This window comes from Arthrobacter sp. FW306-06-A (genome assembly GCF_021870055.1).
Lineage (GTDB): Bacteria > Actinomycetota > Actinomycetes > Actinomycetales > Micrococcaceae > Arthrobacter.
This window is the reverse complement of the sequence record NZ_CP084552.1, coordinates 1938005-2166550: the sequence shown is the minus strand read 5'-3', so window position 1 is coordinate 2166550 and position 228546 is coordinate 1938005. Positions and strand designations below refer to the sequence as shown.

Genomic DNA, 228546 nt, shown 5'->3' with positions numbered 1-228546 from the left:
TGGACGGCAAGCAGTACGGCCTTAGCACCGGCCAAAATGCCAAGGCCGTGATGGTCAACACCAAGATGTTCCAGGACTACGGCGTCCCGATCCCGGATGACAAAACCTGGACCTGGGATGACTACACCAAGACCGCTGCCCAGATCGCCGCCGCGGCGGCGAAGGCCGGCCAGACCAACTACGGCAGTTCCTACTCGCTGACGGACTCTGACCTGAACACTTGGGCCATGCAGCACGGCGAGTCGCTGTACTCGGCGGACGGCGGCCTTGGCTTCAAGGAGGCCACGGCGACGTCCTTCTTCGAGAATGTGCTGAACCTGCGGAACAAGGGCGCAGCCGCTCCAGCCAACATCGCCACGGAGGACATCAGCGCTCCGGTTGAACAAACCCTCTTCGCCACGGGCAAGACCGCCATGTCGTGGTGGTGGACCAACCAGGTCAACGCGCTCCAGTCCGCACTGAAGACTGAGGTAAAGATCCTGCGCGCACCCAGCTCCACCGGCAGCGCCAAGGACAACGGCATGTCCTACAAGCCGTCCATGTTCTGGTCGGTTTCCTCACGCAGCAAGCATCCCAAGGAAGCCTCCGAGGTGGTCAACTACCTGCTGAACAACCTGGACGCGGCCAAGACCATCCTGACGGAGCGCGGCTTCCCCACCAACTCGGAAGTCCAGACAGCGATCGACCCGCAGCTGACGCCCGCGGACAAAGCCGCGGCGGCGTTCCTCAAGGACATCAAGCCGGATCTGAAAGGCGTCCCTCCCGTACCCCCCACCGGTTCTTCCGGAGTGCAGGCGCTGATCCAGCGGTACAGCAGCGATGTCCTTTTCGACCGCAGGTCACCTTCGGACGCAGCCAAGGGCCTTATGCAGGAAGCAAAGGACATGATCGACTCCGCCAGGAAGAAGTAGGCGGCCGGACCGGCCCATAGGTGAAAACGGCGGGCACCCCCTGACGGGTGCCCGCCGTTCGTGCTTGGGCAGTTGCCTGTACCCTGCCGGTTGCGGGAAGAGGTGCGGCCTAGGCGTGGCCCGCGGCCTGCATCTGGCGCAGTTCCTTCTTCAGCTCGCTGACCTCGTCGCGGATCCGGGCTGCCACCTCGAACTGCAGTTCGGCGGCTGCTCCGTGCATTTGTTCCGTCAGCTGCTCGATCAGGCCCACCAGGTCCTCGGCGGGGGCCGCCGCCAGCCCATCGGCCCGGACCGTGGCGGCACCCTTCTTGGCTCCCTTGGCACCGGGTTTGGTTGCCCCGGTGATCCCGCGCTTGCCCTTGCCGTAGTCGAAGCTGCCCAACAGCGCATCGGTGTCGGCGTCTTCCTTGGCCAGCTGGTCCGTGATGTCGGCAATCTTCTTCCGCAGCGGCTGCGGATCCACGCCGTGCTCCTTGTTATAGGCCACCTGGATGGCGCGCCGCCGGTTGGTCTCGTCGATGGCGTTGGCCATGGAGTCAGTGATGCGGTCCGCGTACATGTGCACCTCGCCGGACACGTTGCGGGCGGCACGCCCGATGGTCTGGATGAGCGACGTGGACGAGCGCAGGAAGCCTTCCTTGTCCGCATCCAGGATGCTGACCAGGGAGACCTCGGGAAGGTCGAGGCCTTCACGGAGCAGGTTGATGCCCACCAGGACGTCAAAGGACCCCATCCGCAGTTCGCGCAGCAACTCCACCCGCCGCAGGGTATCCACGTCGGAGTGGAGGTACTCCACCTTGACGCCGTGGCCCAGGAGATAGTCGGTCAGGTCCTCAGCCATGCGCTTGGTCAAGGTGGTCACCAGGACCCGTTCATTCCTCTCCACCCTCGTCTTGATTTCACCGAGCAGGTCATCGATCTGGCCCTTGGTGGGCTTGACCACCACCTCCGGATCGACAAGGCCCGTGGGCCGGATGATCTGCTGGACGAAGCCGTCGGCCTTGCCCAGCTCATACTTGCCCGGAGTAGCGGAAAGGTAGACGGTCTGGCCTACCCGTTCCAGGAATTCGTCCCACTTCAGCGGCCGGTTGTCCATGGCGGACGGCAGCCGGAAACCAAAGTCCACCAGGTTCCGCTTCCGCGACATGTCGCCTTCGTACATCGCCCCGATCTGGGGAATCGTGACGTGGGACTCATCCACCACCAGCAGGAAGTCGTCCGGGAAATAGTCCAGGAGGCAATGCGGGGCAGTGCCCGGCCCGCGCCCGTCAATGTGGGACGAATAGTTCTCGATGCCGTTGCAAAAGCCCATCTGCTGCATCATTTCAAGGTCGTACGTGGTGCGCATGCGCAGGCGCTGTGCTTCCACCAGCTTGTTCTGGCTTTCCAGCACCTTCAGCCGGTCTGCCAGTTCATCCTCGATCCGCTTGATGGCGCGCGCCATCCGTTCCGGCCCGGCAACATAGTGCGATGCCGGGAACACGTACATCTCCTCTTCGTCGCGAATAACCTGGCCGGTAAGCGGGTGAAGGGTCTGGATGTTCTCGATCTCGTCGCCAAAGAACTCGATCCGGATAGCCAGTTCCTCGTACATCGGGATGATTTCCACGGTATCGCCACGCACCCGGAAGGTTCCCCGGTGGAAGTCCATGTCGTTGCGCGAGTATTGCATGGCGACGAACTTCCGCAGGAGGTCGTCCCGGTTCATCTCGGCGCCCTTGCGGAGCGTGACCATTCCGGCGATGTATTCCTCCGGCGTGCCCAGACCGTAAATGCAGGAGACGGTGGCCACCACCACCACATCGCGGCGGGTCAGCAGGGCGTTCGTGGCCGAGTGCCGGAGCCGTTCGACTTCCTCATTGATCGAGGAGTCCTTCTCGATGAAGGTGTCCGTCTGGGCCACGTAGGCTTCGGGCTGGTAGTAATCGTAGTAGGAGACGAAGTACTCCACCGCGTTGTTGGGCAGGAGTTCACGGAACTCGTTGGCCAGCTGCGCGGCGAGGGTCTTGTTCTGCACCATCACCAGGGTGGGGCGCTGCACCTGCTCAATGAGCCAGGCGGTGGTGGCGCTTTTACCGGTGCCCGTGGCACCGAGCAGCACCACGTCCTTTTCACCGTTGTTGATGCGCTCGGTCAGCTCCGCGATGGCTGCGGGCTGGTCCCCTGCGGGCTTGAATTCGCTGATGACTTCGAAGGGCGCTACAACACGTTTGACTTCCTGCGCAAGGCTCATGGATCTAATTTACAACCGGGCAGTGACACTGGACGTCCCCGTCCGTTACAGGCGAACACCATCCCTGCGCCGGGCCGGCGTCAGGACGGGTACGACGGCGGTTCCCACCCGGTTGCCTCAGCCCACGCCGACATCCGCGGCCAGGCAACGTCAGTGAACCAAGGTTCCTTGGCGTCGGCGTACGGCTTGGTGGTGGGCGAACCGGCGAAACGGGCTGCGAGGTCCGCCTTGTGGTCGCCGTAAAGCTTCAGCGCGGAGGGCTCGTTCCGCAGCCAGTCCCGGAACATCAGCGCGTAACGCCAGCCCGCCGAGCCGGCGGCACGGACATGCACATTCACGGCACGGCACGGGTCAGCGTTGGCGTGGAACCGCTTCAACCATGCCGACTGGTCGGGATCGCCGGGCTTCGGGGAGTCGGCCTCCACTCCACGGACGGCCGGAAAACCGGCAGCGGCCAGCATCGGGGCAAGCTTTTCAGCGGCTTCCAAATCCCGCACTGCCACCTGCAGGTCGATGACGTCCTTCGCGGCCAGGCCGGGAACGGAAGTGGAGCCGACGTGGTCCACCGCCAGGATGAGGTCCGGCGCGGCTGCAGCAATCCTCGCTGCGATCCTGCTTGCCAACTCCGCCCACTCCGTACGGTACGGCTCCAGGACCGCTCCGCCGGGTCGCGGTGCGCGTTTCCCTTCCACGAGGTTGTGGGCGAACGGCACCAGGCGTCGGTCCCAAAGCGCGTCCACCTGGTCCAGCAGCTGCTGCACGGTCCCTGAGTTGTCCAGGACGACGTCGGCGGCGGCCAGCCGCTCTTCCCTGGTGGCCTGGGCAGCAATGCGGGAAAGTGCCGCCTCCCCGGTCATCCCCCGCAACTCCTGCATGCGGTGCAGCCGCACATCGTCGGGGGCGTCCACCACTACGATCAGGTGGAAGGCGGCGCCCTGCCCGGTCTCCACCAAAAGGGGAATGTCTTGGACAACGACGGCGTCATCGGCGGCGGCAGCCGTGATGGCCGCGGCACGGGCGCGCACCAGGGGATGGACGATGGCATTCAGCGCAGCCAGGCGTTCCGGATTGCCGAACACCGCCTCGCCCAGCCGGGGCCGGTTGAGCCGCCCGTCGCCGTCGAGCATCCCTGCCCCGAACTCCGCGACGATGCGATCCAGCCCCTCGGTCCGGGGCTCAACCACCTCACGGGCCAGGGCATCCGCGTCCACCAATACGGCGCCGCGTTCCACCAGCCGTGCGGCCACCACCGATTTCCCAGAGGCGATCCCGCCCGTCAACCCGATCTTCAGCACCCTCCCACCCTACTGAACCGACACGGGCCGGAACCGTACGGCATGCTCTTATTGCACCGGCAACTGCAATCCCTGCTCCTGGGCGAACTTCATGATGTTGGGCATCATGAGCTCTGTTTGCCGCTTTGCTTCTTCTGTGGGCGTGAAGGCCAAATACTCGCTGCCTGCAAACGAAAGGGGTGTGTGTCCGGGCTCGATGACGAACGCATCCCCTGCTTCGAAAATTTCTTCGCTGCCATCGGCCAGCCGGACTCCGAACCTTCCTTTAAGTACGTAGCCCACATGGTGCGCCTGGCACTGGTCGTTCGGGGCACCTTTGAAGAAGAGCGCCTGGTCCATGTCGATGAAGTTGTTCTCCATGCTGACAGTCCAACCTGCAACCTCATGTTCATACGCGTCCACGTATCCCGGCAACACCTGATGTGACGAAGCGGTGGCCCTCGATACCTTCGGCATGGTCTTTCCCTTTCCTGCGGTGAATTGGTCCCGCCCGCCCCAGCCATCGGACACTGGCCATGCTAGTTACCGGGCGCGGCTGCCGGTTAGGGGCGATCGTCCCATGGATCGCCGACCCCGCAGCCTCCCCATAGACTGAAACGGTGTTGAAACCGGGGGAACCATCAGCAGACAACGCAGACAGCCGGGCCACGTCCTACACCACACTGGCAGCTGGGCAGGATTTCCGGCACGAGCTTGAGGTCAAGCGCTCGCGATTCATCACCGTGCTCCGCCGCGCCGGCACCGAGGACGAAGCCCGCGACCTGGTGGCAGGCCTTCGCCGCGAGTTCCATGACGCCCGCCACCACTGCTCGGCGTTTGTTATTGGCCCCGACCGGACCGTCCAGCGGTCGAGCGACGACGGCGAACCTGCGGGGACCGCCGGCATCCCCATGCTCGAAGCCCTCCTGAAGAGGGAAACCGCCCCAGGGGTGACGGACCTCAGCGACGTCAGTGCCGTCGTCGTACGTTACTTTGGCGGGGTCCTGCTTGGTGCAGGAGGGCTGGTCCGGGCGTACTCTGAATCAGTCTCCGCGTCCCTGGACCTCGCACCGCTGGTCCGGCGCAGCAGGCGGCGCGTATGTTCCACCGCCGTGCCCCACGCCGCAGCGGGGCGGCTGGAGAACGACCTGCGTGCGGCCGGCATGGTCATGGCGGAAACCACCTACCAGGACCGGCATACCGTGCTCCGGGTTGCCGTACCCGACGACGCTGATGCCATCGCCGCCGCAACGGAGCGGGTCCTGCAGCTCACGGCAGGGTCCGCCACGCTTACTCCCGACGGAACGGAATGGGTGGATGAACCCCACGACTGACGTGACCCTTGTGGACGTTGACCGGGCGGTGGCGGACCAACTGCTGGAGCTGGCCAAGCGTGACGCCTCCCCCGATGAGGTGGCCCCCCCGGTGGGCGGCCCCGGCTGGAACCTCGAGCGGACCGCCTGGTTCTTCAGCTACCATCACGCTGCAGCCGACGGGCTGGAGGGCCCCGCCGCGGAAAAGTCCTGGGCAGTCTATAGCGGCGGCCACATTGCCGGTTCCGTACGCCTCAAGCGCAACCCTGGCGCCGGCGTCCCGTCGGCGGAAACCGGCATCTGGCTTGGCCGCAGCTTCCGTTCCCGGGGCGTTGGCAGCGCCGCCTTGGACCTAGTGCTGGCGGAGGCCCGCCGGGCCGGACTGAAGCGCGTCACTGCCCGCACCCTCGTCGGAAACCAGGGCGCCCAAAGGCTGCTGGCGGCCGCGGGCGCGGAACTGACGCAGGATGACGGGAGGGTCCTGGCCGTCTTCGAGCTTTAGCGCCGCCAGGCGGGAACACCGGCAGCACCTTGCGGGATGACAGGCCCATTTCCGGCAGTCGTCCAGCGCCTTAAACAACAGACCCCCTGCCTTGTGGGCAGGGGGTCTGTTGTTGTCAGCCCGGGAGTCCGGGCCGGCGGCAATTAGTTGCCGGTCAGCTTCTCACGCAGGGCAGCAAGTGCCTCGTCCGAAGCCAGGGTGCCGGCACCGGAATCGGTGGCAGCAGGCTCCGAGGAGTAGCTGGTGGTGCCGGAATCGCTGTCACCGGACGTTGCAGCTGCAGCGTCGTCGGCAGCGTGCTGGGCAACCTGCTTCTTGTGTGCTTCCCAGCGGGCCTGGGCGTCAGCGTACTGCTGCTCCCAAGCTGCGCGCTGGTTCTCGTAGCCCTCGAGCCATTCGTTGGACTCGGGGTCGAAGCCCTCGGGGTACTTGTAGTTGCCCTCTTCGTCGTACTCTGCGGCCATGCCGTACAGGGCGGGATCGAATTCGGTGCTGTCGGCGTCGACGCCCTCGTTGGCCTGCTTGAGGGACAGCGAGATGCGGCGGCGTTCCAGGTCGATGTCGATGACCTTGACGAACAGTTCGTCGCCAACAGAGACAACCTGCTCGGCCAGTTCGACGTGGCGGACAGCCAGCTCGGAGATGTGGACCAGGCCTTCGATGCCGTCTTCGACGCGGACGAACGCACCGAACGGAACCAGCTTGGTGACCTTACCCGGAACAACCTGGCCCAGGGCGTGGGTGCGGGCGAAGGTCTGCCACGGATCTTCCTGCGTAGCCTTGAGCGACAGGGAGACGCGCTCGCGGTCCAGGTCGACCTCGAGGACCTCGACGGTGACTTCCTGGCCAACTTCGACAACCTCGGACGGGTGGTCGATGTGCTTCCAGGACAGCTCGGAAACGTGAACCAGGCCGTCTACGCCGCCCAGGTCCACGAAGGCACCGAAGTTGACGATGGAGGAAACGACGCCGGGACGGACCTGGCCCTTTTCCAGCTTGTTGAGGAAGGTGGAGCGGACCTCGGACTGGGTCTGCTCGAGCCATGCACGGCGGGACAGGACCACGTTGTTGCGGTTCTTGTCCAGCTCGATGATCTTGGCTTCGATCTGCTGGCCGATGTACGGAGCCAGGTCGCGCACACGGCGCATCTCGACCAGGGATGCGGGCAGGAAGCCGCGCAGGCCGATGTCGAGGATAAGACCACCCTTGACAACCTCGATGACGGTACCGGTGACGACACCGTCTTCTTCCTTGACCTTCTCGATGTCGCCCCAGGCACGCTCGTACTGAGCACGCTTCTTGGAGAGGATCAGGCGGCCTTCTTTGTCTTCCTTGGTGAGCACCAGGGCTTCGACCTGATCGCCGACGGAAACAACGTCCCCGGGATCAACGTCGTGCTTGATGGACAGCTCGCGGGAGGGGATGACACCTTCGGTCTTGTAACCGATGTCGAGCAGGACTTCATCGCGGTCGACCTTGACGACGGTACCTTCGACGAGATCTCCGTCGTTGAAGTACTTGATGGTGGCGTCGACAGCTGCGAGGAAGTCCTCAGCGGTACCGATGTCGTTAATCGCGACTACGGGGGTACCGGGCTTCTCGGTGGAGGTGATGGTCATGTAGTAGGGGCTCCGTTGTGGATAGTTAGTCGGTCAGGCAAAACCGGCGCGCCCGCGTTATGGAACGCAGGCGCGATTCGCGGTGGATCCAAACGGATCCTCCGGGTCATCCTGATTTGTGGATTGCTTTTCAATGCCGACCTCGAGGGGCAGCAAGTGCGTGCACGTGGTACACGCCCGTTTATTCTAGTCGCTGCCGGCAATGCGGGTCAAAGCGGAAGCGGGGCAGGCCCGCAGCTGATTAGAAGTGCGTCAGGCAGTGGGTGGGCCGCTCCACCGCGAACAGCTGCTGCGCTTTGAAGGCCGCGCCCGGAGTTGCCTCGCAGACGGCACCTGCCGCCTTCAGCGTCACGGGGCTGATCCCGCCCAGGTAGATGGAGGACAGCGCCGAAACGTCCAGTGCCAGGTCTGCTTTCCCCGCTGGAACACGTTCGACGGCGGCCTCGCCGCCCTGGACGTCCAGCGCGAAAGTTCCACCGGTGAGGCCCAGTGGGTCCCCCACTTCGAGGACCAGCCGTCCGTCCGCAGGGTAGCGCCGGGCGGCCAGGGCCTGCGGGATGTCGAGGATCCGGAGCCAGAGCATGTCGCGGCTGTCCGAGGCGTCGATGCACCGCGGGTCCACCAGCGCCCAGGCCAGGGGATCGTCCACCGGGGCCTCGTTCCAGGACACACGTTCCACGAGGTCGATGGCGCCAAGGTATTGCCACAGTTCCAGATAGGCATGATCCGTGGCGGCAACAAGGTCCACGACCTCCACGGTGGCGGGTGTAGTCTCCCAGCCGGCGAACTTGTAGGACACGTAGCCGTCCACGCCGCCGTCCGGGCCGTAGTGCAGAGCCGCCTTGATGGCGGGGTCCTCCTTGCCGTCACGGCCCATCGACCCCGAAGCGAGCAGCCAGTACCACTCCTGGCGCCCGAGGGAGCCGGGGGTGTGGCGGTGCACGCGGTCGAAGACTTTAGGGGCAACGTCGAGCAGGACCCTCGGGTCCGCCACCTCCACGGTTCCCGTTGCGTGGTGGCGCAGGCTGAACCGGGCCGTGGTGTCCACCTTGACGGTCCGCTCGAGGCTGGCCACGCCGTAACCAAACCGCCCGTAGATGCTCCCTTCGGAGGCGGTAAGGGCGGCCACCGCGATGCCGTCGTCCTTGGCTGCCTGCAGATCCCCGGTCATCATGCGCCGCAGCAGGCCGCGGCGGCGGTGCGAAGTCCGGACGGTGACGGCGGTAACCATCTGGGCTTCCAGCATCCGGCCAAAACCTATGTTGAGGGTTTTCCGGAACGTCCCGAAAGTAGCCACGGGCACCTCGGCCGGGAGCGAGTGCTCTGCCGGTGTTCCGGTCTGGTAGGCGCCGGTGAAGATCCTGCGGTCGACCTCGTAGGTGGCCATGGACCGCGCCACGTGCTCCGGGGTGCGGGTGGAGTCATGGAAGCCGAAGCCCACCGCCCTGCCCCAGGTTTCGGCTTCGGCGTACCCGTCTTTGCCTTTGGACACGGCAGGAAAGCGCCGGATTTCATAGTTTCCGCTCAGATCACCCATTTACCCGAGCCTAGCCAATGGATCCGGCGCCTGACCAGCAAAAACGGTGCCGTATATCGCCGGCGTCCGCGGCGGGGCTAGTGGCCGGCGTCGTACCAGCTGGGTCCCACGCCGATCTGGACTTCCAGGGGGACGCTGAGGTCCGCGGCAGCGGCCATCTGCTCGGTCACCAGTTTCTCCACGGCAGGCCGCTCCCCTGCCGCCACCTCCAGGACCAGTTCGTCGTGGACCTGGAGCAGCATGCGGGACTTCAGGCCCTGGGCCTGGAGTTCGGCGTGGACTCCCAGCATGGCGCGTTTGATGATGTCCGCGGCCGAACCCTGGATGGGGCTGTTCAGCGCGATGCGTTCTGCGTTCTCACGCAACTGCCGGTCGGTGCTGGTGAGGTCCGGCAGGTAGCGGCGGCGTCCCTCGATGGTGGCCGTGTACCCATCAACCCTGGCCTGGTCCACCACGCCCCGGAGGTAGTCGCGCACGGCGCCGAAGCGGTCGAAGTAGTCCTTCATGAGGGTACGGGCCTCATCAACGGAAATTTCCAGCTGCTTGGACAGGCCGAAGGAGGTCAATCCGTAGGCAAGGCCGTAGGACATCGCCTTGACCTTGGAGCGCATGGCGCTGGTGACCTGGTCCGTGGGGACATGGAAGATGTTGGAGCCGACGAACCGGTGCAGGTCCTCGCCGTCCTTGTACGCCTGGATCAGCCCAGCGTCCCCGGAGAGGTGGGCCATGATGCGCATCTCGATCTGGGAGTAGTCTGCGGAGAGAAGGCATTCGTAGCCATCGCTGACGACGAAGATCCCGCGGACCCGCCGGCCTTCCTCGCTGCGGATGGGGATGTTCTGCAGGTTGGGGTTGTTGGACGAGATCCGGCCCGTGGCGGCAACGTTTTGCGCGTAGGTGGTGTGGATGCGGCCGTCTTCCGCCACGGACTTCTTCAGCGACTCGATCATCTGCCGCAGCTTGGCGGCCTCACGGTGCGCCATGAGCTGGACCAGGAACTCGTGCCCGGTCTTTTCCAGGAGGTTCTTCAGCGACGCGGCGTCCGTAGTGTAACCGGACTTGATCTTCTTGGTCTTGGGCAGCTGCAGTTCGTCGAACAGGACCGTCTGCAGCTGTTTTGGCGAGCCCAGGTTGACCTCGTGCCCAATGGCGGCGAAGGCCTGTTCCTGGGCCTGGTCGATCACCCTGGCAAGGTCGGCCAACTGGTCGTCCATCTTGTCCATGTCGACGGCGATGCCCGCGAGTTCCATGTCCGCCAGGACGCGGCTGACCGGCAGCTCAAGGGTGGACAGCAGCTCCTCCGCCTTGCGGCTCTTGAGTTCGTCCTCGAAGTAGCGGCTCAGGGCCAGCACGACGGCGCCGGCCTGGACGAGCGAATCGGCGGCGGCGTTGTCATCGCCGTCGAAGGACAGTTCCAGCTGCCCGGCTTTGGCAGTGGCAGCGGGAATTCCCACGTTGAGGTGGTGCTGGGCGAGCTCGGCGAGTTCATAGGTGCGGCGGTCCGGCTGGATGAGATAGCCGGAAATGGAGGTGTCGTCCACCACGCCCTCCAGTTCCAGGCCGCGGGCCGTCAGCGCCTTGAGCGCGGCCTTGAAACCGTGCATGACCTTGGGCGCTTCAGGATCGCGCAGCCATGCCGCGAGCACGTTCTCGGTCTCCGCGTCCTGGTTTGAGAGGTCGACGTAGACCGCGGCGTCGCCGCGGACGATGGCCAGCGCAGCGGCGTCCTCGCCGATGCGGCCCGGGACGAGGTCGACGGCTAGGGCGGACCGCTGGCCGGCGCCTGCGGCCAGGAAGGCGGCCAGTCCGGCGGCGTCGGCAGGGGCGGTGTATTCCGGGGTGTCGATGCTTTCGCGTTCGGCGGCGGGGGTGTCTGCGTCGCCGTAGAGGGCGAACAGGCGACCGCGGATGGCCTTGAACTCAAGCTGGTCGAAGAGGTCCTCCAGGGCAGCCTGGTCCGGGCGCGGCTCGTGGAGGTCCTCCAGTGTGACGGGGAGGTTGAGGTCGGTGTGGAGCTGGTTCAGCCGCCGGTTGCGCTTGACGTTCTCGATGTTCTCCCGGAGTGCGTCGCCCACCTTCCCGCCAATGGCGTCGAGGTGTTCCAGGACGCCTTCCAGGCCGCCGTACTGGTTGATCCACTTGGCCGCCGTCTTGGGGCCAACGCCGGGCACGCCCGGGAGGTTGTCCGCCGTCTCCCCCACCAGCGCTGCGAGATCGGAGTAGCGGGACGGGCTGACGAAGTACTTTGCTTCGATGGCCGCGGCGTCCATCCGGGGGATGTCGCTGACACCCTTCCGCGGGTACAGGACGAAGACGTTGTCCGTGATCAGCTGGAAGGCGTCCCGGTCGCCGGAGACGAGCAGCACCTCGTAGCCTGCCTTTTCCCCCATGGCGGCAAGGGTGGCCAGGATGTCGTCGGCTTCGTAGCCCGGCATCTTGATGGTCTTGATGCCCCAGGCTTCCATGACCTGGGCGATGAGGTCGATCTGGCCGCTCATCTCGCGCGGTGTTTCGTTCCGGCCACCCTTGTATTCGCTGTACTCGGTCTTCCGGTGCGTGGATTCGTCCGAGACGTCGAAAGCGACCGCGATGTGGGTGGGCTGCTGCTCCTTGATGAGGTTGATCAGCATGGAGGTGAAGCCGTGGATGGCGTTGGTGTGCTGGCCGTTGGAGGTGGAGAACTTGTCCGCGGGCAGGGCGAAGAATGCACGGAACGCCATGGAGTGGCCGTCCAGGACCAGCAGCCGCGGCTGGTCGGTAATGGGAATGACGGGCGCTTCGGTAGCTGAAACAGACCCTCCGGCAGCGGGGGCGGCGCTCTTGGCAGCAGGCTTTGGGGCGGCGGAGCGGGACTGCGGGGCAGCCCCCTCATCGATGGCCTGGGACGGGAAGGGAGCCGGTTTGGTTGTTTCACTCACAGGTGCCAGCCTAGTTGCCATGACAGACAATTTCACGCCGGGCGCTTTCGCCGAAGAGCTGGCAGCTGCCGGTATTCCCGACCACATGCACGGCTGGCTGGGGAGGTTCGGCGTCGGCGCACTGGTGGTGAAGATGGGCATCCATTTCCTGGAGATGAGCCCTGAACGCACCGTTGCCACCATGCCCGTGGAGGGCAACACCCAGGTGGCGGGGATCCTGCATGGCGGCGCGCACGTGGTGCTGGCGGAAACCTTGGGCTCCTTCGCCGCGGGAATGCATGCCGGACCGGACCGCCACGCCGTGGGCATCGAGGTCAGTGCCACGCACCACCGGTCCATCGCCGAGGGCTTGGTGACGGGCACGTGCACCGCCATTCACCTGGGACGCACATTGACCACCCACGAGATCGTCATGACGGATGGGCAGGGACGGCGCCTGTCAACCGCCCGGATCACCAATATGCTCCGGGATAACGTCGCCTGAGTCAGGCCCAGGGCTTTCGGGCTCAGGCCTGCGGGCCGGAAGCCGAGGGCAGCAGGTAGCGCAGCTCGACGATCCCCCTGCCCAGGGTGCGGGAGGCAGCCAACTCAAGTGCCGGCGTCGGGCCCTTCATGGGCAGCAGCCGCTTCCCTGCGCCCAGCACCACCGGAATGACGGAGAGGATGATTTCATCCAGCAGGCCTGCGTCGGCGAACTGGGCCGCGAGGTTGCCGCCGCCAACCACCCAGATGTTTCTGTCCCCGGCGGCACGCCGGAAGTCCGCAATGAATTCCTGGACGTCACCGCGGACAAAGGTGATGTCGGCACCCTCCGGCGCACGGTATTCGTGGTGGGTGAACACGTAGCTGGGCGTACCGTTGTACGGCCACTTGCCCGGCTCGTGCTCCTGCAACCAGGCGAAGGTTTCCCCGCCCATGACGATGCAGCCCACCCCGGACATGAAGTCGTTGTAGCTGTCCGCTCCGCCCTCGAAACCGTCGAACTGCAACAGCCAACCCAGGTCGTCTGTGGTGGTGGCGATGAAGCCGTCAAGGGATGCGGCAACGAAGTACTGGATGCGTGGCATGGGCCCAGCCTAGCGAGCCGCCGCAACCCCGCCAATCAGCGGGCCCTGCCACCGGCCCGGCAGTGCTGCGTGGAGAAGGGCAGTGCTACTTCGAGAAGTACGGGATGATCAGGTACAGCCCGAAGAGGACTGCCACGCCACACAACCCAAAGCAGATATAGGCGAAGGAGCGCTTGACGCCGGGGGACGCCTGCTGGGCGTCAGCGGCAATCGCTGTGAACCGGACACCCAGCGAGTAGAGGGTCACCACGATTGCCGCGGACACGAGGGTGGCGCCTGCAACGGTCAGGAGTTCCAACCACTTCATCGTTGAGTCTCCTTGCGGTCGGTTGCTTTTGCTCTTGCTTCTGCCCTGGCTTTTGCGTCGGCCTTGGCTTTCGCTTTGGCTTCGGCCCGGGCCTTCTTCTTTGCGAAGCGGACGGCCTGGCCGGCTTCCTCCACCTCGACGGCGTTCTGGTGGCTCACGGAGGACTTTCGTGAGTAGAAGAACATGAACAGGACAGCCGCACTGCCCGCGACGGCGGCGATGAGGACGCCCACGGCGCCGGTCTTCACCAGGAGGGCGGTCAGTGCGCCGACAACGCCTGCGGCCGGGAGGGTGAAGAGCCAGCCCAGGGCGATCTTGCCCACCATGTTCCAGCGGACCGTGGTCCCGCGGCGGCCCATTCCCGAGCCGATCACGGAGCCGGAGGCCACCTGCGTAGTGGAAAGGGCGAAGCCCAGGTGCGAGGACGCGAGGATGGCGGACGCTGTACTGGTCTCCGCCGCGAAGCCCTGGGCGGGCTTGACCTCGGTCAGGCCCGAGCCCATGGTGCGGATGATGCGCCAGCCGCCGGCGTAAGTGCCGATGGCGATGGCCAGGGCGCAGGCCGAGATCACCCAGAGCTGGGGGCCGGAGCCGGGGGCCTGGGTTCCGGCGGCGATCAGGACCAGGGTGATGATGCCCATGGTCTTCTGGGCGTCGTTGGTGCCGTGGGCCAGGGCCACCAGGCTGGAGGTGAAGATCTGCCCGGTGCGGAACCCGCCGCGCTTCTGGGTAAGCTTAGTGCCCGTCTCGGGATCGTGGCGGGAGGTCAGGGCGTAGGCCAGGCGCGTGCAGACATAGGCGGCGAGGCCGGCAATGACAGGAGCGAAAACAGCGGGAAGGATGACCTTCTGGAGCAGGGTTTCAAGGTTGACGGAGTTGAAACCCGCGCCGACGATGGCTGCGCCGATGAGTCCGCCGAACAGCGCGTGCGACGAACTGGACGGCAGGCCCTTGAGCCAGGTGATCATGTTCCACAGGACGGCACCCATCAGCCCGGCGAAGATGATCTCCGGGGTGATCTGGACGCCGCCGGATCCCTCCCTGATGATGCCGCCGGAGATTGTCTTGGCAACCTCGGTGGAAAGGAATGCGCCCACGAGGTTCAGCACCGCCGCCAGGGCGACGGCCGTCTTGGGCTTGATGGCACCCGTCGCGATGGGCGTTGCCATGGCGTTCGCGGTGTCGTGGAAGCCGTTCGTGAAGTCGAAAAATAGTGCCAGTGCGATGACCAGCGCCACCATGAAGGTGATATCCACCTGTTGCCCAATCTGCAGAGTCGACGTTCAGCAGTTTCACTTACCAGGCTGCCTTGCACAGCATAGTTCACCAGCTGTTTGCGTGGAATGACTTGCGGCGCGGGCACAACCGGCGGGAAACCCTAACGATCGTACGCGTCCCGGGCATGAGGTCAAAACACGGGTTGGAGCAGGAAAGACCGGAGCCGGTCCAGTTCCGGAGGCGTTATTCCGCGCCGGGGATGCGGCGAGACGGTCAGGATGCGGCGGCCAAGGATCCGGGCCCACTGCTGTGCTTCAGCCTCGAAGGCCAGTTGGTCGTCCACCCAGGCCACGGCGTCCGGGCCCGTTTTTTCGACATCTGCCTGGATGGCCCGGAGCTTCCACCAGCCGGTCCCGCCGGCCGCCCCGTCCGCGGCGAGGTACGGCCAGTTCCGGCCGGCAAGTCCGACGGCGGGACACAGGTATTGCGGGGCCAGTTCCTCCCAGCTGGTGAGCCAGACGCACCGCAGCCAGGGCGTCCGGGCCAGGGTATTGAGCCCAGTCACGAGTTCGGCAGCGAAGGCGACCGGCAGAAGCCCGGCGTCGGCGCGCCGCCATTCAGAGCCCCAGCCGGTTACGCCGTCCGAGCCGAACGGACAGACCACCCCGTCGACGTCCAAATAGAGCGTGCGCCACACACTGCACCTGCAGGGGCTCAGCCCTGGTGGAACTGGGGCGGCCGTGGCCCGGCATCCAGTTCCGGCGCAATCTTCTCTTCGAGGGCCGCCACCGTGACATCGGGCAGGACGATGAGGCCGTCCAGCTCATGACGCGCCCGCTTGTAGGCGGCTTGACGTTCGGCCGGGGTGGCAGCGTCGTTCTCGGCGATCATCAGCAGTTTGCGTGCCGTGGCCAGCCGTTCGCGTTCGGGCCCGCTGAACTTGCTGTCCCGGACGCGCCGGGCTTCCCGCTCGGCCACGTCAAGCGCCACCGCAAAGTTGTTGACCGCCTGCCGGTACGCGTCAAGGCCGGCCACCGACCGGAGGTCTTCGGCTGAGGCGGGCCGCTGGCCGTCCGCTTCCCGCTTGGCCCGAAGGAAGGCTACCGTGAGCGGTTCGCGGACGTCCGTCATCATCGGGAAATCGATCAGCTTGCCCACGTCCAGCTCATAGTCGAGCCACCGCCGATTGGTCGCGTCGTGGGTCGCCATCAGCGCCTGCACCTCGCCCACGGAGGCCCTTTCGGCTTCCAGCGCCTGGTTCCTGAGCTTGTACAGTTCAACCCGGCGCCGGTGCCGGCGTTCGCCTGCCTGCCGCCAGCCGCTTGCCCAGCGACCGGCGAACGCCATCAGCGGAAATACCATCCACCACTTGTCGGAGAGAAACTCCATGAGGGGGCTCACCCGTTAATCCTCCCAGCCCGCGGGCCCGGCCTCAAGAAGCAAGGGAAGATCCACCACCCGGCGGGACAGGGAGCTCAGGGGGCCGGAGTCACCTGCGCGGCATTGACGTTGACCAGCCAGGACACTCCGAACCGGTCGGTGCACATGCCAAAAACATCTCCCCACGGAGCCCTTTCCATGGGAACTGTCACCGCTCCCCCGTCGGCGCTGAGCTTCTGGTAGTAGCCGCGAAGCTCCACCTCATCGTCCCCGCTGAGGGAAATGGATATGGAGGAGCCAGGGTGGTATTGCATGCTGTTGGGGGTGTCCGCGCCCATGAGTACCAGGCCCTGGGTGGTGGCCAGCATGGCATGCATGATCTTCTCCGCTTCCGCAGGGTCTTCGCCGGCCTGGAAGTCGCCAAAGGTGCTGAGCGTCAGTTCGCCGCCGAACACGGACTGGTAGAAGTTCATCGCCTCGCGGGCGTTGTCGCGGAAGCTCAGGTAGGGATTGAGGACTGTTGGCATGGGAGGGTCTCCTTGGAAGGGGCCGGAACCGCATCGGCCGGAACTGGGGCAGACACCATCCTGCCTCATGCTGTGACGGCCCGGTAGGGAAACACTCCCATGTTCACGGCACGAAGCGGTAGCCCGCGCCCGCTTCGGTCAGCAGGTGCCGGGGATTGCCTGGATCGTCCTCCAGCTTCCTCCTCAACTGGGCCATGTATACGCGGAGGTAGTTGGCTTCCTTACCGTAGGACGGTCCCCAGACTTCGGCCAGCAACTGCTGCTGCGAGATGAGCCGCGACGGGTTGCGGACCAGGATTTCCAGGATGTTCCACTCCGTGGGGGTGAGCCGCACGGGCTGCCCGGAACGCAGGACCTGCCGGGCCAGGAGGTCAACGGTAAAGCCGGCGGAGCTGACCAAGGGGTGTGTTTTGGCCTGCGGCACCCTCCGCAGCAGCGCACGCAGCCGCGCCAGCAGCTCATCGAGGCCAAAGGGCTTGGTGATGTAGTCGTCGGCGCCGGCATCAAGGGCGCCCACCTTGTCCGGGGATCCATGGCGGGCGGACAGGACCAGGACGGGCACGGCGCTCCAGCGGCGCAGGTTCCTCAGGACCTCGGTCCCGTCCATGTCCGGCAGGCCCAGGTCCAGGACCAGCACGTCCGGCGCGGACCGGGAGGCCGCCGCGAGCGCGGAAGCACCGTCCACGGCCGTGTCCACCGCGTAGCCGTGCGCGGCGAGCGTGATGCGGAGGGCCTTCAACAGGTGCGGATCGTCATCGATGACCAGAACCCTCGCCTTGGCCTGCCGGGCACTGCCAGGGGTGCCGCCGTCGTTCCCCCTCATGGCTGCACCCCGGCAGCCGTGTGGATGCCGGGGCTGCCGCCGGCGGGGGCGCTGGCCGGTATGCCGGTAGAGAGGGGCAGGCGGATCACCATGGTCAGGCCGCCGCCCGGGGTTTCCCTGGCGGTGAGCGTTCCCCTCATCGACTGGACGAAGCCCTGCGCCACCGAGAGTCCCAGTCCGATCCCGGTGGACGTGGATGTGTCGTCGAGCCGCTGGAACGGACGGAACATCTCCACCACTTTGCGGGCCGGAACGCCGGGACCGTGGTCAATGATCTGCAACTCTCCACAGGGATGACCGTCCAGGACACTGCCGCCGGCACCGCCTGCCACCACCACAGCCGTGCCCGCGGCATACTTCAGCGCGTTTTCCAGGATGTTGGCCACCGCCCTCTCCAGCAAGCCGGCATCGGCATCCACCGGGGGCATGTTGGCCGGCAGCGCCACCCTCACCGCTCCCCGGGGCAGGCCCCGTAAAGCAGCTTCAACGGCCTCGGACCAGCGGACCGGGCCCAGCAGCGGTTCCACCGATTGCGCGGTGATCCGCGACATATCCAGGAGGTTGGCCACCAGCAGGTCCAGCCTGTCCGTGCACTCATCGATGGTCTCCAACAGGTCATGCTGCTCCGCCGGGGTGTAGGCGACGCCGTGCTGCAGGAGCCCGCCGGCAGCCAGCTTGATGCCGGCCAGGGGCGTACGGAGGTCGTGGGACACTGCCCGGAGGATGGCAGTGCGCATGGCGTTTCCCTCCGCGAGGCGGAGCATTTCGGTGCGGGTGGCTGCCAGCTGGCGGCGCTCGAGCTGTGCTTTGACGTGGACCGCGAAAGCGGCCAGCAGCCTGCGCCCGGACGGTGGAACCTCACGCCCCAGCAGCACCAGCGAGGTTTCCTCATCCACCTGCTCAACGGTGGTAGCGGGAGTTCCGGTGCCGGGAACCCCGGCCAGGGGCCCCCGCAGCCGGTCCGCGGCATCCCCGGCTGCGGCAACCACCTGCCAGCCGCCCAGCCCAACGTCCGATCCGGCGTCGTCCTTCACTGCCCTGCCCGGCGCGTCACTGCCCCCGGCGGACGCGTGCTCACCGGTACCGGGTCCGGCGCTGGGCCGGGCCAGGACAGCGGCGCCGGTGGCGCCGAAAACGTTCACCGCTTCAGCCAAAAGCCCCTTCAGGTTGTCCTCGTCCCGGGACGCCGCGAGGGCCAGATCGGCCAGGGTGGCTGCTTCGGCCCGTGCCGTGGCAGCCTCCTTGGACCGCCGGGCAGACCGGTCCACCACCCCTGCCACCGCTACGGCAACCCCGGCGAACACGGCCAGCGACAGGACGTCCTGAGGGTCGTGGATGGCAAGATCCCGCAGCGGCGGCGTGGAAAAGTAGTTGACCAGCACGCTGCTCCATAATGCTCCCGCAATCGCGGGCCAGAGGCCCCCCACCAGGGCGACGGCCACCGCGCCGGCCAGCTGCAGCAGTGCCGCCGTGGCCACGCTGTGGTCAAAGACTGCCAGCAGCAGTTGCAGCCCGGCCGGAAGCGCGGCGGCGAGCGCAAACCCGATCATCACCCTGCGGCGCCCCAATGCGGTCCGCTGCCCGGCGCCCCTGGACAGGGATGGCCGGGACACCGCCGGCCGGGGCACCACCTGGACATCGATGTCCCCGGCACCGCGCACCACCTTCGCTTCCACGCTGCCGCCGGACAGGACGGCAAACCTGCGGCGGCTCTGCCCTACCAGGATGTGCGTGGCATCGTGCGCGCGGGCATAGTCGAGCAGGGCCCCGGCGACGTCGCCGGACGAAAGCGCGTGATAGCTGCCGCCGAGCCCTGCGACGAGCTGCCGCTGGGCCTCCAGCGCATGCGGCGACTCGCCCTGCGCGCCGGACGGGGTCCGGACGTGGACGGCAAGGACGTCACCTTCGCCCGCCCGCTCCAGGAGCTTCGCGGCGCGGCGCACCAGGAGGTCTCCCTCGCCGCTGCCGTTAAGGCCGATGACGATGCGTTCCCTAGCCATGAGGCACATTCTCCCACCAATGGGCAGGGCAGGTGCCCTCCTCCGCCGCGCCGGCCGGCGGCGGAGGAGGGGTGCGGTGCGGCCCGCGGGAACGTAGGCTCGGGGCATGGCCCGATTCTTTGATGTCCACCCCCACGACCCCCAGCCCCGCGCCATTGCGCAGGCGGTGAAGATCATCCGCGACGGCGGCCTGATCGCCTACCCCACCGACTCCTGCTACGCGCTGGGCGCGCAGATGGGCAACCGCGAGGCCCTGGACCGGATCAGGAGCATCCGGCACCTGGATGACAAGCACCACTTCACGCTGGTCTGCCGGGACTTCGCCCAGCTGGGGCAGTTCGTGAACATCAGTAATGACGTGTTCCGGAGCATCAAGGCCGTCACCCCCGGCAGCTACACGTTCATCCTGCCCGCCACCAGGGAAGTTCCCAAGCGCCTGCTCCATCCCAAGAAGAAGACCGTGGGCGTGCGTATCCCGGACAACCGCGTGGTGCAGGCGCTGCTGGCCGAACTGGGCGAACCGCTGCTCTCCAGCACACTGCTGCTGCCGGATGAGGAGGAACCGCTGACCGTGGGCTGGGAGATCAAGGAGCGGCTGGACCACCAGGTGGATGCCGTCATCGACGCCGGGGACTGCGGCGCCGAGCCCACCACCGTGGTGGACTTCTCCAGCGGGGTCGCCGAGATTGTCCGGCGCGGCATGGGCGATCCGTCCAGGTTCGAATAACCCACACAGGGGTATCCGCAGTGAGCCGTCGCGGGGCACTTTGCCGCCGGCCGCCGTCGTAAGTTACAACGGCGGCCGGCGGGTCCGTGTCAACGTGCCCCGTTACGGGAGGGCGGCTTAGTCCTGCTTGCGTGCCCTGCTGGGCTGGACCCGCGGCGGTTCCCCCGGCATCTTGGGGTAGTCCGGCGGAAAGGGCATCTCGCCCAGGCCGGCCTTGCAGTCGCGGTCCCACCACTCCAGCAGAGTATCGATGGTGCCGGGGCTTGCACTGAAATCCGCCCAGGGATCGCCCACCGCCTTCAGCCGTCCGGGGACGGTGAGGATGGTGAAGTTTTTCGGATCGGCGTGCTCCAGTTCGTCCCATGTAATGGGGCATGAGACTGGGGCGTGCGGAAGCGCCCGCGGGCTGTAGGCGCCGGCGATGGTGCGGTCGCGGTTGGCCTGGTTGAAGTCCAGGAACACGCGCCGGCCCCGTTCTTCCTTCCACCAGGCAGTGGTCACTTTGTCCGGGATGCGCCGCTCCACTTCCCGGGCAGCGGCGATGACTGCATGCCTGACGTCCAGGAATTCGCGGGTGGGTTCGATGGGCGCATAGACGTGGAGTCCGCGGTTTCCGGAAGTCTTGATGAAGCAGGTCAGCCCGGCCTCGGCGAGGACCTCCTTCAGCACCAGGGCGGCGGGGACGGCGTCATCGAAGTCGGTGCCGGGCTGCGGGTCGAGGTCGATGCGCAGCTGGTCCGGGTTGTCGGTGTTTTCTGCGCGCGAAGGCCAGGGGTGGAACACCACCGTGTTCATCTGGACGGCCCAGACGGCGGCCGCGGGCTCATCGAACACCAGCTGCGGGTGGGACCGGGCACTGGGGTAGACCACTTTGACTGAGCGGATGAAGTCCGGCGTTCCCTTGGGCGGGTTCTTGGAGAAGAACTGTTCACCGTCGATGTTGCCGGAAAATCTTTGCAGGGCCACCGGCCGGTCCCCGTTGGCGGCGATGAACGCCTCCCCCACATCGCAGATGTAGTTCACCAGGTCCAGCTTGGTGAGGCCCAGGTCCGGCCACAGGACCCGGCTGGGACTGGAAATCCGCATCTCCCGCGGACCGTGGGGACCCTGCACTGTGATGGTGGTCTGTTCACTCGCCATGGGGACAACGTACACCCCGGCGCAGGCCGGGACCGGCACATCCGGCAGGGCTCCGGCATGATGGACCCATGCCAGCTTCCGAACAGCAGCTCACCATCACCGCAGGTGACGCCACCTTTTCCGCCGTCTATGCCCGCCCCGCGGAGCCCACCGCAACCGTGGTGGTGGCACACGGCGCAGGCGCGGGCATGGAGCACCCGTTCCTCCGCGGCTTCAGTGATGCCCTCAACCGCCTGGGCCTGGCCACCCTGCGCTTCAACTTCCCTCACCGGGAGGCAGGGCGGAAGTTTCCCGACCGCCCTCCCGCGGCGATTGCCGCCTGGCGGGCCGCGATGGCTGCGGCCCGGTCACAGGCTGAAGCGCATGCGGACCGCGGCCCGGTGTGGGCTGCCGGCAAGTCGTTCGGCGGACGAATGGCCTCCATGGCCGTGGCCGAGGGGATGAACGCCGCAGGCCTGGTGTACCTGGGCTACCCCCTGCACGCTCCGGGGAAACCGGACAAGCTCCGGGACGAACACCTGTACGGGCTTACCACGCCCATGCTGTTCCTGCAGGGGACCCGGGACACCTTTGCCACCGCCGACATCCTGTCGGACGTCGTGTCCCGGATCGGGCCCAGTGCCGTCCTGCAGTGGGTTGAAGGCGGTGACCACTCGTTCGCGGTGGCGGGCAAGAAGCGCCCCGCCGACAAGGTGGGGGCGTCCTTGGCCGCCCCGGTCGCCGACTTCATTGCAGCGCACTCCTAAGGGTCCTCGGCCAGCCACTACCTGCGCTGCTTGGTCCGTGCCGTGGCCGGGGCGGACCAGGGGTCTTCCGGCCACGGGTGCTTGGGGTAGCGGCCCCGCATTTCCGCACGTACCTGGCTGTACGGTCCCGACCAGAATGAGGTGAGGTCATCGGTGACGGCGAGGGGGCGGCGGGCCGGCGAAAGCAGGTGGAACAGCACCGGCACCCTGCCTCCCAGCAGCCTCGGGGATTCGGCCAGGCCGAAGCACTCCTGCAGTTTCACCGCCACCACCGGGGCAGCCGCGCCGTCACCGGGCTCCGGGTAGTCAATCCGGACTTTGGCGCCGCTGGGCACGTCAAGTCCTTCCGGGGCGAGCTCGTCCAGCCCGGCGGCTTCGGGCCACGGCAGCAGGCGGCGCAGGGGCTGGGCCAGGTCGAGGGAACCCACCGGCTTGCCGGCGGCGAGCTCTTCCAGCTCCGGCCCCAGCCAGTCTTCCAGCCGCGACAGCAGTGCACTGTCCGACATATCGGGCCAGGGCGCTCCCAGCCCGCGATGCAGGAAGGCGAGCCTGCGCCTCAGTGCGGACGCCGACGCTGACCATGCCAGCGTCGAGAGCCCCCCGGTCTGGAGCGCCGCCGCCACGGCCCTCCTGCCCTGCTCTGCCGTGGGGCGGACCGGCGTGGCGGACAGCACGATGGCCCCGAGCCGCCTGGTCCTCCGCGCACTCACCCGGCCGCCACGGAATTCGGTGTCCACCGTCTCGGCCAGCAGGTTCGCCGCGGCGCTTTCGGCCATCGCCGCCGAAAGGGGTGCAGCCGCGCGGATCACGGCGCCGGTGCCGGCAGCGTCCCGGCCCTCCGTCCGGGACACTTCCGCCACGGCCACCCATTCCTCCCCCGACAGGCTGCTGCCAACGGGCAGGCCGGCCCTGGTACCGGATGTAAGTAGGTACTGCCCGGCGCCCCCGCTGGCGGGAACGCGGCGGGCCACCCGGTCCGGAAAGGCGAGGGCGACCACGGCCCCTACAGCTTCGCCGCCGGTGGCAGGTATGGCAGGGCCTTCCACGGCAGCGGTTTTTTGCCGCCGGGCCAGGCCAGCCAGGCGCTTGGCCTCCTCCGTCCAGCGGCGGCCCGCGGGGCCCGGGTCGGCACGGAGCTGGGCGAGGAGGCGGGGCAGGTCGGCTCCGGGGGCACGGTCGTCCCCGGAGAGCGCCGCCACCACCTCGGCGGCGAGCTGCTGGCCATGGGAGGCGCCGCCGTCGAGCAATGCCCGGGCCAACCGGGGATCGGCGGGTATCCCGGCAAGGGTGCGCCCCGCCTTCGTCACCTGGCCGTCGTCGGACACGGCGCCCAGCTCGCGGAGCACCTCGACGGCGTCCTCCATGGCCAGCCGCGGGGGTGCATCCGGAAGGGCGAGCCCCCTTCCGCCCGGGGCACCCCAGCAGGCCAGGGTGAGGGCGGCACTTGTCAGGTCGGCCACGTTGATTTCCGGCGTCACGTGGGCGGGGGCTGCCCCGTATGCCTGCTGCGAATAGCAGCGGACCACCGTTCCCGGCCCTTGCCGCGCGGCGCGGCCGGCACGCTGGTCGGCGGATGCGCGGGAGCAGGAGACCGTCACCAGCCCGCTCATGCCCCGGCCGGAGTCCCGCCGCGGCTCGCGCGCGAGCCCGGAGTCGATGACCAGCCGGACGCCGGGCACCGTCAGCGAAGACTCGGCAAGATCGGTGGAGACGATGATCCGCGGCGGGTCACCCGGACCGCGCCCCGACACCGCCCTGTCCTGCTCCGCCGCGCCCACCTGGCCGTGGAGTTCGAGGACGTCCACGCTGCGGCCAGTGCGGGTACGCAGCGCAGCTGCAACGTGGGAGACCTCCCGGGCGCCAGGGAGGAACACGAGGGCGTCCACTGACTGGCAGGCGGCGGTGGCGCGGGCGTGGGCGTCCGCCGCTGCCGCGGCCACATGGTCCAGGAAGGAACGGCTCACCCCCCTGGCGTCCAGCCGCGCCCCTGGCGCCGGGACCCACTGGACCTCCAACGGATGGTTCACGGAAGGACAGTCGACCACGGGTGCCGGCACGCCGCCGTCGGAATCCCCCAGCAGGCCGGCGAACCTCGGCGCGTCCAGCGTTGCAGACATGGCGACGACGGCGAGGTCGCCCCTGAGCGCACGGACCTCCGCGAGCATGCCCACCAATAGGTCGGTTTCCAGCCCACGTTCGTGCACCTCGTCCAGGACGACGGCGGCGGTCCCGTCAAGCCCGGGATCGGCCAGCAGGCGGTGGAGCAGGATGCCCGGGGTGACAAATTCGACCCGGGTGCCGGGGCCTGCCTGGCGTTCCCCGCGGACGGTGTAGCCGACGCGGCCTTCCCCCCGCCCCCTTCCGTCCAGGACGGAGAGCCGCCGGGCAGCGGCCCGGGCGGCAACACGGCGCGGCTGGGTGACGACGACGCGCCCGCGCCGGCCGTACAGATTCGCCAGCAGCGGCGGGACGAGCGTGGTCTTTCCTGTTCCGGGCGGCGCCTGCACCACAGCTGCGCCGGGTGAGCTGCCGCTTTCCAGTACGCTGCGCAATGCGGACAGGGAACCTTCGAAGGCAAGCCCGGCGCCGATGGCCGCAAGGTCGAAGTCGTCGGCGGGCAGAGGGCCCTCAAGGGGAGTCATCCGTCTATTCTGCCCTGCCGTGTGGCACCCCACCGTTGGGGTCAGGGCTTTCCTTGCCCCTTGCCCTTGTTCTTGTCCTTGGCTTCTTTGGCAGTGTCCGACCGCTGGTCGCCGGGAACATCCGCGGCCGGTGCAGGGGCGGGAGCAACGGCAGGCACCGCCGGTTCCACGGGAGCGGGGACGGGTTCACTTTGGTCCGTGTCGGCAAGGGGGGCGCTGTCGGAGGGAGCAGGAGCGGCTGCACTGGGTTCCGGCGCGGGAGGTGCTGCGGCGGCCGCCACTTTCGTGGCGAGGTCCGACTTTACTGCCGAGAGCGCGGTCTCGATGCCGCGGTAGCGTGCGGCGGAGAGGCGGCCCGCTGCTGCCGCGTCACCCAGGTCTTTCTCGAGTGCCTGCAGGGCGGCCAGTGCTCCGTCCATCCTGTTCTCCGCGGCCGCCTGGCTGATGCTCAGTACGCGGATCTGGAAGCCCCGGAGGACGTTTTCGTCGGCGTCCGCAGAGCGGATGCCTGCCGCGCCAACCACCAACGCCGCGGCAACCAGGGTGCAGCACAGGGCGATCAGGCCACGGAGCCTCCGGCGGCGCGCTGGCGCAGGGTTTGCCCCGGCTGCCTCAGCGGTGTGTCCGGGTGCCGTGGCCGGTTCCCCCTCACGCGGCATGCCGGCCCCGCATCGGCATGGGAGCGGTGGAGCGAACAGGCAGCACGGTGACGGTGGCCGGTTCGGCCCCGGCGGCCGCGGCCGTGGTCTTGTCTGCGGGGGCAGTACGCCGGGCCAGGAGAATCCGGACAGCCGTCCGCAGGATAGTGGCGATCAACAGGCCGATGCCCACTCCGAGGAGCACATGGCCCGCAAGATAGTGCTGGGCAGCTCCCGGGCCACCCTCCGCGGCAACCGCCGCCCCGCCAACGGTCAGCATCAGTGACAGGGCCGTACCGAAAATTGCGCCCATGGCTCCTGCTCCCATCCCATTTAATCAGCAAGCTTACTAGTAATGCTCAGTAAGCTTACTACCTGATGGGCCTGAAGCAAGAGTACGGAAGGCCGGCGTTCCCGCGCGCGGAGCGGAAGCCTTACGCCCATCGATGGGCAGGCCCGGTCAGCCCGCCGCTTCGAGCAGGCTCTCCGCCGGCGCAAGGCCGGCGTACCGGCCCTTGTAGAAGAGCAGCGGTTCGGCGTCGTGCCGCGCGTGGAGGTGCCGCACCGCGGCCACCACGATGGTGTGGTCGCCGCCGTCGTACTCTGCGTGGAGCTCGCAGTCGATCCATGCGAGCGCATCATCGAGCACGGGATTTCCCAGCGGCGAGGAAGTGTGGCTGACGCCGGCAAACTTATCTGCTCCCGAGCGGGCGAACTGCCCCGCGAGGTGCTGGTGTTCTGCCGGGAGGATATTGACGGTGAAGGAACCGGCCTTCCGCAGCACCGGCCACGTGGTTGAGGTGCGCGCCGGGCTGAACGTGATTAGGGCAGGATCCAACGACAGGGATGCGAAGGACTGGCAGGTAAAACCGGCGGGCCCGTCCGGAGTGGAACTGGTAATTACGGTCAGGCCACTGGCGAATGTTCCGAAAATATCGCGCAGGCGGCGCGGGGCAAGATCTGAAGTGACTGTCATGGAAATGGCCTCTCATCTGGATCGTTACCTCACCAAACCACCCCGACCAGGCCTGTTCAAGCGGCCTGAAACGCGCGGACTCGGACCGCAATCCAGCGTCACGCCCGTACATCCGGCGTCATCCGCACTGGTCCACCCGGATCCTGCCGTGTCCCTGGATGACGCAACACATGACGGTTTTAGTCGCGCTGTTCGCGTCCTCCGCGCCGGGCTAGCCGCGCTGGTCCAGCGCGGCCAGCAGCCGCCGGACCGATCCGCCCAGGTTCCAATCGGTGGCAAGCCGCTCGAGTTCGGCGCGCCGCTCGCCGCTCACGGGTTGCAGCAGGGCGCCGGCTTCGTCAAGGGTGGGAAGTTCCAGGTCCCGCACCAGGCGGACGACGGCGGGGGCTGCTTCAAGGTACGCGGCGGCGGCAGCCAGCTTGGCCTGGACAGGACCGGATACCCCGCCGTCGGGCTCTTCCGCCGCTGCCAGCAGGCGTTCCAGGGTGCCGTGCTTGAGCAGCAGGGACGAAGCCGTCTTCTCACCGATTCCCGCCACGCCGGTCAGTCCGTCGGAGGCATCCCCGCGCAAGGTTGCATAATCGGCGTACTGCTGCGGCAGGACCTTGTACTTGGCCACCACGCTTTCTTCCGTGATGACTTCGAGGTTCTTCATGCCGCGGGCGGTGTAGATCACCCGGACGCCGCGCTCGTCATCGCAGACCTGGAAAAGGTCACGGTCGCCCGTGACGACGTCCACCGGAAAGGCAGACTGGCTCGCATAGGTCCCCACGACGTCGTCGGCTTCATGGTGAGCCGCACCGACGATCGCGATGCCGGCCAGCTCCAGCACCCTGCGGATCATGGGCAACTGCGCTTCGAGCCCCTCCGGGACCACCTCAACGTCCGTGCCATCCGGTACCGCCCGGGCCACCCGGTGGGCCTTGTAGGTCGGAAGCAGGTCCACCCGCCATTGGGGCCGCCAGTCATCGTCCCAGCAAGCCACAAGATGGGTGGCCTGGTAGTCGATGGTGAGCCGGGCGATCATGTCCAGCAGTCCGCGGACGGCGTTGACCGGCGTACCGTCCGGATGGCGGATGGTGTCCGGGAGGCCGTAGAAGGCACGGAAGTAGAGGGAGGCAGTGTCGAGCAGCATGAGTCGCTGGGGCATACCTTGATCCTGACACGGAACGGCTCCGTACGGCAGCAGGCGGGTCCTGTGCCTGAAGGCCACCCAGGGATGACCGCCCGGTTCATGGGCATTGACCACGGAAGAGGCATGGGCGAGGATATCGGAATACGCTTTCCTACTCGAACCAGGAGTGCCATGCCCGCGGATCCGATCACAATCAACGACAACGGCGCATGGTGCTGGTTCCAGGACGAGCGGGCCGTGGTCGATCCCGTTACCAACACCCTGCTGGTGGGTTCCGTGGCTGCCCCCGACGGCCCAGGCGGCGAAAGCCGGGGCGGCAACATCGAAATTGCCGTCCTGGACCTGGCCACCGGCCAGAGCACGGTGCACGTCCTGCACCAGAGGTTGGAGGCCGATGACCACAATGCGCCCGCGCTGCTGATCAGGCCGGACGGCCGGTACCTGGCCATGTACGCGAAGCACAAGACAGACAACTTTTCCCGCTGGCGAATCTCCACGCGACCCCACGACGCCTCTGAATGGGGCCCGGAAGAATGCTTCGACTGGACGGAACTGGCGGCCGGCCGCGGCGCCACCTACTCCAACCTGCACCGACTGGACGCGGAATCCCGGGTATACAACTTTGTCCGGGCCATCAACGACGACCCCACCATGATGGTCTCGGAGGACGACGGCAGCAGCTGGAGTTACGGTGGCAAGCTCTTTACCCGGCCTAAAATCGGCTACGTCAACGGCTACACCCGCTATGTCGGCAACGGCACCGACCGTATCGACCTCATCACCACGGACCACCACCCCCGCGACTTCAACAACAGTATTTATCACGGCTTCATCCGGGACAACGCGCTGCACGATGGACAGGGCCAGGTGGTTTCCAAGCCCCTGCTCGGCTCCGCCGGCATCAACCAGAGCTCCCTCACCACGGTTTTCCAGGCAGGCACCGAACTCGGCGGGGACATCCTCACCCACGGCTGGACCGTCGACGTCCGCGGCCAGGGCTCCCAGCTAGCCGCCATCATCAGCTGCCGGGCGAACGACGTCAACGGCGCCCTTGGGCGGGAGCAGGCGCTCGACGTCGATGACCACCGCCTGCTCTACGCCCGCTTCGACGGGATGCGCTGGCAGTTGCACCATCTCGCAGCAGCCGGCCCGGCCCTGCTCCCCCACGAACAGGACTACACCGGGCTGGGTGCGGTGGACCCCTACGACCTGGACCGGGTGTACATCTCCGCTCCTGCCGATACCCGGACCGGTGATGCCACCGCACATTACGAGCTCTACGCCGGCCGGACCCGGGACGGCGGCGCCACGTGGGAGTGGGAGGCAGTGACAGCCAACTCCTGCGTGGACAACCTTCGTCCGATGGTGCCGCCCGGAGACGCCGCCGTGCATGCGGTTTGCTGGTTCCGCGGCAGCATGCGCTCCTCGCAGGCCTACCGGACCGAAGTCGTGGTGCTTCCACGGTGACCTGACGCCGGGGGCTTTACGCCTGCCCGGCCCCTTGCGGCGTGTCGATCACGCGCGGGATGTACTCGAGCAGCTGGAGGCGCCCGTCAAAGGTCCTGCTGTCCACCATCTCCAGGGCAACGTCAGGGTAGCCCTCATAGATCCATTCGCTTCCGGTACGCCCGGTGATCAGGGGGAAGACAACCAGGCGAAACCGGTCCACCAGGCCGGCTGCTACCAGGGACCGGCAAAGGCTGAGGCTGCCCAGGGTACTCAAAGGCCCCGCAGAGGTCTGTTTCATCTGCCTGACGGCCTCAACGGCGTCCCCGGGCACCAGTTGGGAGTTTGGCCACCGGAGGGGTGTTTTTAAACTGGAGGAAAACACCACCTTGGGGACGGGAGCGAGGCCCGTCAGCGATGCGGCTTCCTCCTCGGAGAACCCTTCACCCCCGGCTGCTGCGTCCTCCGACATGCCGGACATGAGGCGGTAGGTGTTGGCCCCCATCAGATAGGTCCGCTCCGTACGGGCCTCCTGCTTGAGCCAGGCCAGGTATTCCGGCCCTTCCAGGCCCCACCAGCCCGGCCAACCCTCCCCAGTGGCACAGCCGTCCAGGGTGACGATTAGGTCCACCATCAACTGGCCCACCGCCGGTCAGAACCAATCGCCGTCGGCGTAGGCGCTGCGGACGTGGGCGCGCAGGTACTCGCCCACCACTGCGGCGCCCAGATCGCCCACCTCGGGGGCCACCACCCGGCCATCCACACGGTGCGCCATCCGCTGGATGAAGCGTTCCAGGCCGGGGTCGTTCCCCAAGCGGAAAAAGGTGGTCTGCGCCCCCATGCGGCCAAGCCGGTCCAGTTCCCCGATGGTGGCCCGGATGGTTTCCGCATCGGGCGGCCAGTTGAACCAGGAGTCCCCGTCGGGCAGCAGATGCGCGGTGGGTTCGCCGTCGGTAACCACCAGCAGGACCGGCTGCATGGACGGGTGCTGGCGGAAGAAGCGGCCCGCCAGCAGCAGGCCGTGGTGCAGGTTGGTGCCCTGTTCGCGCAGGGCCGGCAAAGCCGTCAGTTCTCCGATGTCCATGGACTGCGCGTAGCGGCCGAACGTGATCAGCTGCAGCCGGTCCCCCCGGAAACGGGTGGACACCAGGTGGTGCAGCGCGAGCGCCGTCCGCTTCATGGGAACCCACCGCCCCTCGGCAGCCATGGAGAAGGACACGTCCACCAGCAGGGCAACGGCGGCTTGGGTCCGGGCTTCCGTCTCCGCTACTTCGATGTCGTCCACGGCGAGGCGCAGTCCGCGGGCCGGGTCACCGCCGTCGGCCATGGTCCGCCGGATGGCGTTGGTCATGGTGCGGGTGACGTCCCAGGGCTCGGCGTCGCCGAACTCCCACTGCCGGCTGGACCCGGTCTGTTCGCCCGCAGCCCCTGCCATCCTGGTGTCCCGGCTGCCCTGCCGCCCGGACAGCTGCCTGGCAGCGTCACGCAGCAGCGACTTTCCAAGCCGGCGCATGGCCTGCGGGGACAGCCGAAGGTCGCCGTCCGCTCCGCGCCGCAGATAGCCGCTGTCCTGCATCGCCCGCTCAATCTCCGCAAGCGTCCTTGCGCTTACCGCGGCGCTCTCCCCGAGCTGGCGCGCAAGGGCATCCAGGTCCAGGTCGTCCAGCCGGGAGCCGTTGTAGCTTTGTGACAGCTGTTCGGACAGTTCGTCGAGTTCGGCGATGTCCTGGAGCACCCCGGTGCCATCACCCAGGCCCAGGCCTTCCTGTCCTTCGAAGCGTTCCGATCCGTTCCAGTCCTCCCCGGGCCGCAGTGCCTGCAGGGTGGCGTCGAGTACGTTGAGCTGGGCCATGAGTTCGGGAGAGCCGAAGGCCTGGGCGGACAGCCGCATCAGCTCATCACGCTGCTCCGGGGACATTGACTGCAGGAGCCGCTGGGCCGCGGCGGCGCGCTGTGCCAGGGCATCCACCAGTTCCTCAACCGACTGCGGGTTCTCCGGAAAGTACTGGCCGTGCTTGGCCATGAATTCCTGGAAGTCCGAGTCTGTGTCTTCGCCCCGCCGGTGTTTGCCCAGCAGCTCGTTAAGGTCCCGGAGCATCGCGCTTACGGCCTCGCGGTCTTCATCGGTGGCGCTCTCCAGCGCCTGCTTCATCCCGGCGAACCGCTGCTCCAGGACTTCCCGGCCCAGCAGGTCCTTGATCTGTTCGTAAGCCTCGCGGGCTGCACTTGACTGCCAGTCGTAGGATGCGAGCTCGTTGACGGCCGCGGCGGTGGATGGCGGCAGGTTCTGCAACTGCATTTCCCGGAAGGCACGGTCGGTGTTGTCCATCATGGCGTCCCGGGCCAGTTGCTTGCGTTCTTCCAGTACGGCGGTGTCCAGGAGTTTCTTCACTTCGTCCAGGGTGCCGTCCAGCCGGTGCCGGCCAAGCAGGTCGCGCCGCCGCTGCTGGACGCGCCGGGCAAGGTCGTCCAGCCCGTCGCGGTTCCGGCCGCCCCTTCGCAGGAACTCCTGCAGGGCGTGGCGCGGCGAGTAGCCTGCCATGACGTCCTCGGCGACGGCGTCGAGCGCCTCGGCCAGGTCCACCGGCGGGGCGAGCGGGTCCGGGCCGCCCGTGTACCGGCCGTACCTGGCGGACCGTTTATGGATAGCCATGGTGCCTCCTGGGCTTAGCCGTAAATGGTTTCCTCGTCGTCGGACTCCTTGGAGATCCGCCGGCCCAGGTACAGGCCTTCCAAGGCGAGTTCGACGGCGGCGGCCCGCTGGCCGTCGTTCACCGCACCGAGGCGCCGGCCAATTTCCTCGTAGAGGCCGGAGCCGTTCAGCGACGGCAGGTTGCCAAGGAACTCCCGGGCTGTGACCTGCTCGCCGGTGCTGACGGTCCGGTGGCCATCGAGGGCGTTCACGAGCGGGCCCATGTCCAGCCCCTGGAAATGGGCCCTGACCGCCTCGGCTGTGGCGGTGCGCAGCAGGTGGTCAAGGACGCCCTGCTCACGCCCTTCCTCGCCCGATTCGAATTCAATCTTCCCGGTGAGCACCTCCACGGCGGGTTCCAGGTCGATGATCCGGGCGACAGCTTGGTCCTCACCCCGCAGGCTGGCCCGCCGCAGGGCCGCGGCGGCGATGGTCTCTGCCCCGGCAATGGCAAACCGGGCGGAAACACCGGACGTCTGGTTGATCGCCGGCGACTGCCGCAGCGCCCTGGTGTAGCGGGCCAGGATCTCCAGGATGAACGGCGGGACATCCGCCACCAGCCGGCCCTCCTGCCGGATGACCGAGACCTCGTCTTCCAGTTCGATCGGGTAGTGCGTGCGGATCTCCGCGCCGAACCGGTCCTTCAGCGGCGTGATGATCCGGCCGCGGTTGGTGTAGTCCTCAGGGTTGGCGGAGGCGACCACCAACACGTCCAGCGGCAACCGCAACACGTACCCGCGAATCTGGATGTCCCGCTCCTCCATGACGTTGAGCATGGCCACCTGGATGCGTTCGGCAAGGTCCGGCAGTTCGTTGATGGCGATGATGCCGCGGTTCGAGCGCGGAATGAGCCCGTAGTGGATGGTCTCCGGGTCCCCCAGCCGGCGGCCTTCGGCTACGCGCATCGGGTCCACGTCACCGATGAGGTCTGCCACCGAGGTGTCCGGCGTTGCCAGTTTCTCGACATAGCGCTCCGAACGGTGCCGCCATGCAACCCGCAGCCGGTCCCCTTCGGTCACCGCGCGGGTCCGGGACTGTTCGGTGATCGGTTCGAACGGATGCTCGTTAAGCTCCGAATCCTCAATCACGGGCGACCATTCGTCCAGCAGCCCGGCCAGGGTGCGGAGCAGGCGGGTCTTGCCCTGGCCGCGCTCGCCCAGCAGGACAATGTCATGGCCTGCTATCAGTGCCCGCTCCAGCTGGGGAATCACCGTCCTGCTGAAGCCATAGAGGCCTGGCCAGGGGTCGCGTCCTTCCGCCAGGGCGGCGAGGAGATTGTCGCGGATTTCGTGGCGAAGGTCCTTGAGGACGTAGCCTGCCGCACGGAGTTCACCAACGGTGTAGATATCGGGGCGATCAGTCACCTCTCTACCGTAAGCCCCGCCCTGCGGCTAATCGAGAGATTCCTCCAGATTCCCAAACGGCTGCCCGTACCGCTTGCCGCTCCCCGCGCCTCGCAGGCTCGGCACGGGGTCCCCTCGCGGCTACCGCTTGCCGCTCCCCGCGCCTCGCAGGCTCGGCACGGGGTCCCCTCGCGGCTACGCTTAGACGCAATGACACAGAGCACATTGATCCTTTTAGTCCGGCACGGCCAGACGCCCACCACTGGTACCGTCCTGCCCGGCCGGGCCCCGGGGCTGCACCTTTCCGAGCGGGGACGTGCCCAGGCCGACGCCGTGGCTGAGCGCCTTTCCGGCCTGCCCGTGCACGCGGTCTATTCCTCGCCCCTCGAGCGGGCACGGGAGACGGCGGAGCCTACTGCGGTCCGTGCCGGGGTCACCGTCAGCGAGGACGCCGGTCTCCTGGAATGCGATTTCGGCGACTGGACGGGTGCCGCGCTCGCCGGCCTGACGGGTTTGCCGGAGTGGCAAACCGTCCAGCACAACCCGTCCGCTTTCCGTTTCCCCAATGGCGAGGGGTTCTCCGGAATGCAGGCCCGGATTGTCGGCAGCCTGGACGCACTCCGGGCCGCGCACCCGGGTGCCGTCGTCGTCTGTTTTTCCCACGCGGACCCCATCAAAGCGGCCGTCGCGCACGCGCTGGGCACCCACCTGGACCTCTTCCAGCGGATCATGATCAGCCCGGCGTCGGTCTCGGCGATCTCCTACACCGACGGCCAGGCACCCGCCGTGCTCACGGTGAATTCGATGTCCGAACCCCTCAGCGGGCTGAGGGCGCAGTGATCGGACGTGCATTAGCGTGGGGCCTGCGGTGTCCGGGCGGGAACTGACACTCCTCACGGAGGGCCGCGTGGAGTTGCTGGGCCGCATCATGAGCGGCAGCAATGCCACCTTCCTCGTGGCGCTTTCGTGCGGGGAAGACTCCAACTGGGCAGTCTATAAACCCGTTGCGGGGGAACGTCCGCTCGCAGATTTCGACGCCGGCCTGCACCGCCGGGAGCGGGCCGCGTACCTGCTCAGTGAGGCACTGGGATGGGGAATCGTCCCGCCGACGGTGGTCCGCACGGATGCACCGCTGGGGGTGGGGTCCCTGCAGTGGTTCATCGAGGGCGACCTCGAGGAGCACTACTTCACACTTTTCGCCGACTCCCCCGAAACGCATCCGGAGCTTGCCCGGATGGCCTTGTTCGATTACGTGGCGAACAATACCGACCGGAAAAGCGGCCACGTGCTGCGCGGCACCGACGGCCACATCTGGGGCATCGACCACGGCCTGTGCTTCTCGGCCGCGTTCAAGCTGCGGACGGTGATCTGGGACTTCGCCGGCGACCCCGTTCCTGATGCCCTGCTCGAGGACATCAGCCCCTTGGCCGCCGCGGTGCCGCCCGACCTCGCCGCGTTGCTTGACGAAGCCGAGGTGGCCGCACTCCAGCGCAGGGTCCAACGCATGCTGCAGGAAAAGGTCCTCCCCGTGGACCGCACGGGCATGCGCTACCCCTGGCCCTTGGTCTAGATGCTTTGATCCAGATGGTTCCGGCCAGGCCTCTCCCGTCCTGGCCGTGGGACTAGGCGGCAGGCCTGCGCGGGTCCTGGCGCCCTTCCATGGCGGCCGCTGCCGCCGGGGCTGCCTGCTCAAGGTAGGCGCCGATGTGGTCCAGCAGGTAGTGCTGCCCCTGCACGGTTGGATGGTCGCCGTCGGGACCGATCAGATCGTCGAAGTCATCGCTGATCCAGCCCTCGGCAATCGGGTCCACGAACTCCCCGCCGGCCTGCTGGGCGGCGGCCTTGAGCTGGTCGCTGATGTCCACCAGCCCCGGGTCCGGAGTTGCCGTGTAGGAAGGCGGGCCCACCACGATGATTCTGGCATCAGGGGCCAGGGTCTCCGCCCGGTCCATTGCGGCAAGGGCAGCGCTGCCTATGTCAGCGGGCGCGTACCCCAGGTCGTTCTCGGATCCGAAGAAGACCACAATGCCCGTGTCCGGGGTGACGAAGTCTTCAACCTGGGTGCCGAAGGTTCCGTTGTAGTCACCCAGGCTGAGGTAGCCGCTTCCGTCCTCGGCGGCGTTGACCACTTCCAGGCCGGCCACTTCCGGGTCTTTCCGCATAAGCGCCGGCCATGCCTGCTGTGGAGAGGTACCGTGGCCTGTGCTCAGTGAGTCCCCGACCACCACCACGCGGACAGGAGGCGCCGCCGTGGCGGATGGCTGGGTCTGGGCCGTGCTTCCCGATGTGACGGCCAGGAGGAGGGCAACAGCTCCCGCCGCGAGAACGCGCCCGGGGTGCTCGGAAAGCAAGAAATTGTGCCGCATGGGTGCTGCCTCCTCCCTGGAAATGCGTGGCGGCAGCTGACTCGCTGCCGCCGATCTGTCCTTTGTCCGTGTCCCATCGTAGGCAATTGTGGGAACACTGTAGGGCGAAGGTGACCAGAATCAACAGGATGCACAGCGACTGCACAGGAAGTCTTAGGGCATTAGGTAGCCCTCGGCCGGGTTTGGGGGCAGGGGTCCACGGCCACTCCGGCTGCGCTTGGGCAGCTACCCTTGACCCGTGCAGCAGCAATCCACGTGGAACCCCGCCGCCGGCCTTTCCGAGCAGGCACCTGGCATCTACTTCGCCGAAGGGCCGGCCGCCAACTGGATCGTGGTCCGGGACGGGACGGGCTTCATCCTCATCGACAGCGGCTACCCCGCCGACCGCCGCCACGTCCTTGCCTCACTCCGCTATCTGGGCCTGGAACCTGCCGACGCCCTTGCGCTGCTGGTCACGCACGGCCATGTGGACCACACCGGCTCCGCGGCGTACTTCGCCGAGGCGTTCGGAACCCCGGTGCTGTGCGCCCCCGAAGAACTGGCGCACGTGCAGGGAACGGAAAAGCACCAGGTCACCCTTGGTCAGGTGCTCAGCCGTGCATGGCGGCCGCGCGTCCTGCGCTGGATGGTTCATGCCATTAAAGCCGGTGCGCTGGCGGCGAAGCCTGCGGCCGGAGCACAGGCGTGGGACGCGGCCACGCTCCGGTCCCTGCCGGGCAACCCCGTCGCCGTCTCCCTGCCCGGCCATACCCCGGGCAACGCGGCAATCCTCCTTCCGGAGGCGGGCGTCATCGCAGTTGGTGATTCGTTCGTCACCGGCCACCCGATCAGCCGGACTGCAGGGCCGCAGATGCTGCACCGGATGTATCACGCAGACCCTGCAGAGGCGGTGGCCGCCCTGCGGAAACTGGAGGGAACGGATGCCACTGTCATCCTCCCCGGCCACGGGCCCGCGCTGCACCTCCCGTTGGGCTCGGCTCTGGCCGCCCTCGGCCGGGGCGCCCGGGAACGCTGATCCTGGCGGGGCCGTCCGGGGCGGGTTCAGAACTTTCCGTAGCGCCCCCGCGCCATGGAGTACACGCCGTAGCAGATGAGCCCGGCCGCGATGGCGGCGAGAAGGAACACGCCGTAAGGCTGTGAGCCGAGGGTTTTCAGTCCACCGTCCAAACCTGAGGATTTGGACGGGTCAGCGGTGGCGGCCGCCACGATGATCAGGATACCGACGACGGCGAGCACCACACCTTTGGCTGTGTAGCCGACAGTTCCGAGCCACTCGACCGCCGTGCGGGCGCTGCCCGGATCCTGCAGGTCCTTCATGAACTTCCGGGAAACACCCCGGTAGGCATAAAAGATGCCGGCGCCGGCGATCGCCAGCCCCACCGCAACCACAAGCACCATCCCGGCCGGTGCCCCCATCAGCTTTGCCGTGAAGTCGCTGGCCGACTGGCTGGAGTTCTTGCTGCCGCCCGAGGCAAAGACGGCAAAGGTGAAGGCCAGGAAACCAAACACGACGGCCTTGCCCACCGCGGTGGCCGCCTCTTTGACCTTCTTTTTGGATTCAGTCCCGCTGCGGGCACCATAGAACGCTTCACTGAGCATCCACAGGGCGAGTGCGCCGCAGGCCACGGCGCCGGCCCAAAGCAGGATGCCGCCGCCGGGCTTGGCTGCCAGCGTTCCGATCGCGCCCGACTGGTCGGCCTCGCCGCCCTGGCCGCGGGCCAGTTGCAGGGCAATGACGCCGATCAGGATATGGACCAGGCCGATGAAGACAAATCCTGCCCGGGCCAACATGCGGACCACCGGGCTGCGGCTGGCGGATGCGGCCTCCGATACTGCCCTGTTAGCTCCCTGCGACGCGTTGCCCATGGCCGGCCCTTCCCAAATATGTAGTTGGTTCTTCTCTTCCCGGTCAGCCTCCCCGCCTGTCAGCGTCGCGGAATGATTCAGTGTAGATCCGCCCGTGCCGGCCCAACAGGTGCAAAGAAATTCCCGGCCATCCACGGATCGGCACTACAGTCGAAGCGGTGCATGCCAAACAGAACCCTGACGAACTGACCGCCCCGACCCTACCGTCCGTTGCGGCCGGCAATGCCGAAGACGGGTTCGTCCGGGTGCGTGGGGCCCGCGAAAACAACCTGCGGAACGTGAGCGTGGACGTGCCACGGGATGCGATCGTGGCGTTCACCGGTGTCTCCGGCTCCGGCAAGTCGTCCCTCGCGTTCGGCACCATTTACGCGGAAGCGCAGCGCAGGTTCTTCGAATCGGTGGCACCCTATGCCCGGCGGCTCATCCAGCAGGGGCACAACCCCAAGGTGGAACAGGTTACCGGGCTGCCGCCCGCCGTCGCCCTCCAGCAGCGCCGGGGCACGGCCACCTCCCGCTCCACCGTTGGCACCGTCACCACCTTGTCCAATTCGCTGCGCATGCTCTTCTCGCGTGCAGGCACCTACCCTGCCGGCGCCCCTTCGCTGGACTCGGACGCCTTCTCCCCCAACACTGCGGCCGGCGCCTGCCCGGAATGCCACGGCCTGGGTACTGCCCACACCGTCAGTGAAGCATCACTGGTTCCAGACCCGTCCCTGAGCATCCGTGATGGCGCCATCGCGGCCTGGCCCGGCGCCTGGCAGGGCAAGAACCTGCGCGACATCCTGTCCCACCTGGGCTACGACGTCGACACCCCCTGGCATCAGCTTCCCCGGAAGCAGCGCGACTGGATCCTGTTCACCGAAGAACAGCCTGTGGTGGAAGTGACGCCGCAGCGGGACCGCGTGGCCAAGCCCTACAAAGGCCGGTTCTGGAGCGCCAAGAGCTACGTGATGCACACGCTGCTCGACTCCAAGAGCCCTGCAATGCGGGAGAAAGTGCTGCGGTTCATGGAGACGGGACCGTGCCCCCGCTGCGGCGGGACAGGACTCCGGCCCGAGGCTCTGGCGGTCACCTTCGCCGGCCACACCATTTCCGGGCTTAACGCCGTGCCCATGGCCAAACTGGCGGAGCTTATCCGCCCCACCACGGAACTGGCCGCTGCGGGAACCGCCTCCCGAAGGCAGTCCTCCGAGTCCAACGAAGTGGCCGTGGCCATCACCCGGGACCTGCTGCAGCGCATCAACGTGCTGCTGGAGCTTGGCTTGGGCTACCTGGCGCTGGGCCGGCCCACGCCAACGCTTTCGCCCGGCGAAATGCAGCGGCTCCGGATTGCCACGCAGCTGCGCTCCGGGCTTTTCGGCGTGATCTACGTGCTCGATGAACCGTCCGCAGGCCTGCATCCGGCAGACGCCGAACCTCTAGTTGCCGTGCTGGACCAGCTCAAATCGTCCGGGAATTCCGTGTTCGTGGTGGAGCACAACATGGACCTGGTCCGCCGCGCGGACTGGCTGGTGGACGTGGGACCCCGTGCGGGCGAAGACGGCGGAGAGGTGCTGTACAGCGGCCCGGTGCAGGGCCTCAAGGCAGTGCCGGAGTCCGTGACGCGGCCGTTCCTTTTCCAGGAGGGAGAGCTCCGGGGGGAACGGCAAGCGGCAACGGGCGACGGCGGCGCTGACGCCGGCAGGGGTGGGCCCCGGCAGCCCGCGGGCTGGCTTGAGCTGCGCGATGTGAGCCGCCACAACCTGCGGAACCTGGACGCGGCTTTTCCACTCGGCGTCCTGACGGCGGTCACCGGTGTGTCCGGTTCCGGGAAGTCCACCCTGGTCAGCCAGGTCCTGGCCGGCGTGGCCGGCGCGGCACTGCGCACGGTGACCGGGCCTGCCGCCGATGAGCCGGACCAGGACCAGGCCGAAGACAACAATGGGCCCCTGAGCGTCGGCACCGTGAGCGGGCTGGAAGGGATCGACCGCCTGGTCAAGGTGGACCAAAGGCCGATCGGCCGCACTCCGCGCTCCAACCTGGCCACCTACACCGGGCTGTTCGACGCCGTCCGGAAGGAGTTCGCTGCCACCGAGGCTGCCAGGAGCCGGGGGTTCGGGCCCGGCCGTTTCTCGTTCAATGTGCCCGGCGGGCGCTGCGAGACCTGCCAGGGCGAAGGGTTCGTGGCAGTGGAACTGCTCTTCCTGCCCGGCAGCTACGGTCCGTGCCCGGAATGCCAGGGCTCGCGCTACAACCCGGAGACCCTGGAGGTCACGTACCACGGCAGGAACATCGCCGAGGTGCTGGGCATGACGGTCGACGCCGCCGCCGGTTTCCTGGCGGGAGTTCCCACCGCGGCACGTTCCCTGCAGACGCTGCAGGACGTGGGGCTGGGCTACCTCCGGCTGGGCCAGCCCGCCACCGAACTCTCCGGCGGCGAGGCGCAGCGGATCAAGCTGGCCACGGAACTGCAGCGCGCCCGGCGCGGGCACACGCTGTACCTCCTGGATGAGCCCACCACGGGACTGCACCCCGCCGACGTCCAGCTCCTGATGGCGCAGCTCAACCGGCTGGTGGACGCCGGCAACACCGTGGTCCTGGTGGAACATGCGATGGATGTGGTGGCCGCCGCCGACTGGGTGATGGACCTGGGGCCCGCCGGTGGTGACGCCGGCGGGGAGATCGTCGCCGACGGTGACCCGGCCGCCGTCGCGCGTTCCGTCAACAGCCGCACCGCGCCCTACCTGGCTGCCGCACTTCAGGCCCGCCACGCAGCCCGGAACGGGTAGCCGCCGGCCCCTTGCCCTCCTCCGCGCCGGGCGCGTATCACTGGGTAATGCGTTTACAACGCGGTGCCCTTCCCCGGGACGTGCTTCAGGGCCGCGTAGCGGTGGTGACCGGTTCGTCCCGCGGGCTCGGCTTTGCCATGGCACGGGCTCTGGGCCTGCACGGCGCAACGGTGGTGCTGGCGTCCAGGTCGGACGACGGCGTTGCTGCCGCCGTCGGGCGCCTGCGGGCTGAAGGCATCGCGGCGTCAGGACGGCGGTGCGACACCGGAGAGCCAGGGGACGTGGAGGCGCTCCGGGACGAGGCCACCAGCCGGGGGACGTTGGACATCTGGGTCAATAACGCAGGCGTGTCCGGGGTGTTCGGGCCGACGGCGTCCACGCCCGTGGCTGACTTCACGCAAGTGGTGCGAACCAACATTCTGGGGACTTTCCACGGCGCCCGGGTGGCGTTGCCGGTGTTCCTTGCCCAAGGCCACGGCGACCTGGTCAATCTGTACGGCCAGGGCGACCGCGGGCCCGTCGCGCTCCAAAACGCCTATGCCTCCAGCAAGCGGTGGGTCCGCCAGTTCACGGAGACGCTGCAGCTGGAAACCAAAGGCACCGGCGTCCGGGTGCACGGCATGAATCCCGGCCTGGTGCAGACCGATCTCCTGGGGCGGGTGACCTCCCAGCCCGGGTACCAGCACCGCCTCGGCGCCCTGCCGGTGGTCGTCGGGCTGTGGGGCCAGACGGCGGACGATGCCGCATGGCCCATCGTGGACCTGGTGACCTCGGATAAGGCGGAATTCCGGTTCCTGACCAAGCGGAGGCTGGTGACGTACGGGCTGCGCAACGTCCTGCACGGGCGCCTGCGCGACAGGCACCGGATGGCCCTGGACGTCACCGTCCTGGAAGAGCCGCAGCAACCGCTTCCCGGGGTGCGCCCCTCGTACCGGGGCAAGTCCTGACGGAAGTGCTACACGTTCTTTCGCTGACGGGCCAGGAAGCCCTTGACGCGGCCCTGGAACTCAACGGGATCCACTGCAGGCCCCGGTGTTGCCCGACGGCCGGCGTCGGTCACCAGGCCCAGACCCTCGTTGACGGCTGCCTTTGATGCCCGCAGGGACGCCGCCGAAGCTCCCCGCCAATTATCGAGGATCGCTTCCAGCAGCGCATCCGCGTCATCGTCGGGAGCCAGGGTGGTGACCAGGCCCATGGACCAGGCTTGGTGGGCGGTCAGCATACGGCCGCCAAACAGAAGGTCCTTGGTCCGCGACGGGCCTATGCGCAGTGCCATGCGGTTGGCGAAGGTGGCTGGAACCAGCAGTCCGAGGCGCGCCACAGGCATCCCGATGCGGGCCGACGGGGTGAGCAGCTGCAGGTCGCAGGCGAGAGCCAGCTGGCAGCCCCCGCCGGCCGCTACTCCCTCCACAATGGCCACGGTAGGTACTGGCAGGTCCTCGAGCGCCTGCAGGGCGGACTCGATCACATCGAACGTCCGGCTGACCTCCGTGTCCGTCCGGCCCTCCCATTCGCGCACGTCAAAGCCTGAGCAGAACACTCCTCCCCTGCCCCGCACTACCACCGCACGCAGGGACGGGCTGGCTGCCAGCCCATTGACTGCATGCCCCAGCTCCTGCCACTCGGCGTAACCGAGGGCATTGAGCCGTTGCCCGCTGCCAAAGGACAGCGTCGCGACAGCTCCCGCTTCTTCAACACTTACTGACGCCATACGTCGGCTGCCCTTTCCTGCACCCCGGTGGAGACTGATCCGTGGACCACCACCCCGAACACCAGGACGCAGCCGCCGATACGGAGGGTCTGGTGAAGTGAACACTCCAGAACTGCCGGGGACTCCTTGACGCGGGGCGGCCGGACCACGGCGCTGGGCTCGCGGGTGAGGCCCGCGGCATCAAACTCGCTCACGTCGGAACTGAAATTCGTGCCGGTGGCGTTGACCTCCTGGATCAGCGCGGCCGGAGCAAGGTTCACCACGAACTCCCCCGTCGCCTCGATGTTCCGCAAGGAGTCCTTTTCCCCCACTGAGGTGAACTGGATGATCGGAGGGTCCACCGAGGCGACAGTGAAGAACGAGTGGGGCGCGAGGTTGTCCACGCCTGCCGGTGATGTGCTCGACACCCAGGCGATGGGCCGTGGAACAACTACCGAGGTCGGGAACTTGTCGAACTCCCGCGGCCCCAGCTGGCCGGGGTCAAAGTCTGATCGCATTCGTCCTACAGGTTCCTGGGCGTCGCGGCGGCAGCGGCGTCCTTGGCCAGCGCCCCCTTTGCCCTGGGCAGGAAGATCAGGGCAAGCATGGCGATGATGCAGCAGAGGATGATGTAGAGCGAGATCGACGTCGAGTTGCCGTAGTTTGCCAGCAACGCCGCCGCAATCAGGGGCGCGGGACCACCGGCGATCACGCTGGCCAGCTGGTATCCCAGTCCGGCACCCGTGTAACGGATGTCCGTGTCGAAGCTTTCGGCGATCAGGGCAGCCTGCGGGCCGTACTGGATGTCGTGCAGGATCAGGCTGACCACCACCGCAACGCCGACCCACAGTGCGTCCCGGGTGTTCAGCAGCCCAAAGTAGGGAAATGCAAACAGCGCCGTGAGCACGATGCCGGTTCCGTAGACGCGCCGGCGGCCGAAACGGTCTGAAAGGCGCCCGAAGAGGGGCACGCTGATCAGCCCCAAGGCTGCTGCAATCAGCGTGTCATCGAGGATGGAGTTGCTGTCCAGCTTCAGCTGCTTGGTGGCGTACGTGATCACGAAGGTAATGAACAGGTAGAAAGGTGCCTGTTCCGAAGTGCGCACCAGTGCGGAGAGCAGGATCTCCTTGGGCTGCCTCCGGATCACCTCGATGATCGGAGCCCTTACCACCTTGTTGGACTGCCGGACGGCGTCGAACTCGGGGCTTTCAATGACGCGCAGGCGAACGAACAGGCCTACACCGATCAGGATGATGCTCAGAATGAAGGGGATCCGCCAGCCATAGGCGACAAATCCCTCAGCGCCGGTGGCGGCAGTAGTCAGCCGGACGACGCCGGTGGACAGGACCAATCCCAGCGGCACCCCGATCTGCGGCCAGGAAGCGGACAGGCCCCGCCGGGCCTGGTCGCCCCATTCCATGCTCAGCAGGACCGACCCGCCCCACTCGCCGCCAACGCCGATGCCCTGGATGATGCGGAGCAGTACCAGCAGGACCGGCGCGGCGACGCCGATGCTTTGGTACGTCGGGAGGCAGCCAATCAGCACGGTTCCGAAGGCCATGAGGAAAAGCGTGGCCATGAGCGTTGTCTTGCGGCCGATCCGGTCACCGAAGTGGCCGAAGATGGCCGCACCGATGGGCCTGGCCACAAAGCCGACAAACTGTGTGCCGAAAGCTGCAAGCACACCGGCGAAGGCCACTTGGCCCGGGAAGAACAACTGGGGAAACACCAGGGCAGCGGCAGTTCCATAAAGGAAAAAGTCGTACCACTCGATCGTTGTACCCACGACACTTGCCACGGTGGCCCGCCTTACGGCCTGCTCCCGGGTCACTCCTTGAATACTCATCATCACTCCATTGGTCAGATGTAGTAGGGCGCCGGCCTGGCTTCAAAATCGGACAGATGGGGGTTCCGAAATCAGGCCCACTGGACCCGCAATGCGGTTCTCCAACCCATGGTGCGGGTCCTCGTTGCCTATGTCAACGATTAACTTCACCTGGCGCGGCGCCATAGAATAACCACTCACACCCCGGAAGATCGCTGAGATAAGGGACAAAGGCGTTGGCGTCAGAGCGAAGCAGCGGATCCGCGCAGCCCCTCCTGGTGCTGCGCAAAGTCAGCGAGATCCTGAACTGCTTTTCCATTGAGTTCCCGGAACCTACGCTCCAGCAAATCGTCCGGCAGACGGGGCTGCCGTCGAGTACATGCCAGCGGCTGGTGCAGAACATGGTGCGGGAAGGGTTCCTTGACCGCGACGGAGACCGCTACCGGATCGGGTTGCGCCTGGTCCAGTGGGCCACCCCCGGCACCTTCGGCCTGGATGTGGTCCGTTTGGTCCATCCCTTCCTCCAGGAACTGCGCGACAAGACCGGAGAGACGGCCTGCCTGTACATGCGTGACGGCGCCTTCCGCACTGTGGTTGCGGTGGCCGAAACCCGTCACGTGGTGATGCGGCCCTTCCTGGTGGGGCAGGTCATGCCGATGCATGCCGGGGCGCCGGGAAAGATCTTCCTTGCCTTCGATCCCGAAGCCCGTGAGGCAATCCAGGACACGGAGCTGACCAGCTACACCTCGGCGACCCCGGATACGTGGGAGAAACTCGACAGCCAGGTCAGCGAGGCGAAAGCTGCGGGCTTCTACGCAGCCTTTGGGGAGCGGAACTCAGACGTGGGCTCCATCAGCGCCCCGGTCTTCAACCACGCCGGGCGCCTCGCTGCAGTCCTGGGCGTCGGTTTTCCCACCCAGCGCGTAAGTCCGGACGACGTCGGGCGGCTGGGTCCGGCGGTCGCGGACGCCGCGAGGGCGGCCAGCGCTGCCCTCGGCTACCTGGAGAAAAGCCTTCCCTCCTGACCTGGTCCCGCCCCGGTTGCCGGACCCGACAACGGACGCCAGGTGCCGTCGTCGTTAGCCATTTTCCGTTGCCGCAGGCAAATGTCGGCCCAGCTCTGGACTCCTGCGCGGGGCCGAATCAAACTGTCTACAACAGCTGGCCGGAAACGCCTGAATCGAGGGCACTTCAGCGGTGCGGTAAAAGGACGGCTGCACTTATTGGGGCTTGACCGTGATGCCTGTTCACGGCATTGAAAGGATCTGGTTATGCCGGACTTTGCACCGTTCTTCCCGCTTATTGCCATTGTTTTGGGGGTTCTTTTTGCCATCGCCTTTATCTGGGTGGCCACCAAGCTGATGTGGAAAGTAGCTGAACCGAATGAGGCCCTCATCATCTCCGGACTGACGCGCGGAACGCTGGAAACCCGGGAAGGAATGGACTTCAAGATTGTCACCGGCAAAGGCGCCTTGGTCCTACCCGGCCTCCAGACGGTGCGGCCGCTGTCGCTGACGTTGAATGAAACCGAGCTCAAGGTTTCCTGCGTTACGTCCCAGGGCATCCAGGTCGTCGTGGAGGGCGTGGTTATTTACAAAATCGGTGATGCCCCGCCATTTATCGCCAATGCGGCCCGCCGTTTCCTGGGCCAGCAGCCAAAAATGGAAAGCCAGGTCTATAACGTCTTCGAGGGCCATCTGCGCTCCATCATCGGCAGCATGACGGTGGAGGAGATCATCCGTGAGCGGGACAAGCTCGCTTCCCAGGTCCGCAGCGCCAGTGGCGTGGAGATGGAGAAGCTGGGCCTGGTGGTGGACTCCCTGCAGATCAAGGACCTCCAGGACCCAACGGGCTACATCCAGAACATCGCCAAGCCGCATATCGCCCAGGTGAAGATGGAGGCCCGGATTGCGGAGGCCACACGTAACCGGGAAGCGGCGGAGAAGGAGGCAGAGGCGGCAGCGTTGATTGCGGACGCGCAGAGTGCTTCCGCAATCAGGCAGTCCGTGGCGCAGGCCAACGCCGAGCGCGCCAGGGCAAACGCTTCCCAGGCCGGCCCGCTGGCCGAAGCGACGGCACGGCAGCAGGTGGTGGTCCAGGAAACGGAGGTGGCCAAGCTCGAGGCCGACCGCGAAGAGCAGAAGCTCCAAACCATTGTCAGGAAGCCGGCGGACGCCAAGGCCTATGCCACAAGGACCGAAGCGGAGGGCAAGAAGGCTGCGGACATCAGCGCCGCGGAGGCATTGGCCCGCCGAACGGAACTGGAAGCCCAGGCCAACGCACGGCGGACGGAGCTGCTGGCCCAGGCCAATGCCACCGCAGCCGCTGCCACTGCCGGTGCCACCAAGGTCACCGGCGAAGCCGAAGCCGCCGCCACCAGGGCCAAGGGTGATGCCGCGGCCTCCGCGATCAAGGCCAAGGCACTGGCCGAGGCGGACGGCATCAAGGCGCGCGCCGAAGCACTGGGCACCAACCAGGACGCAGTCATATCCCAGCAGCTTGCCGAGAACATGCCCGCCATCATCGCCGCGGCGGCGGAACCTTTCTCCCATGTCGGCAACATGACAGTCCTGAACGGCGGAGAGGGCGTCAACCAGATGCTGGGCGGAATCCTGGCCCAGGCCGGCGACTACCTCCCCGCCCTCGCGTCCGCGCTGCGCAAGGGTGAAGACGCCAAGCGCCCCGCGCGGGCACAGGGCTCCTAGCGGGTTTGGGGAACACTGGATGCGCAAAAACGTTGACCGCAGCCTGACTGGAAAGATTGGCCGGGTGACCGGGCGGGTTGGCCCGGGCACCATCGGCGAAGTCATGCTGCCCTATCTCGGCGGCATCATGGCCTTCCACGCCCACCCGTTCGACAAAGCCAGCGACTTTCCGGTGGGCGCTGAAGTGCTGGTGATCTACTTCGACCCTCCGCAAACGGTGTATGTGGATGAACTGCCGGACGTGCTCAGGCACTAAGTTGGGGCGCTCCCCCGGACCTGTCGTGGCTCGCTACCGGCCGCCCTCCATCTTGCGGCTGCGCTGCTCCTGGGCCATCGGCCCGTAGGGGTAGACGCCGGTTTCGGGCTGGCTGGCCTGAGTGAGCCGGGAGATTTCCTCGGCGGTGAGTTCCAGTTCGGCGGCGGCCAAGTTGTCCGCCAGCTGCTCCGTGGTGCGGGCGCCCAGGATCACCGAGGTCACTGCAGGCCGGTCCGCCAGCCACGCCAGCGCCACCTGGGAATGGCTGACACCGTGGGCAGAAGCAATGTCCGCAACGGCGTCGAGAACTGCCCACGTCCGCGGGTTCTCGTTGCGCGCCTTCCAGGCCTCCATGCCGCGTTCGGGGTTTTCGCCGAGTCGGGTTGCACCGGACGGGCGCTGGTCCCGCTGGTACTTGCCGGACAGCCAGCCGCCGCCCAGCGGTGACCAGGGCAGCAGGCCGATACCGGCGTCGAGCGCGGCCGGAACGATCTCGAACTCGATGTCCCGGACCAACAGGCTGTACTGCGGCTGGAGGCTTATGGGCGGGTTCCAGCCTTGGCTACGGGCCACATGGACGGCCTTGGTGAGCTGCCAGCCCAGGAAATTGGAGAAACCGTAGTAGGCGATTTTTCCGCTTGCCACGGCGTCGTCCAGGAAGCGGAGGGTTTCCTCCAGCGGGGTGATCGGGTCCCATGCGTGCATCTGGTAGAGATCGATCTGTTCCACGCAAAGGCGGCGGAGGGAATTATCCAGGGCCCGCGCCAGGCGACGGCGGGACGTCCCGACGTCGTTCGGTGCCGTCCCCATGGGGAAGCGCCCCTTGGTGGCGACCACGGCGCTGTCCCTGGCCTCGGGCCGTTTGGCCAGCCACCGTCCGATGATTTCCTCCGACACTCCGGCGCTGTACACGTCCGCGGTGTCAATGAAGTTGCCGCCGCGCTCGAAGTAGCTGTCCAGGATGGCATGGGAGGTTTCCTCTGTCGCCTCTGCGCCGAAGGTCATGGTGCCCAGCGCATAGCTGGTGACGATGGTGCCGCTGTTTCCTAGGGTTCGGTACTGCATGGGTGTCCTCGCGATCAGTTGGTGTCGGGCGGAAAGGTGCGGGCGGCCGCGTCCGTGGTGGTGGTGCGGATCCGGTACAGGCTGGTGGTTGCGGTGAGGTAGAGGTCCTTCCCGTCGGGGCCGCCAAAGCACAGGTTGGACACGGTTTCCGGCACGGCGATGGTCTCCAGGAGATCGAAGGACGGCGAATAGACGCGGACCGAAGGGCCGGCTGAAGTCCAGATCCTGCCTTCGACGTCGATCCTCAAGCCGTCCGCCGGGTACCCGTCTTCCAATTCCAAAGTGCCTGTCCGGGGTCCGCAGGTACCATCGCCAACACTGTAGCTGGCGATTCGCAGGGGGACGCCGTAACGGGGACCGGCGGTGTCGGCGACGTAGAGAACCGTCTCGTCAGGTGAGAAGGCCAGCCCGTTGGGGTGCACCAGGTCCGTGATGACAGCACTGAGTCTCCCCGTGGCCGGATCGAAGCGGAAGACGTTGCAGCCGCCGTATTCCTGCTCACCCTCGTGCCCCTCCTTCGTCCCCGGAAGAATGCCGTACGGCGGGTCGGTGAACCAGATGCTGGAGTCACGAGCCACCACCACATCGTTGGGCGAGTTCAGCCGGCGGCCCTCGAAGGAGTCCACCAGGCCCGTCACGGTCCCTTCACTGTCCCGCTCCACCCGGCGCCGGCCGTGGCTGCACTGCACCACGTTCCCGTCGGCGTCGAGGGTGCGGCCGTTGGTGTATTCGACGCCGACGGCATACTCCCGGGTGGCACCGCTGGCCGGGCTGAATTCCAGGATGCGGTCATTCGGGATGTCACTCCAGCGCACCGTCCGCGACGAAGGAACCCACAGAGGTCCTTCGGCCCAGACCGAGCCCGTGAAAAGGCACTCAAGTGAGCCGGTCGTGAAGTCGCTAACCATTGGAGCTCCTTTGCGGTCCAGGGTTCCGCCGCGGCGTGCCCGGACACGACAGGCCCCGGCGGCGGCACAGGCACCACCCTAGCCGCAAGCATCGTAACGGCGACCTTACCGCGCCGGATCCTGCAGGATATGTTTCAGATACAATCGGCTGTCGGCGAGCCTCACTCGCCTCGATTCCCCCTGCAGGGCGGAGATTGACAGCGTTGTACGGAGGGAAAGCAATGAGGCACGCCGCGGTTAAGCGACGCCGGGGGCACGTCCGGGCCGGCCATGGCCCCAGGCCGGACATCCAGGGCCTCCGGGCGCTGGCCGTGGGGATCGTGGTGATCTACCATCTTCGCCCGGAAGCCCTCCCGGGCGGATTCGTAGGAGTCGACGTGTTCTTCGTCGTCTCGGGCTTCCTCATCATCGGCTCCCTTGCAAGGGAAGCCGCCAGAAACGCGTCCATCTCCGTCCTCGATTTCTACACCCGGCGCATCCGGAGGCTGTTCCCGGCGTCGGCAGTTGTTTTGGTCGCAGTCCTGGCCGGCGCTGTCCTGCTGCTTGCCCCCAGCCGCTGGCAGAACATCTCCTCCGATGTCCTGTTTTCGCTGCTCCAGGTACAAAACTGGCACCAGGCTCTTTCCGCCGTTTCCTATGCGGGTGCCACGCAGGAAGTGTCTCCCCTGCAGCACTTCTGGTCCCTCGCCGTCGAGGAGCAGTTCTACCTCGTCATCCCGTTCTTCTTCCTTGGCCTGGTCGCCGCCGCCCACGCTGCAGGGCAAAAGGCCGGCCGGTTCATTGTCCCGGCCTTATCCGTAACTGCCTTGGCATCGTTCATTTACAGCATCTACCTGAGCGGCCACGAGCACACCATCGCGTACTTTGCCACCACCACCAGGATCTGGGAACTCGCCGTCGGCGGACTCGCTGCCCTACTCCCGCCCCTGCTGAAGGGCTCCGCCCGCCTTGCCGCACTCAGCGGCTGGCTGGGCGTCTCCGCCATCGTTGTGCCCGCCTTCCTCTTCAGCACCGATATGGCCTTCCCGGGCAGCATCGCCGCCATTCCAGTGCTGGGCACCGCCATCCTGCTGCGTACGGGCACCCTGTCAACAGCCGTTCCGTGGTCCGCCTCCCGGTTCCTTGGCGTCCGGCCCATGACCTTCGTTGGAGACGTGTCATATTCCCTGTACCTGTGGCACTGGCCGGTCATCGTCTTCGCTGTCGCGCTGTTGGGCCGCACACCGCGCATCAGCGAAGCACTCCTCCTCGCCGTCGTAAGCCTCGCCCTCGCCGCTGCCTCCTACTACCTGGTGGAGCAGCGCTTCCGGCACCACTCCGGACAGGCTGACTGGCGCACGTACCGCCGGGTCTACGCCATGGCCCTTTGCGTGGCGCTGGTGGTGTCTGCGGCAGCGTGGGCGCCTTGGCAGGTCATCGAGTTCAAGCGCGCACAGTTGTCCACCGAACTGTCCGATCACGATTACCCCGGTGCGCAGGCGTGGTCTGCCCGTCCTGCGGCCGTCCCCGCCGGCCTGCCCGTCCGCCCTGACCCCTCAGTTGCCATGCAGGACGTGCCGGCCACGAGCGTCGGGGCCTGCGGCGTGTACGACCCCGCCCTGGTGCCCGACACGGATTGCTGGTTCGGTTCAACGGCAGATCATGGTGCCCCGGTTGTCGTGGTTGTCGGGGATTCCCATGCGGGTCAGTTTGTTGACCCCCTCATCGCCGTCTCAAAACATATTCCGCTCAGGATCCACGCCATGGTGCGCAATGGCTGCCCGTTTGCGCTGACGCCGCCACGGTCTGCCGCCACCGTCTACACCAACTGCCCGGCCCAAAACGCTGTAACGGCGGAAAAGATCGCGGCAGCAAAACCTGACCTTGTCCTGGTTGCCGGGATGCGCGAAACGGGGTACCGGAAAGCGCTTGGATGGTCCTGGGGGCCGGACGCCCCGCTGCTGGATGGTTATGTCCAATCCCTTTCCGCCCTGCGCGCTGCCGGGCTCCGCGTCGCCGTCATCGCGGACCTGCCATATCCCCACGGGAACCCGGTGGAATGCGTTCAAAAGCATGCCGACGGCGACGCCTGTGCCACGCCCGCTTCGGAAGCCCTGGCGAGCGGTGAGGACGCGCTTGTGTCGGCAGCCGGACGGATTAACGGCGTCGAAGTTGTGGACCTGTCGAGGTTCTTTTGCCGGGAAGGTCTTTGCCCTGCTGTCATTGGCAACGTTCTGGTCTACCGGGACAACCACATGACGAATACCTTCGCGAAGTCACTTGGGCCGGACCTGGCCGTCGCACTGGGCCTGAGCTAAGGGCGCAAGGGAAGCCCCGGCAGCTCAAGGAGCAGGTGGGGCCGTGGTGGTTCGGACAATCAGCCGGGTCGGCATCTTGAGCTGGGTGGTTTCAGGCGCCTCGCCATTCATGAGCGCCACCACCAAGGCGGCTGCCGAGGCGCCCATACGGCTCATGGGCTGGTGCACCGTGGTAAGCGGTAAGGCGTGCCGGGCTGCTTCCGGAATGTCATCGAAGCCGACTACTGAAAGCTCTCCGGGCACCTGTATTCCAAGCTCCCGCGCCACCGCGATGACAACGATGGCAGAGAGGTCGTTTGCGGCGAAAACGGCAGTGGGGCGGTCGTGCCTGGTGAGGAGGCGGTGAGCTGCCCTACGGGCATATTCGGGGTCGTAGTTCCCGATCTCGACCAGGGTCTGGTCAAAGGGAAGGCCGCCTTCGGACAGGGCCCGGCGGTACCCCGCCTCCCTTGCGATAGCGGAACGCAGGTCGGGGCGGCCGGCGACGAAGCCGATCCGCCGGTGGCCGAGGCCCATCAGAAACCTGGTGGCGTCACGTGCGCCGCCCAGGTTGTCTGATTCCACGGTGGGGAGGTCGGCCCGGCCAGTGTGGGGATCCACGGCCACAATCGGCACGTCCGCAGTGACGTTCACAACCGTCGGGGTCACCATGATCGCGCCGTCGATAAGGGTCCCGCTTAGGCGGCTGAGCGATCGCCGTTCCCATCCCTCGGAGGAGAGCTGGTTCGAACCGCTGTAGGCCAGGAGGTCGTAGCGGGAACCGCTGAGGGCGGAGCCCACGCCCTTCAGGATCTCGGCACTGAAGGGCTCAAAGTCGGCCACCAGCACCCCGATGACGCCCGTCTTGCGGGAGCGCATGCTGCTGGCCACGAGGCTTGACTCATATCCGAGGTCGCGCGCGACCTGTAGGACTCGTTCTACCGTCCCTACCGCGATGCCGTAGCGTCCATTCACTGCTTTGGACACGGTTGAGACTGAGACGCCGGCCGCTTCGGCGACGTCGAGGATGGTTGCACGCCTTCTCACAAGACACGATTCTAGCCATGGAAAATGTTTTCGAAAACGTTTGACGGCCTCTCCGGCCATTGGCAGGCTTTAGTCGTCCGGGGTGCTCCGGATCACTTCTAGCCCCACTGAGCCGGTCATTCACTTATGCCCTGCCAAGGAACGGGCTTCGCTCCTACGCACGTCCCCACGGACGGCTCAACGACGAGAACAGGATGGAATTAGATGAAAGCCAGGAAATTCTTGAGAGGGGCGGCCATTCTGGCCCTGGGGTCCATAGCCCTTAGCGCTTGCGGCGGTCCTTCCGGCAATTCCTCGGACGGCAAGGTGTCTATGACACTTTGGGAGAATTCGACGACGGGTCCCGGCCTGGAATTCTGGAAGTCGGCTGTCGCTGACTTCGAAAAGGCAAACCCGAACGTCACCATCAATGTCCAGGCCATCCAGAACGAGGACCTGGACGGCAAGCTGCAGACTGCCCTCAACTCCGGCGACGCACCTGATATCTTCATGCAGCGCGGCGGCGGCAAGATGACGGCAATGGTCCAGGCCGGACAGTTGATGGACCTGACCGACAAGATTTCGCCTGACACGAAGAAGGTAGTTTCGGCAGGATCCTTCAAGGCCGAAACCTACCAGGACAAGGTCTGGGCGATGCCCATCGCGGTACTTCCCGGCGGCCTCTTCTACAGCCAGGACCTTCTCAAGGCCGCCAACATCACCGGCGCCCCCGCCACGATCAGCGACCTCGAAGCCGACGTCGAAAAACTGAAGGCAAGCGGTGTCGCCCCGGTTGCACTCGGCGCGAAGGACGCATGGCCGGCAGCAATGTGGTTCTACTGGTTCTCGCTGCGCGAATGTGATGCCGCGACGATGCAGAAGACGGCGGACTCGAAGGACTTCTCCGACCCCTGCTGGCTGAAGGCGGCCCAGGACCTGCAGAGCTTTGCTGACAAGAAGCCGTTCAACGACGGATTCCTGACCACCTCCGCCCAGCAGGGCGCAGGCAGCTCAGCAGGCCTGCTTGCCAACCACAAGGCCGGGATGGAACTCATGGGCGCGTGGGATCCGGGCGTCATTGCCTCGCTCACACCGGACCAGAAGCCGCTGAAAGACCTTTCCTGGTACCCCTTCCCCGCAGTCCCCGGCGGAAAGGGCGACCCCGCTGCCATCATGGGCGGTGTTGACGGATTCTCGTGCTCCGTCAATGCGCCCAAGGAATGCGTTGACTTCCTCAACTTCATCGCAAGCACTCCGCAGCAGGTCGCCTACTACAAGGCCTTCAACGCCCCGCCCGTGAACTCCGAAGCGCAGAAGTCCGTCACCGAACCGTACCTGCAGGAAATCCTGAAGGCATACAACGCAGCTCCCTACGTCTCGCAGTGGCTCGACACCGTGCTCGGCCAGAACATCGGCAACGCCCTGAACGTTGCCGTCGTCGACATGCTGGCCGGCAAGAGCGATCCGCAAAAGCTTATCCAGACGGCGAACGACGCCGCCAAGAAGGGCTAAGAGGAAAATCCGTGAGCAACGCCCCCCAGACAACCTCGACCGAGCGTGTGTCGACGGCGGAGCTTGCGCAGCACGATGGGAGCGTCGCCCGCGCGTCGCTCCCATCGAAGCAGCGCCGCCGCCGTACCGCCTGGTCCGGACCTTTGGAGATTGCAATCCTGGCAGGACCGGCGATTGTCTTCTTCGTGGCCTTCGTTATCCTGCCTGTCGCCATGGCTGCGTATTACGGCTTTTACCGCTGGAACGGATACGGGCCACCCACCAACTTCGTCGGGCTGCAGAACTACGTGGTCATCCTGCAGGACCCGGCATTTTTGCAGGCCTTGTCCCACAACGCATTTATCGTCGTGGCATCGCTCGTCCTTCAAGGGCCCGCCGCGATCCTGTTGGCGCTGCTGCTAAACCGCAGGATGCGCGGGCAATCCGTCATTCGCGTCCTGATCTTCGTGCCCTACGTCATCTCAGAGGTGGTCGTGGGTACGGGCTGGAGCCTGATGCTCCAGAACAATGGCGCGCTCAACGGCTGGCTGCGCAACCTGGGGCTCGGCGTCCTGGCCCACGACTGGCTGGCGGATCCCGGCGTGGCCATGTGGACCCTGATGGGCATCCTGACGTGGAAGTACATCGGGTTCGCCGTCATCCTGTTCCTCGCCGGCCTGCAGGGCATCCCCGAAGAGCTTTATGAGGCTGCCTCGCTCGACGGTGCTTCCTATTGGCAGATCCAGCGGCGAATTACGTTGCCGCTGCTGGGTCCGACGCTGCGCATTTGGGCGTTCCTGTCCGTTATTGGCGCCCTGCAGCTGTTCGACCTCGTCTACATCATTTGGGGCCAGTACGTCGCCTCCACTGCCGGTACGTCCACCATGGCCAGCTACATGGTGACGAACGGCCGAAACGCCGGAAACTACGGTTACGGCAACGCTGTCGCCGTCGTGATCTTCATCATCTCCCTCGTCGTCGCCTTGGTGTACCAGCGGTTCGTGCTGCGCCGTGACACCGCAGGCGCCCTGACAGAAAGGAAGGCGCGATGACCGCCGCCATCACCGCCCGGCGTTCCCGTCGGGCTGACCAGCAAAGCCTGCCATGGGGCTCCCCCGTCGTGTACTTCGTTGCGCTTGTGGTCATTGCGCTCATGTTGGCACCGATCGCCTACATCATTTTCGGCGGTTTCCGTACGAATGCGCAGATCACCACTGACCCGGCAGGCCTGCCAAATCCCTGGAACGTGGGCAACTACCTCACTGTCATAGGCGGGGGCGTCTTCTGGCGGCAGGTGCTGAACTCAACCATTGTGGGGGCCGTAACCACCCTGGGCGCGGTCGGCTTGGGCCTGATGGCCAGCTACGTGCTCGCCCGGTACCAGTTCCGGGGTCGCGGCGCGCTGTACTCGCTTTTCGCGGCCGGGCTGATGTTTCCCATCACCGTCGCCATCACACCGCTGTACATTGTGGTGCGCAACCTCGGCCTTATGAACTCCCTGGCCGGCGTCATCCTCCCGCAAATCGCGTTTGCACTCCCCACCACGATCATCATCCTGGTGCCGTTCCTGCGCGCCATCCCGGATGAAATCCAGGAGTCTGCCTTCATCGACGGCTGCAGCCGCCTGGGCTTCTTCTTCCGGATGGTGCTGCGGCTTTCACTTCCGGGTGTGATCACCACCGGCATCCTGGTCTTCATCGGCAGCTGGAACAGCTACCTGCTGCCGCTGTTCATCCTGAACAAGGAAGCCACCTTTACCCTCCCCCTGGGGGTGCAGGCGTTTTCGTCCCAATATTCCACGGATACAGCGCAGGTCCTGGCCTTCACATCCCTGTCCATGATCCCCGCGCTGGTGTTCTTCAGCCTCTTTGAACGGCGCATCGTGGGTGGACTCACCGGCGCCGTCAAGGGCTGACGGCACCCCAATTAAGGAAAAGAAGCATGAGTAATCCTGGCAACAGCCCCACCCTCCCTCCCGTGTCGGAACGGGTCAGCCGGCTCCATGCCCGGATGACCCTCCCGGAAAAGCTGGCCCAACTGGTGGGTTACTGGGTGGACAAATCCGAGGACAAGGTGGCACCGCTTGACGGTGAGTTCGCCGAAGTACCGAGTTACGCTGACGCGACGGCCGAGGGCATCGGACATCTCACCAGGGTGTACGGCACCCGTCCGGTTGAGCCGCTTGAACGCGCGCGGTGGCTGTGGTCGGAACAGCGCAGGCTTCGGGAGCAGACCCGCCTCGGCATTCCCGCGCTGGTGCACGAAGAATGCCTGACCGGGCTGGCAGCCTGGAAGGCGGCCACGTTCCCCACTCCCCTTGCCTGGGGTGCCGCGTTCAACCCCGACCTCGTGGAGGAGTTGGGCGCCGCCATCGGCGACTCGATGCGCGCGCTCGGCATCCACCAGGGCCTGGCGCCGGTGCTGGACGTCATCCGTGACCCGAGGTGGGGCCGGGTGGACGAGTGTATTTCGGAGGACCCGTATGTGGTGGGCACCATCGGTACGGCCTACGTACGGGGCCTGCAGTCAGCGGGGGTGCATGCCACGCTCAAGCACTTCGTCGGTTACTCGGCGTCACAGGCAGGCCGCAATCACGCCCCCGTGCACGTCGGTGCCCGCGAACTCCGGGACGTCCTGCTGCAGCCGTTCGAGATGGCGGTGCGTGACGGGAACGTACGCTCGGTAATGAATTCGTACTCCGAAATCGACGGCGTGCCCGTCGCGGCGGCCCCTGAGTACCTGACGGGCATCCTGCGCGATGAATGGAATTTCGACGGCACCGTGGTCTCCGATTACTTTTCCGTCGCTTTCCTGCACACGATGCACCGGATCGCCGCCGACCGCGGTGAAGCCGCAGAGCTGGCACTGCAGGCCGGCATCGACGTCGAGTTGCCCACCGGTGATGCATTTGTGGGCCCGCTCGCCGAACGGATCCGCAGCGGCCTCTCCGACGAGGTGCTGGTGGATCGCGCGGTGCTGCGTGTGTTGAGCCAGAAAGAAGAACTGGGGCTGCTCGACGAGACGTTCGACTCCCCACCCACAGAAATTGACCTGGACAGCCCGCGCCACCGCAGCCTGGCGTTGCGGCTGGCCGGGGAATCGTTGGTGTTGCTGGCGAATGATGGGGTCCTGCCACTGGAGCGCAACCTGGGAAGCATCGCGGTGCTGGGACCAAATGCCAACGCGGCGGAGGCCCTGATGGGGTGCTACTCGTTCGCCAACCACGTGCTGGCACACCACCCGGAGGTGCCGCTCGGGTTCGACATCGTATCGGTCCTGGAAGCGCTGCGGGACGAATTCCCTGCGGCCGCAGTCGCTTCGGCCCGAGGCTGCGATGTGGACGACGACGACCGCTCGGGCATCCAGGAAGCCGTTGAGACCGCAGCCGGCGCAGACGTTGCCATCGTGGTGGTCGGTGACCGCGCCGGGCTGTTTGGCCGCGGGACTGTAGGAGAGGGCAACGATGTCGAAAGCCTGGAGCTGCCGGGCGTCCAACGTGAACTGGTGGAGGCTGTAGTCCGAACAGGCACACCTACCGTGATGCTCGTACTCTCTGGGCGGCCGTACGCCATCGGATGGGCACTGCAGGGGGCGACTGCCCCGGCCGCAGTGTTGCAGGCCTTCTTTCCAGGAGAAGAAGGCGGACCGGCCGCAGCCGCGGTACTGTCAGGGCGCGCAGCTCCGTCCGGCCACCTGCCGGTCTCGCTGCCGCGCTCAGCGGGGTCGCAGCCGTTCTCGTATCTGCACCCTGTACTCGGAGGCCCGTCAGACGTTACCAGCGCCGACAGCACACCTGTGCTCCCTTTCGGGCACGGCCTGACCTATACGACGTTCGAGCACAGCGGGCTCGAGGTAGCGGACACGGTGTCCGCCGGCGACGCTTTCACGGCAACGGTTACCGTCCGGAACACAGGCGAACGCGCGGGCACCGACCTGGTTCAGCTCTACGCGCACGATACCTACGCCACTGTCACCCGCCCCGTCGCGCAGCTCCTTGCCTACGCTCGAATCTCGCTGGAACCGGGTGAAAGCGGGTTGGTGACTTTCGATGTGCCGACTGCCCGGCTGGCCTTCACCGGCCGGCATGGTGCGCGCATCGTGGAGCCCGGTGACATCGAGCTTTGGGTTGGCCCGTCCTGCGCGGAACGTGAAACCACAGCGGTGTTCACCATCACGGGCCCCGAGCATGTCGTAACGGCCGACGATGCCCGACTGGCCCGGCACAGTGTCGCCGTGCCGGCCCCCTCCCCAACCAGATAGCGCCCAGCAAAGAGACCTGGGCCCGACAGGAAGCCCCCAGTTCCACCCGAGAAAGTTCTGCATATGTACAACGACATGCCCGAAACGGAACTCCGAACCTACAAGAGCTCCCAACTCTGCAACGAGGACTTTGACGCATTCTGGGAGCAGACCCTGCAGGAAACCCGCCAGGCCGGCGGCGAAGTGGTGGTCGAACCGGTGCATGCAGGCCTGGAGACAGTTGATGTGTACGACGTGACCTTCCCCGGCTTCGGAGGGGATCCCATCAAGGCCTGGCTGCGGGCCCCGAAGAATCCAAACGGACCACTGCCCGCGGTAGTCCAGTACGTAGGTTACGGCGGAGGCCGGGGACGTCCCTGGGAGAACCTTTTCTGGGCCTCCGCCGGCTTCGCCCACCTGCAGATGGACACCAGGGGGCAGGGATCCGGCTGGTCGGTCGGCGACACCCCCGATCCGGGCCCCTCGGGCCCGCAGGTTCCGGGCGTCATGACAAAAGGAATCACCAGCAAGGAAACCTACTACTACCGCCGCCTCATCGCTGACGGCGTCCGGGCAGTCGATGCGGTCCGCACCCTCCCCTGGATCGATCCTGGCCGGATCGCTGTGACCGGGGGAAGCCAGGGAGGGGCGATTGCGCTTGCGGTGGGCGCGCTGGTGCCGGACATCTCGGCAGTGGCCGTGACTGTCCCCTTTCTCTGCGACTTCCCAAGGGCAACAGTCATCACGGACGCGTATCCCTTCCGGGAGATCGCGGACTATCTTTCCACCCACCGCAACAACACTGAAGCCGTAGCCGACACCCTCAGCTATTTCGACGGTGTCAACTTCGCTGAAAGGTCAAGGCACCCCGCCCACTTTTCCGTGGCACTCATGGACCCGATTACCCCTCCGTCGACGGTCTTCGCCGCCTACAACGCATACAGCGGCGAGAAGGACATTAAAGTCTGGCCCTTTAACGGACATGAAGCCGGCGGGCCGGACGACGACCAATTGGTACGCCAGTTCCTGGCACCACGACTCGCCGCACCCTCTCACGGCGACAAAATCTCCGCATCTGAAAGATGAAGTCAAACCAGAAACCCAAGGAGTACTACGTGCCTTTTCAACGTTCCCTTTTCATCGGTGCGCTCAGCTTGTGCGCCCTGCTCGCCACTCCAGCCGCTGCCATGGCTGCATCAGGACCACTGGAAGCCGGCGGACCGTCGCAGCAGCGCGATTCTCTCCGCGCACTCGGTGCCAATATCGGATTGCGCATCGGCACTGCGGTCAACACTGACCAACTCGGAAGCAATCCGGCCTACACCGATATCACCGCCGCCCAGTTTTCCACGGTCACACCGGAGAACGTCATGAAATGGGAAGTGGTTGAACCGACCCAAGGCAACTATGACTGGGCTGCCGCTGATCGGCTCGTGGCATTTGCTGAGGCGAACCACCAGTTGGTGCGCGGTCACACCCTGGTTTGGCACAGCCAGCTCCCCAGCTGGCTTACGGCTGCCGCCCCAGGGATGAGTGCGGACCAGCTGAGGCAGGTCCTGCACAAGCATGTCACTGATCAAGTCACGCACTTCAAGGGCAAAATCTGGCAGTGGGATGTCGTCAACGAGGCGTTCAATGAAGACGGCACCCTGCGCAACAGCATCTGGCTGCAGAAGCTGGGGCCAGGCTATATCGCAGATGCCTTCCGTTGGGCGCACGAGGCAGATCCACAGGCCAAGCTCTTTTACAACGACTACAACATCGAATCCACCGGGCCGAAGAGCAACGCCGCCTACGCGCTCGTCAAGGACCTGAAAGCGCAGGGCGTTCCCATCGACGGTGTAGGGTTCCAGACCCACCTGGACACGCAATACCCGCTGCCTGACCTGAAGAACAACCTGCAGAGATTCGCTGACCTTGGCCTGGACGTGGCAGAGACAGAAGTCGACGTGCGTACCACCCTGCCGGTCACACCCGTCGAACAGTCGGCACAAGTGGCCGCATACTCGCAGACGCTCCAGGCCTGCATGGCAGTGAAGGAATGCATCTCCTACACCATATGGGGCTTCGGTGACGCCTACTCGTGGGTGCCCGGAGTCTTCCAGGGCGAAGGCGCAGCGAGCATCTATGACGAGAACCTCCAGCCGAAGCCGCAGTATTACGCCCTTCAGCAGGACTTGCAGCTTTCAGCGGGCGCACCTCACAGGAGCGGCCAAGGAGCGGGCCGGGGCTAAGTCCGGCAGCTGACGGAGCTTTGCCGGGGGGCCGGTGATGCGCAGGCAGACATCGCCGGCCTTCCGGTCAACGACGGCGGCATAGCAAGGAGAAAACACAGTGCTACGAATAGGAATCCTGGGTGCAGCAGGAATTGCGCCCGCTGCAGTCATCCGGCCGGCGGCCCGCCGCTCCGACGTCCAAGTCGTGGCCGTGGCGTCCCGCCGGAAGGAGAGTGCCCGGCAGTTCGCCGATAGCCACAGTATTGACCGCTTCTACGGGGACTACTCCGAAATGCTGGCCGACTCAGAGATAGACCTGGTCTATAACGCACTTCCGCCCTCCGGGCACGCCGAGTGGTCGATTGCGGCCCTGGAGGCCGGCAAGCACGTACTTTGCGAGAAACCGTTCGCAATGAACGCTGAAGAGGCCGCCCAAATGATTGAAGCTGCGCGCTCGACAGGCTACCGGCTCATTGAGGCCTTCCACGACCGTTACCACCCGTTGAGCGCTGAAGTCGATGCCGTCAAGGCTTCAGGCGCGCTCGGCGAGATCACGACGCTGCGGGCGGACTTTTCCGCCTCCAATCCGTTCGATCCGGCCTCGCTGCGGCACGATCCGCAGTTGGGGGGTGGGTCGCTGATGGACCTGGGCTGCTACCCCGTTCACTGGGTGCGTGCGCTTATGGGCGAGGAACCAACGGTGCTTGGGGCGAGGGCGACAGTTAATCCTCTCGGCGCGGACCTCAGCGTCAGCGCCAACCTGCAGTTCCCCTCGGGAGCACAAGCGCTCGTCACCTCGGCAATGGTCGAACAGGCACAGCACCTGAACTCTTCACTTGAGGTAACCGGTACCGGAGGACGGCTGCAGGTCAACAACATGGTCTTCCCCTCCCGGGGCCATTCCATCACCCTTACCACCGAGGGGCTGGACCGCACCTGGACTGTAAGGGGGCTCGAGACGTATGACCACCAACTCGAAGCTGTCGTCACTGCCCTTCAAACGGGCAGCGAACTGCCCACGGAGGGGTCCGACTGCCTGGCGAACATGAGCATCATTGACGCAATCTACCGCGCCGCCGGGGTTGCCCGCTGAGGCCCGCCGTAGCTTGGCACGGTCCGCGGGGCACTGTTCAAGCCCGGTTGGGCCCTTCGCCCCTATAGCCGGGGTTTGCCTCGGGAAAGACTTGATACATGCAGTCCGCCGGCGCAGGGAGTGGGGTGTCATGTCGGGAACAAACCTGAGTGGAAGGGCCCATGTTCTGCCGCGGTTTGCCTGGCCGGTGTTCCTCGTCGGCGCGATACTGCTGCTGTCCCTGGGGAACCCCGCGGTGTACGGGGTTGGCGTTCCAGTTGCCGCGCTGGTTTTCGCACTCGTTTTGCCCACGTCCCGGCCCCGCTGGGCCGGACATCCGGACTGGCCTGACATCGGTGCCGTTGCCGCACTCTACCTGGGCGTCGTGGCCCTCTTTTGGCTGGCTTTCAGGGTGTTCACCCAGGGAAATACCCTGGGGCTGTTCCTGTCATTCGCGGCCGGCATGCTCCTCGGTGTCCTCGGCCCCATCGGGTACAACACCTGGATCCGGCGGAGGTCCCTGGCCGCGCTAGGGATCAGCCGCAGAAACCTGGGCCAGGCATTCGCCCTGGGACTCGCCCTCGCAGCGGTGCAGTTCGTCATCACGCTTTGGGGGTACCCGCTTCCGCGCCCCGTCGACTGGGTGCCTCTGGCAGCCCTAGCCATCACCGTGGGTTTCTTCGAAGCAGTCTTCTTCCGGGGCTTCATCCAGGCGCGCCTGGAAGCCAGCTTCGGCCCGATCGCGGGCGTGGCCGGCGCCGCCGCACTGTACGCGGCCTACCACGTCGGCTATGGCATGACAGGGTCCGAGATGCTCTTCCTTTTCGGCCTCGGTGTGGTCTACGCGGTTGCGTTCAGCGTCGCCCGGAACCTGATCGTCCTCTGGCCCCTGCTGGTCCCCCTCGGTTCCTTTTACAGCAACCTGCGCGGAGGTTCGATCCGGATGCCGTGGGAGGCGATCCTGGGTTTCGCGGACGTACTGGGCCTGATGGTGGCGGCTGTTTGGTTCGCCGCGCGGCATGAGCGCCGGTCCGGCTTGGCTGGAGTGCGGGGGCCAGGGATGACAAAGCAAAGGGCAAGAACGTACGACGCCGGGAGTAATGACCCAGGGGCAGGCTTTGATTAAGATCGAGGTTCTACGGTCATTCAATTGGGGGCTTGGCACTCTTCGTTCCCGCCAGCAGCGTGAGGCACAGGGCGCCGGCCGAGCAGAGAGGCCACCATGGACACCGCCGAGTCCACGCAATACCCGCTGGATCCCTTTTCCCACTATGAACACATGCGCGCAGCCGCCCCCGTTTTCCACGACGAACCATCAGGGAGCTGGCACGTGTTCCGGTACGACGACGTTCAGCGGGTGCTGTCCGAGCACGCTACGTTCTCCTCACGCATGGGCGGCGACGCTCCATCGGGTTCCGGCCAGTTGTTCGCATCAAGCCTGATCACAGCCGATCCCCCGCGGCATCGGCAGCTGCGTTCCCTGGTGACCCAGGCTTTCACGCCGAAAGCAGTCGTTGCCTTGGCTCCCCGCATCTCCGCACTCACGGACGAACTGCTGGAGGGACTCGTGGGGCGCGGCGGCAGCGCGGACCTGATCCAGGACTTGGCCTACCCGTTGCCGGTTATTGTGATCTCCGAACTGATGGGCATTCCGGGGCAGGACCGTGAGCGCTTCAAGCACTGGTCGGACACGATTGTCAGCCAAACACGGACCGGGCCGGGCACCGACCGGCAAGACTCCACCACATCGGACATGGTCGAATACTTCCTGGCCCTGATCGACCAGCGCAGGAGGCATCCGGGTGAGGACCTGATCAGCAGCCTGCTGTCTGCCGAGATCGAAGGCCAAAAACTTTCGGTGCCCGAACTGCTGGGTTTCTGCGCCCTGCTGCTGGTCGCCGGCAACGAGACCACCACCAACCTGATCGGCAACGCCGTTTTATGCCTGGCCGAATCGCCCGGCACCCTTGAGCGCCTACTGAACGAACCGGCCTTGTTGCCCCAGACCCTCGAAGAGGTGCTGCGCTTTCGCTCCCCTGTCCAGTCGATGTACCGGGTGAGCGTAGCGGACACCGATGTGGGCAGCGTACGCATCCCGGCCGGGGCACCGATCGTGGCTTGGATCGGCTCGGCCAACCGCGACGAGCGGCAGTTTGAACACGCGGCTGAGTTCGACGTCGACCGCAACCCGAACCGGCATCTGGCGTTCGGCCACGGCATCCACTTTTGCCTCGGCGCGCCGCTGGCCCGGCTCGAGGCGAAAATCGCACTGGAGGCCCTGCTGGCCCGCCTGCCCGGGCTGTCCGTGCCTCCCGGAGCCCGACTGGAGCGCATGGAAAGCACCATCGTCTACGGCTTGAAAGCACTTCCCATTACCTGGCACCCCGCCTGACCGCCGCCCTGGCAAGCGCCCGGAAAAACCCCCGACCGCCAGTCGTGGCTTAGTCGGGGGTACCCGTTTTCGTGGCGTAGGCAGTGGCTTGGGCACGTACCTTGCGGATATAGGCGTCGGACTGGTTGTAGGCGTAGATGGCATCCGTCCACCCCTGCGCTGTCGTGAGGTCGCGGCCGCGGTCACACAAGTAGGTGGCGGCGCTGAGGGCGGCATCGTCGATATTGAAGGGGTCTGCTGTTCCGTCCCCGTTCCCGTCCCTCCCTGCCAGACGCCAGGTGGACGGAATGAATTGCATGGGCCCCACCGCGTGGTCCCAGTTGGCGTCGCCATCCAGGGCACCGGCGTCGGTGTCGGGGATAGCGGCGAAACCTGACCCATTGAGGCTTGGGCCCACGATGGGCCCGCTGGCCTGGCCCAAGGCGTCCAGGCTGCCCCCACCATAGGTTCCGTGGCCTGATTCGACGAAGCCGACGGCGGCCAGGGTATTCCAGCCGATTCTGCATTGCGGCATGGAAACATTTGCCGTCACGGCCGCAGCAACATAAGCGCGCAGGGCACGGGCAGGGATTCCAGTTTCGGCGGAAGCCGCGCGAAGCCATTCGGCGTCGGGACTGCGTGTGACGTCTACGGCAGTGGTCATCCCGCCCGTCCCGGTTTCAAGGGTCACCAGCGCCCGCGGCGGCGGCGAAAGTGCCACCCTGGCGTCCGCCCCGGCCTGTCCCATCACCCAAAACGAGAAAACCGCGCTGGCGCAGGCCACAAACAGGCTGAAAACTACAAAGCGTCTTACACGGAGCACTGACTAATCAAACCACCCAATCCGGGAACCGAATGCGTCACCGCGTGGGATCGATCATTGTCATGCCGGCGACGTTCGCAGTATCGAAGTGTGGCAGCATGGCAGCGGCCTCCTCCAACCCGATGATGCGCTCGATGAGTTTCTGTGGTTCCAGTGCTCCCGATGCGATCAGGGCGAGCATTCCGGGGTAATCCACCGCCGCCATGCCGTGGCTGCCGAAGACGTCCAGTTCCCACGCAATGACTCGGGCCATGGGCACCCGGGGATGCCCCTCCACTGGCGGGAGGAGTCCGATCTGGACATGCCGGCCGCGGCGCCGAAGGCTAAGGAGCGCGTCAGCGCAGGTTTGCTCACTACCCACGGCATCAATGGAAACATGGCTTCCACCGGTTACGGCCTGCACTTGGGACGGGATGTCCGAACCGTCGGCGACCAGGACGTGGTCGGCGCCAAGAGTAGCGGCCACCTCGAGTGCTCCCGGATTGCGGTCCACGACCACCACCTTGCCGCCGAGTGCCTTCGCAATCATGACCGCGCTGAGCCCTACGCCGCCCGCCCCCACGATTGTGACCCATTCGCCGCCGGCGAGGCGTGCCCTGCGGGTAAGTGCGCGGTACGCCGTGGCAAAACGGCACCCCAGGCTTGCTGCTGCCTCGAAACTGACTCCTGCCGGGACGGCGACAAGGTTAGTGTCCGCAGCGTGAATGACCACTTGCTCGGCGAAGGAGCCCCAATGGGTGAAGCCGGGTTGCTGCTGTGCGGGACAGACCTGCGCGTTCCCCCCGCGGCACCACTCACAGGCCCCGCAGCCCTCGACGAAGGGGGCCGTCACCCTGTCGCCGACCGCCCACCTGGTCACCCCTGCGCCCACGGCGGCAACGACGCCGGCGAACTCATGGCCCGGAACATGCGGCAACGCTATGTCGTCGTGGCCGGCCCAGGCGTGCCAGTCGCTGCGGCAGAGGCCGGTGGCGGCGACGGTGACCAGGACACCGCCTGCCGGCACCTCAGGTACGGCTACTTGTTGGACAGCCAGCGGGCCGGCGATGCGGTCCACGACGATTGCACGCATAAGACCCACCCTAGAGAACGTTGATGGCAACGACGATGCCTATGATGATGGCTGCTACGAGCCCCAGCATCATGTAAAGACCGGCCTTCATTGCGCTCGTCCGGACGGGTGCCCCTGTTTGGGAAAGGACCGCCTGCCAGGCCTTGATGGTTTCCAGCCCCTCGTAGTAGGAGAACATCATCAAGGCACTCCCGGCAATGCCGGCCACGCCGCCCACTCCCCCTGCGCCGCTCAGGGCAGCGCCCGCGGAACCGGCACGGTTGAGGGCTGTGCGGTCCTTGAAGTCGTCGGAGGCCACCTTCATCTCCGCCTTCTGCTCCGGCGACGGGTCCGGCGACATTGACGCCCCGACGCCCAGCAGGTCAAATTTCCGGCCCTGGGCTGTGACTGCCATTGTTCCCATGCTGGTGAATCGGAATGATGCCTGCTGCACAGGCAGGGAGAGCACACTCATGCCGGCAGCATCCACCATGCGAAACATCCCTGAGGAATCCATGCTGACCACCACGGGCACTGTCTTGGCTCCATTGATCATGCTTTTTCGCCAGTACAACAGGGATTTCATCGGTGTCACGCAAACATGTGGTGGCGTCGTCATGACCACAGCTTAGGCAGCACCCTTCGCAATTGCCCGCAAGGGACACGGGGAGAACTCCCTTGGCCGCGCATCGGTACCATCAGGGATGGGCAGGAAGAACTACCTCATCGAAGGCGGCTCGGGCACCGGCAAGACGGCAGTCTGCAATGAATTGCGCCGCCGTGGCTATCACGCCATCAACGGCGACCGCGAACTCGCCTATCAAGGTGATCCGGAAACCGGAGAACGGGTAGGCGGCATCACCGGAGTCGCCGTACACGGGCACCACCTCTGGAGGGTGGACCAGGTCAGGGCGTTGGCCGCGGACCAGCGGGAAGCGGTGACCTTTTTCTGCGGCGGGTCGCGGAACCTCGCCAAGTTCATCGATCTCTTCGATGGTGTCTTCGTTCTTGAGGTGGACCTGGAAACCTTGAAGCAGCGGCTGGATCAGCGCCCTGAGGACGAATGGGGAGGACGCCAAACAGAACGGGAGCTGATTGAGCACCTGCACCGAACACGGGAGGAGATTCCGCCCGGCGGCATCACGATCGACGCCACTGCCCCGCTGGCGCGCGTCGTGGATGACATCCTCCGCCGCGTCCAGCCAGCCGTCCCGGACTAGCCGTCCTTCCAAACGTGCTGCATGAGGGGCCCGGTCAGCGAACCACTGTACGGTGACCGGCATCAATCCGTTTGGTCCAGCCGCGGGAATCAAGGTGCTCCAGCAGTGGGACCGCGATCCGGCGTGTTGTGTCCAGCGCCTGGCGTGCCTGGCTGGTGGTGAAGGGCTGGGCCAGGCCGGCGAGGGTGCGCATCGCAAGCGCGGGTGCCGTGGGCAGCAGCACCACCCCGTCACGCAGACGCAGCAGCCGTCCCGTGCGTTCGGCGGCGGCCAGTTCCCGGGCGCCGAGGCCCATTGCCGCCAGCTCGTCGGCTTCCGGGGCATGGAACGCGTCTGTCTTGAGCCTGCGCTCCAACTGGGCGATTGCCGGCTCAATGGGGCCAAGGTTGTCCTGGCTGCCCGGCACCCGGATGTGGCCGCTGTCCTGCTCCAGCTCCGCCCCGCGGATAACGTGGGACAGCAACCTCTCGTCGGGCAACCTGAGCAGGTCCCGCGCCGCGCCCATGGAAAGGCCTGGGGCCAGGGGGTCCCGCTCCTGCAGCGCCTCGACCGCGCCCCGAAGCCGGTGCTGCCACGCCTCAAGGACAGGGGCATGCACCCACCAGTCACCGAAAACCCGCACGCCCTGCGGGGAATCCACAGCGTGCCCGGGCAGCAGCCCAAGCTTGCGGAGATGATCCACTTGGACCGCTCCGCGGGCTGCCACTTCCCCCAGAACGTCCCCTGCGGGATCCATCCCTGCAAGCCGTTCGGCCCAGTGCGCGCCGTCACCGCGCCGCCGCAGCTCCGGTGGGTCCGCGTCGAGAATGCGCGCCCCACCCAGGACCGAACGTCTGCCAGGGTCGCGCAGCACCAACCGGTCCCCGAGAACCAGGGGCAGGTGCCTGTCGAGGACCAGCCGGGCATGGTCGGCCCCGAAGGGACGCAGCCGCGCCGGCACGGACGCCGTGCCCACATGCACCATGATTTGCTCGGGCACGTCGGTATACGCCACCCCGGTGGTGCGGTGGATGCCTACGACGCCGGTGGTGGGCCATGCACCAGGGGTAACCAGCGCATCCCCTCGCCTGATGTCCGTTGCGGCAACGTCGCGCAGGTTCAACGCCACCCGGCTGACCGGCTCCACCGACTGGTACGAGGTGTCGCGGCTTTGCAGGCCGCGGACCGCCACCGGCCGGGACCCCGAATGGCCCAGCAGTTCCAGCCGGTCACCCTGGGCGAGCGTGCCCGCTGCCAGTGTTCCGGTGACCACCGTTCCGGACCCGTTGATCGTGAACGACCGGTCCACCCACAACCGGACCCGCCCCGTTGTGGTGGGGGCAGGCACCTGGGCCAGGACGCCGTCGAGCGCTGCACGCAACTCAGCCAGGCCGGTCCCGTTGATGGCCGACACAGCGATGGCTGGGGCATCCCGCAGCCCGGTCCCTGCCAGCTCCGTGCGGGCCCGCGACAGCACGTCGGCGACGCGCTGCCCGGATGCCCGGTCCGCGCGGCTGAGGACTACCACGCCGTGTTCAATGCCAAGCGCAGCTACCGCATCCCGATGATCGCTTGACTGGGCCTGCCAGCCCTCATCCGCGGCTACGACGAAGCAGACCACCGGAGCCGGCCCGATTCCGGCAAGCATGTTGCCGAGGAAGCGTTCGTGGCCGGGCACGTCGACGAAGGCAACGTCCTGCCCGGACGGCAAGGTGGTCCATGCGTAGCCGAGGTCAATGGTCAGCCCGCGGCGCCGCTCTTCCTCCCATCGGTCCGGCTCCATGCCGGTAAGGGCGCGGACCAGGGTGCTTTTACCGGAATCGACATGTCCGGCCGTGGCAACGACGTGCACGGTCAACCCGCCCTGCCTGCGTCCGCAACGTCGAGGGTTGCCAGTGCCTGCCGAACGGCATCGAGGATCCGGTCATCCTCGGCCGGCGGCACACAGCGCAAGTCGATCAGGCAGGCGCCGTCGTGGACGCGCGGCAACACGGCCGGGTCGCCGGTGCGCAAGCCTCCTGCAATTCCCTCGGGGAGCCGCAGCGCCCATCCCGGCAGCGGAACGCCGGGGGCGCCGCCGCCGCCCACCCGGCCGTCATGGGGTACGACGGGGACGCCCAAGGCGTGGGCGAGCCTGTCAGTACGGCGCCGCAACTGTTCGACGTCGGCGTGCAGCGCCTCGACAACGGGCGCCGGCCCGCCGGCGACGGTTGCTTCCAGGGCGGCCAAGGCAAGCTTGTCCGCCCGGACAGCACGGGCGAGCGGGTGGCGGGCCAGCCGGGTAATGATTTCCTTGCGGCCCAGCAGCAACCCGGCCTGGGGGCCGCCCAGCAGTTTGTCGCCGCTGGCGATGACGACGTCGGCGCCGCCCGCCAGGGCGGAGGCGACATCCGGTTCGTCCGGCAGGTACGGATCGGGCGCCAGCAGCCCACTGCCCAGGTCAGCCACGAGTGGAACGCCGTGTGCCGCGGTCAGCCGGCTCAGTTCGGCAATCGGAACCGCGGACGTGAACCCGTCCACCCGGAAGTTGCTCGGGTGCACCTTGAGGATGCAGCCCGTGTCCGGTCCGACGGCCCCCGCGTAGTCATGCAGGTGTGTCCGGTTGGTGGTACCCACCTCGTGAAGCACCGCGCCTGTCGACTCCATCAGGTCGGTCAGCCTGAAGCCTGCACCGATCTCGACGAGTTCCCCGCGGCTCACCACCACCTCCCGGCCGGCGGCCAGGGCTGTGGTGGCCAGCACCAGCGCTGCAGCTCCGTTGTTGACCACCAAGGCGTCCTCGGCGGCAGGACAGGCAGCGAGGAGGGCGGCCCGGGCACCGGCACCGCGGCGGGAGCGGCCGCCGTCTGCAAGGTCCAGTTCCACGTCAACGTAGCCGCTGGCAGCGACAAGGGCTTCCACCGCGGCTGCAGAAAGGGGGGCGCGGCCAAGGTTCGTGTGCACGATGACGCCGGTTGCGTTCAGCACCGGACGGAGGGTTGTTGCTTTATGTGAAGCGACGGCTGCGAGCAGGGCAGGTTGCACCTGGTTGGGAGGCAGCTCACCGCGGCGGGCCTGCTCCTGGATTTTTCGGACGAGTTCGCGGACGACGCGCTCATTCATCCGTGTCCGGGCCTCGCGGACGGCGGGCAACGCCAGCAGGTCGTTCGTGCGGGGAATCAGCCGCCGGGGATCGACCTGGACCACAGCCCTCCTCTTTTCACGGCATTCACGCCGGTAGTTTGGCGGTGGCGGACGGGAATCGAACCCGCCAGGCCGAGATGCTCAGCCTCACCGGTTTTGAAGACCGGGGGGCCCACCAGGACCCGGACGCCACCGCGCCTCAATATAGCAGGGTTAACTGGAGGGGTACGCTAGGCGGGTGAATGAGGCTCAGACGTCAGTACAGCAACTTGATGATGGTGCCGCCGGCTTGCTCCGGCTCACCGACTATGCCCACGGCGGAGGCTGCGCCTGCAAGATTCCGCCAGGCGAACTCGAGGACGCCGTCCGCGGCCTGATCGGCCAACCGGGCGCAGAGGTGCTGGTTGGCCTGGACAGCGGCGACGACGCCGCGGCGGTCCTGGTCCGCGATGATCTGGCCGTCCTCACCACCGCAGACTTCTTCACTCCCGTGGTTGACGACGCGTTTGACTGGGGCCGGATTGCGGCCGCCAATGCCCTCTCGGACATCTACGCGATGGGCGGCCGCCCGGTCACGGCGATCAACCTCGTCGGCTGGCCCCGCGGAGTCCTGCCGATGGAATTGATGACGGAAGTCCTCCGCGGAGGGCTCAGCGTGGCGTCCCAGGCGGGGTGCCCGGTGCTCGGTGGGCACTCCATCGACGATCCGGAGCCGAAGTACGGCATGGCTGTTACGGGCGTCGCCCACCCCGACCGCCTGCTCCGCAACGACGCCGCCCAGCCCGGGCTGCCGATCACGCTCACCAAGCCACTCGGCGTCGGACTTCTCAACAACCGGCACAAGCAGACCGGGGAGGTGTTTGCTGAAGCGGTGGAGACGATGACGGCCCTCAACCGGGACGCAGCCGACGCCGCGGTTGCTGCCGGCGTCCGGGCCGCCACTGACGTGACGGGTTTTGGCCTGCTGGGGCACCTTTACAAGATGGTCCGTGCCTCAGAAGTGGGCGCCGTGATCGATCTGAAGGCGGTACCACTGATCGAGGGCGCGCGGGAGGCACTCCGTGACGGTTTCGTCTCCGGCGGAACCCGGCGCAACCTTGATTGGGTGCGGCCGCACCTGGGCTCCGCTGCCGGCGTCACCGAAAACGACCTGCTGCTGCTGGCCGATGCCCAGACCTCAGGCGGGCTGCTGGTGGTCGGCGAGCTGCCGGGCTACCCGGTGATCGGCCACACCACTGCAGGGCGGGGCATCGAGGTCCGCTGACGCGGCTGCCCGCTCAACCGGCAGTGGTGATCGCGTCGCCGGTCACGCCTGCGGCACGGCGGGCAGCGAGCCGGTTCTTCTGCGGTTCGATGGTGTACCGCGGATTCCTGGCCGAGGCGAGGCCCGCTTCGAACACGCCGAAGCGGGTCAGGGCCGAAGCGCCCAGCAGCGCCAATCCCGAAGCCGCCGCCACCACGCGGTTGCGCCCCGCGAGCAGCGTTCCAAGGCCGCCGGCCAACGCCAACCGCTCGCTCCACTTCAGCATGGCGCCCGCCTTGCCCTGATGCAGGGGCTCGGCCGCCACCGGATCCATGCGGCGCTCCATCACCTTCATGGCAGCGACATCCCCCAGCACGCCGAGCACGGCAAGTTTCCGGGCCGGTCCTGTCTCATGAGTGGGTGTGGTGACCATGGCGAGGCCGGCAGAAGCGAGGCAGGCCGAACTGACGAAGACGAATGGCAGTTCCTCGTGCGCAGCATTCCATGTCGGGGTGGCGGTATCACCCAGCAGGACAGCCGTGTACGCCGCCAGTGGCCCGGCGAAAACCGCCGCTTCGACGCCGGCCGCACCTTCCACTGCATGCAGGACCTTCCGCAACGGACCCAGCGGAAGCCGGTTGCCGGTCATCCGGTCGATTTCCGCCACCGCGGTCACGGCCGTGCCCGCGCTGAAGGCGCTAAGGATCCACGAGCCCACACTCATCGGCGAGGTCACCTTAAAGGTCCGCAGCATGTGCAGGAAACGTTCCGGCCTGCCCAGGTCCTTCACCAGAGCAACGGCACCGGCGCTTACTGCCGCCAAGGCGCCCAGCCGGGCGTTGCGGCGAAGGATAGGCCGGCCGGTCAGCTGCCCGCCAAGACCGAGGAGGGCTGACCCGCCTGCCACGCCACCCAGGAACAGGTAGATGGCCACGTCATCGCCCCAAGGCGCCGGCTTCACGACGGGACGCCCGTAGTACGAGGTGAACTCAGGCTCCGGAACCATGGGCATTTCCCGTGAGCCGTCACCATTGTCCCGGCGTCGACCGGTGCCGCGCTTGCCGCCCTGCCGGCGGCGTCGGGCAGGTTCTGATGGCCGGAAGCTGTCGAACTCTGAGAGGGTCACGCCCGTCCTCCCAGGAAGGCCAGCGCAGCGGCCGCAGCCATGCCTGCCACGGCCATGCCGGCGCGGCGGTACATCTTCGGCAAGTCTGCGGTGGGCACCCGGGGGTCCGGCGGAAGCCCGTACACTTCTGGTTCATCCAGCAGCAGGAAGACAGATCCGGTTCCGCCGACGCCGTCGTTTTCGTTCGCCCCGTAGAGCCGGGCTTCGGTCATGCCCTGCGCATGCAGGGTGGCCACCCGTTCCCGGGCCGTCTCCACCATGTCGTCGTGGTCGCCGAACTTGATGGACGTCGTCGGGCATGCCTTGGCGCATGCCGGCGTCTGGTCGTCAAGCAGCCGGTCATAGCACAGCGTGCACTTCTGGGCGATGCCCTCGTTGGGGACGTCGGGATGCTTGGCGTGCTGTTCTTCCCTGCTGCTGGCGACTTTGACCGTGCCGTTGCTGCGGCGCTCGATCACGCCGAAGGGGCACCCGGCCACGCAGGTACCGCAGCCGTTGCAGACGTCATCCTGGACCACGACGGTGCCGAACTCTGTGCGGAACAGCGCGCCGGTGGGGCAGACGTCGAGGCAGCCGGCGTGGGTGCAGTGCTTGCAGACATCAGAGGACATCAGCCACCGGAAGTCTGCGGTGTCCGGCGGGGTAGTATCAGCGTCCGCAAGATCCGTAACAGCCGTTGCCGGGGCCGGCGGCCCGATGCGCGGCATGCCCAGGCTGACCAGGGCACGGCCTGACTCTCGCGCCTCGACAATGCGTTCCTGGCCCTGTTCGATGAAGGCGACGTGCCGCCAGGTGCTGGCGCCCAGCGATCCGGTGTTGTCGTAGGAGGAACCGAGCAGTTCCAGGTTTCCGTCCTGCGGGTTGTGGTTCCACTCCTTGCAGGCAACTTCGCAGGCCTTGCAGCCGATGCAGATCGAGGTGTCGGTGAAGAACCCCTTGCGCGGATGGTTGTGCTCCCAGTGGGCATCGGCGGTGGGGTCGGTCGGTCCGGACAGCTGGCCCATCTAGTCCTCCGTCGTCGGGTTGGTGTCCGGAACGCCGCCGGCAGGCAGCGTTCCGGACGGGGCAGTGTTTGCTTGGGCTGACACGGTGGGGAGCAGACTCATCAGTTCTCCCCACCGTCGGCGCTGCCCTTTTCACCCGGGCGGGGTTGGATGCCTTCCGCCGCGGGATTGGTGACGGCGCGGTTGCCGGTCTCGGTGGTCACTCCGGCCCGTTCCTGATATTCAGCAACCAAGGCAAGCAGTTCCTCCCCGCGGGGCCTGCGGCCCGGCCGGATGTCGCACGAGGCAACCTTGGATTCCTGGATCTGGACGTTGGGATCAAGGGTCACACCCAGCAAATCGTTTGCGGCGTCGCCGCTGACGACGGCATTGCTGCCGACGCCCCAGTGGTACGGCAGCCCGATCTGGTGCACGGTGTGGCCACCGACCTTGAGCGGCGCCATGCGGTCAGTAACCAAGACCTTTGCCTCGATGGCGGAGCGGGCCGAGATAATCGTGGCCCACCCGTAAGGTTCGAGACCCCGCTCCGCCGCCAGCTGAGGTGAGACTTCGCAGAACATCTCCGGTTGCAGCTCGGACAGGTACGGAAGCCAGCGGCTCATTCCGCCCGCTGTATGGTGCTCGGTCAACCGGTACGTGGTGAAGACATACGGGTAGACGTCGGAGCCACTGGTCCCCGCGCTTGGCGCACTCAGATTGTCCTTGCGTGGGAACACCAGCCGCGCAGGGTTCTGCTGCTGCGGGTACAGCGCATTGGCCACCGGTGATTCCTGCGCCTCGTAGTGCGTGGGCAGGGGTCCGTCCATGAGGCCCTTCGGCGCAAACAGCCAGCCCTTGCCGTCAGCCTGCATGATGAAGGGATCATCACCGCTGAGGGCGGCCGGACCACCGACAGAGGGGTCCGGGTGGCTGCCCGGGGCAAGGTCAACCGGGAAGTCAGGCACGTCGTCTCCGACCCATTTACCCTGCTCCTGGTCCCACCAGATGTACTTCTTCCGCTCGCTCCACGGCTTACCGTCCGGGTCGGCCGAGGCGCGGTTGTAGAGGATCCGGCGGTTGGCAGGCCAAGCCCAGCCCCATTCCGACGCCGTCGGCCCCTGTTCCTGGCCCGGCTTGCGGTTGGCGGCATGGTTGAAGCCGTCAGCGTAAACACCGGTGTAGATCCAGCAGCCGCCAGACGTGGATCCGTCAGCCTGCATCTCCGTGTAGGAGGACAGGGGCTTCCCGGCGTCAGGACCTGCCAGGTGGCGGCCGTTGATCTCGGCAAGGACCGCTTCCGCATCGGGATCGCCGTGCTCGTCCGTGGGGTAGTCCCATGTCAGGTCGAGCAGCGGTCGGTCGCGTTCGTCCTTGGAATCGGCCAGCTTCTCGCGGATCCGCTTACCCAGTTCAAAGAAGAACTGCAGTTCGCTTTGGCACTCCCCTGGCGGTGCAACCGCCTGGTGGCGCCACTGCAGCAGCCTTTGGGTCTGGGTGAACGAGCCGGCTTTCTCCACGTGGGTCGCCGCCGGCATGAAGAACACCTCTGTCTCGATGTCTTCGGTGCGCAGCTCCCCCGATTCGATCTCCGGACCGTCTTTCCACCAGGTAGCGGACTCGATGAGATTCAGATCCCGCACCACAAGCCACTTCAAGTGGGACATGCCCATCCGCTGCATCCGGCCGTGGGCTGAACCCACAGCAGGGTTCTGTCCAAGGATGAAGTAGCCTTCCACTTCGTCCTCAAGCATGCCCATTACGGTCTCGTATGTTCCGTGGGCGCCGGACAGCCTCGGAATGTAGTCATAAGCCCAGTCGTTGTCCGCTGTGGCGGCGTCGCCCCACCATGCCTTCAGAAGGCTGATGGTGTAGGCATCTGCATTGGCCCAGTAACCTTTTTGCTGCTTCGACCCGATGACGGACAGGTAGTCCTCGAGCGTGTCGTGGCGGCCTGCGCTGGGCATCGGCAGGTACCCGGGCAGCAGGTTGAACAGGGTGGGGATGTCCGTGGAGCCCTGGATGCTGGCATGTCCGCGGAGGGCCATGATTCCGCTTCCCGGGCGTCCCACGTTTCCGAGCAGGAGCTGCAGGATGGCGGCAGCCCGGATGAACTGCGTTCCCAGCGAGTGCTGGGTCCAGCCCACAGCATAGGCGAAACAGGTGGTCCGGTCGCGGCCCGAGTTCTCCGTGATGGTGCGTGCCAGGTACTCGAAGTCGGCCACGCTGATTCCGCACATGTCCTGGACCATCTCAGCCGTGTAACGGGCGTAGTGCCGCTTCACGATCTGGAAAACGGTCCGGGGGTTCTGGAGGGTATCGTCACGCTGGACTTCGGCGTGCTCCAAGGGCGGACCACCGCTGCCGAAAGCATGTCCGGCAGCGCGGTCCCTGGCATCGGCACCGTGTTCCGATCCGGGGCCGGGCTCATCAATGGCGCCGTCCCCGCGTTCCGCGTATGCCCATGAGGACGTGTCGTAAGCACCCTTCTCGGGATCGAAGCCGGAGAACAGCCCGCCCAGATCCTCGGCATCGCGGTAATCGTCGTGGACCAAGGTGGCAGCGTTGGTATACGCGCTGACGTACTCCTTGAACCAGAGATCGTTGCTGATGACGTAGTTGATCAGTGCGCCGAGAAGCACGACGTCCGAGCCGGCCCGAATAGGTATGTGCTTATCCGAGACCGCTGACGTGCGGGTGAAGCGGGGATCGACGTGGATGACCTTCGCACCGCGCGCCTTCGCCTCCGCCACCCACTGATAGCCCACAGGGTGGCACTCGGCCATGTTGGACCCCTGGATGACGATGCAGTCGGCGTTGGCCATGTCCTGCAGTGATTGCGTTGCACCACCGCGTCCAAAAGAGGCTCCCAAACTGGGAACCGTCGCGGAGTGTCATATGCGGGCCTGGTTCTCGGTCTGCACCGCCCCTGCTGCTGTGAAGAGCTTCTTGATGAGGTAGTTCTCTTCGTTGTCCAGGGTTGCGCCACCCAGTGAAGCGATGCCCATGGTGCGGCGCAGCAGCCGGCCTTGATCGTCTTCCTGTTGCCAGGTCCTGCGGCGGGTCTCGATAAACCGGTCCGCCACCATGTCAAGGGCCTTCTCCAGGTCCAGGTGTTCCCACTCGGTGGAACGCGGCGCACGATAAAGCACTTTGGTCTGCCGGCCCGGCGAATTGACCAACTGCTCGCTGGCAGAGCCTTTGGGGCACAGCCGGCCACGTGAGATGGGTGAATCCGGATCGCCTTCGATCTGGACTACCTTTTCGTCCTTGACGTAGACGCGTTGCCCACAGCCAACGGCGCAGTAGGGGCACACGCTCTGCACCACACGGTCGGCAGTGGCCGTGCGGGGAGCTATTGCCTTGGTCTTGGCCGATGTGACCGCTGGGCCACGGCCGAACAGGTCGCCCGTGCTCAGCTGACGGACGACCGGCCATTGAAGAAAACTTCGCGGTGCCATTTCTGGAGCTTACCCCTGACCACGGCCGAAGTAACAGGACACGGCTGGGCGTGTCCCGTGCGAAGCATTTTTGGCAACGTCTAACCTCGGCGATCTTCGGTCAGGCAGCAAGTCCAGGAAAATATTGCTCTTGAGGTGGACTTCAGACGCTCATGATCACCGTGGCGAGATCTGCGGGACGGCTGATGAAAGGTGAGTGGCCCGCCTTGATGGTGACAGACGTGGTGCACCTTCCCGCCATGCGCTCCTGAAGCGCGGGATCCAGTGCTTTGTCACCCTCGCAGAGAACGTAGGTGCTCTTAACGCTTTGCCACGCAATGCGCTCGGGTATTCCGCGGCCGTGGCCCGGTTGCTGCGGTACCAGCAGCGCCGTTGCCCAGGCGCTGTCGGCGTCAGTGCAGTCGGCATAAAGGGCTTCCCGGGCGAGCCCTGGCTGAATGCTGGTGCTTCCATCGTCGTTGTGCTGCAGTGCGCTGTTGATTGCAGCGCCGCGACCGCCCAGTGAGGCCCCGCTCTCACCCGCCGCGGGCACGAACGCCGCGACGTACACGAGTCGCGAAATTCGTTGCAGGCCGCTGATGACTGATCCCCCGTAGGAGTGACCGACGGCGACGGGCGGGACGTGGCACGCGTCCACCACCTCCTGCACCCCCGCAGTATCCGCGGCCAGCGAGCCCCGATGCAGACGGGGAACATGGACAGTAACAGCCTGCTCCCTTAGGGCCTCCGCGAGCCGGTCAAAGTGGGCGGGCTGGTGCCACAATCCGTGCACAAGTACCACCTCGGCCTGCTGCCCCATGCTCACAGCTTAGGGATACCCCCTGGCTTCCTTGGGCATCTTAACCAGCGTTCCTGGTTTGAAATCGAGCAACTCAACTCCGCCCGGCAGGAAAGGCACTGGACGAAGTGGTTCGCTTCAGAGCTTGGCAGAGCTGGTGGCTAAGTTGAGTTGAAGGCCCAAAACCAGCCCCAATCGCAAGCCCGGTCAGTAGTTAGCGAGGGCATCCCGGAGCATGTGGTGACCTTGTTCCTCGAACTCACGGTCACCAACCTGGAACGCCCAGGCAGCGGTGGAGACAGCTTCGCGAAGCTGGGTTATGTTCCAAAGCCTGCTCTCTCGAGGGTCGAAACCGTACCCCTTGAAGAAGGCCTCCTCCAGTTCAGGGCCCGATCGCCATTGCTGCGCGGCCAAGCGGCAGAAATCGCTGAGTGCGGGCCTGAACTCGAACCGTCCGAAGTCGATGATCCTGAGCTCGGTCCCGTTCATGAGCCAGTTGCGCGGTTGCCAGTCGCCGTGGGTCGGGACGGCCCTGACCGGTTCCGGCCGGTAGGAGGCGAGGATGTTCCGCGCTTTTTCTGCGGCGGCTTTGTCCATCTGCTGGGGCTTGTCCAGCCAGGCCATGGCTTTGGCGGTGGCTGCATCTTCATACTGCGGGTCCACCCGTACCGCTTGGGCGTGGAAGGCACGCAGTAACTGGCCGGCCTGCAGGTAGGTGTCTGCGTCATATTCAGCGGCTCGTCCTTCGACCGGGGAACCGTCCAGGTATTCCGTCACCAAGAGGTTCAGCCCTCGGCTGGCAGTTACTAAGCTGGGTGCCCTGTCCTTGGAGGCCCAGATGCCGGTGAAGGACCCGTGGGCCGCTATCTCACGGCCGATGTGACGGTTGGCCGGTCCCGCAGCCTTGACCACGTATCTGCGCTCACCGTGCTCCACCTCCAGCACGGTGGTATCTACGAGATTCCACGAAAGATCATTCAGGAGGCGAACGCCGGGAAACCGGCTCTCCACAAAGCCAGCCTGTCCGGCGCTGAGCCGGTTCCGGTGCCAGGATTCCATCCCTGGAGACTACCGGGGCGAGAACAATGCCAGAGCTTTTTCACGCGGGATGCAGTCCCAGCTGATGCCAGGTGAGGTGTTCGTGGTCGGTCAGAGCGACCACTGCGACTCCGATCCAGAGTGCGGCGCTGAGCAGCGAGGCGTGGATCAAGAAGGATGTCCCACTCAGGGACGGCGAGAGGATAGGGAGTGTGCTGGCTGCGTAGCTTGCATGCATCAGAGTTGCCACGAGCAGGCTCCTTGTCCTGTCGTAGACCCATACCATCAGCACCCGGTAGGCCGTCAACGATGCGACGGAGCAGAGGAAGTAGAGCGGCACATAGAGCGCGACCGGAACTTCCCCGTTCGAAGTCCCGGCGGTCCAGAGGATCTGGAACAAATGCCAGGGCCCCCAAAGTGCACCCACGATAAGCCCTGTGGCCAGGACACCGTGGCGTAGCCGCAGCCGCGGGATGGCAAATCCTGTCCAGCCAACTTCTTCGAGCAAGACTGAGACGCCTACTCCAAGGACGGGCAGAAGGAGAGCGATCTTGTCCTCGGCCGTGAGGATCGGCGGCAGGAATATGGGAGAAGCGATCGACAGGACGGAGAGGACCACAGCCGTCAGGACGGGTGCGGTAAGGAGGGCGATGGTGTACCAGCGGCCTGCCACCCGCCACTTAGCCAACCGGGATCCGATCTCACGGAGGCCCGCCTTTCCGGTGAGGAGGCCGGTCAGCAGGAGCCCTGCGGTGGCAGGCCCCGTGAGCATGGCCAGGACGGCTGGAAGGAACCGGGGGTCGGTTTGCCAGAAGGCCCGCGCAAAATAGCCGGGCCCTCCCACAATCAGGAAAAGACTCCACGAGATGGCGAACGTAAGAATGTAATAGCTCAGTACTTGATGCCGCCTGACAAAGGCGACGATGACGTTCATTGAAACCTCCTACCCATGAGGACCCTTTGCGGCCTGCCTTCCGCCGAGAAGCCGAAGCCGGGGGGCCCACCGATGCCAGACGCGGCTTGAATCCCTGGTGCTGAAGTTGTTTGCGGGCACATAGCCGGGAGGGCCACTGGGACGCGCTCGAGCTCCCGGACACGCTTCCTCTACGCCGAACCAATTTAGCGCTGCACCATAGGCGCTACCAGGGCCGTTCGCCTCCGGGTGGGCCACGCATCTGACCCAGAGGGTAACCAGGCGGAGCAGGTGGTGGCATCCTCAGCTGGGGGTGCCCGACGGTCGTCCCCGGACGCGCAGACCGTTGCGGTTACGCAAATAACGCGGGACACTGGCCAAAGGTATCCATGGCTAAAGGGAGGCATGATGCGTGCGTTGGCCGTTACACCTGGAAAAAAGGACTCATTGCACCTGCGGGAGGTTCCAGACCCCGGGACCGGCGAAGGCCGAGTATTGGTGGAGTCCCTGGCCGTGGGCCTGTGCGGAACCGACAGCGAGATCATCGCCGCCGACTACGGGGAAGCACCTCCGGGCCAGGACTACCTGGTGCTGGGCCACGAGAACCTCGGCCGGGTGATCGACGCTCCCCCGGATTCCGGCTTGGCCAAAGGCGACTTGGTGGTGGGAATCGTCCGCAGGCCCGACCCTGAGCCTTGCAAGGCCTGCGCCGGCGGGGAGTGGGACATGTGCCTCAACGGCAAGTACACCGAGCACGGAATCAAGGGCCTGGATGGCTTCGCGCGGGATCGGTGGCGGGCAGATGCCGACGCGATGGTGAAACTGGACTCACGTCTGCAGGATGTAGGCGTCCTGCTGGAACCCACCACCATCGTTGCCAAGGCGTGGGAACAAGTCAACCGAATCGGCCAGCGGGCATTTTTCGACCCCCACACCGCCGTCGTCACCGGCGCCGGGCCCGTTGGGCTGCTGGCGGCGCTGCTGGGAGTCCAGCAAGGCCTGGACGTGCACGTTTTTGACATCGTCACAGACGGTCCCAAGCCACAGCTCGTCCGCGACCTGGGGGCCACCTACCACAGCGAGCCCCTGCCGGATTCAGGCATCAAACCCAACGTGCTTGTTGAATGCACCGGCGTCACCCCCGTGGTCCTGGACGCACTCACATGCCGGGCCCAGGACGCCATCACCTGCCTGACGGGCGTTTCCGCAACAGGCAAACAAACAAGGGTGGACGTGGGCGCGCTCAACCGCGAGGAGGTGCTGATGAACGGCGTGGTCTTTGGCAGCGTCAACGCGAACCGACGGCACTACGACGCCGGTGCGGAGGCCCTGGCCAAGGCAGACCCTGAGTGGCTGCGCCGCCTCATCAGCCGCCGGCTACCGTTGGAAAGCTTCGCGGAGGCCTTCAAGCACCAGCCCGACGACGTCAAGGTGGTCCTAGACCTGGAGGCGGGAGCCGACGAGGGGAACGAACGGTCATGAACCGGGAAGGCGGCCCTCAAGGAGCAGACGCCGACCACCTGTTTCCATCGGGGCGGCAATACGACATAGCCTTCGATCGGCAAAGCGCCACACTGACCGAAGTGGGCGCTGCATTGCGCATCTACCGCCAGAACGGCCGGGACCTGCTCGACGGATACGGGAAGGAGGACATGTGCACAGGCGCGCGGGGACAGTCATTGATCCCCTGGCCCAACCGGATCAAAGGTGGCCGCTACGAGTGGGAAGGCAGGCACCTCCAGCTCGACCTCAGCGAGCCGGACAAGGGCGGTGCAATCCACGGGCTGACGCGGTGGCGGAACTGGTCTGTCCAGCGCCATACCGCGGACTCCATCTCGTTCACCTACACCCTGCACGCCTGCCAAGGCTGGCCCTGGGTGCTCGACTGCCAATTGGACTACCAGCTTGGCCATGACGGATTGACTGTCCGCACCACGGCCGTGAACCGCAGCACAGAGCCATGCCCCTTTGGCACAGGAGCGCACCCTTATCTCAGCACCGGAGTGGGCCGCCCCGGCGCTATTGACGCGGGCCTGGTGCAAGTGCCCGGGCATACCTTCCTGCCAGTGGATCCGCAGGGCATCCCCACCGGGCATGAACGTGTGGACGGCACCGAGTACGACCTCATCCAACTACAGCAACTGGGAGGGCGGCACATCGATGTTGCCTACACGGATCTACTTCGCGATGCTGACGGGCTGGCTCGGGTGAAACTCCTCCCGCCGGATCGCACCGGAGGGCTTGAGCTGTGGGTGGACGAGACCTATCCGTACCTGGAAATCTTCACCGGCGACACCCTCCCCCAGCCGGACCGCCGGCGCAGCGGACTGGGGGTCGAACCCATGACGTGCGCACCCGACGCCTTCAACTCCGGCGAGGGGCTGATCACCCTTGAACCCGGCCAATCCCACACCGCCCAGTGGGGCATCGGGCCGCTCTAAGGAAAGACCGCAAGGAAAAGCCTTACGAGCGGAACGTCAACCATTGCGCAAGCGCAAGTATTGGAGTTCAATGAAAACATGGCTTCCGCGGCGTCAGGATCCGGTCACTTCAGTTCCCGGGCTCCCAATGTAAATCGGCCATCGGAAGTGCCCTGGCCGCCGGCGGCGGCCGCAAAGGCCTCCAGCGCCGCAGCCAGCGCCGGGCGCCGGCCCGATGGCATCCTCGAAATGACCTCTCCAATCGCCTGCCGCCGATGGTCCAGCACCGAATCAACCAAGGCATGTCCTTTCGCCGTCAGCTCGAGCCGGACGTATCGCCGGTCTGCCGGGTCCTCCCGCCGCTCCAGCAGGCCCGCAGCCACCAGTCGGTCGCAGATGCGCGTGGCATTGGAGGCATGCACACCCAGTTCGGCGGCGACACCGCCCAGGTTTTGCGGCCCGCGGGTGTGGATCAGGACCAGGACCCGCAGCTGCGGAGTATTCACCACGTCCTCCACCTCGGCAACAGAGCGGGCAACGACCCCCAGGAGAGTATCGGCGGCACGCATCACCGCCTCAACTTCCCGGGTCGAAGGTTCCTGGACTGATTCAGGTCCACCAGCTGCATCCATGGGCACCAGTTTCCTCCGATAGTTGCTTTCCCGCAAAGTTTGAAGGTTCCACAGGACCGGTACGGACCTGCAGTCCAGGTTAGGAGAATCGTGAGAACAGAACACGCACAAGCTACCGTGGCCGTCACAGTGCACGGGATCGACCGGCTGATCAGGAACGTGCAGACTGGCCGGTTTGAGCGGTCCCTTTCGGCCCTGACGGCGGCCGGTGCCCTGGTCACCGCGGCGGAGATCTTCCTGGAGCACGACAAGGCAAGCTTCGGCAACAAATGGATGTGGGCTCCCGTTGCCCTTGGTCCGTTGGGCGCCGCGGCAGGAGTCGCCGGGGTCTTCAGCCGCCGCATGGCCAAGACGGCGCTTCCGCTGGCCAGCGCCGCCATTGTCGCCAACGGGCTCCAGGGCACCTGGCTGCACCTGCAGGGTATCCGGCAAAAGCCCGGCGGCCTGTCCAACCTGCGCTACAACCTGGAGATGGGCCCGCCACTCTTCGCACCTCTGCTGGTCACCCTGGTGGGCGGCATGGGTTTGCTGGCCTCGGTCCTGAGGAGGGAACCGTGACCGGGCTCCCTCTGCAGAGGGACGACGGCGGCGGACGCTACCCTGGCTTCAGCACCCTCGCCCAGGCGCGGCACTGGGACCCGGCGACGGCCGCCGTCGTGCAGTCGCGGATGGGCATGCCCCCGGACGTCCGCTTCTTCACCCCGGAGGAGGAGGCGGCGGCGCGGGCCCTTTTTGACCAGCTGCTGGACCAGCAGGCGGAACCGCGGGTGCCGGTGGTGAACATGGTGGACGCCCGCCTGGCGGAGGAGGAGACCGACGGCTGGCACTACGACAACATGCCGCGGGACGGCGAGGCCTGGCGAGCCTCCCTGGCCGCACTGGACCAGGAGGCCATGTCCCGGGAGGGCTGCAGCTTCGCCCTGCTCAGTTTGGACGGCCAAGCGAGGCTGCTGCAGGACATCTGCGACCTGGACCGGGACCTATGGCGTGGGCTGCCGGCGGACCGAGTGTGGAGCCTCTGGACACGTTATGCCTGCACCGCGTTCTACTCCCATCCCCTGGCCTGGGACGAAATCGGCTTCGGCGGGCCGGCCTACCCGCGTGGCTACAAGAACCTCGGCGTGGACCGGCTGGAACCATTTGAAGTGCGCGATGTACGGCCGGAAGCGGATCCCACGCATGGGGCTGACAGATGAGCAACCTGCGCGAACGCAACGAATCCGCCTGGCTGCTGCCCAAGGGCCCCGGCAGCAACCTGCGGCTCAGGGGAAACATGCGCCGGTACCGCGACGACGACGAGGTGGACGTCGTGATTGTGGGCTGCGGTGCGGGAGGAGCCACGCTCCTACAGCGCCTCGCGCGGGCCGGTTGGCGGGCAGTGGGCCTGGAGGCCGGTCCGTTCTGGGAGCCCGAGCAGGACTGGGTCAGCGATGAGGCCGGCTCCCACCACCTGTACTGGACCGAACCCCGGGTCATCGGCGGCAGCGACCCCGTCCCGCTGGGGTCGAACAATTCCGGCCGGGGCGTGGGCGGATCGATGGTCCATTTCGCTGGCTACACGCCGCGTTTCCATCCCAGCGATTTCCATACCCTCAGCGCTGACGGAGTGGGCGCGGACTGGCCGCTGGAGTACGGTGAACTGCGGCCTTACTACGAGGACATCGAAGCCGAACTACCCGTTTCCGGCGAACACTGGCCATGGGGTGATCCCCACAGCTACCCCCACCGGCCGCACCCGGTCTCCGGCAACGGCGAGCTGTTCCTGAGGGGCGCAAACGCCTGCGGCGTCACGGCAAAGGTGGGGCCGGTGGCCATCGCGAATGGCCGGTTCGGCAACCGTCCGCACTGCATTTACCGGGGCTTCTGCCTCCAAGGCTGCAAGGTCAACGCCAAGGCTTCACCGCTGATCACGCACGTCCCCGACGCCCTGGCGCATGGCGCCGAAATCCGGCCCGACTCCATGGCCACCAGGATCGTGCTGGACGAACGCACCGGCCTGGCAACCGGCGTCGAGTACGTCCACGGCGGCGTCCGCAGGTTCCAGCGCGCCCGCCTGGTGGCCGTGGCAGGCTATTCGATCGAAACGCCCCGGCTGTTGCTGAACTCCACGTCGGCGCGCTTCCCGCACGGGATGTGCAACGACTTCGACCAGGTGGGCCGGTACCTGATGGTGCAGGGGGCACCCCAGACCGCTGGACGGTTCCAGGCGGAGGTACGGATGTGGAAGGCCCCGCCCCCGGAGGTCAGCACGGAGGACTTCTACGAAACAGACCCGGCAAAGCCCTACAAACGAGGCTTCTCCATCCAGTGCGTTTCGCCGCTTCCCATCACTTGGGCGGAGCATGTCGCCGCCCAGGGACACTGGGGCGCGGCTCTCCGCCGGTACATGAGCGACTATCCGCACTGGGCGTGCCTGGGTGCACTCTGCGAATTCCTGCCCCTTGAAGGGAACAGGGTGACCCTCGCGGATGAAACGGACCGCAACGGCATCCCCATCGCTTCCTTCAGCTACAGCCAGTGCGACAACGACCGGCAGCTGATGTCTGCAGCGCAGCAGGTCATGGAGCGGATCCTCACGGCGGCGGGAGCGGAGGAGGTCATCACCATCAACCGCTATGCGCATTTGGTGGGCGGTGCCCGCATGGCCGCCGTCGAGCAGGAAGGAGTGGTGGACCGGAACCTGCGGAGCTTTGCAGTACCAAACCTGCTGGTGACTGACGGCAGCGTCCTGCCCACGCAGGGAAGCGCGAACCCTGCCCTGACCATCATGGCGCTGGCGGCCCGCGCGGCCGGCGTCCTGGTCCAAGGCGCCCGCAGGGGCGTCACGATGAGCATGAAGGAAGACTGATCATGGCAACTACAGTGGCTGACTACCTGCTCTCCCGGCTGGGCGAGTGGGGTGTGGACAAGGTTTTCGGTTTCCCCGGAGACGGCATCAACGGCATCCTGGCCGCGTTTGGTAAGGCGGGCAACCAGCCGAAATTCATCCAGGCCCGGCACGAGGAGATGGCCGCGTTCGAAGCCGTGGGCTACGCGAAGTTCGACGGGCGCCCCGCCATCTGCATGGCCACGTCCGGCCCCGGCGCAATCCACCTCCTCAACGGGCTGTACGACGCCAAGCTGGACCATGTTCCCGTGGTGGCCATCGTCGGCCAGACAGCACGCAGCGCCATGGGAGGGTCCTACCAGCAGGAAGTCGACCTGCTGACCCTGTTCAAGGACGTCGCCTCGGACTACGTCCAGATGGTTACGGTTCCAGAGCAGCTGCCCAACGTCATCGACCGCGCCATCCGGATCGCGGAGGCGCAGCGGGCTCCTACTGCCGTCATCATCCCCTCCGACGTCCAGGAGCTCGAATACGCGGCACCCACGCACGAATTCAAGATGGTCCCCTCCAGCGTGGGAATCCGCTGGCCGGATATCCAGCCGGACAGTGAGTCGATCCGCGGTGCCGCCCAGCTCCTGAATGAAGGCTCCAAGGTGGCCATCCTCATTGGCCAGGGTGCGCGGGGCGCAGCGGCCGAGGTCCGGGAAGTGGCAGAGCTGCTGGGCGCGGGAGTGGCGAAGGCGCTCCTGGGCAAGGATTCGCTGCCCGACGACCTGCCCTACGTCACCGGTTCCATCGGCCTGCTGGGAACAAGGCCCAGTTACGAGATGATGCGCGACTGCGACACCCTGCTGACGGTGGGCTCCAGTTTTCCCTATACCCAGTTCCTGCCCGAACCCGGCCAGGCCCGTGGTGTGCAGATCGACGTGGACCCGAAAATGATCGGGCTGCGCTACACCAATGAGTTCAACATCGTGGCCGACGCCGGCACCGCATTGCGGGCCCTGATCCCACACCTGGACAGAAAGAAGGACCGGTCCTGGCAGGAAAACCTGGAATCGTCCATCAGCCGTTGGTGGGAAACCATGCACGATGAGGCCATGGTCAGCGCCGATCCCGTCAATCCCATGCGGCTGTTCGCCGAGCTCTCCACACGTCTTCCGGCCAACGCAATGCTCAGCGCCGATTCCGGCTCTTCAGCCAACTGGTACGCCCGGCAGCTGAAGTTCCGGGGAGAGGTCCGGGGCTCCTTGTCGGGCAACCTGGCCACCATGGGGCCCGGTGTTCCCTACGCTATCGGCGCCAAGTTCGCCCACCCCGGCCAGCCGGCGATCGCCTTCGCCGGTGACGGGGCCATGCAAATGAACGGGCTCGCCGAGCTGATCACCATCAAGCACTACTGGCACGAATGGGATGATCCCCGCCTGGTGGTGGCAGTCCTGCACAACAACGACCTCAACCAGGTCACCTGGGAAATGCGGGCCATGGGCGGGGTGCCCGCCTTCCGCGAATCCCAGGCGCTCCCGGACGTGGACTACGCCGGGTTCGCCGAAAGCCTGGGCTTGCAGGGTATCCACGTGGACAATCCCGACGACGTCGGACCGGCCTGGGAGAAAGCCCTCGCCGCGGACAGGCCCACACTCCTGGACGTCCGCACCGACCCCGACATTCCGCCCATTCCACCACACGCCACCCTTGAACAGGCGCGGAAGACTGCCGAGGCCATGGTCAAGGGTGATGACAGTGCCTGGGGCGTGGTGAAGGAGGGCGTCAAGACCAAGATCCAGGAATTCCTGCCGCACAAGGAGGGCTGAAGGGTGGGATCCGGGGAGGCCCCCGTCACGGCCCTCAATGCCGCGGTGTACACAGTTCCCACGGATGCGCCGGAAGCGGATGGCACCTTCAGCTGGGACTCCACCACGATGGTGCTGGTGCAGGCCGCGGCGGGCGGGAAGACGGGCCTGGGATGGACGTACGCACCGGCCGCCACAGCGGACCTGGTGGAAGCGCTCCTCGGCCCAGCCGTGCACGGCGTTGACGCCCTGGACGTGCCGGCCGCTGCGGCGGCGATGGCCCGGACGGTGCGCAACCCCGGCAGCACGGGGCTGGCATCCTACGCCGTCTCCGCCGTCGACTGTGCCCTCTGGGACCTGAAGGCCCGCCTCCTGGACCTGCCGCTGCACAAACTCCTCGGCTCGGTCAGGGACAGCGTGGCGGTCTACGGCAGCGGCGGGTTCACCACCTATTCGGAAAAGCAGCTGCGCACCCAGCTGGAAGGCTGGGCCCACGGCCAACGCATCCCGCGCGTGAAGATCAAGATTGGCCAGGACAACGGAAGCAACGTTCCCCGGGACCTGGAGCGCATCCGCCAGGCGCGTGCCGCCGTCGGCCCTGACGTGGAACTGTTTGTCGATGCCAACGGCGCCTATACCGACAAACAGGCTGTCCGCGTCATGCGCGAGGTTGCAGCGGAGAACGTGACGTGGTTCGAGGAGCCCGTCTCAAGCGACCACCTGGCCGGGCTCCGGGTGGTGCGGGACGCGGGGGACGCGGACGTGGCAGCCGGCGAATACGGGACCGGTCTCCCCTACTTCCAACGCCTGTGCGCCGCGGATGCCATCGACTGCCTGCAAGCGGACGTCAGCAGGTGCGGCGGCATCACCGAGTGGCTGCGCATCGCCGCCGTCGCTGCTGCCCACGGCCTGGAAGTCTCCGGCCACTGCGCGCCCCACCTGAGCGCCGCCGTCGCCGCCGCCACTCCCAACTTCCGCCACTTGGAATGGTTCCACGACCACGTCCGGATCGAGAACCTCTTCTTTGACGGAACGCTCGACCCCGGCGGCGGAGTCCTGCAACCTGGCGACGGGCCCGGCAACGGGCTGTCTCTGCGCATAACTGAGGCCGACGAATACCGGGTCCGCTGACATGTTTGACCAACAGGAAAGGACTCGTCCCCGTGAATAACCCGAACCGTGAACAGCAGCACTGCCTTCTGGCCGGTGCCTCGTAATGCCGGCATGGTTGCTGGCCTGGATGTGGGGCACCATCGCCGGCGGGGCTCTGGTGGTCGGCTGCGCCATGGCATGGAAATGGAAGATTCCGTCCAAAGTAGTGTCCTCCGTGATGTCCTTCGGCGCGGGCGTGCTGATCTCAGCCCTCGCCTTCGAGCTGGTGGAAGAAGCAGTCAACGGCGGTGGTCTCTGGCCCACGATCGTGGGCTTCGCCACCGGCGCCGTCGTTTACGTTGCCGCCAACGCCCTGCTGGCCCGCAAAGGCGCCGAGCACCGCAAACGCTCGGGTGGGAAACAGCCGTCGGAGCAGCAAAAGCCAGGTAGCGGGACCGCCATCGCCGTCGGGGCGCTGCTGGACGGTATCCCGGAATCGGTGGTCCTCGGCGTCGGACTGGTGACCGCCGGTGCAGTCAGCCCGGCCATGCTGGCCGCCGTCTTCATCTCCAACGTCCCCGAAGGCCTCTCCAGCACGGCCGGCATGAAGAAAGCCGGCCGCAGCGCCAAATACGTCTTCGGAGTCTGGGTGGGCATCGCCGTGCTCTCAGGGATTGCGGCGCTGGTCGGGTTCCTGGTCCTGCAGGACGCCCCTGCCGAAGTCGTCGCCTTCATCACTGCGGTAGCAGCAGGAGCCATCCTGGCCATGCTCGCCGACACGATGATCCCCGAAGCCTTCGAAGAACACCACCTGCTCACCGGCCTCATCGCCGCCGCCGGATTCCTGGCTGCCTTCACTGTCGACCAGGTAGGCGGCTGAAACACGACCGAAAGGACCCCAATGAGTAGCAATCCCGGCAAGGCTGGCCGCGCCAACCCCGAGCCGCTGAACCCAGACCCTACAGGCCAGGACCCCAGTGCCACCGACCCTGGCGCAGATGCCAAACTGCAGCTCCAGCTGGCCATCTTCGACGTCACCAAGGACGCGCAGGGCAAAAGCCTGGACGAGATTCAGGAAAGCCTGCGCTTTGCCTTCGCAGCCCGTGGCGTCGAGGCACCCCCGGGCACCTGGCTGGAGTCGGTAGCCTCCTCGGCCTTCTACGGCGAGCCTTACATCATCGACTTCCCGGCAGCAATCGCGGCAGACGATGCCATGCCGGCCCCTAACAAGAACGTCCGGAAGCGCCTCGCCTTCCGTCGGCAGCTGCGCCAGGAGAAACTCCCGACCGGAACCTTCCCTCCCCCGGCTGAATGGGAAGTGCCAGCCAACGAAATCACCCACCCCGGCACCGCCGGCCACCGCGTCACCGTATCCCGGACCACAGGTGGGAGCCGTATCGTCCTGGTTGCCATAGGGCTGGCAATGGTGGCGCTCGTGGCAATCCGGGCTGCCCGGCGGCCCAGTCGCCTGCTTGGGCCCCTGCCGGCTCAATCATTTACCGGTACGGCCAAGGAGGGCACCCATGTCGGATATCAGTGATTACGCGCTCCTGGGGGACTTGCACACGGCTGCCCTCATCAGTACCAGCGGCTCGATCGACTGGATGTGCCTGCCGAACTTTGACTCCCCGGCCTGCTTCGCTGCCCTGCTGGATACCCCTGCCGCGGGGCGCTGGCTGCTGGCACCCGCCGGGGAAGGAAGGTGCACCCGCCGCTGGTACCGCCCGGGAACGCTCATCCTTGAAACCGAGTGGGAAACTTTCCAAGGAAGCGTCAGGGTCACGGACTTCATGCCTGTCCGCGACGACGGCGCCGACGTGGTGCGTATTGTCGAGGGCCTTCGCGGCAGCGTGCAGATGTACGGGGAATTATGCCTGCGCTTCGATTACGGCCACATCGTTCCCTGGGTGAGGCGCAAAGACCATCGCCTGACCGCCATCGCAGGCCCGGACGCCGCCTACCTCACCACCCCCGCCCCGCTCAAGGGCCGGGACATGCGCACGGTCAGTGACTTCACAGTGCAGGCGGGTGAAAAAGTGCCTTTCGTGCTGCGGTGGGTGCCCAGCAGCAAGCCTGCCCCGCCGGAAACCGACCCGGACAAGGCGCTGGAAACAACGGAGAACTTCTGGCTGAACTGGATTGGCCGCAGCCGGATGGAGGGAAAGTACAAGGATGCGGTTGAACGTTCGTTGATCACCCTCAAGGGGCTTATCTACTCCCCCACGGGTGGCATCGTCGCAGCTCCCACAACTTCCCTGCCGGAAGACCCCAGTGGATCCAGGAACTGGGATTACCGGTTCTGCTGGCTCCGCGACGCGACCCTGACGCTGCAGTCGCTGCTTGCCGGAGGCTACACCGAGGAAGCGGCGGCGTGGCGGGAATGGCTGCTGCGCGCCGTCGCGGGCGACCCCGCCGACCTGCAGATCATGTACGGCATCGACGGCACCCGCCGCCTCCCGGAAACGGAACTGCCGTGGCTTGCAGGGTTCGAAGGTTCCAAACCGGTCAGGATTGGAAACGCCGCCGCACCCCAACTGCAGCTGGATGTATGGGGCGAGGTCCTGGACGGGCTCTCCCTGACCCGCGCCGCCTTTCCGGACACTGTCGATGACTCCTGGGACATCCAGGTGGCCCTCATGGAGTACCTGGAGGGAGCCTGGGACCAGCCCGACAACGGGCTATGGGAAATGCGCGGTCCCCGCCGCCACAACACCCATTCAAAAGTCATGTGCTGGGTGGCGGCGGACCGCATGGTCAAGGGCATCAGGCACTCCGGGTTGCCAGGCCCGGAAGACCGCTGGTCCGCGCTGCGCGACACCATCCATAAAGACGTCATGACGCACGGCTTCAACAGCGAGCGCAATACCTTTGTCCAGTCCTATGGAAGCAACGAGCTGGACGCGAGCCTCCTTTTGATCCCCCGCGTGGGGTTCCTGCCCCACGACCATCCCCGCGTGATCGGCACTGTGGAGGCCATCCAGCAGCACCTCACCGAAGACGGTTTTGTCCTCCGCTACCGCCCACAGGCGAGCAATGATGGCCTCCCCGGGACCGAAGGGGTCTTCCTCGCCTGCTCCTTCTGGCTGGTTGACGCCCTGCTGGGGATCAACCGGCGAAGCGAGGCCGAGGAACTCTTCGAACGCCTCCTCAGCCTCCGCAATGACGTGGGCCTGCTCAGCGAGGAGTGGGACCCCAAGAACGAGCGGCAACTGGGCAACACCCCGCAGGCCTTCAGCCACTTCCCCCTCATCCACTGCGCTTTGCAGCTCCAGCACGGGCAATCCAGGCAAAGCAACACTCCCCTGGCCAGCCCGGAAGACCGTCACGGGGACCGGGCAGGGGACGGTGGCTCCGTGAACGGACAGACATCCTGATGCCCGCATAGGCATCGGTGCCCTCATGAACGTAGGGCCGGCCTGCGATGCAGGCCGGCCCTACGGACCCTCAGAGGGTATTCCGCCTGCGTGTGTCTGCCTTAGCTTTTTCCGGTTGTCCCGCCCGGGATCGGCCGGCGGCCAGCGGCCTGTCACCGCCGCGCCGCAGTGTCAGCATCACCAGGCCAGCGGCCAGCAGGCAACACGCCAGGAAGATGGAGGTTGCCAGGAAACTGCCTTGCGTCACATCCTGCAGGAAGCCGCCCACGTAGGGTCCGACGAATCCACCAAGGTTGCCTACCGCGTTGATCAATCCCATGGCGGCACCGGCAACGACCACCGGCATCGCACGCGACGCGGAAGCCCAGAAGGGACCGTCATAGGCCAGGGCGCCTGCGACGGCGATGCTGATGAGCGTGACGGCAAGAACGGGCATGTTGTCGCCGGTTGCAACCGAAACCACCAACGCGACAGCTCCCACTGCCATCGACAGCAGCACGTGCGTGGAGTAGCGGCCGGAATGGTCGGCTGCTTTGGCGTTGTACCAGAGGCCGAACATTGCCAACACGTATGGAATTGCCGTAATCAGGCCAACCTCCAGGGAGGACCCGGAGGTGATCGTCTTGATTACGTGGGGAAGCCAGATGTTGATGCCATAGAAGCCGATCTGTATGAGGAAATACACCAGGGTCAGTCGCCACACGACACTGTTTGACAGAACCTGCCGCAGTCCGAGCTTCTCCTGCTGGGGATGTGCCGCTGCGTCAGCAGCAAGTCCCTTCTCGATGTATTCGCGCTCCTGTACCGAGCACCACTTTGCTTCGCGCGGGTGGTCCGCGATCAGGGCCCACCAAAGGGGGGCCGCGATGATGAACGGGAAAATGCCTTCGATGATGAACAACCATCGCCAGTCCGAGAATGAGAGGATCCACCCGGACAGGGGCGCCGTGATGATGGAAGCGATCGCGATATTCATCATCCAGAGCGCATAAGCGCGCGCCCGCTCGGCGGCGGGGAACCAGTGGCTGATCAGTACAAGGATCGCAGGCCAGATCCCGGCCTCGGCGACGCCGAGGAAGAAGCGCACCACCAGCAGCTGGGTGAAGTCCTGGATGAATCCGGAAAGGACAGCCAGCACGCCCCAAATGAGCACCATGATGCCCACGAACTTCTTGGCACTCCAGTGCTCGGCGAGATGCCCGCCTGGTATCTGCAGGACGAGATAGCCGATGAAGAAGATACCTGCCGCCAGGCCCTGCTGGGCGGCGTCGATGCCCAGGTCCTGATGGAGCCCGTTCAGGGCGAACCCGATATTTGTCCTGTCCATGAACGAGATGATGTAGACGATGATAGCGACGGGAATCAGCCGCTTCCACCGGGTATTACCCACTGCCACTGCTGCCGTTACGTTCTGTGCCATAGGAAATGCTCCTTCGCGATATGGCTTATCAGACCGCGCCCCAGTACGCCTGTTGCTCTTACGCAGGCTTGTCGGGCCCCCGTTCCACCATGCAGGCGGAAATGAGCAGGATTCCGGGTGGAACTGCATCGAGATGCGATAACTGCTGTGCAGGCTATTTTCGCCCGAGAATCTCTCTTTTATTTTTTCGCAACTATTGCAAATGCGCAAGAAGTAATGGCCACCTCTTCTGAAAGCCCGGGAAGTCCGGAATCCGCGAGGTGAGCACTGAGCCGGATGCGTACGACGGCGGGTGGGCTCCCGCCGTCGTACGCATCCTGATCGCCGTTCAAGCCAGGGCGGGGAACCTGGGTAGGTGCGTTGGGCCAGACTGTAAGTATGAAGAAGCTTCTGTGGGTAGCACTTTCGGTGTTCGCCGTCATTTGCGCCGTGGCTGTGATGTTGCTGCTGTCGGGCGGTCTCCGTTGATGATCAAGCCCGCCTGCATGGTGGATCAGGCCGGCTACAGGGTTGGTCGTTGTCGCCAACACGTTGGTGCCCAACAGGTACGACAGCAACGCGTGGCGCAAGACTTTGCCCTAGATCGCGTCGGTTTTGAGGCCAGTATCTGAGACTTGGAAGGTCATACCCACGGTGAAGGCCTGGTCTGCGAAGTCCAAGTACCGCGGCCGCTTGCTTTCGTTGGCTGCAGGCCCCAGTTTGGTACGTCCAGTTGCTGCAGCCCATTCCACTGCAAGGGCCTCATTTTCCGTTACGGCAGCGGCGAGCTGCCTGGGCCAGAGGTAGGCGCGGCGGCGGGGAGGCAGTTCCGGGGTGCCGCACCGATGAAGGGCGCGGGGTAGCCGCGGCAGCCGGACTTCCGCAGATTCTGCCAAGACTTTCCGCAGCATCACCACAAATCGGCGGTCCGCGCGATGGGGCCGGGGCAGACTTGTTCCGTCTCCCGGTATTACCCCCGGCCCCAATCAAGGTATCCATGAAATTCACTTCTTCGCGCATGTCCGCGGCAACCCTCGGGCTGCTCCTCACTCTGCCCTCCGGCCTTGCCGCCGCCACCGCTTCCGTCGCCGCGCCGGTCCCCGCCGTCGTCCCGGCTACAACCATCGCCGACTCGTTCACCAAGCAAACCTTCGACCTCATCAACTCCGAACGCGCAAAGGTTGGATCGCGGCCCTTCGTCTGGAACCAGAAGATCGCCGACGTCTCCCAGGACTGGGCCAAGCAGCTGGGCGTAGCTACGATGGATCCCAACTTCGACTTCGCCACCATCCACCGCGCCGACGCCGGCGGCAATGAGATCCCGGCCGGTGCCACCTGGTACCGCGAGAACATCGGGTTCAACTTCAGCCCCGCCCAGCTCGTGAACTGGTGGATGAATTCCCCTGGCCACAAGGCCGCGATGCTCGATCCGCGCGGCACGGACGCAGGCATTGGCTACGTCGTCCCTACCACCGGACCCTACGCAGGCTGGCACCTGATGGTCTCCAACATGGCGGCCTACCCCACCACCCAGATTCCGTCATCCCCGGCTCCGTCCACTGCCCCAACGACGATTTCTTATGAGGGGCATGTTCAAAAAATTGGTTGGCAGTCCAGCGTGTCGAACGGCGAAACTGCTGGCACTGTAGGACAAGCGCTCAGGCTGGAAGCGCTCCGCTTTTCTACATCAGGACAGACGGTTCGAGCGCATGTCCAGAATACTGGCTGGCAAAATTACAGCACTGGAGCGACAACAATTGGTACTACCGGGTTGGCGCTTCGCATGGAAGCAATACAAATCAAATCCACAATTGCCGGTGAGACAATCCGATGCCAAGCACATGTTCAAAATATTGGATGGATGCCCGAGGTTGGTGATGGTGAGGTTTGCGGAACCACCGGCCAGGGACTCCGTCTTGAAGCAGTGCGCTTCCGGGTAGTGCGACAGTAAGAATCTCATGTAGCTGAGTGGGCCACTACGGGTTTCGAGAACGGCGTCCTGGGCTACCCGCCATCAGGCGAGGTTCCCGCCAACCGCGGCGTTTACCAGACCGGCCCCAACGGCAACGTGGCGCAGAACTTCCAGAACGGCGCCATCCGCTGGGGTCCCGCCGACTCCGGCAACGCCTACTAGGAACCTGATACCCAAGCACCCCTTCCTGCCACCGCGGGAGGGGTGCTGTCCTTTCCGGGCGGTTACCGGCCTCTGCGTAAAACTGTCTCTGGCAGGTGGAACTGGCTATTAGGCTGTCCATGGGCGCCCGAAGTGCCTGTTACTTTGACCCGAAAGCAGTGTCCGTTGGAAAACCGCATCACCCTCATGGCCACGCTGGCCAGCCTGGTCCTGAGCGCCTCAGCCTGCGCTCCCTCAAGCACGGCGCCCACGGCCACCGCCCCCGCCGCTTCTGCACCGGCGACCACCTCCACGGCCGTCGCGTCCTCCGCACCTGTGGGCTGGGGACTGAACCCCAAGGGTGCAGCGGACCGGATCAAAGCCGCAGGACTGCAAGTACTCAACGCCGAAGGCGCCGCCGAACACTTCCATGCGCACCTGGACATCTTCACGGACAGCAAACCCGTGACCGTCCCGGCCGACATCGGCTTCAGCTTCAACCCTGCCGGCCAGCCCAATGGAATCTCCGCGCTCCACAGTCACGACGAAACCGGCATCATCCACATTGAGGCACCCACCGCCGGCGCCACCTACACCCTCGGACAGTTCCTCACCGAATGGGGTGTCCTTGACGGCACCGACAAGACCCCCGGAACGCCACATTCGAACATCGACGGGTGGAACGTGGCGGTCAACGGGACCAAGCGGGACGGGAAGATCACCGACGTCGTCCTGAAAGCCCATGACGAAATCGTGCTGTTCCACGGCACCGCCCCGAATCCTCTTCCTGCCTCGTATACATTCACTGGCGGCCTGTAGGCGCCCAACTGACAGCGCCAAAAAGCCCCGGACCAGTGGTGGTCCGGGGCTCCGCAGATCAACTTACCGCTCTATGGTGACGTTGAGATCCAGATGGATGTTCTCGCTGGCGAGTCGGTCTTGCAGGTACTGGGCGAGGCTCGCGTCGGTGGCTGTGTGCGGTCCCTTCGGGACGGCCCCGCGGAAGACGGCCTGGGTGTTCGTTGAGCGGAGCACGTCCAGTGGCGTTGACCGGAGGTGTCCGTCGGTCAGGCGTTCGATGTCGGTGCGGAAGGTGCGTCGGTGGTCCTCGCGCATGGAGGCGCACATGGTGAATGGAATGAAAGCTACGGGCAAGGGGGTCCTTTCGAGCGAGGCAGCCAGCGGTCGGCGCCTCACGTTGTACAAGGCAGAAACGGCCCCTTCTATTCCTTCCCAGCCGCAGGGCCGAAACCCCTTGGTCTTTCCCCACTCTCAAGTAGCAGGATCACGTCGAGGTGGGTGGGCACTAAGCCCCTAGCCCGGGTCCAGGAGGAGACCTAGCCTTTGTACCGCCCTACCACTGTCCATGCTGCGCCCTTGTCGAGGCTCCGCACTTCTGGGCCGAGAACTACTACGCCGCCGCTGATGCGATCGTCCGCGTTGATGGCCGTAAGGTCTACCTCTCGCTTGACCGCCAGGGCCTCGACGCCCAGCAGTGAGCCGTCCTGGAGTTGGTGCATTTCCAGGCGCTTCGCGGCACACTAGGGGTATCCGAACCGGGGTTTCCGTTGATTAGACGAGAGTTACCACCCAATGTAAGGGTGGAAGCATGGATGCCGATGTTAACTTCTATTTCGACCCGGTGTGCCCTTTCGCCTGGATGACGAGCAAATGGGTGCGGCAGGTGCAGGCGCAGCGCGACTATACGGTGGACTGGCGGTTTATCTCGTTGCGTCTGGTCAACTCGAACGTTGACTATGACGCGCATTTCCCGCCTGAGTACGAGGCCGGACACATGGCTGGGTTGCGGCTTTTGCGGGTGGCGGCCCGGGCTCGGGCGGAGCACGGTCGCGAATCGATGGCAGGGTTGTATGCCGCGTTCGGCAGACACATTTTTGAAACTGCGCCGGACCCAACGATTAAGCACAATGAGGCTGAAGTCCGGGAGCGGCGTGGGACACGCGGGTTCATTGAGCCAATCCTTGCGGAGGCCGGCCTGCCCCGGGCACTGGCGGAAGCTCTCGACGACGAGTCCTGGGACAGCGAGATCCGGCAGGAGACGGATGAAGCACTGGCGTTGACGGGCAAGGATGTGGGCACGCCCATCATTCACTTTGAACCCCCCGCCGGCGTGGCCTTCTTCGGGCCCGTCATCAGCAGGCTGCCGGACGAAGACTCGGCCACCGAGCTCTGGGACCATGTGGTCGGCCTCGCCCGTTTCCCTGGGTTCGCCGAGCTAAAGCGCAGTCTGCGCGAACAGCCACAGCTTCCTGCCCTCGGGTTCACGCCGGGTACGGTCGGCAAGCAAGAGGACTGGCACGGCGGCAGCCGACGGCAGAAGAAATAAGCGTCTGCAAGGATGGATGCATGAATACGGCAAACACGCGCCATCACCAGGAGTCAGTCACGGTCAACGCTTCAGCGGAGATGCTTTACGACCTGGTCTCCGACATCACCCGCACCGGTGAGTGGAGCCCGGTCTGTACTTCGTGCTGGTGGGACAACGAGTCCAGCACCGGGCAGGTCGGTGCCTGGTTCACCGGGCGCAACGAGCTCCCGCACCGGACCTGGGAGACCCGGTCGCAGGTGGTGGCCGCCGAGCGCGGCCGGGAATTCGCCTGGGTGGTGGGTGGCAGCTATGTCCGCTGGGGCTTCACCCTTACACCGGCAGGAACCAGGACGATCCTGACCGAGTCGTGGCACTTTCTGCCGGCCGGGATCGCCATGTTCGAGGAGAAGTTCGGCGACCGGGCGTCCGCTGAGATCGCGGACCGAACGCAGCAGGCGCTCGACGGGATCCCGAAGACGCTCGCCGTGATCAAGCGAATCGCCGCCAGTAACGTGACCTGATCATGTCCAGCTCACTCACGGCCTCCCCGTGGCCGCGGTGACCGGGCGGAGGGTCAAAACAGCAGGCCAAGGGCTATCAGGGGGCGCGTGATTCAGCTTGCGCGGCTCGCCCCTGCGACGAGTCGGGCCGCGTCCGCAAGGCCGTTCGCCCCCGCCCGCGCGTAGCGGTCAATGGTGGCAACATCCTGGCCGCGGCTTGTCATCGCTTCGGTAAAGAGGTCCATGTCAATGACCTGCAGGATTTTGAGGTGTTCGGCGTTGTCGGTCGTGACGGCGCCGGTGAGTGCCTCAAGCGCGAAGCTCCGGCCGGTTCCGGAAAGCAGCAGATCCATCAGGGGCCCCATGTTCAGCTTCAGATTGTTGGCCAGCGCCAGGATGTCTTGGGCGTTTTTCTGGTTCATCATGAGGAGGGCATTATTGAGGAGCTTGCCGGTTTGACCGGACCCGACCGCCCCCATGTGTGTGATCTTCGCAGAAAAGGCCGCAAGAACAGGCCTGACCGTCTCCAAGGCCTGGATGGGCCCGCCGACTATGGTCGTCAACTGCCGGGCTTCGGCCCCGGGCCGCCCACCGCTGACCGGGGCGTCCAGCACCAGCACCCGCGAAGTCGCTGCCCGCTGGGCCATCGACACGGCGTAACCCGGAAGTCCGGTGCCGTGATTGATCAGGATGGCGCCCGGAGCAAGGCTTTCCAGCAGGCCGCCAGTGGTGAGAACCTCTTCGATGTCGGAGTCCTCCCGAAGGCAGAGTCCGACGACGTTAGTGGCGGCCCCCAGCCCGGCAACGGTGTCATGCCGGACGTATGGCAGACCTTGGAGGGCTGCGAGGGAGGCTTCGCGCCGGACCCAGACATGCAGCTGAAATCCTGCGGCCGCGATGGCTCGGGCCATGGGCGCGCCCTGGTCTCCGAGGCCTACCCAGCCCACTTTCGGGTCGTGCAAAAGCATGTTCGGGTCGGTGGGTTCCCAAAGAGTGTCTTGTCCGGTGGTGCGCATGTCTTGCTCCCTTCGTCCTGGAGAGTTGAAGTCGTTCATTTAGCACCCTGTGCCAGGAGTTCCGCAGAGAGGTCCCAGAGGCGCCGGGCGTTAGCCGGGTCGAGGGCGTAGGGAGCCACCCCGGTGTAGTCCGGGCCGCGGTGGTCCACGACGGCGGCCTCGTTGACGTCCTCAAAGTAGCGACCGCCGATGCCTTCCAGGTCAGGGGAAGTGGCGACATACAGGGTGGTGGCTGCACCCTGCTGAGGCGTCTTCCGGCGCTCGAGCGGGGTCCGGAGGCCTCCGGTGTGGCGTTGAAGATTTGTGGCAATGGCGCCGGGCATAACTGCATTTGAAGTAATGCCGTCTCGTGCCCAGCGCTCAGTTGCCGCGACCGCGAAGAGTGTCGAGGCCGTCTTGGACTGGCCGTAAGCCAGGAACGGGTCGTAGGGGACGAAGTTGAAGTGTGGATCGTCAAACAACACGGGGGCAAACAAGTGGCCGCTGGAACTCAGGGAAACAATCCGGGCATTTCCGGCCTCTGCCAGGGCTGAGTGCAGGGCGTTGGCGAGGGCGAAATGACCGAGGTGGTTGGTGGCAAACTGCATCTCCCAGCCTTCCGGGGTCCGTTCCAGCTCCGGCAGGGCCATGACGCCGGCGTTGTGGACCAGAACGTGGAGTGGACCGCTCCACTGCGCGGCGAATCGGGAGATAGTGGACAGGTCCGAAAGGTTCACCCTGGCCACAAAGATGTTCGGATTGCCGGTTGAACTCCGGAGATCGGCTGCAACCGGTGCCGCTGCGTTGATGTTGCGGACCGCGAGAGTGACCTCGGCTCCGATGTTGGCGAATGCACGGGCGGTCTCAATGCCGATGCCGGAGGCGCCGCCGGTGATTACGACACGTTTACCAGTGAAATCGATGCCTTCCGTGACGTCGGAGGCGGTTGAGCTGAACCCGTACTTGGTGGAGATTCGTGTCATGGTGATGAGCTTTCTTGCGACGGATAGGAGTCGTGGACTTAAGGCAAAGCACGCTCGACAGCAGCAATTTCCCGGGGGAAAGGCTTCGGTGAGGGGGCTATGACTCAGTGTGCGCTCGTCGAGAAGGGGCAGCCAGAACCTTGGGTTTCATATGAATGCCAGGGCTACCCTGAGGAATCGTCCTGGTTCCTTGTCGAATTTCAGTCCGCTTGTGGAAGGGTGGCAGCCAACCGTTGCAGGGCCAGCTCGGATCGGCTCCCGGGCTCGGCGTGGTGAACGACAAGAAGGTGCCCGTCCGTGCCGGTAACTGCCAGTTTCTCGTGAAAGAGCTCCATGTCTCCCACCAGTGGATGGTGAAGGAGACGTTTCCCCGCGACTTTCGGGCGCACATCGTGGCGGGCCCACAATTGAAGGAAGTAGGGACTGCTCTTTGCCAGGCCAGAGAGCAGTCCCTCAAGTGCAGGGTCGTTGACCCGCTCCCCCACCGAGGCCCTTAAACCGGCAGTGGCCTCCTCCATGACCTGTTCCCAGTCCTCGTAAAGCTCCCGCTCGGCAGGGTCCAGGAACGCTTCCCGGAGCACGTTCGTCCCCACTTTGTTCCTCGGCGACAGCGCTACTGCCAACGGGTTGGCGGCGAGGACGTTCATGAAGCGGTCCTGCACGAAAGCCGGGACATGGGCCAAGGTCTTCAGCAGATGCGAAAGCCCTGTATCAACGCCTGTTGTCTCTTCCACCCCTGTCACAGCCACGGAGGCCGGCCGCGCCAAACGGTGTAAATGCAGGGTCGACGGCGGATCCAGGCGCAGGGCCCGGGCAAGGGCATCGAGAATCTGCGGGGACGGGTGGTGGTCTTTTCCCTGCTCGAGCCGCACGTAGTAATCAACGCTGATACCCGCCAGCCCTGCGACTTCCTCACGTCGAAGACCCGGGACCCGCCGCCGGCCAAAGCTGCCGAGACCAACATCTTCCGGGCTGACAAGGCCCCGACGGGCCTGCAGGTATTGGCTGAAAGCCTGGTTTTTCGCCACCTTCCCAATCTACGCTCGCCCTGGACAGGTGGCGGACTCTCTCCGCTGTCCTTAACGTGGCAGGGCGAGGAACTCCCATACGCTAAAGATTATGAATACCGATAGCGATGTACTTGCTGCTGCCGAGGATTGGTTGGTTGGGCTCTTGCAACCGCCCATCTTCAACCATTGCGCACGGGTGTTTGAGTATGCCCGAGCCATCGCTGCGCGCGAGGGCTGGGCTGTTGACATTGCGGCTCTGCGCATCACTTCCCTTTTCCATGATGCCGGGACCGCTGATGAGTACGACGGCCCGCAGCGGTTTGAAGTCGAAGGTGCGGACGCGGCCGCGGCGTTCCTGACCACCCACGGGTGGGAAGCAGGCCGGGTTGACTCGGTGTGGGAAGCCATTGCGCTGCACACCTCACCTCAGATTGCTGAGCGCCGGGGACCCGTAGCGAGGTACCTCCGCCTCGGCGTTCGGGCCGACTTCGGGGATGACACCCTGCCGCCTCGTGCGGAGAAGCACCGCTCCGAGGTCCAAGCGACGTATCCGCGGCTTATGATCGAGCAGTGCCTGGGCCAGGCAGTCGTTGAACAGGCATTGCGCAATCCGGAGAAGGCACCTCCATCCTCCTGGCCCGGTGGGCTGCTGCAGGCTCACCTGGGCACAAATCATGTCCAGGGGATCAACCCCGCCTTCTAGCCGCTGCTCAAGCGGTTGCATAGAGTGTGGCCTGTTGTGAACTGATCGGTTCAGGATCCATGATGGGAAAGGCGCCCAAACGAGTGCCTGGAGGCGTGGGCAACGCCGGATGCGAGGACTGCTGAGACAAGTGAGTGAACGAGGCAGGACCATCGGGTTCCTGGTCCACGACAACGTCACGATGATGGACATCGCCGGGCCAGCCGACGTGTTCCATCATGCCAATGCCTTTGGAGCCGACTATAAGACAGTTATGGTTTCAGCGGACGGCCAAGCCAAACGGGCTGCAAACGGGCACTATCTGATGGTGGAAACCACAGCCGGACGGGCAGGTGCGCTCGACACGGTTCTCGTTCCTGGGGCCTACGGCATGGTGGCCAAGCCTTTCGAGCAGGAACTGGTCGATGCCGTGTCCCATCTGACGAACGATGCCAGAAGGATCGCATCTGTTTGCACTGGCGCTTTTCTCCTGGCGCACGCGGGGTTGTTGAACTACCGGAACGCGACAACTCACTGGACCCAGGTCGAGCGGTTCACAAAGTCGTTTCCCTTGGTAAACGTGGTCCCCGATGCGTTGTTTGTGCAGGATGATCCGATCATCACTTCCGCTGGCATCAGTTCCGGCGTGGACTTGGCGTTGTTCATGGTTGAGGACGACTATGGTCCGGACGTAGCCCGCGCCGTCGTCCGGCAAATGGTCATATTCAACCAACGGCCCGGCGGCCAATCACAGCGTTCGGTGGCCGTCGGCGCGAGCTCTTCCCGGGACCACGTCCTAAGGAAACTGTTGGATCAAATCACAGCTGAGCCAGCCGCCGATTACTCGATAGACGCTATGGCCGCAATGACAAATCTCAGCGCCAGCAGCCTTACCCGCAGGTTCCAAGAGGCAACTGGGACCAGTCCGGCCCGGTATGTCGAAAAGGTACGGATCGAAGCCGCGCAGGCAATGCTCCAACGCGGAGCCACTGTTGCCGCAACGGCAGCCGCAACAGGATTCGGGAGTGCAGAGACCTTGAGGCGCGTGTTCACGCAGAAAGTCGGAATGAGTCCCTCCCTGTATCTCGAGCGCCTTATGCCGCGGCACGACGGCGCCGGACACCTCCCCGCGTAACTTCAACAGCCTGACGCTATTTGTGGGTTTCCTGACGGAATCAGCGGGTCCGCTGGCTCTTTCCAGGGACGATGCTGGACCCACCGGGGCAATCCGGAGCACCCACAACCAAAGGAGCAGGCCATGCCCTTCGTAAACGTCAAGCTCGTGGACGGGGTCTTCACCGAAGACGAAAAGCACCGTATGGCGGCAGCACTGACCGACGTGATGGTGCAGTTCGAAGGATCCGAAGCTTTCCGTGAGGTCGTCTGGGTCCTCATCGAAGAACTGCACACCGACGGTTGGCACATCGGAGGGCTTCCCTTCCGGGGACCGGCCAGCCTAATGGACGGCCTCGCCCGTTCCAAAAGTCTCTACGAGTCCATCGATGGCCATCCGGTGACCCGGACGGAACTGGCCGAAAAGGCACCCGTTCGGGACCGGTAACCGGTCTGAAGGTTCGGTGAGGCATCTGCTCCGGCAGCGCGCCCTCGCCGAACCAGACAGCCAGTCCCCACCAAAGCCACATCCTCAATTCGGTGTGCAGACAACTGGAGAACATCCGTTCTCCCCTCAAGAAAAGAAACAGAACCATGGGTTTCATCAAAGTCGGTACGGAAAACAGCACAGACGTCGAGCTTTACTACGAGGACCACGGCACCGGACAGCCGGTTGTCCTGATCCATGGCTACCCGCTGGATGGTGGGTCATGGGAGAGGCAAAGCGCGGCCCTCCTGAACGCCGGCTACCGCGTCATCACCTACGACCGCCGGGGCTTCGGCAAGTCAAGCAAACCGACCACCGGCTACGACTACGACACCTTCGCAGCCGACCTCAACACCATCCTCGAAACCCTGGACCTGCAGGAGGTCGTCCTGGCGGGCTTCTCGATGGGCACGGGCGAAGTTGGACGGTATATAGGCACCTACGGTGAAGCACGGATAGCCAAGGCAGCCTTCCTTGCGTCCCTCGAACCGTTCCTCCTGCAAACCCAGGACAACGCCACCGGCGTTCCTTCCTCGGTGTTCGACAGCATCCGCAATGCCGCCATCGACGACCGCTACGCCTGGTTCGCCGATTTCTACAAGGATTTCTTCAACACAGACACCTACCTTGGAAGCCGTCTCAGCGAGGAGGCCCTGCACAGCGCATGGAACGTTGCGGTCGGCTCTTCCTGGTACGCCTCCTTCGCCGTCGTCGACTCATGGCTGACGGACTTCCGTGCCGACGTCGAGAAGATCACCGTCCCGGCCCTGATTGTCCACGGAACGGAGGACCACATCCTGCCAATCGACGCAACAGGCCGGGAATTTACCAAGCGGCTTCCATCCGCTGAATATGTGGAGATCGAAGGCGCCCCGCACGGCATGCTCTGGACGCACAGTGGCGAGATCAACGAAATCCTGCTCCGCTTCCTGGACAAGTAGCCAAGCCCTGCCACCCCACAGGAGGGCGTGGAACGGACGCTATACACGCCCTCCTGCGGCTTGCCCCTCAATGAAACGGAACCACCCCTATGACACCTGTACGCCACAGGACGCTGATCCTTCTGGACCATCCCGACCTTTCCACCTCCCGTATCAACAAGGCTCTGGCAACTGCGCTTGAGGATGCACCGGATCTTACTGTGCACGACCTCAGACGCATGTACCCGGACGGCCACATCGACCTCGCTGCGGAGAGGGCCGCGGTGCAAGCGGCTGGGAACATCGTCCTGCAATACCCAACCCACTGGTACGCGCCCCCGGCATTCCTCAAAACCTGGCTCGATGAGGTGCTCGTCCGGGGCTGGGCCTACGGCACCGGGGCACCCGGAGCCCTCGCGGGCAAGACACTCCGGGTTGCCACCAGCACAGGCGGTGCCGGCGAGGCTTACTCTCCGGACGGCTTTCACGGGTGGGATTACAACGACATCCTCATCCCGCTGCAGGCCACAGCCCGCCGACTCGGAATGCAATGGCTGAACCCCTTCATCCTTCACGGCGTACGGGACCTGACGGACGAACAGCTGCAGGACCTGGCGCAGGACTACAGGAACCTGCTGTCATTGCGCGCCGTGCCGGAGCACGTCTAAGTGATGCCCGCGCTAACCAACACCGATAGGACAACCACAATGAAGAGCATGTCGACCACGGCCTATGGCGGCCCCGAAGTCATTCAGGAAGTCCACCTTCCTACGCCCGAGCCGGCCGCGGGGGAAATAACCATTGATGTCCAGTACGCGGCCGTCGGCCTCATCGATGCCATCATCCGCCGAGGAACTTTCGCCGACCTCGACTACGTCCCGAAGCCCTCCTATGTACCGGGACTCGAAGTCACCGGGACGGTCCGCGCCCTCGGAGAAGGGGTTACCGGCCTGTCAATCGGTGAGCAGGTGGCAACGGTGACACTTCCGCACAGCGGAGGATACGCAGAAGTCGTAGCGGCTTCACAGCACCAGTATGTAGGCCGCCGATACGCGGTGGAAGGCCGCACCAGCAGGGGTGGCGCACTCCTGGGTTCCCAATTCCCGCTGCTCGATCGGAACAGCGTTAAGGCAGCTGGTCCAGCCGCAGGAGTGCCCGCGGCGTGTGCCAGAGGGCATTCTTCATCCATCGGCTTCCGAGTCCCCAGCTTTCGAGTACCTGAATCTGGTGGCTGTAGGAATAGGGAATCGAGGGGAAATCCGTCCCGAAGACGACTTTGTGGGATAGCCCGGCAAGGATGTCCACATAGCCGGGCGGGATCGGGGCGACCTGTTCCATATAAGAGGTGCCCACCATAGTGGTGTCGAGGTAGACGTGGGGATTGTTTGCGGCAAGCTCGGCGAACTCCCGGTACTCCGGCAGGCCTGCGTGGGCGATGATGAGCACCAGTGCGGGATATCTCCTGATGAGTTCCCGGATAGGTTCAAGTCCGGTGTATTCCCCGGCGTGCGGACCGTTGCCGCAGTGAATGACGACCGGCGCAGCAGAGTCCTCGATGAGCTTCCAGGCCGGTGCAAGCTGAGGGTCCAGGGGTGAGAAACCACCCACCTGGATGTGGACTTTGAAGATCCGCGCGCCTTGTTTCAGGCTTTGCCTGACGACGTTTTCCACGTCTGGCTCTGGGTAAAACGTCGCGGAGTGGATGGCGTCAGCGTGGCTCAAGGCGAATGCTGCCGAGTAGTCATTGAGCCACTGCGCCATACCGGGGCGGTGCGCATAATTCAGGGTGGTGAAAGCCTTCACCCCCATGTCCCGCAGAATCCGCACCCGTTCCTCTTCGGACGCCCGGTAGGTGATGGGCCAGGCGGGAGCGCCGCTGTCCGCCACACGGTCAAAGAACGCCCACACCTTTTCCAGTACCTGGGAAGGCATGAAATGCACATGCAGGTCAATGATTCCCGGCAAGCCCAGTGAGTCCAGGTACGGACGGATCTCCATGTCTGACCGCGGTGCAAGTGCTACAGCCAAGCCGAACCTCCTGCGTTCCATATCCTGTCGGCGCTTGAGCGTCGTCAACCCCCGATGGAGCTCACCAAAGCAAGAGGACTCCTCCGCAGGCGCGGCAGAATCATTGCCCACCCAAGCATATGTACAGTCCCACTGCTACCGCTTATGGCAGGCGGCGGATAGGGCGTGGCGGTGTCGGCGTCTTTGACGCTCGTCGCGCTGGACGACGGCAGGGTCCGCATCTGCCGCCGGCCGCTCCGGCGACGGCTTAGGCCGCCAGGGGCACCGTGCCGGCCTCGACAACGAGCGACTGCCCGTCGGCCGAGACGGCCACCAGTGCGCCGGACTGGAGGTTCGACGGAGGCCCTGTGCATTTAGTCCGGCGGCCGATCATCAGTTCAGCCCACGGGGTTCGGTGTGCGGATGTGGGTAGTGGATGCAGGTTGGCTTATGGTCGATGCGGTACAGCACCATGTTGCCGCAGTGCTTGCACGTCCAGTCTTCAGGCAGGGTCATTCCGTTGGTCTTTCTCTTGGGTTGTGCTGGCAGCAGCAGATGCAGCAGTACGTCTCATGTGGATGAGCGCGCCCGTGCAAATCAGCGCCGTTGCCCGCGCATTTGATGATGGCATTGCCCTCGCGCGCCGGTCCCGGGGCTTGGTCCGGGATGGCGCGGCGATGATTTCCCGTCAGCTCATGCTTTCCGTTTTTGCGTATGGCAATCGCACCGGCAGACCTGTGTCCACGATGGACGGATTGCAGCTCCTGCCGTCACAGTTACGGTGGTGAGTGGATTAGGACTTAACGCTGGCCAGGTGGCGGCCAAACGACATTTCAGGTCGACGGGGCTCCGTGTTGCCCAGCATCATCCCCGCGTTCCGCACGCTCACAGCGGAGGATCACAGGATGGTGTGACCCCCGGGATGCACGCGCCATAAGTGCAGACGCACACGCACAGCAGGGGCTTTCTCAACCAAGGGGATCGGTCCCATACCTGCTGCATGAGTAGGTCACCGCCAAGCTTTCGCTAGCAGGACTTGGTTTACCGTACGCCCATACCGGAGCTGGCGGGGCGAAATCCGACTCTTACAGCCAAAGTTCGACAGTCGTATTACGACAATCCAAGGCACTGTCCCTTGCCAAATAACCGCTGTGGGAGTGGCGAGCCAGAACGGGAGGAGTCAGTCCATGCTGCTAAACATGGCCTCGAAACTGGCAGTCAGTTTGTGCCCTTGGGAAGGATCCATCAGATGGCCTCCGTCACATGGTCTGGAAGTAAAGGTGGGAGTGGGCGGCGCACCTTTCGTTCAGGCGAGCCGCGCAGTTTGGGCACGATGTGGTTGCCAGATAAGCGTGGATGGACATCTCGCATTTGCAGACGCCGCACAGGACTGCTGACTCTGACCACAGCTCCCTTGGCCATGTTTGGGGCTTGTGACCTGCCTCTTCCTCATGACAGAGGTGGCAGGGATAGTACCGAAGACAGCACTTGAACTTAATGGCTATCACATCCACGTCGGTGCGGTAGTGAATGCAGCGGGTTTGGTCGTCTACGGTTCTGCCGAAAACCTTCATAGCGCCGGCCTCGCGTACTTCACGCGGCGGACAAGGATGTCAGGGAAGGCCCTGTGCACAGCCACGGCCGCAACGGATGCTACGGCGTCCTTCACAATATCGCCCGGGTAGAAGATCAGATCACTGGCGAAGGCAGCCTGCCACGACAGTTTGAGGTTCACCATCATGCCGAGCACGCCTGGCATGTGCGATGCGACAACAGTCACCACGATGCTGGCGAGGAAGAACCATAGGCCGCGCCGCCTGGCCGGGAGGCGCCGGATGACTTGCTCGGCAGCGATGCCAAGGAGAAAGGCCGCGAGGAGGAACCCCACTATGTAGCCGGCGGATCCGCCGGCGAGGACCTGCAGGCCCGCTCGGCCGCCCGAGAAGATCGGCAGCCCAACGAATGCAAGAAGGAGGTATAGCGCTACCGCGGCGACGGCACGCGACCCGCCAAGGACGAGGCCGGTCACCATGATAGCCAGAGTCTGCAGCGTGATAGGCACCCCGAAACCTCCCACGGGGATGCCCGGGACGATCGCAGAGGCTGCGATCAGGGCGGCGAACACAGAAATAAGGGCCAGAGACTGAGCGTCCCGCAACCGACGCGGCGTGCCCGGCCCTTCCTCGGCGGGGCGGCTGGCTGCCGAGGTTCGTGTCGTCGGTTGGCTCATGGTTCCTCCTGTGGTCCTTGGCGGCGGCCTTCTCCGAAGAAGGCTACACAGCACCGCCCACGGCCTTTTTGTAGCAAAGCCACGACATCGCGGATGAACTTTGGCGCGATGGCTACAAGCAGCCGTCACCCTGTCGCGTTGGCTACTTCACTTCAGCAGTAAGGCGGTTCCTATTTGCTACTGCAGACAGCCAGGGACCGATGGGATCGATGTGGACTTACCACTGTGGATGAACCACACCAAAAACCATTGACCGCGTTGTGACGTGGGGCATAGTATTCAAACCGCGCCTCTCACTTTCCATTTAGCGGAAACCCTCTTTCATTTTGTTGCAGACAAAGGAGTCTTTTGTGACAACGTTCCACCAGGTTGTCGATCCTCTGGGATCGCTGGTCCTTGGGGCAGTACTCGCGGCCCTTCCTCTCATCCTTCTGTTCATCCTTCTCGGCGTTTTCAGGACCAAGGCCTGGAAGGCTGCTGTTGCGAGCCTCGCCCTTTCCATCGTGCTGGCTGTCACCGTATGGCGGATGCCCGTCGGCCAAGCCCTCAGCGCGACTGCCGAGGGTGCTTTCTATGGCTTTTTCCCGATCCTGTGGATCCTGATCAACGCCTTGTGGGTCTATAAGCTCACAACTGAAACCCGGTGGTTTGAAGTGCTGGGAGCGACAATCCGGTCCGTTTCAAGCGACCTTCGCATCCTGACAATCCTGATCGCATTCTGCTTCGGCGCGCTTCTGGAGGCCCTGGCAGGGTTCGGCGCGCCCGTGGCGATCACTTCGGGCATGCTGATGGCAGCGGGTATGAGGCCCCTCAAGTCCGCAGCCGTCTCGCTCCTGGCCAACACCGCACCCGTGGCCTTCGGCGCCATGGGCTCTCCCGTGATTGCCCTCAGTGGCGTCACCGGAATCCCGCTTGCAACCGTTTCGTCCATGGCCGGCCGGCAGACTCCGTTCCTGGCGCTCATTGTCCCGCTTCTGCTGGTGTTCATCGTGGACGGTAAACGCGGCGTCCGCCAGACGTGGCCCGCCGCAGTTGTCGGGGGAACAGTATTCGCCATCGCTCAGTTCCTTACCTCGAACTACTTCACTGTCGAACTCACGGACGTCCTCGCCGGTATCTTTGCCATCGCAGCTGTCCTGCTTCTGCTCCGGGTGTGGAAGCCCGCCCAGACAATGACGGCCGATTCTGCGGCCGTGGAGGGGGAACCCGAATTCAGCGCGCTGGGCGCTGGGACGGCGGCCGTGGCCGGGCGGGCAGGAGCGTCAGTGGTCGACGGCGGAATGGCCGGTGGAACGGGACGGCCCGGCCAGTTGCCTCGAGGGTCAGCAGGGGAACAGGGTGTTTCCACCCGCCCCTTGCCCCGGGAGATCTGGATGGCGGTAGCACCCTACCTCATCATCATCGCGGTGTTCTCCGTCTCCCAGATACCGGCAGTCAAGTCCTGGCTGACTGCCGGCGGCGGCTTTTCGTTCAGCTGGCCGGGGCTCGACGTCCTCGGCGAGAACGGCAAGCCGGTCTCGTCGCAGACCATGCGTTTCGACCACCTCAAGGCCACCGGCACGCTCCTGCTCATCTCTGGTCTTATCACGCTCGCCCTTTACCGGATTCCATTCGGTGCAGGCGTGAAGATCTACATCAAAACGCTGGCCATGCTCCGGTGGACGATCCTGACCGTATGCTCCGTGCTGGCCCTTTCGTTCGTCATGAACCTCTCGGGTGAAACCGCAACCCTCGGCGTCGCCCTCGCCTCGACCGGCGGGCTCTTCGCAGTGCTCTCTCCAGTGCTGGGCTGGATCGGCGTTGCGCTCACCGGCTCGGACACCTCGTCGAACTCATTGTTCGGACAGCTCCAAGTGACTGCTGCCTCGCATGCCGGCCTCTCGCCGGTGCTGATGGCCGCCACCAACTCCTCCGCCGGCGTCCTGGGCAAGATGCTCTCCCTGCAGAACCTCGCCGTGGCCGCGGCCGCCGTCGGGATCGAAGGGCTCGAAAGCACGCTGTTCCGCCGGCTCCTGGGCTGGAGCATCGGCCTGCTGGCACTCCTTACCGTCCTAGTCCTGCTCCAGACCAACGTCCTCGCATGGATGGTCCCGTGAGCAACCGCACGGCACCAATTCCATCCCCTGCATAACGACCGGAAGGCCCATCATGACCGTTAAGACAGCCTCGACCCCCGCTCCGCACGCAGCGGCCAGCCCCTCGCCCACTGCTGCCGTGCTGGCAGCGCACCCAAGGGCGACCACGGATGCCGAGGCGCGCCAAGCCGCGGCCACGGACCGCTCCGGCTACGTCCCCGCCACAGTTCCGGACGGGGTGGTTATCGCCCAAAGCGTTGACGACGTCGTCGAATTGCTGCGCCTCGCCCACGCCGCGCAGGTCCCCGTAGTCCCGCGCGGAGCAGGGACCGGCCTGGCCGCAGGGGCCAGCGCGCGTGCGGGCGAGATCGTGCTCGACGTCTCCCGCATGAACCGTATTCTGTCCATCGACCCGGTGGAAATGATTGCCGTCGTCGAACCTGGAGTGCTCAACGCCGAGGTCAATGCCGCGGCCGCCCGGCACGGGCTCTTCTATGCACCCGACCCGGCGAGCACCGCAATATGCTCCATTGGCGGAAACATTGCCACGAACGCGGGGGGCATGTGGTGCGCGAAGTACGGAGTGACCCGTGAATCGGTACTCGGGCTGACCATTGTCCTGGCCGATGGGCGCATCCTGCGCACCGGCAGGAAGACGATCAAGGGCGTCACCGGCTATGACCTCAACGCCCTCTTCATCGGCTCCGAGGGAACCCTGGGCGTGGTGGTAGAGGCCACCCTTCGCCTGCGGCCGAGGCCCGTGCGAACGGAGACCCTCGCAGCCTACTTCGCCGACATCGAGGCAGCCGGCCGCGCCGCCTCCGCCATCACTGCTGCACGCATCCAGCCCTCGATCCTCGAACTGATGGACGGCCCCACCCTTGAAGCCGTCGACCTGGCTGAGGGCACCAGGCACCGCGAGCTCGGCGGCGCCTTCCTCCTCGCCCAGACAGATGGCTACGGCGCCCACCTCGAGCTCGACGAGATCGTCCAGGCGATCAGTCCATTCGCCACGTCGGTCCACCGCGCCGCCGATGCCGCTGAGGCCGCAGCCCTGGTCAAGGCCCGGCGCGACGCCATCCCGGCCCTCGAAAAGCTCGGGCGCGTATCGATCGGTGACATCGCCGTCCCGCGGGACCGGCTCGCCGATGCCTTCGCCGGACTCGAGGACATTGCGTCCCGTACCGGGGTGCGGATCTTCAGCGTCGCCCACGCAGCTGACGGGAACCTCCACCCCATGCTCGTCGTCGACCCCCACGAGCCAATCACCGAGGGCCCTGCAAAGGCCGCGCTCGGGGAAATGTTCCACCTCGCCCAGCGGCTGGGCGGAACCCTGACAGGCGAACACGGGGTGGGACTGCTGAAACGGGAATGGGTCGGGGAGGAAATCGGCGAAACGTCCCGCTCCCTTCAGCAGGCAATCAAGGACGTCATCGACCCGGCAGGAATCCTCAACCCCGGCAAAGCCATCTGAAACAGGGCGACGAAGCCCCGTGTTCAAAAATAGAAATTTTCATAACACCGAACCCCTTTATAAGGAGCAAGCAGTATGTCGTCGCATGTGAAGACAAATGGACTCACCGTCGCCGGAGGCTTTTATGCCTTCGTCCGGGATGAGGCACTCCCCGGCACCGGGATCGAGGAGGAGGCGTTCTGGGCTGGGGCAGCATCGGTGATTGAGGAGTTCTCCCCGCAGGTGCGGGAATTGCTGGCAACCCGTGACCGGTTGCAGGAGCAGATCGACGAGTTTCACCGCACCCACGCAGGTCCGGGCGATCCTGAGGCGTACGAGGCCTTCCTCCGTTCGATCGGCTACCTCGCGGAGGAACCGACGGACTTCAGTATCACCACGGAACGCGTGGACCCGGAGATCGCCACAGTCTCCGGCCCTCAGCTGGTCGTACCGCTGTTGAACGCGCGCTTCGCCACCAACGCCGCCAACGCCCGTTGGGGTTCCCTCTATGACGCGCTCTACGGCACAGACGTGATCGATGAGGCGGAAGGGCGTGAGCGCAGCGGCGCCTATAACCCCGTCCGGGGTGCTGCCGTCGTGGCCATCGGCCGGCAGTTCCTCGACGAACACACTCCTCTAGCGTCCGGCTCCCACGCCGACGTGACGGCGTACCGCGTGGTCAACGGCGCCCTGGTTGCCGAAAATGCCGAGGGCACCACCGGCCTCACCGAACCTTCACAGTTCGCAGGTTACCGAGGAACCTCAGCGGAACCGGACGCCGTGCTGCTGGTGCACCACGGTCTGCATATTGAAATCCAGATCGACCGGAACCATCCCATCGGAGCCGGCGACCAGGCAGGCGTGAAGGACATTGTCCTGGAGTCGGCCGTCACCACAATCATGGACCTCGAGGACTCGGTGGCGGCAGTGGACGCCGAAGACAAGGTGGAAGGCTACCGGAACTGGCTCCGCCTCATGCAGGGAACGTTGACCGCTGACGTCGAGAAGGGCGGCAAGACCTTCGCGCGCCGGCTCAACCCCGACCGCGTCTACACGGCACCGGACGGATCGGAGCTGACGCTGCCCGGCCGCTCCTTGCTGCTTATCCGCCAGGTGGGTCATTTGATGACCAGTGACGCCGTCCTGGACGCAGCCGGCAACCCGGTACCCGAGGAGATCCTTGACGCTCTCTTCACCGGCCTTGGCTCTGTGCACGACCTGCGCGGACCCAACGCGGGGAGCAACTCCCGGACCGGGTCGGCCTACATCGTCAAGCCCAAGATGCACGGGCCCCATGAAGTAGCCGTTGCCTGCGCGCTGCTCACAAAGGTGGAATCCGTCCTGGGCCTGGACCCGCTGACCCTCAAGATCGGCATTATGGACGAAGAGCGCCGCACCTCCGCGAACCTCAAGGCGTGCATCTGGGAGGCCCGGGACCGGGTGGCGTTCATCAACACCGGATTCCTGGACCGGACCGGAGATGAGATCCACACGTCGATGTTCGCCGGACCGATGGTCCGCAAGGCTGACATGCGCTCCACCAGCTGGATCAAAGCCTACGAAGACGCCAACGTGGACATCGGACTCGAATGCGGTTTTGCCGGCCGGGCGCAGATCGGCAAAGGCATGTGGGCCGCGCCGGACAACCTGGCGGACATGCTGGAGCAAAAGGTTGCCCATCCCCTTGCCGGCGCCGACTGTGCCTGGGTCCCATCCCCGACCGCGGCGACACTGCACGCCATCCACTACCACCAGGTCAACGTGGATGCCCAGCAGGCACAGCTTGGCCACGCACGGCGCTCCACCCTGCGGCAACTGCTCACCATCCCGGTGGGAGATCCGGCAGGCTGGGACGAAGAAGCCCGGCGCAGCGAACTGGACAACAACATCCAGAGCACCCTGGGCTATGTCGTCCGCTGGGTCAACGCCGGCATCGGCTGCTCCAAGGTCCCGGACATTCACGGCACGGCGTTGATGGAGGACCGCGCCACCTGCCGAATCAGCTCCCAGCACATTTCCAACTGGCTCCTCCACGGCGTTATCACCGCGGAGCAAGCGGAGGATTCGCTGCGGCGCATGGCCGAGGTGGTGGACGAACAGAATGCCGCTGATCCGGATTACCTGCCGCTATCGCCGTCATTCGACACCGAAGCCTTCCTGGCCGCCCGGGAGCTCGTGCTCACGGGCGCTGCCCAGCCCTCCGGCTACACCGAGCCAATCCTCCACCGCCGGCGCGAAGCGCAGAAACACACCACCGACCTTGCCAGGAGCGCATCTTGAGCCTTAACCTCGACACCGCCCAATCCATCATCGCCGAGGCACTCGCAACAGGGCAGCAGCACGGCTTCAAGCCGCTGACCGTCGTCGTGCTCGATCCGGGAGGACACGTTATCGCCGCCGCCCGGCAGGACGGCGCTTCGAACAACCGCTTCGAAATTGCCCACGGCAAGGCATATGGAGCCCTCGCCCTCGGCATGGGGTCACGGGCCCTCATGGAACGGGCCGAGCAGCAGGCCTACTTCATTGCGGCCGCAGCTGCTGCCATCGGCGGGCGTCTCATCCCGGTGCCCGGCGGAGTACTCGTCCGCGGCAGCGACGGCGAAATCCACGGTGCCGTCGGAATCAGCGGCGACAGCTCCGACAACGACGAGACCGCAGCATCCAAGGCGATCCAGGCCGCGGGGCTCACAGCACAAGTGTCCTAAGGCAATCCGACTACCCAACGCTTCCAGCCGCCGGAGAGAAAGTGTCCGGCGGCTGGCGCGTGTCCGGGCTTACCGGGCCTGACCGTAGAACCAGTCGATGTGTTCACGGACGAGACGGGCCGCCACCACCCCGTCCCGTGCCTCAACAGCATCGAAGATACCGTGGTGGTGTGCCCGAAGGACGTGAACCACTTCCTCCCATGCCCCCTGCCGCGCCGCTGCCTCGCTGATATAGTCGCGGATCGCCTCGCGCATCGACTCCATCATCGTGCTCACGACGACGTTGCCTGCCAATGCACTGAGGGCGACATGGAACTGGGCGTCCAGGAGGGTGAAGATTTCAGAAGGCAACCCTTCATCGTCCATCGCCTCAAGCAGCAGCCGCGCGTCATCGAGCTGCTCAGGAGTCCACGAAACGGCAGCGGCATGCTCAAGCGCCCACGTCTCAGTCATGATCCGCGCCTCCACGATGTCCTTGAGGGGAAGTTGCTGGCTCGCAACGTGCATGCGCAGGGCTCCGCCCAGGGCATGCGATGGGTTTGAGACCACAACAGTGCCTGAGTTTGGCCCCGACCCCGTCGAGGAACGGACAACGCCCATCACTTCAAGTGACCGGATAGCGTTCCGCACGGACGCGCGTGAAATCCCGAACTGCTCCGCCAGGGCACGTTCGCCAGGCAGTCTGTCACCGATCTTGATCGCCCCTGAGCGCAGGCTCTCCTCTACATGGCGCAGCACAGCGTCGTGCACCCGGACCGCGCCAAATTCAGTCATGGAACAATCATGCCGCAGCAGGTCGCTCCCCGGGGTAACAGTGAGAGCGCAATCAACGGTCAACATAAATGTACAAGAAATTGTTGACAATCTTGAATGTAACTTGGTTCACTTGGTGCGACGGCGCGGTTCCCAGTGCGCCCTCCCGGACCTTCAAAGGACAAATCATGGACAAGGCCATTTCTGCTGCGGCCGCTGCGGACTCCCCCGCGTTGGACTCCAGCCCCCAGGATCCTGCTGGGCCACGCCCCGCTGGCGGCCAGTTTGCAGTGCCGTGCTGGTTGATGCGGGGCGGGACGTCCAAGGGCCCGTTTTTCCGGGCCAATGACCTGCCCACCGATATCCCAACCAGGGACGCCATTCTGTTGGCTGCCATGGGTTCCCCGGATCCCCGGCAGATTGACGGGCTGGGCGGCGCCCACCCGCTGACCAGCAAGGCCGGGATCGTCTCGGTCAGTGGACGCGACGGCGTGGACCTGGAGTTCCTGTTCGCGCAGCTCCAGCCCACCACCGACACCGTGGACACGACTCCGAACTGCGGAAACATGCTCGCAGCAGCGCTCCCCTTCGCGATCGAGTCTGGACTTCTAACGCCCGACGGCGACACGACCACGGCGCGCGTCCTCACCTTGAACACGAATATGGTCGCCGAGATCACCGTCCAAACGCCCTTGGGCCCGGACGGCCGGTATGTCGACTATGAAGGGGACGCCAGGATCGACGGCGTCCCCGGCACCGCGGCGCCGGTGACCATCAACTTCCTGGACACCGCCGGTTCCGTCTGCGACTCTCTCCTGCCCACCGGCAACCTCCGCGACACCGTGGACCTCCCCGGCGTCGGACCCTTCGATGTCACCTGCATCGACAACGGGCAGCCCCTGGTGATTATCAACGCCGGCGACCTGGGCCGCACGGGCCGCGAGGCCGCCGTCGACCTTAACAAGGACGCCGAACTCAAGGGACGCCTCGAGGACCTGCGCTTGATCTGCGGGAAGCTCATGGGCCTGGAGGACGTGGCGGACAGGAACTACCCGAAGATGACGCTCGTTTCCCCTCCCACCGCGGGCGGGGCGATCAACACGCGCAGCTTCATCCCGCACGTCTGCCACGAATCCATCGGGGTACTGGCGGCGGTGACCGCCGCAACCGCCGCGACCCTGAAGGGGACTGTGGCGCACGACGTCGCATTCCTGCCGGACGGGGGGGACCTTACGGTGTCGGTGGAACATCCCAGTGGCGAATTCACCGTCCAGCTCGGCCTGGACCCCCGCGACCCCACCCGAGTGGTCAAGTCCGCGCTGATCCGCACCGCGCGGCTGATCATGGCCGGGGATGTCATGGTCCCCCGCGGTCTCTGGAACCCCACCACTACCGAGCCTTCAGCGCCTTCCTCCCAGGAGCACCCACTGTGATCATCGACATCCACGGCCACTACACCACGGCCCCCGCGGCCCTTGGCGACTGGCGCGACCGGCAGGTCGCGGCACTGCAGGACCCTGCCTTGGCACCGTCCCCCGCTGAGCTGCAGATTTCCGACGACGACCTGCGCGAAAGCATCGAAGCGAACCAGCTGCGGCTCATGGACGAACGCGGCATCGACCTCACCGTCTTCTCGCCCCGGGCGTCCTTCATGGCCCACCACATCGGCTCCTTCGAAACCTCCGCCGAGTGGGCGGCGATCTGCAACGAGCTCTGCTACCGGGTCAGCCGGCTCTACCCCGAACGCTTCGTCCCTGCCGCGATGCTTCCCCAGTCCCCCGGCGTGGACCCGGCCACCTGCCTCCCCGAGCTCACGCGCTGCGTGGAGGAATACGGTGCCGTCGCGCTAAACCTGAACCCGGATCCCTCCGGGGGCCACTGGACAGCACCGCCGCTCACGGACCGGTACTGGTACCCGATCTACGAGAAAATGGTCGAGTACGACATCCCTGCCATGGTCCACGTGAGCACCAGCATCAACCCGGCCTTCCACACCACCGGCGCGCACTATCTCAACGCTGACACCACCGCAGTCATGCAGCTCATCCAGGGAAACCTGTTCGCGGACTTCCCCACCCTGAAGCTCGTCATCCCCCACGGCGGCGGCGCGGCCCCCTACCACTGGGGCCGCTTCCGCGGCCTGGCCATGGCACTGGGCAAGCCCGCCCTGGAAGAACACCTGCTGGACAATGTCTTCTTCGACACCTGCGTGTACCACCAGCCCGGCATCGACCTGCTCCTGAACGTCATGCCCACCAAGAACATCCTGTTCGCGTCCGAAATGATCGGCGCCGTCCGCGACATCGATCCATGCACGGGGCACAACTTCGACGACACCCACCGTTACATCGACGCAGCGGGACTGAATAAAGCGGACCAGGCCGCCATCCAGGAACTCAACGCCCGCACCGTCTACCCCCGCCTCAACGCCCTGCTCAAACAGCAGGGCCGCTAAGCCCCAGGAGCCACAAATGCAGGAACTCGGAGTTGTCCACACCACCATCACCCGCGCAGCCGAACAGGATGTCAAAGCCCTCTCAGCGTTTGGCGTCAGCACCATCCATGAAGCCATGGGCCGCCTGGGCCTCATGCGCCCCTACATCCGCCCCGTCTACCCCGGCGCCGCGATGTGCGGCACCGCCGTCACCGTCCTGCTCCAGCCCGGGGACAACTGGATGATGCACGTCGTTGCCGAACAGGTCCAGCCCGGCGACGTCGTCGTCGCAGCCTGCACCACCGAAAGCGAAGACGGCTTCTTCGGCGACCTGCTCGCCACCTCCCTGCAGGCCCGCGGTGCGAAGGGCCTGATCATCGACGGCGGCTGCCGCGACGTCGCCACGCTCCAGGACATGGACTTCCCCGTCTTCAGCCGCGCCATCAATTCCAAAGGCACCGTCAAAGCCACCCTCGGATCCGTCAACATCCCCGTCGTCTGTGCCAACGCCCTGGTCAACCCGGGGGACGTGGTGATTGCCGACGTCGACGGCGTCGTGGTGGTCCCCGCCGCACGTGCAGCCGAAGTGGCCGAAGCCGCCCGCAGGCGGGTGGACAACGAAGATGCCAAGCGCCAACGCTTCGCCAACGGGGAACTCGGACTCGACATCTACAACATGCGCGGCCCCCTCGAAGCTGCCGGACTCCGGTTTGTCGACTGAAGCCACCCAAAGGAACCCCATGGAAACCGCCTTCACCAAGACACCGGGCTGGCTCGACTGGTACCGCAACCCGTCCCCGCCCCGCTTCAAACTTCCTGCAGGAGCAGTGGACGCGCACTGCCACGTCTTCGGCCCAGGCGCGGAATTCCCGTTCGCGCCTGAACGGAAATACACCCCGTGCGACGCCGGCAAAGACCAACTGTTCGCACTGCGCGACCACCTGGGAGTGAGCCGCAACGTCATCGTGCAGGCCACCTGCCATGGAGCGGACAACAGCGCCATGGTGGACGCAGTCCAGGCCGCGGGGGGTCGTGCCCGCGGCGTGGCCACGGTACGGCCGGACATCAGCGACGCCGAGTTGCAGCGGCTCGACGCCGCAGGCGTGCGGGGCGTCCGGTTCAACTTCCTGAAGCGCCTGGTGAATACGACGCCGCAGGAGGAACTGGCGGAAATTGCCCGCAGGATCGCCCCGCTGGGCTGGCACGTGGTCATCTACTTCGAAGGCCAGGACCTCGAGGGCCTGGAAGGGTTCTTCGGATCCCTGCCCACGCCGCTGGTGGTGGACCACATGGGCCGCCCGGACGTCACCAAGCCCGCCACCGGCCCGGAGTTCGGCCGCTTCCTGCGCTTCGTCGAAAACAACGACGTCTGGGTCAAGGTCAGCTGCCCCGAACGGCTCAGCGTTTCCGGGCCACCCGCCTTGGATGGCGAGACGCACGCATACCGTGACGTGGTGGCCTTCGGCCGGACCGTCGTCGAGGAATTCCCTGACCGGGTGCTCTGGGGAACCGACTGGCCCCACCCGAACCTCACCGACCACATGCCCGATAACGGGCTGCTGGTGGACTTCATCCCCCATGTGGCCATCACCTCCGAGCTGCAGCACAAGCTGCTGGTCAACAACCCCATGAGCCTGTACTGGCCCGGCGAAAACGCCTAGTCACCGCCCAAGCTTCCCCCAACCTTTGCCCCTGGGATTCCAATGACGCATTCCAACGCCGCCAACCGCCTGGACCGGTTGCCCATCTCCAAGTTCCACAAGATCGCCCTGGTGGCCGTCTCATTCGCCTACTTCTTCGAGTTCGCAGACATCAACAGCTTCGCCACCACGGTTCCCAAGCTGATCAAGCTGTGGGGCGTCACCGTCAACCAGGTGGCATACGTGACCTCGGCGTCCTTTGTCGTATGTTCTTCGGCTCGCTCATCGCCAGCTGGATGGCCGACCGCTGGGGACGCAAGAACGCCCTGGTGATCACCACGCTCTGGTACGCATCGTTCTCCCTCATCGCGGCCTTCTCCTGGGACATCGTGTCCCTTGGCGTCTTCCGGGTCCTGACATCGGCTGGCCTCTCCGCGATGACGGTGGTGGCCGTCATCTACGTCAACGAACTGTTCCCCGCGGCCAAGCGCGGCAAGTACCAGGCGTACGCGATCGTCATCGGCATCTGCGGCACCCCGGCCACCAACCTCATCGCCAGCCTCGTGGTCCCCCTCTCGGACTGGTCCTGGCGCCTGGTCTACATCTGGGGCGCGCTGGGCATCCTCTTCATCCTGTTCACCCGGCGCCTCAAGGAGTCCCCGCGCTGGTACGAAAACAAGGGCGACTACGCCAAAGCCGATGCCATCCTGAACGAGATTGAGGCCACCGTGAGCGCGGAAAAGGGCGCCCTTCCCGAACCGGCCGCAGCTGTTGAAACCCCCACGGCCACCAAGGCACCCCTGACGCTCCTGCTGCAGAAGAAATACCTCGCACCCACCGCCCTGCTGACCATCCTCTGGGTCACCCAGACCATCGGCTTCTTTGGCTACTCCAGCTGGGCTCCCACCCTCCTGGCCAAGGAAGGCTTCAGCGTCGAGAACTCCATCTTTTACGTGGCACTGACCACCATCGGCGCGCCCCTGGGCTCCTACCTCGCATCCCTGGTCACGGACCGGTTCGAGCGAAAATGGTGCCTGGTGGTCTTCGGCAGCATCATCGCCGTCTGTGGCCTGCTCTACGGGCTCACGTTCAACCCCGTCCTCATCGTCCTGTTCGGCTTCCTGGTTAACCTGTTCGAACGCGGCTACACGGCCCTGGCGTACGCCTACTCCCCCGAGCTCTTCGACACAAACGGCCGCTCCATGGGCACCGGAATCTCCTACGGCCTGGGACGCCTCTCCAACGCCGCCGGGCCGCTGATCATCGCCGCCCTCTACAACGGCAGCGGCTACCAGAGCGTCTTCTTTTTCATCGCCGGCACCTGGCTGTTCGGCGCAGTCGCCCTGGCAGTTTTCGGCCCCGCCACCCGGAAGGCCCGCCTCTCCGCCACCACCGGCGCCAACCCCGCCGCCGGCCCCCTGGACGGAACCGCGTCCGTCAGCGCAAGCTCCGAAGGAGACGGCACGAAGCACAACATCAGGTAAGGCAAGGAAGAATGTCGGCAGGGCAAGGAAGGTCCACGGCAGAAGCCGGGCCTTCCTTGCCCTGCCTGTCCAGCGACACCACATATTGACGTCCCTGGGTCTTTCCGGTGTACGTTTTGTCGCCCTCCGGGTCGACCCATCCCCTCGGGGCCAGGAGGTGCCTCCGCGGGTGGGCCAGCGGTTTTGCCGCAGTGAGCTTGTCGTAGGTGTAGGCAGAGACCGGCATCGGTGAGGTCTGCCGGGGCTATGCGCAAGGTAGCTTTTCCAACCTCAACGGAATCTCGTCTGCCCGCGACAACGAGCGACACGCGAGATCGATAGTGTCGCCATACAAACGCCCACAAAGGGTTGTTCGTCGCATAGCGTGGGGGCAGGGGGTGCAGCTGCGCCCGGGACTGGAAGGCGGAGGAAGAACATGGATTACATAAAGCTCGGCAACACGGGCATGGACATCTCGCCGCTGGCACTGGGGTGTATGACGTACGGGGATCCCGCGCGGGGTCCACATCCGTGGACGCTGCCTGAAAGTGAGAGCCGGCCGCTGATCCGCCAAGCCGTGGATGCCGGCATCAATTTCTTCGACACCGCGAACGTCTACTCCAACGGCAGCAGCGAGGAAATAGTGGGCAAGGCGCTGGCCGACTTCGCCCGCCGGGAGGAAATCGTGATTGCCACAAAGGTCCACGGGGTGATGCGACCCGGCCCGAACGGCCGCGGGCTCTCACGCAAGGCCATTTTCGCGGAGCTCGACGCCAGCCTGACCCGGTTGGGAACGGACTATGTGGATCTATACCAGATTCACCGTTGGGATCCCGCCACGCCCATTGAGGAAACGCTTGAAGCCCTGCATGACGTCGTCAAGGCCGGCAAAGTCCGCTACATCGGGGCTTCCTCGATGGCCGCATGGCAATTCAGCAAGGCCCTGTATCTGCAGCAGATCAATGGCTGGACCCGCTTTGTGACGATGCAGGACCACTACAACCTCGTGTACCGGGAGGAGGAACGCGAAATGTTCCCCCTCTGCGCCGACCAAAAGATCGGGGTCCTGCCGTGGAGTCCGCTGGCACGCGGCAAACTGACCCGGGACTGGGACGAGAAAACCAACCGTTCGGAGAAGGACGAGTTCGGCAAGACGCTCTACAGTGCCGAGAGCGGCGACCGAGCCGTCGCCGACGCCGTGCGCGTCATCGCCGAACGCCGAGGGGTCCCGCGCGCCCAAGTGGCCCTGGCCTGGGTCCGCTCCAACAGTGTGGTCAGCGCGCCTATTGTCGGTGCCAGCAAGCCACAACACCTGCACGACGCTCTGAGTTCCCTCGAGCTAACGCTCACACCGGAGGAAAAGACAGAACTTGAAAATCCGTACGTCCCGCACGAAATCGTTGGATACTGAGGGGCAATCGCTGGGGAACGGGCAAGCCCACAGAGATGCTTAGGGTTGAAGGCGGTGACGGGTGAAGTTGGATGAGTCCCATGTGCGCGGAGCCCTCCCTCCCCGGCGTCGGCCTGGTGATGCCGGCTGGCGACCGGCTTGTAGTAGCGGGAACCTGGCCGCCGAGCGGATGACCAAGGGCTTTATGGGCTCGCTGGTAGGGTCTGTCTAATGGATGCAGAAGCGATTCCAGCCGAGCTCATCCAGCGTGTTGTCATCGTCCATGGCTACGAGTCGGCGCCGGACGCGAACTGGTTTCCCTGGCTTCAGCGCGAACTGCAGTCCGCCGGCGTGGACGTCACGGTTGTTCCGCTCCCTGACCCGGACGATCCGGAGACAACAGCATGGGAGAACGCTGTAGGTTGTGCACTTGGGGTGCCGGATGCGGGAACGGTGATGGTAGCCCACTCTCTAGGGGTGATCACCGTACTGCGGGTCCTGGCAGTCCTCCCGCAGCCGTGGCAGCTGGGCGGACTCGTCCTGGTAGCCGGCTTCATCGAACCGCTCGACGCCTTGCCGGAACTTAATCGATACCTCGCAACAGGGGTGGAGGTCGAAGGCCTGGCAGAGAGCATTCGCAAGCGGACGGTCATCCGCTCAGAAACGGACCCTTTCGTTCCACCGGAAGCATCGGATAAGCTCGCCAAGCGCCTCCAGGCACGATTGCAGGTCCACCCCGAAGCCGACACTTCATGGCAGAAGACGGTGTCACCAGCTTCCCGGCAGTGCTTGACCTAATCCTGTCCCCCTAAGGGGTTCTCCCAACTACATTCCAGCCCTTACACACGCTGGGAACCCGCGAAAGCATACAGAATCTGGGACAGTTCGAGTGATCACCAGGCAGACCGAGACGAAGAGTGTGGACAGTGTCCACACTCTTCGTCTCGTTCAGCTCCATTTTCCTCGAACGGAAGTGGCCATATTGGAGGCAACGCCCACGCCATAGTGGTTATTGTGACGCGGTCCGGGCAGCCTGACGTCGATCAAGCCGGTAAAGGCGATTCGTCGTCGGCCGCGGTGGCGGTCGATGCAGGCGTTGTGTCTGCAGCAAGCGCCTGGCGGCGGCGGTAAATCTGGATACCGATAGCCACCGGTATGGCAGCGACAGCGACTGCCCGCATCCACGGCCGGTCCAGAACATGACCGGTGAGGGCATCCAGCGAAACCCGCCCTGGTCCCCCGATCGCGAAGGACGTGGCCGCGAGCCCGAGCACTGCCGGATATTCCAGGCCCCCATCCATAGCGAAGAAGCCGTTCGGCGCGTGCACGCTGGCAGCGACCCCCATGGTCGTGGCGGCGGCCGCTCCGGCCGCCGGCGTGGCGAAGCCCAGAGCAAGTGCCAATCCGGCGCCCGCTTCGCCGAGACCAGCCAACATGGCACTGGTCTTCGCAGGACGGAAACCCATGGCATCCATGCCCTTGCTAGTCTCCTCAATACCGCCGCCGCCGAACCATCCGAAGAGTTTCTGCGACCCGTGCGCGACGAGCACGCCACCAAGTGCGGCACGGAACAGGGTGCGGGCCGCAGTGGTGGCCGCCGGCGTTACATTTTCATGACTCACAGTGATGAACCTTCCGGTCAATAATGCGGGATCAAGCCTTCGGGCCATTCTAGGACGCCGGGAATGATGAATGCTCCTCCCTGAATGGACACCGGGCCAAGCGATAAGTCCCGCCCTCTTCCCTAACAGCCGACTCGACGTTATATATGTCCATAGACCCAAGGGCCACCTCCAAGAAAGGGTAGTTCACCACCTCAAACGGGTATTGACGAGCGGTATCGGCGGGAGTACTTTGCCGCTGTGGAGTTCCGGGGGCCCACCTTTGGAAGGCACTCTGATGGCATGGCAACTTGAAGGCACGTACTTCGAAAACTGCAACTGCAACATGATCTGCCCGTGCTCGACCTCCGGTCTTACTGAGCCCGGCACTAGGGACCGCTGCAACGTCATGTTGGCGTTCCACGTCGACAGGGGCGATGTCAATGGTGTCGACGTCAGCGGCCTGAACGTCGCCGTCGTCGCCGATGCTCCAGCCCTAATGAGCGACGGTGGCTGGTGAATGGGCGTGCTGATGGATTCAGCGGCTTCGCAGGAACAGGCTGACGCCCTTGGCGCGGTCTTCGGCGGCCAACTCGGTGGACCAATGGAGGGCCTTGGTCCCCTGGTCGGAGAAATGCTGGGCATAGAGTCCCGCGCCATCACTTACGCCAATGACGGCCGCGAGCATAGCGTCCAAATAGATGATGCCATCAACGTCAAAGTCGAGGACTTTGTTTCCCCATTAGATGCCACTGGTGCGGGCGTCAAAGTCAGCGGCGTAGGCTTCCCCGCCGACACCTTGGCTGCAGGGCATGCAACTGCCTCCACCGTGGAAATATTCGGCCTGTCCTGGGACAACACGGGAAAGAACTCCTTCTCAGCTCCTTTCGCCTGGTCCGCCTGAGGTGCCCGGCCGCGCGTACCCAGCCGTCCGCAGCCAAGCTGCCTTGTTGGCGCTGCTTGGCTGTGCCTCCGCCGCCTGGTACTTCACCATCCTGGGACTCAGGGACATGCCCGGCGGGCCCGGGACAATGGGCCTTGAGTTTGGCGGGTTCCTCGCGACGTGGACTCTCATGATGGCCGCAATGATGCTGCCTGCGTTGGCACCACTGACCACCGTGTACCTGCGATCGATCCGGACGACCCAAAGTGCCGTAGTCAGAGCGGGAAGAACCACGGGACTCGTTATCGGGTACCTGGCGTCCTGGACGCTTTTCGGAAGTGCCGCTTTCATCGCCGCACTGCTGGCCTCCCAACTGGCAACGGCGGCGCCCCTGGTCGCGCCGTGGGTGGGCGCAGGGGTCGTCGCGGCCGCAGGCGCCTACCAACTCACACCACTCAAGGACTACTGCCTGCGGCAGTGCCGCTCACCGATCTCTTTCCTCCTCCACACGTCCAACTACCGCGGCCCATTTCGAGACGTACGTGTGGGTATCTACCACGGCGCATACTGCATCGGGTGCTGTTGGGGCCTGATGGTCGTACTGACGGCAGTCGGCCTATCAAACCTGGCCTGGATGGTTATCATCGCCGTAACCGTTCTTCTGGAAAAGACCTGGAGCCACGGCCGCACAACCAGCAAGATCGTCGGAACTGCGCTCATCGTCTTTGCGGTCTTGGTGCCTGCAAACCCCGAACTCCTGCCCGGACTGTATGCAGCTTCACCAATGTAGCTTCAGCCCTTGGCAGGAGGATCGACGGAACCGGTTGAGCCAGTCGCAGGAACCCAGCGGCCGGAAGTTTCAGGGCTGGATGAGGCCATGCTAGCGAGGCAAGTTGGCCGTCGCCTGATCGGCGATGCCCTTCTCGAACCACGTCCGCGCCATCATCAATTCCGGCTGGATCTGCGAGCTGAACGGACTTCTCCGATCCGTGCATGCCGCTCTGGCAGCCTAAGGGGGGGGCATCGGAGTGGCTGGGTGGGGCTCTCCATCCAATGCCCTTCCAAGCCATTCGGAGTAAAGGGTTACTGGCTGTCGGGCAGCACGAGATTCATTACGTCGAATTTCTGCGGGGTGACACCCGGCCAGAGGTTGGGCCTAACGCTCCCGTCGAACCAGGCATCGTGGTCTTCCGCGCTGGCCCACACTTCAACCACATTGATGACCCCTTGGTTCTCGTACGCACAGTGACCCATGAATCCTGGGGCTGCCTTCAACTTGTCGGTGAGCGCAGCGGCCACCTGGAAGCACTGGTCGCGGGAGAGCCCGGTGACCTCGGTGCTGGCAATTACGGGCATGGTGACTCCTTTGGATGACGGCCGCCGTCTTGGCTGGCTCCGGGCCCGGGCCGTTTTCTGTGTACCGGACTTGGCCCACAGGGCTGGTACGGCTCCACGCCTGAATAGTAGGCCCGCCTTATCCACTTCGCAGCCCTTCAGCGAATAGTAGGGGGCACCCAATCCCGCAACGCAGTTGGACCACTCAAGCCTGTAGACCAGGAAGGCACGCAAGCTGGCCGGGTGGTGGGCGCCGAGCGAGTCGTGGTGAAAAGGGAATGGCGACCTCTGGCCGGTCCGAGGTCGATTCAGGCAGGTAGAAGCGATCTGTTATCCGCTGCGGTGGCGCTCCATGGAGGCGACTGTTGGGCTGGGCCGGTCGGTGCATGCGAACCGTGAGCTGTCTTGCAATTGGATCCGGAATGCCTTTGCCTCATGGACAACTGTGAAACTGCAGCACCTTAGAGTTCTAGCCTGGGCTAAGCATGTGCAGCGCATCCGAGATGAGTCGCCACGTGGCGCCGAGGGGTACCACACTCGGGAGGTACGATGTAGCCCGCACCCCAAGCGCGGCAGTACATCCAGGAGGCAGGAATGAACACCGGATTGTTAGATGGCAAGGTTGCCATCGTTACTGGCGGCGGACGCGGGCTGGGGCATGCCATGGCGCTCGGCCTGGCCCACGCCGGCGCAAGCGTCGTCATCTCGGCCGCGCGGGAAGCGGACGAGATCCGAAGGGTCGCTGACGAAATCAACGTGGTGCTCGGCACCCGCCGCGTGCTGGCACTGCAAGCGGACGTAACCCAGGAAGCCGACTGCCGGCGCCTGGTCGACGGAACGCTTGCTGCCTTCGGCGGGCTTCACATCCTGGTCAACAACGCCGGACGCGGCATGAAATACGTGAGCGCGACCTTCCTCACCGAACCCACCCGGTTCTGGGAAGTCGATAGCGAGACGTGGCGCACTATCGTCGACACCAACGTCAACGGTCCGTTCCTCATGGCCAAGGCGGCCGTGCCACACATGCTGCACCAGCATTGGGGCCGCATCATCAACATCACCATGAACCATCAGACCATGCGCCGCGCCGGCTTTTCACCCTACGGCCCATCCAAGGCCGCGCTCGAATCCGAAACCGTAATCTGGGCACAGGACCTGGCCAACTCGGGCGTGACAGTCAACGGCCTGCTGCCTGGCGGCGCCACCGACACAGGCATGATCCCCGAAGGGGTGTCCGAGGCTGTGCGCCGCCAATTGCTGCGGCCCGAAGTGATGGTCGAGCCGCTCCTCTGGCTGGCCTCGGATGCCTCCGCGGAAATCACGGGCACCCGCTTGGATGCGGCGCGCTGGGACAGCACCCTGACTCCGGAACGGGCAGCCGCAGAGGCTCTCGAGCACGCAGGCTGGGCCCCCCAGTCTCCGCACTGACCGGTCGATATGGCTAAGCGGGAGACACCGGCCCGATCGTCAGGAACTCCAGGGTCCGCGTCGACAGCATGCCAGATTCGCGAAAACGAAGATGTCAGGGTTGTGCCCGGTACGCCATTCCCTCATCAGTGGCTGAATGAATCCCCAATATCGCTTTGGGGACGCACAAAGAATGCGCCGTGCAGTGCAAAAATCCACCGGGATGAATGTCGGAGATGTCCATCGATCCGGGCATCTCTTCCCCGGGTTGCTGACGGTGTCTGATCGCACCCAAGCCGCCCCGTTGAGTCGACGATGCCAGATCCGGAGGCCTCTTTTATTTGGGGGTGTAACTTCGCCGCCGCTGCTAGCCGGCGTAGGGGTCGGCGATGCCGATGTACTGGGTGTAGAGGTATTCCTCGATGCCTTCGAGGCCGCCTTCGCGTCCCAGGCCCGACTGCTTGACGCCGCCGAAGGGTGCGGCCGCGTTGGAGATGACACCGGCGTTCAGGCCGAGCATGCCCGTTTCAAGCTTTTCACCCATCCGGATGCCGCGGTTGATGTCCTTGGTGAACACGTAGGCCACCAGGCCGTATTCGGTGTTGTTCGCCAGCCGCACTGCCTCGTCTTCGCTGCTGAAGGTGATGATCGGGGCAACAGGGCCAAAGATTTCCTCGGAAAGGATACGGCTCCCCTCGGCGACGCCGGACAGGATGGTGGGCTGGTAGAAGTAGCCCGGCCCCTCCACCGGTGCACCGCCCAGGACTGCCTTGGCGCCGGAGGACAGGGCATCGGACACCAGTTCGTGGACCTTGTCACGGCTCTTGGCGTCGATCAGCGGGCCTACCTTGGATTCGGGTTCGGTTCCGCGGGCGGTGGTCATTTCCTTCATCTTCGCGGCGAACTTCCCGGCGAATTCGCCGGCCACGGACTCGTGGACGATGAAGCGGTTGGCCGCCGTGCAGGCCTCGCCCATGTTCCGCAGCTTGGCTGCCATGGCACCGGTGACAGCGGCGTCCAGGTCGGCGTCCTCGAACACCAGGAACGGGGCGTTGCCGCCGAGCTCCATGGAAGTCCGCAGCACGTTTTCGGACGCATCGGCCAGCAGTCGGCGTCCCACTTCGGTGGAGCCGGTGAAGGAGAGCTTGCGCAGCCGGGAGTCCTTAATCAGGGGCCCGGTGGTGGCCCCTGCCGTGGACGTCGGGATGACGTTGAGGACACCGGCCGGGAGGCCGGCTTCCTGCATGACGGCCGCGAACAGCTGGGACGTCAGGGGCGTCAGGTTCGCAGACTTCAACACCATCGTGCAGCCCGCGGCGACGGCCGGGGCGATCTTGCGGGTGGCCATGGCCAGAGGAAAGTTCCACGGTGTGATCAGCAGGCAGGGACCCACCGGCTTCTTGGCCACCAGGAGCCGGGACTTGCCATCGGGTGAGACGGAATAGCGACCAAAGGCGCGGACTGCTTCTTCGGAGAACCAGCGCAGGAACTCGGCGCCGTAGGTCACTTCACCCCGGGCCTCGGCCAGCGGCTTGCCCATTTCCAAAGTCATCAGGAGGGCGAAGTCTTCTGCCCGTTCGGTCACCATGTCGAAGGCACGGCGCAGGATTTCGCCGCGTTCCCGGGGCGGCACCTTCGCCCAGGATTCCTGGGCAGCGGCGGCGGCGTCCAGGGCGGCCGCACCGTCCTCGGGGCCGGCGTCGGCAACGCTCAGCAGCACCTTCCCGGTAGCGGGATCCTCGACGTCGAACGTCTTGCCCGAAGCGGCGTCGCGCCACTCACCATTGATGAGCAGCCCGGTGGGAACCGAGGCCAGCAGGGCGCCTTCACGCTGGGCGTTTATTGACATCGTTCTATCTCCAAGGGTTCAAGGAAGTCGTGGCGGTGTGCCGCCCAACCTTCAGCAGTTTGGTGCGGGCGGCCCGCCAGAACCAGGGTATGAGGGCGTTCAAGGAGTCTGGTGCTCTTGTCCCGGTTGAGGTGGCGTCGGTGCCGACCCGTCCGGTCGACACCGACGCCTAAGGCGGGAACCGGCTAGGCCAGGACGCTGGTCTTGGTACGGATCAGGTCCAGGGCCTGAACGAGGTACCCCTTGAAAACCGGGTAGTTCTCGCTCATCGGGAAGTGCCCGATAGCCTTCATCTCGATGAACTCCGCGCCCGGGATCTGGCTGGCGGTGCGGGCTCCGTCTTCAGGGGTGGTGAGGTAGTCGTATTCGCCGGTCATCATGACCACCGCGCATTTGTCGGTCTGGATTTCGCCCAGTTTGCCGCGCAGGTCGTGGTCCACCGAGTAGAAGTACAGGTCACCCTTGAACGCCTCGGAACCCTGCGTGTAGTAAAACCACGTTTTCCAGCGGTCCGCCTCGGGCGATTGGGGGGCCATGAGATCCCAGGTGCCGCTGCCGCACACTTGAGCGGCGTTGGCGTGCGGGTGCTGCCACCAGTCGAGGTAAAACCCCGGTGAGTAGTCTGCCCCCTCTACGGGGATGACGGCGGCGAACCTCTCCGGGGACCGGTGGGCGAGCTGCAGCGCGATGTTGCCGCCGAAGGAGGATCCCATGAAGATGGGGTCAACCAGTTCCAGTGCATCGACGAGAGCGATGATGAAGTTGGCGTAGTGGTCCGCGCTGAGCTGGTACTCCTCGGTCCACCACTCGGTGTTTTCAGGGGGGTCCGATTTGCCGTGGCGGGGAAGGTCGTAGGCGATGACGCGGTAGTTGGCGGTGATCTCCGGGTCCTCCAGCAGGCCGCGCCACTGATGGTTGTGGGCTCCGGCGGTGTGCTGGCAGACCAGGGGCTGGCCTTGGCCGTTTTCGAGATAGAAAACCTTGTATTCAAGGCCGTCCACGTCGACGGTGACGTAGTGGCCGGTGACGGGGGAAATTTTGCTCATGTCAGTAACTCCTATGGTCTAGACGGGTGCGCCGGTGGAGCGCAGCAGTTCGATCTGGCGGGTGATGCAGCGCAGGTTCTGCATCAGGACCAGGACCTCGCCTTCCAGCTTCATGTCCCGCTGGAAAGTGGCGGCCCAGATGCCGTGGTACATGGGAGCCGGGACGGGCTTGCCGAATTCACCCCAGGTATGGGCGCTGGCCCGGATGGCGAACTGGTAGGGGACCTCAATGGGTCCCGGGTCCACGGAAATCTGGGCGATGGTGCCCGATTCCACCCGGACAACAAACGTGTGCGTCTCCATGTCCAGGAGGTAGGAGCAGGTGAAGTACTTTCCGTGGGCCTGGATTTCCGGGTCCTGGTTGTTGGCCTCAGTGAAGCCCTGAACCCAGGATTCTACGGAAGGGGCACGTGTTGCGACCGTCATGTCATTGTTCCTCTCGTTGGACTCGCGGAGGGTCGGGCTTCTCTGCCCGAGCCTCGAAGCGTGGTTCCTGGAGTGCTCGGCGGCTATCTCCGTTGGCAACCCTTCGCTGTTTCCATTGCAGCCCCCGTAACCCCGACCGGTCCAATACCTGTGCCCTATCCGCCAATAGGCCGAAACTATTGGACCCCGATTGTGGCGGAGCCTACAGTTGAACGATGCAGCAGCCACAGCTAGACCTGCGCGTACTGCAGTACTTCGTCGCCGTTGCGGAAGAACTGCACTTTGGTCGAGCCGCTGCGCGGCTCCATATCGCGCAGCCATCCCTCAGCGTGCAAATACGGAAGCTTGAACACGCCCTGGGCACTCCCCTGCTGCTTCGGACCAGCCGCAGCGTCTCCCTGACCAGTGCCGGGGATGTCCTGATGGGTGAAGCCAAGCGTCTTTTGGCCGCCGCCGAGCGCGCCGTTTCGCTGACGCGTGAGGTGGCCAGCGGAGTGCGGGGCACCCTCATAGTCGGCTTTCAGGCCAACGCGGCTGCCGAACTCACGCCGCGGATCCTCTCCGCTTTCAAGAACAACCACCCGGAAATCCACGTCCAGATGAGGTCGTTTGATTTTGCCGACCCCACAGCGGGGTTGGCCGACGGAAGCGCTGACGTGGCATTTGTGCGGCCGCCCCTGCCGGCGGCCGACTGGCTTGCCATGGAGACACTGTTTATAGAGCCGCGGGTCCTCGTGGTTGCCAGCAGTTCCCGCTTTGCCGGGCTGCCCGAGGTTTCGGTGGAACAGGTCGTTGATGAGCCCTTCGTCGCCCGCAAAGCACCGGACAAGTGGAGGGATTTCTGGCTTGCAACACAGGCCCGCGGCGGGCAGCCGGTCCGCCTGGGCACTCAGGTAGCCACAGTTGACGAATGTTTCGAGGCCATCATGGGTGAGCGGGGCATTGCGTTCACCCAGGCCTCCACCCAGCGTTTTTATGACCGCCCGGGGCTGTCCTTCATCCCAGTCCGGGACGTGCCGCCCTCGCCTCTGTCGATTGCGTGGCGCACTGATGTCAATGACGGGCTGGCACGTGAATTCGTGGAGACCGCCCGTACCTTGGCCTCCTTCGGAGACGTACCCAACCTCGTCGACTCCCGTCGGCCTGCCTCGGTTTCCACTTCGTTCCAGTCCAATTAGCCCCGGTGACGGCTGCAGTTCAGAGCGTTGCGGAGGTAGTCCGCTGTTCGTGAGCTACGTCGCGAGGGCCCCCTCCAACCAGGACCTCAGGACAGGGGCGGGAGCTGCCCCCGCCTGCCTCGCGACGATCTTGCCGTCGACGATGACCATCAGCGTTGGCACCGCCTGAATGGCGAATCTGGCGGAGAGCTGCGGCGAGTGATCCACATCGACCTTGACAAGTTTGATTTGCCCCGCGCGTTCGTGCGCCAACTGGTCCAGCACCGGGCTCACCATCCGGCAGGGTCCGCACCAGACCGCCCAAAAGTCCACCATCACCGGAATGCCGGACCGCTCAGCAATTTCGCCGAAGTCGTCGTCGCCGGCTTCAACTACCCAGGGGAGCTCCCGGTGGCAATTCCCGCAGCGCGGCCGCCCCTCCGCGGCAGCCGGAACGCGGTTGGACTTGCCGCAATGGGGACATTTGATGACAGCCTTGTTCATGGGGTTCCAGCCCCCTCCAGCTCCCTCTCGCTGTAGTCAACCACGAGTTCCCCTCCGGACGCGGTCACCGTGACCACTCCGCCTTCGGCGATACTGCCGCGCAGGAGGGCCCGGCCCACCTCCGTTTCCACCACACGGGAGATAAAGCGGCGCAGCGGTCGCGCCCCGTAGATCGGATCGAAGCCGCGTTCGGCTATCAGTTGGCGTGCCTCCTCGGTCAGGCGCAGCTCGATTTGCTGCTCGGCGAGCCGCTGCCGCAACTGGTGAAACTGCAGGTCAACGATGCGCTCGATTTGCGGCAGTCCCAGGGGTGCGAACAGGACGGTGTCGTCCACGCGGTTGAGGAACTCGGGACGGAAATGGCCCCGGAGCTCCCCCATCACCAGGCTCCGTGCCTGCTCGGTGACCGTTCCGCCCTCAGTGGAACCCTCAAGGAGATATTGGGAACCGATATTAGAGGTCATGATGATCACGGTATTGCGGAAATCAACGGTGCGGCCCTGCGAGTCCGTAACCCTGCCGTCGTCCAGGACCTGCAAGAGGGTGTTGAAGATGTCCGGGTGGGCCTTTTCCACCTCATCGAAAAGCACCACCGAGTACGGCTTGCGGCGCACGGCCTCGGTGAGCTGGCCACCCTCGTCGTAGCCGATATAGCCCGGAGGGGCACCCAATAGCCGGCTCACGGTGTGGCGCTCCTGGTACTCGCTCATGTCCAGCCGGATCATCGCGTTCTCGCTGTCGAAAAGGGCAGCGGCAAGGGCCTTGGCGAGTTCGGTCTTCCCGACGCCGGTCGGCCCCAGGAAGATAAACGAGCCGATGGGCCGACGCGGATCCCGTATACCGGAACGTGCGCGGATGATGGCATCCGTAACCGCACTGATTGCTTCTTCCTGACCGATCACACGGGCGCGCAGGATCTCGTCCAAATGCAGGACTTTCTCACGTTCGCCCTGCTTCAACCGTGCCACCGGTATGCCTGTCCAGGCCGCGACGATGTCGGCGATCTCATCCTCCGTCACCACCTCGCGCAGCAGGCGTTTCTCCCCCTGTTTCGCGGTCAGCCGCTCCTCCTCAGCGGCCAACCGCCGCTCGAGGTCGGCAATCCTGCCGTAACGCAGTTCCGCCGCCCGGTTGAGGTCGTAATTCCGCTCAGCTTCTTCAGCCTCCTGCCGCGCCCGCTCCAGTTCACTGCGGATTTCCTGCAGCTTGTGGATCGCCTGGCGCTCGGATTCCCATTGGGCCCGCTTCGCGTCGGCCTCCGCGCGCAGGTCCGCCAATTCACGCCTCAACTCCTCGAGCCGGGTCTTGCTTGCCGGATCGGTCTCCTTGGAGAGAGCCGCCTCTTCTATCTCAAGCCTTGTGACCCTCCGGGTTAGCTCATCCAGTTCCGCCGGCATCGAATCAATTTCCGTCCGCAGCCGGGCGCACGCCTCATCCACGAGATCGATGGCCTTGTCCGGAAGGAACCGATCAGTGATGTACCGGTGGGAAAGGGTGGCCGCAGCCACGAGAGCACTATCCTGAATCCGTACGCCGTGGAAGACCTCAAGCCGCTCCCGCAGCCCACGAAGAATGGAAATGGCGTCCTCGACGTCGGGTTCCTCAACCAGTACCGGCTGGAAGCGCCGTTCCAGTGCCGGATCCGACTCGATGTGTTTGCGGTATTCATCGAGGGTGGTGGCACCGATCATGTGCAGTTCCCCGCGGGCCAGCATTGGCTTGAGCATGTTCCCGGCGTCCATCGACCCCTCGCTCGCTCCTGCCCCGACGACGGTGTGCAGCTCGTCGACAAAGAGCAGAATCCTTCCCTCCGCCGCCAAGACTTCGGCGAGCACCGCCTTCAGCCGCTCCTCGAATTCGCCGCGGTACTTGGCACCTGCCACGAGTGCGCTCAGGTCAAGCGAGAAGATGGTCTTGTCCTTCAGCCCTTCCGGCACATCCTGGCGGACGATCCGTTGGGCCAGTCCCTCCACAATGGCTGTCTTACCGACGCCTGGCTCCCCGATCAGTACCGGGTTGTTCTTGGTCTTGCGCGATAGGATCTGCACGACCCGCCGGATCTCGGCGTCGCGGCCGATGACCGGATCCAGTTTTCCTGTGCGGGCGTCCGCCACCAGATCGCGGCCGTATTTCTCCAGCGCCTCGTAAGTCTGCTCCGGTGTTGCCGAGGTGACGCGCTGGTTTCCGCGTACCTGGGTCAGGACCGAGAGGAACGCCTCACGGGTGATGCCGTGCTCGGCCAGCACCCTGCCGGCCGGGGTTGACCGGCCTTCCTCCGCCAGCGCGACCAGCAGGTGTTCCACCGAAACGTACTCGTCCTTAAGCCGTTTGGCTTCACGTTCGGCGGCATCCAGGAGTGCGCCCAGCCTACGGCTCACATACACCTGGCCCGGGGCCGCCCCCGGGCCGGTAACCTTCGGCTTGCGCCGCAGCTCCACTTCCACCGCGCTCTTCAGCTCGTCCACGTCCACCTGCATGCCCACGAGCAGCCGGGGAACGAGGCCTCCCTCCTGCTCCAGCAGGGCCAGCAGCAGGTGTTCGCCGTCGGTTTCAGTGTGCCCGTTGCGTTGGGCAATCCGTTGAGCCTCGGCCAAGGCCTCCTGCGACTTTTGCGTCAAACTCTCCATGTTCATCGTGAAGCTGTCCCTTCCACCTGCGTAATTTCAACCAGTCGCCGTTCAAGCGAGTCGACCCGCACCAACAGATCGAGAACCAGCGGTATTGCCGCGTAGTTCAGCGACAGCTCCGAATGAAGTCTCATGACACGGGCTATGAGGTCCGGGGCCCGAGGGCTGAACCAAGGTCCGTCCGGGGCATTGCCCAAGGGCCGGATCAGATCCAGGTCTACGAATCGCATGACGACGTCGGGGTGGACGCCGCTGATGCGTGCCACCGCCTCTAGATTCAGGCGCCACGGATAAGCGAGCGGATATGTTCGGCTCATAGAAGCCCCTCCCTCGGGTGAAAGTCGGAGACGGCGTCAAGCTGCTCGTACAGTTGCCGCACCTTGCTGCTCAGCCGCGGGGGCACCATGATCCGGATTTCCGCGTAGAGGTTCCCCGGCTGGCCCCTCGGGTCGGGCATGCCCTGGCCTCGAAGCCGGAGCCTGCGCCCGCTGGAAGATCCCTCGGGAACGGTGATGGTGACCGGTCCGGCAGGAGCGTTGACTTTGATCTTGGCCCCCAGGGCGGCTTCCGACGGGGTGACGGGAAGGTCGAAGTGGATGTCCCGGCCCTTGAGCCGGTACCTGGGGTCCGGTTGGATGCGTACAGTCAGGAAGAGATCCCCCGGCGGACCCCCTTCACGGCCTGCGGCGCCCTCCCCTGCGAGGCGGATGCGCTGGCCGTCCAGCACGCCGGGAGGTACGTCCACGTCATAATTCCGCGTTTCGCCATCCGGCTGGGCCAGGCGGACCGTGCGCCGTCCGCCACGAATCGCCTCTTCGAGAGTCAGCCGAAGCTCGGCTTCGTGGTCCGCCCCGTGCGCCGGGCCGGTTGCCTGCTGCCTGATCCAGTCGCCGAGCAGGTCCTCCCAATCGACGTCGCCACCCATATCGACGTTGACGTTGCCGTACCCGCTGCGTCCCGGCCTCGGGCCCGGCCTAGGGCCGCCGGCCCCCCAGCGCGGGCCGCCTCGGGCCGGACCGGCACCACTGTATTGTTTGTAATCCGCACCGAAGCGGTCGTACCGCGCCTTCGTTTCGGGATCCGAAAGCGTGCTGTACGCCTCGCCGATTTCCTTGAACCGGTCCGCCGCGTCCGGCTCACGATTGACGTCCGGATGGTATTTTCGCGCCAGCTTGCGGTAGGCGCGCTGGATTTCCTTGGCGTCCGCCGTGCGGGAGAGACCGAGAACGGAGTACGGGTCCTTAGCCATGGTCAGGGTTCACCGCCCGGCTAACAACGACGGCGGCTGGCCTGAGGGTGGTGTCCGGACCACCGTAGCCCGGACGCAGTACGGTCAGCACAGTCCCGGGCGGAGCCTCGTCCGTTTCCGAGACACTGACTACCTCGTGAATCCGTGGATCGAAAGGGACGTTTTCGGCGTCGATCCGCGGATAGCCCAGGCGGGCCAGGGTATCTATGGCTTGGGACCGAATGGAGGCTACGCCGTCAGCGAGGGGATCCCCCTCAGACGGGGCGTGAGCCAAGGCCAGTTCGAGATTGTCCAGGACGGGCAGCCACTCTAACGAGACCGCTGCACGTTCCTGCGCCCTTAGCTGTGCCCCGTCCCGGACGGCGCGCTTTCGAAGGTTGTCCGCGTCGGCCAGCGCGCGGCGCCACAAGTCTTCCATTTTGGCCAGCGCATTGGCGTGGGCGGTCGCCTCGGCTTCCCTCTCATCGCGTGCGGCGGCTTCGGCCTCGCCACCTCCTGGATGGGCCTGTCCAGCCTGCCCCGCCTGGTCGCTCATGGCCGTTCCTAGCCACGGTCGAATTCTGCATCGACGATGTCATCGTCCTCCGCATCGGTGGAGGCGCCGGGCTGAGGCGAGGATCCCTGGCCTGCCCCTGCACTAGCCGAGGATGCCGCCGAGGCAGCCGAGGCAGCCGAGGCCCTTAGCGCCGACTGTAGCTGCTGAAGCTCGGAAATCAGCTCCCTCGCGGTGCCAACATCCGCCTGGTTGCTGACGGCGTCGCGCGCCTGCCCTACCAGCAGCTCCGCCCGGGCCTTGTCGTGTGCCGGGACTGCGTCGCCAAGCTCGTTCACGGCCCGCTCAACGCGGTAGGCGACCGCGTCGAGTTCGTTGAGAGTGTCGATCCGCTCCCGGTTCTGTAGGTCTTCGCTTCGGTGGGAATCGGCCTCGGCAATCATGCGCTCCACTTCCTTGGCGTCAAGGTTGGAGCCTTCGCTGATAGTGATGCCCTGTTCCTTGCCCGTGTCCTTGTCACGCGCGGTGACGTTCAGAATGCCGTTGGCATCGACGTCGAACGTGACCTCGATCTGCGGTTCTCCCCGGGGCGCCGGCCGGATATCGGTCAGCTGGAACCGGCCCAGCACCCGGTTATCCGCCGCCAGTTCCCGCTCCCCCTGCAAGACCACCACGTCCACGGCCGGCTGATTATCGTCAGCTGTGGAGAAAACCTCGCTGCGCCTTGCGGGGATGGTCGTATTGCGCTCAATGATCTTTGTCATTACGCCGCCTCGTGTCTCGACGCCCAGGGAAAGCGGCACAACGTCCAGGAGCAGGACGTCCGAGACCTCGCCCTTAAGCACGCCGGCCTGGATCGCCGCACCGATAGCTACGACCTCGTCCGGATTGACACTCATGTTGGGATCTTTGCCGCCGGTCAAACGCCGGACAAGGTCCTGTATCGCGGGAATGCGGGTGGAGCCACCGACCAGAATTACTTCGTCGATGTCGTTAGCTGTAACCTTGGCGTCCGCCATCGCCTGCTTAACCGGGCCCATGGTGCGTTCCACCAGGTCGTGGGTGATATCTTCAAAAACGGAACGCCGAACGGTGGTCGTCAAATGCTTTGGACCCGTGGCGTCCGCAGTGACGAAGGGAAGGTTGACCTGGGCCTGGGTCACCGAACTCAGCTCTACCTTCGCTTTCTCGGCCGCCTCGAACAGGCGTTGCAACGCCTGCGGGTCCGAGCGCAGGTCGATGCCCTCCTGCTTCTGGAATTCGTCGGCCAGGTAATCAACAAGGCGGCGGTCAAAATCGTCTCCGCCAAGGTGCGTGTCACCTGCCGTGGAGCGAACCTCCACAACTCCGTCCCCCACGTCCAGCAGGCTTACGTCAAAAGTTCCGCCGCCAAGGTCGAAAACCAAAACCGTCTCATGCTGACGTTTATCGATCCCGTAGGCCAGGGCCGCTGCAGTCGGTTCGTTGATGATACGCAGGACTTCGAGCCCGGCAATCCTGCCCGCGTCCTTGGTGGCGGTGCGCTGTGCGTCGTTGAAGTAAGCAGGGACCGTGATGACGGCCTCCGTCACTTTTTCGCCCAGCTGCTTAGCGGCATCGTCCACCAGTTTGCGGAGAACAAGCGCGCTCACCTCTTCGGGTGCTATTTTCTTGCCCTGAACCTGGAAACGCGCCAAGCCGTTGTCATCCGCCACGACGTCGAAGCTCACGGCCTTGGCCTCATCCGTGATCTCGTCGTAGCGCCGGCCGATAAACCGCTTGGCGGACGTAATAGTTCCCTTGGGGTTGAGAATCGCCTGCCGGCGAGCCAGCTGCCCCACCAGCCGTTCCCCGCTGTCCGTATACGCCACAACGGAGGGCGTGGTCCGGGCTCCTTCTGCATTGGGTATGACGCGGGCTTCCCCGCCTTCCCAGACGGCGATCACTGAGTTGGTTGTTCCAAGATCAATTCCTACTGCTTTGGCCATGACTCGCTCCGGTCCTAGTGGGCGCGACCCCGTTACGACGCCGCCCGAGATTCCACCGCATGATTCCACGCCCCTGTCCTTGCCTGGCCGCGAGGCTCGAAGGGCTTTGTCATGGGGCCTTACAGGGTTGAGTCTGCCCGCGGAAGGGAAGGACGGCATGACCCTCGAAGGTCCAAATATCCTCAGGGGAACTGACCTAGCAGGATAGGGTCCGCAGGCGTAGGCTCGAAACCGAGGGATGATTCTGGATCCGCCTCCACACATTTCGCCACACGCATCTCGCCACGAGTCCTTAGCTGCGCACAGAGACTGCAGGTCAACTGAATGTCCGATCGATTAGCGGCCGACGAGATCCTCGGCAAGGCCATACACTCTGTTTCGGCACTGGAATTCTGCCATGTAGCAGCTTCCTATCTTGTGGTGGATGGTCACCTGCTTCCTGGCCCGAATCCGGCGCCGACCGCCCAGGACCACGACATCCGCCCGCTCGAACACCCGGATGCCGAACTTCCCTCCAGAAGCCCGGGCTGGCGGTACGCGCTCTCGACCTTTGGCGACAGTGGAGAACTGAACGGGTGCCTGGTCCTGCATGCCCGCACGGTTCCGAGTCCGGCTCAGATGATCGAGCTGCACGCAATGGCCGGAACATCCGCCCCCGGCGCAGTCGAGGAAGCCCGGGGAGCAAATCAGCAGGAGCGCCTTGGCCCGCTCCCCCATCCGCCCGGTGTTGACGATCGCTTGCGAATCCTGTCTGCAGCGGTGCTGCGGCTCGAAAACCGAACATCGATCCAAAATGCCCTGAATGGCACTCTCACAGCCCCCCTGGGACAAATGAGTTCCCGGGAGTCCCTTCTGGCGGAAGTGCTGTCCGTGCTGACGGGACGTCCGGTCTGCACTGAGGACGGATTCGGCAATATCCGCGCCGCGGCCGGTACCAAATCCGGCCGCCCCTACCCTCGGCCCAGCGCGGCTGACAGGTCGCGGACGGCGCAACTCTGGCTCGCCTTCGGATTGCCGGTCCAGGAACCCCAGGGACTCGTGGCGCTGGTTTTGCCGGACAGGGACGTGCTGGGGGCAATGTGCTTGCTCGAGAACGGCAGGCCGTACACGGCCGAGGACATCTTCGCCTTGGAGTATGGAACGCGGCTGTTGCAGGTGGAGTTGGCGCACCGCCGCAGCATTGCCCAGCTGGAACTGAAACTGGGGCGCGACCTGGTGTATGAACTGGTGTCAGGCATGGATGAAGAAGCCGCGGCCGCGCGTGCCGGGGCGTTGGGATACGACATCACGGGCCCGCATCACGTGGTCGTCGCCCAGTGGCAACCGCCAAGGACGGACGACTCGATCGTGATCGCCCTGCGCAGGGCGCTGCGCGAACTCCAAACCCCTGCGCTCGTTTCACGGCGTTCAGACGTAGCACTGGCCGTGGTCTCCGGTGATCCGCTCAATACCGAGCTCTTTAACGTTGCGGCAAGGACTCTGCGCAGCGCCACCGGGGCCATGGGCATCGGAGGTCCGAGCCGCGATGTCAGCCAACTTCCCCGCTCCTACGCCGAGGCCATGCGTGCGCTGCACATCCGGGTCCACTCCATCGACCAGTACGGGCTCACGCGCTACGACCAGCTGGGGATCTACCGCATCCTTGACATGCCCGGCAGCGAAACAGACCTCTCCGGCTACATCGAGGAGTGGCTGGGTGCGCTGCAGTACAACGATGCCCGCCGGGGATCCGACCTGGTACGCACCCTGGCGCAATACCTGGACCATGGCGGCAACTACGACGACACAGCCGACAGCCTCGCGATTCACCGGAGCACGCTCAGGTACCGGCTCAAGTCCATCCGGCAGATCACCGGTTTTGACCTTGCCGACCCCGAAACCCGCCTCAATCTGCACGTCGCCACCCGCGCCTGGCGCCTACGTCCCCACGGACGCCCGGAAGCATCGCACGGTTCAGACCAAACGCGGCACGGAAGCACGCAGCTGCCTCGGATTGACCTGGGGGACCCAAAACCGGACGGTTTTTAGGCGTCCCGGGGCCATGCGGGCGCGGTGACGGCGGAGGAAACTCGGACTGGTACATGTCGCCACCGACACCCGCAGAAGGCAACTGGAATCCAAAATGAGTATGAGCAGACCAACGACCGGCGAGGGCGATGCCCCGCTCCCGTCGCCACTACGCAGGAGGACGTGGCCCGCCACTCTCGGCGCCGGATTACTCATAGTCGGGTCAGCGTGCACCGGCTCACCAGCCGCTCCAACATCGCAATCCCCCAGCAGTGGAGATTCCAGCGGCGGAGGGGATCTTTCAGCCGTTCCCGCGATCGTCAGAGAAGTTGAGCCCTCTGTGGTCACGATCCAGACATCCGGCGGCATCGGCAGCGGAGTGGTCTACCGCAGCGACGGCACCATCGTCACGGACGCCCACGTTGTGGAGGACCAGCAAAAGGCGCCGTTCAAGAGCATCAGCATCCACTTCGCGGACGGATCTCAGGCGGCGGCCACCGTCGTCGGAGTTGACAACCCAACCGATGTGGCAGTGGTGAAAGCCGACCGTGGCAACCTTCCGGCCGCCAAGTTCTCGACGGCACTACCCGAAGTTGGGCAACTGGCAGTTGTTATTGGCAGTCCGCTGGGGCTGGAGCAGACCGTCACGGCCGGCATCGTTTCTGCACTTCACCGCAATATGCCACCGTCAGAGGGATCGCCGCAGGGGCTTATCGACCTCATCCAGACGGACGCGCCCATCTCCCCGGGCAATTCGGGTGGAGCAGTGGTCAACAGCAATTCCGAGATCATCGGGCTCTCGGAAGCCTATTTGCCACCCAGCTCAGGGGCCGTGTCGATCGGGTTCGTCACTCCCGCGGCGACCGTGACCGACGTGGCGGACCAGATACTGAAGAGCGGTGTGGCCTCGCACGCTGTCCTTGGGATTGTTCCCACCGACATCTCTCCTGAGGTCGCAAGCCGCTTTGGCCTTCCCAGAACGTCTGGCGCGCTGGTCATCGAAGTTGTCCAGGGAGGACCGGCGGCCAAAGCGGGGCTGCAGCCAGGAGACATCATCACCCAGTTCGACGGGCAGAAGATCGACAGTGTGACCGACCTTCTGGCCGCCCTACGCAAAAAAGACCCGGGACAGCAGTCCGATGTCGAGTTCCAGCGCGGGAAAGACACAAAGACCGTGAAAGCCACTTTGGGGAGTACAGGAAAGGAATAGCGCTGTTCGTACAGCCCGACGATCAAAGTCACGAATAACCCATTTCCAGGAACAGAGGTCTGGCCATGTCTGACGCATTCACGAAAGAATTGCATAAGGGATCAGGAAACACGTTGATTATCAGGGGCATCGCAGCCGTCCTGTTCGGCATTTTGGTTGTCGTCTGGCCCGGCGTCTCCATACTCGCACTGGTGATCCTCTTTGGAATATACGCATTCATTGACGGCATCACGAACATCGTGCACTACGTCAGGCACAAGGGGCGCCGGTCCGCTTGGCAAATAGTGGGCGGGGTCATTTCCGTGCTCGCGGGTCTCGCCGCCTTCTTCTGGCCGGGCATCACCGCCCTTTCGCTGGCGCTCGTCATCGGCGCGTGGGCCGTCATTCTCGGTGTCTCCCAGATAGCACAGGCCTTCGAAGTAAAAAAGACCGACGAACAATGGTGGCTCTGGCTGATCACAGGCATCGTCACCACTCTCTTCGGCCTCTTCCTGGTCATTCTTCCCGGCCCAGGCATACTTGGTCTCCTGGGGCTGCTCGCTTCCTTCGCGATTCTGTTCGGAATACTTCTGATTGCCACCGGAATTGACCTGCGGAGGAGGGGTGAAAACCCCATTGGAAAGCTCGCTGCGGGCTAGAAGAATTCCCACGTCAAGTTTCACTACTTGGGCGCTTACGCCAGCGGATTACATTCCGGAACAACGACGACGGCCCAAGCGTCCCGCCGTCGGGTTACCTGCCCCGCGCGGGTCTGCCCAACACATCACTTCGCTGGCAAATCAATGAGCCGGGTACATTGCCCGGTGCCCGGCTGCCCGCGCTGGTCCGGTGTTTTCAATTCCGCCGCACAATGCCGGCGGCACACTCAGTGCGGGCTTTTCCGGAGGCCGATTTCACGGCCGGAGCGAGGTAGGAGCCAACATGATTCCTGGAATTCGTGATCCGCATCTCGGACAGATCCGTCCGGTTCGCGTGCGCACACCGCAGGGCTGCGAGGAATGCCTGGCTTTAGGCACTCCCTGGGTGCACCTGCGTTTGTGCCTGACCTGCGGCCACGTGGGGTGTTGTGATTCCTCACCCATGCGGCACGCCCGGGCTCACGCCACTGAATTGCATCCAATCGTTCGTTCCCTGGAGCCCGGCGAAGACTGGCGCTGGTGCTATCCCCATGAGGCATTTGTCTAGGACGCGGAAAGGTGGAGCCGACTGATGGAACCTGTCACAGACACGACTCTGATTGAAACACCGGATATCTCCGGCGCCTATCCACGGCTCAGCCAGGCCCAGATCGAATTGCTTAGCCGTGCCGGCACCAGACGGGATACCTCCGCCGGGGAAGTCCTCATATACGAGGGACACATCGACGCTGACTTCTTCGTGATTCTGCAGGGTAAGGTACTGGTCGTGGAGGGGCTGCACGCCGACGGTGAAGGACAGCCTGCTGGGCCGGGCCGCGGGACGCGGATACTCGAAGTTCACGGTCCCGGACGTTTCCTCGGGGAGCTGGGCCTGGTCGAGGGGCAGCCGGCCTTTGTCAGCGCAGTGGTAGCCGAGGCGGGAGAAGTGCTCCACATCAGCGGAGACGATCTGCGCCGCATGGTTTTAACGGACGCCACGGTGGGAGAGACCATCCTGCGGGCATACCTTCAGCGCCGGATCCTCCTGATCAGCGCAGGCGCGGGCATCCGCATCGTCGGGTCCCGTTTCAGCCGTGACACCCTTCGGCTGCTTGATTTTGCAGCAGCCAACCGCCTGCCCCACCGCCTGGTCGATCTGGAGGATGACGAGCAGGCACAGGCGATCCTGGACCGGGCTGGAATCCTTGCCAGTGACCTGCCGGCGGTGGTGCTGAACGCTTCGCATGTCCTAAAGAACCCGTCCAACGCGGAGCTGGCCCTTGCCTTGGGCCTGCGGGCGGTGAAGGAGCATTCTGCCTCGTACGACCTTATGGTGATTGGGGCCGGTCCGGCCGGTCTGGCGGCCGCCGTGTACGCGGCGTCCGACGGCTTGTCGGTGGTCCTCAAGGAAGGGCATGCGATAGGTGGGCAAGCCGGCACGTCACCACGGATTGAGAACTTTCTCGGCTTTCCCTCCGGAATCTCGGGTGGGGAACTCACTGAAAGGGCGATCATGCAGGCCCGAAAGTTCAAAGTCCAGGTCAACGTCGGCTGCCAGGCACACTCCATCACATTGCGGGACGGTGAATTTCGTGCCGAGTTCGACGAGAGCGGTCCTGCTTCATCACGTGCCGCGCTCCTCGCCACCGGGGTTCACTACCGCCGCCTGCCAGTCCCCCGGCTGGAGGAATACGAGGGAATCAGCGTCTTCTACGCCGCCACTGTCCATGAGGCCAGGCTCTGTGGAACCCATCCCGTGGCCGTCGTCGGTGGCGGGAACTCCGCCGGCCAGGCCGCCCTTTTCCTGTCTGGTATGGGAACACAGGTGCGGCTGGTGGTGCGCGGGGAAGACCTCCGGGCGGACATGTCAGGGTACCTCGCGGATCGAATCGAGGAGCACCCCGGCGTAGAGGTACTGCTGGGGGCGAATATCGTGGGCCTGGTTGGTTCAGACACCCTCGAACGTATCGTCGTAGATCTGAATGCCACGGGCGAACAACGGAGTTTCCCCTCGCGATACCTCTTCATTTTCATTGGAGCCAAGCCGCACACAGAATGGCTGCAGGATACCCTGGCCCTGGATGACCACGGCTTTGTTCTCACCGGGGCTGACCTCGAAGACCTTCCTGCCGGGTTCAGCCATCTGGGCCGCAGGCGGCTGCCCCTGGAAACCAGCGTGCCTGGCATGTTCGTGGCCGGCGATGTCCGGCATGGATCGGTGAAACGCGTAACGGCGGCCGCTGGTGAAGGCTCAACAGCAGTGGCAATGATCCACGAGCACCTGCGCCTCCTCCGGGATGGACCGTCCGGGGCGCGTCAGTGAAGGACAGCGCGGCCCGGCCTTGACCGGCCGCATAGTTCACGACGGCCGCATTCATTTTTGCCGGTCGAAGACCATAGACACATTGAACCGTAGGAGGCCGGGGTGCCAGAAAATCCAGGTGACGCGCCCTCTTCCGGTGACCGCAAGTTGGGGGTGCTCGCAGAGCCCGAGGTCACCGCCGAGTTTGCCGAGCGTAACGGCCGCGAAGTGGGCCATCTGCTCAACCTTGCCGACGAACGCCACAACTGGTCCGTTGTGATCGAGTACCGGGACTTCACGGCTGGCAATGGGTTGACGCCGATGTTGGACTCTTTGGTGAAACACCGGGTCCGCCGTTCATGGGATGTCATGGTCTGCCTGACCGATCTTCCGATTCGTCTTGACGGCCGGACTGTGGTCGCGGAAGTGGCGCTTGGGGAACCGATCTCCCTGGTTTCTTTGCCCGCGCTCGGCGCCGTCAACATCGACCGCCGGGTCCGCGCTGCCGTCACCGACCTCGGCTGGGCGATGCATCGCCACTTCGATCCCGAGGATGACGCCGGGGAGTTCGGTCCACCCTCGCTACACCAATCGCGGCGCGTTGAGACCGCGGTTCTTGACGAGGGGCCGATTGGGTTCCGCTACCTGTCAGCAACCCGTCTAGGGCGGGGACGGTTGCTGGCAGGCATGCTGCGGGCGAACCGTCCCTGGCGGCTGGTCTTCGGATTGAGGAGCGCAATGGCCGCAGCGATCGCCACAGGCGCCTTTGCACTTGTCACGGACACCATCTGGCAACTCGCGGACCTGCTGGGGGCGCCGAGATTGACGCTACTGACGGTCCTTTCGATCAGTACGATGGTGTTCTGGATCATCACCCAGCACGATCTATGGGAAAGCGCGCGTCGAGACGGTCTCCTCGAGAGATACAAGGCTTCCCTCTACAACACCTCTACGGTGTGGTCGTTGACGATCGGCGTCGTTATCAGTTACGTCCTGCTATTCGTCGCCGTGCTGCTGGCCGCGGCCTTCACCATCGACGACGGCCTGTTGGCGCAGACCCTGCAACACCCAGTGTCCGTTTGGGACTTCGCGGAAGTCGCTTGGATGACGACATCGGCGGCGCTCATCGGTGGTGCGTTGGGCTCGGGATTCGAGTCAAAGGATGACATCCTACGGGCGGCGTACGGCCAACGGGAACGTCATCGTCGCCAGTCTGCCGACGAAAGCGAATAGCCGGCCCGGCCCTCATGCGGGCTGGGGAGCGGTTCCGGTGGCCTTCAGGAGCATTTCCGCTGGGTGTATTCAGACGTGATTCAGCACCCTGGGCGGCTCATGCCTGTCTTTGGTCTACAGACCTCGGAGGAAGGTGGGCCGGTGCTCGAACCCGTGGCTGGTGAGGCCGTAAAAAACGGGCAGGATCACGAAAATCACCGATGCCACCAGCGGATGGACCACGACACCTACCGTTCCCGCCGCGAGGTACAGCACGACGCCGGCCACAGCACGCGGCCGCTCGCGTGCGAAGTAGTAATCCTCCACCTCCTCCTCGGTGAGCTCGGGATGCCGCGCCAGGTGCGAAAAGAACACCCACCATGACAGGCACAGCAGTGCCCCGATGATCGCATACAGCGCGACGGCGACCCGTTCGTCGGTCAGGTTTCCCGTCTTGGCTGTATCGATGATCACCGCTGTGGGCCAAGGTAGGAGCGCGAGCGTCGCGAGGATTCCCAGGTTGGCCCAGTGCAGGCCGATGTCCATCTCCCGGATTCGGGTGAAGGCGGATTTGTGGTTGAGCCAAATTACGGCGAGGTAGATGTAGGAGGCCGCGTACGCCAGGTATGTCGGCCATTGACCCAGCAATCCCGCCAGCAACCCCCCGGGCTCGGTCTCTGGCGGCTGGAGTTCAAGTACCAGGAGCGTGATGACGATCGCGATAACGGCGTCGCTGAACGCCTCGGCACGGCTGGTGTCTGAACGTGTCACCCTCTGCTCCTATGCCTGGGCATCAGTTGGCCCTCCTGCCCGGCGCTTTTGCTGCCGGGCGACCTCTGATGAAAGCAGTTACCGAATATCGCTCCAGAGCCACGGGCTACAGATGTGCGGAAGCAGCATGGTGCGGCTGTGACGGCGGGGAGGCCTTTATCCGTCTTCGCCGGGCAGCTTGTACGCGAGCACGTCGACGTTCTGTATGTTCGGTTCCGCGCTGAACAGCTCTGCTCCCTGAGCAGCAAGTGCTTGCCCGACACCTCCTGCCAGATGGGTCCGGCGGGCCTCGTCGTCCGGAAACACGTCGAAGACCCCGAAAGTCGATTCGTCGAACTGGAGGGCGAACCAGGCGCGCGTGCCCTGCTCCTGTTCGACCACCGCGCGTGCGCTGCGGAGGAAATCCGCGACGTCCTTCTCCTTGCCGGGCTTGGCCTTCAAAATCACCGACAACGCAACCTCAATCATGCCCCCTCACCCGGCCCGATTTGGCGGATTCCGTACTGCACGACAGTTTTCATGGCGGGCCTCCTTGGAGCGGTACTGCGGGTGGGATGGTGCGGACCGAGCTTGGCCTCGTGGCACCTCCTCAACCTGTCGAGGGAGCGGCGCGACGCACTGCCCAGTCTCCCAGTGATTGTCGGCCACCACAAGGGACCGCGTTGACTCATCAAAGATGCCCGCGTAGCGGTATTCGAGGAATCATCTGAGAATGCCCGCGTAGCGGCGTGTCCGCCGGGTTGGTGTCCGCCGCTTCGGCAGTGTGAGCCATGGAGCTTTCGATGAGTGAACGCAGGGCTGTCACCAAGGCGGTTGCCACCCGTTATGCCCGCTCGGACCGGGCGGGTAAGAAGCAGGTGCTCGACGAGTTGTGCGCGACGACGGGCTGGCACCGGGACCATGCCCGGAAAGCGTTGCGGCTGGCGCTGGTGCTGAAGCCGGTCCGGCCCCGGACTCCGCGGGCTCCGCTATACGGGGAGTCGGTGATCGACTCGCTTCGGTTCTGCTGGGCGGTACAGGGTACCCCGTGCGGGCGATTGCTCGCGGCCGCGCTGCCGGACCTGGTGCCACGCCTGCGCCGGTTCAAGGAGCTGCAGATCGACGACACCACGGCGGCGCAGTTGCTCCGCATCGCACCGGCGACAATTGACCGCCGGCTCAAGCCTGGCAGGGCAAAACTCAATCCCCGGGGCCGATCCCACACCAAGCCGGGGACCCTGCTGAAAGACTCCATCCCGATGCGGACCTGGGCCGAATGGAACGACGCGGTGCCGGGCTTCGTCGAGATAGATCTGGTCGGCCACGAGGGTGGCAACAGCAGGGGCGAATTCTGCTTTACCTTGGATATTACCGACATCGCCACCGGCTGGACCGAAACGCGCTCGGTCAGGAACAAGGCCCAGAAATGGGTCTTTGCCGCCATCAAAGACGCGACCGCCGCGTTCCCGTTCCCGATCCTCGGCATCGATTCCGATAACGGCTCGGAGTTCATCAACTGGGAGCTGCTGGCCTGGTGCGAGCAGGAGAACCTGACATTCACCCGGTCTCGATCCGGGAACAAGAACGACGGCGCGCATGTGGAACAGAAGAACTGGCACATCGTCCGTCAGACCGTCGGCTACCACCGCTACGACACTGCCGCCGAGCTCGAACTGCTGAACCGGATCTGGGCGCTCCAGCGGCTGCTGACGAATCATTTCGGGCCGCAGCAGAAGCTCCTGGCGAAGGTCCGGACCGGCGCGAAGATCAGCAAGACATACGACCGGCCCGCGACCCCGTTCCAACGCGTTCTGGCCGACACCGGCACCGTCTCCCGGGAGGTGAAGACTCGACTACGGCGGGAAAACAGACCCCTGAACCCGGCCGCCATCCAACGTCAGATCCAGGCACTTAGCGCCGAACTGCTAACCCTGACCACCGCGAAACAGAGCACCAAACCCCAACCCGTCATCCGGGCAAAACCCAATGATTCCACGAACCAACCTAGGCGGGCATCTTGACATGATTCCCCGGGGGGACGATTCCTTTTGCCAACGCACTGGATGCAGGCGGCAGTGCCGAGGCACGGCGTCTGGTGGGCAGGTGCTTTTGTTACAGGCCTCACGGTGGGTCGCATCATGGAGATGGGTGGCCACATCTTCCACGTGCGCGAAGGCTGCGCGCCCTCGAGGCCGTTCATTCCGCGCTGGGGCCGGAGAGTCACTGCCGTGCCCGTACAAACTATGTAAGGGACGCGGTGCGTAGCGAACCCGAACGGGCCAGCAAAAAGCCGGGTACACAGGATGTCACTGTGTACCCGGCCTGGGTCCGGAGCTGCCGCTGCCGGCGACGGCTTACGCCGCCAATGGCATCGCCTCACGGCCTGCCTCGACGACGAGCGACTGCCCGTCGACCGAGACGGCCACCAGGTCGCCGGACTGGAGGTCCGACGCCACAAAGAGATCCGCAATCCGGTCGTCCAGCTCACGCTGTATCACGCGGCGCATGGGCCGGGCTCCGTATTCGGGCTCGTAGCCATGTTCGGCGATCCAGTCGACGGCCGCTTCGCTGACCTTCAGGGCGATGCCCTGTGACTGCAGGCGGGTTTCCGTCTGGTTCAGCATCAGCCGGACGATCCGGCGCAGCTGCGCCTGGTCCAGCTTGCGGAACAGGACGATCTCGTCGATGCGGTTGAGGAACTCCGGCCGCATAGTCTCCCGCAGCCGGCCCAGCACCCGGTCCCGCAGCGCCTTCTCCGAGCCGTAGCCGTTGGCCTCGTCGGCCTTGGATACAAAGCCCATGGCGCCGCCCTTGCTGGCCAGGAACTCCGAGCCGAGATTGGAGGTCATGATGATCACGGTGTTGCGGAAGTCGACTCCGCGGCCCTGTCCGTCGGTCAGCCGCCCGTCGTCGAGCACTTGGAGGAGCAGGTTGAACACGTCCGGGTGGGCCTTCTCCACTTCATCAAGCAGCACAACGGAGTACGGGTTACGACGGACGCGTTCCGTCAGCTGCCCGGCCTCGCCATAACCGACATAGCCCGGAGGGGCTCCGACCAGCCGGCTTTGAAATGTTAGATTAGAATCCTCCGGCAGCGGAGAGCTACTCGGAGGCTCCAGCTGCAAGCCCTGAAACGGCAGCAGCGGTATCACGGGAGGTTTCAGATGCCGTTGTCAGATAAAGAGCAGAAACTCCTGGACGAGCTGGAACTGGACCTGGTGACCAAGGACCCGCATCTGGCCAAGGAACTATCCACCGGTCTGATCGAAAGCCCGTTCGGGGCCACGTCATACTTCGCCGCGGTGGCCTGCCTGACCGGCGTTGTCCTGCTCATCACGGCCATTGCATGCCAAGCCGTCGAAGTAGGTGTCATGGGCTTGCTGCTGATAGGAACAGCTGCCTATTTCTTCGTGGGGGATGAACCTGATCTGCCTGATCACCTGTTGCCCCTACTCTGATCAACACACCGGGAAAGGCAGTGGACGCTGTTTCCTTAGTGGGACCGTCGGTAGTAGAAGGCAGTACTTAGTGGGACCGTCGGTAGTAGAAGGCAGTACAGAGAAAAGAGGCTCCATAATGGGCACACCAAGCATGGACAACACGCGGATGCACAGTGAGGCTCCGGCTGAAGGAGATAATTCCCGGGATTTTCCCGAGATACGCTCCCACTCCCAGGACCCGGCCGAAGGCGCTGACCAGTTCCCTGAACCATCAGACCTCGAGCCGCATCCAGCCGCTTCTGCCGTGTTATTCGGCCCAGCACTTCCCTCAGCCACGAGGCAAGCCATGGCGGGAATATTCGAGCTCTTGGTAACAGGCCCCGGGGATTTTAGATTCAGGTTGCTCTCCCCCGCCGGGGATGTCCTAGCCGTGTCAGGAGCGTTTTCGGATAAGAATGCAGCAATCGCCGCCATCCATAATGCCCGGCAGTGCGCAGCAACTGCCCTCTTCAGGGACCACACAAGTGCGCGTCCGCTATCAGCAGGTCCGGCCAGACAGACCCAACAGGGCCCCTCCAGATGGTTCGGATGACTCAGTCAGAGGCGAAGCTGAAACACCCAGCATGACGAGCTATCCCTCACGCATCGGCTGCAGGGGTGTGTTAGCGGCCATGAAAAACTGCCCATAGGCGGCCACGAAAGTGCCCGCTGGCGGCCAGCAGAACTGCCCGCCGGTGGCCATGAGATCTGCCCACTTCCTTACTTGTTCCTGCCGCGTCTTTAAGCGGTGGGGGCCTCTCCCTGCGGTTTGATGACGGTGTCTAAGCGCACCAAAAGCGAACCAGGAAGAGGCCCTGTATGAAGTCTGACGGAGAAATCATGGAAATTCTTGCTGCCTACGATCTGACCGGATCGTTGCGCGCCACCGCGGAGCTCACGGGCTGCTCGCACCACACCGTTGCTAAACACGTCACCGCCCGTGACGCGGGCCGGCCGATCGGGGAACCCGCGGCCCGCGGCCGGGTCACCGACGCGTTCCTGCCCAAGATCGAGGAATGGATCGAAGCCTCCAAGGGCCGGATCCGGGCCGACAAGGCCCACGAAAAGCTCCTCGCTCTGGGCTACACCGGTTCGGAACGGTCTACCCGCCGGGCGATCGCGCAGGTCAAAGCCGCGTGGCGGCTGGGCCACACCCGCGTCCACCGGCCGTGGATCACAGAACCGGGGATGTGGTTGCAGTACGACTTCGGCGACGGGCCCCGGATCGGCGGGGTGAAGACCATCCTTTTCGTGGCCTGGCTGGCGTTCTCACGCTTCCGCATCGTGATCCCGCTCAGGGACAGGACCGCGCCGAGCGTGTTCGCGGCCCTGGACCGGTGCTTCCGGATCCTCGGAGGGGCGCCGACCTATGTCCTCACGGACAACGAGAAGACCGTCACCACCGCCCACGTCGCCGGGGTCCCGGTGCGCAACCAGCAGACCCTGGACTTCGCCCGGCACTACGGGGTGACCGTGCTGACCTGCCAACCGGCGGACCCGGCCACCAAAGGCGGAGTCGAAGCGTCCGTGAAACTCGCCAAGGCCGACCTCGTGCCCAAAGACACCAACCTCCGCGATGACTACCGCACCTTCGCCGAGCTCGAGGCCGCCTGCACGGCGTTCATGGACGAGGTCAATCACCGTGAGCACCGGACGACGCGGCGGAAACCCGCGGCCATGCTCGCCGAGGAAGCCCCGCGGCTGCACCGGATCCCGGACACCGCCCACACGGTCGCGTTCGGCCTGGCCCGCGGCGTTCCGGAGAACACCCCAATGGTCACCTTCGAAAACGCCCAGTACTCCGTCCCGGCCCACCTGCTCGGAGCCCGGGTGTTCGTCCGCACCCACGGCACCGGGCCCGGCGAGCAGGTCATCATCGTCCACCACGGCACGACCGGGCCCGTCGAAGTCGCCCGCCACGAACGGGCACGGCCCGGCAGCCCCGCCATCAACGACGAACACTTCCCCGGAACCCGGGCGAAGCTCCCCGGCGACTACGAGGTGAGGGCCCGCAGCGCGGACGAGGCCGCGTTCCTGGCCATCGGCGAAGGCGCCAGAACCTGGCTCGTCGAGGCCGCCGCGGCCGGGACCGCAAGGATGAACGTGAAAATGGCCGAAGCCGTTACGCTGGCCAAAATCGCCGGCACTGATCAGGTCGACCGGGCCCTGGGCGACGCCGCCCTGCACGGCCGGTTCGCGCACCCGGACCTCGCCTCGATCTTGAACGCCAACATCCGCCGCACTACCACCCACGCCGCCAACGAAGCCACCTCCCTCACCCAAGGAACAGGGGCGTGGGCCGCGATCGGCAACCCCGCAACCATCACCACGCCGGAGGAGGCCCGATGAGCCCCGTCACCACGACCAATACCGTGGCTCCGCCGCTACCGGCGGACCTGGAGGCCCTGATGCGGTCCCTGAAAATGCCCCACGCCCGGGCGCTGGCCCCGGACCTGATCGCGACCGCCCGCGCCCAGCGGTGGGAACCGGCCGAGGTCATCAAGGCCCTCTTCACGGAGGAAGCCGCCGGCCGGGCCCGGTCCATGCTCGCTTCCCGCCGCAAAGCAGCCGGGTTCCCGACCGGGAAGACCTTCGAGGCGTGGGACCCTGCAGCGTCCTCCATCCCGGGCCCGACCCAGCAGGCACTGCGGACCCTGGAATGGATCACCCGCAGGGAAAACTTGGTCGTCTGCGGGCCCTCGGGGACGGGGAAGACGTTCTTCCTCGAAGCCCTCGGCCAGCAGGCCGTCGAAGCCGGAATGCGGGTCGCTTGGTTCAGGCTCGAGGACCTCGGCGTCCTCATCCGCGCCCACCGAACCGATGACAGCGTCACCCGGGCCGTTGCCCGGATCCTGCGCGCCGAGCTCGTGGTCATCGATGATATTGGTCTGTTGCCCGTGGCCACGGACGCCGCCGAAGGCCTCTACCGGGTCGTGGACGCAGCCTACGAAAAACGCTCCGTCGCGATCAGCTCCAACCTCCACCCCGCCGGGTTCGATGAGCTCATGCCCAAAACCCTCGCCACCGCCACCGTTGACCGACTGCTGCACCACGCCCACGTCTGCCAGACCAGCGGCGATTCCGTCCGTCTTACCCAGGCCCTCGCCGGAAAAGGAGTGACCCGCTTGAACTGACCAACCCAACGATGGCCGACCCCGCCGAAACGAATCAGTGGGCAGATCTGTTGGCCATAACCGGGCAGTTTTACTGGCCACCAGCGGGCACATCAACTGGCCGCCCATGGGCAGAACGTAATGGCCATTGACAGGGGTGGCAGCCTGGATATCGGAGACGCGAAAGCGAGGACTAAGAAATGCCTGACATCGGAAGTTCGCACCTCACGGAGAAGTTCACACATTCGATAGAGCGACTGATCATGAACTTGTTTGGGCCGCCCGACAGGGGCGCCATCGACACTCCCGTCATTCACAAAAACGATCATGCTGAAGCAGCGTCGATCCAGGAACTCGTTGATATAGAAATAGAGCGGCAAACCTGATGGTTGTACCGGTGTACTTGTCAGCCAGGACTCCTGCGGCCACCACGCAGTTATTGGTGCCGGCCTTGAACATTTCGCCTACCAGATCGCGGGCGAGGATGTCGTTGCGGGTGTCGCAGCCGTTATGGTCGACGTAGGCCCAGATGGGTCCGAACTCATTCCGCGTATAGCCGGTCTTCGTAGCGCGCCCTTTCACCGGAATATACTCCAGCTGGGCAAGGGCCTTCGCAGCGTCGCCGGCGGACGTCAGACATGGTGCATCTGCTGCGACGCCTGGGGCAGACTCCATGGATTTGATGGAGTCGGCTGCAGAGTTACAACCAGCGAGGGGGCCAGCCATAAGAAGAGTAGCGACGGCCGCCAGTGATTGAGCGATGGAACGAACCATTTCAGTGGTCCTCCCACTTTGCGAGGTCCGAATCACATTTAGCCTGAAAAGCGTGTTGTCAGCACCAGCGTGGGGGGCGGTTGTAACCCTTGCTCAGCTCACAGGCGACAATCTGGCCTTCGACCGTGTCCCGATGAGCCGCTGCTTATTCAGCAGCTGGCTTTCGGGAAGCTGAGAACTAGTCTTGCCGGGAAGAATTTCGCTCAACTTGGCGATCTCCAGGATGTGTTCCGAGGTAAAGATGATCTTTCCCTTCCCCCAGCACGCGTGAGGGAAGCGTCCGCTGGTCGCACCGTCGCGCAGCCAGGACTCCCTGCAGCGCATAAGCGCTGCTGCTTCGGCAGGCTCAAAAAACTCGATGTCCACGGCGTCCTCCAGAGAAAAGTGCAGGTTTCTCAGGTCCATGCGTGCTGCCATACTAACCAACATGACCGAAACCGGCCGCTGAGAGAGCCGACGAAATACGAGCTAAAGACGCTGAAAAGCTGTCACCGAACGCTCAGTTGCGTCAGCGCCCACCTGCAATGTCTCGGGCATCAGGTGACCGTACACCTGCTCAGTCGTCTTCGTGGATGCGTGCCTGAGCCGGCGGGAAATGGTAAACAATGGCACGCCGTCCTGGATGAGCCAGGACGCGTGGGTGTGGCGAAGGTCGTGAATCCTTGGGTTCTTAGTCATGCCAATTGCCTGGGCCGTGCGAACGGCAGGCACCCAGTAGTCAGCCCAGAAGAGTTTATGGACGATCCGGCCGCCCTTGGGCGTCGTGAACACCAGTTCCTTACCTGGCCTGCTTGCCACCAGCGGAATCAGCAGCTCCACCAGAGCCGGGTTCAGCCCGATGGTCCTCTTGCCGGCACCGGTCTTTGTCGCGCCAACGTAAAACTGGTTCTGCCCATCCCGTTTCCACGCTTTGTTGATGCGGGCAGTCGGTGGCTTGGAAAGCAGGTCCACGTCCGCAACAGTCAGTGCAGTGGCTTCTCCAAAACGCGTGCCGGTCATGACCAGGAAGTCAGTGAAGGCCTTGTACCGCTCCCCCATCCCCTCCATGATGAGCCGGTACTCGGCATGGGTCAGGAACATGGCCTCATCCTCGGCCTTCTCGATGTTCGGCAGCTGCACGCCCCGGCAGGGGTTTCGGGTGATGTAGCCGAGCATCTCCGCCGTATTCATCGAGGCCGAAATGAGGCCATGGATGTTATGGATCGTCTTTGGTGCCTTGCCTTTGGCCATCATTGACTTCACCCAGTGCGCAATGACGCGATAGTCGACCTTGTCCACGGGAACGTGACCGATGACCGGCCGGATGTGGAGATCAAGCATGGTTTGATACGTCTTGATGGTTCCGCTCGAAGGGCGGACCAGCAGATCGATGTGTTCTTGGATGACTTCTGCCACGGTAGGCGGACGTTTCTCGTTGGTGAGGATGGCGTGCTGGGCGATCTCAAACGATTGTCCGTTGGCGTCAAGCAGCCGCTTGAGGGTCTCAGCTTCGGTGACTGTAGCAACCGTGAGGCCTTGGGCGGTTTTGGTCTTAGGGTCCCGCCAGCGCACCATGAAGGACTTTGAACCGTCCTTTTTGGTGCGAGTACTGATGCTTGCCACACACAAAACGGTACGCTCGTGTACACACTTTGGCGGTTTTTGTACACACTCAATCGCTCAACAGGCGCTTGACCTGCGGAAACACTGTGCCCGAGGTGGGACTCGAACCCACACACCTTTCGATACCGCATTTTGAGTGCGGCGCGTCTGCCAATTCCGCCACTCGGGCGCGGAATACGAGGAGCGAAAGTACGCCCACAGCTGACTGTGAGCAACGCGATCGCTTCACGTACGCGGAATTACTCTACATGCAGATAGGCTGAATTCCAGAATCGCGCCGCCGTCGCCGCAACCGAACCCCTGCAAGCCAAGTACAGCCGCGGTGGCACCTAAGATAGTGATGTCCCGCCGTACCTTTTCAAGGAGATCCCGTGACTGAACAGACGGAGTCCAAGCCCACGTCCCAGCCGGCGCGCCGCGTCATTGTGGCAGAGGATGAAACCCTCATCCGCCTCGACATCATCGAGATCCTGCGCGGTGAAGGCTACGACGTCGTGGGCGAGGCGGACAACGGCGAGAAGGCCGTCCAGCTCGCCGAGGAACTCAAGCCTGACCTGGTCCTCATGGACGTCAAGATGCCCGTCATGGACGGCATCTCGGCAGCGGAAAAGATCGTCAAGGCCCGCATCGCCCCTGTGGTCCTGCTGACCGCCTTCAGCCAGAAGGAACTGGTGGAGCGGGCCCGTGACGCCGGCGCCATGGCCTACGTGGTCAAGCCGTTCACGCCCGCAGACCTCATCCCGGCGCTGGAGATCGCACTCTCCCGCCACGAGGAAATCAAGGCCCTCGAGGGCGAGGTTTCGGACCTGCAGGAGCAGTTCGCCACCCGCAAGCTCGTGGAGCGCGCCAAGAGCCTGCTGACCACCAAGATGGGCCTGACGGAACCGGAAGCCTTCCGCTGGATCCAGAAGACGTCCATGGACCGCCGCCTCAGCATGCGCGAGGTCGCCGAAACCATCATCAACCAGGTCAACTAGCGCGCAGGCCGGGCCCGGAGGAATTACGACGACGGCCCGGCCACCAACCGGGAACGGTCACCACAGTGGCCGGTCACCAAAGCAAGACAGCGAAAAGGACCCCTGCCAGAAGGCAGGGGTCCTTTTTGCTTTGTCAGAAGGCTAGGCCTCTGCGGCCTGGTTCTTCTTCTTCTTTTCCGGCCAGGGGCCGAGCTTCTCGCGGTTGCTTGCGATCTCTCCCCCGCGGGTGGAGTCGGCGAGGTCGCCCACCTTGTGCACCTTCAGGGAGTTGGTGGAGCCGGCCTTTCCGGGAGGCGAACCGGCGGCGATGACCACCAGGTCACCGTCCTGGACCAGGCCCATCTCTTCGAGGCTGCGGTCAACCTGCGCGGTCATGGCGTCCGTGTGGTCCACCATCTGCACCAGCACCGGCTGGATGCCCCATGTGAGGGCCATCTGGTTCCAGACCTGCTCCACCGGGGTGAAAGCGAAGACCGGCTTGATCGGCCGCAGGCGGGACAGGCGGCGGGCCGAGTCACCGGACTGGGTGAACGCACAAATGTACTTGGCGTCCAACTGGTCGGCGATTTCGACGGCGGCACGCGTAATGGCACCGCCACGGGTCCGCGGCTTGGTGCCCAGCGGGGGGACGCGCTCCAGGCCGTGGACCTCGGTGGACTCGATGATCCGGGCCATGGTCTTCACGGTCTCAATGGGGTACTTCCCCACGCTTGTCTCACCGGAAAGCATGACAGCGTCGGCACCGTCGAGCACGGCGTTGGCGCAGTCCGAAGCTTCTGCACGGGTGGGGCGCGGGTTATCGATCATCGATTCGAGCACCTGCGTGGCCACGATGACCGGCTTGGCCCACCGGCGTGCCAGTTCCACGGCGCGCTTCTGGACGATCGGCACTTCCTCCAGCGGCAGTTCCACACCGAGGTCGCCACGGGCCACCATGATGGCGTCGAACGCGTCGATGATCTCGGGCAGCTGCTCCACGGCCTGCGGCTTTTCGATCTTGGCGATGACCGGTACGCGGCGGCCTTCCTCGTCCATGATCTCGTGCACGCGGCTGATGTCCGATGCGTCGCGGACAAACGACAGAGCCACCAGGTCAACACCGCGGCGGATGGCCCAACGGAGGTCGTCCTCATCCTTTTCGCTCAGCGCGGGAACGTTGACGGCCACGCCGGGGAGGTTGATGCCCTTGTTGTTGGACACCATGCCGCCAACGGTCACCTCGGCAACCACTTTGACGTCGTCGACCTCAATGGCGCGCAAGGCCACCTTGCCGTCGTCGATCAGCAGGGCATCGCCCACCTTGACGTCCTCGGTGAGGCTCTTCAGGGTGGTGGAGGCGATCTCCTGGGTACCGGGAACGTCCTCGGTGGTGATGGTGAAGATGTCACCGACGGCCAGCGCGTGCGGGCCGTCCACGAAACGGCCCAGGCGGATCTTTGGTCCCTGGAGGTCGGCCATGATGGCCACGGCCTTGCCAAGGTCGGACGCTGCCTTGCGGACGTTCTCGTAGGTGTTGTCATGCACGGTGTAGTCACCGTGGCTCATGTTCATGCGGGCGACGTCAACGCCGGCTTCCAGCACCGCGAGGGTGTTTTCGTAGCTGGCAATTGCCGGGCCGAACGTAGCCACAATTTTTGCGCGTCTCATATACCTACCCTATTGGTCACTTGCATTGTTTAAGTTGTCGGCGAGGTGAACCCTCGGTGCAGTCCTAGAGGACGGCGATGGCGCGGTCCGTCGGTGCGACGGGGGCGGGAAGGATGGTGCTTCCCATCAGGTACTTGTCCACTGCAGCAGCGGCGGCACGCCCCTCGGCAATGGCCCACACAATCAGGGACTGCCCGCGGCCGGCGTCACCGGCAACAAACACGCCTTCGGTGTTGGTCATGTAGTAGCCGTCGCGGGCAACGTTGCCGCGGCCGTCGAACTCGGCATGCACCTGGTCGCTGATGCCCGCAGGCTCAGCGCCGGTGAAGCCGAGCGACAGGAACACCAGGTCGGCCGGGATGATCCGTTCGGTGCCGGCCTTCGGGAGCCGCTTGCCGTCGACAAACTCGGTCTCGGCCACCTTCACGCCGGTCAGCTTGCCGTTCTCGCCAACGAACTCGACGGTGGAGGCGAGGTAGGTGCGTTCGCCACCTTCCTCGTGCGCGCTGGCCATCTCGAACAGGGTGGGGAACGTCGGCCACGGCTGGTGGCTGGCACGCTCCGACGGCGGCTGCTTGCCAATGGCAAGGGTGGTCACTGATGCGGCGCCATGCCGGTGCGCGGTACCCAGGCAGTCGGCACCGGTGTCGCCGCCGCCCAGGATCACCACGTGCTTGCCGTTGGCGTTGATCTGGTTTTCGATGGTTTCACCGGCCACCGCGCGGTTGGCGGGCACCAGGTAGTCCATGGCGAAGTGGATGCCGTCAAGGTCACGGCCCGGGATGGGCAGGTCACGCGGAACGGTGGCACCGGTGCAAATGACGACGGCGTCGTAGCGCCTGCGCAGCTGCTCCCAAGTCACGTCGGTGCCCACAGCGACGCCGGTCCGGAAGCGGGTGCCTTCGGCCTTCATCTGCTCGACGCGGCGGTCCACCTGCTCCTTTTCCATCTTGAAGTCGGGGATGCCGTAGCGCAGCAGGCCGCCGATCTTGTCGTCCCGCTCGTAGACGGCGACGGTGTGGCCCACGCGTGTGAGCTGCTGGGCGACGGCGAGGCCGGCGGGGCCGGAACCGACCACCGCAACGGTCTTGCCGGTGAGGCGGGCGGGCGGCAGCGGGTTGACCCAGCCGTTGTCCCATGCCTCGTCGATGATGGAGACTTCCACCTGCTTGATGGTCACTGCGGGCTGGTTGATTCCCAGCACGCAGGACGCCTCGCAGGGGGCGGGGCAGAGCCGGCCGGTGAACTCGGGGAAGTTGTTCGTGGCGTGCAGGCGCTCGATCGCTTCCTCGCCCTTGTCCCGCCACATGAGGTCGTTCCACTCGGGAATGAGGTTCCCCAGGGGGCAGCCCTGGTGGCAGAACGGGATACCGCAGTCCATGCAGCGCCCGGCCTGGGCTTTCAGCGTGCCCTTTTCCTGTGCCTCGTAGACCTCTTTCCAGTCCATGATGCGGACAGGGACGGGACGGCGCGGCTGGGTTTCACGCTGGCGTACTTTCAGAAATCCGCGTGGATCAGCCACCGGTAACCTCCAGGATTCGGGACCATACTTCTTCGCCGTCGGGGTCAAGGCCCTCTTCAATGGCGTCGAGGCGGGTTTGCAGCACGGCCGCGTAATCGCGCGGCAGCACCTTGGTGATGCGGGCAGCGGTGTCGTCGAAATTCTCGAGGAGGCGCGCAGCCAGCTGGGAGTCAGTTTCTTCCACGTGCTTGACCAGCAGGCCGTGGACAATGTCGCGGTCCTCGGCGTCCAGCTCGCGCAGCTGCAGCTCACCGGATTCCAGTGCCTGCTTGTTGACGCGGGTGGTCCGCAGGTCCAGGACGTACGCGGTTCCGCCGGACATGCCGGCGCCGAAGTTGCGGCCCGTGCGTCCGATGATCAGCGTCTGGCCGCCGGTCATGTATTCGCAGCCGTGGTCACCAATGCCTTCGACGACGGCGGTGGCACCGGAGTTGCGGACCAGGAAGCGTTCGCCCACCTGGCCGCGCAGGAACAGCTCGCCGCTGGTGGCGCCGTAGCCGATCACGTTCCCGGCGATCACGTTGGTCTCCGCCTTGAACACGTTGGTGCGGTCCGGGCGGACGATGATCCGGCCGCCGGACAGGCCCTTGCCCACGTAGTCGTTGGAGTCACCGAACAACCGCAGGGTGATGCCCGCGGGCAGGAAGGCGCCCAGGGACTGGCCGGCGGTGCCGTTCAGCGTGACGTCGATGGTGTCCGTGGCCAGGACGTCGGTGCCAAAGGTCTTGGTGACGACGTGGCCCAGCATGGTGCCCACCGAACGGTCGGTGTTGATGACGTCCACGGTGATCTTAACCGGGCTGCGGTCCGTCAGCGCCTCGGTGGCCATGGTGATCAGGCGCTGGTCGAAGTGCTTGTCCAGCTCGTGGTTCTGGCCGGTCATGTTGCGCAGCGGCGCGTCGTCGTCGAACTCCAGGCCGTGCAGGATCGGGTCCAGGTCCAGCCCGTCGGCCTTCCAGTGGTTGACCGCTTCGCGGGTGTCCAGCACCTCGGCGTGGCCGATCGCCTCCTCGAGGCTGCGGAAACCGAGCTCTGCCAGGATCTCCCGGACTTCCTCAGCAAGGAATTCGAAGAAGTTGACCACGAACTCGGGCTTGCCACTGAAGCGTGCACGCAGCTCGGGGTTCTGCGTGGCAACACCTACGGGGCAGGTGTCCAGGTGGCAGACGCGCATCATGATGCAGCCTTCCACCACCAGCGGGGCGGTAGCGAAGCCGAACTCCTCGCCGCCCAGCAGGGCAGCAATGACAACGTCGCGGCCGGTCTTGAGCTGGCCATCCACCTGCACCACCACGCGGTCGCGCAGGCCGTTGAGCATCAGCGTCTGCTGCGTCTCGGCCAGGCCCAGCTCCCAGGGAACACCGGCGTGCTTGAGCGAGTTCAGCGGCGAGGCGCCGGTGCCGCCGTCATGTCCGGAGACAAGTACGACGTCGGCCTTCGCCTTGGTCACGCCGGACGCCACGGTGCCGATCCCGACTTCCGACACCAGCTTCACATGCACCCGCGCCGAGGGGTTGGCGCGCTTGGCATCGTAGATGAGCTGCGCGAGGTCCTCGATGGAGTAGATGTCGTGGTGCGGCGGCGGGGAGATGAGCCCGACGCCGGGGGTCGAGTGCCGCGTCCGGGCCACCCACGGGTAGACCTTCTGGGCCATCAGCTGGCCGCCTTCGCCGGGCTTGGCACCCTGCGCCATCTTGATCTGGATGTCGTCGGCGTTGGTCAGGTAGAGGCTGGTGACACCGAACCGGCCGGACGCGATCTGCTTGACCGCGGAGCGGCGCTTCGGATCCAGCAGGCGCTCAACATCCTCGCCGCCTTCACCGGTGTTGGACTTGCCGCCCAGCTGGTTCATGGCGATGGCCAGCGTCTCGTGTGCCTCCTGCGAGATGGAGCCATAGCTCATCGCACCGGTGGAGAACCGCTTGACGATGCTGGAGACCGGCTCCACTTCCTCAAGGGGAACAGAGGGGCGCTCGTTCTTGAACTTGAGGAGGCCGCGAAGGGTCATCAGGTTGGTGGACTGGTCGTCCACGCCCTTGGTGTACGACTTGAAGATGTCGTAGCGGCGCTCACGCGTGGCGTGCTGCAACCGGAAGACGGTCTCCGGGTTGAAGAGGTGGGGTTCGCCGTCGCGGCGCCACTGGTACTCGCCGCCACCCAGCAGGGGGCGGTGCGGCTGCTCGATGCCGCCGTCCGGGTAGGCCATCTGGTGGCGCGCGGAAACCTCGGCTGCGATGACGTCCAGGCCGACGCCGCCAAGCTGGGAGTGGGTACCGGCGAAGAATTCGTCCACCAGTTCCTGGCCCAGGCCCAGTGCCTCGAAGGTCTGGGCTCCGGTGTAGGAGGCCACGGTGGAGATGCCCATCTTGGACATGATCTTCAGGACGCCCTTGCCCAGGCCCTTGATCAGGTTGTAGACGCCGTCCTGCGGGGTCACTCCGGTGACGTCGCCGGCGGCGATGAGCTGCTCCACAGACTCCATGGCGAGGTACGGGTTGACGGCGGAGGCGCCGTAGCCGATGAGCACGGCCACGTGGTGCGTTTCGCGGACGTCACCGGCTTCAACCACAAGGGCGGTCTTGGTGCGGTTGGCGCTGCGCAGCAGGTGGTGGTGCACGGCGCTGACCAGCAGCAGCGACGGGATGGGCGCCCACTGGGCGTTGGAGTCACGGTCGGAGAGCACGATGTACTGCACGCCGCGGTTGATGGCGCCGGAAACCTGCTCGCAGATTTCCGTGAGCCGTGCACGCAGCGCGTTTTCGCCGCCTTCGGGCCGGTACAGGCCGCGGACCTTCATGGCCACGCGGTTGCCGTCGGCGTCCTCGATGTTGGCGATCTTGGCGAGCTGGTCGTTATTGATCACCGGGAACGGCAGCTGGACCTGCGGCTGGCGGACCTGCTTGGTGTCCAGGAGGTTGCCATTGGGTCCGATGGCGCAGGTGAGCGAGGTGACCAGTTCTTCGCGGATGGCGTCCAGCGGCGGGTTGGTGACCTGCGCGAAGGACTGCACGAAGTAGTCGAACAGCAGGCGCGGGCGCTTGGACAGCACGGCCACGGGAGTGTCGGAGCCCATGGCGCCAAGGGGCTCGGCACCGGTGCGGGCCATCGGCCCCAGCAGGATCTTCAGTTCCTCGGTGGTGTAGCCGAAGGTGCGCTGGCGGATGTTCACGGACGCGGCCGTGTGCACCACGTGCTCACGTTCGGGCAGGTCGTTGAGGTCGATCAGGTTGTCCTTGACCCACTCGGCCCACGGATTGGCCGCGGCTACTTCGGCCTTGACCTCTTCGTCGTCGATGATGCGGCCGGCCTCGGTGTCCACCAGGAACATCTTGCCCGGGGACACGCGGCCCTTCTTGACCACCTTGGAGGGTTCGACGTCGATCACGCCCACCTCGGAGGCGAAGACGATCAGGCCGTCCTCGGTGATCCAAAAGCGGCCGGGGCGCAGGCCGTTGCGGTCAAGAGTAGCGCCGACCAGGTTGCCGTCGGTGAAGGAGACGGCGGCGGGGCCATCCCACGGTTCCATGAGCAGCGAGTGGTACTCGTAGAAAGCGCGCCGGGCCGGATCCATGGTGGCGTGGTTTTCCCAGGCCTCGGGGATCATCATCATGATCGAGTGCGTGATGGGGCGGCCGGAGAGCCAGAGCAGCTCCGCAACTTCGTCAAAGGACGCGGAGTCGGAGGCGCCGGGGGTGCAGATAGGGTACAGCTCTTCCGGCGAGTCACCCAGCAGCGGGTTGGCGAGCTGTGACTGGCGGGCCCGCATCCAGTTCCGGTTGCCCTTGACGGTGTTGATCTCACCGTTGTGGGCGATGGTGCGGAACGGCTGCGCCAGCGGCCACGACGGGAAGGTGTTCGTGGAGAAGCGCGAGTGCACGATCGCCAGCTTGGTCTTGAACCGCTTGTCGGAGAGGTCCGGGTAGAACGGCTCCAGCTGGGCGGTGGTGAGCATGCCCTTGTAGACGATGGTCCGGGAGGACAGCGACGGGAAGTACACGCCGAACTTGTTCTGGGCCCGCTTGCGGATCCGCCACGCACGGGAGTCCAGCTCGTTGCGGTCCAGTTCCTCACCGTTGGCCGATGCCAGGAAGGGCTGGGAGAAGTAGGGCATGCAGGCGCGGGCCATGGCACCGACCAGATCGGCAACGATGGGCACTTCACGCCACCCGAGGACCTTCAGGCCCTCATCGGCAGCCAGGCCCTCGATACCGGCCTTGGCGGCGTCGGCTTCCCGCTGCTCGGCAGGCAGGAAGGCGGTGCCGGCCACGTACTGGCCGGGAGCCGGCAGTTCGAACTCCGTGACGGCCCGGAAGAACTCGTCCGGAATCTGCATGAGCATGCCTGCGCCGTCGCCGGTGCCCTCGTCGGCACCCACGGCGCCACGGTGCTCGAGGTTGCGAAGCGCAGTCAGCGCGGCGTCGACGATGTCGTACCCGGGTTCGCCGCGCAGCGTCGCGATAATCGCAAGCCCGCAGGCGTCCTTCTCCTGCTCCGGGTTGTACAGCCCGGCGGCTTCCGGCATGGCTGCGAAGCGCTTGAACGGCGACAGTGCAGTCTCAGGCTGGTCCGGTTCGGACCAGCTGGGAGTGTTAAGAGTTTGGGTCATGGGAGACGTCCTTCCTCCTGATCGTGCGTATGGAAGGGACACCGTTGGCCCCACTCGTCGGCGCCGCTGCGATGGGCACAACAAAGTGTTGATTACTGGAAATTGTAGGTCAGCGCGCCCTGCGGAACTAAAGGTTACGCAGGCCCCTGCCCAGGGCAGCACCGGTGGCCATTACTGGCTGTCCGGACTGCCCCATGCCACGACGTTGTGGTTCTTCGGGCCCTTCGAGCGGTGGCTCTGCTGCCCTGCCTGGCCGGCGCCCTACTTGACGGTGCCTGCCTCCGACGCGGGTCCGGTGGCTGTGCTGCCGGAGTGTCCGGCAGCGGTGGCATCCGTTCCGGGCTTTGAGCCTTCCGGTGCCGCCGCGGCGTCTTCCGTGGGGTCGGAAGCATGCCTGGAACCGCTGTGGTTATCAGGGAGATTACCACGCGAATCACTATCTGAGACACCGCGGTCCGTATCACGGACTTCATGACTGGCGCCTGAGTCCGTGGAGGCTTCCACGGACTTCTCCGGTTCATGGCCGGGCAGGTAGACGGTGTCCGGATCGGGGCGGCCCTTGAGGCCCAGGAGAATGAAGGCGATCAGTGCCGCGAGGAAGACGAAGATGCTGGTCCACACGTTGAGCCGTGTGGTGATGCCAAAGATGCTGATCTGCTCTGCGTCATCGATGCGCATGGCTTCGATCCAGACACGGCCCAGGGTGTAGTACATGGCGTACAGCCAGAAGAGCCGGCTCCGGCGGAAGTGGAAGCGCCGGTCCAGGGCGAGCAGGATCAGTACGCCGGCCAGGTTCCACAGCGACTCGTAAAGGAAGGTGGGGTGGAACAGGGTGTCTGCAGGCATGCCTGCAGGAAAGTTGGGGTTGTTGGGGTCGATCTGCAGGCCCCACGGCAGGGTGGTGGGTCCGCCGAAGAGTTCCTGGTTGAAGTAGTTGCCCCACCGGCCGATGGCCTGGGCCAGGAGCAGCCCGGGTGCCGCGGCGTCAACGAAGGCACTCAGCTTGACCCCGCTGCGGCGGCAGCCAATCCAGGCGCCGACGGCCCCGAGGACGACGGCGCCCCAGATTCCCAGCCCGCCGCGCTGGATTTGTGGGATCAGGGAGAGGTCACCAGTGCCGTCAAAGCCGGGACCGAAGTAGGCGTCCGGCGATGAGACCACGTGGTAGAGGCGGCCGCCGATGATGCCAAAGGGGATGGCCCAGATAACGATGTCCCAGACACTGCCTTCAGGGGCGCCGCGCTTGGCCCACCGCACGGAGGTCAACCACAGGCCAACGATGATTCCGGCCAGGATGCACAGCGCGTAGGCGTGGATCCGCAGGCTGCCCCATGGCAGGGGGATGTCGAAACCGGACCAGTCCGGGCTGGGGATGCTCACCGGAACCAGGGCGGGAGCCAGTGCGGTTGCCTGAAGGAGTGCCTCCATGGACTAGGCCCCGCTTTCCTGCGTGGCCCCGTTGACCTTCGCCAGGCCGGTGCTGAGGTCCTTGGTGAGGGTGGCAACTGCGTCCACGCCGCCGTCGCCCAGGGTCTTCACCAGGGCGGTGCCCACGATGACGCCTTCTGCGTAGGCGGCAATCTCGCGCACCTGGTCGGCATTGGACACACCCAGGCCTACGCAGACACGTTCCGCGCCGGCACCATGTGCTGCGGCGACAACATCCTTGGCGGCACTGCTCACGGACGTACGGGCACCTGTGACGCCCATGATGGAGACGGCGTAAACGAAGCCACGGCTCGCATCCACGGTGCGCTGCATGCGCTCCGGGGTGGACGACGGGGCAACGAGGAACACACGGTCCAGGCCGTACTTGTCCGAGGCTTCCATCCATTCGGCGGCCTCGTCAGGAATGAGGTCCGGGGTGATGAGCCCCGCTCCCCCGGCTTCGGCCAGCCGGCGCGAGAATTCGTCCACGCCCATGCGGACCACGGGGTTCCAGTAGGTCATGACCAGGACGGCGGCGTCGGTTTGGCTGGTGATGCCGGCAACCACGTCGAACACCTGGCTGACGTGGAAGCCCTTGGCAAGCGCCTCCGTGGTGGCGGCCTGGATGACCTGGCCGTCCATGACGGGATCCGAGTACGGAATGCCGATCTCGATCAGGTCGGCGCCGTTCCGGGCCGCTGCGATGCCGGCGGTGATGGATTCCTCAACGCTGGGGTAGCCGGCGGGCAGGTAGGCGATGAGGGCGGCGCGGCCCTGGTCGCGTGCCCTGTCGATGGCGGCAGCAGCTTTGCTGGTGCCTGGTGCCGGGTTGGCCGTTCCTGCCGTGCCGTTGATCTCTGCGCTGCTCACAGCTGCTCCCCCTCTTTGCCGATCTCGGATTCGGCGGAATTCTTGTCCAGCAGGTCAAACCATTCGGCGGCGGTGGCCACGTCCTTGTCACCGCGCCCGGACAGGTTGACGATGACGATCTTGTCGCCCGCGGCGGCAGGATCCTCGGCGGCAAGCCGCTGGCCCACCTTGATGGCGCCTGCCAGCGCGTGCGAGGACTCGATGGCAGGGATGATGCCCTCGGTGCGGCACAGGAGGCGGAAGGACTTCATCGCTTCGCTGTCGGTGATGGGCTCGTAGCTGACCCGGCCAATGTCGGCCAGGTACGAGTGCTCCGGGCCGACGCCCGGGTAGTCCAGGCCGGCGGAAATGGAGTGCGACTCGATGGTCTGCCCGTCGTCGTCCTGCATGAGGTAGGAGCGGGCGCCGTGCAGCACGCCGGGCTTGCCCAGCGTGATGGTGGCGGCGTGCCGGCCGGTCTCCACGCCCTCGCCGCCGGCTTCAAAGCCGTAGATCTTTACGGAAGGATCATCCAGGAAGCCATGGAAAATGCCGATGGCGTTGGAACCGCCGCCGATGCAAGCGCAGACCGCATCCGGAAGGCGTCCCTCCTGTTCAAGGATCTGGGCGCGTGCCTCCTCGCCGATGACCTCGTGGAAGTACCGCACCATGGCCGGGAACGGGTGGGCACCTGCGGCAGTGCCCAGCAGGTAGTGGGTGTTCTCGACGTTGGCCACCCAGTCACGGAGGGCGTCGTTGATGGCGTCCTTCAGGGTCTGCGATCCGCTGGTGACGGCTATGACCTTGGCGCCGAGAAGTTCCATGCGGGCAACGTTCAACGCCTGGCGGCGGCAGTCCTCGGCGCCCATATACACCACGCATTCCATGCCCATCAGGGCGGCTGCCGTGGCGCTGGCCACGCCGTGCTGGCCGGCGCCGGTCTCAGCGATGATGCGGGTTTTGCCCATGCGCTTGGCGAGCAGGGCCTGGCCCAGGACGTTGTTAATCTTGTGCGACCCGGTGTGGTTCAGGTCCTCGCGCTTGAGGAACACCCGCACTCCCCCAGCGTGCTGCGAAAACCGCTTGGCTTCCGTCAGCAGGGACGGACGGCCGGAGTAGTTCTTGTTCAGGTCCGCGATTTGGGACCGGAACTCGGGATCGTCCTTGGCCTTGTTGAAGGTATCTTCGAGTTCGTCCAGGGCGGCAATGAGTGACTCGGGCATCCATCGGCCGCCATAGTTGCCGAAGTACGGCCCCGGGGCGTGGCGGAGGGATCCGCCCTGCAGGAATGCTTCCGCGGTGTTGTTGTCAGCGTTTCCTGAGGGTGCTTGAGCCATCAGTCCTGTCCTGTTCGTAGATAGCGGTCATAAGTCTTGTGGTCCGGCGCGGAGCCGGAGTGCGGTCCTGCGGGGCCGGCTGGCAGCCCCGCAGGATCACGTACGCGGTGGTGCCTCAGGCGCGGGCTGCGATGGCGGCGGCACCCGCGGCAGTGAACTCGGCGATTCGTTCGCGCGGGGTCGCGTGGCTTACCAGCGCCTCGCCCACCAGTATGGCGTTGGCCCCGCTGGCGGCGTAATGCGTGACGTCGTCAGCGTCACGGACGCCGGATTCTGCGACCACGACGGCCTCAGCAGGGATCTTCCCCGCCAGTGAGGCAAAAACTGAACGGTCGACGTCGAGCGTCTTCAGGTTGCGCACGTTGACGCCGATGATGCGCGCCTTGGCCGCGACCGCACGCTCGATCTCTTCTTCCGTGTGCGTCTCCACCAGTACGTTCATGCCAAGTTCGTGGCTGAGGGCGCTGAACTCGGCGAGCTGGGCGTCGGAAAGGGCCGCCACGATCAGGAGGATGAGGTCGGCACCATGGGCTCGGGCTTCCCAAATCTGGTACTCGTCGAGGGTGAAGTCCTTGCGCAGCAAGGGGGTGTCGACGGCGGCACGAACGGCGTCCAGGTCGGCCAGCGACCCGTTGAAGCGGCGCTGCTCGGTGAGCACGCTGATGACGGAGGCACCGCCGTCGGCGTACTGCCGGGCGAGCGACGCCGGATCTCCGATGCTGGCGAGATCGCCCTTGGAGGGGCTGCGGCGCTTGATTTCGGCAATGACCTTCAGCTGTTCCCGGGTTGGGGAGCTTCCGCCGAGAGCCGCCCAGGCGTCGCGGGCAGGTGCCGCGGCCTGGGCCAGGTCCTTCAGCTCAGCCAAGGAAACGAGCCGCTTCCTGGCCTCCATATCCTCCCTGACACCGGCGTTGATGTCATCGAGAACAGTCTCCATCAGTGGCCGGAGTTCTTCAGCTTGCTGCCTTCGACGCCGTAGCCTGCCTTGCGCATGATGTAGCCGAGGATCAGGCCGACGACCATGACGACGGCACCGCCGATGAAGATGGGGGTGCTGGCGATGACGAATGCGATGGCTGCGATGAGTGCGCCTACGAGCATGACGATGACGCAGGTCCAGGCTGCCGGGCTGTTGCCGTGGCCCAGTTCCTGGCTGTGGTCAATGGCGCCGGGGGCAACCGTGCGGGTGCCTGACTTGGAAACGGACGCAGGTGCTTTGCTCATGGAAAATCTCCTCAGGATGGATACTGCTTACATTCTGCCATTTTTTGACTGCCGCCCGCGTACCGCAGGGCTTCAACGCCCGGCCCGGCGCTGGCAAACCCGGCCTTAAGTGGGGTCCTCGCCCCGGGAAAGCCGGTCCCAGCTGTCGATCTCGTCCACCGGGCCGGCCGGTGCAGCGCTGCCGGCGGTGGCCGGGGCGTCGTATTTGGTGCGCGTCTTCCAGTAGCGGGACGCGGGCAGGATCAACAGGGCCGCCAGGGCCAGCAGGCAGCCGGCGACGACGGCGAGCACGGGAAAGGCGGTGACCTCAACGTGGGCCTGGCTGCCTGAGACGCCCGTGGCGCCTGCGATGGTTCCCTGCGCCGCGGCGAGGGGGTCGGCCAGGACCATGGCCGCGGCGGTCACCACGCCGGCTGAAGCAAGAAGGATGATGGCGGTGATGACCCAGCGGGCGATCCTGCCGGCGATGGCCGCGGCGAGGCCGCCGGCCAGCGCCACCAGGGCCAGGGCCGTCACGGTGGTGGCGGCCTTGCTGCCCTGCACCTGGATCGCGTTTTGGGTTGCTGCCGCCTGGCCCAGCTGGTTGGGGTCGAGTGTGGCCGTCATCCAGGTCTGCGTAGTGGTCCCGAAGGCGGCCAGGGCCAGGACGGTGATCAGCAGCACCACGTTGGACTTGCGCGCCCACACGGGCACAGCCCGGGACCTCGAGGACTCGGCCGCCTTCCCTGCCTGGCCTGGCTTACCTGCCTTACCTGGCTGGCCTGCGGCTACTCCGGAACCGGGCATCAGGACTCCGCCCCGCCGGGGAGTGATTCCGCGGAGATGTTGTGCAGGGAGCCTGCCGTGTGCACCGCACGCAGCGGCGCGGCTGCCTTGTTGACGGTTTCCAGGGCCTCTGTGGGGTTCACGGAGTCGGCCACGATGCCGCCGCCGGCCTGGACGTACGCGCGCCCCTCCCGGATCAGGGCGGACCGGATGGCGATGGCCATGTCCATGTCACCGGCGAAGTCCAGATAGCCCACCACGCCGCCGTAGATGCCGCGGCGGTGCGGTTCCAGCTCGTCAAGGAGCCGCAGGGCGCGCGGCTTCGGCGCCCCGGAAAGGGTACCGGCCGGGAACGTGGCCTTTAGGACGTCGTACGCCTTGGCCTGCGGGGAGAGCGTGCCCACCACCGTGGACACCAGGTGCATGATGTGGCTGAAGCGCTCCACCTCCATGAACTGGGTGACATCCACGGTACCGGCAACACAGACCTTGGAGAGGTCGTTGCGGGAGAGGTCCACCAGCATCAGGTGCTCCGCGCGTTCCTTCTGGTCCGCCAGGAGTTCCTCGGCCAGGGCCTTGTCCGCTTCCACGGTCTTCCCGCGCGGACGGGAGCCCGCGATGGGGTGGGTAATGACTTCCTCACCCGTCACCGTCACCAGTGCTTCCGGGGAGGATCCGACGATGGAGTACTCGCGACCCTCGGCGTCGGCCAGGCTGAAGATGTACATGTACGGGCTGGGGTTGGTGTTGCGCAGCACGCGGTATACATCCAGTGCGGACGCGTTGCATTCCATCTCGAACCGGCGCGAGATGACCACCTGGAAAACCTCGCCGTCCACGATGGCTTCCTTGCCGCGGTCCAGCGCTGCGAGGTATTCGGCTTCATCCCAGCGTTCCTGCACGCTGGAGGCAAAGTCCAGGGCCGCAGGCTCCAGCACGGAGACCGGCTGCACCACGGGCGCGCTGATCTTGGCCAGGAGTTCCTTGACCCGGGCCACGGCGTCGTGCCAGGCCTCGTCGACCCGCTCGGAGCTGTTGTCGAAGTTGATGGCGTTGGCGATCAACAGCACCGTGCCGTCCACATTGTCATGCACAGCCATGTCGGTGACCAGGTTAAGGGCCATTTCGGGCAGCTGCAGGTCATCCTCGGGCGGGCTGACCAGCCGTTCCCAGTGCCGGACGGTTTCCCAGCCAAGGAAGCCCACCAGGCCGGAGGTGAAGGGCGGCAGTCCTTCGAAGCGGTCGGTGCGCAAGGCGTCGATGGTGTCGCGGATGGCATCCACGGGGCTGCCGCTGACCGGCACACCGGCCGGGGGCTCGCCCAGCCAGTGCGCCTGGCCGTCCTTGGTGGTCAGGGTGGCGCGGGACCTGGCGCCGATGAAGGAGTAGCGGGACCAGGCTCCGCCCACCGCCGCCGATTCCATGAGGAACGTGCCGGGCTGGCCCTGCGCCAGCTTCCGGTACAGGCCGATGGGGGTCTCGGCGTCGGCCAGGACCTTGAGCCTGACGGGGATAACACGGCTGTGGCCGGCAAGTTCCCGGAATTCCTCAAGGCTCGGGCTGATGGTTCCAAGGTCCTGCATGGCTATGCTTGTCCGCCTGTTCTTCGAGAGGGCCGGCCGTGCCGGCACCTTGGGTGTGCTTGCTGGGTGGCTGCAGCCTCGATGGGGCCTGCCCGGGCAGCGGTTCTGCCTAGCCCGCCTGGCCTTCCACCACGGCCAGGTCCCTGCCGTCAAAGCAGGTCCGGGTGCCCGTATGGCAGGCGGCACCCACCTGGTCGACGCGCACCAGCAGTGCGTCGCCGTCGCAGTCCATGGCCACGGATTTGACCCACTGGACGTGCCCCGAGGTGTCGCCCTTGCGCCAGTACTCCTGGCGTGAGCGGGAGTAGAACGTCACCCGGCCGGTGGTCATGGTGCGGTGCAGGGCTTCATCGTCCATCCAGCCGAGCATCAGCACTTCGTTGGTGTCGTACTGCTGCACCACTGCTGCCACCAGGCCTGCGGCGTCGCGCTTGAGTGCCGCGGCGATCCCTTCCGGAAGGGGGCTGGCGGAGGGCGCTTCAACGGACGACGACGGCACTTGAGGGACGTCGGGTCCTGCGGTTTGGACGGGGGTTGGCTGCTCAGACATCGGGTCAAGTCTAGTGCCTTCACGCACCCGCTCTCCTGTTGTGAACAACGGCACGCCACCGGCCGCTCCAGTGCTGCCCAACTCCACAGCTCTCGTGCTAGTTTCACAAGTGATGCATTTCGTCGAACCGTCCCGAGAAGTCCTGGCCGAAACCCTGCTTGCGGCGGGCCCTGATGCTCCAACGCTGTGCAAGGGCTGGCGCACCAGGGACCTTGCCGCGCACCTGTACCTGCGCGAGCGCAAGGCTGCCGTCGGTCTCGGCCTGGTGATCAAGCGGCTGGCCAGGGCATCGGACCAGGCCACGGCCAAGCTGGCTGCCAAGCTCACCGGCAGCGACGACTACGCCCGGCTGGTAAACACCTTCCGCGCGGGCCCGCCCGCGCTCTCTCCGATGAGCATCAAGGCGCTGGACGAAAGCGCCAACCTGATCGAGTACTTCGTGCACACCGAGGACGTCCGGCGCGCCGTGGACCGGTGGGCCCCCAGGGCACTCGATGAGGCCTACTCCGACGCGCTGTGGGACGAACTGGTGAAGCGCGCCGCCATCCTGTACCGCGGCGTGGACCTTGGCATTGTGCTGGTGCGCCCGTCCGGCCCCCGCCACGTCGCCAAGCGCGCGCCTGTTTCCGTGGCCATCGTCGGCGAGCCGGGCGAACTGCTGATGCACGCCCACGGCCGCACCCGCCACGCCCTCGTCACCTTCGAAGGCCAGCCGGACGCCGTCGCCCTCCTCCAGTCAGCCGAAGTAGGGCTCTAGAGAAGAAGGCCGGGTCACCTCAGTGACCCGGCCTTGTTTTTCTGTGAAACTACCGTACTTCGAAGCCTGCTTCGCGGATGGCGTCCTTGACCTGGTGCATCATGTTGTCCGGGCCCCAGTGGAAGATCGAGGCGGCCAGGACTGCGTCCGCGCCGGCTGCTACTGCGGGCGGGAAGTGGGCAGGCTCCCCTGCCCCGCCGGAGGCGATGATGGGGACCTTGACGGCGGCCCGGACCAGCTTGATGAGCTCGAGGTCGAAGCCGTCCTTGGTGCCGTCGGCGTCAATGGAGTTCAGCAGGATCTCCCCCACCCCGCGGTCCGCAGCTTCCCTGGCCCACTCGATCGCGTCGATCCCGGTGCCGGTGCGCCCGCCGTGAGTGGTCACTTCGAATCCCGACGGCGTGGGCTGGGATCCCGGGCGGGTGCGCCGGGCGTCGACGGACAGGACGAGCACTTGGGAACCGAAGTGCCGGGTGATCTCGTCGATGACGTCGGGCCGGGCCACGGCCGCGGTGTTGATCGACGCCTTGTCGGCGCCGTAGCGCAGGAGCTTGTCCACTTCGGCCACGCCGCGGACGCCGCCGCCCACGGTCAGGGGGATGAAGACTTCCTCGGCGGTGCGGCGGACCACGTCGAAGGTGGTCTCGCGGTTGCCGGAGGACGCCGTGACGTCGAGGAACGTCAGTTCGTCGGCACCGGCGTTGTCGTAGCGGTGGGCGAGCTCCACGGGGTCGCCGGCGTCCCGGAGGCCCTCGAAGTTGACGCCCTTGACCACGCGCCCGGCGTCGACGTCAAGGCAGGGAATGACGCGAACTGCTACTGCCATGGGAACTCCTGGATGTTCTGTGCTGCTGAAGGGTGCCGGTTGTCAGATGCGGCAGGCGTGGATGCTGCTGACCAGGATGGCGCGGGCGCCGAGGTCGTACAGCTCGTCCATGATCCGGTTGGTCTCCTTCTTGGGCACCATGGATCGGACGGCCACCCAGTCGGAGTCGCGCAGCGGCGAGACCGTGGGCGACTCGAGGCCGGGGGTCAGGCTGGCCGCTTTTTCGACAAGTTCCTTGCGGATGTCGTAGTCCATCAGCACGTACTGCCGTGCCACCAGGACGCCCTGGAGGCGGCGGATCAGGACTTCGATCTCCTTGGCCGTGCCGTTGGCGGCCCCGCCGTTGCCGGTGCGCCGGATCAGGACTGCTTCGGATTTGAGGATGGGGTCGCCGAAGATTTCCATTCCGGCGGCCTTGAGGGTGTTGCCGGTTTCCACGACGTCGGCGATGGCGTCGGCGACCCCGAGGCGGACGGAGGATTCAACGGCGCCGTCCAGGCGGACCACCTTGGCGTTGATGCCGCGCTCGGCAAGGTAGTTCCGGAGCAGGCCGTCGTAACTGGTGGCCAGGCGCTTGCCTTCCAGCTCCGCGGCGGAGCTGAAGTCGCCTACCGGGCCGGCGAAGCGGAAGGTGGAGGCGGCGAATCCCAGCGGAAGCAGCTCTTCGGCTTCCACCTCGGCATCCAGCAGCAGGTCGCGGCCGGTGATGCCGACGTCGAGCGTTCCCTGCCCCACGTACACGGCAATGTCGCGGGGGCGGAGGAAGAAGAACTCGATGTCGTTGTCGGGGTCCACCATGACCAGCTCGCGGCTGTCGCGCCGCTGGCGGTATCCGGCTTCTGAGAGCATGGCGGAGGCGGCTTCGGACAGGGAGCCTTTGTTGGGGACGGCTACTCGCAGCATGGGAAGTTCTTTCTGGATTTTGAGTTGTCTAGGTGTTCAAGCAGTGCAGGCCACGGCAGGAACCGGCGGCAAAAACGCGCCGGACCGGTGGCTACAGATGCTTGTAGACGTCTTCCAGGGTCAGGCCTTTGGCGAGCATCAGAACCTGCAGGTGGTACAGCAGCTGGGAGATTTCCTCGGCCGCGGCTTCATCGGATTCATATTCGGCAGCCATCCAAACCTCGGCTGCTTCCTCAACGACTTTTTTGCCGATGCCGTGAACACCGGACTCCAATTCAGCGACGGTGCGGGAGCCTTCCGGGCGGGTGGCTGCCTTCTCGCTGAGCTCAGCGAACAGCGTCTCGAAATTCTTCACGCCCTCCAGCCTACTTGCTGCGGCCGCACGGGCGCTTCCCGGGCCCTTGCATGACGGGCGCGATGTGAGGGAATACACACCGCACCCGTCCGCTGGAGCGTTTAGTTGCGGTACTGCTTGAGTACGACGGCGGTGGCCAGCGCTGCGGTCACGGCTTCGTGGCCCTTGTCTTCCTTCGAGCCGGGCAGGCCGGCGCGGTCCAGGCCCTGCTGTTCGTTGTCGCAGGTGAGCACACCAAAGCCCACCGGCACTCCGGTGGAGACACTGACGTCGGTGAGGCCGGACGTCGCGGCCTGGCAGACGTAGTCGAAGTGCGGGGTTCCGCCACGGATCACGACGCCGAGGGCAACGACGGCGTCAAAGTGCGGTGCCAGCCGCGCGGCAGCCACCGGAAGCTCAAAGCTGCCGGGAACGCGCAGGACGGTGGGCTCGGCGATGCCGGCGTCCTTGGCCGCCCGGAGCGCGCCGTCCAGGAGCCCGTCCATGATCTGGGTGTGCCAGCTGGCTGCGATGATCGCCAGCTTCAGCTGTGAGGTTTCGGCCGGGTTGAGGGTGCTCAGGTCAATGTCGGGGGCGCCGTGTCCGCTCATGGGTTCTTCTGTTCCGTTCGTTCTTGAAGACGTCAGTCTTGTTCGTGGTCGTAGGGGGCTTCGGGGGCCGGCACGGAAACGGGGGCCGCCTGCGTGTCCAGCAGCAGGCGGTGTTCCATGCGGTCCTTCTTGGTGCGCAGGTACCGGATGTTCTGTTCGCGGGACGGCACCTCGGTGGGCACCATTTCCACGACGTTCACCCCGGCCTTGGCCAGCCTGTTCTGCTTGTCCGGGTTGTTGCTCAACAGCCGCACCTCATGCAGCCCCATCTCGGCGAGGATCTGGGCCGCGGCCTTGTAGCACCGGGCGTCAACGGGCAGGCCCAGCTGCTCATTGGCTTCCACGGTGTCGAAGCCAGCTTCCTGCAGCGCATAGGCCTTGATCTTGTTGGCCAGCCCGATGCCGCGGCCTTCCTGGCCCCGGAGGTAGAGCAGGGTGCCGCCGTTGTCCCGGATCAGCTCCAGTGCGAAGGCAAGTTGTTCACCGCAGTCGCAGCGGTAGGAACCGAAGACATCGCCGGTCAGGCACTCGGAGTGCAGGCGCACCAGGGGAGCTTTTCCGTCGGTGGGAGGGTTGGGGGAACTGACGGCGAGGTGCTCAACGCCGGTCACGAGGTCCGTCCATGCCTGGGCTACGAAGTCGCCAAAGGCGGTGGGGAGTTGGACGATGGGCCCTCCGCTGACGGGATGGGGCGCTTCACCGGACACCGCGTGGGGCTTCCGGTGGCCGTCCTGGTGGCTGTCGTCGCTGGCTGCCGCTGCCGTCATGGCTTCTCCTTCTCTTCGCCCGGGACCGCCCGGGCATCCTCCTGCGGGACTCCCCCGGCCCCGGCTTCAAGATACGCCACCAGGTCCTCGATGGAGATCAGGGGGCACCCATGTTCAGCTGCGAACGAACGGAGCCCGTCCAGGCGCATCATTTCACCGTCGTCATACACCACTTCCGCGATCACCCCGACAGGCTCCAGGCCTGCCAGGCGGCACAGGTCCACCGCGGCCTCCGTATGGCCCTGGCGTTCCCGCACACCTCCGTCAACTGCCCGAAGCGGGAAAATATGCCCCGGCCGGGTCACGGATGCCGGACCGGCATTCGGGTCCGCGAGGACGCGGGCGGTCAGGGCCCGGTCGGTGGCGGAGATTCCCGTGCTGACACCGGTGGCGGCGTCACAGGACACGGTGTAGGCGGTGCCCTTCGCGTCCTCGTTGACGGCCGTCATGGGCGGCAGGGCCAGGGCATCGGCACGGACTCCCGTCAACGGCACGCAGATGACGCCGGAGCTGAAGCGGATGGTCCAGCCCATCAGTGCCGGCGTGGCGTGTTGGGCGGCGAAGATGATGTCGCCTTCGTTTTCGCGGTCCTCGTTGTCCACCACCAGAACGGGGCGGCCGGCGGCCATGGCGCGCACGGCGTCCTCGATGGTGTCCAGTCCTCTGGCCGGTGCGGCCGGCGCTGCGGCGGACACCAGATCGGCGGCAATCTGGGATTCCAGGTGTACTGCGGCGTTCACCGGGCACCTCCGGCAATTGCGGCTTCGCCGGCGGAGGTTGCTTCGCCTGCGCCGCGGAAGGCAAGCAGGCGTTCGGTGTATTTGGCCAGCACATCCACTTCCAGGTTCACCCGGCTGCCGGTGGTCTTGGTGCCCAGACCGGTTTCGGCCAGGGTGGTGGGAATCAGGCCCACTTCGAACCACGGCTCCTGCTCGGCTGCCGGGCTGACTGCCGTCACCGTGAGGGAGACGCCGTCGATGGCGATGGAGCCCTTCTCGGCGATGTAGCGGGCCAGGTTGGCGGGCACGCCAAAGCGCAGCCGCTCCCAGTTGCCCTGGGGTTCGCGTTCCAGCAGGACGCCGACGCCGTCCACGTGTCCCTGCACCACGTGCCCGTCCAGGCGGCCGCCGGCGGGAACGCAGCGCTCCAGGTTCACGGTGTCCCCGGCGGTAAGCTCGCCGATGGTGCTGCGGACCAGGGTTTCGCCCATGACGTCCACGCTGAAGTCCTTGCCGTCAATCGCTGTTGCCGTGAGGCAGACCCCGTTGACGGCGATGGAGCCACCCAGTGCCAGGCCCTCGGTGGAGCCGGGCGCGTGCAGGCGGAGGGTGGCGCTGGTGTCGCCGTCACGCTCCACGGACAGCACCTGCCCCTGCTCGGCAATAATTCCGGTGAACATCAGTAGCCTCCCTGGGCTTGCTCCGCGGTGGCGCGGGTTGGTTGGTGGTCGAGTGCAACTTTGCGCTGCGGTCTCAGGTGCAGTCGAAGGTCCCGGCCCAGCGTACGGACAGCGCCGCCGTCGGACGGGTCCCATTCCCACTGCTGGGCGTCCGGGAGGCTGGTGATGCCGAGCCCGTTCAATGAGGGGGTGCCGGATCCCAGCAGGGTTGGCGCCAGGTACACAATGAGTTCATCCACCAGGCCTGCGGCGAGGAAGGAGCTCAGGATGCTGGAGCCGCCCTCCACCATGACGTGGCGGGTGCCGGCGTCGTAAAGCATGGACAGCGCCTCGCGCGGGTCGCGGGTGGGAAGGTGCACGGCCAGGCCGTCGTCGCCGTGGATGGCGGCGTCCGCCGGAATTCCGCGGAGCCCCATGACGGCCCGGACGGGCTGTTTGGGCGAGGGATTGCCTGAAGCGTCCCTGGCGGTCAGCCGGGGGTTGTCCACAAGCACGGTCTGGGTACCTACCAGGATGGCGTCGATGCGGCTGCGGACCCCGTGGTTGTCCGCAAGGGACTCGGGGCTGGAGATCCATTGGCTGGTGCCGTCTTCCGCGGCGATCCGGGCGTCCAGCGTCTGGGCGATGTGGAGGGTGACGAAGGGGCGCTTGGCGGCCACGGCCTCGAACCACTGGCGGTTCAGGTCCAGCGCTTCCTCGGCGCCAAGGCCGCTCCTGACCCGGATGCCCGCCGCGCGCAGGGTTGCGGCGCCGCCGGCGGCGGGGTCGTGGGGGTCGTCAACGGCGTAGACGACGTCGGTGATCCCCGCGGCGATGATCGCCTCCGTGCACGGGCCAGTGCGGCCTACGTGGTTGCAGGGTTCCAGCGTGACCACCATGGTGCAGCCGGAAAGATCCAGGCCGACGGCGGCAGCCTGGGCAATGGCGTCGGCTTCGGCGTGCGCGGTGCCGGCTCCGCGGTGGTAACCCGTCACGAGGTCCTTCCCGTCAGGACCGACGACGACGGCGCCCACCAGGGGGTTTGCACCGCGCGGTCCCTGGAGGGCTGCCTGGAGGGCATGATCCATGGCCCGGGTTTCGTCTGCGGTGAAGGCGGTGACCACCGCGGCGGCGGGGTGCAGTTCCACAGCGCCCCTCATGCGGCGGCCGTTGCTGGCTGCGCGGACCAGGGATGTGGGCCTGCCATCGAAGCGGCAGGAGTTTCGGCGTTAAAGAGCCATCGCTGGGGGTTCATTCGTGTGTCGTTCCTTCCCTGTCGAACCGCGATGGCTCCGGGGATACGACAGCAGAACGCTGCGCGGCGCAATGGCTGCACAGATACAGCTGTACGTGCTTCTCTCATCCAGACTTTAACTGTCGGTACCGGAATTCCACCGGTTCAACCGTCCGCCGGGATCCTCCTGAAGAGAACACCGGCTCGCGGGTCGCGGACTGTTACCGCCGGTTCGGACTTACACCGACCCCGGAGCACGTATGTGTGTTGTTATTGTGCCACAACCGGCAGGGGCTCCCGGTTATTCCGTCGCCGCACGTAATGTCCGTGCACCCTTGGTGCGCAGCAGGTCGATGGCGGCGGCGGGATCGTCCGCGCCGTAAACGGCGGAGCCTGCCACGAAGACATTGGCGCCGGCCTCAGCGGCGCGCTCAATGGTTTCCTCGGTGATGCCGCCGTCCACCTGGATGGCCACGGCAGCCCCTGATCCGTCCACGGCTGCGCGGGCCCTGCGGATCTTGGGCAGGGTGACGTCCAGGAAGGCCTGGCCGCCGAAGCCTGGCTCCACCGTCATAATGAGCAGCATGTCCAGCTCGGACAGCATGTCCAGGTACTGCTCAACCGGCGTGGCAGGCCGCAGGGCCATCCCCGCCTTGGCTCCCCTGCTGCGCAGCTCCCGGGCCAGCTTGATGGGTGCAATGGAGGCCTCGGCGTGGAACGTCACCGACGCCAGTCCCGCGTCGGCGAACCCGGGTGCCCAGCGGTCGGCATCGGCAATCATGAGGTGGGCGTCGAGCGGAACCGGGCTGACGGCCTGGATCCGCTGGACGACGGGAAGCCCGATGGTCAGGTTGGGGACGAAGTGGTTGTCCATGACGTCTACGTGCACGGCGTCGGCATTGCTGATCCGCTGAAGTTCGGCTTCAAGGTTGACGAAGTCGGCGGAGAGGATGCTCGGGTTGATGCAGCATTGCGTCAAGGGTGTGCCTTTCGCTGAAGGTGCGGTGGTCCCGCGGACAAATACGTGGGTGGGTTGAAAGCTGCACGGGTTTTCCTCCCGTTCAGGCCTTCTTCCTGATCAGGGCCAGGAACATGGCGTCGGTGTGGTGGATGTGGGGCCAGAGCTGGGCCGTCATGTCGTGCCCGGCCTCAAGGCTTCCGGTCAGGCTGACAGCGTCAAGGGCGGCGCCGGCGTCGAGGAGTTCCAGGTCATCGCGCTTGCGCAGGACGTCCGCCACCACAGCAGTGGTCTCGGCCGGATGCGGTGAACAGGTCACGTACGCCACCACTCCCCCGGGACGGACTGCCGCAAGGGCGGAGGCCAGCAGTTCGCGCTGCAACGGGCCGAGGTCCGTGATGTCCTTGGGCGAGCGCCGCCACCGGGACTCCGGCCGGCGCCGCAGTGCTCCCAGGCCGGTGCAGGGAACGTCCACCAGCACCCGGGTGTACCGTTCCGGCTGCTCGGCCCCCACGTCCCGGCCGTCACCGGTGCGGACCTGCCAAGTGTCGTGCGGAACGGCAGACAACGCCTGGCTGACGAGCTTTGCCCTGTGCGGCGCCGGTTCGTTCGCCAGCAGTGTGGCACCGCGCTGGTGCGCCAGGGCACCAAGGAGCGCAGCTTTTCCACCGGGTCCCGCGCAGAGGTCCAGCCAGGCCTCCTTCGTTGAGTCCGGCGCTGTGCCGTCTGCGCCTGCACGGTCCGACGCCCCGCCGAGGTCCACGGCAGCAAGGGCCCTGGCCACCAACTGGGATCCAACGTCCTGCACCCGCGTGGTGCCGGCCCGCACGGACGCGAGGCGGCCCAGGTCCCCGCCGCTGGAGAGCGCGGAGCCTTCCACCAGTTCGCCGGGGGCGGCACCGTTTTCCAGGGCTTCGTCCAGGCTGCCCAGCCCGGGCAGGGCCACCAGGTTGACCACCGGGGCGGCATTGTCCGCTTCCAGCAGGCCGTCGATTTCGGTGGCGGGCCTGCCGTGTGCCACAAGCGACTGGCGCATGGCCCGCACGATCCACTCGGGGTGGGCGAACCGCAGCGCGGCAATCTTCGTCTGATCGGTTTCGCCCTCCACCAGCAGGTCCAGCCACTCTTCAAGGGTGCGGGCGGACACCTTGCGCAGGACGGCGTTGATCAAGGCGGAGGGACCGGCGCCAATGACTGCACGGGCCAGCCCCACGGTCTGGTCCAGCGCCGCGTGCGCCGGGACCCGCATGGCCAGCAGCTGGTGCGCGCCGATGCGGAGGGCGTCCAGGACGGCGGGATCGAGTTGGGACAGGGGCCGGTCCACGCAGCGTGCCAGGATGGCGTCGTAGGTGCCCTGGCCGCGCAGGGCCCCGTAGCTCAGCTCGGTGGCAAAGCCGGCGTCCCGCTTGTCCAGGTGGTGGTGCCGGATGCGGGCGGGCAGCACCAGGTTGGCGTAGGCGTCCTCCTGGGCCACGGCGCGAAGGACTTCGAAAGCCACCAGGCGCGCGGGGTCGGCGCGCCTGGTCCGCTGCGACGGCGCCTGCTCGGTGAAGTTTCGTTTGGGCCCGCGGTTGCGTTCCCGTCCCTGGGCATTGCGCCTGCTGGTGTCCGGAGGTCCGCCCCTGCCGCGGCCACCGGCGGGTCCGCCGCTGCTGCCTTGGCCGTTCCTCCCGGCGCCACCCCGCCCTCCGGCGCTGCCTTGTCCGCCTGCGTTGCCGCCGGAGCTGCTCATTCGAACACCACACTTTCCAGAGAAGCCAGGCCGCGCGCCCAGTCGGCTGCGGCCATCATCTTTTTGCCGGCTGGCTGGATCCGGGTGAGTTCCACTGCGTGGGACCCTGTTCCAACCAGCACAGCTTTCCCGTGGAGCGCCACTGCGCCAGGGGCCAGGTGGGTCACCTCGGGGCGGAGCCGGACCGGCTCGAGTTTGACCCGTTGTCCGTCCAGCAGGGTCCAGGCGCCGGGCTCCGGGGTAACGCCGCGTGCCTGCCTGCTGATCGCCAGCGCCGGATGGGCCCAGTTGAGATGGCCGTCCTCCAGGGTCAGCTTGGGCGCAAGCGACACCTCGCCGGCCTGCGGCTGGGGGGAGGCCTTTCCGGCATCGATGGCCGACAGTGTCTGTGCCAGCAGCACCGCGCCGCTGTGGGAAAGCCGCTCCAGCAGGTCCCCTGCCGTGTCCTGGGGTTTGACGGCTTCCGTCAGGGTGCCAAAGACGGGGCCTGTGTCCAAGCCTTCCTCGAGTTGGAAGGTAACAGCACCGGTGACGTCGTCACCGGCCATGACGGACCGCTGGACGGGGGCGGCACCGCGCCAGGCGGGCAGCAGGGAGAAATGCAGGTTGACCCAGCCGTGCCGCGGAATGTCCAAGGCTGCAGGTGGGACCAGGCCGCCGTAGGCGACGATGGCAGCAACGTCCGGCTGCACTGCGGAGATTTTGGCGATGGCCTCAGCGTCCAGGCGGGCTGCGTGGATGACGTCGATGCCAAGTTCAGCGGCCCGCTGCGCAACGGGCGACGGCGTCAGCACGCGTTTCCGGCCGATGGGTGCATCGGGGCGGGTCAGGACGGCGACGACTTCGAACCCGGCGTTGACGAGTGCGTCAAGGGATGGGACTGCGACCGCGGGGGTTCCCGCAAAGAGGACCCTCACCCGGCTGCGCCGAAGCTGGCGCCGGGGGCGCTGTTTCCGCCAATGCTTGACCCGCCGAAACTCGACCCCACGCTCTTGGCGCGCTTGGCCGTGGTGCGTTCGGTCACGGCGTCATAGTTGGCGTTGCGGATGGACCGTAGTGCAGCCTTCCGGTCCTCGCCCTCAAGCCGGTCGGTGTAGAGGATGCCGTCCAGGTGGTCGTTTTCATGCTGGAAGCAGCGTGCCAGCATGCCCTCCCCTTCGATGGAGACGGGGTTGCCATGCATGTCCACGCCGGTGACCCGTGTGGACCGGAAGCGGCGGACCGGGAACCCGAGGCCCGGAATGGAGAGGCAGCCTTCCACATGGTCCGGCTGGTAGTCCCCGCTGTTCTCCAGGACCGGATTGATGATGTGTCCTTCGACGCCGTCGATGCGGTAGGTGAAGACGCGCTTGCTGACGCCGACCTGCGGAGCGGCAAGCCCGGCGCCGTCGACGTCCTCCATGGTCTCGGTCATGTCGGCGACCAGTTTGGCAAGCTCGGGTCCGAATTCCGTCACTGGATCGGCGACTGTGCGCAACACAGGATCGCCGATGATGCGGATATTCAGAATAGCCATGCGCTGTTTGTCCTCACGGTTGGCGGCAATTGGAACCTATCCAGTTTAGGTGCAGTCCTGATGGCTGCACGGAGCTAAGCCGTGCGCGCCTGGACAGCTCCTGCCTGGGCGAGCGGCGGAGGTGCGATGGGCAGCAGCGCCGTGCCGGCACCGATCGTGTCGGCGTTCAGTTCCCAGACCCGGCGCAGCGCGCAGAATTTCCACCAGTGGTGCTTAAGGACTTCAGGGTTTGCCCGGACGGGCCGGACCTCTGTCTCACCGATGGCGACGGCAAGCAGGACGGGATTTTCCCCATACTTCCAAGGCTCCCAGGTTCCCGCCTCCGCATCCACGAGGCTCTCTTCCGCCTTCATCCCGGCCACCAACTGCATGACCACTTTGTTATCCAGGGGCTTGACCAGCCCGTCCCGGGTGGTGCCCTTGGTCTTGTAGTCAATCAGGCAGACGCGCCCGTTGATACGTGCTACGAGGTCCAGGGTTCCGGCGTAACCGACGGAATCGTTCCACACCGTGATCTCGGGAGCGATGGGCTCCACCCGGAAAAGTTCCCACCATTCATCGAAGCGCACCGCGAAAGCTTCCTCGCCGTTGGCGGCCAGGGCTTCGCGGGCTTCCTTCATGGCGTGCGGGCGCCCCAGTGCGCGCAGCGCCACCTGTTCGCAGTAGTTATGGACACGGTCGCCGCGCCGGGCGGCGTCATCCCGGTAGGTTTCGGCAGCCTTGGCGGCACGGTTGATGGCCTGCTTGATCTTGGCAGGGCTGCCCAGGCAGTCCGAGAGCAGCGGGTCATTGGCCAGGCTGCTGGCACCCATGTAACCGAACCAGCCGTCGAGGCCGTGTGGCTGCTGGCTGATCACGGTGGTGATGGAAGGGACGGCGAACTGCTCAGACGTTGACCGTGCGTACATCCGACCGTATTCGGTGGCATGGGCGAGAAGCGGATCAGTCATACAAAAGACTCTTTCACAGGGGGCCGACAAAAGCTCCGGGAGCCGGAGCTGCACACGAAAAAAGGTCCGCTTCCGCTGCTGATGAGCGGAAACGGACCTCTGCGGGTGGGCGATACTGGGTTCGAACCAGTGACCTCTTCGGTGTGAACGAAGCGCGCTACCACTGCGCCAATCGCCCCGATGCATTTGAATGCTAGCCCACCTCTGCCCCATTTCAAAAATCGGCCTCGGCGGCTCGGCGCCTCCCGGCAAAAGTGCCTCCAGCAGCACCTCCCACCCGCAACCCGGCCGCAGGACGCCGCCAGGCGCCGTCGTAAAATTACACGGCTGTAAGTCACTAAATCCCCGGAATCACGCGGAAGCGGGGGGCATCCCGCATCAGGCGGACGGAGCGATTTGGAGTTTCCCGGAACCTCCTATATTGTTTTTACTCGTTGGAACGCGAGGAAATGCCGGAAACGGCAGGGAATCAACCTCCAAAATGCGGACGTAGCTCAGCTGGTAGAGCACCACCTTGCCAAGGTGGATGTCGCGAGTTCGAATCTCGTCGTCCGCTCGCAGGACACTGTCACAGCAAACGTTCCCAGGAACCGAAGCTAACACGGTGGGTTGGCCGAGAGGCGAGGCAGCGGCCTGCAAAGCCGTATACACGGGTTCGAATCCCGTACCCACCTCGGTGAAAACCATGGATTCCGGATCTTTCGGATTCAATGGGCGATTGGCGCAGCGGTAGCGCGCTTCCCTGACACGGAAGAGGTCACTGGTTCGATCCCAGTATCGCCCACTGGCAAGGAAACTTGCCCGCAGTACCACCGGTTTACCGGAACATCCTGCATCCGCGGACGTAGCTCAGCTGGTAGAGCACCACCTTGCCAAGGTGGATGTCGCGAGTTCGAATCTCGTCGTCCGCTCTCTTTTTATCCCACTTACCGGTCTTCCGGTTCGGGGCGATTGGCGCAGCGGTAGCGCGCTTCCCTGACACGGAAGAGGTCACTGGTTCGATCCCAGTATCGCCCACCACGAAAAGCAGCTCTCCGGAGCTGCTTTTGTCGTTTCCGGGTATCCGCTGCTGGCGAACGCGATTCCCTTGGCACCCCTTCTCCGCCCCGATAGGATCGAATGCGCGAGGAGCAACCTGGCTCCGCGATAGAAGGGAGGTGCTCGTGGGTTTGATTGACGATCTAAAGGGCAAGGCTCAGGGTCTCATCCGCGGTAACGAGCAGGCCATCAAGAACGGCATCAGCAAGGCCGGCGATTTCGTCGACACCAAGACCGGCGGCAAGTACGCAGGCCACGTCGACAAGATCCAGGATGGCGCTTCCAAGCTCGTGGACAAGAACGGAACCCCGGGCCAGGCACCTGCCACCGGGCAGGTTCCCCCGGCTGCTCCTGGAAATCCGGTTCCGCCGGTTGACAGGGCTCCGTAAAGGATTTGGCCAGGGCCTTGCCCTAGCACGTCAACGGGGCGCGGGTCCCGCCGCGAGGCGGCGCCCGCGCCTTTGGCGTTTAAGGACTGTCTATGCGCGGCACAGTTGAGGCCGGTTGACCGCGATGCCGTTGCAATTCCCGCTTCCCCAAGCCCCACCGGTAACCTGCGGATATGCCCGAGCCCCCCGCACCTTCCACCACTCCCCCTGCCGGCCGGACCCGGATCGAATCCCGTCCGGTGGTGGCCGGCATCGTCACCGCGCTGGTGGGCTTCACCTCGTCGTTTGCCGTCGTCCTGGCCGGGCTCAGGGCAGTGGGCGCCGATCCCGCGCAGGCAGCGTCCGGCCTGCTGGCGCTGACGCTCGCCGTCGGCCTTGGCGTCCTTGTCCTCGCCTGGCGCTCCAAGGTTCCGGTAACGCTGGCCTGGTCCACGCCGGGCGCGGCGCTGCTTGCGGCGTCAGGGATGCCCGACGGCGGGTGGCCGGCTGCCGTCGGGGGCTTCATTGCCGCCGGTGTGCTGCTGGCCCTGACCGGCCTTGTGCCGGCGCTCGGCAGGGTGATAGCGAAGATCCCCTCCTCCCTGGCCCAGGCGATGCTGGCCGGGGTCCTGCTGCAACTCTGCCTGGCCCCCTTCAAGGCGCTGGGCACGGTGCCCCTGTTTGTGGCGCCGGTAATTCTCTGCTGGCTGGTGATGATGAAGTTCGCTCCGCGGTGGGCCGTGCCCGCTGCCTTGCTTGTGGCCCTGGCCGTGATCGGTGTTTCGTTGGCCTCTGCCGGCACGTCCGTGGATTCGGGTGCCCTGATGCCTGCACTAACGTGGACTACGCCCGCATTCAGCCTGCAGGCCATGGCAGGGATCGCCCTCCCGTTGTTCGTGGTGACCATGGCCTCGCAGAACGTGCCCGGCGTAGCGGTGCTTCGTTCTTTCGGGTATGAAACACCCTGGCAGCCGGCCATGCTGGTCACGGGAGCGGGAACTGTTGCGGCGGCGCCATTTGGCGGCCACGCCATCAACCTCGCGGCGCTGAGCGCGGCGCTGGCCGCCGGCGAGGAGGCCGGCGCGGACCGCAGCAGGCGGTGGGTGGCCGGCTTCACGTCCGGACTGGCCTACCTGGTGCTGGCCGCCTTCTCCACCGCCCTGGTCTCCGTGGTGAACCAGGCGCCGGCGGGAATGCTCGAAGCCGTGGCGGGTCTGGCCCTGCTGGGCACGCTGGTGTCAGCCGTGTCTGCCGCGCTGGCGGACCCGGAGGACCGCATCGCGCCCGCCGTCACCTTTTTGATGGCAGCTTCGGGCCTGGCCTTTGCGGGCATTGGTTCAGCATTCTGGGCACTCCTGGCCGGCCTGGTGGTCCGGGCAACTCTGGTCAGGCGGCAGAAGCCGGAACGCAGCGGCGGTGAACCGGGAACCCGCTAGGAAGGTTCGTGGTTCTGGCCTTCGCGCGCCAGGGCTGTAAGGCGGGACACGGCGCGGAAGTACTTCTTCATGTACCCGCCGGTCATCATTTCCTCGGTGAACAGCTTGTCGAACGGAACACCGCTGGCCAGGATGGGAACGTCCTTGTCGTAGAGCCGGTCGGCCAGCACCACGAAGCGCAGCGCCACGGCCTGCTCGGTAATGGTTTCCACGTTGCGCCACACCACACCGTCAATGCCGTCGATCAACTTGCGGTAGCGGCTGGGGTGCACGCCGGCGAGGTGGTGGATGAGCGTGGAAAACTCGTCCTGTGCCACGGTCTTGCCGTCGAACTCCGCCTTCATGTGGGCATTCAGCTCGCTGTTCCTCAGCGGGGCCGGTGCCGCGGGGAGGCCGCGGTGCCGGAAGTCCTCGCCGTCGATGCGGATGACCTCGAACTGGTCTGCCAGCACCTGGATTTCGCGCTGGAAGTCCACGGCGGCGAACCGGCCGTCGCCCAGGGAGCCCGGCAGGGTGTTGGAGGTGGCGGCAAGTTTGACGCCGGCGTCGGCCAGTTCCCGCATGAGCCGGGACATCAGGACGGTGTCGCCCGGATCGTCCAGCTCGAATTCGTCGATGCAGACCAGTTGGTAGCTGCTCAGGGCGTCCACGGTCTTGCGGAAGGAGAGGGCGCCCACCAGGTTGGTGTACTCCACGAAGGTACCGAAAGCCTTGGGGCCCGGGGCTGCGTGCCACAGGGACGCGAGCAGGTGCGTCTTGCCCACGCCGAAGCCGCCGTCCAGGTAAATGCCGGCCCTGGACTCGTCCTTCTTGCCGAACAGCTTCTTGAAAAGCCCGCCCCCGTTGCCCGACCCCACGCCGTCGGCGAATCCCTGCAGTTCACGCACTGCGGCGGCCTGGCTGGGCTGTTTAGGGTCCGGGCGGTAGCTCGAAAAGGAGACCTCGCCAAACCGCGGCGACGGGTAGAAGCCCTTGAGGAGCTCGTCCACCGAGACTGCCGGGGTGCGGGCGGCAAGCTGTTCGATCTGTACCAAGGTGGTCCGTTCTGCTGGTGGTTGGTCCCCAGAAAGGATACCGGCAATGCGGACCGTACCCGGGCGGGAGGCCGTCCTGCCGCCCGCCACGTGATGAAGGCAACATTTCCCCCTGTTAACGGAATACGGACAACCTCCCGGGCGCTGGCTAGGGTGGGAAGAGGTTTCAACGCATGTTCCGCGGTTTCCCGTGCTCTTACTGAAAGGCCAAGCCATGCCCTACCCGGTTGAACAGAATGAGAAGTTCGCAGCCTATGCCCACCCGGAGCGGCTCGTTTCCACCGAGTGGCTCGCAGCTGCCATCGAAGGCGGCGCAGTGGCAAACGGCGAACTCGTCGTGGTGGAGTCCGACGAGGACGTGCTGTTGTACGAGACCGGCCACATTCCGGGCGCGGTCAAGATCGACTGGCACACCGACCTGAACGACGAAGTGTCCCGCGACTACGTTGACGGCGCCGCATTCGCCGAACTGGCCGCATCCAAGGGAATTTCCCGGGACAGCACCGTGGTGATCTACGGCGACAAGTCCAACTGGTGGGCTGCCTACGCCCTCTGGGTGTTCACGCTCTTCGGCCACCAGGACGTCCGGCTGCTCGACGGCGGCCGGGACAAGTGGGTTGCCGAAGGCCGGGAACTGACCAAGGACAAGCCAACGCCTGTCCGCGGCAACTACCCGGTGGTCGAGCGCGATGACGCTCCCATCCGGGCCTTCAAGGACGATGTCTTGGCCCACCTGGGCAAGCCGCTCATCGACGTCCGCTCCCCCGAGGAATACACCGGCCAGCGCACCCACATGCCGGCCTACCCGGAGGAGGGCGCGCTGCGCGGCGGACACATCCCCACCGCTGCGTCCGTCCCGTGGGCCCGCGCCGCTGCCGCCGACGGCACCTTCCGCAGCCGGGAGGAGCTTGAGGCGATCTACCTTGGCGAGGCCGGCCTGGCCCAGGGTGACGACGTGGTGGCTTACTGCCGCATCGGCGAACGTTCCAGCCACACCTGGTTCGCGCTCAAGTACCTCCTGGGCTTCGATTCCGTCCGCAACTACGACGGATCCTGGACCGAGTGGGGCAACGCCGTGCGCGTTCCCATCGTCAAAGGCGCTGAGCGCGGGTCTGTACCCGTCGCCGTCGGAGCCTGACCCTCTGCTCCCCCGCGTAGACTTGGACCGATGACTACTCAAGCTTTGCCTTCCGCCCTGGCGGCGATTGTGGACGACTTCCAGGCCCTGTCCGAACCCGAAAGGCTTCAGTTGCTGCTGGAGTTCTCGGAAGGACTGCCGGAGCTCCCCGACCGGCTCAAGGACCACCCTGAGCTCCTTGAGCAGGTGGTGGAGTGCCAGTCGCCGCTGTTCCTCACCATCGAGACAGAGTCCAACGACGCCGGTCCCGCCGGCGAAGTGCGCCTCTACTTCAAGGCTCCCGCCGAGGCTCCCACCACGCGGGGTTTTGCCGGTGTCCTGCACGAGGGGCTGGACGGCCTTTCCGCAGCAGAGATCCTGTCTGTCCCGGATGACATGCCGGAACTGCTGGGGCTCACCCGCGCCATCACGCCGCTGCGCATGCGCGGCATGACCGCCATGCTGGGCAGGATCAAGCGCAAGGTGGCCGCCGCGTCCGGCGCCCAGTCCTGACCGCCCATTCATGGCGCGCAGAAACTCAGCCCAGGGAACCCCGGCTACAGCGGCATTGACCGCGGCCGGGGTTCCCTTTGTGCTGCACCCGTACACCCACGATCCCTCCGCCGCGAGCTACGGCGCCGAAGCTGCGCAGGCCCTGGGCATGGATCCGTCCCGCGTCTTCAAGACGTTGATGGTGGACGTTGAGGGCAGGCTCGCGGTGGGCATCGTTCCGGTGAGCGGGGCCCTCGACCTGAAGGCCATGGCCGCTGCCATGGGCTCCAAAAAGGCTGCCATGGCCGATCCTGCTGCAGCCCAGCGGCGCACCGGATACGTCCTGGGTGGCATCTCCCCGCTGGGCCAGCGCCAGCCGTCCCCCACGGTGCTGGATTCCAGTGCCCTGGCCCTGGACACCGTGCTGGTGTCCGGCGGCAGGCGGGGCCTGGATATTGAGCTCGCCCCAACTGACCTGGTCCGCCTGACGGGCGCGGTCACCGCCCCCATCAGTTCACTTCCGGCCGGGTAAACCTCCGCCGTTCGCAGACTTTTCAGGACCAGTGTGCCGGCCGGTGAAATTGTCCATGGTCCGGTTGACTCCGAGGACGTCCATGAGCCGGTCAAAAACGCTGACCGGAAGGATACGGAGGACCGGAAGCAGGTTCACCAGGGGCGGCAGGACCAGCTTCCTGTGGCCGGCCTCGATGGCATCGAGGACCTTGGCGGCCACGTCCTCTTCCTGGAGGATCGGGAGGAGCATGGGCCAGCGGGTCTGGACGCCGGCGAACATCCCGGTGTCGATGTAATACGGGCACACCACCAGCGTGTTGACCCCGAGTTGGGCGGCACGGACCTCGGCGCGCAGAGACTCATTGAAGCCGAAGGGGCGAACTTGCTGGCGGAGTAGTCAGTCTGCCTGGCGACCCCCACCAGTGCGGCGGCGCTGGCAACGGTGACGACGGTTCCGTGGCGCCGGCTTGCCATCCCGGCGAGGAACGCGCGCGTCACCCAATACAGCGCCATGACGTTGACCTTCATGGTCCGTTCGATGGCCTCATCCGTGGTATCAAGGAGCGGTTGGCCGCTGACCACCCCGGCATTGTTGACCAAGACATCCACGGGCCCGGCCGCAGCGGCGGCCGTCACCACGGCTTCCCGGTCAGTGACGTCGACGATCCGGGCCTCGGCCGACCCTCCTGCGGCGCGGATCTCGTCACGAACCGCTGCCCCTGCTTCAGCATCTACATCCCAGATCACCACCCGGCTTCCGCGCCGCGCCGCTCCCAGCGCCAGGCGGCGGCCCAGCCCGCTTCCACCTCCCGTAATCAACAGTGTTGCCCCGGAAAGTCGGGTTCCTCTGGCCATGTCGGTTCTCCTGGTGTTTGGTGGAACGGGTGTGGGCAGGGCAAGCCCTACCGTCTGCGGGGGAAGCGGCCCATGAGGGTGACTGCGCCCTTCATGATGCGGGCGTAGGCGCGGTTGGACATGCCGGGGGTTGGCGCCACCCTGAGCAGCCGCTGCACGGCAATGGTTTGCGGCTCGGTGTATTTGAGGATGCCTTCCCGGCCGTGGCGGCGTCCGGCGCCGGAGTCCTTCATCCCGCCAATCGGCGCGTCATGGGAAGCCCAGGTTGCGGCATAGCCTTCGTTGACGTTGACGGTTCCCGTCAAAAGCCGGCGGCCCACCTCTTCCCCGTGGCGGGCAGACCAGACGCTGCCGTTCAGCCCAAAGTCGGAATCATTGGCCATTGCCACGGCTTCGTCGTCGTCCGCTGCCCGGTAGACGGCCACCACGGGACCGAACGTCTCCTCCCGGGCCAGGAGCATCTCCGGGGTGACTCCTGCCAGGACCGTGGGTTCGTAGAACAACGGTCCCAGGTCCGGCCTCCGCCGTCCGCCGGCGAGGAGTTGTGCCCCCTTGGCCAGCGCGTCCTGGACGTGGCGGTCCACGCGCTCCACCTGTGCCACGCTGATGAGTGACCCCATGCCGATGTCCCAGTCCGGTCCCGGGCCCATCCGGATCGCCTTCACCTGGTCAGTAAACGCCGCGAGGAAACCGGCATGCACGTCAGCATGGACGTAAATCCGTTCGATGCTCACGCACAGCTGCCCGGAGTTGGAAAAACAGGCGTGGACGGCGCCGCTGGCTGCCTTGGCAACGTCCGCATCGGCCAGCACCAGCATGGGGTTCTTGCCGCCAAGTTCGGCGGAGAAGCCGATCAGCCGCTCGCCGCATTGCCGGGCCACGGTCTTGCCGGTCTGCGAGGAACCGGTGAACATCAGGAAGTCCACCCGCCCGATCAAGGCGGGGCCAATCTCTGTGCCTGGTCCCGTGACGATCTGGAACAGGTCCGCGGGCAGGCCGGCCTCGCGGAGCAGTTTGAGCATCAGCAGGGCCGTGAAGGGCGTCTGGGAATCCGGCTTCAGGACGATGCCGTTGCCTGCCAGGAGGGCGGGCAGGGCGTCGGAGACCGCGAGGGTAAGCGGGTAGTTCCAGGGGCTGATGACCCCCACCACTCCCTTGGGCACACGGTATTCGGTGGTGCGGGTCAGGACAGGGGCGGCCCCCTTCCGGCGCCGCGGCCCCAGGTACCGCTCGGCGCTGCGCTCGTAATAGTTGGCCGTCAGCACGACGTCCGCGAACTCCTCAAAGGCACTCAGCCGGGCCTTGCCGCTTTCGGCCTGCACCAGGTCCAGGATGTCCTGTTCCCGGTCCAGCAGCAGCCTGCGGAAGCTGCGCACCACCGCCCGGCGTTCGGTGACCGGGAGCCCGGCCCAACGCTGCTGGGCGAGGCGTGCGCGGTCAACGGCGGCGCCGACGTCGTCCGTGGTGCACACCGGCACTTCGCCCACCAGGGTCCCGTCGAAGGGGGCGTGGGAAGCCTGGCTTGGCCGGCCTGCTGCGGCCGCCACCAGTTGGGAAAGATCCGCAGCCAGGAGCCGCCCCCGGTCAATCAACGCCCCGGTCCCCTGTTGTTTCGCCATGTCACGCCCCCGTTGCGGTGTGTTGTGCCGCTGATTCCGGGCCAGGCCTGGAACCGGGATTGAGGCGGGGCGCAAGCTGTTGACGGAGCCAGGCCTTCACCAGCCGCTCCCAGCGTTCGGGATCGACGTTCCATTCCTTGGTGTGCCGCGCATGGTTGAACGTTTCGAAGGTCACCATCTCCGGGTTCCGTTCAGCCAGCAGGGCGGAGGGTCCGTACGGTACGTACTCGTCGTCGACGCTGTGGATGATGAGGGTGGGCGTGCGCAGTTCGACGGCCCGGGACACCCAGTCCATGACTTTGAGGTCCACCGGTGCGGACAGGCCGGTGAGCCTGCGTCCCAGTGGATGGCCCAGCATCAGCTGCCCGTACCTGCCCACCAGCGACGGGATCCGGTTCAGCTGCGCGTGGTGCGCCAGGACGGTGACCCAGTCGATGACCGGTGCGTCGAGCACCATGGCCCGGATCAGGTGCCGGTGGCGGGAGAGGTCTGCGGTCTGCAGGCAGATGGCTCCGCCCATGGACCAGCCGAACAGGACCACTTCCTCGGCACCGTGGGCCAGGGCGTAATCGATGGCGGCTTCGATGTCCTGCCACTCCGTTGAACCCAGGCCATACCGTCCATCGTCAGCCGAGGGCGCCAGTCCGTCGTTCCGGTAGGACACCAGCAGGCTGGTCAGTCCCAGTTCCAGGGCCGGGCCCACCGCCCGGAGGGCCTCCTGCCGGGTGGCACCGCGGCCGTGCACCATGATGGCCCAGGTGCGGGCCGTTCCCTTGGCGCGCACCAGCCAGGCCGGCGCTTCGCCCCGCTCGACGGGAATCAGCACATCTTCGGCAGGAATCCCGACGGCGGCCGGGTCCGGGTAGGTGGCGCCGCTCCACCATCCCCAGCGCGCGGTTGAGAGGTCCCCGCTGTAGACGGCTTCGACCTCGCGCAGGACCGTCCGTTCCGCCGGTGAGTAGGAAATGATGCGGCCGATGCGGGCGTGGCCCTTGCCGCCGTCGAAAAAGAATCCGTAGACCCCATCCACCGTGGTGTCATCGTTGGCAGCCAGGATCACCTGCTGCTTTTGCCCGTCACGGATCACGGCCAGCACTTCCTTGTCCGCCGCCCGTTGCCGGGCCGGGGTGATTACGCGGCGGGCGAAGTACACGGCGAGCGCTGAGGACCCTGCTCCCAGCAGGCTTGCCACCGAGCCGCCGGCAATCGCCCCGCCGATGGCCCACTTCGCCCCCGGCGACATGCCGCCGGAGTCCCGGGTGGGTGCAGTCATTGCAGGGCGCGCTCGCCGGAAAGGTGCCATGGGACTATTCTTACCGGCCCTGCCGCCGATACCTGCATTCCAGGACGGGACCGGCACGTCGCCCTGCGGCGTGCGGCGTGCACCGGAAGTGCAGTGCAGGCCTCCCCGCGCGGCGCTAGGCTAAGGCCATGAGTGATCCCATCGTCATCCTGACCGAAGAACCACTGGGCGCGGAAGACCGCCTGAACATTGAACGGCTGGTGGATGGCGGGGACAGCCGCCTGCTGGTCCTGGTGCCGGCAAACACGGAGCGGCACCTGCTGGTGGACTTCCTCGAAAACCTGTCCCTGCTGGACGTTGCCAAGGCATTCCGTGAGCTCGCGGCACGCAACCCGGACGCCGCCGTCGAACGGGCCCACGCGGACGAAACCCTTGCGGCATCACTTGCTGCGCTGGAGGGGCTGGGTTCCGGGGTGACCGGCCAGGTGGTGGACGGCAAGGCCGTGGACAGCCTGGTGGCCAAGGTCCGGGAAACCGGAGCGTCCCAGGCCGTGGTGATCACCAGGCCGCATGCCGTGGCCGACACCTTCCACACGGACTGGGCCAACAAGGCACAGGACCAGCTGGGCGTCCCTGTGCTCCATCTATACGCCGGTTCGGGATTTATCGGCGACTCCTGAGCGTTGGAAATGCTATGAGCATCTTTGGAAACAGCATCTTCGGTAACAAGGCAACGGACATGATTGGTGGCGGCCAGGAAAGTGCCGCACGGGCAAACGCGGTCCAGAAAACCGACGCCCAGTGGCGGGAGGAGCTGACCCGGGAGGAGTACCACGTCCTCCGCCAGGCCGGGACGGAACGGCCTTATACCGGCGAGTACTGGGACACCCATACCGAGGGCGTGTACCAGTGCCGTGCCTGTGGTGCCGAACTGTTCACCAGCAACGAGAAGTTCGATTCGCACTGCGGCTGGCCCTCCTTCTGGGCTCCGCTGGCTGAGGGGAAGGTCCGCTACATCCACGACCGCACCCTGGGTATGGAACGGATCGAGGTGCGGTGCGGGTCCTGCGACTCCCACCTGGGCCACGTGTTCGAGGGCGAGGGCTATGGCACACCCACCGACCAGCGCTACTGCATCAATTCGGTGTCCCTCCGGCTGGTCAGCAAGGACGACGCCGAAGGCGGTTCGCAAGGCTAAGGCGCACCCCCGGCCCCCGGGCCAGGCGGGCCCAGGCGCACCATCACAGGCCAAGCACCAAGCAAGGCCTCCCCAGCCCTCGCGCTGTTCCAACAGCCGGGGGCTGGTCTCGTACCAGGCCCGCACCCACCGAGCATAAGTCTTTCTTACTCATCCGACCTTCGGGCATAAGCCGTTCTTGCCGCTTGTTACGCTCACCAGAGAGACGCAAGCACCCAGAAAGGCAGCCGACGATGACAGAGACCCTGACCACCGCTGTTACCGGTATTTCCCCCCAGAACCAGGACTGGCTCCGTCTGAAGACGGCAGCCACGGCACTGCAGGCGCTGCAGGTCAAGGACGGGTCCATCCCGGATCCTGCCGATCACATTGGGGCAGCCGACCACGTGGAAACCATCGTGACGGCGATCAGGGCCCTGTCCCCCGCCTTCCCGCACGACGCCGCTTACCTTGAGGCTGCCTGTGCCGACTTCGAGGTCTGGGCCGCCGGCGGCTTTGCGGTGCCGGACTTCCTGTCCTCCCTGCTGGCGTTCCAGCCGCAGGAACTGCGCCAGGACGGCCTGCAGCATCTGGTGGTCTTTCCCATGTACACCCAGAACGGCAGCAGCAACCGCCTGGTGGAGGCCGTGCTGGTCGAGGTGATCTGGCCGGAGTTCATCAACGGGCTGGAAGCAGGGGGATACTCCAACAAGCTGTTCGTCCCCATCCGGTTCGTCGACTTCACCCCGGGCTACGACACGAACTCTGCCGTCCTGTTCCCCGAGACGGTGGCGGTCAGCCAGACCCCCACCTTTACCTGGGGTGCCATCTTCGCCGACCGCGAGGCCGCCCGGTTCCGCCGCGTCCTGAAGGCCGCCGCGGAGATCACCTCCCTGGAACTGCCGGAAGGCGCCGCGGAACTCCTGGCGGACCAGGACCTCACCGAGGCCACGTTCGTGATGTGGGACCTGATCCACGACCGGACCCACATGCGTGGCGACCTGCCTTTCGACCCCTTCATGATCAAGCAGCGCATGCCCTACTTCCTGTATTCGCTGGAGGAACTGCGCTGCGACCTCACCGCTTTCCGCGAGTCTGTGCGGATCGAAAAGGACGAGGACGCCGACCCCGAAGCCCGGCGGCACGCGAAGCTGGTGCAGTACGCCATCATCTTCGACCGCATCTTCCGCTTCGCCATCACCGGCAGCCGGATCCGCAACTACGACGGCCTCGGCGGCCAGCTCCTCTTCGCCTGGCTGCACCAGCAGCACGTGCTGCATTGGACGGACACGCGGCTTACCATCGACTGGGATGAGGTGGCGGACGCCGTCATCGCTTTGGGAGCCGGCATCGACGAACTGTACTGGCGTTCCATCGACCGGCCCAAGACCGCCCACTGGCTGGCGGCCTACAAGCTGGTGTCCGCCACCGTCACCCCGAACCCGGCCTCCGTGTGGGCCAAGGGCCCGGATGCGCTGCCGCTGGCGGGGACACCCCGCGGCCTCACGGACCAGGTCCTGGATGACGAATTCCCGCTGTCCATGTTCTACGAGGCACTGGAGAAGAAGATGCGCCCGGTTATTGAGTCCACCGCCGGCATCACCGGCCGTTCCGCGCTGTGACAAGTACGGCCACAGGCGCCGCGACTGGCTCTGCGCCGGCGCGCGTCCTGGTCACGGGCGGCAGCGGCGCCTCGGGGATCGCCGTGGCCCGCGCCCTCGCCTCGGCCGGCCACCGCGTGGCCACGGTGGGCTCGGATGAGGCCAGGATCAGGGCGGCCGCGGAGAAAGCGGGCGACGGCGTCACCCCCTTCACGTGCGACCTGGCGGATTTGGAAAACGTCAGGAAGCTGCGCGGCGAGGTCGGCGCAGCATTCGGGCCCGTGGACGCCGTGATCCACCTGGTGGGTGGCTGGCGCGGGGCCAAGGGGATCCCCGACCAGACCGACGACGACTGGGACTTCCTGGAACGCGGCGCCGTCACCACGCTGCGGAACGTGTCGCGGGTCTTCTTCGAAGATATCGCGGCGTCCGCCTCCGGCAGGTTCGTGATGGTGTCGTCCACCGCGCTGGACAAGCCCACCGCGGCAGTAGCCAGCTATGTCGCAGCGAAGGCAGCGGCGGAAGCCTGGACCATGGCCGTGGCCGACGGCTTCCGCCGGGCGTCCGAGGCCGGCGGCGGCAACGCCGCTGCCGTCGTCCTGGTGGTCAAGGCGCTGGTGGACGACGAACTCCGCCGCGCCCACCCGGAGCGGAAGTTCCCCGGGGCGACGGACGTGGCCGACCTTGCTGCCGCCGTCGTACGGCTTTTCGGCACCCCGTCCACCGAACTCAACGGTGCCCGGCTCCGGCTGGCGGACTGACGGCCGTGACTGTCCCTAAACTGAAAGCGTGAGCATCCCTATGACGACAACAGCAGAAACCGGCACGGCGCTGCGGCTGCACGATCCCAACGTGCGCGGCTTCGCTTCGGACAACTATTCCGGCGTCCACCCTGAGGTTTTGGCGGCCCTGGCCGCGGCCAATGAAGGGCACCAGGTCTCCTACGGCGAAGACGACTACACCGCACGGCTGCAGGAACTGATGGTTGAGCACTTTGGGCCCGGCATTGAATGCTTCCCGGTGTTCAACGGCACCGGAGCCAACGTCCTGTCCCTGCAGTCCCTGCTCCCCCGCTGGGGTGCCGTGGTCTGTGCCTCCACCGCCCACATCAACATGGACGAAAACGGTGCTCCGGAACGCATCGGCGGCCTCAAGCTCCTGCACGTTCCCACCCCCGACGGCAAGCTGACCCCCGAACTGATTGACCGGGAGGCCTGGGGCTGGGGCGACGAGCACCGGGCCCAGCCGCTGGCCGTGTCCATTACCCAGACCACGGAACTGGGCACCTGCTACACACCGGAAGAGATACGCGCCATTGCCGACCACGCGCACGCCAAAGGCATGAAGCTGCATATGGACGGCGCGAGGCTGGCCAATGCGGCCGCCCACCTTGGCGTGCCCCTGCGCGCCTTCACCAGGGACGCCGGGGTAGACATCCTGTCCTTCGGCGGCACCAAGAACGGACTGCTCTTTGGCGAAGTGGTCGTGGCGCTGAACCCGGAAGCAGCCCACGGCCTGCTCTACCTGCGCAAGATGGACATGCAGCTCGCCTCCAAGATGCGCTTCATGTCCGCCCAGTTCATCGCTTTGCTGGAAGGCGACCTGTGGCTGCGCTCGGCCTCGCACGCCAACGCCATGGCTGCCCGGCTCCGCGCCGCCGTCGACACCATCGACGGCGTACGGCCCACCCAGAAGACCGAATCCAACGGCGTCTTCGCCGTCCTGCCTCCCGGAGTGGCGGACAGGCTGCGCAACTCCTTCCGGTTCTACGACTGGGACGAAGCCACAGGGGAAGTCCGGTGGATGTGTTCCTTTGACACCACCGAGGAGGACGTTGATGCCTTTGCCGCAGCAATCCGCCATGAGCTCCGGGATTACCGGGACCCGCAGGCCGGCTGAGCGTCCGCTGACGGCGAGCCTTCCTGCCCCGCACCGCCCCGCACCGTAATCTGCCAAGGTGAACGCACTTGACCAGGTTCCCCCGGATTTTCTCCATGCCTTGGGAACCCTCAGGAAAGCCCGGTGCCGCAAGGAACTGCGGCTCGCGGAGATCCCTGCCCCTGCACGCCTGGCACCCTTCGCCGTCGCGCTGGGCGCCGAAGTCATGGCGCCCGGCGTTGCTACGCCTTCCACCCCCGTGCACGGACCGGCGGCGCTGGCCTTCGCCGCCGCCTCCGGAACGGCCGGCCCTGCGGCGGATGAGGACGAAACGGAACTCGCCACCGGGCGCTTCATCCTGCTGCACGACCCCGAGGGCTCCGCGGTGTGGGACGGGGAATTCCGCATCGTCACCTACATCCGCGCCGAGCTGGAACCGGAGATGGGTAACGACCAGATGCTGGGGACCGTGGCGTGGACCTGGCTGGTAGAGGCACTGGAAAACCACAAGGCCGGCTACCGGGCAGCGGGCGGTACCGCAACCCGGGTCCTCTCCGAAAGCTTCGGCACCCTGGCGGAGCGGCCGGGGTCGATCGACATCGAACTCCGGGCCTCCTGGACCCCCGATTCCTCCGACGTCCAGGCCCACCTTGAGGCCTGGTCCGACATGGTGTGCACGTTCGCCGGCCTCCCACCGCTGCCCGACGGCGTCACCGCGCTCCCGCCCCGCCGCCGAAGCCAACAGAACGGTTATGGCACAGCCCGGTAAACTGGGGGCATCATGACCCTAAACACTCCGGAAAACACCACAGCCGGCGTCCCGGCTGCTGCTGCCGCACCCCACATCACCGTGGAGGGCTTTGACAGCCCCATCCCCGAAATCATCGACCTTGACGCTCCACGGGATGGCGTTCCGCTGGTTATCGAGACCCAGTCCGGCCTGGAGCGCTGCGCCGCTGCCATCGCCGCCGGGACCGGACCCGCGGGGGTGGACGCCGAACGCGCTTCCGGCTTCCGCTACGGGCAACGCGCCTTCCTGGTGCAGATCCGCCGCGAGGGCGCCGGCACATGGTTGATCGATCCGGAGCCGTTCGGAAACCTGGAGATTATCAACGACGCCCTGCGCGGCGTCGAGTGGATTTTGCACGCTGCCAGCCAGGACCTGCCCTGCCTGTCCGAGCTGGGCATGTGGCCGGACAAGCTCTTCGACACCGAACTCGCCGCCCGGCTTGCGGGGCTGCCCCGCGTAGGGCTGGCCGCGGTCATCGAACAGCTGCTGGGGTTCGGGCTGGCCAAAGAGCACTCCGCGGCCGACTGGTCCACCCGCCCACTGCCTGAGCCATGGCTGCGCTACGCTGCACTTGACGTCGAAGTCCTGGCCGAACTGCGCGAGGAACTCATCGAACTGCTGCAGGCCAACGGAAAACTGGAGTACGCCGAGCAGGAATTCGCAGCCATCCTGGCAGCCGGCATCGCTCCCCCGCGCGTGGACCCGTGGCGCAAGACCTCCGGCCTGCACCAGATCCGCGACCGCCGCCAGCTCGCCGCGGTCCGCGAGCTGTGGCTGGAACGCGATTCGCTGGCGCAAAAACGCGACGTGGCCCCCGGCAGGCTGCTTCCCGATTCAGCCCTTGTGGCAGCGGCGAAGGCCATGCCGACCACTGTTCCGCAACTGCTCACCACCAAGGGGTTCCACGGCCGAGCCGCACAGCGCGAAGCTCCCCGCTGGCTGCGCTGCATCTCTGCGGCCCGCGCCTTGGAGGAACTGCCTCCGCTGCACCTGGCCACCAACGCTCCGCCGCCGCCCCGGGTCTGGGCTGACCGGGATCCGGAAGCAGCCGCCCGCCTGGCCACGGCCCGGCCCCTGCTCCAGGCGAAGGCCGAGGAACTGGACCTGCCGCTGGAAAACCTTTTGACCCCTGACTACCTGCGGCGGGTGGCGTGGCGGCCGCCGGCCGAGGTCACGGAGGATTCGATCGCCGCAGAGCTGCTGGCGCTCGGCGCCCGAAAGTGGCAGGTTGAACTCACCGCTCCCCTGATCGCCGGTGCGTTCCTGGACCCGCAGCCGCTGCCGCCCAAGGAGGCCAAGGCGCCCGCAACGGCGGGCGGCCAGTAGCCCGCGCGATTCCAGCCCTTGCAGGCTAAGTTACTCACGAGTAACATCGATGTGACCCACGTCAGGCTGCTGCCGTCCTTCGGCATGCACCGGCGCGTTACGTCTCGATGAGGAGTTACACGTGAGCCAGCACGGAAGCGGCGCATCCCAGCGCACTGTCCGCGACGTCGTCTTTGTGGACGGCATCCGCACACCCTTCGGCAGGGCCGGCGAGAAAGGAATCTACGCCGGAACCCGGGCCGACGACCTGATCGTGAAATGCATCCGCGGCCTGCTGCGCCGCAACCCGTCCCTCCCGCCGGAGCGGATCGATGAGGTGGCCATTGCCGCCACCACCCAGACCGGCGACCAGGGCCTCACGCTGGGCCGGACCGCGGCCCTGTTGGCCGGCCTGCCCCGCTCCGTCCCCGGGTTCGCCATCGACCGCATGTGCGCCGGCGCCATGACTGCTGTCACGACGACGGCCGGCGGCATCGGCTTCGGCGCCTACGATGTGGTGATTGCCGGCGGCGTGGAGCATATGGGCCACCATCCGATGGGCTCCGGGGCGGACCCCAATCCGCGGTTCATGTCCGAACGCCTGGTGGACCCTGCGGCCCTGAACATGGGCAACACTGCAGAGAACCTGCACGACCGCTTCCCCGCCATCACCAAGCAGCGCACCGACGCGTACGCGGTGGCCTCGCAGGACAAGCTGGCAGCCGCCTACCAGGACGGGCAGATCCAGCCCGACTTGGTTCCCGTCGCCGCCCGCAAGCCCGGCGAGGGCTGGACGGTGCACAGCAAGGACGAGCCTCCCCGGCCCGGCACCACCCTGGACGACCTGGCCGGTCTGCGTACGCCGTTCCGCGCACACGGCCGGGTCACCGCCGGAAACGCGGCCGGCCTCAACGACGGCGCAACTGCGGCGGTCCTGGCATCCTCCGACGCCGCCGCAGAACTGGGCCTGCCGGTGAAGATGCGGCTGGTCAGCTACGCCTATGCCGGCGTGGAGCCCGAAGTCATGGGCATCGGCCCCGTCCCCGCCACCGAAAAGGCGCTGCAGAACGCAGGACTGACCATTGATGACATCGGCCTGTTCGAAATCAACGAGGCATTCGCCGTCCAGGTCCTGAGCTTCCTGGACCATTACGGCATTGCCGACGACGACCCCCGGGTCAACCGGTACGGCGGCGCCATTGCGGTGGGCCACCCGCTCGCTTCCTCCGGCGTGCGGCTGATGATCCAGCTGGCCCGCCAATTCGAGGAAGACGCGTCCGTCCGTTACGGGATCACCACCATGTGCGTCGGCCTGGGCATGGGCGGCACCGTGATCTGGGAAAACCCGCACCACCCCGACTACAGTGGAACCCCCTCCGGCGAGACCGCCGCCGCTACCGTTTCCGAAGGAGCCCTGGCATGAGCGCCGCAGACTTCCGCAAGTTGGCCGACCTCTTCCCCAACGAAACCGTGACCCATTCCTACGTGCAGGACATCACCCTCCCGGCCACGGCAGGAAAACCAAGCCCCGGCACCTTCGCCCTGGTCACCCTGGACAACGACCTGGACCACACCAAGCCCACCACCCTGGGCCCCAACACCCTGGTGGAGCTGGGGACCGTGCTGGAGGGCCTGCGGGGCCGCGCGGCCCGCGGCGAAATCGTGGGCGTCGGCGTCACCGGCAAGCCGCATTACCTGGTGGCCGGCGCGGACCTCTCCGCCGTGAAGTCACTGGAAGAACGCGAGCACGGACTGTGGATGGCACAGCTGGGCCATGACGTCTACGCCACACTGGCCAACCTGGGCGTCCCCAGCTTCGCGTTCATCAACGGCGCTGCCCTGGGCGGGGGCCTGGAGATCGCCCTGCAGTCCACTTACCGCACGGTCTCCACGGGGGCCGGCGCCCTGGCGCTGCCGGAGGGATTCCTTGGCCTGGTGCCCGGCTGGGGCGGCGTCTACATCCTGCCCCGCCTGGTGGGTCCGGAGAACGCGGTCAAGGTCATGATCGAGAACCCGCTCAGCAACAACCGGACCCTCACCGGCACCCAGGCCTTCGCCATGGGCATCGCGGACGCCGTCTTCGAGCCCGCCGACTTCCTGGAACAGTCACTGGCCTGGGCAGCCGGCGTCATCTCCGGCGAGGTGGTCCCGGAGCGGCCCAACGCCGTCGACCCTTCCTCCCCCGACGCTGCGGCCCGCTGGACCGCCGCGGTTGAAGCCGGCCGCAGGTTCGTGGAGGGCAAGACCTCCAATGCCTCCCCGGCCCCCGCCAAGGTCCTGGAACTCCTCGAGGCCAACCGGACCATGACGGCCGCGGAATCCGCCGCCCTGGAATGCGAGACGCTGGCCGGACTCATGCAGACGGACGAGTTCCGTTCCACGGTCTACGCGTTCCTGGACCTGGTGCAGAAGCGTGCCAAGCGCCCCGCCGGAGCCCCCGACCGCAAGTTGGCCCGCCCCGTCACCAAGGTGGGCGTGGTGGGCGCCGGGCTGATGGCCGGCCAGCTGGCACTGCTGTTCGCCCGCCAGTTGAAGGTGCCGGTGGTCCTGACCGACATCGACCAGGCGCGGGTGGACAAGGGCGTGGCCTACGTCCATGCCGAGGTGGACAAGCTGCTGGCCAAGCAGCGCATCAGCCAGGACGCCGCCAACCGCACCAAGGCACTGGTGACGGGATCGGTGTCGAAAGAGGTGTTCGCGGACGCCGACTTCGTGATCGAGGCGGTCTTCGAGGAACTGCACATCAAGAAGCAGGTGTTCGCCGAGCTGGAGGGGATCGTGGGGCCGGAGTGCATCCTGGCCACCAACACGTCCTCCCTGTCCGTGACGGAGATGGCCGCCGACCTGCAGCACCCCGAGCGGCTGGTGGGTTTCCACTTCTTCAACCCGGTCGCCGTCATGCCGCTCCTGGAGATCGTCCGGGCCCCGCGGACCGATGACGCTGTCCTGGCCACCGCCTTCGAACTGGCCAAGGCCCTGAAGAAGACGGGCGTTCTGGTCAAGGACGCCGCGGCGTTCGTGGTCAACCGCATCCTGCTCCGGCTCATGGGCGAAGTGACGGCTGCGTTCGACGAAGGCACCCCGGCGGAAGTGGCAGACACCGCGCTGCGTCCCATGGGCCTGCCTATGACGCCTTTCACGCTGCTGGCCATGGTGGGCCTGCCGGTGGCACAGCACGTCCAGGAATCGCTGTATGCAGCTTTCGGGGAACGCTTCCCGGTGTCCGACAACCTGAAGAAGCTCATCGACAACAACGTCAAGGCGTTGTGGGAGGCTGCGCCGGACGGCTCGCGGGCCATCCCGGCTTCCACGTTGGAGCTGATGTCCTTCGGTACCAGCCCTTCCACTGGAGAGCAGGTGCTGCGCCGCGTCCAGGATGCCCTGGCTGAGGAAATCGGACTGATGCTGGACGAGGGCGTCGTGGCAGGGCCCGAGGACATCGACCTTTGCATGATCCTTGGCGCGGGCTGGCCGATGTTCCTGGGCGGCATCACGCCGTACCTGGACCGCGTGGGCGCCTCGGAACGGGTCAACGGCAAGCGTTTCCTGGCCCCCGGCGTCGCCTCACCGGCGCAAGGCTAGCAGCGGCAGGCTGCCTGGCCCGCAAGGGCCAGGCAGCACACGCGGTCAGGCCGGCACCAGCCGGCCGCCGTCGAGCGCCAGAATGCGGTCCGCCGCCGAGCGTGCATAGGCCAGGTCATGGGTGACCAGCACGACGGCGGCGCCCCCCGCCGCTGCTGACCGTACAGCGGCGTCGAGCAGGGCCAGCCCGTCCCCGTCCAGCGCCACGGTGGGCTCGTCCAGCGCCAGGACGGCGGGCTTGCGGGCCAGGACGGTAGCCAGGGCCAGGAGGCGCTGGGCTGACGCCGGCAGCTCGGCCGGATGGTCTTCAGCCGCAGCCGCCAGGCCCACCGCCCGCAGTGCCGCTGCGGCACGGTCCTTCACCGCTGCCGGACCCACCAGGCGGTCCAGCCCGAAGCTGACCTCCCGGTGCACGGTCCGCTCAAACAACTGGTCACGCGGCTGCTGGAACAGCAGGCCCACCGAGGCCGCGGTCCTCCCCACCGGGGTTCCGGCGATGTCAGTGCCGCCGACTGCCACGCGGCCAGATGTGGGCCGCAGCAGGCCGTTGAAGTGCCGCAGGAGGGTCGACTTGCCGGCGCCGTTGGGTCCGGTCACGGCCACGATCTCCCCCGGATGGACGACCAGGTTTATGTCCTGCAGCACCGGGGTTGAGGGTTTCCGCCTTAATACTTTCCGCTGTCTCCTGCCCCTGGGCGGTGCCGGGTAGCCGAAAGACACGCCCTGCAACTGCAGCGAAGGGGCACCGCGCTTGACTTTCAGTGTCCGCGGAAGGGAGCTTGCCGGAGCCTGCACGGTGCCAGGGCGCCGGATCGATGCCGGCAGCGACCCTGGACTGCTTTCCATGGCCGCCGGCGGACCGCTGGCGGTGACCGTACCGTCCGACAGCACCAGCCAGGTGTCGGCGCCCTGCAGCAGGGGATCAATGGTCTGGCTGAGGATCACGACGGCGGTGCCGCGGTTCAGGAGGTCGCGTACCAGTGCTGCAAGCTCCGCAGTCCCTGCCGCGTCCAGGGAGGCCAAAGGCTCGTCCATGACCAGTACCGGCGGCCCGGCGATGATCGCGCAGCCAATGGCCAGGCGGCGCAGTTGGCCACCGGAGAGCCGTGCCGGGTCCTCGTCCAGTTTGCACCGCAGTCCCAGCAGCCCCGCGGTGCGTTCCACCGCCGCCACCATGGCGCCGCGCTCGATCCCGGCGTTTTCCAATCCGAACGCCAGCTCCTCGGCCACCGTCGCCCGGACGGTGGACAGAACAGTGGCGGGGTCCTGCGGGACGAAACCCACCTGGCGGCCCCACTCGGCGGGATTGATCCGCGGATCCCCCGGGCCGCCGTCGAACTCCAACCTGGTGCCTGACAGCTCAAGGAATCCTGACAGGACTCCATGGCCGCCCGGTGGCAGCCAGCTGGCCAGGAGACGGCCCAGGGTGGATTTGCCGCTCCCCGAGGCGCCCAGGACGGCTGTGAAGGACCCGGGCGGAAAGGAAACACCCACCTCCCGCAGTGCCGGGGCTTGCCCGTCATGGAAGGTGAAATGCCGGATCCCGGCCGCGAGCACAGGCGCGGCAGCAGCACTGTCATTGCCCGCACTACTGTCATTGCCGGCCTTGCCTGCGTTCCGTGGGCCTTCCGTGGCCATGCGCTCAGCCACCCGGACCTGCCTGCACCAGGCGGAGCACCACCGCTGCCAGGGCCATCAACACCAGGACCGCGCGTGCGGCCCGCTGCAGGCTGGAATCAGGAACCTCGCGGAAGCTGGTCCGTGGGCCGGGATTGCTCAGTCCCCGCGCCTCCAAAGCCGCCGCCCTGGTTCCGGCATCCTCGATCAGGGACAGCACCAGGGGGACGGCCTGCAGCCGGAACGCGCCAACCCGGGACACCAGGCTGCGGGTGACCACCAGGCCGCGTGATTCCTGGGCCTGCCGGATCCGTTGTGCGCGTGCGGTGATGGCAGGCAGCAAGGTCATGGTGGACGCCAGCACGAATGCGAACCGGCCCTGCACGCCGCGGGCGGACAACGCGGCCACAAGGTCAGGCACCCTAACGCTGAAGGAAAACAGCAGCAGCGCCAGAACGACGGCGGCCAGCTGCAGGATCCGCCGGCACGCGAAGTCCAGGCCCTCTGCCGTGATGCGGGCAGGTCCCCACTCGGCCAGGACCGTGCGGCCTTCAGGGAAAAACAATCCGTGCAGGACAAGCAGTGACAGGCCAAGCGGAACCAGGACCGCTGCGGCCGCGGGCAGCACGCGGCGGGCTGTGCCACCTGCCAGCGACAGGCCAAGCGACGCGGCAACCACGGCGACTGACAGCTGCCAGCTTGCTGCCGCCGTCGTAATGGCCGCCGTGCTGCCGGCAGCCGCCAGCAGGGTCAGCGGATTAAGCCGCGTCCGCCTGGCGCCCGCCGCGGTCCTGCCTGCCGGGGATGCTGTCACAGGGTCCGGTCAGCCTTTCGCAGCTGTACCCGGGGCCGGGGCGTCTGTGCGGGCCTCGGCAGACGAGGCGTTCCCGGCAAGGACGCGGTGGCGCCGGATGAACGGGAACTGCTGGCGTGCCCGGCGGGGCAGCGCGTAGGCCAGGATGGCGACGACGGTGAACACGATCGCCTTGTCCATGGGATCGGAGATCAAGGCCTGCTTGGTGATGGCACCCAGCAGGCTGTCCCCCATGGCCCGGAAGGCGCTGACGATGGCGCCCGTCGCTACACCGGAGGTTCCGCCGAAAACGAAGGCGGCCACCGGAGCGGAGACCACGCCCGCGACGATCCCGGTGATGAAGCCGGCGATCGGAGCCAGGTAGAAACGGCGGAACAGTCCGTAGCGTGCCGCCAGTCCTGCCAGGCAACCGATGAGCGCGGCGCCGGCAGCGAACGGCAGCACCGTGGGGTTGAAGAAGGACCAGACGATGCTGCTGAGGGCACCGGTGGCTGCGCCGGCTGCTGGTCCGGCCAGGACTGCGATCAGCACCGTGCCGATGGCATCGAGGTAGAAGGGCACCAGGGTGCTGCCGACGAACTGCCCCAGCACGATGTTGAGGACCAGGGCCACGGGGATCAGCACCAGGGTGGACGCGGGCAGGGTGGGCAGGACGGCGACGATCAGCAGGACGGCCCCCGCAAGGAAGCCGGTGAGGGCAATCAGGGCGGACGCGCTGCCCGGGCCGCCGGTGATATCGGCTGGCTGGTTGAGCACAAGGTAGATGTAGGTGGCGGCGATGGCCAGGGCGCCGAGGATCTCCAGCAGGCGGCGGCGCGCCGGTGAGCGTTCCTGTGACGGGAGCGTCAGAGAGGGCGATGACATGGGGAATGTTCCTTTGGGGTGCAGGCAGTGGCCCGGCCAGTACCGGGCCGGAGTGTGGCTGCCTATGTCACCTCGGCAGCAGCCGGCGGCAACTGCGCCGGGCCGGTCCGGTGCCCATTCTACCGGCCATTCCCCGGCAGCGTCCCGTGGAGGACCACCACCCGGTGCAGCCCGTTTTACCCCTGTTCGCCAGCCCTCCGGCTACCCCACGCGGCGGGCCAGTCTCCCGACGGCGGACACCAGCTCACCAAAGGCCTGCCGGGGGTTGTTCCCGGACACCACCCGGGCGTTCGGCGGCGCGCCCCAGAGCCCGCGGAAGTCAGCCACGGTGGTCCCCACCAGGAGCGGTGAGTCCGTTTCCACGTCCACGGTGGCGGGCCGGGCGGTGTACTCGAGCGTGCCGGCGGCGACTCCGGCGGCGAAAAAATCGTGGACGTGGGCCAGGTACCCCTGGTCGTAATGCCGGTGGAATTCGAAGTAGAAGCGGAGCGCATCCGACAGGTGCCTGACCAGGCTGTTGTCGGAGGTGCTGCGCCGGCCCTCCGGGTCTTCGGGGAGAACCAGTTCAGGGACGGTGGCCCCGGCGGCCTCGGCAAGCGCCTGGACGTGGGCAGGGTGCAACTCCATGCGCTCCGTGGTGTCCAAAGAGCAGACTATGGGCAGCTTCTCCTCCGGCCGGCCCCGGTATGCGGCGTACACCTCCTTCGCGGCGTGGGGATCCACGTGGGTGTTCCACTCGGCCGTGGGCGTGGTGTTGCCCTGGTGGTAGAAGGCACCACCCATGATCACCACCTTGGCCAGGAGATCGGGAAGTTCCGGTTCCTTCCGCAGCGCCAGGGCGAAGTTGGTCAGCGGGGCCGTGATCAGCGCAGTGAGTTCCCCCGGCCGGGCCCTGGCGTGTTCGATCCAGAGGTCCACGGCGTTCCGGGTGCTGAGCTGCCCCGATGGTTCAGGCAGCACGGCGTAGCCGATGCCCTGGGGTCCGTGGGTTTCGGGGGTGGTGAGCAGCGGGATGGACAGCGGCTTGCGCGCCCCTACCGCCACCTCTACTCCGGGCCGGCCGCACAGTTCCAGCAGCGCCAGGGTGTTGCGGGCCACCTGGTCCGCGTCCACGTTCCCCGGCGTGGCCGTCACCGCCACGAATTCGGTGTCCGGGAGGGCGGCAAGGTAGGCAAGCGCCAGGGCGTCGTCGATGCCGGTATCGACATCCAGCAGGTAGGCGGGCACGGCTGCCTAGAAGAGCGCCACCTTGGGCACTGCGGGGAAGATCTCATCCAGGGCGGCGAGCTCGTCCGGGGTGGGGACCCAGTTGGCCGCTTCCGCGTTCTGCCTGACCTGCTCCGGCCTGGTGGCGCCGGCGATGACGCTGGCCACCGAGGGCTGGGCGGCGAGCCAGGAGAAAGCCACCTCAATTTCCGTCAGGCCGCGCTCCTTGGCGAAGGCGCTGTACTGGCCCAACTGGTCCCAGTCGGCGTCGTTCACCAGGTTGGTGCGGGTGTGGCTGAGGCGGGACCCCTCTGGCGCGTGGCCCGGCGCGTACTTGCCGGTGAGCAGCCCGTTGGCCAGCGGGAAGTACGGCAGCACGCCCAGGCCGAACTCCTCGGCGGCCGGGGTCACTTCGAGTTCGGCGCGCCGGTCCAGGAGGTTGTAGTGGTTCTGCGAGGAGATGAAGCGTTCAGTGCCCAGTTCCCGGGCCACGTACTCCGCCTGGGCAATCTGCCAGCCGGACCGGTTGGAGTGCCCGATGTAGCGGACCTTGCCGCTGCGGACCAGGGTGTCCAGCGCTGCCAGGGTCTCATCGATGGGAGTCAGCGGGTCCGGGGTGTGGAACTGGTACAGGTCAATCCAGTCGGTGCCCAGCCGGCGCAGCGAGGCTTCCACCGCCTCCATGATGTAACGCCGGGAGCCGCGGGCGCCGAAGTCCGGGCCATTGGCGCCTTTGGCGTCCATCCCGAACTTGGTGGCCAGGACCACGTCGCCACGCCGGGCGCCGAGGGCCTTGCCGAGCATGGTCTCGCTGAGGCCAGGTTCCCGGCCGTAAGTGTCTGCGACGTCGAACAGGGTGATGCCGGCGTCGAGGGCGGCATGGACGACGGCGTCAGTTGCGTCCTGCGACTCCGTGGCGGTGTTCGCCCGGCCCAGGTTGTTGCAGCCAAGTCCCACGGTGGAGACGGTAAGGCCTGATTTTCCGAGGCGGCGGTAACTGGTCAAGGCTGTCTCCTAGAGGCTGAAGCCGCCGGCGGGCTTGGCTGAGTGCTTGAGTTTGAAATGGTCCGGGTCATTGTAGGGAGCGGCACCGATGCTGAGCTTGGTGAAGTCCAGGTCCTCGCCGCGGATGCAGACCTTGATGGCATTGACCGCTTTGTTCACATCCGGGCACAGGCAGAAGATGTTGAGCTTGTAGTCGGTGAACTCGGAGCGTTCCACCGTGCCCAGGCCGCGCCATGCCAGGTGGCTGATCAGCGCGTCCTTGGCCTTCTGCTCCAGGTAGCGGTCCCGCTCCGTGCCTTCCTTGGTCTTGAGGGCGAACTGGGCCACCACCCAGGACTGCTCCTCATTGGGGATTTCGACGTAGCCGTCCTCGGCGCACTGGGCCGCGAAGGCGTCCAGGAGCGCGTCGGCAGCAGCGGCGTCGGGGACGTCGGTCTCCTCCGTCTTGCTCTGGTGCCCCACGGCACCGAAATTCATCACGAACTGGGAGTAGTCCTCGTCGAACCAGGCCTCCCTGAACTGGAGGGCGCCCTCGTCGTCGCGCTTGTAGACCCTGACAATGCCGCTCATATGTTGCGTCCTTTGGTAAACCAGTCGACGTCGGTGCCGTCGAAGGGCGCCTGCTGCGCCTTTACTGCGTGGTAGAGATCGTCCGCTGCGGCCTGGATGTCCTGGATCAGCCGCTCCGGGTAGTGCATGGAGACGCTGTGTTCCGCGAATTCGTCCTGGTCGTCGATGAAGACACCGCGGCTGTCGGTCCGGATAACGTCGAGGTCCATGTCGATCACATGGAACTCGGTCACGGTGGGACGGATGTGCGTCCACTCGTGGCCGACGGCGAGATCAATGTACACGCGGACGCCGCCCGGGTGGGCTGAGTCGTAGAACGTGGCCACCCAGTCACCCTGGCGCGGCACCAGCAGGACCGCGTCGGAGCGCGTGTAGAAGGCAGCGCCGGGGCGGGAGCAGAACTCGTTGGTGCCTTGGAAGATCCACCATCCGTGCTGGTCTTCGCCGATGTACTGCCCGGGCACCACCCAGTGGGCCTTCCCGTTCCACTTGCGGTTCCGGGAAACCACCAGCTGGCCCGGCTGCAGTCCGTTGGGGACCCTGGTCGTGGTGGTGTGCAGAACCGGTCCGGACTCCCCGGCAGGGCCGGGATACTTCAGTTCGTCCTCGTCCCTCACAGGATCGGAAGGCTGCCGGTGGTGGGGTGCTGCTGCCCGGGGAGGGGACGCGCAAACGGAACCTTCGTGCCCAGGACCTGCGCCACGACGTCGTGCGTGATCTGCTGGGCGGTGAGCCCGACACGCTCCAGCACCTGGTTGCGGGTGCCGTGGTCCAGGAACTCGACGGGCAGGCCCACCTCGTTCAGGGCGGTGTCCACTCCTGCCGCCCGCATTTCCTGGCGGATGCGGGAGCCCACGCCGCCGGCCCGGACGCCGTCTTCGATGCAGATCACCAGGCGGTGGTGTGAGGCCAGCGCAATGATGGAGCGGCGGACCGGGAGGACCCAACGGGGGTCCACCACGGTGGTGCTGATGCCTTGGGCGCCGAGCCGGTTGGAGACATCGAGGGCCAGCTCCGACATGGCCCCGACGCTGACGATCAGCACGTCATTTTCGGTGGAGCCGGAGGGACGGCGGGCCAGGACGTCCACGCCGTCGCTGAGCCGTTCCAGGGCCTCCACTGCCGGGCCGACGGATCCTTTGGAGAACCGCACCACGCTGGGAGCGTCACTGATGGCAACGGCCTCGCGGAGTTCCTCGCGGAGCCGGGTGGCGTCACGGGGCGCGGCCAGGTGCAGTCCGGGAACGATCTGGACCATGGCCATGTCCCACATGCCGTGATGGCTGGCACCGTCGGGTCCGGTGACGCCGGCGCGGTCCAGGACGATGGTGACGCCTGCCTTGTGGAGGGCGACATCCATGAGCAGCTGGTCGAAGGCGCGGTTCAGGAACGTGGCGTAGACGGCCACGACGGGGTGCAGCCCGCCGAAGGCCATGCCTGCGGCGGCGGTCAGGGCATGTTGTTCGGCGATGCCGACGTCGATGACCCGTTTGGGGTGCTTGGCTGCAAACTTGTGCAGGCCCACCGGGATCAGCATGGCCCCGGTGATGCCGACGATGTCGTCGCGTTCGTCGGCGATGGCGGCGATCTCGTCCGCGAACACCGAGGTCCAGGACTGTGCGCTGCCCGTGCCGGTGGGCTCGCCGGTTTCGGGGTCGATGATGCCGACGGCGTGGAACTGGTCGGCTTCATGGGCGCGGGCCGGAGCGTAGCCGTGGCCCTTTTCCGTCATCGCGTGAACGATGACCGGGCCGCCGTAGTTCTTCGCAGTGGACAGTGCATTCTCCATCGCCTGGAGGTTGTGGCCGTCCACGGGGCCGATGTATTTCATGCCGAGGTCCTCGAACATGCCCTGCGGTGCCCACCAGTCCTTGATGCCCTTTTTCATGGCATGCAGGCTCTTGTAGGTGAACTGGCCTACGGGGCCGCCGTTCTGCAGCCTCTTCTTCCACCAGTCCAGGGCGCCCTCGTAGGCAGGGGCGGCGCGGAAGGAGTCGATGGTGGGGCGAAGTGAGGCAAGGTAGTCAGCAAATCCGCCCACGGTGGGTGCATAGGAGCGGCCGTTGTCGTTGACCACGATCACCACGCGGCGCTTCTTGTCGGCTGCGATGTTGTTGATGGCCTCCCAGGCCATGCCGCCGGTGAGGGCGCCGTCACCCACGATGGCCACCACGTGCCGGTCACCTTCACCGATGAGCTGGCGGGCGCGGGAGATGCCGTCGGCCCAGGACAGGGACGATGACGCGTGGGAGCTTTCCACGATGTCGTGTTCGGATTCGGCCCGGGCAGGGTAGCCGGAGAGGCCGCCTTCCTGCCGGAGGGTGCTGAAGTCCTGGCGCCCGGTGAGGAGCTTGTGCACGTAGGACTGGTGGCCCGTATCAAAGACGATGCTGTCACGGGGAGATTCGAAGATGCGGTGCACGGCCAGCGTCAGTTCCACGACGCCGAGGTTGGGCCCGAGGTGGCCGCCCGTCTGGGAGACGTTCGTGATCAGGAAGTCCCTGATCTCCGAAGCCAGCTGTTCCAGCTGTTCCTCGGTCAACTCGTTCAGGTCCTGCGGATTCCGGATGGTGTCCAAGATTCCCAATGACCCCTCCTTCGGATGGTAGACGTGCCGTTTAACTCTAACGCCTCGGTTCGCAGGGCCGGACGTGGCTGAAAAGCCGAAGCCCCGGCTGGTCGGTGACCGGCCGGGGCTTCGGGAGGATGCTGCCTGCTGGCAGAGCCCGCTAGTTGGCGGAAATCTGGCGCAGCACGTACTGCAGGATGCCGCCGTTGCGGTAGTAGTCCGCTTCACCCGGGGTGTCGATGCGCAGGACGGCGTCGAACGTCTTCGATGAGCCGTCCTCGGCGGTGGCGGTGACCTTCAGGGTCCTGGGCGTGGTGCCCTCGTTAAGGGCGGTGACGCCCTCAACCGAGAAGGTTTCGGTGCCGGTCAGGCCCAGGCTGGCAGCGTTCTCGCCGGCCGGGAACTGCAGCGGCAGGACGCCCATGCCGATGAGGTTGGAGCGGTGGATACGCTCGTAGCTCTCGGCGATGACGGCCTTGACGCCCAGCAGCGCGGTGCCCTTGGCGGCCCAGTCACGGGATGATCCGGAACCGTACTCCTTGCCTGCCAGGACCACCAGCGGGGTGCCGGCTGCCTGGTAGTTCTGGGCGGCGTCGTAGACGTAGGCCTGGGGGCCGTCTGCCTGCGTGAAGTCGCGGGTAAAGCCGCCCTCAACGCCGTCCAGGAGCTGGTTCTTGATGCGGATGTTCGCGAACGTACCGCGGATCATCACTTCGTGGTTGCCACGACGCGAGCCGTAGGAGTTGAAGTCCTTGCGCTCCACGCCACTGGCCAGCAAGTACTGGCCGGCGGGGGTGTCGGACTTGAACGAACCGGCCGGGGAGATGTGGTCGGTGGTGACGGAGTCGCCGAGCTTCAGGAGCACGCGGGCACCGGTGATGTCCTTGACCGGTTCCGGCTGCGCCTGCATACCCTCGAAGTACGGGGGCTTCCGGACGTAGGTGGACTTCTCGTCCCAGGCGAAGGTGTCACCTGCGGGGGTGTCCAGCGCCTTCCAGCGGTCGTCGCCTTCGAAGACGCCCTCGTAGCCCTTGGCGAACATGTCCTTGTCGATCGAGGAATCGATGACCTGCTGGACCTCAACCGGGTTGGGCCAGATGTCCTTCAGGAAGACGTCGTTGCCTGCTTCGTCCTGGCCCAGGGGGTCGGCTTCGAAGTCGAAGTCCATGGTGCCGGCCAGGGCGTAGGCGATGACCAGCGGCGGGGAGGCCAGGTAGTTCATCTTGACGTCCGGGTTGATGCGGCCTTCGAAGTTTCGGTTGCCCGAGAGGACTGCAGTGACCGAGAGGTCGTTGGCCTGGATGGCCTCGGAGATCTCTGCGTCGAGCGGTCCGGAGTTGCCGATGCAGGTGGCGCAGCCGTAGCCCACGATGAAGAAGCCCAGCTTCTCCAGGTAGGGGGTCAGGCCCGACTTGTTGTAGTAGTCGGTGACCACCTTGGAACCGGGAGCCACGGAGGTCTTGACCCACGGCTTGGCAGTGAGTCCCTTCTCCACGGCGTTGCGTGCCAGCAGTGCGGCGGCCAGCATAACGGAGGGGTTGGACGTGTTGGTGCAGGAGGTGATCGAAGCGATCGACACCGCGCCGTGGTCCAGTTCGAATTCGCGGCCGTCGGCGGTCTTGACCGCTACCTTCTTGGAGGGGCGGCCATTGGACTTCGGTCCGTGGGCGTGCGGGGCTTCCTCGGAGAGGTGGGTGGCCGTGGCGGTGAACGACGGCGAGTCGGAGGCCGGGAAGCTCTCGTCGATCGCTTCGTCCAGGCTGCCGTCAGCGAGGTCCACCTTGACGTAGTTGCGGAGGTCCTCGCGGAACTGGGCCTTGGACTCGGAAAGGATGATGCGGTCCTGCGGGCGCTTGGGGCCGGAGATCGACGGAACAACCGTGGACAGGTCCAGTTCCAGGTACTCGGAGAACTTGATGTCGCGGGAAGGATCGTGCCAGAGGCCCTGTTCCTTGGCGTACGCCTCGACGAGGGCGACGTTCTGGTCCGGGCGGCCGGTGAGGCGCAGGTAGTCCAGGGTGACGTCGTCGATGGGGAACATGGCAGCGGTGGAGCCAAACTCGGGGCTCATGTTGCCGATGGTGGCGCGGTTTGCCAGCGGCACCGCGGCCACGCCTTCGCCGTAGAACTCAACGAACTTGCCCACCACGCCGTGCTTGCGCAGCATCTCGGTGATGGTCAGCACCACGTCGGTGGCGGTGGCGCCGGCGGGGATGCTGCCGCTGAGCTTGAAGCCCACGACGCGCGGGATCAGCATGGAGACGGGCTGGCCGAGCATCGCTGCCTCGGCTTCGATGCCGCCAACGCCCCAGCCCAGCACACCCAGGCCGTTGACCATGGTGGTGTGCGAGTCGGTGCCGACGCAGGTGTCGGGGTAGGCGCGGAGCGCACCGTCCACTTCACGGGTCATCACGGTGCGGGCCAGGTATTCGATGTTGACCTGGTGCACGATGCCGGTTCCCGGGGGAACCACCTTGAAGTCGTCGAATGCGGTCTGGCCCCAGCGCAGGAACTGGTAACGCTCACCGTTGCGCTGGTATTCGATCTCCATGTTGCGCTCCAGCGCCCCGGCGTTGCCGAAAGCGTCGATCTGGACGGAGTGGTCGATGACCATTTCGGCCGGTGCCAGCGGGTTGACCCGCTTGGGGTCGCCGCCCAGGTCCTTGACCGCTTCACGCATGGTGGCAAGGTCGACCACGCAGGGGACGCCAGTGAAGTCCTGCATGATCACGCGTGCCGGCGTGAACTGGATTTCTGTATTGGGCTCCGCATTGGGATCCCAGCCTGCCAAAGCGCGAACGTGATCGGCAGTGATGTTCGCGCCGTCCTCGGTCCTCAACAGGTTTTCAAGCAATACCTTGAGGCTGAACGGAAGGTTTTCTGCACCTTCAACGGAGTTCAACCGGAAAATTTCGTATTCGGTTCCGGCTACATTAAGTTTGCCTTTTGAACCGAAGCTGTCCACAGTGCTCATCGCAGGACTCCTCTCGCAACAGTTTCATCTTTGTCGCGCGGTTGACCGCCTGCTAGTTAGGACGCCCTAAGTAGTTACAGGGCCCGAAAATTGCACACGGCCGGCCGAGAATTCGGGCGCGACGTGGGACTACTACCGCCATCGTAGTCCAAAACCCCGGCCCCATCACCGACCCGGAGTAAGCAGTGCCACCGTCTCAAGGTGGTGGGTGTGGGGGTACAGATCGAAGGCGCGCAGGCCTGCCAATTCCCAGCCGGAGCGGCGGAAGTAACCGAGGTCACGGGCAAACGACGCCGGGTCGCAGGACACGTAGGCGATGGCGCGGGGCTGCGATGCGACCAGTTGTCCCACGACCGCTTTCCCGGCACCTGCCCGGGGCGGGTCGAGGACCAGGGCGTCGAAATTCCGCGGCTTTTGGCGCAGGACCCGCTCCACGCGGCCCTGCACCACCTCCACCTGCGCGGCGGAATGCAGGTTCTTCCGCGCGTCACGGCTGGTTCCCGGCGCCCCTTCCACGGAGAGCACGGACCCCGTCTCCCCCACCGCATCGGCCAGGACGGCAGTGAAGAGCCCGGCACCCGCGTAGAGGTCTGCAACCACCGCGCCCGGGTGCAGGAAGTCCCCTTGCAGGGGGTCCCCTTGCCGCAGGAATTCCGTGACGGCCCCCACAAGGGTCCCGGGCGCGTCGCGGTGGATCTGCCAGAAGCCTTCGCCGGTTACGCGGTATTCGTGGCCGACGGCGGATTCCTGCACCCAGGTGCGTCCCCGGAGTTGGGTCACCTGCCCGGTCAGCGGATCAAAGGCAGCGGCGGAGGCGTCACCCGGCACTTCCGCGGCGATGGCCCGCAACCGTTTTTCCTTGGTTCCGGGAGCCGGGGCGAGGAGCACCAGGGGGCGCGAGCCGTTGGCGGGGGCGGCTACCTCAACGCGCTCCACCCCTTGCAGGTCCAGGTTCCACAGGCGCAGGCCATTGATTGCTTCGCTGGCCAAGGGCATCTCCCGCACCGGGATGATGTGGTCGGAGCGGTGGGCGTGCATCCCCAGCCTGCCGCCGGGGGTGACCGAGAAGCTGGCGCGTGTGCGCCACGCAAGGCCCGTGCCGCCGTCGTTCCTGTCCCCTACCGCTTCCACGCCACCGGTCCACACGGACGGCACCTGCTCGAAGCCGGCCAGCCGGGTGAGTTGCTCGGCCAGCACGTCCGCCTTGAGGCTGCGCTGCCGGGCCAGGGCGATGTGGCCGAATTCGGCGCCCCCAACCGGCGGGTGGCCGTGGCTCCAGGCGCGCAGGGAATCGGCCGGACGCCAGAAGTGTTCCACCCGGTCCGGGGAGGCCTCCAGCACCTCGATGGCATCTGCGCGCCAGAACTTGGCGCCGTCCTCCGCATCGGTCAGCCGGACCCGGACCTTTTCGCCCGGAATGACGTGGCGGACAAAGACTACGCGGCCCTCATGCCGGGCTACGCAGTGCCCGCCGTGGGCAACGGGCCCGACGTCGAGCACCGCCTCTTCGCCGGTGTGGCCGGCCTCACCGGCTTGGTGCTGGGTGGCTGTGGGCGTCCTGCTGGTCACTGCACGTCCTGGAGGTTCTTGGCTTCTTCGGATGATTTGAGCTGCCAGGGCACGCTGGCCACCATGACGCCCGGTTCGAAGTGGAGGCGGGTCTTGATGCGCAGGGCCGTCTGGTTGTGCACCAGCTGCTCCCACCACTTGCCCACCACGTATTCGGGGATGTACACCACGATGAGGTCCCTCGGGGAGTCCAGGCGCATCTGCTTGACGTAGTCCATGATGGGCGTGACGGTTTCCCGGTAGGGGCTGGCCAGGACGGTCAGGGGCACCGGGATTTCGAGCTTGTCCCAGTCGGCAATGGTGTGCGCCGTTTCCTCCGGGTCGATGTCCACCGTGATGGCATCAAGCCGCGACGGCCGGGAAGCGCGGGCGTAGGCAAGGGCACGCAGGACGGGCTTGCGGACGTGCGACACCAGCAGGACCGCGTGCACCCGGGTGGGGAGCGCCCGCGGCGAGGAATCCTCATCCACCGCGAGTTCCTTGGCCACGTTGTCGTAGTGCGCGCGGATGCTCCACATAATCAGGAACAGGACGAACATGGCCAGCAGGGCGATCCAGGCACCCTGCTCGAACTTGGTGATGAGGACGATCACCAGCACCAGGCCGGTCATGCCGAAACCGATCGTGTTGATGGTGCGTGACTTCAGCATCCGCCGCCGGACAGCCTTGTCCTTGGCGAGTTTCAGTTCCCTCCCCCAATGCCGGATCATCCCCAGCTGGCTGAGGGTGAAGGAGATGAAGACACCCACGATGTAGAGCTGGATGAGCTTGGTCACGTCGGCGTCGAACGAAATGATGAGCACCAGGGCGCCGGCGGCGAGGGCCAGCACACCGTTGCTGAAGGCAAGGCGGTCGCCGCGGGTGCGGAGCTGGCGGGGCAGGTAGCCGTCCTGGGCCAGGATGGAGCCCAACACGGGGAAGCCGTTGAAGGCGGTGTTGGACGCGAACACCAGGATGACGCCGGTGGCGGCAACGACGATGTAGAAGGGAATGCTGCCCGCGCCGAAGATGGTCTGGGCGATCTGTGAGATGGCAGGGTTCTGGACGTAGCCCTCCGGCAGCGGCTTCCCGTCCAACAGAAATTCTGTGGCGGGGTCCAGCACAATGTGGACCTTGGTGGCGTTGGCAAGGTAGATGATGCCGGCCAGCATGGCTGCGCCGATGACGCCCAGGAGCAGCAGCGTGGTGGCCGCGTTCTTGCTCTTGGGGTGCCGGAAGTTGGGAACGCCGTTGCTGATCGCTTCCACGCCCGTGAGCGCCGCGGCGCCGGAGGAAAAGGCCCGGAGCAGCAGGAAGGCACCGGCCAGGCCCACCAGGCCCTGGTCGAAGCCCTCCGCCGGGACGATGGTGAAGGCCGCCGACGGCGCCTCCCCCAGCTGCCCTGTTGCGGCCTGGAACATGCCCACAGCGGTCATGCCAAGGATGGAGGCCATGAAGATATAGGTGGGGACGGCGAAGACGCTGCCCGCTTCCTTGATGCCGCGCAGGTTCACCAGGGCAAGGATGACGACGCCGATGGTCGCTATCACGGCCTGCTCACCATGCAGCGACGGTACTGCAGTGGTGAGGTAGGCGGCGGCGGACGACATGGACACGGCCACGGTCAGGACGTAGTCCACCAGAAGGGCCGACGCCACCGTCAGGCCTGCGAACTTGCCGAGGTTTTCATTGGCGATCTCGTAGTCGCCGCCGCCCGAAGGGTATGCGTGTACGTTCTGCCGGTAGGAAGCCACCACGGTGAGCAGCACCACCATGACGGCCAGGCCCACCAACGGCGAGATGGCCACGGCACTGACACCGGCCAGGGCCAGGGTCAGCAGGATCTCATCCGGAGCATAAGCCACGGAGGACAACGCGTCGGATGCAAAGATCGGAAGTGCGATCTTCTTCGGGAGCAGGGTATGGGACAGGCGGTCGTTCCGGAAAGGGCGGCCCACCAGCACGCGTTTGACGGCGTTCAGTATTGTCAACACCCCACAAAGCTAGTCTGATTCGCGGGCGATGTCATGACGGGGCCGGGCCGGGCCGAACGGGGGCCATGCCGGTAGAGTTCTAGCTGCACGATCCTGACATACATAAAGAGGAGATACGGTGGCGCATTTCGTGATCATGGGATGTGGCCGGGTGGGGGCAACGCTGGCGCACACGCTGGAGGATGCCGGGCATTCCGTGGCCATCATCGACCAGGACGACCGCGCTTTCCGCCGGCTCCGCCAGGGCTTCACCGGCCGTAAGGTCACCGGAGTGGGCTTTGACCGCGAAACCCTCAAGCAGGCAGGAGTGGGCGAGGCCTATGCCTTCGCTGCCGTTTCCAGCGGCGACAACTCCAATATCCTTGCAACGCGGGTTGCCCGGGAAACCTTCCACGTGCCGCATGTCGTCGCGCGCATCTACGATCCCGGGCGTGCTGAGATCTACCAGCGCCTGGGCATCCCCACGGTGGCCGCCGTCCGCTGGAGCGCGGACCAGGTGCTGCGGCGCATCCTTCCCGAACAGCACCTCGCGGGCGACTTCCGTGAACCGTCCGGACGCCTGGTCCTGGCCGAACTTGACCTCGACGCCGGCTGGATCGGGCACCGGATCAGCAGCATCGAAAAGGCCGCGGATGTCCGCGTCGCCTACCTCACCCGCTTCGGCGAGGGCATCCTTCCCGATGCCGGGACCGCATACCAGGACGGCGACACCGTGCACGCCATGCTGCAGGTGGACCGCAGCGCCCACATCGCCCAGGTCCTCGCCAAAGCCCCCGCCAAGGAGTACCAGTGAAAGTCGTTATCGTCGGCGCAGGCAGCGTCGGGTCATCCATCGCCCGGGAGCTGCTGGCGCACAAGCACGAGATCCTGCTGATCGACCTCAAGCCCGAGGTGATCGGCCGCAGCGGCCTGCGTGGCGCCCATTGGCTGGTGGGCGATGCCTGCGAGCTTTCCACCCTGCAGGGCGCCAAGGTGGAGGACGCCGATGTGGTGGTTTCCGCCACAGGCGATGACAAGGTCAACCTGGTGGTGTCCCTGCTGGCGAAAACGGAGTTCGGTGTAGGCCGCACCGTGGGCCGGGTGAACAACCCGAAGAACGACTGGATGTTCAACGACTCCTGGGGCGTGGACGTCGCTGTCAACACTCCGCAGCTCATGACCGCCCTCGTGGAGGAGGCGGTGGAGATCGGCGACCTGGTCCGGCTCCTGACGCTGCAGACCGGGGTTGCGTCGCTGGTGGAATTCACCGTCCCGCACGATTCGCACGTGATCGGCATGACGGTGGGCGATATCCACTGGCCCGAGGACGCCACCCTGGTGGCCATCCTCCGGGACCAGGCACCCATCACCCCCAGCAGGGACGACGTGATCGACGGCGGCGACGAGCTCTTCTTCGTCACCACCATCGCCGCTGAGGACCGGCTCCGGGAGCTGCTCTCCTCTGCCCCCGGCAGCATCGACGCCGGCCACGTGCCGGCGGACAGCAGCACGCCCGCCGGCGCCAGCCACGGGCATGCCACGGACGACGACGGCTTCGACGGCTAGGTTTCCGGCGCCGCCTTTGGTGCCGGGTGCTGGGCGTCAGCCGACATTGGGTGCCGGCGCGGGGCGCGTTCTGGTGCCAGTTTCTTCGGTGGGTCAGCTTTCCTGGTCGGCTTCGGGTTCCGCCGGAGCCGGCCGGGTCACGAGCCAGGCCACCCAGATCCCGAGGATGTACAGGGGTGCACCCATGATCAACCGGGTGGTGGCGAGGGCGGCCAGGCCGTCAGTGCCCATCAGGTACAGGGGCACCTGCACGATGAGCCGGAGTGCCAGGACGGCAACAATGATCCAGGTGCCCAGGCGGTAGGCCTTGACGCGGTCCGGATCCTTGCGCCATTCCACGCCCTCATTCCGGATGAAGCCGAAGAGCAGTCCGGCCACAGGCCACTTGACTGCGATCGAGATAACCATCGCCAGGATGTAGGCTGCGTTGGTGAAGAAGCCCGGCAGGTAGAAGTCTTCGGCTTTGCCGGTGGTGTTGGCCAACCAGGCCGAAATGCCGACGCCTGCCACGCCGGCCAAGGCCTGGGTGAGGGGCCGGCGCTGGACCAGGCGGACAACAGTGAACACGGCCGCCGATGCCAGGGCCGCCACCAGGGACAACGTAAGTTCGCGGGTGACGGTGAAAGCCACCAGGAACACCAGGCCAGGAACAATGCTTTCGGCAATGCCCTGCACTCCCCCGGCGCTGCGCAGGACGTCCACGCGGCCGTCATGGGTGCGGTGGAGTCCGGCCTTGGCTGCATACTCTGCGGCCAGGCCGGCAACTGGGGACTGTCCTGCAACCGGGGACTGTCCCGCAGCCTGCGGCCTTCCCTCCTGCGGCCTCCCGGCGGGGCCTGCAGAGCCGTTCGGCTGCTCGGGCTGGTGCTCGCTCATTCGTTCTCCTGGCGGGACAGTATCTCGTAACGGGGATTGAAGATGGTGGGCACGTCCTTGCCGCGGGCCAGCATTCCCTCTACCCGGATCTCGGCGCCCGCTTGGATGCCCGGCACGCGCCGCCGGCCCAGCCAGACAACCCGGAGCCGTGGGGGCCTTCCGCGGCCCACCCCTGTAGCAGGGCGGCCAGCGTCGTCCTCAGTGACGATGGCGCTGAACTCGGGGGCCCGGTCGGCCGGAACGAAGGTCACTGATTCGATGTGCCCCTGGCAGAGGACACGTCCCCTGTCCGGAAGCTGCCGCAACGGCGTGAGGCCGCCACGTCCCGTGGCCGCCTCGTCGGGGTGGGAATCAGCCGATCTGGGTGATTTCTGGACCACGTTCGGGCTCCTCCAGGGTGGGCGCGGCGGGCGGAGGAGTAGTGGAGGCGTCCTTGGGCAGCCGCAGCTGCAAAAGATCACGCGGCGGCATGGGGCTGTCACCGCGAACCACCACAACCTGCCGGAACAGGGCTTCAAGCGGTTCCGCAGCGGGGCGTTCCAGTGCCGCAGGTCCACCCAGGACGCCGCGCAGGAACCAGCGGGGGCCGTCCACACCGATGAACCGGGCCACACGGTAGCCCTGGCTTCCGTCCGGGAGCCCTGCGGGAAGCTTGGCCACCAGTTCGGTACCGAATGCCCCTTCCACCTCTTCAACCTGGCCGCCCTGCGCACCGACCGACTGGCCGATCTGTTCGCGGATCTCGTCCCAGAGCGTCTCCGTCTTGGGGGCGGCGAAAGCCTGCAGCTGAAGGCTGGAGCCGTTCAGGTCAAGGGTCACTGCCACGACCCGCTGTGTTGCCTCTTCCACTTCGAGCCGGAGTTGAAGGCCCTCGCTCGGCGTGATCAGCAGGGCGCCCAGGTCCACGAAACCGTCGGTGCTGGTGATTTCGGACTCGTCGAACGGGCCGTGCTGGCGGCGGGCGTCGGGGGCGGGGGCGTCTTCGCCGGCCTCCGCGAGCGTCAGCTCTTCCACCGGCTCCGCCGGTTCGTCCTTCTTTGCTTTCCTGCCGAACCCAAAGACCATGGGTGACTCCTTAATTCTTCAAATGTGCCAGTTCTGAAACCTGCCGGCCGGGCCCTGGAGGTCCCGCCGTCGTGCGTGCTGGCGTGGCAGCGGGTGCAGCCGGGGTCAGGCCCCGGGTACGTTGAACCCGCCGGTGGAGCCGAAGCCCCCGGTGCCGCGCACGGATTCGCTCAGGTCACTGACAGGAATGAACTGGGCGTACTCCACCCGCTGGATGACCATTTGGGCAATTCTATCGCCGCGCCGCAGCTCTATCGGCTGGGTCGAATCGGTATTCAGCAGGGTTACCGAAATCTCGCCTCGATATCCCGCGTCCACGGTGCCGGGAGCATTGACGATCGTGAGGCCATGCTTGGTGGCCAGGCCGGACCGGGGGTGGATCAGCGCCACGAAGCCGTCAGGCAGTGCAATGGCCACGCCGGTGGGAACAAGCTTGCGCTCCCCGGGCAAGAGGACCACGTCCTCCCGGGCGCGAAGGTCGGCGCCGGCGTCGCCCGGATGCGCGTAGGAGGGGGCTTCCAGCTCCGGATCCAGCATCTTCAACTGCACCTGCAGGGTGGGGGCAGCAGCAGCGGGCGATGCTGCGTCCGGGACAAGGTCTACCGTTGCGGGATGATCAGTCACAGTCACTCACTCTAGCCCGCGCCCCCAAATCGAGCCTAGGCAGCACTTGGGCGCGGGGCTGTCCAGGGGCCGGCACGGGGGGCCGGGGCAGGGTTGCGGGAGCAGGGTAGCCCAAGGTGAAATACCCAGCCAAAGGTGGAAAGCTTGGGCTATGCCCGAATCAAGCCCGCACGCATCCGTACCAAGCACGCCCTCAGCCGGGGCGCCTGTTGTCTACAGGGAAAAACTGTGGCCCAACGCCTGGATCTGGATCATCGCAGCCGGCGTCTCCGCAGCGGGCATCCTTGTCTTCGCCCCCATCAGCATGGCGGCGGGTTACACGGCGGCGCTGGTGCTCTTCGCCATCATCACTGTCCTCCTGGTTCTCTCCACCCCCGCCATTACGGTGACCGGGGACGCGCTCACCGTTGGAAGGGCCACCATTGAACGCCGGTTTGTGGGCAGCGTGCAGCAGTTCACCGGCGGCGAGGCGACGGCCGAGCGCGGGACCCGGTTGAACGGCCTCGCCTACCTGTGCATCCGCGGCTGGATCGATCCCGTGGTGAAGATCGAGATCACTGACCCTGCCGACCGTACCCCGTACTGGCTCGCCTCCACCCGTCATCCGGATCAACTGACTGCGGCCCTGACGCGGCGCTGACGACCCCGGGATCCCGGCGCCGGGACCTCCGAAGTCCTGTGACCTCCCCCTTTATCCCTGGGGATCCAGCGGAAAATGACGGCGCGCCCTGCTCCTTGAGCCAAATCCGCGCCTCCGAGTGGCAGAGTTTCGGTTGATAGTAATGCCAGGGTGGAGGATTTGTATGCAGGATCTACGGCTTGTAGGCGTGCACGACGACGGGACGCATGTCCTGTTGAGCGGGGCCGGCGGCGAGATGTTCCAGCTGCCGATCGATGAAGCACTCAGGACGGCCAGCCGGTCTACGGCAAAACCGCGCGCGGAACGGCCAGCTGTTCCCATGTCTCCCAGGGACATCCAGGCCCGCATCCGTGCCGGTGCCACCGCTGCGGACGTCGCCGAGTTGTCCGGGATGCCGTTGGCCAAGGTGGAGCGCTATGAAGGCCCCGTCCTGGCGGAGCGGGAGTATGTTGCCCAGCAGGCCCGGAAAGTGGAAGTTGCGGCGCCCTCCCCCGGCCACGACGTCTACCGGTCCGCCTTCGGCGACAACCCGGCGACCCTGGATGACATGGTGGCCCACCGCCTGTCAGCCCACGGCATTGACCCCGGAACCGTGGAATGGGATTCGTGGCGGCGCCAGGACGGCACGTGGACGGTCTCGGCAAGCTTCGAGGCCAAGCCCGGCGGGACGTCCGGAATCGGCGAAGAACCTCCGGCCCTGTGGACGTTCAACCCCGCACGGAAGTCGCTGCAGAACACCAACCGCTGGGCGCAGCAGCTGAGTGAACTTGAGCCGTTGGACGGTCCTGTTCCCGCGCGCAGGCTCACTGCAGTTTCAGACCGCCCCTTCGATTTCGAGACTGACGCTGATACGTCCAAGGCCTCTTCCGGTGCCCAGGCCGGCCCTGCCCAGGATGCCGGCAAGGAACCCGATGGCCTGCTGGACATGCTCCGGTCACGGCGCGGGCAGCGGCTGGGTGTGGACGAGGATTCCGACGACGCACTTGCACTGCTCCTCACGCATGGCGTACCGGCCGCGCACCCCCGTCCTTCCGAAGTGGCCGCCGAACCTGAGGCAGAGGAACCAGAGCCACGGGACGACCAGCGGGACGCGCCCGCGGCCCAAGGCGATTCCTTCATCCGGCGCAGGGACACCAGGCCGTCGATGCTTTCGAGGCTCAGCCTGCTTCCGCAGCACCGGGAGGGTCACGACGATGGTCTGCGGCTCCACGACGGCGTGAGCACAGATACCAGGGAAATCACCATTGCGGCGTCCCCGAAGAATCCCTCCGGTTCCGCAGCCGGCTCGGGGTCCGAGAATACTGGCGGAGCCGGGCTGGATGAACTGTTGGGCAGCAACCCGCGCCGCCCTGCCAAAGAGGACGACGCTGCACCTGCCACTGGGCAGCTGCCTGAGACCGAGGCACCGGAGCGCCCTGCCCGGCCGAAGCGGTCCAGCGTGCCGTCCTGGGATGAAATCGTCTTCGGCACCCGGAGCGACTAGGGCTTTTCCTCCCGCCGTAAGGGGTGTTCCTGCTGCGCTGCGTGCTACGATCCCCGCACGCTCTCGGTCAGAAGCTGCAAGTACGGAGGTTCCCTGTGTCGGACACTACCTGCCACATGTCCATGTCGCTGGACGGCTTCGTCGCCGGGCCTGACCAGAGCCGCGAAAACCCCTTGGGTAAGCGCGGGCTGGAACTGCATGGCTGGCACATTGGCGATCCTCGGGCCAACGATGCCGACGAGACCGCAACCGGATGGCTCATGCGCCCCCGGGGAGCGTATGTGATGGGCCGGAACATGTTTGGCCCTATCCGTGGCGAGTGGGATGGTGACTGGACGGGCTGGTGGGGGCCGGAACCGCCGTACCACGCTCCGGTGTTCGTGCTGACCCATTATGCGCATGACCCGATCCAGATGGAGGGCGGGACGCCTTTCCACTTTGTCACCGGGGGCTTCGACGCAGCCTATGCGGCAGCACTCGATGCCGCCGGCAGCAAAGGGGTGGACATCGCGGGCGGCGCCTCCACTGTCCGGCAGGCGTTGAAGGCGGGCGTTATCGACGAGCTCACCCTCGACATCGCGCCGGTTCTGCTCGGCTCGGGCGAGCGGATCTTCGACGGGATTGAGTCCTTCGACTTCGAACCTGTCGAGGTGCTACATTCCCCACTCGCCACCCACGTCCGCTACCGCCGGGTGGCCTAGCGAGAATTTGTGCTGCCGCAGCCCCGAATGCGGCACCACTCCGGAGTGGCACGATTACAAGACGAGATGCTCCTCGAGGGCTTCCTCGAGGATGCTGTGTTCGCCGGGCAGGGTACAACGAGGCCAGTGTGTTGGTTCCCAGTCCTGGTGCTCGCTGGGGTAATGCCGGCCGGTGGGTGAAATCCAGCCGGGCGGCTCGTTCTTCGCGGCCGGGGTGGGTTTCCATCCGGTGGTGTGCCGGAGTTTGTGGTGTTTCGGGCAGGGTTGTCCCAGGTTGCTGATCCCGGTGGTGCCGCCCTTGTGCCAGGCGAGGATGTGGTCGGCGTCGTTGTCCAGGGAGTTGTTGCTGCAGCCCGGAAACGGGCACTTTCCGTCCCGCATCCTCAGCCAGGCCCGCATCGCCCCGGTCACCCGGTAACTCTTCCGGCCGATCTCCAGCGGCGCCCCATCCCGCGGATCCACCAACACCCGGTAAAACGACCCGGCGCCGTTCGCCACCAGGTCCCGGGCCATCGACGGCGGGATCGGCCCGTACCCGTCGAGCATGGCCGGTTCATCGGTCAAGCCCATCAGGGAGAACACAGGAACCGTAACCAGAACCTGGGCCCGGATCGGTGAAGGCAAGTCTTCCCGTCCGGCGCCGGCACCTTCAACGTCAGCACTGCCGCTGTCACGCGCCCCGCCGTGGCCACTGCCGCTGCCGAGGAACACCTCGGCGAAGTTGTCGGCCCGCAACTGGGACATGGTCCGGGACTCCTCCGGACCCTGCATGCTCCGGGACATTGCGGTGAGCCGGTTCCACCCGGCCAACGCCTGCTCCGCCGGCAAACACGCGGACAGCCACGCCATCCCGTCCTGGTCCGGCCGGAACTCAACCCGCCGATCCGCCACCCCCTTGGCATGGCGCACTTCGATGCTCTCGGCGTGGTGGCGTTCCCGCCACGTCCGGGCCTTGACCCTGAACCGATGCGCTGGCATCTCCCCCACCGGGCATCCCCTCGCCGGATCCTGGGCATCCGGGTCCAAGAAATGAGCCTCCAACGCTGCCGCCCCGGCAGCATCCAGGCACACCGCTTCATCGGCCATCACCACCGCGTGCTGCCACGACAACGTCCCCGCCTGCAGCCCCGCAAGGGTCCGCGGCAACGACGACATCAGGGCGTGCGAAGTCGCCAGGAACGACGACGCCGCCCGGGGCCCCAACGCCAGCACACACCCAATCTCAGCAGCGACCGCCATCTCCTGCGCCTGCACCGGCACACCCGGCCCGGCAACAGCGCATGCGCTCTCCGCGTACCTCACCGCGGCCTTCGCCTTCAACCCCGCCAACCCGGCTTCAACCTCCCGGGCACCGGCAAGAATGTCCAGGCACCCATCAGCCAACCCAGCCAACGGATCAGCCACCGAAAACGCGTCAGACCCGCACCCATCCACCTCAGCACCAAGCACAGCAAGGGCAGCCCGGATGTCCGCATAAGCCTTGGCCACCGCCGCCTTTCCCATAAACCCATCATGACAAAGGGGTACGACAATCAGACTTTGGCACTTAAGACCTGCAGTAGCTGCTTCTGCCTGCACAGTTACCGACAATTGAAGCGCACCATGCAGCTATGCCAGCAGGTAGCATCCTCGTTCCCCGACCCTCAACTGAGGCTAAACCCGGGAGCAAAAAAGCCCAGATAGAAAAAGCCTGCTCCCACAACCAGCGCCATTACTCCAAAAACGCGCACAAAAAACATCGAAGCCAGCAAGGACTTGGAGTAATCCACACCAAAGGGGTGGTAATTCTTAATGCCCTCCACTAACCCGCTGGCAGCCCCGTTGATGTTGGCGATCACGCACAGGCCCAACAGGAATAGGACGACGCCCATGCTGCCAGACGTCCAGCGGACGTATTCAACAAGTTTGAAGGCCACGGCAATCATGTTCACGATGAAAACCAGGAAAAACACGAGGTATAGGCTTTTCAGTGGTTGGGGCAGGGCCCCAATGAACTCCCGCATCGCTCCCCCGTTACCTTCGCGCCGGTTTCTCCAAAGAATAGGGGAATTAGCGTCGAGGAAGAAGCATTATGTTGCGCGGCTGTCGCCCAGCCCACCCGAACCCCGCCAGAGGCACGCGTCCACGTCGAACGGCAGCAGCTGATCCTGCTGCGCCATTAGGGACGCACCGTGCGCCGTGACCCGCCGCATGAAGTGGCGCCGGCACAGCGTCTCGTATCCCACCACCGGAAGGTGCCCGGCCTCCGGGGCGGCGGCCTCGACCACCATGTCCACGTCGCCAACCACCACCTGCGCGCCCTCGGTGACCATGACGCCGTCCACCGTCCTGGCATTGTGTGTGGCCCTGCGGCCACACCAGCACAGCGCCTCCACTTGAAGCACCTGCACCCGGTCGGCGAGCTCTATCAGGCGCTGCGAACCCGGGAACAACCGGGTTCGGAAGTCGGCGGTGATGCCGAAAGCGAAGACGTCCACATCGATCTCGTCCACCACCTTGGCCAACTGCTCCACCTGCTCGGGAGTATAGAA

Annotated in this window: 210 protein-coding genes, 8 tRNA genes, 4 pseudogenes and 1 riboswitch (2 of these 223 only partly in view); of the genes and pseudogenes, 100 read left to right on the top strand and 122 right to left on the bottom strand. The window is 65.6% G+C overall.

Translation table 11 applies throughout. The annotated features are described in order from the left end of the window. Nucleotides 1-911, top strand: partial view of an ABC transporter substrate-binding protein gene (locus LFT49_RS09925; protein ID WP_237430396.1) — the 3' portion only. 412 nt of this gene lie to the left of the window's left edge; 911 of the gene's 1323 nt are visible here — the last part of the coding sequence; the start codon falls outside the window, past its left edge; it ends in the stop codon at nucleotides 909-911. A 109-nt stretch (nucleotides 912-1020) separates the two neighbouring features. Here the strand turns inward: LFT49_RS09925 and uvrB are convergent, their stop codons facing one another. From uvrB to LFT49_RS09910, 3 genes are all read right to left on the bottom strand, one after another. Further along, nucleotides 1021-3144: an excinuclease ABC subunit UvrB gene (gene uvrB, locus LFT49_RS09920; RefSeq protein WP_236802586.1), complete on the bottom strand. Its 2124-nt coding sequence runs from the start codon at nucleotides 3142-3144 to the stop codon at nucleotides 1021-1023. An 80-nt stretch (nucleotides 3145-3224) separates the two neighbouring features. After that, complete coding sequence (gene coaE / locus LFT49_RS09915) at nucleotides 3225-4439, bottom strand: dephospho-CoA kinase (protein WP_237430395.1); 1215 nt, start codon at nucleotides 4437-4439, stop codon at nucleotides 3225-3227. Between the two features lie 48 nt (nucleotides 4440-4487). Continuing rightward, the gene (locus tag LFT49_RS09910) at nucleotides 4488-4799 is read right to left on the bottom strand and encodes a hypothetical protein (RefSeq protein WP_237430394.1); all 312 of its coding nucleotides are present in this window, start codon (nucleotides 4797-4799) and stop codon (nucleotides 4488-4490) included. 242 nt (nucleotides 4800-5041) lie between these two features. Between LFT49_RS09910 and LFT49_RS09905 the strand changes: the two genes are divergently transcribed. After that, the gene (locus LFT49_RS09905) at nucleotides 5042-5752 is read left to right on the top strand and encodes an IMPACT family protein (RefSeq protein WP_237430499.1); all 711 of its coding nucleotides are present in this window, start codon (nucleotides 5042-5044) and stop codon (nucleotides 5750-5752) included. Then, nucleotides 5736-6233: a GNAT family N-acetyltransferase gene (locus LFT49_RS09900; RefSeq protein WP_237430393.1), complete on the top strand. Its 498-nt coding sequence runs from the start codon at nucleotides 5736-5738 to the stop codon at nucleotides 6231-6233. The genes LFT49_RS09905 and LFT49_RS09900 overlap by 17 nt, the downstream gene beginning before the upstream one ends. Nucleotides 6234-6376: 143 nt before the next feature. On the opposite strand, the gene rpsA is transcribed toward LFT49_RS09900, so the two are convergent. From rpsA to polA, 3 genes are all read right to left on the bottom strand, one after another. Then, a complete protein-coding gene (gene rpsA, locus LFT49_RS09895; protein WP_236802578.1) occupies nucleotides 6377-7852 on the bottom strand; it encodes a 30S ribosomal protein S1 in 1476 nt (491 codons plus the stop codon). Nucleotides 7853-8093: 241 nt separating this feature from the next. Beyond that, on the bottom strand, nucleotides 8094-9389 hold the full coding sequence (locus LFT49_RS09890) for a GNAT family N-acetyltransferase (protein ID WP_237430392.1): 1296 nt from the start codon (nucleotides 9387-9389) through the stop codon (nucleotides 8094-8096). 77 nt (nucleotides 9390-9466) lie between these two features. Continuing rightward, on the bottom strand, nucleotides 9467-12109 hold the full coding sequence (polA, locus tag LFT49_RS09885; RefSeq protein ID WP_237430498.1) for a DNA polymerase I: 2643 nt from the start codon (nucleotides 12107-12109) through the stop codon (nucleotides 9467-9469). 217 nt (nucleotides 12110-12326) lie between these two features. Here polA and LFT49_RS09880 point away from each other — a divergent pair, with 217 nt between their 5' ends. Beyond that, entirely contained in the window at nucleotides 12327-12791 is a 465-nt protein-coding gene (locus LFT49_RS09880) for a hotdog fold thioesterase (protein WP_236802575.1), read from the top strand. Nucleotides 12792-12813: 22 nt separating this feature from the next. On the opposite strand, the gene LFT49_RS09875 is transcribed toward LFT49_RS09880, so the two are convergent. The 8 genes from LFT49_RS09875 to LFT49_RS09840 all read right to left on the bottom strand — a co-directional run bounded on the left by LFT49_RS09875 (nucleotide 12814) and on the right by LFT49_RS09840 (nucleotide 19629). Further along, on the bottom strand, nucleotides 12814-13374 hold the full coding sequence (locus LFT49_RS09875) for a dihydrofolate reductase family protein (protein ID WP_237430391.1): 561 nt from the start codon (nucleotides 13372-13374) through the stop codon (nucleotides 12814-12816). Nucleotides 13375-13459: 85 nt separating this feature from the next. Beyond that, nucleotides 13460-13681 carry a hypothetical protein gene (locus LFT49_RS09870; RefSeq protein WP_236802573.1) on the bottom strand — a complete coding sequence of 74 codons (222 nt, stop codon included), beginning with the start codon at nucleotides 13679-13681 and terminating at the stop codon, nucleotides 13460-13462. Further along, the gene (locus tag LFT49_RS09865) at nucleotides 13678-14937 is read right to left on the bottom strand and encodes an inorganic phosphate transporter (protein WP_272910834.1); all 1260 of its coding nucleotides are present in this window, start codon (nucleotides 14935-14937) and stop codon (nucleotides 13678-13680) included. Before LFT49_RS09865 ends, LFT49_RS09870 begins: the two co-directional genes overlap by 4 nt. A gap of 152 nt (nucleotides 14938-15089) precedes the next feature. After that, nucleotides 15090-15596, bottom strand: coding sequence for an HAD domain-containing protein (locus LFT49_RS09860; RefSeq protein ID WP_237430390.1), 507 nt, complete (start codon nucleotides 15594-15596; stop codon nucleotides 15090-15092). Between the two features lie 17 nt (nucleotides 15597-15613). Further along, nucleotides 15614-16300 carry a hypothetical protein gene (locus tag LFT49_RS09855; protein WP_236802570.1) on the bottom strand — a complete coding sequence of 229 codons (687 nt, stop codon included), beginning with the start codon at nucleotides 16298-16300 and terminating at the stop codon, nucleotides 15614-15616. A 74-nt stretch (nucleotides 16301-16374) separates the two neighbouring features. After that, the gene (locus LFT49_RS09850; RefSeq protein ID WP_237430389.1) at nucleotides 16375-16806 is read right to left on the bottom strand and encodes a VOC family protein; all 432 of its coding nucleotides are present in this window, start codon (nucleotides 16804-16806) and stop codon (nucleotides 16375-16377) included. Between the two features lie 103 nt (nucleotides 16807-16909). Next, nucleotides 16910-17629, bottom strand: a complete 720-nt coding sequence (locus LFT49_RS09845; RefSeq protein ID WP_237430388.1) for a response regulator — start codon at nucleotides 17627-17629, stop codon at nucleotides 16910-16912. Then, the gene (locus LFT49_RS09840; RefSeq protein ID WP_237430387.1) at nucleotides 17626-19629 is read right to left on the bottom strand and encodes a DUF4118 domain-containing protein; all 2004 of its coding nucleotides are present in this window, start codon (nucleotides 19627-19629) and stop codon (nucleotides 17626-17628) included. The genes LFT49_RS09845 and LFT49_RS09840 overlap by 4 nt, the downstream gene beginning before the upstream one ends. A 106-nt stretch (nucleotides 19630-19735) precedes the next feature. Here LFT49_RS09840 and LFT49_RS09835 point away from each other — a divergent pair, with 106 nt between their 5' ends. Further along, entirely contained in the window at nucleotides 19736-20356 is a 621-nt protein-coding gene (locus LFT49_RS09835) for an L-threonylcarbamoyladenylate synthase (RefSeq protein ID WP_236821921.1), read from the top strand. 117 nt (nucleotides 20357-20473) lie between these two features. On the opposite strand, the gene ligD is transcribed toward LFT49_RS09835, so the two are convergent. After that, nucleotides 20474-21496 carry a non-homologous end-joining DNA ligase gene (gene ligD / locus LFT49_RS09830; protein WP_237430386.1) on the bottom strand — a complete coding sequence of 341 codons (1023 nt, stop codon included), beginning with the start codon at nucleotides 21494-21496 and terminating at the stop codon, nucleotides 20474-20476. Between the two features lie 68 nt (nucleotides 21497-21564). Here ligD and LFT49_RS09825 point away from each other — a divergent pair, with 68 nt between their 5' ends. Further along, nucleotides 21565-22242, top strand: coding sequence for an alpha/beta hydrolase family protein (locus LFT49_RS09825; protein WP_237430385.1), 678 nt, complete (start codon nucleotides 21565-21567; stop codon nucleotides 22240-22242). 17 nt (nucleotides 22243-22259) lie between these two features. Here LFT49_RS09825 and hrpB read toward each other — a convergent pair whose 3' ends face one another. The 5 genes from hrpB to LFT49_RS09800 all read right to left on the bottom strand — a co-directional run bounded on the left by hrpB (nucleotide 22260) and on the right by LFT49_RS09800 (nucleotide 27648). After that, entirely contained in the window at nucleotides 22260-24884 is a 2625-nt protein-coding gene (hrpB, locus tag LFT49_RS09820) for an ATP-dependent helicase HrpB (protein WP_237430384.1), read from the bottom strand. A 41-nt stretch (nucleotides 24885-24925) separates the two neighbouring features. After that, nucleotides 24926-25543 carry a hypothetical protein gene (locus tag LFT49_RS09815; protein WP_237430583.1) on the bottom strand — a complete coding sequence of 206 codons (618 nt, stop codon included), beginning with the start codon at nucleotides 25541-25543 and terminating at the stop codon, nucleotides 24926-24928. Beyond that, entirely contained in the window at nucleotides 25533-25835 is a 303-nt protein-coding gene (locus LFT49_RS09810) for a hypothetical protein (protein ID WP_236802551.1), read from the bottom strand. The genes LFT49_RS09815 and LFT49_RS09810 overlap by 11 nt, the downstream gene beginning before the upstream one ends. 147 nt (nucleotides 25836-25982) lie before the next feature. Continuing rightward, nucleotides 25983-26498 (bottom strand): flavin reductase family protein, encoded by a 516-nt coding sequence (locus LFT49_RS09805; RefSeq protein ID WP_236821918.1) that lies wholly within the window; start codon nucleotides 26496-26498, stop codon nucleotides 25983-25985. A gap of 211 nt (nucleotides 26499-26709) precedes the next feature. Beyond that, nucleotides 26710-27648, bottom strand: coding sequence for a 5'-3' exonuclease (locus LFT49_RS09800; protein WP_237430383.1), 939 nt, complete (start codon nucleotides 27646-27648; stop codon nucleotides 26710-26712). A 156-nt stretch (nucleotides 27649-27804) separates the two neighbouring features. On the opposite strand from LFT49_RS09800, the gene LFT49_RS09795 reads away from it, so the two are divergent. Continuing rightward, nucleotides 27805-29100, top strand: a complete 1296-nt coding sequence (locus LFT49_RS09795) for a BNR-4 repeat-containing protein (protein WP_237430382.1) — start codon at nucleotides 27805-27807, stop codon at nucleotides 29098-29100. A gap of 16 nt (nucleotides 29101-29116) precedes the next feature. Here the strand turns inward: LFT49_RS09795 and LFT49_RS09790 are convergent, their stop codons facing one another. Genes LFT49_RS09790 through LFT49_RS09780 form a run of 3 tightly spaced genes read right to left on the bottom strand, consistent with a single transcriptional unit; the run spans nucleotide 29117 to nucleotide 33135 of the window. Further along, the gene (locus LFT49_RS09790; RefSeq protein WP_237430381.1) at nucleotides 29117-29713 is read right to left on the bottom strand and encodes a dihydrofolate reductase family protein; all 597 of its coding nucleotides are present in this window, start codon (nucleotides 29711-29713) and stop codon (nucleotides 29117-29119) included. Between the two features lie 18 nt (nucleotides 29714-29731). Further along, nucleotides 29732-31732, bottom strand: coding sequence for a vWA domain-containing protein (locus LFT49_RS09785; protein ID WP_237430380.1), 2001 nt, complete (start codon nucleotides 31730-31732; stop codon nucleotides 29732-29734). A gap of 14 nt (nucleotides 31733-31746) precedes the next feature. Continuing rightward, the gene (locus tag LFT49_RS09780) at nucleotides 31747-33135 is read right to left on the bottom strand and encodes a sigma 54-interacting transcriptional regulator (RefSeq protein WP_236802544.1); all 1389 of its coding nucleotides are present in this window, start codon (nucleotides 33133-33135) and stop codon (nucleotides 31747-31749) included. A 189-nt stretch (nucleotides 33136-33324) separates the two neighbouring features. Here LFT49_RS09780 and LFT49_RS09775 point away from each other — a divergent pair, with 189 nt between their 5' ends. After that, entirely contained in the window at nucleotides 33325-33954 is a 630-nt protein-coding gene (locus tag LFT49_RS09775; protein ID WP_236802543.1) for an MSMEG_4193 family putative phosphomutase, read from the top strand. Nucleotides 33955-33982: 28 nt separating this feature from the next. Further along, nucleotides 33983-34684: an SCO1664 family protein gene (locus tag LFT49_RS09770; protein ID WP_237430379.1), complete on the top strand. Its 702-nt coding sequence runs from the start codon at nucleotides 33983-33985 to the stop codon at nucleotides 34682-34684. A 52-nt stretch (nucleotides 34685-34736) separates the two neighbouring features. Here the strand turns inward: LFT49_RS09770 and LFT49_RS09765 are convergent, their stop codons facing one another. Next, on the bottom strand, nucleotides 34737-35480 hold the full coding sequence (locus LFT49_RS09765; protein WP_236802541.1) for an SGNH/GDSL hydrolase family protein: 744 nt from the start codon (nucleotides 35478-35480) through the stop codon (nucleotides 34737-34739). Between the two features lie 238 nt (nucleotides 35481-35718). Between LFT49_RS09765 and LFT49_RS09760 the strand changes: the two genes are divergently transcribed. Next, the gene (locus tag LFT49_RS09760) at nucleotides 35719-36495 is read left to right on the top strand and encodes an MBL fold metallo-hydrolase (protein ID WP_237430378.1); all 777 of its coding nucleotides are present in this window, start codon (nucleotides 35719-35721) and stop codon (nucleotides 36493-36495) included. 26 nt (nucleotides 36496-36521) lie between these two features. On the opposite strand, the gene LFT49_RS09755 is transcribed toward LFT49_RS09760, so the two are convergent. Next, entirely contained in the window at nucleotides 36522-37346 is an 825-nt protein-coding gene (locus tag LFT49_RS09755) for a DUF1206 domain-containing protein (RefSeq protein ID WP_237430377.1), read from the bottom strand. 185 nt (nucleotides 37347-37531) lie between these two features. Here LFT49_RS09755 and LFT49_RS09750 point away from each other — a divergent pair, with 185 nt between their 5' ends. Together LFT49_RS09750 and LFT49_RS09745 are read left to right on the top strand one after the other, a co-directional pair. Beyond that, nucleotides 37532-40114 carry an excinuclease ABC subunit UvrA gene (locus LFT49_RS09750; protein WP_237430497.1) on the top strand — a complete coding sequence of 861 codons (2583 nt, stop codon included), beginning with the start codon at nucleotides 37532-37534 and terminating at the stop codon, nucleotides 40112-40114. A gap of 47 nt (nucleotides 40115-40161) precedes the next feature. Further along, nucleotides 40162-41061: an SDR family oxidoreductase gene (locus LFT49_RS09745; RefSeq protein WP_237430376.1), complete on the top strand. Its 900-nt coding sequence runs from the start codon at nucleotides 40162-40164 to the stop codon at nucleotides 41059-41061. 8 nt (nucleotides 41062-41069) lie between these two features. Here the strand turns inward: LFT49_RS09745 and LFT49_RS09740 are convergent, their stop codons facing one another. From LFT49_RS09740 to LFT49_RS09730, 3 genes are read right to left on the bottom strand one after another with little or no spacing between them, the layout of a single operon-like run. Then, a complete protein-coding gene (locus LFT49_RS09740) occupies nucleotides 41070-41825 on the bottom strand; it encodes an enoyl-CoA hydratase/isomerase family protein (RefSeq protein ID WP_236802537.1) in 756 nt (251 codons plus the stop codon). Next, nucleotides 41813-42322, bottom strand: a complete 510-nt coding sequence (locus tag LFT49_RS09735) for a flavin reductase family protein (RefSeq protein ID WP_237430375.1) — start codon at nucleotides 42320-42322, stop codon at nucleotides 41813-41815. The genes LFT49_RS09740 and LFT49_RS09735 overlap by 13 nt, the downstream gene beginning before the upstream one ends. Before the next feature lie 5 nt (nucleotides 42323-42327). Then, a complete protein-coding gene (locus LFT49_RS09730; RefSeq protein ID WP_236802535.1) occupies nucleotides 42328-43650 on the bottom strand; it encodes an MFS transporter in 1323 nt (440 codons plus the stop codon). Between the two features lie 215 nt (nucleotides 43651-43865). On the opposite strand from LFT49_RS09730, the gene LFT49_RS09725 reads away from it, so the two are divergent. The 3 genes from LFT49_RS09725 to LFT49_RS09715 all read left to right on the top strand — a co-directional run bounded on the left by LFT49_RS09725 (nucleotide 43866) and on the right by LFT49_RS09715 (nucleotide 46590). Then, nucleotides 43866-44654 carry an IclR family transcriptional regulator gene (locus LFT49_RS09725; RefSeq protein ID WP_237430374.1) on the top strand — a complete coding sequence of 263 codons (789 nt, stop codon included), beginning with the start codon at nucleotides 43866-43868 and terminating at the stop codon, nucleotides 44652-44654. A gap of 246 nt (nucleotides 44655-44900) precedes the next feature. Then, on the top strand, nucleotides 44901-46334 hold the full coding sequence (locus LFT49_RS09720; RefSeq protein ID WP_236802533.1) for a flotillin family protein: 1434 nt from the start codon (nucleotides 44901-44903) through the stop codon (nucleotides 46332-46334). Nucleotides 46335-46353: 19 nt separating this feature from the next. After that, nucleotides 46354-46590: a hypothetical protein gene (locus LFT49_RS09715; RefSeq protein WP_237430373.1), complete on the top strand. Its 237-nt coding sequence runs from the start codon at nucleotides 46354-46356 to the stop codon at nucleotides 46588-46590. Between the two features lie 33 nt (nucleotides 46591-46623). On the opposite strand, the gene LFT49_RS09710 is transcribed toward LFT49_RS09715, so the two are convergent. Both LFT49_RS09710 and LFT49_RS09705 read right to left on the bottom strand, forming a co-directional pair. After that, on the bottom strand, nucleotides 46624-47655 hold the full coding sequence (locus LFT49_RS09710; protein ID WP_237430372.1) for an aldo/keto reductase: 1032 nt from the start codon (nucleotides 47653-47655) through the stop codon (nucleotides 46624-46626). A 14-nt stretch (nucleotides 47656-47669) separates the two neighbouring features. Beyond that, nucleotides 47670-48563: an SMP-30/gluconolactonase/LRE family protein gene (locus LFT49_RS09705; RefSeq protein WP_237430371.1), complete on the bottom strand. Its 894-nt coding sequence runs from the start codon at nucleotides 48561-48563 to the stop codon at nucleotides 47670-47672. 221 nt (nucleotides 48564-48784) lie between these two features. Here LFT49_RS09705 and LFT49_RS09700 point away from each other — a divergent pair, with 221 nt between their 5' ends. Continuing rightward, entirely contained in the window at nucleotides 48785-50860 is a 2076-nt protein-coding gene (locus LFT49_RS09700) for an acyltransferase family protein (protein WP_237430370.1), read from the top strand. Nucleotides 50861-50884: 24 nt separating this feature from the next. Here the strand turns inward: LFT49_RS09700 and LFT49_RS09695 are convergent, their stop codons facing one another. Beyond that, nucleotides 50885-51886 (bottom strand): LacI family DNA-binding transcriptional regulator, encoded by a 1002-nt coding sequence (locus LFT49_RS09695; RefSeq protein WP_237430369.1) that lies wholly within the window; start codon nucleotides 51884-51886, stop codon nucleotides 50885-50887. A 204-nt stretch (nucleotides 51887-52090) separates the two neighbouring features. Here LFT49_RS09695 and LFT49_RS09690 point away from each other — a divergent pair, with 204 nt between their 5' ends. The 9 genes from LFT49_RS09690 to LFT49_RS09650 all read left to right on the top strand — a co-directional run bounded on the left by LFT49_RS09690 (nucleotide 52091) and on the right by LFT49_RS09650 (nucleotide 63275). Further along, entirely contained in the window at nucleotides 52091-53377 is a 1287-nt protein-coding gene (locus tag LFT49_RS09690) for an ABC transporter substrate-binding protein (protein WP_236802527.1), read from the top strand. A gap of 11 nt (nucleotides 53378-53388) precedes the next feature. Beyond that, nucleotides 53389-54408: a carbohydrate ABC transporter permease gene (locus LFT49_RS09685; RefSeq protein WP_442863732.1), complete on the top strand. Its 1020-nt coding sequence runs from the start codon at nucleotides 53389-53391 to the stop codon at nucleotides 54406-54408. Further along, nucleotides 54405-55271: a carbohydrate ABC transporter permease gene (locus tag LFT49_RS09680; protein ID WP_236802526.1), complete on the top strand. Its 867-nt coding sequence runs from the start codon at nucleotides 54405-54407 to the stop codon at nucleotides 55269-55271. The genes LFT49_RS09685 and LFT49_RS09680 overlap by 4 nt, the downstream gene beginning before the upstream one ends. 26 nt (nucleotides 55272-55297) lie before the next feature. After that, the gene (locus LFT49_RS09675; protein ID WP_237430368.1) at nucleotides 55298-57616 is read left to right on the top strand and encodes a beta-glucosidase; all 2319 of its coding nucleotides are present in this window, start codon (nucleotides 55298-55300) and stop codon (nucleotides 57614-57616) included. Nucleotides 57617-57679: 63 nt separating this feature from the next. Further along, the gene (locus LFT49_RS09670) at nucleotides 57680-58681 is read left to right on the top strand and encodes an acetylxylan esterase (RefSeq protein WP_237430367.1); all 1002 of its coding nucleotides are present in this window, start codon (nucleotides 57680-57682) and stop codon (nucleotides 58679-58681) included. Between the two features lie 29 nt (nucleotides 58682-58710). After that, entirely contained in the window at nucleotides 58711-59829 is a 1119-nt protein-coding gene (locus LFT49_RS09665) for an endo-1,4-beta-xylanase (protein WP_237430366.1), read from the top strand. Nucleotides 59830-59929: 100 nt separating this feature from the next. Then, nucleotides 59930-60904, top strand: a complete 975-nt coding sequence (locus tag LFT49_RS09660; protein WP_237430365.1) for a Gfo/Idh/MocA family protein — start codon at nucleotides 59930-59932, stop codon at nucleotides 60902-60904. Between the two features lie 130 nt (nucleotides 60905-61034). Next, nucleotides 61035-62009 carry a CPBP family intramembrane glutamic endopeptidase gene (locus tag LFT49_RS09655; RefSeq protein ID WP_237430364.1) on the top strand — a complete coding sequence of 325 codons (975 nt, stop codon included), beginning with the start codon at nucleotides 61035-61037 and terminating at the stop codon, nucleotides 62007-62009. Nucleotides 62010-62105: 96 nt separating this feature from the next. Beyond that, nucleotides 62106-63275 carry a cytochrome P450 gene (locus LFT49_RS09650; protein WP_237430363.1) on the top strand — a complete coding sequence of 390 codons (1170 nt, stop codon included), beginning with the start codon at nucleotides 62106-62108 and terminating at the stop codon, nucleotides 63273-63275. Nucleotides 63276-63324: 49 nt separating this feature from the next. On the opposite strand, the gene LFT49_RS09645 is transcribed toward LFT49_RS09650, so the two are convergent. The 3 genes from LFT49_RS09645 to LFT49_RS09635 are packed head-to-tail and all read right to left on the bottom strand — an operon-like array spanning nucleotide 63325 to nucleotide 65543. Next, complete coding sequence (locus tag LFT49_RS09645; protein ID WP_237430362.1) at nucleotides 63325-64077, bottom strand: lytic transglycosylase domain-containing protein; 753 nt, start codon at nucleotides 64075-64077, stop codon at nucleotides 63325-63327. Nucleotides 64078-64114: 37 nt separating this feature from the next. Further along, complete coding sequence (locus tag LFT49_RS09640) at nucleotides 64115-65149, bottom strand: zinc-binding dehydrogenase (protein ID WP_237430361.1); 1035 nt, start codon at nucleotides 65147-65149, stop codon at nucleotides 64115-64117. Nucleotides 65150-65159: 10 nt separating this feature from the next. After that, nucleotides 65160-65543, bottom strand: a complete 384-nt coding sequence (locus LFT49_RS09635) for a hypothetical protein (RefSeq protein ID WP_237430360.1) — start codon at nucleotides 65541-65543, stop codon at nucleotides 65160-65162. A gap of 289 nt (nucleotides 65544-65832) precedes the next feature. Between LFT49_RS09635 and LFT49_RS09630 the strand changes: the two genes are divergently transcribed. Continuing rightward, nucleotides 65833-66348: an AAA family ATPase gene (locus tag LFT49_RS09630; RefSeq protein ID WP_237430359.1), complete on the top strand. Its 516-nt coding sequence runs from the start codon at nucleotides 65833-65835 to the stop codon at nucleotides 66346-66348. A gap of 34 nt (nucleotides 66349-66382) precedes the next feature. On the opposite strand, the gene selB is transcribed toward LFT49_RS09630, so the two are convergent. The 3 genes from selB to LFT49_RS09615 form a co-directional block, all read right to left on the bottom strand. Further along, nucleotides 66383-68179, bottom strand: coding sequence for a selenocysteine-specific translation elongation factor (gene selB / locus LFT49_RS09625; RefSeq protein ID WP_237430358.1), 1797 nt, complete (start codon nucleotides 68177-68179; stop codon nucleotides 66383-66385). A 2-nt stretch (nucleotides 68180-68181) separates the two neighbouring features. After that, nucleotides 68182-69513 (bottom strand): L-seryl-tRNA(Sec) selenium transferase, encoded by a 1332-nt coding sequence (gene selA / locus LFT49_RS09620; protein WP_237430357.1) that lies wholly within the window; start codon nucleotides 69511-69513, stop codon nucleotides 68182-68184. A gap of 36 nt (nucleotides 69514-69549) precedes the next feature. Beyond that, nucleotides 69550-69644 (bottom strand) — tRNA-Sec (locus tag LFT49_RS09615). Nucleotides 69645-69688: 44 nt separating this feature from the next. On the opposite strand from LFT49_RS09615, the gene selD reads away from it, so the two are divergent. After that, entirely contained in the window at nucleotides 69689-70714 is a 1026-nt protein-coding gene (gene selD, locus LFT49_RS09610; RefSeq protein WP_237430356.1) for a selenide, water dikinase SelD, read from the top strand. 13 nt (nucleotides 70715-70727) lie between these two features. On the opposite strand, the gene nrfD is transcribed toward selD, so the two are convergent. From nrfD to LFT49_RS09580, 6 genes are all read right to left on the bottom strand, one after another. Beyond that, complete coding sequence (gene nrfD, locus LFT49_RS09605) at nucleotides 70728-71819, bottom strand: NrfD/PsrC family molybdoenzyme membrane anchor subunit (protein WP_237430355.1); 1092 nt, start codon at nucleotides 71817-71819, stop codon at nucleotides 70728-70730. Beyond that, entirely contained in the window at nucleotides 71816-72823 is a 1008-nt protein-coding gene (locus LFT49_RS09600) for a 4Fe-4S dicluster domain-containing protein (protein ID WP_237430354.1), read from the bottom strand. Before LFT49_RS09600 ends, nrfD begins: the two co-directional genes overlap by 4 nt. Nucleotides 72824-72924: 101 nt before the next feature. After that, nucleotides 72925-76260 (bottom strand): formate dehydrogenase, encoded by a 3336-nt coding sequence (fdh, locus tag LFT49_RS09595; RefSeq protein WP_237430353.1) that lies wholly within the window; start codon nucleotides 76258-76260, stop codon nucleotides 72925-72927. Nucleotides 76261-76402: 142 nt separating this feature from the next. Next, nucleotides 76403-77059, bottom strand: coding sequence for an alpha/beta hydrolase (locus LFT49_RS09590; RefSeq protein WP_237430352.1), 657 nt, complete (start codon nucleotides 77057-77059; stop codon nucleotides 76403-76405). A 186-nt stretch (nucleotides 77060-77245) separates the two neighbouring features. Continuing rightward, nucleotides 77246-78097: an aminoglycoside phosphotransferase family protein gene (locus LFT49_RS09585; RefSeq protein WP_237430351.1), complete on the bottom strand. Its 852-nt coding sequence runs from the start codon at nucleotides 78095-78097 to the stop codon at nucleotides 77246-77248. 40 nt (nucleotides 78098-78137) lie between these two features. Next, nucleotides 78138-79010: a CPBP family intramembrane glutamic endopeptidase gene (locus LFT49_RS09580; protein WP_237430350.1), complete on the bottom strand. Its 873-nt coding sequence runs from the start codon at nucleotides 79008-79010 to the stop codon at nucleotides 78138-78140. A gap of 384 nt (nucleotides 79011-79394) precedes the next feature. Here LFT49_RS09580 and LFT49_RS09575 point away from each other — a divergent pair, with 384 nt between their 5' ends. Further along, complete coding sequence (locus LFT49_RS09575) at nucleotides 79395-80471, top strand: glucose 1-dehydrogenase (protein ID WP_237430349.1); 1077 nt, start codon at nucleotides 79395-79397, stop codon at nucleotides 80469-80471. Between the two features lie 101 nt (nucleotides 80472-80572). Continuing rightward, nucleotides 80573-81430: an aldose 1-epimerase family protein gene (locus LFT49_RS09570; RefSeq protein WP_237430348.1), complete on the top strand. Its 858-nt coding sequence runs from the start codon at nucleotides 80573-80575 to the stop codon at nucleotides 81428-81430. A 104-nt stretch (nucleotides 81431-81534) separates the two neighbouring features. Here LFT49_RS09570 and LFT49_RS09565 read toward each other — a convergent pair whose 3' ends face one another. Further along, on the bottom strand, nucleotides 81535-82041 hold the full coding sequence (locus LFT49_RS09565; protein ID WP_236802492.1) for a MarR family winged helix-turn-helix transcriptional regulator: 507 nt from the start codon (nucleotides 82039-82041) through the stop codon (nucleotides 81535-81537). 90 nt (nucleotides 82042-82131) lie between these two features. On the opposite strand from LFT49_RS09565, the gene LFT49_RS09560 reads away from it, so the two are divergent. The 8 genes from LFT49_RS09560 (at nucleotide 82132) to LFT49_RS09525 (ending at nucleotide 91127) form a co-directional block, all read left to right on the top strand. Continuing rightward, nucleotides 82132-82599, top strand: a complete 468-nt coding sequence (locus tag LFT49_RS09560; RefSeq protein ID WP_237430347.1) for a hypothetical protein — start codon at nucleotides 82132-82134, stop codon at nucleotides 82597-82599. Further along, complete coding sequence (locus LFT49_RS09555; RefSeq protein WP_237430346.1) at nucleotides 82596-83237, top strand: gluconate 2-dehydrogenase subunit 3 family protein; 642 nt, start codon at nucleotides 82596-82598, stop codon at nucleotides 83235-83237. The genes LFT49_RS09560 and LFT49_RS09555 overlap by 4 nt, the downstream gene beginning before the upstream one ends. After that, nucleotides 83234-84889 (top strand): GMC family oxidoreductase, encoded by a 1656-nt coding sequence (locus LFT49_RS09550; RefSeq protein WP_237430345.1) that lies wholly within the window; start codon nucleotides 83234-83236, stop codon nucleotides 84887-84889. The genes LFT49_RS09555 and LFT49_RS09550 overlap by 4 nt, the downstream gene beginning before the upstream one ends. A 2-nt stretch (nucleotides 84890-84891) precedes the next feature. Continuing rightward, a complete protein-coding gene (locus tag LFT49_RS09545) occupies nucleotides 84892-86682 on the top strand; it encodes a thiamine pyrophosphate-requiring protein (RefSeq protein ID WP_237430344.1) in 1791 nt (596 codons plus the stop codon). 3 nt (nucleotides 86683-86685) lie between these two features. Then, on the top strand, nucleotides 86686-87792 hold the full coding sequence (locus LFT49_RS09540) for an enolase C-terminal domain-like protein (protein ID WP_237430343.1): 1107 nt from the start codon (nucleotides 86686-86688) through the stop codon (nucleotides 87790-87792). Between the two features lie 85 nt (nucleotides 87793-87877). Beyond that, nucleotides 87878-88633 (top strand): ZIP family metal transporter, encoded by a 756-nt coding sequence (locus LFT49_RS09535; RefSeq protein ID WP_237430342.1) that lies wholly within the window; start codon nucleotides 87878-87880, stop codon nucleotides 88631-88633. A 21-nt stretch (nucleotides 88634-88654) separates the two neighbouring features. Continuing rightward, nucleotides 88655-89293 (top strand): hypothetical protein, encoded by a 639-nt coding sequence (locus tag LFT49_RS09530; RefSeq protein ID WP_237430341.1) that lies wholly within the window; start codon nucleotides 88655-88657, stop codon nucleotides 89291-89293. Continuing rightward, nucleotides 89277-91127: a glycoside hydrolase family 15 protein gene (locus LFT49_RS09525; protein ID WP_237430340.1), complete on the top strand. Its 1851-nt coding sequence runs from the start codon at nucleotides 89277-89279 to the stop codon at nucleotides 91125-91127. Before LFT49_RS09530 ends, LFT49_RS09525 begins: the two co-directional genes overlap by 17 nt. A gap of 70 nt (nucleotides 91128-91197) precedes the next feature. On the opposite strand, the gene LFT49_RS09520 is transcribed toward LFT49_RS09525, so the two are convergent. Further along, a complete protein-coding gene (locus tag LFT49_RS09520; RefSeq protein WP_237430339.1) occupies nucleotides 91198-92547 on the bottom strand; it encodes an MFS transporter in 1350 nt (449 codons plus the stop codon). Nucleotides 92548-93125: 578 nt separating this feature from the next. Further along, nucleotides 93126-93422, bottom strand: a complete 297-nt coding sequence (locus tag LFT49_RS22695) for a hypothetical protein (RefSeq protein WP_306970257.1) — start codon at nucleotides 93420-93422, stop codon at nucleotides 93126-93128. A gap of 101 nt (nucleotides 93423-93523) precedes the next feature. On the opposite strand from LFT49_RS22695, the gene LFT49_RS09510 reads away from it, so the two are divergent. After that, nucleotides 93524-94477, top strand: a complete 954-nt coding sequence (locus LFT49_RS09510) for a CAP domain-containing protein (protein WP_237430338.1) — start codon at nucleotides 93524-93526, stop codon at nucleotides 94475-94477. A gap of 348 nt (nucleotides 94478-94825) precedes the next feature. Then, nucleotides 94826-95458 carry a hypothetical protein gene (locus tag LFT49_RS09505; RefSeq protein ID WP_237430337.1) on the top strand — a complete coding sequence of 211 codons (633 nt, stop codon included), beginning with the start codon at nucleotides 94826-94828 and terminating at the stop codon, nucleotides 95456-95458. A gap of 63 nt (nucleotides 95459-95521) precedes the next feature. On the opposite strand, the gene LFT49_RS09500 is transcribed toward LFT49_RS09505, so the two are convergent. Together LFT49_RS09500 and LFT49_RS09495 are read right to left on the bottom strand one after the other, a co-directional pair. Further along, entirely contained in the window at nucleotides 95522-95794 is a 273-nt protein-coding gene (locus LFT49_RS09500) for a hypothetical protein (RefSeq protein ID WP_236802474.1), read from the bottom strand. Nucleotides 95795-95976: 182 nt separating this feature from the next. Next, nucleotides 95977-96159, bottom strand: a complete 183-nt coding sequence (locus LFT49_RS09495) for a hypothetical protein (protein ID WP_237430336.1) — start codon at nucleotides 96157-96159, stop codon at nucleotides 95977-95979. Nucleotides 96160-96248: 89 nt separating this feature from the next. Between LFT49_RS09495 and LFT49_RS09490 the strand changes: the two genes are divergently transcribed. Continuing rightward, the gene (locus LFT49_RS09490) at nucleotides 96249-96986 is read left to right on the top strand and encodes a mycothiol-dependent nitroreductase Rv2466c family protein (protein ID WP_237430335.1); all 738 of its coding nucleotides are present in this window, start codon (nucleotides 96249-96251) and stop codon (nucleotides 96984-96986) included. A gap of 20 nt (nucleotides 96987-97006) precedes the next feature. Further along, entirely contained in the window at nucleotides 97007-97489 is a 483-nt protein-coding gene (locus LFT49_RS09485; protein WP_237430334.1) for an SRPBCC family protein, read from the top strand. Between the two features lie 92 nt (nucleotides 97490-97581). Here the strand turns inward: LFT49_RS09485 and LFT49_RS09480 are convergent, their stop codons facing one another. The 3 genes from LFT49_RS09480 to LFT49_RS09470 all read right to left on the bottom strand — a co-directional run bounded on the left by LFT49_RS09480 (nucleotide 97582) and on the right by LFT49_RS09470 (nucleotide 100474). Then, on the bottom strand, nucleotides 97582-98484 hold the full coding sequence (locus LFT49_RS09480; protein ID WP_236802469.1) for an NAD(P)-dependent oxidoreductase: 903 nt from the start codon (nucleotides 98482-98484) through the stop codon (nucleotides 97582-97584). Nucleotides 98485-98519: 35 nt separating this feature from the next. Further along, nucleotides 98520-99446: an SDR family NAD(P)-dependent oxidoreductase gene (locus LFT49_RS09475; RefSeq protein ID WP_236802467.1), complete on the bottom strand. Its 927-nt coding sequence runs from the start codon at nucleotides 99444-99446 to the stop codon at nucleotides 98520-98522. A 200-nt stretch (nucleotides 99447-99646) separates the two neighbouring features. Further along, a complete protein-coding gene (locus LFT49_RS09470) occupies nucleotides 99647-100474 on the bottom strand; it encodes a helix-turn-helix domain-containing protein (protein ID WP_237430333.1) in 828 nt (275 codons plus the stop codon). Nucleotides 100475-100565: 91 nt separating this feature from the next. Between LFT49_RS09470 and LFT49_RS09465 the strand changes: the two genes are divergently transcribed. From LFT49_RS09465 to LFT49_RS22690, 6 genes and pseudogenes are all read left to right on the top strand, one after another. After that, nucleotides 100566-101159: an HD domain-containing protein gene (locus tag LFT49_RS09465; RefSeq protein ID WP_237430332.1), complete on the top strand. Its 594-nt coding sequence runs from the start codon at nucleotides 100566-100568 to the stop codon at nucleotides 101157-101159. Nucleotides 101160-101289: 130 nt separating this feature from the next. Beyond that, on the top strand, nucleotides 101290-102273 hold the full coding sequence (locus LFT49_RS09460; protein ID WP_236821910.1) for a GlxA family transcriptional regulator: 984 nt from the start codon (nucleotides 101290-101292) through the stop codon (nucleotides 102271-102273). A 123-nt stretch (nucleotides 102274-102396) separates the two neighbouring features. Continuing rightward, entirely contained in the window at nucleotides 102397-102699 is a 303-nt protein-coding gene (locus LFT49_RS09455) for a tautomerase family protein (RefSeq protein ID WP_142073190.1), read from the top strand. A gap of 146 nt (nucleotides 102700-102845) precedes the next feature. Next, nucleotides 102846-103679 (top strand): alpha/beta fold hydrolase, encoded by an 834-nt coding sequence (locus LFT49_RS09450; protein ID WP_237430331.1) that lies wholly within the window; start codon nucleotides 102846-102848, stop codon nucleotides 103677-103679. Nucleotides 103680-103768: 89 nt separating this feature from the next. Next, entirely contained in the window at nucleotides 103769-104326 is a 558-nt protein-coding gene (locus tag LFT49_RS09445) for an NAD(P)H-dependent oxidoreductase (RefSeq protein WP_237430330.1), read from the top strand. 3 nt (nucleotides 104327-104329) lie between these two features. After that, nucleotides 104330-104632 (top strand): annotated as a pseudogene (locus tag LFT49_RS22690) (alcohol dehydrogenase catalytic domain-containing protein); the annotation flags it as partial. Between the two features lie 151 nt (nucleotides 104633-104783). Here the strand turns inward: LFT49_RS22690 and LFT49_RS09440 are convergent. From LFT49_RS09440 to LFT49_RS09430, 4 genes are all read right to left on the bottom strand, one after another. Then, nucleotides 104784-105686 (bottom strand): amidohydrolase family protein, encoded by a 903-nt coding sequence (locus LFT49_RS09440; protein WP_236821906.1) that lies wholly within the window; start codon nucleotides 105684-105686, stop codon nucleotides 104784-104786. 247 nt (nucleotides 105687-105933) lie between these two features. Continuing rightward, the gene (locus tag LFT49_RS22600; protein ID WP_272910832.1) at nucleotides 105934-106059 is read right to left on the bottom strand and encodes a hypothetical protein; all 126 of its coding nucleotides are present in this window, start codon (nucleotides 106057-106059) and stop codon (nucleotides 105934-105936) included. A gap of 865 nt (nucleotides 106060-106924) precedes the next feature. Then, on the bottom strand, nucleotides 106925-107239 hold the full coding sequence (locus LFT49_RS09435; RefSeq protein ID WP_236802439.1) for a CHY zinc finger protein: 315 nt from the start codon (nucleotides 107237-107239) through the stop codon (nucleotides 106925-106927). Beyond that, complete coding sequence (locus LFT49_RS09430; protein ID WP_237430329.1) at nucleotides 107236-107895, bottom strand: biotin transporter BioY; 660 nt, start codon at nucleotides 107893-107895, stop codon at nucleotides 107236-107238. The genes LFT49_RS09435 and LFT49_RS09430 overlap by 4 nt, the downstream gene beginning before the upstream one ends. Nucleotides 107896-108245: 350 nt before the next feature. On the opposite strand from LFT49_RS09430, the gene LFT49_RS09425 reads away from it, so the two are divergent. The 4 genes from LFT49_RS09425 (at nucleotide 108246) to LFT49_RS09410 (ending at nucleotide 114128) form a co-directional block, all read left to right on the top strand. Beyond that, nucleotides 108246-109991, top strand: a complete 1746-nt coding sequence (locus LFT49_RS09425) for an L-lactate permease (RefSeq protein ID WP_237430328.1) — start codon at nucleotides 108246-108248, stop codon at nucleotides 109989-109991. Between the two features lie 52 nt (nucleotides 109992-110043). Continuing rightward, nucleotides 110044-111444, top strand: coding sequence for an FAD-binding oxidoreductase (locus tag LFT49_RS09420; RefSeq protein WP_237430327.1), 1401 nt, complete (start codon nucleotides 110044-110046; stop codon nucleotides 111442-111444). A 75-nt stretch (nucleotides 111445-111519) separates the two neighbouring features. Continuing rightward, complete coding sequence (locus tag LFT49_RS09415; protein WP_237430326.1) at nucleotides 111520-113703, top strand: malate synthase G; 2184 nt, start codon at nucleotides 111520-111522, stop codon at nucleotides 113701-113703. Further along, entirely contained in the window at nucleotides 113700-114128 is a 429-nt protein-coding gene (locus LFT49_RS09410; RefSeq protein WP_236802430.1) for a GlcG/HbpS family heme-binding protein, read from the top strand. The genes LFT49_RS09415 and LFT49_RS09410 overlap by 4 nt, the downstream gene beginning before the upstream one ends. A 69-nt stretch (nucleotides 114129-114197) precedes the next feature. On the opposite strand, the gene LFT49_RS09405 is transcribed toward LFT49_RS09410, so the two are convergent. Next, nucleotides 114198-114902, bottom strand: a complete 705-nt coding sequence (locus tag LFT49_RS09405) for a FadR/GntR family transcriptional regulator (RefSeq protein WP_237430325.1) — start codon at nucleotides 114900-114902, stop codon at nucleotides 114198-114200. Between the two features lie 167 nt (nucleotides 114903-115069). Between LFT49_RS09405 and LFT49_RS09400 the strand changes: the two genes are divergently transcribed. From LFT49_RS09400 to LFT49_RS09375, 6 genes are read left to right on the top strand one after another with little or no spacing between them, the layout of a single operon-like run. Further along, complete coding sequence (locus LFT49_RS09400) at nucleotides 115070-116314, top strand: 4-oxalomesaconate tautomerase (RefSeq protein ID WP_237430324.1); 1245 nt, start codon at nucleotides 115070-115072, stop codon at nucleotides 116312-116314. Then, nucleotides 116311-117336, top strand: coding sequence for an amidohydrolase family protein (locus LFT49_RS09395; protein WP_237430323.1), 1026 nt, complete (start codon nucleotides 116311-116313; stop codon nucleotides 117334-117336). Before LFT49_RS09400 ends, LFT49_RS09395 begins: the two co-directional genes overlap by 4 nt. Before the next feature lie 16 nt (nucleotides 117337-117352). Further along, nucleotides 117353-118036, top strand: coding sequence for a 4-carboxy-4-hydroxy-2-oxoadipate aldolase/oxaloacetate decarboxylase (ligK, locus tag LFT49_RS09390; protein WP_237430322.1), 684 nt, complete (start codon nucleotides 117353-117355; stop codon nucleotides 118034-118036). 19 nt (nucleotides 118037-118055) lie between these two features. Next, a complete protein-coding gene (locus LFT49_RS09385) occupies nucleotides 118056-118976 on the top strand; it encodes an amidohydrolase family protein (protein WP_237430321.1) in 921 nt (306 codons plus the stop codon). A 42-nt stretch (nucleotides 118977-119018) separates the two neighbouring features. Next, the gene (locus LFT49_RS09380) at nucleotides 119019-119288 is read left to right on the top strand and encodes a hypothetical protein (protein ID WP_237430320.1); all 270 of its coding nucleotides are present in this window, start codon (nucleotides 119019-119021) and stop codon (nucleotides 119286-119288) included. After that, on the top strand, nucleotides 119222-120439 hold the full coding sequence (locus LFT49_RS09375) for an MFS transporter (protein ID WP_237430319.1): 1218 nt from the start codon (nucleotides 119222-119224) through the stop codon (nucleotides 120437-120439). The genes LFT49_RS09380 and LFT49_RS09375 overlap by 67 nt, the downstream gene beginning before the upstream one ends. On the opposite strand, the gene LFT49_RS09370 is transcribed toward LFT49_RS09375, so the two are convergent. Then, entirely contained in the window at nucleotides 120432-120665 is a 234-nt protein-coding gene (locus LFT49_RS09370; protein ID WP_237430318.1) for a hypothetical protein, read from the bottom strand. The two genes, LFT49_RS09375 and LFT49_RS09370, sit on opposite strands and share 8 nt — an antisense overlap. Before the next feature lie 189 nt (nucleotides 120666-120854). On the opposite strand from LFT49_RS09370, the gene LFT49_RS09365 reads away from it, so the two are divergent. Both LFT49_RS09365 and LFT49_RS09360 read left to right on the top strand, forming a co-directional pair. After that, nucleotides 120855-121829, top strand: a complete 975-nt coding sequence (locus tag LFT49_RS09365; protein ID WP_237430317.1) for an aldo/keto reductase — start codon at nucleotides 120855-120857, stop codon at nucleotides 121827-121829. Between the two features lie 210 nt (nucleotides 121830-122039). After that, nucleotides 122040-122606, top strand: coding sequence for an RBBP9/YdeN family alpha/beta hydrolase (locus tag LFT49_RS09360; RefSeq protein ID WP_237430316.1), 567 nt, complete (start codon nucleotides 122040-122042; stop codon nucleotides 122604-122606). A 245-nt stretch (nucleotides 122607-122851) separates the two neighbouring features. On the opposite strand, the gene LFT49_RS09355 is transcribed toward LFT49_RS09360, so the two are convergent. Next, complete coding sequence (locus LFT49_RS09355) at nucleotides 122852-123430, bottom strand: DoxX family protein (RefSeq protein WP_237430315.1); 579 nt, start codon at nucleotides 123428-123430, stop codon at nucleotides 122852-122854. A gap of 70 nt (nucleotides 123431-123500) precedes the next feature. Between LFT49_RS09355 and LFT49_RS09350 the strand changes: the two are divergent. Beyond that, a pseudogene (locus LFT49_RS09350) lies at nucleotides 123501-124313 on the top strand (DUF1326 domain-containing protein). A gap of 46 nt (nucleotides 124314-124359) precedes the next feature. Next, nucleotides 124360-125082 (top strand): DUF2182 domain-containing protein, encoded by a 723-nt coding sequence (locus LFT49_RS09345; RefSeq protein ID WP_237430314.1) that lies wholly within the window; start codon nucleotides 124360-124362, stop codon nucleotides 125080-125082. A gap of 293 nt (nucleotides 125083-125375) precedes the next feature. Here the strand turns inward: LFT49_RS09345 and LFT49_RS09340 are convergent, their stop codons facing one another. Beyond that, nucleotides 125376-125648, bottom strand: coding sequence for an antibiotic biosynthesis monooxygenase (locus LFT49_RS09340; RefSeq protein ID WP_237430313.1), 273 nt, complete (start codon nucleotides 125646-125648; stop codon nucleotides 125376-125378). Between the two features lie 573 nt (nucleotides 125649-126221). On the opposite strand from LFT49_RS09340, the gene LFT49_RS09335 reads away from it, so the two are divergent. After that, entirely contained in the window at nucleotides 126222-127055 is an 834-nt protein-coding gene (locus LFT49_RS09335; RefSeq protein WP_237430312.1) for an SDR family NAD(P)-dependent oxidoreductase, read from the top strand. 346 nt (nucleotides 127056-127401) lie between these two features. On the opposite strand, the gene LFT49_RS09330 is transcribed toward LFT49_RS09335, so the two are convergent. From LFT49_RS09330 to LFT49_RS09320, 3 genes are all read right to left on the bottom strand, one after another. Further along, the gene (locus LFT49_RS09330) at nucleotides 127402-128883 is read right to left on the bottom strand and encodes an NAD-dependent succinate-semialdehyde dehydrogenase (protein ID WP_237430311.1); all 1482 of its coding nucleotides are present in this window, start codon (nucleotides 128881-128883) and stop codon (nucleotides 127402-127404) included. Between the two features lie 185 nt (nucleotides 128884-129068). After that, nucleotides 129069-129929 (bottom strand): alpha/beta fold hydrolase, encoded by an 861-nt coding sequence (locus LFT49_RS09325; RefSeq protein WP_236802390.1) that lies wholly within the window; start codon nucleotides 129927-129929, stop codon nucleotides 129069-129071. An 18-nt stretch (nucleotides 129930-129947) separates the two neighbouring features. Then, nucleotides 129948-130355 (bottom strand): hypothetical protein, encoded by a 408-nt coding sequence (locus LFT49_RS09320; RefSeq protein ID WP_237430310.1) that lies wholly within the window; start codon nucleotides 130353-130355, stop codon nucleotides 129948-129950. 215 nt (nucleotides 130356-130570) lie between these two features. Between LFT49_RS09320 and LFT49_RS09315 the strand changes: the two genes are divergently transcribed. Further along, on the top strand, nucleotides 130571-131533 hold the full coding sequence (locus tag LFT49_RS09315; RefSeq protein ID WP_237430309.1) for a LysR family transcriptional regulator: 963 nt from the start codon (nucleotides 130571-130573) through the stop codon (nucleotides 131531-131533). 54 nt (nucleotides 131534-131587) lie between these two features. Here the strand turns inward: LFT49_RS09315 and trxA are convergent, their stop codons facing one another. From trxA to dnaK, 6 genes are all read right to left on the bottom strand, one after another. After that, nucleotides 131588-132016, bottom strand: a complete 429-nt coding sequence (gene trxA / locus LFT49_RS09310) for a thioredoxin (protein ID WP_237430308.1) — start codon at nucleotides 132014-132016, stop codon at nucleotides 131588-131590. Beyond that, nucleotides 132013-134649, bottom strand: coding sequence for an ATP-dependent chaperone ClpB (gene clpB, locus LFT49_RS09305; protein ID WP_237430307.1), 2637 nt, complete (start codon nucleotides 134647-134649; stop codon nucleotides 132013-132015). Before clpB ends, trxA begins: the two co-directional genes overlap by 4 nt. Beyond that, nucleotides 134646-134873 carry a chaperone modulator CbpM gene (locus tag LFT49_RS09300; RefSeq protein WP_236802843.1) on the bottom strand — a complete coding sequence of 76 codons (228 nt, stop codon included), beginning with the start codon at nucleotides 134871-134873 and terminating at the stop codon, nucleotides 134646-134648. The genes clpB and LFT49_RS09300 overlap by 4 nt, the downstream gene beginning before the upstream one ends. Before the next feature lie 83 nt (nucleotides 134874-134956). Further along, nucleotides 134957-135892, bottom strand: coding sequence for a DnaJ C-terminal domain-containing protein (locus tag LFT49_RS09295; RefSeq protein WP_237430306.1), 936 nt, complete (start codon nucleotides 135890-135892; stop codon nucleotides 134957-134959). Then, nucleotides 135885-136427, bottom strand: a complete 543-nt coding sequence (locus tag LFT49_RS09290; RefSeq protein WP_237430305.1) for a nucleotide exchange factor GrpE — start codon at nucleotides 136425-136427, stop codon at nucleotides 135885-135887. Before LFT49_RS09290 ends, LFT49_RS09295 begins: the two co-directional genes overlap by 8 nt. 8 nt (nucleotides 136428-136435) lie before the next feature. Further along, nucleotides 136436-138352, bottom strand: coding sequence for a molecular chaperone DnaK (gene dnaK, locus LFT49_RS09285; protein ID WP_237430304.1), 1917 nt, complete (start codon nucleotides 138350-138352; stop codon nucleotides 136436-136438). Nucleotides 138353-138676: 324 nt separating this feature from the next. Here dnaK and LFT49_RS09280 point away from each other — a divergent pair, with 324 nt between their 5' ends. From LFT49_RS09280 to LFT49_RS09255, 6 genes are all read left to right on the top strand, one after another. Next, complete coding sequence (locus LFT49_RS09280) at nucleotides 138677-140380, top strand: PucR family transcriptional regulator (protein WP_237430303.1); 1704 nt, start codon at nucleotides 138677-138679, stop codon at nucleotides 140378-140380. Nucleotides 140381-140699: 319 nt separating this feature from the next. Then, nucleotides 140700-141569 (top strand): S1C family serine protease, encoded by an 870-nt coding sequence (locus tag LFT49_RS09275; protein ID WP_237430302.1) that lies wholly within the window; start codon nucleotides 140700-140702, stop codon nucleotides 141567-141569. A gap of 65 nt (nucleotides 141570-141634) precedes the next feature. Then, on the top strand, nucleotides 141635-142207 hold the full coding sequence (locus tag LFT49_RS09270; protein WP_236802371.1) for an HdeD family acid-resistance protein: 573 nt from the start codon (nucleotides 141635-141637) through the stop codon (nucleotides 142205-142207). A 283-nt stretch (nucleotides 142208-142490) separates the two neighbouring features. Continuing rightward, nucleotides 142491-142754, top strand: coding sequence for a UBP-type zinc finger domain-containing protein (locus LFT49_RS09265; protein ID WP_237430301.1), 264 nt, complete (start codon nucleotides 142491-142493; stop codon nucleotides 142752-142754). A 24-nt stretch (nucleotides 142755-142778) separates the two neighbouring features. Continuing rightward, nucleotides 142779-144509, top strand: coding sequence for an FAD-dependent oxidoreductase (locus LFT49_RS09260; protein WP_237430300.1), 1731 nt, complete (start codon nucleotides 142779-142781; stop codon nucleotides 144507-144509). Between the two features lie 102 nt (nucleotides 144510-144611). Beyond that, nucleotides 144612-145721, top strand: a complete 1110-nt coding sequence (locus LFT49_RS09255; RefSeq protein WP_237430299.1) for a hypothetical protein — start codon at nucleotides 144612-144614, stop codon at nucleotides 145719-145721. A 114-nt stretch (nucleotides 145722-145835) separates the two neighbouring features. Here LFT49_RS09255 and LFT49_RS09250 read toward each other — a convergent pair whose 3' ends face one another. Then, nucleotides 145836-146471 carry a TMEM175 family protein gene (locus LFT49_RS09250; protein WP_237430298.1) on the bottom strand — a complete coding sequence of 212 codons (636 nt, stop codon included), beginning with the start codon at nucleotides 146469-146471 and terminating at the stop codon, nucleotides 145836-145838. Between the two features lie 156 nt (nucleotides 146472-146627). Continuing rightward, nucleotides 146628-146939, bottom strand: coding sequence for a putative quinol monooxygenase (locus LFT49_RS09245; RefSeq protein ID WP_236802361.1), 312 nt, complete (start codon nucleotides 146937-146939; stop codon nucleotides 146628-146630). A 314-nt stretch (nucleotides 146940-147253) separates the two neighbouring features. On the opposite strand from LFT49_RS09245, the gene LFT49_RS09240 reads away from it, so the two are divergent. Then, nucleotides 147254-148471: an integrase catalytic domain-containing protein gene (locus tag LFT49_RS09240; RefSeq protein ID WP_237430297.1), complete on the top strand. Its 1218-nt coding sequence runs from the start codon at nucleotides 147254-147256 to the stop codon at nucleotides 148469-148471. Between the two features lie 333 nt (nucleotides 148472-148804). Here the strand turns inward: LFT49_RS09240 and LFT49_RS09235 are convergent. Further along, a pseudogene (locus LFT49_RS09235) lies at nucleotides 148805-149515 on the bottom strand (AAA family ATPase); the annotation flags it as partial. 99 nt (nucleotides 149516-149614) lie between these two features. Here LFT49_RS09235 and LFT49_RS09230 point away from each other — a divergent pair. From LFT49_RS09230 to istB, 4 genes are all read left to right on the top strand, one after another. Then, on the top strand, nucleotides 149615-149908 hold the full coding sequence (locus LFT49_RS09230) for a DUF3040 domain-containing protein (protein ID WP_236821839.1): 294 nt from the start codon (nucleotides 149615-149617) through the stop codon (nucleotides 149906-149908). Continuing rightward, nucleotides 149868-150482 carry a DUF1508 domain-containing protein gene (locus LFT49_RS22685; RefSeq protein ID WP_336885551.1) on the top strand — a complete coding sequence of 205 codons (615 nt, stop codon included), beginning with the start codon at nucleotides 149868-149870 and terminating at the stop codon, nucleotides 150480-150482. Before LFT49_RS09230 ends, LFT49_RS22685 begins: the two co-directional genes overlap by 41 nt. A gap of 266 nt (nucleotides 150483-150748) precedes the next feature. After that, nucleotides 150749-152278, top strand: coding sequence for an IS21 family transposase (gene istA / locus LFT49_RS09220; RefSeq protein ID WP_237428196.1), 1530 nt, complete (start codon nucleotides 150749-150751; stop codon nucleotides 152276-152278). Then, nucleotides 152275-153063, top strand: a complete 789-nt coding sequence (gene istB / locus LFT49_RS09215; RefSeq protein WP_237428195.1) for an IS21-like element helper ATPase IstB — start codon at nucleotides 152275-152277, stop codon at nucleotides 153061-153063. Before istA ends, istB begins: the two co-directional genes overlap by 4 nt. 288 nt (nucleotides 153064-153351) lie before the next feature. On the opposite strand, the gene LFT49_RS09210 is transcribed toward istB, so the two are convergent. The 4 genes from LFT49_RS09210 to LFT49_RS09195 form a co-directional block, all read right to left on the bottom strand. Then, nucleotides 153352-153816 carry a hypothetical protein gene (locus tag LFT49_RS09210; RefSeq protein WP_236821838.1) on the bottom strand — a complete coding sequence of 155 codons (465 nt, stop codon included), beginning with the start codon at nucleotides 153814-153816 and terminating at the stop codon, nucleotides 153352-153354. 93 nt (nucleotides 153817-153909) lie between these two features. After that, nucleotides 153910-154233, bottom strand: a complete 324-nt coding sequence (locus LFT49_RS09205) for a hypothetical protein (protein ID WP_237430296.1) — start codon at nucleotides 154231-154233, stop codon at nucleotides 153910-153912. Between the two features lie 51 nt (nucleotides 154234-154284). After that, the gene (locus tag LFT49_RS09200; protein WP_237430295.1) at nucleotides 154285-155418 is read right to left on the bottom strand and encodes a tyrosine-type recombinase/integrase; all 1134 of its coding nucleotides are present in this window, start codon (nucleotides 155416-155418) and stop codon (nucleotides 154285-154287) included. An 87-nt stretch (nucleotides 155419-155505) separates the two neighbouring features. After that, nucleotides 155506-155587 (bottom strand) — tRNA-Leu (locus LFT49_RS09195). Nucleotides 155588-155789: 202 nt separating this feature from the next. Between LFT49_RS09195 and LFT49_RS09190 the strand changes: the two genes are divergently transcribed. Beyond that, entirely contained in the window at nucleotides 155790-156395 is a 606-nt protein-coding gene (locus tag LFT49_RS09190; RefSeq protein WP_141940978.1) for an ANTAR domain-containing response regulator, read from the top strand. 141 nt (nucleotides 156396-156536) lie between these two features. On the opposite strand, the gene pyk is transcribed toward LFT49_RS09190, so the two are convergent. The 11 genes from pyk to hisI form a co-directional block, all read right to left on the bottom strand. Further along, nucleotides 156537-158042 carry a pyruvate kinase gene (gene pyk / locus LFT49_RS09185; RefSeq protein WP_236802125.1) on the bottom strand — a complete coding sequence of 502 codons (1506 nt, stop codon included), beginning with the start codon at nucleotides 158040-158042 and terminating at the stop codon, nucleotides 156537-156539. 64 nt (nucleotides 158043-158106) lie between these two features. After that, the gene (locus LFT49_RS09180; RefSeq protein WP_236802124.1) at nucleotides 158107-159564 is read right to left on the bottom strand and encodes a glutamate synthase subunit beta; all 1458 of its coding nucleotides are present in this window, start codon (nucleotides 159562-159564) and stop codon (nucleotides 158107-158109) included. Then, nucleotides 159557-164170: a glutamate synthase large subunit gene (gltB, locus tag LFT49_RS09175; protein WP_237430294.1), complete on the bottom strand. Its 4614-nt coding sequence runs from the start codon at nucleotides 164168-164170 to the stop codon at nucleotides 159557-159559. Before gltB ends, LFT49_RS09180 begins: the two co-directional genes overlap by 8 nt. Before the next feature lie 261 nt (nucleotides 164171-164431). Further along, nucleotides 164432-165598 (bottom strand): prolipoprotein diacylglyceryl transferase, encoded by a 1167-nt coding sequence (lgt, locus tag LFT49_RS09170; protein ID WP_237430293.1) that lies wholly within the window; start codon nucleotides 165596-165598, stop codon nucleotides 164432-164434. 3 nt (nucleotides 165599-165601) lie between these two features. Then, a complete protein-coding gene (trpA, locus tag LFT49_RS09165; RefSeq protein ID WP_237430292.1) occupies nucleotides 165602-166468 on the bottom strand; it encodes a tryptophan synthase subunit alpha in 867 nt (288 codons plus the stop codon). Next, nucleotides 166465-167784 carry a tryptophan synthase subunit beta gene (gene trpB / locus LFT49_RS09160; RefSeq protein ID WP_237430291.1) on the bottom strand — a complete coding sequence of 440 codons (1320 nt, stop codon included), beginning with the start codon at nucleotides 167782-167784 and terminating at the stop codon, nucleotides 166465-166467. Before trpB ends, trpA begins: the two co-directional genes overlap by 4 nt. Before the next feature lie 115 nt (nucleotides 167785-167899). Continuing rightward, nucleotides 167900-168721, bottom strand: coding sequence for an indole-3-glycerol phosphate synthase TrpC (trpC, locus tag LFT49_RS09155; protein ID WP_237430290.1), 822 nt, complete (start codon nucleotides 168719-168721; stop codon nucleotides 167900-167902). Further along, nucleotides 168721-169008: an HGxxPAAW family protein gene (locus LFT49_RS09150; protein ID WP_236802118.1), complete on the bottom strand. Its 288-nt coding sequence runs from the start codon at nucleotides 169006-169008 to the stop codon at nucleotides 168721-168723. The genes trpC and LFT49_RS09150 overlap by 1 nt, the downstream gene beginning before the upstream one ends. Before the next feature lie 105 nt (nucleotides 169009-169113). After that, nucleotides 169114-169794 (bottom strand): Trp biosynthesis-associated membrane protein, encoded by a 681-nt coding sequence (locus LFT49_RS09145; RefSeq protein ID WP_236821834.1) that lies wholly within the window; start codon nucleotides 169792-169794, stop codon nucleotides 169114-169116. Next, nucleotides 169794-171356: an anthranilate synthase component I gene (locus LFT49_RS09140; RefSeq protein ID WP_236802116.1), complete on the bottom strand. Its 1563-nt coding sequence runs from the start codon at nucleotides 171354-171356 to the stop codon at nucleotides 169794-169796. The genes LFT49_RS09145 and LFT49_RS09140 overlap by 1 nt, the downstream gene beginning before the upstream one ends. Nucleotides 171357-171465: 109 nt before the next feature. Beyond that, complete coding sequence (hisI, locus tag LFT49_RS09135; RefSeq protein WP_237430289.1) at nucleotides 171466-171906, bottom strand: phosphoribosyl-AMP cyclohydrolase; 441 nt, start codon at nucleotides 171904-171906, stop codon at nucleotides 171466-171468. 112 nt (nucleotides 171907-172018) lie between these two features. Between hisI and LFT49_RS09130 the strand changes: the two genes are divergently transcribed. Beyond that, entirely contained in the window at nucleotides 172019-172663 is a 645-nt protein-coding gene (locus tag LFT49_RS09130; protein ID WP_237430288.1) for a TIGR03085 family metal-binding protein, read from the top strand. 49 nt (nucleotides 172664-172712) lie between these two features. Here LFT49_RS09130 and hisF read toward each other — a convergent pair whose 3' ends face one another. The 14 genes from hisF to LFT49_RS09060 form a co-directional block, all read right to left on the bottom strand. Beyond that, entirely contained in the window at nucleotides 172713-173489 is a 777-nt protein-coding gene (gene hisF / locus LFT49_RS09125) for an imidazole glycerol phosphate synthase subunit HisF (protein ID WP_142134148.1), read from the bottom strand. A gap of 42 nt (nucleotides 173490-173531) precedes the next feature. Beyond that, a complete protein-coding gene (gene hisG / locus LFT49_RS09120) occupies nucleotides 173532-174392 on the bottom strand; it encodes an ATP phosphoribosyltransferase (RefSeq protein ID WP_142134150.1) in 861 nt (286 codons plus the stop codon). Between the two features lie 91 nt (nucleotides 174393-174483). Then, the gene (locus LFT49_RS09115; protein WP_009358176.1) at nucleotides 174484-174747 is read right to left on the bottom strand and encodes a phosphoribosyl-ATP diphosphatase; all 264 of its coding nucleotides are present in this window, start codon (nucleotides 174745-174747) and stop codon (nucleotides 174484-174486) included. A 101-nt stretch (nucleotides 174748-174848) separates the two neighbouring features. Next, nucleotides 174849-175337: a 6,7-dimethyl-8-ribityllumazine synthase gene (gene ribH / locus LFT49_RS09110; RefSeq protein ID WP_237430287.1), complete on the bottom strand. Its 489-nt coding sequence runs from the start codon at nucleotides 175335-175337 to the stop codon at nucleotides 174849-174851. A 32-nt stretch (nucleotides 175338-175369) separates the two neighbouring features. After that, complete coding sequence (gene ribA / locus LFT49_RS09105) at nucleotides 175370-176104, bottom strand: GTP cyclohydrolase II (RefSeq protein WP_237430286.1); 735 nt, start codon at nucleotides 176102-176104, stop codon at nucleotides 175370-175372. Beyond that, nucleotides 176101-176844: a 3,4-dihydroxy-2-butanone-4-phosphate synthase gene (gene ribB / locus LFT49_RS09100; protein WP_442863731.1), complete on the bottom strand. Its 744-nt coding sequence runs from the start codon at nucleotides 176842-176844 to the stop codon at nucleotides 176101-176103. Before ribB ends, ribA begins: the two co-directional genes overlap by 4 nt. Next, a complete protein-coding gene (locus tag LFT49_RS09095) occupies nucleotides 176841-177503 on the bottom strand; it encodes a riboflavin synthase (RefSeq protein ID WP_236802113.1) in 663 nt (220 codons plus the stop codon). Before LFT49_RS09095 ends, ribB begins: the two co-directional genes overlap by 4 nt. Further along, on the bottom strand, nucleotides 177503-178642 hold the full coding sequence (ribD, locus tag LFT49_RS09090; protein WP_237430285.1) for a bifunctional diaminohydroxyphosphoribosylaminopyrimidine deaminase/5-amino-6-(5-phosphoribosylamino)uracil reductase RibD: 1140 nt from the start codon (nucleotides 178640-178642) through the stop codon (nucleotides 177503-177505). The genes LFT49_RS09095 and ribD overlap by 1 nt, the downstream gene beginning before the upstream one ends. A 186-nt stretch (nucleotides 178643-178828) precedes the next feature. Continuing rightward, nucleotides 178829-178978, bottom strand: a riboswitch (FMN riboswitch). A gap of 39 nt (nucleotides 178979-179017) precedes the next feature. Next, nucleotides 179018-179695 (bottom strand): ribulose-phosphate 3-epimerase, encoded by a 678-nt coding sequence (rpe, locus tag LFT49_RS09085; protein WP_237430284.1) that lies wholly within the window; start codon nucleotides 179693-179695, stop codon nucleotides 179018-179020. A gap of 82 nt (nucleotides 179696-179777) precedes the next feature. Beyond that, nucleotides 179778-181406, bottom strand: coding sequence for an RsmB/NOP family class I SAM-dependent RNA methyltransferase (locus tag LFT49_RS09080; protein ID WP_237430283.1), 1629 nt, complete (start codon nucleotides 181404-181406; stop codon nucleotides 179778-179780). Further along, nucleotides 181403-182323 (bottom strand): methionyl-tRNA formyltransferase, encoded by a 921-nt coding sequence (fmt, locus tag LFT49_RS09075; RefSeq protein WP_237430282.1) that lies wholly within the window; start codon nucleotides 182321-182323, stop codon nucleotides 181403-181405. Before fmt ends, LFT49_RS09080 begins: the two co-directional genes overlap by 4 nt. Further along, complete coding sequence (gene def / locus LFT49_RS09070) at nucleotides 182320-182922, bottom strand: peptide deformylase (protein ID WP_237430281.1); 603 nt, start codon at nucleotides 182920-182922, stop codon at nucleotides 182320-182322. Before def ends, fmt begins: the two co-directional genes overlap by 4 nt. 74 nt (nucleotides 182923-182996) lie before the next feature. Then, nucleotides 182997-183872 (bottom strand): cytochrome, encoded by an 876-nt coding sequence (locus tag LFT49_RS09065; RefSeq protein WP_237430280.1) that lies wholly within the window; start codon nucleotides 183870-183872, stop codon nucleotides 182997-182999. 106 nt (nucleotides 183873-183978) lie between these two features. Beyond that, nucleotides 183979-184050 (bottom strand) — tRNA-Val (locus tag LFT49_RS09060). 305 nt (nucleotides 184051-184355) lie between these two features. On the opposite strand from LFT49_RS09060, the gene LFT49_RS09055 reads away from it, so the two are divergent. From LFT49_RS09055 to LFT49_RS09025, 7 genes are all read left to right on the top strand, one after another. Beyond that, nucleotides 184356-184428: transfer RNA gene (locus tag LFT49_RS09055), tRNA-Gly, on the top strand. 47 nt (nucleotides 184429-184475) lie between these two features. After that, nucleotides 184476-184546: transfer RNA gene (locus LFT49_RS09050), tRNA-Cys, on the top strand. A 38-nt stretch (nucleotides 184547-184584) separates the two neighbouring features. Continuing rightward, nucleotides 184585-184656, top strand: a tRNA-Val gene (locus LFT49_RS09045). A gap of 54 nt (nucleotides 184657-184710) precedes the next feature. Further along, nucleotides 184711-184783: transfer RNA gene (locus LFT49_RS09040), tRNA-Gly, on the top strand. A gap of 34 nt (nucleotides 184784-184817) precedes the next feature. Beyond that, nucleotides 184818-184892: transfer RNA gene (locus LFT49_RS09035), tRNA-Val, on the top strand. Between the two features lie 137 nt (nucleotides 184893-185029). Beyond that, nucleotides 185030-185299: an antitoxin gene (locus tag LFT49_RS09030; RefSeq protein WP_442863681.1), complete on the top strand. Its 270-nt coding sequence runs from the start codon at nucleotides 185030-185032 to the stop codon at nucleotides 185297-185299. Nucleotides 185300-185472: 173 nt separating this feature from the next. After that, the gene (locus tag LFT49_RS09025; RefSeq protein WP_237430279.1) at nucleotides 185473-186714 is read left to right on the top strand and encodes a benzoate/H(+) symporter BenE family transporter; all 1242 of its coding nucleotides are present in this window, start codon (nucleotides 185473-185475) and stop codon (nucleotides 186712-186714) included. On the opposite strand, the gene zapE is transcribed toward LFT49_RS09025, so the two are convergent. Further along, entirely contained in the window at nucleotides 186711-187748 is a 1038-nt protein-coding gene (gene zapE / locus LFT49_RS09020; RefSeq protein WP_237430278.1) for a cell division protein ZapE, read from the bottom strand. The two genes, LFT49_RS09025 and zapE, sit on opposite strands and share 4 nt — an antisense overlap. Before the next feature lie 214 nt (nucleotides 187749-187962). On the opposite strand from zapE, the gene LFT49_RS09015 reads away from it, so the two are divergent. From LFT49_RS09015 to ybaK, 3 genes are read left to right on the top strand one after another with little or no spacing between them, the layout of a single operon-like run. Continuing rightward, nucleotides 187963-188886 carry a sulfurtransferase gene (locus tag LFT49_RS09015; protein WP_237430277.1) on the top strand — a complete coding sequence of 308 codons (924 nt, stop codon included), beginning with the start codon at nucleotides 187963-187965 and terminating at the stop codon, nucleotides 188884-188886. A 30-nt stretch (nucleotides 188887-188916) separates the two neighbouring features. Beyond that, entirely contained in the window at nucleotides 188917-189378 is a 462-nt protein-coding gene (locus LFT49_RS09010; RefSeq protein WP_236802103.1) for a SufE family protein, read from the top strand. 10 nt (nucleotides 189379-189388) lie between these two features. After that, complete coding sequence (ybaK, locus tag LFT49_RS09005; protein WP_237430276.1) at nucleotides 189389-189889, top strand: Cys-tRNA(Pro) deacylase; 501 nt, start codon at nucleotides 189389-189391, stop codon at nucleotides 189887-189889. Here the strand turns inward: ybaK and LFT49_RS09000 are convergent. From LFT49_RS09000 to LFT49_RS08990, 3 genes and pseudogenes are all read right to left on the bottom strand, one after another. Beyond that, nucleotides 189872-190725, bottom strand: a pseudogene (locus LFT49_RS09000) (SDR family NAD(P)-dependent oxidoreductase). The gene ybaK and the pseudogene LFT49_RS09000 overlap by 18 nt on opposite strands. Nucleotides 190726-190772: 47 nt before the next feature. Next, nucleotides 190773-192344, bottom strand: a complete 1572-nt coding sequence (locus tag LFT49_RS08995; RefSeq protein ID WP_237430275.1) for a succinic semialdehyde dehydrogenase — start codon at nucleotides 192342-192344, stop codon at nucleotides 190773-190775. A 1-nt stretch (nucleotide 192345) separates the two neighbouring features. Continuing rightward, on the bottom strand, nucleotides 192346-193617 hold the full coding sequence (locus tag LFT49_RS08990; protein WP_237430274.1) for an alpha/beta hydrolase family protein: 1272 nt from the start codon (nucleotides 193615-193617) through the stop codon (nucleotides 192346-192348). Between the two features lie 158 nt (nucleotides 193618-193775). Here LFT49_RS08990 and LFT49_RS08985 point away from each other — a divergent pair, with 158 nt between their 5' ends. From LFT49_RS08985 to LFT49_RS08945, 9 genes are all read left to right on the top strand, one after another. Next, entirely contained in the window at nucleotides 193776-194267 is a 492-nt protein-coding gene (locus LFT49_RS08985) for a hypothetical protein (protein WP_236802098.1), read from the top strand. Nucleotides 194268-194326: 59 nt separating this feature from the next. Next, the gene (gene msrB, locus LFT49_RS08980) at nucleotides 194327-194785 is read left to right on the top strand and encodes a peptide-methionine (R)-S-oxide reductase MsrB (RefSeq protein WP_237430494.1); all 459 of its coding nucleotides are present in this window, start codon (nucleotides 194327-194329) and stop codon (nucleotides 194783-194785) included. Nucleotides 194786-195018: 233 nt separating this feature from the next. Continuing rightward, nucleotides 195019-196386, top strand: a complete 1368-nt coding sequence (locus LFT49_RS08975; protein WP_237430273.1) for a DUF6421 family protein — start codon at nucleotides 195019-195021, stop codon at nucleotides 196384-196386. After that, nucleotides 196383-197126 (top strand): SDR family oxidoreductase, encoded by a 744-nt coding sequence (locus LFT49_RS08970; RefSeq protein ID WP_237430272.1) that lies wholly within the window; start codon nucleotides 196383-196385, stop codon nucleotides 197124-197126. Before LFT49_RS08975 ends, LFT49_RS08970 begins: the two co-directional genes overlap by 4 nt. Nucleotides 197127-197166: 40 nt before the next feature. Beyond that, nucleotides 197167-198264, top strand: coding sequence for a threonine aldolase family protein (locus LFT49_RS08965; protein WP_237430493.1), 1098 nt, complete (start codon nucleotides 197167-197169; stop codon nucleotides 198262-198264). 58 nt (nucleotides 198265-198322) lie between these two features. Further along, nucleotides 198323-199012, top strand: coding sequence for a DUF3000 domain-containing protein (locus LFT49_RS08960; RefSeq protein ID WP_237430271.1), 690 nt, complete (start codon nucleotides 198323-198325; stop codon nucleotides 199010-199012). 12 nt (nucleotides 199013-199024) lie between these two features. After that, nucleotides 199025-200359, top strand: a complete 1335-nt coding sequence (locus tag LFT49_RS08955) for an HRDC domain-containing protein (protein ID WP_236802095.1) — start codon at nucleotides 199025-199027, stop codon at nucleotides 200357-200359. Between the two features lie 121 nt (nucleotides 200360-200480). Next, a complete protein-coding gene (locus LFT49_RS08950) occupies nucleotides 200481-201761 on the top strand; it encodes a thiolase family protein (RefSeq protein ID WP_236802094.1) in 1281 nt (426 codons plus the stop codon). Continuing rightward, nucleotides 201758-203920: a 3-hydroxyacyl-CoA dehydrogenase NAD-binding domain-containing protein gene (locus tag LFT49_RS08945; protein WP_237430270.1), complete on the top strand. Its 2163-nt coding sequence runs from the start codon at nucleotides 201758-201760 to the stop codon at nucleotides 203918-203920. The genes LFT49_RS08950 and LFT49_RS08945 overlap by 4 nt, the downstream gene beginning before the upstream one ends. Nucleotides 203921-203965: 45 nt before the next feature. Here LFT49_RS08945 and LFT49_RS08940 read toward each other — a convergent pair whose 3' ends face one another. The 11 genes from LFT49_RS08940 to LFT49_RS08890 all read right to left on the bottom strand — a co-directional run bounded on the left by LFT49_RS08940 (nucleotide 203966) and on the right by LFT49_RS08890 (nucleotide 219081). Next, entirely contained in the window at nucleotides 203966-205570 is a 1605-nt protein-coding gene (locus LFT49_RS08940; protein ID WP_237430269.1) for an ABC transporter ATP-binding protein, read from the bottom strand. Then, on the bottom strand, nucleotides 205563-206351 hold the full coding sequence (locus tag LFT49_RS08935) for an energy-coupling factor transporter transmembrane component T family protein (RefSeq protein WP_237430268.1): 789 nt from the start codon (nucleotides 206349-206351) through the stop codon (nucleotides 205563-205565). The genes LFT49_RS08940 and LFT49_RS08935 overlap by 8 nt, the downstream gene beginning before the upstream one ends. Before the next feature lie 9 nt (nucleotides 206352-206360). Continuing rightward, nucleotides 206361-207215 (bottom strand): ECF transporter S component, encoded by an 855-nt coding sequence (locus LFT49_RS08930; protein WP_237430267.1) that lies wholly within the window; start codon nucleotides 207213-207215, stop codon nucleotides 206361-206363. 201 nt (nucleotides 207216-207416) lie between these two features. Then, complete coding sequence (locus tag LFT49_RS08925) at nucleotides 207417-208442, bottom strand: nucleoside hydrolase (protein WP_236821822.1); 1026 nt, start codon at nucleotides 208440-208442, stop codon at nucleotides 207417-207419. Nucleotides 208443-208448: 6 nt separating this feature from the next. Further along, a complete protein-coding gene (locus tag LFT49_RS08920; protein ID WP_236802088.1) occupies nucleotides 208449-209426 on the bottom strand; it encodes an aldo/keto reductase in 978 nt (325 codons plus the stop codon). A 9-nt stretch (nucleotides 209427-209435) separates the two neighbouring features. Next, nucleotides 209436-209996: a hypothetical protein gene (locus LFT49_RS08915; RefSeq protein ID WP_236802087.1), complete on the bottom strand. Its 561-nt coding sequence runs from the start codon at nucleotides 209994-209996 to the stop codon at nucleotides 209436-209438. Next, nucleotides 209993-210613, bottom strand: coding sequence for a DUF402 domain-containing protein (locus LFT49_RS08910; RefSeq protein WP_236802086.1), 621 nt, complete (start codon nucleotides 210611-210613; stop codon nucleotides 209993-209995). Before LFT49_RS08910 ends, LFT49_RS08915 begins: the two co-directional genes overlap by 4 nt. Beyond that, entirely contained in the window at nucleotides 210610-212583 is a 1974-nt protein-coding gene (gene dxs / locus LFT49_RS08905) for a 1-deoxy-D-xylulose-5-phosphate synthase (RefSeq protein ID WP_236821821.1), read from the bottom strand. The genes LFT49_RS08910 and dxs overlap by 4 nt, the downstream gene beginning before the upstream one ends. A 142-nt stretch (nucleotides 212584-212725) precedes the next feature. Further along, nucleotides 212726-215539, bottom strand: a complete 2814-nt coding sequence (locus tag LFT49_RS08900; RefSeq protein WP_237430266.1) for an aconitate hydratase — start codon at nucleotides 215537-215539, stop codon at nucleotides 212726-212728. 165 nt (nucleotides 215540-215704) lie between these two features. Continuing rightward, nucleotides 215705-217108, bottom strand: a complete 1404-nt coding sequence (locus LFT49_RS08895) for a class I SAM-dependent RNA methyltransferase (RefSeq protein WP_237430265.1) — start codon at nucleotides 217106-217108, stop codon at nucleotides 215705-215707. Next, the gene (locus LFT49_RS08890) at nucleotides 217105-219081 is read right to left on the bottom strand and encodes an APC family permease (protein WP_236802082.1); all 1977 of its coding nucleotides are present in this window, start codon (nucleotides 219079-219081) and stop codon (nucleotides 217105-217107) included. Before LFT49_RS08890 ends, LFT49_RS08895 begins: the two co-directional genes overlap by 4 nt. Before the next feature lie 118 nt (nucleotides 219082-219199). Between LFT49_RS08890 and LFT49_RS08885 the strand changes: the two genes are divergently transcribed. Together LFT49_RS08885 and LFT49_RS08880 are read left to right on the top strand one after the other, a co-directional pair. Further along, the gene (locus LFT49_RS08885; protein WP_236802081.1) at nucleotides 219200-219874 is read left to right on the top strand and encodes a potassium channel family protein; all 675 of its coding nucleotides are present in this window, start codon (nucleotides 219200-219202) and stop codon (nucleotides 219872-219874) included. After that, nucleotides 219871-220626 carry a potassium channel family protein gene (locus tag LFT49_RS08880; RefSeq protein ID WP_236802080.1) on the top strand — a complete coding sequence of 252 codons (756 nt, stop codon included), beginning with the start codon at nucleotides 219871-219873 and terminating at the stop codon, nucleotides 220624-220626. Before LFT49_RS08885 ends, LFT49_RS08880 begins: the two co-directional genes overlap by 4 nt. 93 nt (nucleotides 220627-220719) lie before the next feature. Here the strand turns inward: LFT49_RS08880 and LFT49_RS08875 are convergent, their stop codons facing one another. The 4 genes from LFT49_RS08875 to dut form a co-directional block, all read right to left on the bottom strand. Continuing rightward, the gene (locus LFT49_RS08875) at nucleotides 220720-221502 is read right to left on the bottom strand and encodes a DUF3159 domain-containing protein (protein WP_236802079.1); all 783 of its coding nucleotides are present in this window, start codon (nucleotides 221500-221502) and stop codon (nucleotides 220720-220722) included. Next, entirely contained in the window at nucleotides 221499-221807 is a 309-nt protein-coding gene (locus tag LFT49_RS08870) for a hypothetical protein (protein WP_236802832.1), read from the bottom strand. The genes LFT49_RS08875 and LFT49_RS08870 overlap by 4 nt, the downstream gene beginning before the upstream one ends. Nucleotides 221808-221853: 46 nt before the next feature. Beyond that, nucleotides 221854-222567, bottom strand: coding sequence for a DUF3710 domain-containing protein (locus LFT49_RS08865; protein WP_236821818.1), 714 nt, complete (start codon nucleotides 222565-222567; stop codon nucleotides 221854-221856). 105 nt (nucleotides 222568-222672) lie between these two features. Further along, nucleotides 222673-223191, bottom strand: coding sequence for a dUTP diphosphatase (dut, locus tag LFT49_RS08860; RefSeq protein ID WP_236821817.1), 519 nt, complete (start codon nucleotides 223189-223191; stop codon nucleotides 222673-222675). Nucleotides 223192-223342: 151 nt separating this feature from the next. Between dut and LFT49_RS08855 the strand changes: the two genes are divergently transcribed. The 3 genes from LFT49_RS08855 (at nucleotide 223343) to LFT49_RS08845 (ending at nucleotide 226015) form a co-directional block, all read left to right on the top strand. Further along, nucleotides 223343-223831 (top strand): DUF3093 domain-containing protein, encoded by a 489-nt coding sequence (locus LFT49_RS08855; RefSeq protein WP_236802076.1) that lies wholly within the window; start codon nucleotides 223343-223345, stop codon nucleotides 223829-223831. 163 nt (nucleotides 223832-223994) lie between these two features. Beyond that, nucleotides 223995-225314, top strand: a complete 1320-nt coding sequence (sepH, locus tag LFT49_RS08850; protein ID WP_236802075.1) for a septation protein SepH — start codon at nucleotides 223995-223997, stop codon at nucleotides 225312-225314. Nucleotides 225315-225409: 95 nt separating this feature from the next. Next, nucleotides 225410-226015: a dihydrofolate reductase family protein gene (locus LFT49_RS08845; RefSeq protein WP_236802074.1), complete on the top strand. Its 606-nt coding sequence runs from the start codon at nucleotides 225410-225412 to the stop codon at nucleotides 226013-226015. A gap of 54 nt (nucleotides 226016-226069) precedes the next feature. On the opposite strand, the gene LFT49_RS08840 is transcribed toward LFT49_RS08845, so the two are convergent. From LFT49_RS08840 to LFT49_RS08830, 3 genes are all read right to left on the bottom strand, one after another. Further along, complete coding sequence (locus tag LFT49_RS08840; protein ID WP_236802073.1) at nucleotides 226070-227518, bottom strand: HNH endonuclease signature motif containing protein; 1449 nt, start codon at nucleotides 227516-227518, stop codon at nucleotides 226070-226072. A gap of 140 nt (nucleotides 227519-227658) precedes the next feature. Beyond that, nucleotides 227659-228018 (bottom strand): hypothetical protein, encoded by a 360-nt coding sequence (locus LFT49_RS08835; protein WP_236802072.1) that lies wholly within the window; start codon nucleotides 228016-228018, stop codon nucleotides 227659-227661. 66 nt (nucleotides 228019-228084) lie between these two features. Further along, nucleotides 228085-228546 carry the 3' portion of a thymidine kinase gene (locus LFT49_RS08830; protein ID WP_236802071.1) on the bottom strand. The gene runs 267 nt beyond the window's last position, so the window shows 462 of its 729 coding nt (coding positions 268-729); the start codon falls outside the window, past its right edge — the gene reads right to left on this strand; the stop codon is at nucleotides 228085-228087.

Excerpts from the sequence above, each read along its gene's own strand:
- uvrB (WP_236802586.1), bottom strand. The coding sequence starts at position 3,144 with ATGAGCCTTGCGCAGGAAGTCAAACGTGTTGTAGCGCCCTTCGAAGTC.
- LFT49_RS09910 (WP_237430394.1), bottom strand. The coding sequence starts at position 4,799 with ATGGAGAACAACTTCATCGACATGGACCAGGCGCTCTTCTTCAAAGGT.
- LFT49_RS09900 (WP_237430393.1), top strand. The coding sequence starts at position 5,736 with ATGAACCCCACGACTGACGTGACCCTTGTGGACGTTGACCGGGCGGTG.
- rpsA (WP_236802578.1), bottom strand. The coding sequence starts at position 7,852 with ATGACCATCACCTCCACCGAGAAGCCCGGTACCCCCGTAGTCGCGATT.
- LFT49_RS09890 (WP_237430392.1), bottom strand. The coding sequence starts at position 9,389 with ATGGGTGATCTGAGCGGAAACTATGAAATCCGGCGCTTTCCTGCCGTG.
- polA (WP_237430498.1), bottom strand. The coding sequence starts at position 12,109 with ATGGCGTTCCGTGCATTCTTCGCCCTGCCCGCGGACAAGTTCTCCACC.
- LFT49_RS09880 (WP_236802575.1), top strand. The coding sequence starts at position 12,327 with ATGACAGACAATTTCACGCCGGGCGCTTTCGCCGAAGAGCTGGCAGCT.
- LFT49_RS09875 (WP_237430391.1), bottom strand. The coding sequence starts at position 13,374 with ATGCCACGCATCCAGTACTTCGTTGCCGCATCCCTTGACGGCTTCATC.
- LFT49_RS09870 (WP_236802573.1), bottom strand. The coding sequence starts at position 13,681 with ATGAAGTGGTTGGAACTCCTGACCGTTGCAGGCGCCACCCTCGTGTCC.
- LFT49_RS09850 (WP_237430389.1), bottom strand. The coding sequence starts at position 16,806 with ATGCCAACAGTCCTCAATCCCTACCTGAGCTTCCGCGACAACGCCCGC.
- LFT49_RS09845 (WP_237430388.1), bottom strand. The coding sequence starts at position 17,629 with ATGAGGGGGAACGACGGCGGCACCCCTGGCAGTGCCCGGCAGGCCAAG.
- LFT49_RS09840 (WP_237430387.1), bottom strand. The coding sequence starts at position 19,629 with ATGGCTAGGGAACGCATCGTCATCGGCCTTAACGGCAGCGGCGAGGGA.
- LFT49_RS09835 (WP_236821921.1), top strand. The coding sequence starts at position 19,736 with ATGGCCCGATTCTTTGATGTCCACCCCCACGACCCCCAGCCCCGCGCC.
- ligD (WP_237430386.1), bottom strand. The coding sequence starts at position 21,496 with ATGGCGAGTGAACAGACCACCATCACAGTGCAGGGTCCCCACGGTCCG.
- LFT49_RS09825 (WP_237430385.1), top strand. The coding sequence starts at position 21,565 with ATGCCAGCTTCCGAACAGCAGCTCACCATCACCGCAGGTGACGCCACC.
- hrpB (WP_237430384.1), bottom strand. The coding sequence starts at position 24,884 with ATGACTCCCCTTGAGGGCCCTCTGCCCGCCGACGACTTCGACCTTGCG.
- LFT49_RS09815 (WP_237430583.1), bottom strand. The coding sequence starts at position 25,543 with ATGCCGCGTGAGGGGGAACCGGCCACGGCACCCGGACACACCGCTGAG.
- LFT49_RS09810 (WP_236802551.1), bottom strand. The coding sequence starts at position 25,835 with ATGGGCGCAATTTTCGGTACGGCCCTGTCACTGATGCTGACCGTTGGC.
- LFT49_RS09805 (WP_236821918.1), bottom strand. The coding sequence starts at position 26,498 with ATGACAGTCACTTCAGATCTTGCCCCGCGCCGCCTGCGCGATATTTTC.
- LFT49_RS09800 (WP_237430383.1), bottom strand. The coding sequence starts at position 27,648 with ATGCCCCAGCGACTCATGCTGCTCGACACTGCCTCCCTCTACTTCCGT.
- LFT49_RS09795 (WP_237430382.1), top strand. The coding sequence starts at position 27,805 with ATGCCCGCGGATCCGATCACAATCAACGACAACGGCGCATGGTGCTGG.
- LFT49_RS09790 (WP_237430381.1), bottom strand. The coding sequence starts at position 29,713 with ATGGTGGACCTAATCGTCACCCTGGACGGCTGTGCCACTGGGGAGGGT.
- LFT49_RS09785 (WP_237430380.1), bottom strand. The coding sequence starts at position 31,732 with ATGGCTATCCATAAACGGTCCGCCAGGTACGGCCGGTACACGGGCGGC.
- LFT49_RS09775 (WP_236802543.1), top strand. The coding sequence starts at position 33,325 with ATGACACAGAGCACATTGATCCTTTTAGTCCGGCACGGCCAGACGCCC.
- LFT49_RS09765 (WP_236802541.1), bottom strand. The coding sequence starts at position 35,480 with ATGCGGCACAATTTCTTGCTTTCCGAGCACCCCGGGCGCGTTCTCGCG.
- LFT49_RS09755 (WP_237430377.1), bottom strand. The coding sequence starts at position 37,346 with ATGGGCAACGCGTCGCAGGGAGCTAACAGGGCAGTATCGGAGGCCGCA.
- LFT49_RS09745 (WP_237430376.1), top strand. The coding sequence starts at position 40,162 with ATGCGTTTACAACGCGGTGCCCTTCCCCGGGACGTGCTTCAGGGCCGC.
- LFT49_RS09740 (WP_236802537.1), bottom strand. The coding sequence starts at position 41,825 with ATGGCGTCAGTAAGTGTTGAAGAAGCGGGAGCTGTCGCGACGCTGTCC.
- LFT49_RS09735 (WP_237430375.1), bottom strand. The coding sequence starts at position 42,322 with ATGCGATCAGACTTTGACCCCGGCCAGCTGGGGCCGCGGGAGTTCGAC.
- LFT49_RS09730 (WP_236802535.1), bottom strand. The coding sequence starts at position 43,650 with ATGAGTATTCAAGGAGTGACCCGGGAGCAGGCCGTAAGGCGGGCCACC.
- LFT49_RS09720 (WP_236802533.1), top strand. The coding sequence starts at position 44,901 with ATGCCGGACTTTGCACCGTTCTTCCCGCTTATTGCCATTGTTTTGGGG.
- LFT49_RS09715 (WP_237430373.1), top strand. The coding sequence starts at position 46,354 with ATGCGCAAAAACGTTGACCGCAGCCTGACTGGAAAGATTGGCCGGGTG.
- LFT49_RS09710 (WP_237430372.1), bottom strand. The coding sequence starts at position 47,655 with ATGCAGTACCGAACCCTAGGAAACAGCGGCACCATCGTCACCAGCTAT.
- LFT49_RS09705 (WP_237430371.1), bottom strand. The coding sequence starts at position 48,563 with ATGGTTAGCGACTTCACGACCGGCTCACTTGAGTGCCTTTTCACGGGC.
- LFT49_RS09700 (WP_237430370.1), top strand. The coding sequence starts at position 48,785 with ATGAGGCACGCCGCGGTTAAGCGACGCCGGGGGCACGTCCGGGCCGGC.
- LFT49_RS09690 (WP_236802527.1), top strand. The coding sequence starts at position 52,091 with ATGAAAGCCAGGAAATTCTTGAGAGGGGCGGCCATTCTGGCCCTGGGG.
- LFT49_RS09680 (WP_236802526.1), top strand. The coding sequence starts at position 54,405 with ATGACCGCCGCCATCACCGCCCGGCGTTCCCGTCGGGCTGACCAGCAA.
- LFT49_RS09675 (WP_237430368.1), top strand. The coding sequence starts at position 55,298 with ATGAGTAATCCTGGCAACAGCCCCACCCTCCCTCCCGTGTCGGAACGG.
- LFT49_RS09670 (WP_237430367.1), top strand. The coding sequence starts at position 57,680 with ATGTACAACGACATGCCCGAAACGGAACTCCGAACCTACAAGAGCTCC.
- LFT49_RS09655 (WP_237430364.1), top strand. The coding sequence starts at position 61,035 with ATGTCGGGAACAAACCTGAGTGGAAGGGCCCATGTTCTGCCGCGGTTT.
- LFT49_RS09650 (WP_237430363.1), top strand. The coding sequence starts at position 62,106 with ATGGACACCGCCGAGTCCACGCAATACCCGCTGGATCCCTTTTCCCAC.
- LFT49_RS09640 (WP_237430361.1), bottom strand. The coding sequence starts at position 65,149 with ATGCGTGCAATCGTCGTGGACCGCATCGCCGGCCCGCTGGCTGTCCAA.
- LFT49_RS09635 (WP_237430360.1), bottom strand. The coding sequence starts at position 65,543 with ATGGCAGTCACAGCCCAGGGCCGGAAATTTGACCTGCTGGGCGTCGGG.
- LFT49_RS09630 (WP_237430359.1), top strand. The coding sequence starts at position 65,833 with ATGGGCAGGAAGAACTACCTCATCGAAGGCGGCTCGGGCACCGGCAAG.
- LFT49_RS09600 (WP_237430354.1), bottom strand. The coding sequence starts at position 72,823 with ATGGGCCAGCTGTCCGGACCGACCGACCCCACCGCCGATGCCCACTGG.
- LFT49_RS09590 (WP_237430352.1), bottom strand. The coding sequence starts at position 77,059 with ATGGGGCAGCAGGCCGAGGTGGTACTTGTGCACGGATTGTGGCACCAG.
- LFT49_RS09585 (WP_237430351.1), bottom strand. The coding sequence starts at position 78,097 with ATGGAATCCTGGCACCGGAACCGGCTCAGCGCCGGACAGGCTGGCTTT.
- LFT49_RS09580 (WP_237430350.1), bottom strand. The coding sequence starts at position 79,010 with ATGAACGTCATCGTCGCCTTTGTCAGGCGGCATCAAGTACTGAGCTAT.
- LFT49_RS09575 (WP_237430349.1), top strand. The coding sequence starts at position 79,395 with ATGATGCGTGCGTTGGCCGTTACACCTGGAAAAAAGGACTCATTGCAC.
- LFT49_RS09565 (WP_236802492.1), bottom strand. The coding sequence starts at position 82,041 with ATGGATGCAGCTGGTGGACCTGAATCAGTCCAGGAACCTTCGACCCGG.
- LFT49_RS09550 (WP_237430345.1), top strand. The coding sequence starts at position 83,234 with ATGAGCAACCTGCGCGAACGCAACGAATCCGCCTGGCTGCTGCCCAAG.
- LFT49_RS09545 (WP_237430344.1), top strand. The coding sequence starts at position 84,892 with ATGGCAACTACAGTGGCTGACTACCTGCTCTCCCGGCTGGGCGAGTGG.
- LFT49_RS09535 (WP_237430342.1), top strand. The coding sequence starts at position 87,878 with ATGCCGGCATGGTTGCTGGCCTGGATGTGGGGCACCATCGCCGGCGGG.
- LFT49_RS09530 (WP_237430341.1), top strand. The coding sequence starts at position 88,655 with ATGAGTAGCAATCCCGGCAAGGCTGGCCGCGCCAACCCCGAGCCGCTG.
- LFT49_RS09525 (WP_237430340.1), top strand. The coding sequence starts at position 89,277 with ATGTCGGATATCAGTGATTACGCGCTCCTGGGGGACTTGCACACGGCT.
- LFT49_RS09520 (WP_237430339.1), bottom strand. The coding sequence starts at position 92,547 with ATGGCACAGAACGTAACGGCAGCAGTGGCAGTGGGTAATACCCGGTGG.
- LFT49_RS09510 (WP_237430338.1), top strand. The coding sequence starts at position 93,524 with ATGAAATTCACTTCTTCGCGCATGTCCGCGGCAACCCTCGGGCTGCTC.
- LFT49_RS09495 (WP_237430336.1), bottom strand. The coding sequence starts at position 96,159 with ATGCACCAACTCCAGGACGGCTCACTGCTGGGCGTCGAGGCCCTGGCG.
- LFT49_RS09490 (WP_237430335.1), top strand. The coding sequence starts at position 96,249 with ATGGATGCCGATGTTAACTTCTATTTCGACCCGGTGTGCCCTTTCGCC.
- LFT49_RS09485 (WP_237430334.1), top strand. The coding sequence starts at position 97,007 with ATGAATACGGCAAACACGCGCCATCACCAGGAGTCAGTCACGGTCAAC.
- LFT49_RS09480 (WP_236802469.1), bottom strand. The coding sequence starts at position 98,484 with ATGCGCACCACCGGACAAGACACTCTTTGGGAACCCACCGACCCGAAC.
- LFT49_RS09475 (WP_236802467.1), bottom strand. The coding sequence starts at position 99,446 with ATGACACGAATCTCCACCAAGTACGGGTTCAGCTCAACCGCCTCCGAC.
- LFT49_RS09465 (WP_237430332.1), top strand. The coding sequence starts at position 100,566 with ATGAATACCGATAGCGATGTACTTGCTGCTGCCGAGGATTGGTTGGTT.
- LFT49_RS09455 (WP_142073190.1), top strand. The coding sequence starts at position 102,397 with ATGCCCTTCGTAAACGTCAAGCTCGTGGACGGGGTCTTCACCGAAGAC.
- LFT49_RS09450 (WP_237430331.1), top strand. The coding sequence starts at position 102,846 with ATGGGTTTCATCAAAGTCGGTACGGAAAACAGCACAGACGTCGAGCTT.
- LFT49_RS09445 (WP_237430330.1), top strand. The coding sequence starts at position 103,769 with ATGACACCTGTACGCCACAGGACGCTGATCCTTCTGGACCATCCCGAC.
- LFT49_RS22600 (WP_272910832.1), bottom strand. The coding sequence starts at position 106,059 with ATGATCGGCCGCCGGACTAAATGCACAGGGCCTCCGTCGAACCTCCAG.
- LFT49_RS09435 (WP_236802439.1), bottom strand. The coding sequence starts at position 107,239 with ATGAAGGTTTTCGGCAGAACCGTAGACGACCAAACCCGCTGCATTCAC.
- LFT49_RS09430 (WP_237430329.1), bottom strand. The coding sequence starts at position 107,895 with ATGAGCCAACCGACGACACGAACCTCGGCAGCCAGCCGCCCCGCCGAG.
- LFT49_RS09420 (WP_237430327.1), top strand. The coding sequence starts at position 110,044 with ATGACCGTTAAGACAGCCTCGACCCCCGCTCCGCACGCAGCGGCCAGC.
- LFT49_RS09415 (WP_237430326.1), top strand. The coding sequence starts at position 111,520 with ATGTCGTCGCATGTGAAGACAAATGGACTCACCGTCGCCGGAGGCTTT.
- LFT49_RS09405 (WP_237430325.1), bottom strand. The coding sequence starts at position 114,902 with ATGACTGAATTTGGCGCGGTCCGGGTGCACGACGCTGTGCTGCGCCAT.
- LFT49_RS09400 (WP_237430324.1), top strand. The coding sequence starts at position 115,070 with ATGGACAAGGCCATTTCTGCTGCGGCCGCTGCGGACTCCCCCGCGTTG.
- ligK (WP_237430322.1), top strand. The coding sequence starts at position 117,353 with ATGCAGGAACTCGGAGTTGTCCACACCACCATCACCCGCGCAGCCGAA.
- LFT49_RS09385 (WP_237430321.1), top strand. The coding sequence starts at position 118,056 with ATGGAAACCGCCTTCACCAAGACACCGGGCTGGCTCGACTGGTACCGC.
- LFT49_RS09380 (WP_237430320.1), top strand. The coding sequence starts at position 119,019 with ATGACGCATTCCAACGCCGCCAACCGCCTGGACCGGTTGCCCATCTCC.
- LFT49_RS09375 (WP_237430319.1), top strand. The coding sequence starts at position 119,222 with ATGTTCTTCGGCTCGCTCATCGCCAGCTGGATGGCCGACCGCTGGGGA.
- LFT49_RS09370 (WP_237430318.1), bottom strand. The coding sequence starts at position 120,665 with ATGCCGGTCTCTGCCTACACCTACGACAAGCTCACTGCGGCAAAACCG.
- LFT49_RS09365 (WP_237430317.1), top strand. The coding sequence starts at position 120,855 with ATGGATTACATAAAGCTCGGCAACACGGGCATGGACATCTCGCCGCTG.
- LFT49_RS09360 (WP_237430316.1), top strand. The coding sequence starts at position 122,040 with ATGGATGCAGAAGCGATTCCAGCCGAGCTCATCCAGCGTGTTGTCATC.
- LFT49_RS09340 (WP_237430313.1), bottom strand. The coding sequence starts at position 125,648 with ATGCCCGTAATTGCCAGCACCGAGGTCACCGGGCTCTCCCGCGACCAG.
- LFT49_RS09335 (WP_237430312.1), top strand. The coding sequence starts at position 126,222 with ATGAACACCGGATTGTTAGATGGCAAGGTTGCCATCGTTACTGGCGGC.
- LFT49_RS09330 (WP_237430311.1), bottom strand. The coding sequence starts at position 128,883 with ATGTCAATAAACGCCCAGCGTGAAGGCGCCCTGCTGGCCTCGGTTCCC.
- LFT49_RS09325 (WP_236802390.1), bottom strand. The coding sequence starts at position 129,929 with ATGAGCAAAATTTCCCCCGTCACCGGCCACTACGTCACCGTCGACGTG.
- LFT49_RS09320 (WP_237430310.1), bottom strand. The coding sequence starts at position 130,355 with ATGACGGTCGCAACACGTGCCCCTTCCGTAGAATCCTGGGTTCAGGGC.
- LFT49_RS09315 (WP_237430309.1), top strand. The coding sequence starts at position 130,571 with ATGCAGCAGCCACAGCTAGACCTGCGCGTACTGCAGTACTTCGTCGCC.
- trxA (WP_237430308.1), bottom strand. The coding sequence starts at position 132,016 with ATGAACAAGGCTGTCATCAAATGTCCCCATTGCGGCAAGTCCAACCGC.
- clpB (WP_237430307.1), bottom strand. The coding sequence starts at position 134,649 with ATGAACATGGAGAGTTTGACGCAAAAGTCGCAGGAGGCCTTGGCCGAG.
- LFT49_RS09300 (WP_236802843.1), bottom strand. The coding sequence starts at position 134,873 with ATGCGATTCGTAGACCTGGATCTGATCCGGCCCTTGGGCAATGCCCCG.
- LFT49_RS09295 (WP_237430306.1), bottom strand. The coding sequence starts at position 135,892 with ATGGCTAAGGACCCGTACTCCGTTCTCGGTCTCTCCCGCACGGCGGAC.
- LFT49_RS09290 (WP_237430305.1), bottom strand. The coding sequence starts at position 136,427 with ATGAGCGACCAGGCGGGGCAGGCTGGACAGGCCCATCCAGGAGGTGGC.
- dnaK (WP_237430304.1), bottom strand. The coding sequence starts at position 138,352 with ATGGCCAAAGCAGTAGGAATTGATCTTGGAACAACCAACTCAGTGATC.
- LFT49_RS09280 (WP_237430303.1), top strand. The coding sequence starts at position 138,677 with ATGTCCGATCGATTAGCGGCCGACGAGATCCTCGGCAAGGCCATACAC.
- LFT49_RS09270 (WP_236802371.1), top strand. The coding sequence starts at position 141,635 with ATGTCTGACGCATTCACGAAAGAATTGCATAAGGGATCAGGAAACACG.
- LFT49_RS09265 (WP_237430301.1), top strand. The coding sequence starts at position 142,491 with ATGATTCCTGGAATTCGTGATCCGCATCTCGGACAGATCCGTCCGGTT.
- LFT49_RS09260 (WP_237430300.1), top strand. The coding sequence starts at position 142,779 with ATGGAACCTGTCACAGACACGACTCTGATTGAAACACCGGATATCTCC.
- LFT49_RS09245 (WP_236802361.1), bottom strand. The coding sequence starts at position 146,939 with ATGATTGAGGTTGCGTTGTCGGTGATTTTGAAGGCCAAGCCCGGCAAG.
- LFT49_RS09240 (WP_237430297.1), top strand. The coding sequence starts at position 147,254 with ATGAGTGAACGCAGGGCTGTCACCAAGGCGGTTGCCACCCGTTATGCC.
- LFT49_RS09230 (WP_236821839.1), top strand. The coding sequence starts at position 149,615 with ATGCCGTTGTCAGATAAAGAGCAGAAACTCCTGGACGAGCTGGAACTG.
- LFT49_RS22685 (WP_336885551.1), top strand. The coding sequence starts at position 149,868 with ATGAACCTGATCTGCCTGATCACCTGTTGCCCCTACTCTGATCAACAC.
- istA (WP_237428196.1), top strand. The coding sequence starts at position 150,749 with ATGAAGTCTGACGGAGAAATCATGGAAATTCTTGCTGCCTACGATCTG.
- istB (WP_237428195.1), top strand. The coding sequence starts at position 152,275 with ATGAGCCCCGTCACCACGACCAATACCGTGGCTCCGCCGCTACCGGCG.
- LFT49_RS09210 (WP_236821838.1), bottom strand. The coding sequence starts at position 153,816 with ATGGTTCGTTCCATCGCTCAATCACTGGCGGCCGTCGCTACTCTTCTT.
- LFT49_RS09205 (WP_237430296.1), bottom strand. The coding sequence starts at position 154,233 with ATGGCAGCACGCATGGACCTGAGAAACCTGCACTTTTCTCTGGAGGAC.
- pyk (WP_236802125.1), bottom strand. The coding sequence starts at position 158,042 with ATGAGACGCGCAAAAATTGTGGCTACGTTCGGCCCGGCAATTGCCAGC.
- gltB (WP_237430294.1), bottom strand. The coding sequence starts at position 164,170 with ATGACCCAAACTCTTAACACTCCCAGCTGGTCCGAACCGGACCAGCCT.
- lgt (WP_237430293.1), bottom strand. The coding sequence starts at position 165,598 with ATGGAGGCACTCCTTCAGGCAACCGCACTGGCTCCCGCCCTGGTTCCG.
- trpB (WP_237430291.1), bottom strand. The coding sequence starts at position 167,784 with ATGGCTCAAGCACCCTCAGGAAACGCTGACAACAACACCGCGGAAGCA.
- trpC (WP_237430290.1), bottom strand. The coding sequence starts at position 168,721 with ATGGAGACTGTTCTCGATGACATCAACGCCGGTGTCAGGGAGGATATG.
- LFT49_RS09150 (WP_236802118.1), bottom strand. The coding sequence starts at position 169,008 with ATGAGCAAAGCACCTGCGTCCGTTTCCAAGTCAGGCACCCGCACGGTT.
- LFT49_RS09145 (WP_236821834.1), bottom strand. The coding sequence starts at position 169,794 with ATGCCCGGTTCCGGAGTAGCCGCAGGCCAGCCAGGTAAGGCAGGTAAG.
- LFT49_RS09140 (WP_236802116.1), bottom strand. The coding sequence starts at position 171,356 with ATGCAGGACCTTGGAACCATCAGCCCGAGCCTTGAGGAATTCCGGGAA.
- hisI (WP_237430289.1), bottom strand. The coding sequence starts at position 171,906 with ATGTCTGAGCAGCCAACCCCCGTCCAAACCGCAGGACCCGACGTCCCT.
- LFT49_RS09130 (WP_237430288.1), top strand. The coding sequence starts at position 172,019 with ATGCATTTCGTCGAACCGTCCCGAGAAGTCCTGGCCGAAACCCTGCTT.
- hisF (WP_142134148.1), bottom strand. The coding sequence starts at position 173,489 with ATGGCAGTAGCAGTTCGCGTCATTCCCTGCCTTGACGTCGACGCCGGG.
- hisG (WP_142134150.1), bottom strand. The coding sequence starts at position 174,392 with ATGCTGCGAGTAGCCGTCCCCAACAAAGGCTCCCTGTCCGAAGCCGCC.
- ribH (WP_237430287.1), bottom strand. The coding sequence starts at position 175,337 with ATGAGCGGACACGGCGCCCCCGACATTGACCTGAGCACCCTCAACCCG.
- ribA (WP_237430286.1), bottom strand. The coding sequence starts at position 176,104 with ATGACGGCAGCGGCAGCCAGCGACGACAGCCACCAGGACGGCCACCGG.
- LFT49_RS09095 (WP_236802113.1), bottom strand. The coding sequence starts at position 177,503 with ATGTTCACCGGAATTATTGCCGAGCAGGGGCAGGTGCTGTCCGTGGAG.
- ribD (WP_237430285.1), bottom strand. The coding sequence starts at position 178,642 with ATGAGGGGCGCTGTGGAACTGCACCCCGCCGCCGCGGTGGTCACCGCC.
- LFT49_RS09080 (WP_237430283.1), bottom strand. The coding sequence starts at position 181,406 with ATGAGCAGCTCCGGCGGCAACGCAGGCGGACAAGGCAGCGCCGGAGGG.
- def (WP_237430281.1), bottom strand. The coding sequence starts at position 182,922 with ATGGCTATTCTGAATATCCGCATCATCGGCGATCCTGTGTTGCGCACA.
- LFT49_RS09065 (WP_237430280.1), bottom strand. The coding sequence starts at position 183,872 with ATGACTGATCCGCTTCTCGCCCATGCCACCGAATACGGTCGGATGTAC.
- LFT49_RS09025 (WP_237430279.1), top strand. The coding sequence starts at position 185,473 with ATGCCCGAGCCCCCCGCACCTTCCACCACTCCCCCTGCCGGCCGGACC.
- LFT49_RS09015 (WP_237430277.1), top strand. The coding sequence starts at position 187,963 with ATGCCCTACCCGGTTGAACAGAATGAGAAGTTCGCAGCCTATGCCCAC.
- LFT49_RS09010 (WP_236802103.1), top strand. The coding sequence starts at position 188,917 with ATGACTACTCAAGCTTTGCCTTCCGCCCTGGCGGCGATTGTGGACGAC.
- ybaK (WP_237430276.1), top strand. The coding sequence starts at position 189,389 with ATGGCGCGCAGAAACTCAGCCCAGGGAACCCCGGCTACAGCGGCATTG.
- LFT49_RS08995 (WP_237430275.1), bottom strand. The coding sequence starts at position 192,344 with ATGGCGAAACAACAGGGGACCGGGGCGTTGATTGACCGGGGGCGGCTC.
- LFT49_RS08990 (WP_237430274.1), bottom strand. The coding sequence starts at position 193,617 with ATGACTGCACCCACCCGGGACTCCGGCGGCATGTCGCCGGGGGCGAAG.
- LFT49_RS08985 (WP_236802098.1), top strand. The coding sequence starts at position 193,776 with ATGAGTGATCCCATCGTCATCCTGACCGAAGAACCACTGGGCGCGGAA.
- msrB (WP_237430494.1), top strand. The coding sequence starts at position 194,327 with ATGATTGGTGGCGGCCAGGAAAGTGCCGCACGGGCAAACGCGGTCCAG.
- LFT49_RS08975 (WP_237430273.1), top strand. The coding sequence starts at position 195,019 with ATGACAGAGACCCTGACCACCGCTGTTACCGGTATTTCCCCCCAGAAC.
- LFT49_RS08965 (WP_237430493.1), top strand. The coding sequence starts at position 197,167 with ATGACGACAACAGCAGAAACCGGCACGGCGCTGCGGCTGCACGATCCC.
- LFT49_RS08955 (WP_236802095.1), top strand. The coding sequence starts at position 199,025 with ATGACCCTAAACACTCCGGAAAACACCACAGCCGGCGTCCCGGCTGCT.
- LFT49_RS08945 (WP_237430270.1), top strand. The coding sequence starts at position 201,758 with ATGAGCGCCGCAGACTTCCGCAAGTTGGCCGACCTCTTCCCCAACGAA.
- LFT49_RS08930 (WP_237430267.1), bottom strand. The coding sequence starts at position 207,215 with ATGTCATCGCCCTCTCTGACGCTCCCGTCACAGGAACGCTCACCGGCG.
- LFT49_RS08915 (WP_236802087.1), bottom strand. The coding sequence starts at position 209,996 with ATGAGCGGCATTGTCAGGGTCTACAAGCGCGACGACGAGGGCGCCCTC.
- LFT49_RS08900 (WP_237430266.1), bottom strand. The coding sequence starts at position 215,539 with ATGAGCACTGTGGACAGCTTCGGTTCAAAAGGCAAACTTAATGTAGCC.
- LFT49_RS08875 (WP_236802079.1), bottom strand. The coding sequence starts at position 221,502 with ATGAGCGAGCACCAGCCCGAGCAGCCGAACGGCTCTGCAGGCCCCGCC.
- LFT49_RS08865 (WP_236821818.1), bottom strand. The coding sequence starts at position 222,567 with ATGGTCTTTGGGTTCGGCAGGAAAGCAAAGAAGGACGAACCGGCGGAG.
- LFT49_RS08855 (WP_236802076.1), top strand. The coding sequence starts at position 223,343 with ATGCCCGAATCAAGCCCGCACGCATCCGTACCAAGCACGCCCTCAGCC.
- sepH (WP_236802075.1), top strand. The coding sequence starts at position 223,995 with ATGCAGGATCTACGGCTTGTAGGCGTGCACGACGACGGGACGCATGTC.
- LFT49_RS08840 (WP_236802073.1), bottom strand. The coding sequence starts at position 227,518 with ATGGGAAAGGCGGCGGTGGCCAAGGCTTATGCGGACATCCGGGCTGCC.
- LFT49_RS08835 (WP_236802072.1), bottom strand. The coding sequence starts at position 228,018 with ATGCGGGAGTTCATTGGGGCCCTGCCCCAACCACTGAAAAGCCTATAC.